This window comes from Castellaniella hirudinis (genome assembly GCF_042651965.1).
Lineage (GTDB): Bacteria > Pseudomonadota > Gammaproteobacteria > Burkholderiales > Burkholderiaceae_B > Castellaniella > Castellaniella hirudinis.
In genome coordinates, this window is the sequence record NZ_JBHSDY010000003.1 from 114,179 (window position 1) to 339,751 (window position 225,573).

Annotated in this window: 201 protein-coding genes, 2 tRNA genes and 5 pseudogenes (2 of these 208 only partly in view); 101 read left to right on the forward strand and 107 right to left on the reverse strand. The window is 66.9% G+C overall.

Annotated elements, in window-relative coordinates:
* The 4 genes from ACFO0J_RS05695 to ACFO0J_RS05710 all read right to left on the reverse strand — a co-directional run.
* Positions 1 to 171, reverse strand: partial view of a YcjF family protein gene (locus ACFO0J_RS05695; RefSeq protein ID WP_376812091.1) — the 5' end (the start) only. Its footprint begins 819 nt before the window's first position; 171 of the gene's 990 nt are visible here — the first part of the coding sequence; the start codon lies at positions 169 to 171; the stop codon falls past the left edge of the window.
* A gap of 104 nt (positions 172 to 275) precedes the next feature.
* Positions 276 to 683 carry a YgiW/YdeI family stress tolerance OB fold protein gene (locus ACFO0J_RS05700; RefSeq protein WP_376812092.1) on the reverse strand — a complete coding sequence of 136 codons (408 nt, stop codon included), beginning with the start codon at positions 681 to 683 and terminating at the stop codon, positions 276 to 278.
* 98 nt (positions 684 to 781) lie between these two features.
* The gene (locus ACFO0J_RS05705) at positions 782 to 2,173 is read right to left on the reverse strand and encodes an ATP-binding protein (RefSeq protein WP_376812093.1); all 1,392 of its coding nucleotides are present in this window, start codon (positions 2,171 to 2,173) and stop codon (positions 782 to 784) included.
* Positions 2,170 to 2,838, reverse strand: a complete 669-nt coding sequence (locus ACFO0J_RS05710) for a response regulator transcription factor (protein WP_376812094.1) — start codon at positions 2,836 to 2,838, stop codon at positions 2,170 to 2,172. The genes ACFO0J_RS05705 and ACFO0J_RS05710 overlap by 4 nt, the downstream gene beginning before the upstream one ends.
* A gap of 130 nt (positions 2,839 to 2,968) precedes the next feature.
* On the opposite strand from ACFO0J_RS05710, the gene queG reads away from it, so the two are divergent.
* On the forward strand, positions 2,969 to 4,051 hold the full coding sequence (gene queG / locus ACFO0J_RS05715) for a tRNA epoxyqueuosine(34) reductase QueG (protein ID WP_376812095.1): 1,083 nt from the start codon (positions 2,969 to 2,971) through the stop codon (positions 4,049 to 4,051).
* Here the strand turns inward: queG and arfB are convergent, their stop codons facing one another.
* From arfB to ACFO0J_RS05750, 7 genes are all read right to left on the reverse strand, one after another.
* Entirely contained in the window at positions 4,052 to 4,462 is a 411-nt protein-coding gene (gene arfB / locus ACFO0J_RS05720) for an alternative ribosome rescue aminoacyl-tRNA hydrolase ArfB (RefSeq protein ID WP_376812096.1), read from the reverse strand.
* On the reverse strand, positions 4,459 to 5,622 hold the full coding sequence (locus ACFO0J_RS05725) for a diguanylate cyclase domain-containing protein (protein WP_376812097.1): 1,164 nt from the start codon (positions 5,620 to 5,622) through the stop codon (positions 4,459 to 4,461). The genes arfB and ACFO0J_RS05725 overlap by 4 nt, the downstream gene beginning before the upstream one ends.
* Positions 5,622 to 6,512, reverse strand: a complete 891-nt coding sequence (locus ACFO0J_RS05730) for an amino acid ABC transporter substrate-binding protein (protein ID WP_376812098.1) — start codon at positions 6,510 to 6,512, stop codon at positions 5,622 to 5,624. Before ACFO0J_RS05730 ends, ACFO0J_RS05725 begins: the two co-directional genes overlap by 1 nt.
* 70 nt (positions 6,513 to 6,582) lie before the next feature.
* Positions 6,583 to 7,179 (reverse strand): pseudouridine synthase, encoded by a 597-nt coding sequence (locus ACFO0J_RS05735; protein ID WP_376812099.1) that lies wholly within the window; start codon positions 7,177 to 7,179, stop codon positions 6,583 to 6,585.
* A gap of 78 nt (positions 7,180 to 7,257) precedes the next feature.
* Complete coding sequence (locus ACFO0J_RS05740; protein WP_376812100.1) at positions 7,258 to 7,998, reverse strand: uracil-DNA glycosylase family protein; 741 nt, start codon at positions 7,996 to 7,998, stop codon at positions 7,258 to 7,260.
* Positions 7,999 to 8,036: 38 nt separating this feature from the next.
* Positions 8,037 to 8,903, reverse strand: a complete 867-nt coding sequence (locus tag ACFO0J_RS05745) for an MBL fold metallo-hydrolase (RefSeq protein WP_376812101.1) — start codon at positions 8,901 to 8,903, stop codon at positions 8,037 to 8,039.
* Positions 8,904 to 9,034: 131 nt separating this feature from the next.
* Positions 9,035 to 9,110 (reverse strand) — tRNA-Phe (locus ACFO0J_RS05750).
* Between the two features lie 133 nt (positions 9,111 to 9,243).
* Between ACFO0J_RS05750 and hemA the strand changes: the two genes are divergently transcribed.
* The 6 genes from hemA to ACFO0J_RS05780 all read left to right on the forward strand — a co-directional run bounded on the left by hemA (position 9,244) and on the right by ACFO0J_RS05780 (position 14,784).
* Positions 9,244 to 10,521, forward strand: a complete 1,278-nt coding sequence (hemA, locus tag ACFO0J_RS05755; RefSeq protein WP_376812102.1) for a glutamyl-tRNA reductase — start codon at positions 9,244 to 9,246, stop codon at positions 10,519 to 10,521.
* A gap of 82 nt (positions 10,522 to 10,603) precedes the next feature.
* Positions 10,604 to 11,683, forward strand: coding sequence for a peptide chain release factor 1 (gene prfA, locus ACFO0J_RS05760; protein WP_376812103.1), 1,080 nt, complete (start codon positions 10,604 to 10,606; stop codon positions 11,681 to 11,683).
* A 60-nt stretch (positions 11,684 to 11,743) separates the two neighbouring features.
* On the forward strand, positions 11,744 to 12,568 hold the full coding sequence (gene prmC / locus ACFO0J_RS05765; RefSeq protein ID WP_376812104.1) for a peptide chain release factor N(5)-glutamine methyltransferase: 825 nt from the start codon (positions 11,744 to 11,746) through the stop codon (positions 12,566 to 12,568).
* Positions 12,569 to 12,575: 7 nt separating this feature from the next.
* Positions 12,576 to 12,917 carry a Grx4 family monothiol glutaredoxin gene (grxD, locus tag ACFO0J_RS05770; protein ID WP_376812105.1) on the forward strand — a complete coding sequence of 114 codons (342 nt, stop codon included), beginning with the start codon at positions 12,576 to 12,578 and terminating at the stop codon, positions 12,915 to 12,917.
* The gene (locus tag ACFO0J_RS05775; RefSeq protein ID WP_376812106.1) at positions 12,914 to 13,546 is read left to right on the forward strand and encodes a UbiX family flavin prenyltransferase; all 633 of its coding nucleotides are present in this window, start codon (positions 12,914 to 12,916) and stop codon (positions 13,544 to 13,546) included. The genes grxD and ACFO0J_RS05775 overlap by 4 nt, the downstream gene beginning before the upstream one ends.
* Before the next feature lie 35 nt (positions 13,547 to 13,581).
* Complete coding sequence (locus tag ACFO0J_RS05780) at positions 13,582 to 14,784, forward strand: HD-GYP domain-containing protein (RefSeq protein WP_376812107.1); 1,203 nt, start codon at positions 13,582 to 13,584, stop codon at positions 14,782 to 14,784.
* Here the strand turns inward: ACFO0J_RS05780 and ACFO0J_RS05785 are convergent.
* Both ACFO0J_RS05785 and ACFO0J_RS05790 read right to left on the reverse strand, forming a co-directional pair.
* A complete protein-coding gene (locus ACFO0J_RS05785; RefSeq protein WP_376812108.1) occupies positions 14,781 to 16,031 on the reverse strand; it encodes an MFS transporter in 1,251 nt (416 codons plus the stop codon). The genes ACFO0J_RS05780 and ACFO0J_RS05785 overlap by 4 nt on opposite strands.
* Before the next feature lie 16 nt (positions 16,032 to 16,047).
* Positions 16,048 to 17,238 carry an MFS transporter gene (locus tag ACFO0J_RS05790; protein WP_376812109.1) on the reverse strand — a complete coding sequence of 397 codons (1,191 nt, stop codon included), beginning with the start codon at positions 17,236 to 17,238 and terminating at the stop codon, positions 16,048 to 16,050.
* A gap of 258 nt (positions 17,239 to 17,496) precedes the next feature.
* On the opposite strand from ACFO0J_RS05790, the gene ACFO0J_RS05795 reads away from it, so the two are divergent.
* The 3 genes from ACFO0J_RS05795 to ACFO0J_RS05805 all read left to right on the forward strand — a co-directional run bounded on the left by ACFO0J_RS05795 (position 17,497) and on the right by ACFO0J_RS05805 (position 21,007).
* A complete protein-coding gene (locus tag ACFO0J_RS05795; RefSeq protein WP_376812110.1) occupies positions 17,497 to 18,585 on the forward strand; it encodes a TRAP transporter substrate-binding protein in 1,089 nt (362 codons plus the stop codon).
* Positions 18,586 to 18,698: 113 nt separating this feature from the next.
* The gene (locus ACFO0J_RS05800; protein ID WP_376812111.1) at positions 18,699 to 19,310 is read left to right on the forward strand and encodes a TRAP transporter small permease subunit; all 612 of its coding nucleotides are present in this window, start codon (positions 18,699 to 18,701) and stop codon (positions 19,308 to 19,310) included.
* 2 nt (positions 19,311 to 19,312) lie between these two features.
* Positions 19,313 to 21,007 carry a TRAP transporter large permease gene (locus ACFO0J_RS05805; RefSeq protein ID WP_376812112.1) on the forward strand — a complete coding sequence of 565 codons (1,695 nt, stop codon included), beginning with the start codon at positions 19,313 to 19,315 and terminating at the stop codon, positions 21,005 to 21,007.
* Positions 21,008 to 21,032: 25 nt separating this feature from the next.
* Here the strand turns inward: ACFO0J_RS05805 and ACFO0J_RS05810 are convergent, their stop codons facing one another.
* Positions 21,033 to 23,621, reverse strand: a complete 2,589-nt coding sequence (locus tag ACFO0J_RS05810) for an EAL domain-containing protein (RefSeq protein WP_376812113.1) — start codon at positions 23,619 to 23,621, stop codon at positions 21,033 to 21,035.
* 276 nt (positions 23,622 to 23,897) lie between these two features.
* Between ACFO0J_RS05810 and ACFO0J_RS05815 the strand changes: the two genes are divergently transcribed.
* Together ACFO0J_RS05815 and tdh are read left to right on the forward strand one after the other, a co-directional pair.
* Entirely contained in the window at positions 23,898 to 25,157 is a 1,260-nt protein-coding gene (locus tag ACFO0J_RS05815; RefSeq protein WP_376812114.1) for a glycine C-acetyltransferase, read from the forward strand.
* A gap of 96 nt (positions 25,158 to 25,253) precedes the next feature.
* Positions 25,254 to 26,279, forward strand: a complete 1,026-nt coding sequence (gene tdh, locus ACFO0J_RS05820; protein WP_376812115.1) for an L-threonine 3-dehydrogenase — start codon at positions 25,254 to 25,256, stop codon at positions 26,277 to 26,279.
* A gap of 22 nt (positions 26,280 to 26,301) precedes the next feature.
* Here the strand turns inward: tdh and ACFO0J_RS05825 are convergent, their stop codons facing one another.
* Together ACFO0J_RS05825 and ACFO0J_RS05830 are read right to left on the reverse strand one after the other, a co-directional pair.
* A complete protein-coding gene (locus tag ACFO0J_RS05825) occupies positions 26,302 to 27,318 on the reverse strand; it encodes an asparaginase (protein ID WP_376812116.1) in 1,017 nt (338 codons plus the stop codon).
* Positions 27,318 to 28,607 (reverse strand): Glu/Leu/Phe/Val family dehydrogenase, encoded by a 1,290-nt coding sequence (locus ACFO0J_RS05830; protein WP_376812117.1) that lies wholly within the window; start codon positions 28,605 to 28,607, stop codon positions 27,318 to 27,320. Before ACFO0J_RS05830 ends, ACFO0J_RS05825 begins: the two co-directional genes overlap by 1 nt.
* 208 nt (positions 28,608 to 28,815) lie before the next feature.
* Between ACFO0J_RS05830 and ACFO0J_RS05835 the strand changes: the two genes are divergently transcribed.
* The 8 genes from ACFO0J_RS05835 to ACFO0J_RS05870 all read left to right on the forward strand — a co-directional run bounded on the left by ACFO0J_RS05835 (position 28,816) and on the right by ACFO0J_RS05870 (position 37,901).
* On the forward strand, positions 28,816 to 29,583 hold the full coding sequence (locus tag ACFO0J_RS05835; protein ID WP_376812118.1) for a phosphoadenylyl-sulfate reductase: 768 nt from the start codon (positions 28,816 to 28,818) through the stop codon (positions 29,581 to 29,583).
* Positions 29,580 to 30,491, forward strand: coding sequence for a sulfate adenylyltransferase subunit CysD (gene cysD / locus ACFO0J_RS05840; RefSeq protein WP_376812119.1), 912 nt, complete (start codon positions 29,580 to 29,582; stop codon positions 30,489 to 30,491). Before ACFO0J_RS05835 ends, cysD begins: the two co-directional genes overlap by 4 nt.
* A 35-nt stretch (positions 30,492 to 30,526) precedes the next feature.
* Positions 30,527 to 31,825, forward strand: a complete 1,299-nt coding sequence (locus ACFO0J_RS05845) for a sulfate adenylyltransferase subunit 1 (RefSeq protein WP_376812120.1) — start codon at positions 30,527 to 30,529, stop codon at positions 31,823 to 31,825.
* 168 nt (positions 31,826 to 31,993) lie between these two features.
* On the forward strand, positions 31,994 to 32,905 hold the full coding sequence (locus tag ACFO0J_RS05850; RefSeq protein ID WP_376812121.1) for a LysR substrate-binding domain-containing protein: 912 nt from the start codon (positions 31,994 to 31,996) through the stop codon (positions 32,903 to 32,905).
* Positions 32,906 to 33,047: 142 nt separating this feature from the next.
* The gene (locus ACFO0J_RS05855; RefSeq protein ID WP_376812122.1) at positions 33,048 to 34,262 is read left to right on the forward strand and encodes an ABC transporter substrate-binding protein; all 1,215 of its coding nucleotides are present in this window, start codon (positions 33,048 to 33,050) and stop codon (positions 34,260 to 34,262) included.
* Between the two features lie 105 nt (positions 34,263 to 34,367).
* Positions 34,368 to 35,243 (forward strand): branched-chain amino acid ABC transporter permease, encoded by an 876-nt coding sequence (locus ACFO0J_RS05860; RefSeq protein ID WP_376812123.1) that lies wholly within the window; start codon positions 34,368 to 34,370, stop codon positions 35,241 to 35,243.
* Between the two features lie 7 nt (positions 35,244 to 35,250).
* Entirely contained in the window at positions 35,251 to 37,188 is a 1,938-nt protein-coding gene (locus ACFO0J_RS05865) for an ABC transporter permease subunit (protein WP_376812124.1), read from the forward strand.
* Positions 37,182 to 37,901 (forward strand): ABC transporter ATP-binding protein, encoded by a 720-nt coding sequence (locus tag ACFO0J_RS05870; protein WP_376812125.1) that lies wholly within the window; start codon positions 37,182 to 37,184, stop codon positions 37,899 to 37,901. Before ACFO0J_RS05865 ends, ACFO0J_RS05870 begins: the two co-directional genes overlap by 7 nt.
* Before the next feature lie 16 nt (positions 37,902 to 37,917).
* Here ACFO0J_RS05870 and ACFO0J_RS05875 read toward each other — a convergent pair whose 3' ends face one another.
* A complete protein-coding gene (locus ACFO0J_RS05875; protein WP_376812126.1) occupies positions 37,918 to 38,592 on the reverse strand; it encodes a Crp/Fnr family transcriptional regulator in 675 nt (224 codons plus the stop codon).
* Between the two features lie 102 nt (positions 38,593 to 38,694).
* On the opposite strand from ACFO0J_RS05875, the gene ACFO0J_RS05880 reads away from it, so the two are divergent.
* The 8 genes from ACFO0J_RS05880 to ACFO0J_RS05915 all read left to right on the forward strand — a co-directional run bounded on the left by ACFO0J_RS05880 (position 38,695) and on the right by ACFO0J_RS05915 (position 48,003).
* On the forward strand, positions 38,695 to 39,483 hold the full coding sequence (locus ACFO0J_RS05880) for an ABC transporter ATP-binding protein (protein WP_376812127.1): 789 nt from the start codon (positions 38,695 to 38,697) through the stop codon (positions 39,481 to 39,483).
* Positions 39,480 to 41,444, forward strand: coding sequence for an AMP-dependent synthetase/ligase (locus ACFO0J_RS05885; RefSeq protein WP_376812128.1), 1,965 nt, complete (start codon positions 39,480 to 39,482; stop codon positions 41,442 to 41,444). Before ACFO0J_RS05880 ends, ACFO0J_RS05885 begins: the two co-directional genes overlap by 4 nt.
* Complete coding sequence (locus ACFO0J_RS05890; protein ID WP_376812129.1) at positions 41,441 to 42,325, forward strand: branched-chain amino acid ABC transporter permease; 885 nt, start codon at positions 41,441 to 41,443, stop codon at positions 42,323 to 42,325. Before ACFO0J_RS05885 ends, ACFO0J_RS05890 begins: the two co-directional genes overlap by 4 nt.
* Before the next feature lie 3 nt (positions 42,326 to 42,328).
* Positions 42,329 to 43,402, forward strand: a complete 1,074-nt coding sequence (locus ACFO0J_RS05895; protein WP_376812130.1) for a branched-chain amino acid ABC transporter permease — start codon at positions 42,329 to 42,331, stop codon at positions 43,400 to 43,402.
* A gap of 39 nt (positions 43,403 to 43,441) precedes the next feature.
* Positions 43,442 to 44,722: an ABC transporter substrate-binding protein gene (locus ACFO0J_RS05900; protein WP_376812131.1), complete on the forward strand. Its 1,281-nt coding sequence runs from the start codon at positions 43,442 to 43,444 to the stop codon at positions 44,720 to 44,722.
* Complete coding sequence (locus ACFO0J_RS05905) at positions 44,719 to 45,510, forward strand: ABC transporter ATP-binding protein (RefSeq protein WP_376812132.1); 792 nt, start codon at positions 44,719 to 44,721, stop codon at positions 45,508 to 45,510. Before ACFO0J_RS05900 ends, ACFO0J_RS05905 begins: the two co-directional genes overlap by 4 nt.
* A 106-nt stretch (positions 45,511 to 45,616) precedes the next feature.
* Positions 45,617 to 46,888: a phenylacetate--CoA ligase family protein gene (locus ACFO0J_RS05910; RefSeq protein ID WP_376812358.1), complete on the forward strand. Its 1,272-nt coding sequence runs from the start codon at positions 45,617 to 45,619 to the stop codon at positions 46,886 to 46,888.
* 95 nt (positions 46,889 to 46,983) lie between these two features.
* On the forward strand, positions 46,984 to 48,003 hold the full coding sequence (locus ACFO0J_RS05915; RefSeq protein WP_376812133.1) for an amino acid ABC transporter substrate-binding protein: 1,020 nt from the start codon (positions 46,984 to 46,986) through the stop codon (positions 48,001 to 48,003).
* A gap of 314 nt (positions 48,004 to 48,317) precedes the next feature.
* On the opposite strand, the pseudogene ACFO0J_RS05920 reads toward ACFO0J_RS05915, so the two are convergent.
* Positions 48,318 to 48,553 (reverse strand): annotated as a pseudogene (locus ACFO0J_RS05920) (DUF2274 domain-containing protein).
* 52 nt (positions 48,554 to 48,605) lie between these two features.
* On the opposite strand from ACFO0J_RS05920, the gene ACFO0J_RS05925 reads away from it, so the two are divergent.
* On the forward strand, positions 48,606 to 49,541 hold the full coding sequence (locus tag ACFO0J_RS05925) for a GlxA family transcriptional regulator (protein ID WP_376812134.1): 936 nt from the start codon (positions 48,606 to 48,608) through the stop codon (positions 49,539 to 49,541).
* Positions 49,542 to 49,680: 139 nt separating this feature from the next.
* On the opposite strand, the gene ACFO0J_RS05930 is transcribed toward ACFO0J_RS05925, so the two are convergent.
* Both ACFO0J_RS05930 and ACFO0J_RS05935 read right to left on the reverse strand, forming a co-directional pair.
* Complete coding sequence (locus ACFO0J_RS05930) at positions 49,681 to 50,541, reverse strand: isocitrate lyase/PEP mutase family protein (RefSeq protein WP_376812135.1); 861 nt, start codon at positions 50,539 to 50,541, stop codon at positions 49,681 to 49,683.
* 85 nt (positions 50,542 to 50,626) lie between these two features.
* Complete coding sequence (locus ACFO0J_RS05935; protein ID WP_376812136.1) at positions 50,627 to 51,769, reverse strand: cytochrome P450; 1,143 nt, start codon at positions 51,767 to 51,769, stop codon at positions 50,627 to 50,629.
* 52 nt (positions 51,770 to 51,821) lie between these two features.
* Here ACFO0J_RS05935 and ACFO0J_RS05940 point away from each other — a divergent pair, with 52 nt between their 5' ends.
* Positions 51,822 to 52,454 (forward strand): helix-turn-helix domain-containing protein, encoded by a 633-nt coding sequence (locus ACFO0J_RS05940; protein ID WP_376812137.1) that lies wholly within the window; start codon positions 51,822 to 51,824, stop codon positions 52,452 to 52,454.
* A 254-nt stretch (positions 52,455 to 52,708) separates the two neighbouring features.
* Here ACFO0J_RS05940 and ACFO0J_RS05945 read toward each other — a convergent pair whose 3' ends face one another.
* The 7 genes and pseudogenes from ACFO0J_RS05945 to dprA form a co-directional block, all read right to left on the reverse strand.
* A complete protein-coding gene (locus tag ACFO0J_RS05945; protein ID WP_376812369.1) occupies positions 52,709 to 52,867 on the reverse strand; it encodes a hypothetical protein in 159 nt (52 codons plus the stop codon).
* 43 nt (positions 52,868 to 52,910) lie between these two features.
* Positions 52,911 to 53,045: pseudogene (locus tag ACFO0J_RS05950) on the reverse strand (DNA repair protein RadC); the annotation flags it as partial.
* Positions 53,046 to 53,251: 206 nt separating this feature from the next.
* Positions 53,252 to 54,001: a PDDEXK nuclease domain-containing protein gene (locus tag ACFO0J_RS05955; RefSeq protein WP_376812138.1), complete on the reverse strand. Its 750-nt coding sequence runs from the start codon at positions 53,999 to 54,001 to the stop codon at positions 53,252 to 53,254.
* A pseudogene (locus tag ACFO0J_RS05960) lies at positions 53,956 to 54,875 on the reverse strand (tyrosine-type recombinase/integrase); the annotation flags it as partial. The gene ACFO0J_RS05955 and the pseudogene ACFO0J_RS05960, both read right to left, overlap by 46 nt.
* A 363-nt stretch (positions 54,876 to 55,238) precedes the next feature.
* Positions 55,239 to 55,727: a hypothetical protein gene (locus tag ACFO0J_RS05965; RefSeq protein WP_376812139.1), complete on the reverse strand. Its 489-nt coding sequence runs from the start codon at positions 55,725 to 55,727 to the stop codon at positions 55,239 to 55,241.
* Entirely contained in the window at positions 55,724 to 56,626 is a 903-nt protein-coding gene (locus ACFO0J_RS05970) for a hydroxymethylglutaryl-CoA lyase (RefSeq protein WP_376812140.1), read from the reverse strand. Before ACFO0J_RS05970 ends, ACFO0J_RS05965 begins: the two co-directional genes overlap by 4 nt.
* Positions 56,627 to 56,685: 59 nt before the next feature.
* Positions 56,686 to 57,894, reverse strand: coding sequence for a DNA-processing protein DprA (gene dprA, locus ACFO0J_RS05975; RefSeq protein ID WP_376812141.1), 1,209 nt, complete (start codon positions 57,892 to 57,894; stop codon positions 56,686 to 56,688).
* Between the two features lie 162 nt (positions 57,895 to 58,056).
* On the opposite strand from dprA, the gene def reads away from it, so the two are divergent.
* Positions 58,057 to 58,575, forward strand: coding sequence for a peptide deformylase (gene def / locus ACFO0J_RS05980; protein WP_376812142.1), 519 nt, complete (start codon positions 58,057 to 58,059; stop codon positions 58,573 to 58,575).
* Between the two features lies 1 nt (position 58,576).
* On the forward strand, positions 58,577 to 59,521 hold the full coding sequence (gene fmt / locus ACFO0J_RS05985; protein ID WP_376812143.1) for a methionyl-tRNA formyltransferase: 945 nt from the start codon (positions 58,577 to 58,579) through the stop codon (positions 59,519 to 59,521).
* Positions 59,522 to 59,525: 4 nt separating this feature from the next.
* Here fmt and ACFO0J_RS05990 read toward each other — a convergent pair whose 3' ends face one another.
* The 4 genes from ACFO0J_RS05990 to rsmB all read right to left on the reverse strand — a co-directional run bounded on the left by ACFO0J_RS05990 (position 59,526) and on the right by rsmB (position 64,634).
* Positions 59,526 to 60,242: a response regulator gene (locus ACFO0J_RS05990; RefSeq protein ID WP_376812144.1), complete on the reverse strand. Its 717-nt coding sequence runs from the start codon at positions 60,240 to 60,242 to the stop codon at positions 59,526 to 59,528.
* Between the two features lie 25 nt (positions 60,243 to 60,267).
* Positions 60,268 to 62,577 (reverse strand): sensor histidine kinase, encoded by a 2,310-nt coding sequence (locus tag ACFO0J_RS05995; protein ID WP_376812359.1) that lies wholly within the window; start codon positions 62,575 to 62,577, stop codon positions 60,268 to 60,270.
* The gene (locus tag ACFO0J_RS06000) at positions 62,577 to 63,146 is read right to left on the reverse strand and encodes a DUF4390 domain-containing protein (RefSeq protein ID WP_376812145.1); all 570 of its coding nucleotides are present in this window, start codon (positions 63,144 to 63,146) and stop codon (positions 62,577 to 62,579) included. The genes ACFO0J_RS05995 and ACFO0J_RS06000 overlap by 1 nt, the downstream gene beginning before the upstream one ends.
* 165 nt (positions 63,147 to 63,311) lie before the next feature.
* Positions 63,312 to 64,634 carry a 16S rRNA (cytosine(967)-C(5))-methyltransferase RsmB gene (gene rsmB, locus ACFO0J_RS06005; protein WP_376812146.1) on the reverse strand — a complete coding sequence of 441 codons (1,323 nt, stop codon included), beginning with the start codon at positions 64,632 to 64,634 and terminating at the stop codon, positions 63,312 to 63,314.
* Positions 64,635 to 64,750: 116 nt separating this feature from the next.
* On the opposite strand from rsmB, the gene rimO reads away from it, so the two are divergent.
* Positions 64,751 to 66,073: a 30S ribosomal protein S12 methylthiotransferase RimO gene (gene rimO / locus ACFO0J_RS06010; protein ID WP_376812147.1), complete on the forward strand. Its 1,323-nt coding sequence runs from the start codon at positions 64,751 to 64,753 to the stop codon at positions 66,071 to 66,073.
* Here the strand turns inward: rimO and ACFO0J_RS06015 are convergent.
* On the reverse strand, positions 66,070 to 67,026 hold the full coding sequence (locus ACFO0J_RS06015; RefSeq protein WP_376812148.1) for a methyltransferase domain-containing protein: 957 nt from the start codon (positions 67,024 to 67,026) through the stop codon (positions 66,070 to 66,072). The genes rimO and ACFO0J_RS06015 overlap by 4 nt on opposite strands.
* 72 nt (positions 67,027 to 67,098) lie before the next feature.
* Here ACFO0J_RS06015 and ACFO0J_RS06020 point away from each other — a divergent pair, with 72 nt between their 5' ends.
* Positions 67,099 to 67,845: a phosphoribosyltransferase family protein gene (locus ACFO0J_RS06020; RefSeq protein WP_376812149.1), complete on the forward strand. Its 747-nt coding sequence runs from the start codon at positions 67,099 to 67,101 to the stop codon at positions 67,843 to 67,845.
* A 32-nt stretch (positions 67,846 to 67,877) separates the two neighbouring features.
* Complete coding sequence (locus ACFO0J_RS06025; protein WP_376812150.1) at positions 67,878 to 68,348, forward strand: tRNA (cytidine(34)-2'-O)-methyltransferase; 471 nt, start codon at positions 67,878 to 67,880, stop codon at positions 68,346 to 68,348.
* Here ACFO0J_RS06025 and ACFO0J_RS06030 read toward each other — a convergent pair whose 3' ends face one another.
* Genes ACFO0J_RS06030 through ACFO0J_RS06045 form a run of 4 tightly spaced genes read right to left on the reverse strand, consistent with a single transcriptional unit; the run spans position 68,349 to position 70,642 of the window.
* Positions 68,349 to 69,389: an NAD(P)H-dependent glycerol-3-phosphate dehydrogenase gene (locus ACFO0J_RS06030; protein ID WP_376812151.1), complete on the reverse strand. Its 1,041-nt coding sequence runs from the start codon at positions 69,387 to 69,389 to the stop codon at positions 68,349 to 68,351.
* Positions 69,390 to 69,408: 19 nt separating this feature from the next.
* Positions 69,409 to 69,909, reverse strand: coding sequence for a protein-export chaperone SecB (gene secB, locus ACFO0J_RS06035; protein WP_376812152.1), 501 nt, complete (start codon positions 69,907 to 69,909; stop codon positions 69,409 to 69,411).
* Between the two features lie 48 nt (positions 69,910 to 69,957).
* Complete coding sequence (gene grxC / locus ACFO0J_RS06040) at positions 69,958 to 70,215, reverse strand: glutaredoxin 3 (protein ID WP_376812153.1); 258 nt, start codon at positions 70,213 to 70,215, stop codon at positions 69,958 to 69,960.
* A 16-nt stretch (positions 70,216 to 70,231) separates the two neighbouring features.
* Positions 70,232 to 70,642, reverse strand: a complete 411-nt coding sequence (locus ACFO0J_RS06045; protein ID WP_376812154.1) for a rhodanese-like domain-containing protein — start codon at positions 70,640 to 70,642, stop codon at positions 70,232 to 70,234.
* A 121-nt stretch (positions 70,643 to 70,763) separates the two neighbouring features.
* Here ACFO0J_RS06045 and gpmA point away from each other — a divergent pair, with 121 nt between their 5' ends.
* From gpmA to ACFO0J_RS06065, 4 genes are all read left to right on the forward strand, one after another.
* Positions 70,764 to 71,516, forward strand: a complete 753-nt coding sequence (gpmA, locus tag ACFO0J_RS06050) for a 2,3-diphosphoglycerate-dependent phosphoglycerate mutase (RefSeq protein WP_376812155.1) — start codon at positions 70,764 to 70,766, stop codon at positions 71,514 to 71,516.
* A 26-nt stretch (positions 71,517 to 71,542) separates the two neighbouring features.
* Positions 71,543 to 73,039: a murein hydrolase activator EnvC family protein gene (locus ACFO0J_RS06055; protein ID WP_376812156.1), complete on the forward strand. Its 1,497-nt coding sequence runs from the start codon at positions 71,543 to 71,545 to the stop codon at positions 73,037 to 73,039.
* Positions 73,040 to 73,175: 136 nt separating this feature from the next.
* Positions 73,176 to 74,693, forward strand: coding sequence for a S41 family peptidase (locus ACFO0J_RS06060; RefSeq protein ID WP_376812157.1), 1,518 nt, complete (start codon positions 73,176 to 73,178; stop codon positions 74,691 to 74,693).
* 17 nt (positions 74,694 to 74,710) lie between these two features.
* Complete coding sequence (locus ACFO0J_RS06065; RefSeq protein ID WP_376812360.1) at positions 74,711 to 75,490, forward strand: HesA/MoeB/ThiF family protein; 780 nt, start codon at positions 74,711 to 74,713, stop codon at positions 75,488 to 75,490.
* Here ACFO0J_RS06065 and ACFO0J_RS06070 read toward each other — a convergent pair.
* The 6 genes from ACFO0J_RS06070 to ACFO0J_RS06095 form a co-directional block, all read right to left on the reverse strand.
* Positions 75,420 to 76,160 carry a pyrimidine 5'-nucleotidase gene (locus ACFO0J_RS06070; protein WP_376812158.1) on the reverse strand — a complete coding sequence of 247 codons (741 nt, stop codon included), beginning with the start codon at positions 76,158 to 76,160 and terminating at the stop codon, positions 75,420 to 75,422. The two genes, ACFO0J_RS06065 and ACFO0J_RS06070, sit on opposite strands and share 71 nt — an antisense overlap.
* Before the next feature lie 17 nt (positions 76,161 to 76,177).
* On the reverse strand, positions 76,178 to 77,083 hold the full coding sequence (argB, locus tag ACFO0J_RS06075; RefSeq protein ID WP_376812159.1) for an acetylglutamate kinase: 906 nt from the start codon (positions 77,081 to 77,083) through the stop codon (positions 76,178 to 76,180).
* Position 77,084: 1 nt separating this feature from the next.
* The gene (locus ACFO0J_RS06080; protein ID WP_376812160.1) at positions 77,085 to 77,579 is read right to left on the reverse strand and encodes a peroxiredoxin family protein; all 495 of its coding nucleotides are present in this window, start codon (positions 77,577 to 77,579) and stop codon (positions 77,085 to 77,087) included.
* Positions 77,576 to 78,292, reverse strand: a complete 717-nt coding sequence (locus tag ACFO0J_RS06085; RefSeq protein WP_376812161.1) for a BON domain-containing protein — start codon at positions 78,290 to 78,292, stop codon at positions 77,576 to 77,578. The genes ACFO0J_RS06080 and ACFO0J_RS06085 overlap by 4 nt, the downstream gene beginning before the upstream one ends.
* The gene (locus tag ACFO0J_RS06090) at positions 78,292 to 78,885 is read right to left on the reverse strand and encodes a phosphoheptose isomerase (RefSeq protein ID WP_376812162.1); all 594 of its coding nucleotides are present in this window, start codon (positions 78,883 to 78,885) and stop codon (positions 78,292 to 78,294) included. Before ACFO0J_RS06090 ends, ACFO0J_RS06085 begins: the two co-directional genes overlap by 1 nt.
* A gap of 225 nt (positions 78,886 to 79,110) precedes the next feature.
* Complete coding sequence (locus tag ACFO0J_RS06095; RefSeq protein WP_376812163.1) at positions 79,111 to 79,632, reverse strand: YraN family protein; 522 nt, start codon at positions 79,630 to 79,632, stop codon at positions 79,111 to 79,113.
* Positions 79,633 to 79,675: 43 nt separating this feature from the next.
* Here ACFO0J_RS06095 and rsmI point away from each other — a divergent pair, with 43 nt between their 5' ends.
* Positions 79,676 to 80,611: a 16S rRNA (cytidine(1402)-2'-O)-methyltransferase gene (rsmI, locus tag ACFO0J_RS06100; RefSeq protein ID WP_376812164.1), complete on the forward strand. Its 936-nt coding sequence runs from the start codon at positions 79,676 to 79,678 to the stop codon at positions 80,609 to 80,611.
* Here the strand turns inward: rsmI and ACFO0J_RS06105 are convergent.
* From ACFO0J_RS06105 to ACFO0J_RS06160, 12 genes are all read right to left on the reverse strand, one after another.
* Positions 80,608 to 81,531 (reverse strand): septal ring lytic transglycosylase RlpA family protein, encoded by a 924-nt coding sequence (locus ACFO0J_RS06105; RefSeq protein WP_376812165.1) that lies wholly within the window; start codon positions 81,529 to 81,531, stop codon positions 80,608 to 80,610. The genes rsmI and ACFO0J_RS06105 overlap by 4 nt on opposite strands.
* A complete protein-coding gene (gene rapZ, locus ACFO0J_RS06110) occupies positions 81,528 to 82,403 on the reverse strand; it encodes an RNase adapter RapZ (protein ID WP_376812166.1) in 876 nt (291 codons plus the stop codon). Before rapZ ends, ACFO0J_RS06105 begins: the two co-directional genes overlap by 4 nt.
* Before the next feature lie 40 nt (positions 82,404 to 82,443).
* Positions 82,444 to 83,382 (reverse strand): HPr(Ser) kinase/phosphatase, encoded by a 939-nt coding sequence (gene hprK, locus ACFO0J_RS06115; protein ID WP_376812167.1) that lies wholly within the window; start codon positions 83,380 to 83,382, stop codon positions 82,444 to 82,446.
* A complete protein-coding gene (locus tag ACFO0J_RS06120; protein WP_376812168.1) occupies positions 83,354 to 83,851 on the reverse strand; it encodes a PTS sugar transporter subunit IIA in 498 nt (165 codons plus the stop codon). Before ACFO0J_RS06120 ends, hprK begins: the two co-directional genes overlap by 29 nt.
* Before the next feature lie 100 nt (positions 83,852 to 83,951).
* On the reverse strand, positions 83,952 to 84,275 hold the full coding sequence (hpf, locus tag ACFO0J_RS06125; protein ID WP_376812169.1) for a ribosome hibernation-promoting factor, HPF/YfiA family: 324 nt from the start codon (positions 84,273 to 84,275) through the stop codon (positions 83,952 to 83,954).
* A 276-nt stretch (positions 84,276 to 84,551) separates the two neighbouring features.
* A complete protein-coding gene (gene lptB, locus ACFO0J_RS06130; RefSeq protein WP_376812170.1) occupies positions 84,552 to 85,340 on the reverse strand; it encodes an LPS export ABC transporter ATP-binding protein in 789 nt (262 codons plus the stop codon).
* 5 nt (positions 85,341 to 85,345) lie between these two features.
* Positions 85,346 to 85,942 (reverse strand): lipopolysaccharide transport periplasmic protein LptA, encoded by a 597-nt coding sequence (gene lptA / locus ACFO0J_RS06135; protein ID WP_376812171.1) that lies wholly within the window; start codon positions 85,940 to 85,942, stop codon positions 85,346 to 85,348.
* Positions 85,939 to 86,556 (reverse strand): LPS export ABC transporter periplasmic protein LptC, encoded by a 618-nt coding sequence (gene lptC, locus ACFO0J_RS06140; protein ID WP_376812172.1) that lies wholly within the window; start codon positions 86,554 to 86,556, stop codon positions 85,939 to 85,941. Before lptC ends, lptA begins: the two co-directional genes overlap by 4 nt.
* The gene (locus ACFO0J_RS06145; protein ID WP_376812173.1) at positions 86,553 to 87,155 is read right to left on the reverse strand and encodes a KdsC family phosphatase; all 603 of its coding nucleotides are present in this window, start codon (positions 87,153 to 87,155) and stop codon (positions 86,553 to 86,555) included. The genes lptC and ACFO0J_RS06145 overlap by 4 nt, the downstream gene beginning before the upstream one ends.
* Complete coding sequence (locus ACFO0J_RS06150) at positions 87,155 to 88,141, reverse strand: KpsF/GutQ family sugar-phosphate isomerase (RefSeq protein ID WP_376812174.1); 987 nt, start codon at positions 88,139 to 88,141, stop codon at positions 87,155 to 87,157. Before ACFO0J_RS06150 ends, ACFO0J_RS06145 begins: the two co-directional genes overlap by 1 nt.
* Positions 88,142 to 88,159: 18 nt before the next feature.
* Positions 88,160 to 89,749 carry an HD domain-containing phosphohydrolase gene (locus ACFO0J_RS06155; RefSeq protein WP_376812175.1) on the reverse strand — a complete coding sequence of 530 codons (1,590 nt, stop codon included), beginning with the start codon at positions 89,747 to 89,749 and terminating at the stop codon, positions 88,160 to 88,162.
* Positions 89,750 to 89,771: 22 nt separating this feature from the next.
* Complete coding sequence (locus tag ACFO0J_RS06160) at positions 89,772 to 90,608, reverse strand: metallophosphoesterase (RefSeq protein ID WP_376812176.1); 837 nt, start codon at positions 90,606 to 90,608, stop codon at positions 89,772 to 89,774.
* 251 nt (positions 90,609 to 90,859) lie between these two features.
* Here ACFO0J_RS06160 and ACFO0J_RS06165 point away from each other — a divergent pair, with 251 nt between their 5' ends.
* From ACFO0J_RS06165 to ACFO0J_RS06180, 4 genes are all read left to right on the forward strand, one after another.
* Positions 90,860 to 92,200 (forward strand): surface lipoprotein assembly modifier, encoded by a 1,341-nt coding sequence (locus ACFO0J_RS06165; RefSeq protein WP_376812177.1) that lies wholly within the window; start codon positions 90,860 to 90,862, stop codon positions 92,198 to 92,200.
* Entirely contained in the window at positions 92,187 to 93,713 is a 1,527-nt protein-coding gene (locus ACFO0J_RS06170) for a FecR family protein (RefSeq protein WP_376812178.1), read from the forward strand. The genes ACFO0J_RS06165 and ACFO0J_RS06170 overlap by 14 nt, the downstream gene beginning before the upstream one ends.
* Positions 93,714 to 93,761: 48 nt before the next feature.
* Positions 93,762 to 95,999, forward strand: coding sequence for a CHASE2 domain-containing protein (locus ACFO0J_RS06175; RefSeq protein WP_376812179.1), 2,238 nt, complete (start codon positions 93,762 to 93,764; stop codon positions 95,997 to 95,999).
* 75 nt (positions 96,000 to 96,074) lie between these two features.
* Positions 96,075 to 96,629 (forward strand): adenine phosphoribosyltransferase, encoded by a 555-nt coding sequence (locus ACFO0J_RS06180; RefSeq protein ID WP_376812180.1) that lies wholly within the window; start codon positions 96,075 to 96,077, stop codon positions 96,627 to 96,629.
* Between the two features lie 20 nt (positions 96,630 to 96,649).
* On the opposite strand, the gene ACFO0J_RS06185 is transcribed toward ACFO0J_RS06180, so the two are convergent.
* Complete coding sequence (locus ACFO0J_RS06185; protein WP_376812181.1) at positions 96,650 to 100,582, reverse strand: DUF3683 domain-containing protein; 3,933 nt, start codon at positions 100,580 to 100,582, stop codon at positions 96,650 to 96,652.
* Between the two features lie 255 nt (positions 100,583 to 100,837).
* Here ACFO0J_RS06185 and ACFO0J_RS06190 point away from each other — a divergent pair, with 255 nt between their 5' ends.
* Complete coding sequence (locus ACFO0J_RS06190) at positions 100,838 to 101,143, forward strand: DUF4258 domain-containing protein (protein WP_376812182.1); 306 nt, start codon at positions 100,838 to 100,840, stop codon at positions 101,141 to 101,143.
* Positions 101,144 to 101,629: a helix-turn-helix domain-containing protein gene (locus ACFO0J_RS06195; protein ID WP_376812183.1), complete on the forward strand. Its 486-nt coding sequence runs from the start codon at positions 101,144 to 101,146 to the stop codon at positions 101,627 to 101,629. It begins immediately after the preceding gene.
* Positions 101,630 to 101,679: 50 nt separating this feature from the next.
* On the opposite strand, the gene ACFO0J_RS06200 is transcribed toward ACFO0J_RS06195, so the two are convergent.
* The 4 genes from ACFO0J_RS06200 to ACFO0J_RS06215 all read right to left on the reverse strand — a co-directional run bounded on the left by ACFO0J_RS06200 (position 101,680) and on the right by ACFO0J_RS06215 (position 104,264).
* Positions 101,680 to 102,336, reverse strand: a complete 657-nt coding sequence (locus ACFO0J_RS06200; protein WP_376812361.1) for a DUF799 domain-containing protein — start codon at positions 102,334 to 102,336, stop codon at positions 101,680 to 101,682.
* A complete protein-coding gene (locus tag ACFO0J_RS06205) occupies positions 102,336 to 102,830 on the reverse strand; it encodes a DUF4810 domain-containing protein (protein WP_376812184.1) in 495 nt (164 codons plus the stop codon). Before ACFO0J_RS06205 ends, ACFO0J_RS06200 begins: the two co-directional genes overlap by 1 nt.
* 8 nt (positions 102,831 to 102,838) lie before the next feature.
* Positions 102,839 to 103,516: a CsgG/HfaB family protein gene (locus ACFO0J_RS06210; RefSeq protein WP_376812185.1), complete on the reverse strand. Its 678-nt coding sequence runs from the start codon at positions 103,514 to 103,516 to the stop codon at positions 102,839 to 102,841.
* A 166-nt stretch (positions 103,517 to 103,682) separates the two neighbouring features.
* On the reverse strand, positions 103,683 to 104,264 hold the full coding sequence (locus tag ACFO0J_RS06215) for a YqaA family protein (RefSeq protein WP_376812362.1): 582 nt from the start codon (positions 104,262 to 104,264) through the stop codon (positions 103,683 to 103,685).
* A 51-nt stretch (positions 104,265 to 104,315) separates the two neighbouring features.
* Between ACFO0J_RS06215 and ACFO0J_RS06220 the strand changes: the two are divergent.
* Together ACFO0J_RS06220 and ACFO0J_RS06225 are read left to right on the forward strand one after the other, a co-directional pair.
* A pseudogene (locus ACFO0J_RS06220) lies at positions 104,316 to 104,402 on the forward strand (amino acid ABC transporter ATP-binding protein); the annotation flags it as partial.
* Between the two features lie 112 nt (positions 104,403 to 104,514).
* Entirely contained in the window at positions 104,515 to 105,381 is an 867-nt protein-coding gene (locus ACFO0J_RS06225) for a D-amino acid aminotransferase (RefSeq protein ID WP_376812186.1), read from the forward strand.
* Here the strand turns inward: ACFO0J_RS06225 and ACFO0J_RS06230 are convergent.
* Positions 105,354 to 107,309: a sensor domain-containing diguanylate cyclase gene (locus ACFO0J_RS06230; protein ID WP_376812187.1), complete on the reverse strand. Its 1,956-nt coding sequence runs from the start codon at positions 107,307 to 107,309 to the stop codon at positions 105,354 to 105,356. The genes ACFO0J_RS06225 and ACFO0J_RS06230 overlap by 28 nt on opposite strands.
* A 289-nt stretch (positions 107,310 to 107,598) precedes the next feature.
* On the opposite strand from ACFO0J_RS06230, the gene ilvA reads away from it, so the two are divergent.
* Positions 107,599 to 109,107 carry a threonine ammonia-lyase, biosynthetic gene (gene ilvA / locus ACFO0J_RS06235; protein WP_376812188.1) on the forward strand — a complete coding sequence of 503 codons (1,509 nt, stop codon included), beginning with the start codon at positions 107,599 to 107,601 and terminating at the stop codon, positions 109,105 to 109,107.
* Here ilvA and phoR read toward each other — a convergent pair.
* Both phoR and phoB read right to left on the reverse strand, forming a co-directional pair.
* Positions 109,089 to 110,396: a phosphate regulon sensor histidine kinase PhoR gene (phoR, locus tag ACFO0J_RS06240; protein ID WP_376812189.1), complete on the reverse strand. Its 1,308-nt coding sequence runs from the start codon at positions 110,394 to 110,396 to the stop codon at positions 109,089 to 109,091. The two genes, ilvA and phoR, sit on opposite strands and share 19 nt — an antisense overlap.
* Positions 110,393 to 111,088 carry a phosphate regulon transcriptional regulator PhoB gene (phoB, locus tag ACFO0J_RS06245; protein WP_376812190.1) on the reverse strand — a complete coding sequence of 232 codons (696 nt, stop codon included), beginning with the start codon at positions 111,086 to 111,088 and terminating at the stop codon, positions 110,393 to 110,395. Before phoB ends, phoR begins: the two co-directional genes overlap by 4 nt.
* A 341-nt stretch (positions 111,089 to 111,429) precedes the next feature.
* On the opposite strand from phoB, the gene ubiE reads away from it, so the two are divergent.
* The 5 genes from ubiE (at position 111,430) to rfaE2 (ending at position 116,213) form a co-directional block, all read left to right on the forward strand.
* A complete protein-coding gene (gene ubiE, locus ACFO0J_RS06250; RefSeq protein WP_376812191.1) occupies positions 111,430 to 112,203 on the forward strand; it encodes a bifunctional demethylmenaquinone methyltransferase/2-methoxy-6-polyprenyl-1,4-benzoquinol methylase UbiE in 774 nt (257 codons plus the stop codon).
* A gap of 202 nt (positions 112,204 to 112,405) precedes the next feature.
* Entirely contained in the window at positions 112,406 to 113,389 is a 984-nt protein-coding gene (locus tag ACFO0J_RS06255; protein ID WP_376812192.1) for a Tim44 domain-containing protein, read from the forward strand.
* A gap of 144 nt (positions 113,390 to 113,533) precedes the next feature.
* Complete coding sequence (locus ACFO0J_RS06260; protein ID WP_376812193.1) at positions 113,534 to 114,163, forward strand: ubiquinone biosynthesis accessory factor UbiJ; 630 nt, start codon at positions 113,534 to 113,536, stop codon at positions 114,161 to 114,163.
* The gene (gene ubiB, locus ACFO0J_RS06265) at positions 114,160 to 115,725 is read left to right on the forward strand and encodes a ubiquinone biosynthesis regulatory protein kinase UbiB (RefSeq protein WP_376812194.1); all 1,566 of its coding nucleotides are present in this window, start codon (positions 114,160 to 114,162) and stop codon (positions 115,723 to 115,725) included. Before ACFO0J_RS06260 ends, ubiB begins: the two co-directional genes overlap by 4 nt.
* Entirely contained in the window at positions 115,725 to 116,213 is a 489-nt protein-coding gene (gene rfaE2 / locus ACFO0J_RS06270; RefSeq protein ID WP_376812195.1) for a D-glycero-beta-D-manno-heptose 1-phosphate adenylyltransferase, read from the forward strand. Before ubiB ends, rfaE2 begins: the two co-directional genes overlap by 1 nt.
* Here the strand turns inward: rfaE2 and ACFO0J_RS06275 are convergent, their stop codons facing one another.
* Genes ACFO0J_RS06275 through ACFO0J_RS06290 form a run of 4 tightly spaced genes read right to left on the reverse strand, consistent with a single transcriptional unit; the run spans position 116,214 to position 119,837 of the window.
* Positions 116,214 to 117,350, reverse strand: a complete 1,137-nt coding sequence (locus tag ACFO0J_RS06275) for a high-affinity branched-chain amino acid ABC transporter substrate-binding protein (protein ID WP_376812196.1) — start codon at positions 117,348 to 117,350, stop codon at positions 116,214 to 116,216.
* A gap of 30 nt (positions 117,351 to 117,380) precedes the next feature.
* Complete coding sequence (locus tag ACFO0J_RS06280) at positions 117,381 to 118,151, reverse strand: enoyl-CoA hydratase/isomerase family protein (protein WP_376812197.1); 771 nt, start codon at positions 118,149 to 118,151, stop codon at positions 117,381 to 117,383.
* On the reverse strand, positions 118,148 to 119,464 hold the full coding sequence (locus ACFO0J_RS06285; RefSeq protein WP_376812198.1) for a phenylacetate--CoA ligase family protein: 1,317 nt from the start codon (positions 119,462 to 119,464) through the stop codon (positions 118,148 to 118,150). The genes ACFO0J_RS06280 and ACFO0J_RS06285 overlap by 4 nt, the downstream gene beginning before the upstream one ends.
* 22 nt (positions 119,465 to 119,486) lie before the next feature.
* Entirely contained in the window at positions 119,487 to 119,837 is a 351-nt protein-coding gene (locus tag ACFO0J_RS06290) for a thioesterase family protein (RefSeq protein WP_376812199.1), read from the reverse strand.
* A 386-nt stretch (positions 119,838 to 120,223) separates the two neighbouring features.
* On the opposite strand from ACFO0J_RS06290, the gene ACFO0J_RS06295 reads away from it, so the two are divergent.
* Both ACFO0J_RS06295 and ACFO0J_RS06300 read left to right on the forward strand, forming a co-directional pair.
* Positions 120,224 to 120,919 (forward strand): HAD family hydrolase, encoded by a 696-nt coding sequence (locus ACFO0J_RS06295; protein ID WP_376812200.1) that lies wholly within the window; start codon positions 120,224 to 120,226, stop codon positions 120,917 to 120,919.
* A complete protein-coding gene (locus tag ACFO0J_RS06300; protein WP_376812201.1) occupies positions 120,916 to 122,643 on the forward strand; it encodes a sigma-54 interaction domain-containing protein in 1,728 nt (575 codons plus the stop codon). The genes ACFO0J_RS06295 and ACFO0J_RS06300 overlap by 4 nt, the downstream gene beginning before the upstream one ends.
* A 34-nt stretch (positions 122,644 to 122,677) precedes the next feature.
* On the opposite strand, the gene ACFO0J_RS06305 is transcribed toward ACFO0J_RS06300, so the two are convergent.
* The 3 genes from ACFO0J_RS06305 to ACFO0J_RS06315 all read right to left on the reverse strand — a co-directional run bounded on the left by ACFO0J_RS06305 (position 122,678) and on the right by ACFO0J_RS06315 (position 125,201).
* A complete protein-coding gene (locus ACFO0J_RS06305) occupies positions 122,678 to 123,358 on the reverse strand; it encodes a protein-L-isoaspartate O-methyltransferase family protein (RefSeq protein WP_376812202.1) in 681 nt (226 codons plus the stop codon).
* 72 nt (positions 123,359 to 123,430) lie between these two features.
* Positions 123,431 to 124,255, reverse strand: a complete 825-nt coding sequence (gene thiD / locus ACFO0J_RS06310) for a bifunctional hydroxymethylpyrimidine kinase/phosphomethylpyrimidine kinase (RefSeq protein WP_376812203.1) — start codon at positions 124,253 to 124,255, stop codon at positions 123,431 to 123,433.
* Positions 124,256 to 124,397: 142 nt separating this feature from the next.
* Positions 124,398 to 125,201 (reverse strand): thiazole synthase, encoded by an 804-nt coding sequence (locus tag ACFO0J_RS06315; RefSeq protein WP_376812204.1) that lies wholly within the window; start codon positions 125,199 to 125,201, stop codon positions 124,398 to 124,400.
* Positions 125,202 to 125,391: 190 nt separating this feature from the next.
* Here ACFO0J_RS06315 and ACFO0J_RS06320 point away from each other — a divergent pair, with 190 nt between their 5' ends.
* From ACFO0J_RS06320 to ACFO0J_RS06330, 3 genes are read left to right on the forward strand one after another with little or no spacing between them, the layout of a single operon-like run.
* Positions 125,392 to 127,230 carry a CHASE2 domain-containing protein gene (locus tag ACFO0J_RS06320; protein ID WP_376812205.1) on the forward strand — a complete coding sequence of 613 codons (1,839 nt, stop codon included), beginning with the start codon at positions 125,392 to 125,394 and terminating at the stop codon, positions 127,228 to 127,230.
* 34 nt (positions 127,231 to 127,264) lie between these two features.
* Positions 127,265 to 127,786, forward strand: coding sequence for an SH3 domain-containing protein (locus ACFO0J_RS06325; RefSeq protein ID WP_376812206.1), 522 nt, complete (start codon positions 127,265 to 127,267; stop codon positions 127,784 to 127,786).
* The gene (locus ACFO0J_RS06330; RefSeq protein ID WP_376812207.1) at positions 127,783 to 128,694 is read left to right on the forward strand and encodes a M48 family metalloprotease; all 912 of its coding nucleotides are present in this window, start codon (positions 127,783 to 127,785) and stop codon (positions 128,692 to 128,694) included. The genes ACFO0J_RS06325 and ACFO0J_RS06330 overlap by 4 nt, the downstream gene beginning before the upstream one ends.
* 57 nt (positions 128,695 to 128,751) lie before the next feature.
* Here the strand turns inward: ACFO0J_RS06330 and ACFO0J_RS06335 are convergent, their stop codons facing one another.
* From ACFO0J_RS06335 to ACFO0J_RS06410, 16 genes are all read right to left on the reverse strand, one after another.
* A complete protein-coding gene (locus ACFO0J_RS06335; RefSeq protein WP_376812208.1) occupies positions 128,752 to 130,197 on the reverse strand; it encodes a VWA domain-containing protein in 1,446 nt (481 codons plus the stop codon).
* 32 nt (positions 130,198 to 130,229) lie between these two features.
* The gene (locus ACFO0J_RS06340; protein WP_376812209.1) at positions 130,230 to 130,736 is read right to left on the reverse strand and encodes a hypothetical protein; all 507 of its coding nucleotides are present in this window, start codon (positions 130,734 to 130,736) and stop codon (positions 130,230 to 130,232) included.
* A gap of 7 nt (positions 130,737 to 130,743) precedes the next feature.
* Positions 130,744 to 131,481 (reverse strand): hypothetical protein, encoded by a 738-nt coding sequence (locus tag ACFO0J_RS06345; protein WP_376812210.1) that lies wholly within the window; start codon positions 131,479 to 131,481, stop codon positions 130,744 to 130,746.
* Between the two features lie 50 nt (positions 131,482 to 131,531).
* The gene (locus ACFO0J_RS06350; RefSeq protein ID WP_376812211.1) at positions 131,532 to 133,118 is read right to left on the reverse strand and encodes a formylglycine-generating enzyme family protein; all 1,587 of its coding nucleotides are present in this window, start codon (positions 133,116 to 133,118) and stop codon (positions 131,532 to 131,534) included.
* Positions 133,108 to 134,319: an ABC transporter permease gene (locus ACFO0J_RS06355; RefSeq protein ID WP_376812212.1), complete on the reverse strand. Its 1,212-nt coding sequence runs from the start codon at positions 134,317 to 134,319 to the stop codon at positions 133,108 to 133,110. Before ACFO0J_RS06355 ends, ACFO0J_RS06350 begins: the two co-directional genes overlap by 11 nt.
* Positions 134,316 to 135,092, reverse strand: a complete 777-nt coding sequence (locus tag ACFO0J_RS06360; protein ID WP_376812213.1) for an ABC transporter ATP-binding protein — start codon at positions 135,090 to 135,092, stop codon at positions 134,316 to 134,318. Before ACFO0J_RS06360 ends, ACFO0J_RS06355 begins: the two co-directional genes overlap by 4 nt.
* Positions 135,092 to 137,059, reverse strand: coding sequence for a vWA domain-containing protein (locus tag ACFO0J_RS06365; RefSeq protein ID WP_376812214.1), 1,968 nt, complete (start codon positions 137,057 to 137,059; stop codon positions 135,092 to 135,094). The genes ACFO0J_RS06360 and ACFO0J_RS06365 overlap by 1 nt, the downstream gene beginning before the upstream one ends.
* On the reverse strand, positions 137,056 to 138,069 hold the full coding sequence (locus ACFO0J_RS06370) for a hypothetical protein (RefSeq protein ID WP_376812215.1): 1,014 nt from the start codon (positions 138,067 to 138,069) through the stop codon (positions 137,056 to 137,058). Before ACFO0J_RS06370 ends, ACFO0J_RS06365 begins: the two co-directional genes overlap by 4 nt.
* On the reverse strand, positions 138,059 to 140,851 hold the full coding sequence (locus ACFO0J_RS06375; protein WP_376812216.1) for a virulence factor SrfC family protein: 2,793 nt from the start codon (positions 140,849 to 140,851) through the stop codon (positions 138,059 to 138,061). Before ACFO0J_RS06375 ends, ACFO0J_RS06370 begins: the two co-directional genes overlap by 11 nt.
* Positions 140,848 to 143,883, reverse strand: a complete 3,036-nt coding sequence (locus ACFO0J_RS06380; RefSeq protein WP_376812217.1) for a virulence factor SrfB — start codon at positions 143,881 to 143,883, stop codon at positions 140,848 to 140,850. Before ACFO0J_RS06380 ends, ACFO0J_RS06375 begins: the two co-directional genes overlap by 4 nt.
* A 31-nt stretch (positions 143,884 to 143,914) precedes the next feature.
* Entirely contained in the window at positions 143,915 to 145,339 is a 1,425-nt protein-coding gene (locus tag ACFO0J_RS06385) for an SrfA family protein (RefSeq protein ID WP_376812218.1), read from the reverse strand.
* Positions 145,340 to 145,443: 104 nt separating this feature from the next.
* Positions 145,444 to 146,310, reverse strand: coding sequence for a cobalamin-binding protein (locus ACFO0J_RS06390; protein ID WP_376812219.1), 867 nt, complete (start codon positions 146,308 to 146,310; stop codon positions 145,444 to 145,446).
* 2 nt (positions 146,311 to 146,312) lie between these two features.
* Positions 146,313 to 148,262, reverse strand: a complete 1,950-nt coding sequence (locus ACFO0J_RS06395) for a TonB-dependent receptor domain-containing protein (protein ID WP_376812220.1) — start codon at positions 148,260 to 148,262, stop codon at positions 146,313 to 146,315.
* Positions 148,263 to 148,574: 312 nt separating this feature from the next.
* Positions 148,575 to 148,913 carry a type II toxin-antitoxin system PemK/MazF family toxin gene (locus tag ACFO0J_RS06400; RefSeq protein ID WP_376812221.1) on the reverse strand — a complete coding sequence of 113 codons (339 nt, stop codon included), beginning with the start codon at positions 148,911 to 148,913 and terminating at the stop codon, positions 148,575 to 148,577.
* Positions 148,913 to 149,119, reverse strand: coding sequence for an antitoxin MazE-like protein (locus tag ACFO0J_RS06405; protein WP_376812222.1), 207 nt, complete (start codon positions 149,117 to 149,119; stop codon positions 148,913 to 148,915). Before ACFO0J_RS06405 ends, ACFO0J_RS06400 begins: the two co-directional genes overlap by 1 nt.
* A gap of 113 nt (positions 149,120 to 149,232) precedes the next feature.
* Entirely contained in the window at positions 149,233 to 149,391 is a 159-nt protein-coding gene (locus tag ACFO0J_RS06410; RefSeq protein WP_376812223.1) for a hypothetical protein, read from the reverse strand.
* Positions 149,392 to 149,558: 167 nt separating this feature from the next.
* Between ACFO0J_RS06410 and ACFO0J_RS06415 the strand changes: the two genes are divergently transcribed.
* The 3 genes from ACFO0J_RS06415 (at position 149,559) to ACFO0J_RS06425 (ending at position 157,526) form a co-directional block, all read left to right on the forward strand.
* A complete protein-coding gene (locus ACFO0J_RS06415; protein WP_376812224.1) occupies positions 149,559 to 152,855 on the forward strand; it encodes an autotransporter outer membrane beta-barrel domain-containing protein in 3,297 nt (1,098 codons plus the stop codon).
* A 91-nt stretch (positions 152,856 to 152,946) separates the two neighbouring features.
* Complete coding sequence (metH, locus tag ACFO0J_RS06420; protein ID WP_376812225.1) at positions 152,947 to 156,720, forward strand: methionine synthase; 3,774 nt, start codon at positions 152,947 to 152,949, stop codon at positions 156,718 to 156,720.
* 14 nt (positions 156,721 to 156,734) lie between these two features.
* Complete coding sequence (locus ACFO0J_RS06425) at positions 156,735 to 157,526, forward strand: helix-turn-helix transcriptional regulator (RefSeq protein WP_376812226.1); 792 nt, start codon at positions 156,735 to 156,737, stop codon at positions 157,524 to 157,526.
* Positions 157,527 to 157,667: 141 nt separating this feature from the next.
* Here the strand turns inward: ACFO0J_RS06425 and ACFO0J_RS06430 are convergent, their stop codons facing one another.
* The gene (locus ACFO0J_RS06430) at positions 157,668 to 159,095 is read right to left on the reverse strand and encodes a DHA2 family efflux MFS transporter permease subunit (protein ID WP_376812227.1); all 1,428 of its coding nucleotides are present in this window, start codon (positions 159,093 to 159,095) and stop codon (positions 157,668 to 157,670) included.
* Between the two features lie 72 nt (positions 159,096 to 159,167).
* Between ACFO0J_RS06430 and ACFO0J_RS06435 the strand changes: the two genes are divergently transcribed.
* The 4 genes and pseudogenes from ACFO0J_RS06435 to ACFO0J_RS06450 form a co-directional block, all read left to right on the forward strand.
* Positions 159,168 to 159,359, forward strand: a complete 192-nt coding sequence (locus ACFO0J_RS06435) for a DUF3460 family protein (protein WP_376812228.1) — start codon at positions 159,168 to 159,170, stop codon at positions 159,357 to 159,359.
* 9 nt (positions 159,360 to 159,368) lie between these two features.
* Complete coding sequence (locus tag ACFO0J_RS06440; RefSeq protein WP_376812229.1) at positions 159,369 to 160,241, forward strand: segregation and condensation protein A; 873 nt, start codon at positions 159,369 to 159,371, stop codon at positions 160,239 to 160,241.
* Between the two features lie 24 nt (positions 160,242 to 160,265).
* On the forward strand, positions 160,266 to 161,108 hold the full coding sequence (panC, locus tag ACFO0J_RS06445; protein WP_376812230.1) for a pantoate--beta-alanine ligase: 843 nt from the start codon (positions 160,266 to 160,268) through the stop codon (positions 161,106 to 161,108).
* A 95-nt stretch (positions 161,109 to 161,203) separates the two neighbouring features.
* Positions 161,204 to 161,413, forward strand: a pseudogene (locus ACFO0J_RS06450) (LuxR C-terminal-related transcriptional regulator); the annotation flags it as partial.
* A 97-nt stretch (positions 161,414 to 161,510) separates the two neighbouring features.
* Here the strand turns inward: ACFO0J_RS06450 and ACFO0J_RS06455 are convergent.
* A complete protein-coding gene (locus ACFO0J_RS06455; protein ID WP_376812231.1) occupies positions 161,511 to 162,185 on the reverse strand; it encodes a hypothetical protein in 675 nt (224 codons plus the stop codon).
* Between the two features lie 130 nt (positions 162,186 to 162,315).
* Here ACFO0J_RS06455 and ACFO0J_RS06460 point away from each other — a divergent pair, with 130 nt between their 5' ends.
* From ACFO0J_RS06460 to ACFO0J_RS06490, 7 genes are read left to right on the forward strand one after another with little or no spacing between them, the layout of a single operon-like run.
* Positions 162,316 to 162,921: a prepilin peptidase gene (locus ACFO0J_RS06460; RefSeq protein WP_376812232.1), complete on the forward strand. Its 606-nt coding sequence runs from the start codon at positions 162,316 to 162,318 to the stop codon at positions 162,919 to 162,921.
* A gap of 26 nt (positions 162,922 to 162,947) precedes the next feature.
* The gene (coaE, locus tag ACFO0J_RS06465; RefSeq protein ID WP_376812363.1) at positions 162,948 to 163,580 is read left to right on the forward strand and encodes a dephospho-CoA kinase; all 633 of its coding nucleotides are present in this window, start codon (positions 162,948 to 162,950) and stop codon (positions 163,578 to 163,580) included.
* Positions 163,581 to 163,592: 12 nt separating this feature from the next.
* Positions 163,593 to 164,345 carry a cell division protein ZapD gene (gene zapD, locus ACFO0J_RS06470; protein WP_376812233.1) on the forward strand — a complete coding sequence of 251 codons (753 nt, stop codon included), beginning with the start codon at positions 163,593 to 163,595 and terminating at the stop codon, positions 164,343 to 164,345.
* Positions 164,346 to 164,354: 9 nt separating this feature from the next.
* Positions 164,355 to 165,632 (forward strand): efflux RND transporter periplasmic adaptor subunit, encoded by a 1,278-nt coding sequence (locus ACFO0J_RS06475; RefSeq protein ID WP_376812234.1) that lies wholly within the window; start codon positions 164,355 to 164,357, stop codon positions 165,630 to 165,632.
* On the forward strand, positions 165,629 to 168,706 hold the full coding sequence (locus ACFO0J_RS06480) for a multidrug efflux RND transporter permease subunit (RefSeq protein WP_376812235.1): 3,078 nt from the start codon (positions 165,629 to 165,631) through the stop codon (positions 168,704 to 168,706). The genes ACFO0J_RS06475 and ACFO0J_RS06480 overlap by 4 nt, the downstream gene beginning before the upstream one ends.
* A 1-nt stretch (position 168,707) precedes the next feature.
* Positions 168,708 to 171,818, forward strand: a complete 3,111-nt coding sequence (locus tag ACFO0J_RS06485; RefSeq protein ID WP_376812236.1) for an efflux RND transporter permease subunit — start codon at positions 168,708 to 168,710, stop codon at positions 171,816 to 171,818.
* Positions 171,811 to 173,292, forward strand: a complete 1,482-nt coding sequence (locus ACFO0J_RS06490; protein WP_376812237.1) for an efflux transporter outer membrane subunit — start codon at positions 171,811 to 171,813, stop codon at positions 173,290 to 173,292. The genes ACFO0J_RS06485 and ACFO0J_RS06490 overlap by 8 nt, the downstream gene beginning before the upstream one ends.
* Here the strand turns inward: ACFO0J_RS06490 and ACFO0J_RS06495 are convergent.
* Both ACFO0J_RS06495 and ACFO0J_RS06500 read right to left on the reverse strand, forming a co-directional pair.
* A complete protein-coding gene (locus tag ACFO0J_RS06495; protein ID WP_376812238.1) occupies positions 173,262 to 174,272 on the reverse strand; it encodes a Nudix family hydrolase in 1,011 nt (336 codons plus the stop codon). The genes ACFO0J_RS06490 and ACFO0J_RS06495 overlap by 31 nt on opposite strands.
* Positions 174,265 to 175,104 carry an ATP-binding protein gene (locus ACFO0J_RS06500; protein ID WP_376812364.1) on the reverse strand — a complete coding sequence of 280 codons (840 nt, stop codon included), beginning with the start codon at positions 175,102 to 175,104 and terminating at the stop codon, positions 174,265 to 174,267. The genes ACFO0J_RS06495 and ACFO0J_RS06500 overlap by 8 nt, the downstream gene beginning before the upstream one ends.
* Positions 175,105 to 175,217: 113 nt before the next feature.
* Between ACFO0J_RS06500 and ispB the strand changes: the two genes are divergently transcribed.
* Together ispB and ACFO0J_RS06510 are read left to right on the forward strand one after the other, a co-directional pair.
* Complete coding sequence (gene ispB / locus ACFO0J_RS06505) at positions 175,218 to 176,183, forward strand: octaprenyl diphosphate synthase (RefSeq protein WP_376812239.1); 966 nt, start codon at positions 175,218 to 175,220, stop codon at positions 176,181 to 176,183.
* Positions 176,184 to 176,266: 83 nt separating this feature from the next.
* Positions 176,267 to 176,343 (forward strand) — tRNA-Pro (locus ACFO0J_RS06510).
* A 172-nt stretch (positions 176,344 to 176,515) separates the two neighbouring features.
* Here ACFO0J_RS06510 and ACFO0J_RS06515 read toward each other — a convergent pair.
* Together ACFO0J_RS06515 and ACFO0J_RS06520 are read right to left on the reverse strand one after the other, a co-directional pair.
* Entirely contained in the window at positions 176,516 to 176,782 is a 267-nt protein-coding gene (locus tag ACFO0J_RS06515; RefSeq protein ID WP_376812240.1) for a hypothetical protein, read from the reverse strand.
* A 180-nt stretch (positions 176,783 to 176,962) separates the two neighbouring features.
* Entirely contained in the window at positions 176,963 to 177,166 is a 204-nt protein-coding gene (locus ACFO0J_RS06520; protein ID WP_376812241.1) for a hypothetical protein, read from the reverse strand.
* A gap of 149 nt (positions 177,167 to 177,315) precedes the next feature.
* Here ACFO0J_RS06520 and ACFO0J_RS06525 point away from each other — a divergent pair, with 149 nt between their 5' ends.
* Positions 177,316 to 177,606, forward strand: coding sequence for a hypothetical protein (locus tag ACFO0J_RS06525; RefSeq protein WP_376812242.1), 291 nt, complete (start codon positions 177,316 to 177,318; stop codon positions 177,604 to 177,606).
* Positions 177,607 to 177,643: 37 nt separating this feature from the next.
* Here the strand turns inward: ACFO0J_RS06525 and ACFO0J_RS06530 are convergent, their stop codons facing one another.
* Both ACFO0J_RS06530 and ACFO0J_RS06535 read right to left on the reverse strand, forming a co-directional pair.
* A complete protein-coding gene (locus ACFO0J_RS06530) occupies positions 177,644 to 178,804 on the reverse strand; it encodes a PQQ-dependent sugar dehydrogenase (protein ID WP_376812243.1) in 1,161 nt (386 codons plus the stop codon).
* Positions 178,805 to 178,863: 59 nt separating this feature from the next.
* A complete protein-coding gene (locus ACFO0J_RS06535) occupies positions 178,864 to 180,225 on the reverse strand; it encodes an aminotransferase-like domain-containing protein (RefSeq protein WP_376812244.1) in 1,362 nt (453 codons plus the stop codon).
* A 204-nt stretch (positions 180,226 to 180,429) separates the two neighbouring features.
* On the opposite strand from ACFO0J_RS06535, the gene dctP reads away from it, so the two are divergent.
* The 10 genes from dctP (at position 180,430) to phnX (ending at position 192,208) form a co-directional block, all read left to right on the forward strand.
* Positions 180,430 to 181,473: a TRAP transporter substrate-binding protein DctP gene (gene dctP, locus ACFO0J_RS06540; RefSeq protein WP_376812245.1), complete on the forward strand. Its 1,044-nt coding sequence runs from the start codon at positions 180,430 to 180,432 to the stop codon at positions 181,471 to 181,473.
* Between the two features lie 84 nt (positions 181,474 to 181,557).
* Positions 181,558 to 182,070, forward strand: a complete 513-nt coding sequence (locus ACFO0J_RS06545; protein ID WP_376812246.1) for a TRAP transporter small permease subunit — start codon at positions 181,558 to 181,560, stop codon at positions 182,068 to 182,070.
* The gene (locus ACFO0J_RS06550) at positions 182,067 to 183,374 is read left to right on the forward strand and encodes a TRAP transporter large permease (RefSeq protein ID WP_376812247.1); all 1,308 of its coding nucleotides are present in this window, start codon (positions 182,067 to 182,069) and stop codon (positions 183,372 to 183,374) included. The genes ACFO0J_RS06545 and ACFO0J_RS06550 overlap by 4 nt, the downstream gene beginning before the upstream one ends.
* A 24-nt stretch (positions 183,375 to 183,398) precedes the next feature.
* The gene (locus tag ACFO0J_RS06555; RefSeq protein ID WP_376812248.1) at positions 183,399 to 184,676 is read left to right on the forward strand and encodes a hydroxymethylglutaryl-CoA reductase, degradative; all 1,278 of its coding nucleotides are present in this window, start codon (positions 183,399 to 183,401) and stop codon (positions 184,674 to 184,676) included.
* A 124-nt stretch (positions 184,677 to 184,800) separates the two neighbouring features.
* A complete protein-coding gene (locus ACFO0J_RS06560; RefSeq protein ID WP_376812249.1) occupies positions 184,801 to 186,255 on the forward strand; it encodes an NAD-dependent succinate-semialdehyde dehydrogenase in 1,455 nt (484 codons plus the stop codon).
* A gap of 102 nt (positions 186,256 to 186,357) precedes the next feature.
* Positions 186,358 to 187,389 carry a putative 2-aminoethylphosphonate ABC transporter substrate-binding protein gene (locus ACFO0J_RS06565; RefSeq protein WP_376812250.1) on the forward strand — a complete coding sequence of 344 codons (1,032 nt, stop codon included), beginning with the start codon at positions 186,358 to 186,360 and terminating at the stop codon, positions 187,387 to 187,389.
* Between the two features lie 8 nt (positions 187,390 to 187,397).
* A complete protein-coding gene (locus tag ACFO0J_RS06570) occupies positions 187,398 to 188,492 on the forward strand; it encodes a putative 2-aminoethylphosphonate ABC transporter ATP-binding protein (RefSeq protein WP_376812251.1) in 1,095 nt (364 codons plus the stop codon).
* Positions 188,489 to 190,210, forward strand: a complete 1,722-nt coding sequence (locus tag ACFO0J_RS06575) for a putative 2-aminoethylphosphonate ABC transporter permease subunit (RefSeq protein ID WP_376812252.1) — start codon at positions 188,489 to 188,491, stop codon at positions 190,208 to 190,210. Before ACFO0J_RS06570 ends, ACFO0J_RS06575 begins: the two co-directional genes overlap by 4 nt.
* A gap of 28 nt (positions 190,211 to 190,238) precedes the next feature.
* Positions 190,239 to 191,354 (forward strand): 2-aminoethylphosphonate--pyruvate transaminase, encoded by a 1,116-nt coding sequence (locus tag ACFO0J_RS06580; protein WP_376812253.1) that lies wholly within the window; start codon positions 190,239 to 190,241, stop codon positions 191,352 to 191,354.
* A 17-nt stretch (positions 191,355 to 191,371) separates the two neighbouring features.
* Complete coding sequence (phnX, locus tag ACFO0J_RS06585) at positions 191,372 to 192,208, forward strand: phosphonoacetaldehyde hydrolase (protein ID WP_376812254.1); 837 nt, start codon at positions 191,372 to 191,374, stop codon at positions 192,206 to 192,208.
* Between the two features lie 75 nt (positions 192,209 to 192,283).
* Here phnX and ACFO0J_RS06590 read toward each other — a convergent pair whose 3' ends face one another.
* The 3 genes from ACFO0J_RS06590 to ACFO0J_RS06600 form a co-directional block, all read right to left on the reverse strand.
* On the reverse strand, positions 192,284 to 192,514 hold the full coding sequence (locus ACFO0J_RS06590) for a glutaredoxin family protein (RefSeq protein WP_376812255.1): 231 nt from the start codon (positions 192,512 to 192,514) through the stop codon (positions 192,284 to 192,286).
* Positions 192,515 to 192,569: 55 nt separating this feature from the next.
* The gene (locus ACFO0J_RS06595) at positions 192,570 to 193,685 is read right to left on the reverse strand and encodes a ribonucleotide-diphosphate reductase subunit beta (protein ID WP_376812256.1); all 1,116 of its coding nucleotides are present in this window, start codon (positions 193,683 to 193,685) and stop codon (positions 192,570 to 192,572) included.
* 141 nt (positions 193,686 to 193,826) lie between these two features.
* A complete protein-coding gene (locus ACFO0J_RS06600; RefSeq protein ID WP_376812257.1) occupies positions 193,827 to 196,292 on the reverse strand; it encodes a ribonucleoside-diphosphate reductase subunit alpha in 2,466 nt (821 codons plus the stop codon).
* Between the two features lie 257 nt (positions 196,293 to 196,549).
* Between ACFO0J_RS06600 and ACFO0J_RS06605 the strand changes: the two genes are divergently transcribed.
* Positions 196,550 to 197,674, forward strand: a complete 1,125-nt coding sequence (locus ACFO0J_RS06605; RefSeq protein WP_376812258.1) for a fimbria/pilus outer membrane usher protein — start codon at positions 196,550 to 196,552, stop codon at positions 197,672 to 197,674.
* 19 nt (positions 197,675 to 197,693) lie between these two features.
* Here the strand turns inward: ACFO0J_RS06605 and ACFO0J_RS06610 are convergent, their stop codons facing one another.
* Positions 197,694 to 198,602, reverse strand: a complete 909-nt coding sequence (locus tag ACFO0J_RS06610) for a LysR substrate-binding domain-containing protein (protein ID WP_376812259.1) — start codon at positions 198,600 to 198,602, stop codon at positions 197,694 to 197,696.
* Positions 198,603 to 198,745: 143 nt separating this feature from the next.
* Between ACFO0J_RS06610 and ACFO0J_RS06615 the strand changes: the two genes are divergently transcribed.
* The 7 genes from ACFO0J_RS06615 to ACFO0J_RS06645 all read left to right on the forward strand — a co-directional run bounded on the left by ACFO0J_RS06615 (position 198,746) and on the right by ACFO0J_RS06645 (position 206,043).
* Entirely contained in the window at positions 198,746 to 200,143 is a 1,398-nt protein-coding gene (locus tag ACFO0J_RS06615; protein ID WP_376812260.1) for an amidase, read from the forward strand.
* A gap of 50 nt (positions 200,144 to 200,193) precedes the next feature.
* A complete protein-coding gene (locus ACFO0J_RS06620) occupies positions 200,194 to 201,189 on the forward strand; it encodes a TRAP transporter substrate-binding protein (RefSeq protein WP_376812261.1) in 996 nt (331 codons plus the stop codon).
* Between the two features lie 39 nt (positions 201,190 to 201,228).
* Complete coding sequence (locus ACFO0J_RS06625; RefSeq protein ID WP_376812262.1) at positions 201,229 to 201,741, forward strand: TRAP transporter small permease; 513 nt, start codon at positions 201,229 to 201,231, stop codon at positions 201,739 to 201,741.
* A 45-nt stretch (positions 201,742 to 201,786) separates the two neighbouring features.
* Complete coding sequence (locus ACFO0J_RS06630; protein WP_376812263.1) at positions 201,787 to 203,061, forward strand: TRAP transporter large permease; 1,275 nt, start codon at positions 201,787 to 201,789, stop codon at positions 203,059 to 203,061.
* A gap of 82 nt (positions 203,062 to 203,143) precedes the next feature.
* Positions 203,144 to 203,914, forward strand: a complete 771-nt coding sequence (gene cnbZ / locus ACFO0J_RS06635) for a 2-amino-5-chloromuconate deaminase CnbZ (protein WP_376812264.1) — start codon at positions 203,144 to 203,146, stop codon at positions 203,912 to 203,914.
* Positions 203,911 to 204,915: an asparaginase gene (locus ACFO0J_RS06640; RefSeq protein ID WP_376812265.1), complete on the forward strand. Its 1,005-nt coding sequence runs from the start codon at positions 203,911 to 203,913 to the stop codon at positions 204,913 to 204,915. Before cnbZ ends, ACFO0J_RS06640 begins: the two co-directional genes overlap by 4 nt.
* Before the next feature lie 48 nt (positions 204,916 to 204,963).
* A complete protein-coding gene (locus ACFO0J_RS06645) occupies positions 204,964 to 206,043 on the forward strand; it encodes a tartrate dehydrogenase (RefSeq protein WP_376812266.1) in 1,080 nt (359 codons plus the stop codon).
* Here ACFO0J_RS06645 and ACFO0J_RS06650 read toward each other — a convergent pair.
* The gene (locus ACFO0J_RS06650) at positions 206,040 to 206,540 is read right to left on the reverse strand and encodes a GAF domain-containing protein (protein ID WP_376812267.1); all 501 of its coding nucleotides are present in this window, start codon (positions 206,538 to 206,540) and stop codon (positions 206,040 to 206,042) included. The genes ACFO0J_RS06645 and ACFO0J_RS06650 overlap by 4 nt on opposite strands.
* A 150-nt stretch (positions 206,541 to 206,690) precedes the next feature.
* Between ACFO0J_RS06650 and ACFO0J_RS06655 the strand changes: the two genes are divergently transcribed.
* The 5 genes from ACFO0J_RS06655 (at position 206,691) to ACFO0J_RS06675 (ending at position 213,480) form a co-directional block, all read left to right on the forward strand.
* A complete protein-coding gene (locus tag ACFO0J_RS06655) occupies positions 206,691 to 207,233 on the forward strand; it encodes a DUF2478 domain-containing protein (protein WP_376812268.1) in 543 nt (180 codons plus the stop codon).
* 102 nt (positions 207,234 to 207,335) lie between these two features.
* Positions 207,336 to 210,008 carry a bifunctional diguanylate cyclase/phosphodiesterase gene (locus tag ACFO0J_RS06660; protein WP_376812269.1) on the forward strand — a complete coding sequence of 891 codons (2,673 nt, stop codon included), beginning with the start codon at positions 207,336 to 207,338 and terminating at the stop codon, positions 210,006 to 210,008.
* Positions 210,009 to 210,110: 102 nt separating this feature from the next.
* Entirely contained in the window at positions 210,111 to 212,072 is a 1,962-nt protein-coding gene (locus ACFO0J_RS06665; RefSeq protein WP_376812270.1) for a DUF294 nucleotidyltransferase-like domain-containing protein, read from the forward strand.
* A gap of 52 nt (positions 212,073 to 212,124) precedes the next feature.
* The gene (locus ACFO0J_RS06670) at positions 212,125 to 212,778 is read left to right on the forward strand and encodes a 3'-5' exonuclease (protein WP_376812271.1); all 654 of its coding nucleotides are present in this window, start codon (positions 212,125 to 212,127) and stop codon (positions 212,776 to 212,778) included.
* 93 nt (positions 212,779 to 212,871) lie between these two features.
* Positions 212,872 to 213,480, forward strand: coding sequence for an NUDIX domain-containing protein (locus tag ACFO0J_RS06675; RefSeq protein WP_376812272.1), 609 nt, complete (start codon positions 212,872 to 212,874; stop codon positions 213,478 to 213,480).
* Here the strand turns inward: ACFO0J_RS06675 and ACFO0J_RS06680 are convergent.
* The 8 genes from ACFO0J_RS06680 to ACFO0J_RS06715 all read right to left on the reverse strand — a co-directional run bounded on the left by ACFO0J_RS06680 (position 213,465) and on the right by ACFO0J_RS06715 (position 221,835).
* Positions 213,465 to 214,103 carry a carbonic anhydrase gene (locus ACFO0J_RS06680; protein ID WP_376812273.1) on the reverse strand — a complete coding sequence of 213 codons (639 nt, stop codon included), beginning with the start codon at positions 214,101 to 214,103 and terminating at the stop codon, positions 213,465 to 213,467. The two genes, ACFO0J_RS06675 and ACFO0J_RS06680, sit on opposite strands and share 16 nt — an antisense overlap.
* On the reverse strand, positions 214,085 to 215,041 hold the full coding sequence (locus ACFO0J_RS06685) for a LysR family transcriptional regulator (protein ID WP_376812274.1): 957 nt from the start codon (positions 215,039 to 215,041) through the stop codon (positions 214,085 to 214,087). The genes ACFO0J_RS06680 and ACFO0J_RS06685 overlap by 19 nt, the downstream gene beginning before the upstream one ends.
* A 140-nt stretch (positions 215,042 to 215,181) precedes the next feature.
* Positions 215,182 to 216,750: an aldehyde dehydrogenase (NADP(+)) gene (locus ACFO0J_RS06690; protein WP_376812275.1), complete on the reverse strand. Its 1,569-nt coding sequence runs from the start codon at positions 216,748 to 216,750 to the stop codon at positions 215,182 to 215,184.
* Positions 216,751 to 216,766: 16 nt separating this feature from the next.
* A complete protein-coding gene (locus tag ACFO0J_RS06695; protein WP_376812276.1) occupies positions 216,767 to 217,741 on the reverse strand; it encodes an aldose epimerase family protein in 975 nt (324 codons plus the stop codon).
* Positions 217,738 to 218,526, reverse strand: a complete 789-nt coding sequence (locus ACFO0J_RS06700) for an ABC transporter permease (protein WP_376812365.1) — start codon at positions 218,524 to 218,526, stop codon at positions 217,738 to 217,740. Before ACFO0J_RS06700 ends, ACFO0J_RS06695 begins: the two co-directional genes overlap by 4 nt.
* A gap of 104 nt (positions 218,527 to 218,630) precedes the next feature.
* Entirely contained in the window at positions 218,631 to 219,494 is an 864-nt protein-coding gene (locus ACFO0J_RS06705) for an ABC transporter permease (protein ID WP_376812277.1), read from the reverse strand.
* On the reverse strand, positions 219,491 to 220,570 hold the full coding sequence (locus ACFO0J_RS06710; RefSeq protein WP_376812278.1) for an ABC transporter ATP-binding protein: 1,080 nt from the start codon (positions 220,568 to 220,570) through the stop codon (positions 219,491 to 219,493). Before ACFO0J_RS06710 ends, ACFO0J_RS06705 begins: the two co-directional genes overlap by 4 nt.
* Before the next feature lie 86 nt (positions 220,571 to 220,656).
* Positions 220,657 to 221,835, reverse strand: a complete 1,179-nt coding sequence (locus ACFO0J_RS06715) for an ABC transporter substrate-binding protein (protein ID WP_376812279.1) — start codon at positions 221,833 to 221,835, stop codon at positions 220,657 to 220,659.
* Positions 221,836 to 222,166: 331 nt separating this feature from the next.
* Here ACFO0J_RS06715 and ACFO0J_RS06720 point away from each other — a divergent pair, with 331 nt between their 5' ends.
* A complete protein-coding gene (locus tag ACFO0J_RS06720; RefSeq protein WP_376812280.1) occupies positions 222,167 to 223,441 on the forward strand; it encodes a glucarate dehydratase family protein in 1,275 nt (424 codons plus the stop codon).
* Here the strand turns inward: ACFO0J_RS06720 and garD are convergent.
* The gene (gene garD / locus ACFO0J_RS06725) at positions 223,438 to 224,958 is read right to left on the reverse strand and encodes a galactarate dehydratase (RefSeq protein ID WP_376812366.1); all 1,521 of its coding nucleotides are present in this window, start codon (positions 224,956 to 224,958) and stop codon (positions 223,438 to 223,440) included. The two genes, ACFO0J_RS06720 and garD, sit on opposite strands and share 4 nt — an antisense overlap.
* A 238-nt stretch (positions 224,959 to 225,196) precedes the next feature.
* Here garD and ACFO0J_RS06730 point away from each other — a divergent pair, with 238 nt between their 5' ends.
* Positions 225,197 to 225,573, forward strand: partial view of a FadR/GntR family transcriptional regulator gene (locus ACFO0J_RS06730; RefSeq protein ID WP_376812281.1) — the 5' portion only. It continues 358 nt past the right edge of the window; the window shows 377 of its 735 coding nt (coding positions 1-377); the start codon lies at positions 225,197 to 225,199; its stop codon lies off the right edge, out of view.

A 225,573-nucleotide genomic window follows, 5' to 3' on the forward strand; every position in this document is an offset into this window, starting at 1 on the left:
CCGGTGCATCAGCACCTCCTGGTACAGGCCAGGCAGGTTGATCTGCTGGTCTTCCGCCAGTCCTTGCGCGACCAGGCGGATCTGCTCGCGCTCGCGGTCGTGCTTGTCGTTGTCGGCATATGAGGCCAGCAGGCAGATGGTGAGGATGGCGCGGATTTCTTCAGTATTCATCGATTTCCTTATCGATCAGGCCGGTCCGCTTGCGCGGTTATCCGGGAGGAGGGGAGGAAGAGCGGTCTGCGTCCGCTTCCGGCGTACGGGTGTCCCCGTCGGGATCAGGGCAGCAGGATCACGCGGTCCACTTCGAATTCGTCCCGGGTCCGTCCCTTGTCGAACTCGCCGATCAGTTCCACGCGTTGTTCGGCGCTCACGGTCTGTCCGGCCGGAAAATCCTCGTCATCGATCTCCACGATCATGCGGCCCGTCGCGTCTTCGAAGGTGTAGCGCTCGTCGCCCTCGAACGAGACGATGCGGCCTTGCAGCCGGGCGGGCTGGTCGTCGCGGCCCGTGCTGAGCAGTTGCTTGACCGTCGTCAGTTGCGCAGTGCCGGGCCCCGAGTCGCTGCCCTGCACGGCCGCTTTGGGGGCGTTGCTGGGACCCGTGTAGCCGGATTGCTGGGCGATGGCCGTGGTGGCGCCCAGGGCCAGGGCGGCGGCGGTCAGGATGGATACGGTATGGCGCATGGTGCGATTCCTTTTTCAGTTAGAACATGAGAATCCGCGATTCGCGGGGTAGCACCATTGGACAGGGTGAACCTGAAGGCAATCTGATGCGCTTCACTTCAATCTGGAGGGAAATCCACGACTACGCCCAGCCCCTGTCCCTCCAGCCCGTCTTCAAAGCGCAGGGTGGCGCCGTGCAGCGCCGCGATGCGCGCCACGATGGACAGGCCCAGGCCATTGCCCGTCTGTTCGGTGCCCAGCACCCGGAAGAATCGCTCGCCCAGGCGCGCGCGCTGATCGGGCGGCACACCGGCGCCATCGTCGCGCACGGCCAGACGCGTGCCGCCTGACGGCAGCCGCGAGGACTCGATGCGGACGCGGCCGCCTTCGCGGCCATAGCGCACGGCGTTGTCGATCAGGTTGCGCAGCGCGCTGGCCAGCAGCGTGGGGGCCGCGTGCAGTTTCGGGACCGCCAGGGCACGCTCCATCCGGATGCCCGGGGCCGATGCTTCCATGTTCAGGTTGTCGAGCAGGGCATCCAGGACTACGTCCTCGCGCACCAGGGGTTCGGCCTGCGGTTCCAGCCGGGCCAGCGCCAGCAGGCTCTCCACCAATGCGGTGCAGCGGTCCAGATCGGCGCGCAACTGACGCAGGTGGGCGTTCGGCAGTTGCAGTTCGCGCTCGATGAGCTGCACGCGCATGCGCAGCGCGGCCAGCGGTGTGCGCAATTCGTGCGCCGCGTCGGACGTGAAGCGCCGTTCGCTGTCCAGCGCCGTAGACAGGCGCGCCAGCAGCGCGTTGAGCGCGTCCAGGATAGGCTGCAGTTCGCGTGGCGGGTTTGGCGTCTGCACGGGCGTCAGGTCATGCGGCGACTTGACGTCGATGAGCATGGCCGTGTCCTCCAGCGGCCGCAGCAGGCGCCGGATCAGGAACCAGCTCAGCAGACCAAGCATCGCCAGCAGCCCCAATGCGGGCCAGGCCAGGTTCTCGGCCAGTTCCTCCAGCAGGTCCAGGCGCTCCTCCATCGGTTGGGCCACCTGGACGGTGACGCCGCCCGGGCCGGGGCGCACGTGCACGCGCCAGAACGCGCCCTCGGCCCGGACCGTGGCCATCGTCTTGCGCCGAGCATCAGGCAGGAAGGCTGTTTTCGGCGTGTCCTCGCCCCGCAGGAGCACGCGGCCATCGGGCGCGACGAGCTGGTAGTACATGCGCAGCTTCAGCGTGTCGCTGCGCTGTGCGCGGGGATCCTGGATGCCGCCGGCGGCCTCTCCCGGCAGGCCGATTTGCAGGACCAGGCGCGAGCCTTCTTCCAGCGCGTCGTCGAAGACTTCGCTGGTGGCGAACCAGGCCACCCCGACTACGATGGCGAGGCTGGTCAGCCACAGGCCGACGCTGGTCCCCATCACGGCCAGCAGCAGGCGCTGCCGCAACGACCAGTCGCTATGCGCTGGCGTGGCGTCCGGAGGCCCATCGGGCCGGCGTCGGACCCAAGGCCATCGAAGAAAGTTCATCCGGGGCACAGTCCGTAACCCTGATTGCGCACCGTCACGATGAACCGGTTGCCCAGTTTTTTGCGCAGGTTGTAGATGTGGACCTCGATGGCGTTGCTCTCCACCTCCTCGCTCCAGCCGTACAGCGTTTCTTCCAGTTGGGCGCGGCTCAGGATGTGGGTGGGACGGCGCATCAAGGCGTGCAGGACGGCGAATTCGCGCGCAGTGAGCGTGACCGGCGCGCCGTCCAGCGTCACGCGCTTGGCGGCCGGGTCGAGGGCCACTGCGCCATGGCGCAGTTCGGGGGTGTCCTGCGCTGCGCTCCGGCGCAGAGCCGCACGCACGCGGGCTGACAGCTCTTCCAGGTCGAAGGGCTTGACCAGGTAGTCGTCCGCGCCCAGGTCCAGGCCCTGCACACGGTCGGCCAGTGTGTCGCGCGCGGTGATCACGATCACCGGCAGGCGGGCGCGGGGCGTCCCGGTTGCGCGCAGTGCCCGGAGGACGGCGTCGCCGTCGAGGCCGGGCAGGCCACGATCCAGCAGGATGCACTGGTATTCGTGCGTTGCCAGTGCGGCCGAGGCCTGGTCGCCGCGTTGCAGCCAGTCCACCGTGTAGCCGTCCATCCGCAGCCATGATTGCAGGGAATCACCCAGCGAGGGGTCGTCTTCGATTAGAAGGATGCGCATCCGGGCATCTTACGACGGAAAGATGAAGTGAAACTGATGCGCATGCGCGGCCTTTGATCCGTGGCATGGCCGATGTCTCCAGGGGGGGCGGGCCGTGGGACAGAGAGGGGGATTTCCCTATAATTTCCCGATGAACGGGAACAGTCATCCATGGTATCAACAGATCGGGGCCTGGGCGCGGGAACTGGGCTTCTCCGACATCGGCGTCTCGGGGGTGGACCTGTCCTCGGCCGAGCCGTATCTGTTGCAATGGCTTGCGCAGGGCTTTCACGGCGACCTGGACTACATGGAGCGGCACGGCCTCAAGCGCGCTCGGCCGGCTGAACTGGTGCCCGGCACGGTCAGCGTGATCACCGCGCGCATGCCGTATCTGCCGCGCCGGACTGCGCCTGGCTGGCAAGCCCGCGAACTTGCGCGGCTGGACGATCCCGCCGAAGGGGTGGTGTCGCTTTACGCCCGGGGGCGCGACTATCACAAGGTGGTGCGCGCGCGTCTGCAAAAACTATGCGACCGGATCGAGACGCTGGTCGGGCCGTTCGGCTACCGTGTTTTTTCCGATTCGGCGCCCGTGCTGGAAAAGGAACTGGCCAGCCGCAGCGGCCTGGGCTGGCGCGGCAAGCATTCCATGGTGCTCTCGCGCGATGCCGGGTCGATGTTCTTCCTGGGCGAGATTTTCGTGGACTTCGCGCTGGAGCCGACCGATCCGGTGAGTGCGCATTGCGGCACCTGTACCGCCTGCATCGACATCTGTCCCACGGGGGCCATTGTGGCGCCCGGCGTGGTGGACGCGCGCCGCTGCATTTCCTACCTCACCATCGAGTATCACGGCGCCATCCCCGAGGCGCTGCGTCCTCTGATGGGCAACCACATCTACGGCTGCGACGACTGCCAGACGATCTGCCCCTGGAACAAGTACGCGCAGACCTCGGAACTGCCTGATTTCGACGAGCGCGCGCCGCTGGTCGGCCGCCGGCTCGTCGAACTGTTCGCCTGGGATGAGGCGACGTTCCTGAAACTGACCGAGGGCGGACCGGTCCGGCGCATCAATCATGAGCGCTGGTTGCGCAACATCGCCGTGGCCTTGGGCAATGCGCTGCGCGACGCCGATGCGGAACAGGCCGGGGAATTGCGCGCCGCCCTGCTCAGCCGCGCCGACCACGAAAGCGCCCTGGTGCGCGAACACGTCGCCTGGGCGCTGGCGCAGCGTCCTTGATCACCCCTCCGACACCTTGGCGCGCAGTTGCTTGAGGGCGCTGCGTTCGGTCTTTGCCTGTTGACGTCGGCGCCTGGCCCCCTGCGTGGGCCGTGTGGGGCGCCGGATTTCGGGGACGTCGCCGGCCCGGTCAATCAGTTCCTGCAGGCGCGCCAGCGCTTCCAGCCGGTTCTGGGCCTGATTGCGGCTGGATTGCGCCTTGATCACGATGATGCCCGCCGCCGTGATGCGATGGTCGCGCAGGCCCAGCAACCGTTCGCGGACGGGTTCGGGCAGCGTGGAAGCATGGATGTCGAAGCGCAGGTGGACGGCGCTGGAAACCTTGTTGACGTTCTGGCCGCCCGCGCCTTGAGCGCGGATGGCGGTGAATTCGACGTCCTGCGCCTGGATGGGGTATCGGTGCCGTGTCATGAGCGGGACTCGCGTGTCCGCGGATCACTGGGCGCAGGGTCGTATCGCCGGCGGTGGCGCGTCAGCCCCTTGGCCCGATACATGTCGGCGTCGGCCTGCGCCAGCAGGGTGTTGCTGTCGCTGTCGTCCTGGCCGAACCGCGTCAGTCCGATGCTGGGGGTGATGTAGATCGGGGTGTCCCGCCAGAGGATGGGCTGCGTCAGGGCATGCGTGATGCGGGTGACCAGTGCGTCCGCGGCCGAGTCTTCGATGGTGTCGGGTGCGATGACGGCGAACTCGTCGCCGCCCAGGCGGACCACGGTATCGTGTTCGCGCACGCAGGCCAGCAGGCGTTGCGCGACCGTCCGCAGCACCTCGTCTCCGGCGGCATGGCCGAAGGTGTCATTGACGGGTTTGAATCGGTCCAGGTCGAGCAGCAGGATATGGCCTTGCGTACCGGCTTGTTTGACGCGGTCCAGGCGTTCTTCCAGCAGCAGGCGGTTGCCCAGGCCCGTCAGCGGGTCATGCCGGGCCTGGCGGCGCAGCTCTTGCAATTGGGTGTTGTAGGTCTGGGTGACTTCGGAAATCTCGTCGGCCCAGTCGGCGGGGATGGGGTCCAGCGCCTGATGGCGATGCATGGCCTGGCACAACTGCAGGAGGGGCTCTCCGATGGTGCGCCTGAAAGTCCACAGCGCGCAGGCCAGCACCACCGCCAGCATCGACAGAAAGACCGCCAGTTGCGGCACCAGGCTGCGGGAAACCGCAGTAAAGATCGACAGGGGCCGAAAGGCCACCTGCAGCTCTCCCAGCATGTGGACGGCGCCCGTTTCATCCACGTACTGAAGCGGCGTGCTCAAGGTGTCTTTGCTGTTTTTGTCGGGCAGTGTGCCGGCCTGGATCAGTTTCTGGGCGCATTGATCCATTGCGCTGACCCCTCGCACATTGGGCTGCAGCGTCATCGCCTGAATAATGCCTTCCGCCGTCAGGCTGTTGCAGTCCCACAGCGGCTTGATCAGCACGTGCGCGAAGGTGTCCAGGGTCTGGCTGCGCTGATTGCTGACCGTGAGGCGCTGGTTCTGGTAATACAGCCCGGTCGTGAGGGCGGCGGTCAGCACATAGGCCAGGGCCAACAGTGGTAATAGCTGGCGCAAGAACCGCGTGTAGAGTTTTTGGACGGGCATTACGACAGGTGCGGCTGCAGCAGCAGATGCCGGTAGCGCGGCGGCACGATATCCGGACTGTAAAAGGGATTTTCCAGACTGATGACGGTGCGTTTTTGCCAGGATTCTGCAGGCGGCAGTTGGCGCATCTGCGACCAGATGGACTCGAACTTGCCGTTCTCGGAGATGATGTCGAAACCCTTTTGCAGCGCCTGGTACAGCGCATCGGCGCTGGGATGCGGAGACACCCAGACAAAACGGTACCAGGGGTATTTCAGCAGCAGGAATTGATCCAGCGCGAGTTGCGGATAGCGCCGCCGGAAGTGCGGCAGGAAATAGCTCAGGGACTCTTCCATTCCCATGGGAAACAGGTCGATCACCCCGGTCCGCATCTGCTCGGCGAATTCGCCATTGCGCCAGCCCTGGACCTCGCGGGTGGTGATGCCGGCCTTGCGGTAGATTTCCACGTCCCACCAACTGGAGCCTTGCCCGATCGTCAGCGTGCGCAGGTCGTCCAGCGTGCGGACATGGCTCAGCCTTGCTGCGTGGCTTTCCAGCACGAAGGGCGTGCGCCAGCCCAGCAGGCCGCGCTCCAGCGGCACGGGGATCATGCGTAAACGGCCTTCCTGCACCCGTTTCAGGCGGGTGGGAGAGGCCGGCAGCAGATTGATGTGGATGCGACCGGCGGTGATCTCGTGCAGATTGCGTTCTTCGGTCGCATGGGGGGCGTTGACCAGATCCGCGGACAACCCGCTGGCCTGCAAGGCCGCGTACAGCAGGGCGGTGCAGTGCGCCAATGACGGCTCCGTCTGCACGGCGTACACGGGGCGGGTGGCTGCATACGACGGCAGGCAGGCGCCGGCCATCAGGCCCAGCAGGCTGCGGCGATAAGGTGAAAATGAAGTGTTCATAAGGCTGGTGGCCTGGATAAATTTGTTTCCAGACTTTGCATTCAGCATCATAGACGGGATAGTGTGAAGTCTAAAGTAAAGAATCCTTAATTTCGCGCCAGGCGCCGGGCGGCAGATCTTCCAGGCCCCAGGGGCCGATGCGGATCCGCACCAGGCGCAAGGTCGGCAGTCCCACGGCGGCCGTCATGCGCCGGACCTGGCGATTGCGGCCTTCCTGGATAGTGATTTCCAGCCAGGCGGTCGGGATGCTTTTGCGGAACCGCACCGGCGGATCGCGTGGCCAGAGCTGCGGTTCCGGCAGCAGGCGGGCCTGGGCAGGCAGGGTGGGGCCGTCCTTCAGCGCCACACCGGTCCGCAGGTGCTGCAGTTGGGCCTCGGTCGGTTCGCCTTCGACCTGCACCCAGTAGGTTTTCGCCATCTTGTGCCGGGGATCGGCTATGCGCGCCTGCAGGCGGCCGTCGTTGGTCAGCAGGAGCAGGCCTTCGCTGTCGCGGTCCAGCCGCCCGGCCGGGTAGACGCCGGGGACATCGACAAAGTCCTTGAGCGTAGCGCGGCCTTGATCGTCGCTGAACTGGGTCAGCACGTCAAAGGGTTTGTTGAGCACCAGCAGCCGTGATTGCGCGGGCGGTTTCCGGGGCGTCCGGCGCGCCCCGCCGGGTCTCGTCATTGATTGGCCCTCATTTTTCGGATCAACGGGATTGGGTGGCAATGGGCGTGAAAAGCAGGCGCTGCGAAACGTCGTACCTCACGCCCAGGGCGCCAGGGTCTTGTCTGCGATGTCGGCCCAGCCCTGGTTGGCCGTGGGGTTCGCCGGGCTGGGATGCAGCAGGTAGGCCGTGGGCACGCTGTCGCCCACGATGGCCTGCGCGCGGCCATGGGCGAACCGCCCGATCCCGACGACCACGCGGGGGCGGATTGCGTGAATGACGGCATTCAGTGCTGCGTCGCAGAGGCCGAACAAGGGCTCGCGTTCGGCCTTGTGCAATTGTTCGGGGACCAGGTTGCGGTTATTGCGCAGAAACAGCAAGGGACAGTAGTTCCAGACGAACATGTCCTGGAAGAACCGGGCCGGGTCGTTGAAGCGTCGCTGCGCCCAGTTCCAGAAGCGATCCCCGCTGCCTTCGCTGCGGCGGCAGGCAAAGCCCATGATCGGATATTTGTCATGTTGGTCCGGCAGCGGGCCGCCCAGCGGTTTTTCGATCTTCAGCCAATCGCGTGCCATGGAAACCTCGCCGAAGGGGACGCCGGTTTGCGCCATGCCCCAGGGGCCGGGGTTCATGCCGACCAGCAGGATCCGCCCCTGTCGGCTGCCGTACCGCTGCAGGTATTCGCGGTGCGCCGGCCACATATAGATCAGCGGGTTATAGACGTGGCTGGCGCTGGGGAAGGCCAGCACCTGCAGACTGCCCGCGAGCACGCGTGCGATGGCCGTGCTGGTGTTGTCCAGGTCGGGATCGAAGTCTGCAATCATGTGTTCTGCTGTCATGACGTCTGCTGCCATGTTACGCCGTGGCGCGTGCCCGCTTAAATCGCGTTCAGCGGTATCTTCAGGTAATGCACCCCGTTGCCTTCGGCAGGCGGGAACTGGCCGGCCCGCATGTTCACCTGCACTGAGGGCAGAATGAGTTTCGGCATCGGTAATGTGGCGTCGCGCCGGCTGCGCATGGCGACGAACTCGGCTTCGCCGATGCCGTCGTGGATATGAATATTGTCCCGCCGCTGCGCCGCGACGGTGGTTTCGCAGACGAATTCGTCACGCCCCGGGCTCTTGTAGTCGTGGCAGAGGAAAAGCCGCGTGTTCGGCGGGAGTGCGAAGATCTTCTGGATGGACCGATACAGCGTTGCCGCATCGCCGCCCGGGAAATCGCAGCGTGCAGTCCCGGAGTCGGGCATGAACAGGGTGTCGCCCACGAACGCGGCGTCACCGATCACGTGGGTCATGCATGCCGGGGTGTGGCCTGGCGTGTGGATGACCCTGGCCTCGATCGTGCCCAGTCTGTAGGTCTCTCCGTCCGTGAACAGGTGATCGAACTGGCTGCCGTCGCAGGCGAAGTGGTCATCGGTATTGAAGAGCCGGCCGAAGTGGCTCTGTACGGCACCGATGTGTTCGCTTGCACAGAGCTTGCCGCCTAGCTGGCGTTGAATCCGCTTCATGGCCGACAGATGATCCGCATGCACGTGCGTGTCGATGATGAACGACGTGCATAGACCGTGATCCTTGACGAAGGAAACGATCTCGTCGGATGAGTGGTGCGCGGTACGCCCCGATGCATCGTCGTAATCGAGCACGCTGTCGAAGATGGCCGCACTCAAGGTCGCCGGGTCCCAGACGACATAGCTGAACGTACCGGACGGTGCGTGAAGAAACGCCTTGACTTCAGGATGTTGCATGAGGCACTCCTTTGGTGTTCGCCATGAGGCCGGGCTCGGTCGTGCAGATGAATACGAAGCTTACCGCGTGATCCTGGGGCCAGACAGCAAAAAGCCCCCGAATCCATAGGAATCGAGGGCTGATGCAATTCTGGTGGCCCGGGGCGGAATCGAACCACCGACACAAGGATTTTCAATCCTCTGCTCTACCGACTGAGCTACCGGGCCAAGACGCAGAATCATACATGAAAATTTGATCCTGTGCAGGCAACGAGGCCTGAATACGACGGTCGGCGTTCCCTGAGCGCGCGTGGCGTCCTATAATACAGTCCATCTTCGTGTGCAACTTCTTCTTGCGGGCATGTCCGTCGACGTCCTGACCTTTGGCTTGAACCACGTTTCCGCGCCGGTTTCCGTGCGGGAACGCGTGTCGTTTCCGCTCGATCTGGTCCAGCCCGCGTTGGCGGCCCTGCGCTCGACCTTTGGCAGCGGCGTGCGCGAAGCCGCCATCCTGTCTACCTGTAATCGCACTGAAATCTACTGTGCGGCCGATCCCGGCGTCGCGCCGGAACTGCCCGCCTGGCTGGCGGAATTCAACCGCCTGGAAGCCGGCCTGCTGACGCCGCATCTGTATCAGTACCAGAAGAACGACGCCGTGCGCCATGCGTTCCGCGTGGCCAGCGGCCTGGATTCCATGGTGCTGGGCGAACCGCAGATCCTGGGCCAGATGAAGGACGCCGTGCGCACGGCCGAACAGGCCGGCACGCTGGGCACCCTGTTGCACCAGTTGTTCCAGCGTACCTTCTCCGTCGCCAAAGAGGTCCGCTCGCAGACGGCCATCGGCGCGCATTCGGTGTCCATGGCCGCCGCCGCCGTGCGCCTGACCGAACGTGTGCTGGGGGACCTGTCCTGTAGCAACATCCTGTTCATCGGCGCGGGCGAGATGATCGAGCTCTGCGCCACCCATTTCGCGGCGGTGCGTCCGCGCCAGATCGCGGTGGCCAACCGCACCCTGGAACGCGCCGAGACCCTGGCCGCCCAGTTCGACGCCCGTACGCTGAAACTGTCGGAGCTGCCGGATCACCTGGCTGAATACGACGTGGTCGTCTCCTGTACGGCCTCATCCTTGCCCATCCTCGGTCTGGGGATGGTCGAAAGGGCTGCGCGCACGCGGCGCCACCGTCCCATGGTGATGGTCGATCTGGCCGTGCCGCGCGACATCGAACCCGAGGTCGGCCGCCTGGCCGACGTCTATCTGTACACGGTCGATGATCTGGGCCGCATGGTGCAGTCCGGCACCGACGCGCGCCGCGCCGCCGTGGTCCAGGCCGAAGCCATCATCGAGGCCCGGGTGCGGCATTTCATGCACTGGCTCAGCAACCGCGAGATCGTGCCGGCGATCATTGACTACCAGCAAAGCGCCGATGCCCTGCGTCTGGCCGAACTGGATCGTGCCCGGCGGCTGCTGGCGCGGGGCGATGATCCCGAAGCCGTGCTCGAACTGCTGGCGCACAGCCTGACGCACAAATACATGCACGGCCCGTTGGCTGCGCTGAATCGCAGCGAAGGCGCCGAGCGCGACCAGATGTTGTCGCTGCTGCCCCGCCTGTTGCCCGAATCCGGCGCCCGTCGCCGGTAGCGGCGATCTCCCTTTCCTCGTGCCGATCCGGCCCCGCGCGGGCCGGGTTCCGGCTTTCTTGTGATTTCCCGGAACTTCCCCCATGAAAAGTTCGATGCGCAGCCGACTGGAACAGCTCGGCCACCGCCTGGCCGAGATCGACGCCTTGCTGGCCGAGCCGGACAGCGCCGACGACATGGACCGCTTTCGCAAATGGACGCGCGAGCGCGCCGAACTGGAGCCCGTGGTGCGGGTCTTCGAGTCCTGGCAGCGTGCGTGCGATGACCGGGATGCGGCGCGGGACATGTTGTCGGACCCCGACATGAAGGCGCTGGCCGAGGAGGAGCTGGCAGGCGCCGATGTGCGCATCGAGGCGCTGGAGGACGAACTGCAGATCCTGCTGCTGCCGAAGAATCCGGACGACGATCGCAGCGTCTTCCTGGAAATTCGCGCCGGCACGGGAGGCGATGAAAGCGCCCTGTTCGCGGGCGACTTGCTGCGCATGTACACCCGCTATGCGGAAGTCCGCGGCTGGCGGGTGGAACTGATGTCCGAGAGCGAGTCCGAACTGGGCGGCTACAAAGAAGTCATCGCCCATATCGAGGGCGACGGCGTCTACGGCCGGCTGAAGTTCGAGTCCGGCGCCCACCGCGTCCAGCGCGTGCCCGAGACCGAATCCCAGGGCCGGGTGCATACCTCGGCCTGCACGGTGGCGGTGATGCCCGAGGCCGACCCTCAGGCGGACATCCAGATCAATCCCAATGACCTGCGCATCGACACCTTCCGCGCCAGTGGGGCGGGGGGGCAGCACATCAACAAGACCGATTCGGCGGTGCGTATCACCCACCTGCCGACCGGCCTGGTGGTCGAATGCCAGGACGATCGTTCTCAGCACCGCAACAAGGACAAGGCCATGCAGGTGCTGGCCGCACGCCTGAAGGACCGTCAGCAGCAGGAAGTCCACGCCCGCGAGGCGGCCCAGCGCAAGAGCCTGGTGGGCTCCGGCGACCGGTCCGAGCGCATCCGCACCTACAACTTTCCGCAGGGGCGGGTCACCGATCACCGCATCAATCTGACGCTGTACAAGCTGGCGCAGACGATGGACGGTGACCTGGGCGAACTGACCGACGCTTTGCTGGCCGAGCACCAGGCCGAACAGCTCGCCGCGCTGGCGCTGGACTGAGGCCATGCATCCCCGTTCGAACCGCGGGCGCGGCGCGGCTGTGTACGGCGTCCGCCGGCCATGAGCGCGCCGACGACCCTGCGCGCCGCCCTGGCGGCCAGCCCGCTGCCGCGCCTGGAGGCGCATCTGCTGTGGCAGCGGGTGCTGGACGTGCCGCGCGCCTGGCTGATCGCGCATGACGCCGACCCGCTGGATCCGGCGCGCGTCGCCGCCTACCAGGCGCTGGAAGCGCGTCGATTGGCGGGTGAGCCGATCGCCTACATCCTGGGCGGCCGGGAGTTCTTCGGCCGTGATTTCCAGGTCTCTCCGGCGGTGTTGATCCCCCGGCCGGACACCGAGCTGCTGGTCGAATGCGGCCTGCGGGCGATCCAGGCCGTGCGCGCGCCCCGCGTGCTGGATCTGGGCACAGGCAGCGGCATCGTGGCGGTGACCTTGGCCCTGGAGCGGCCCGACGCGTGCGTGCGGGCGACCGACCTCAGCGCCGAGGCCCTGGACGTGGCGCGAAAGAACGCACGCGCCCTGGGGGCACAACTATGGTTTTCACACGGGAATTGGTACGATACAGAACTGGGTTCGGCGCGCTTCGATCTGATCGTCTCGAACCCTCCATACATCGATGCGCAGGACGCGCACCTGGGGCTGGGCGATCTGCGCTTCGAACCCCCGGGTGCCCTGACCGATGGGGCCGATGGCCTGCAGGCCTTGCGCGACATCGTGCAGGGCGCGCCGGATCATCTGTCCCCGGGCGGAGCCCTGTGTGTGGAACACGGTTGGGATCAGGCGGCGGCCGTCCGGTCCCTGTTTTTGAGCCGGGGATTTGCCGACGTCGCCAGCGAGCGGGACCTGTCCGGCATCGAACGCGTCACCCGGGGTGTTTTAAAGTGAGATCACCATGAGCGAAGAAGTCCAATCCGAAGTCCAGAATTTCATCCGTGAAACGGTCACCGGCCATCCGGTCGTCCTGTTCATGAAGGGCACGGCCCAGTTTCCGCAATGCGGCTTTTCCGGCCGTGCGATCCAGATCCTGAAGGAAACCGGCGTGACCAAGCTGGTCACCGTCAACGTGCTGGAAGACCCCGAGGTCCGTCAGGGCATCAAGGACTACGCCAACTGGCCGACGATTCCCCAGCTCTACGTCAAGGGCGAATTCGTCGGCGGCACCGACATCATGAACGAGATGCACCAGAACGGTGAACTGGCTCAACTGCTGAAGGACTCCGGGGCGATCGAGTGAGTTCCCCCACGGGGGCCTCCGATCCGGTCAAGCGGCTGGTCGTCGGCATCAGCGGTGCGACCGGCGTCCGGTACGCCACGCGTATCCTAGAACTTGCGCGCGCGCACGGCGGGGTGGAAACCCATCTCGTCATGTCGCCGTCCGGTGTGCTGAACGTCCGCCACGAATTGGGCCTGGGCCGTCAGGCCGTGCATGCCCTGGCCGATCACGTCCACAGCTTCCGCGACGTGGGTGCGGTGCTCGCCAGCGGCAGTTTCCGCACGGCCGGCATGGTGGTGGCGCCCTGTTCCATGCGGACGCTGGCGGCTGTGGCGCACGGCCTGTCGGACAATCTCATCACGCGGGCGGCGGACGTGACCCTCAAGGAACGCCGCCGGCTGGTGCTGATGGTGCGGGAAACCCCCTTCAACCTGGCGCATCTGCGTAATATGACGGCGGTGACCGAGATGGGCGGGGTGGTTTTCCCGCCCCTGCCGGCGTTCTACCTGCGCCCGGCCACGCTGGACGACCTGATCGACCACACCGTGTGCCGCGTCCTGGAGTTTTTTGATATTTTCGTGCCTGGACCGCGTTGGGAAGGTCTCGACGAGCCGGGCATCCATCACCCGCAGGGCGCCGGGGCCGCGTGATGCGCCGCTCCCGCCTGTTTCCCGGAACTTGAGGCATGATCAAAAAAGTCCCCGTGTCCCAATTGTGCGTCGGCATGTACGTGCATGACCTGGGCGGCTCTTTTCTGGAGCATTCCTTCTGGCGTTCGCGTTTTCTGATCCAGAACGAGCGCAAGCTGAAAAAGCTGCAGACGTCCAGGCTGGAATGGGTGCTGATCGACACCAGCCGGGGCATCGACCTGCCCGCCGGCGGCGCGGCTGCCGTTGCGCCTGCGCCGCACGCCGCCAAAACGCACGCCGCCGAGCCCGCGCCGCCCCCCGCCACGCCCGAACAGCAGGCCTTTGACGACGCCAAGGACATCATCGACGGCTCGCGGGAGCAGGTGAAGCAATTGTTCGCCGACGCGGAACTGGAGGGCAAGATCGACCTGCGCCAGATCGAGGGCCTGGTCCAGGACATGGCCGACTCCATCGAGGGTCATCCGGACGCCTTGACCAGCCTGGCCCGCATCAAGCGCGCCGACCAGTATCTCTACGCGCATTCCGTGGCCGTGTCGGCGCTGATGACCGCCCTGGCGCGGACCCTGGGGCTGTCCGACGAACAGGTGCGCCTGGCCGGCATGGCCGGCCTGCTGCACGACATCGGCAAGGTCCGCGATCCCGACGAGGCGCCCGGCAAGCTCGGTCGTCCGATCCAGCCGCCGCAGGAACTGCTGCGCCAGCACCCGGGCAACGGCGCCGAGGTGCTGCGCCGGGATCCGGGCGTGCCCCCCGAGATCATCGACGTCTGCCTGCATCACCACGAGCGTGTCGACGGCAAGGGCTTTCCCGACGGGCTGGTCGGTGAGAGCACCAGCCTGCTGGCCCGGATGGCGGCCATCTGCAATTATTATGACGAAGCCACCACGACGCGGCCTTTCAAGAAAGGTTGGGATCCGGCCTTTACGCTGTTCAAGATGCTGAAGTCCTCGGGCCAGTTCGACACGGACGTGCTGGGCGCTTTCGTGCGCACGGTGGGGCGCTATCCGCTGGGGTCCATCATCAGCCTGACGCAGAGTGAACTGGGGCTGGTGGTGGAGCAGAATCCGGACATGCCGGAGCTGCCCGTGGTCAAGATCTTCTATTCCATCCGCTGGAGTCACGCCATCCCGGAACGTCGGGTGAATCTGGCCGATCCCGACTGTCCCAGCCGCGTCCTGCCCGTGGTCGCGCCGGTGGACTGGGCCCAATCGGGCCTGCCCGTCCCGTCGATCCTCTAGGGGCGCTTTGCTCCGGCCCCGTTCGTCCGGGGCCGCGTGCGCAGGCCGATCAGCACCGCCAGGACGATGCCGGTGGCGGCGAAGGCGCCGGTGGCAGTCCAGGTCCATTGCCAGTCGCCCCCGGCCCGGTTGACCACCCAGGCCACCACCGGCGGCCCGACGAACTGTCCCAGTGACGAGCCTTGCTGCATCCAGCCGATGGTCGGGGCCGTCGTCTGCGGGCTGGGCGCCAGGGTCAGCCCCAGCACGAACAGCGTGGCCGGCACCAGGCCGCCCACCATGGAAAACATCAGCACGGCCACGAACTGGCCGGATGCCGGCAGACCGGCGCCAAACGCCGCCCAGGCGCACAGAATCATGGTCGCCAGCCCCGCCACCAGCAGTTGCCAGCCGGGCACCCCGCGATGCAGCAGGCGGCCGGCGGACAGGTTGCCGATCGCGTTGACGCCCGCGACGATGGCCGTCAGCAGCCCCGCCGTGGTGCCGCCGACGCCTTGGGCGGCGTAGATCGTCGGCAGGAAACCGATCACCGCGATCCACTGGCCCGCATACAGGCCGAAGATCAGGGCCACCAGCCAGACGTTCAGCGACCCCAGCGTCGTACGCACCAGTTGCATCGGGGAGTGCCGTGGCTGGTCGGGGTTGGCTGCGGGGTCCGGCGGCACGAGGCGCGCGGTGAGCAGCAGGCAGCACAGGGTCAGCGCCGCCAGCAGCGACCACAGCAACTGCCAGCTGCTCAGGCTCAGCACCCAGGACCCCGTCAACAGGATGACCACGGTGCCCAGCGGCATGTAGCTGCCCCAGAAGCCCATGATGCGGCTCAGCCGGTCCGGCGGCACGAGGCGGCGGATCAGCGAAGGGATCGGCATGGCCACCATCAGCACGCCCAGGCCCTCGGCGGCGCGGCACAGCAGCACCAGCAGGCTGGCGTCCAGCAGGGCGCCCAGCATCGAAGTGGCCGCCAGGATGGCCAGGCCGATCAGGACGCAGCGGCGCAGGCCGATCCGTTCGGCCACCAGGGCGATCGGCAGGCCCAGGATCAGTCCGCCAAGCTGCACGGCCGACAGCAGAAAGCCCGATTCCACCAGGCTGAGGTGGAATTCGGCCTGCAACTGCGGCAGGGCCGGGGGGACTTTCCAGATATGCAGCGCGGCGCACATGCCCACCAGCACCAGGAACAGGGCGGCGCGCACGGCGGCATGGGTCTCGACGGCGGTGCGGGATTCAGGGTCGGCGTGCGGCGGCATGGGCGGTCGGCAGAGGTCAGGGAGAGGCGGTTTTACGGGGCAGCCAGCGCCAGAACATCCAGGCGGCGACAAAGCCGATGGCGCCGATGGCGGTGATGCCGCTGGCGAGCGACAGGACGGCGGTGACGGCGGACATCAGCAAGGGGCCGCCGCCGCCGCCCAGGTCGGTGATCAGCCGCCAGATGCCCAGGAAGCGGGTGCGGTCGGCGGGGGGGGAGGCGTCGGCGCCGATGGTCATGACGATGCCCGAGCCGATGCCGTTGCCGACGCCCAGCACCATGCTGACCGCCAGCAGGCCGGCGAATCCCGCCGTCCAGGGGATGGCGATCAGGCTGGCGCCCATGATCAGCATGCAGGGCAGGGCGACCCAGTGGCGGCCGCGCAGGTCCATGATCCGGCCGGCGGGATAGAACAGCAGCATGTCCACGCCGCCCATGATGCCGTAGATCAGGGCGGTCTGCGTGGCGTCCAGGCCGATCTGGTCGGCCCAGAGCGGGATGACGATCTGGCGGCAGGCGCGGATCGCCGAGACCAGCGCCGTGGCGACCCCCAGTGTCAGGAAGACGCCCGCGTGCGCGCGGGCCAGGCCCGCCAGGGACAGGGGCGGGGCGTTGCGGTGTGCGGTGCGGTCGCGGGGTTCGAGATCCGGCACGCTGAAGGCCAGAATGCCGGCTCCCAGGAAAGCCAGGATGGCGGCCCAGTAGGCGCCCTGCAGCCCCATCCAGTGGATGAAGCCGGCGGCCATGAAGGGGCCTGCGAACAGGCCCACCCGCATGGTGCCGCCCAGCGTGGACATGGCGCGCGCGCGCATGTGGACCGGCACGGCTTCGATCAGGTAGGTCTGGCGCGCCAGCAGGAAGACGGAACTGGCCAGGCCGATCATCAGGACGCCCAGGCCGAGGACCCAGGGGGTGTGGGCGATCAGGCACAGCACCAGGGCGGCCAGGCTGAAGGCGGCGGCCCCGATCATGGCGCGGCGTTCGCCGTAGCGGTTGGCCAGCGCGGCGGCGGGCAGGTTGGCGAGCATCGAGCCGATGCCGATCAGGGCGACGATCAGGCCGGCTTGCGCGGAACTGGCGCCCAGTTCGCGGGCGCTGAGGGCGAGAATCGGGTAGATGGCGCCTTCGCCCAGACCAAAGAGCAGGGAAGGACCAAATGCCGGCAGGGCGATCCGCGCCAGGCTGAAGGAATCGGAGGAGGGAGGCACGCCGGGAGGGTCGTGATGACCAAATCGGCATTGTCGCACACGGAGGCGGGGCTGTACCTGAATGCGGCACGGAGGCGGCGCAGTGCTCGGGTTCCCCTATTCCCTTCCTGGAAATTGGCAGATTCAATCAAGGCGGACATTAGGCGTTATTACCGATTGCGGAAGGCTTCAAGTTTCATGCATTATTCACGCGCTCTCGAACCGTTTACAAAACGGCACATTTGACCGGTTTACCAACCAACTTAGGGGCTCTCTCTCATGCAACGTCGTTCCTTCCTCAAGAAGGCTGCCCTCGGTGCGGCCGCTGGTGGCGCCACCCTGGCCGCTCCCGTTTTCGCCCAGGAATCGCCCACCCTCACGTGGCGCCTGGCTTCCAGTTTCCCCCGCAGCGCCGACGCCATCTATTCCGGCGGCGAAAACGTCGCCAAGTTCATCTCCGAGGCGACCGACGGCAAGTTCCAGATCCGCGCCTTCCCCGGCGGCGAGATCCTGCCCGCCCTGGGCGTGCTCGACGGCGTGCAGAACGGCACGGTCGAATGCGGCCATACCGCGTCCTACTACTACTACGGCAAGGACCCGGCCCTGTGTTTCGACGGCGCCGTGCCCTTCGGCCTGAACACCCGCCAGTACAACGCCTGGGTGCGCCATGGCGGCGGCCTGGCCGTGCTGCGTGAATTGTTCGCCAAATTCAACATCGTGAACTTTCCCTGCGGCTATACCGGCACCCAGATGGGCGGCTGGTTCCGCAAGGAAATCAAGACGGTCGAAGACCTCAAGGGCCTGAAATTCCGCACGGCGGCCTTCGCCGGCGCAGTGCTGATGAAGCTGGGCGTGGTGCCGCAGCAGATCGCCGGCGGCGACATCTACCCGTCCCTGGAAAAGGGCACGATCGACGCGGCCGAATGGATCGGCCCCTACGATGACGAAAAGCTCGGCTTCCACCGCGTGGCGCCGTTCTATTATTTCCCCGGCTGGTGGGAAGGCACGCTGCAGGTGTCCCTGTACGTCAACAAGGACAAGTACGAAGCCCTGCCCAAGCACTATCAGGCCGTGCTGGACCAGGCCTCCGCCCTGGCGACCAACACCATGATCGCCACCTACGACGCGGAAAACCCCAACGCCCTCAAGCGCCTGATCGCCGAAGGCGCCAAGCTGCGCGCCTTCCCGAAGCCCGTCATGGACGCCTGCTACAAGGCCGCCCAGGAAACCTATGCGGAACTGTCCGCCAAGGATCCCGGCTTCAAGAAGATCCACGACGCCTACATGGGCTTCCGCGACCACGAAATCCCGTGGTTCCGCATTGCTGAAGGCAGCTTCGACCAATACATGGCCACGGCGGCCAAGTAATCGACGCCTCGTGCCGGCCTGTTTTTAAAGGCCGCTCATGACCGGATCGCGCCCAGCCCCCCCCGAGGGGGCTTGTGCGTGTCCGGACGCAACCCTTTTCATCGGCTCTCACCATGAATGCACTTCTCGCCCTGTCGCGAGCGATTGACGCCGTCAATCGCCGCGTGGGCCGGGCCGTGACCTGGCTGATCCTGCTTGCCGTGCTCGTCAGTTCCCTGAACGCGACGATCCGCAAGCTGTTCAACGTCAGTTCCAACGCCTGGCTCGAACTGCAGTGGTATCTGTTCGGCGCCATCTTCCTGCTGGCGGCGGGCTACACCCTGCTCAAGAACGAACACGTCCGCGTCGACGTCCTGGCCTCGCGCTTTTCCCGGCGCGCCCAGCTCTGGATCGAAATCATCGGCGTGCTGTTCTTCCTGCTGCCCGCCTGCGGGCTCATCATGTGGCTGTCCTGGCCGTTCTTCATGGACGCCTTCGTGAACCACGAGCAGTCCTCGAACGCGGGCGGCCTGATCCGCTGGCCGGCCAAGCTGCTGATTCCCATCGGCTTCGCCCTGCTGGTGGCCGCCGGCATCTCGCACCTGATCAAGAGCATCGGTTGCCTGCTCGGCCGCTGCCCCGATCCCCGCGAAGTCCACACGGGCAAGTCCGCCGAGGAACTGCTCGCCGAAGAAATCGCCCGCGAGGCGCAACAGCGCGAGGCCGCCTCGCATGAGGGGCACTGACCATGGAAGCATTGTTACTCGCTTATATGGCGCCGATCATGTTCGGCATGCTGGTGGTCCTGCTGCTGCTGGGCTTTCCCGTGGCCTTTTCCCTGGCGGCCAACGGCATCCTGTTCGGCCTGATCGGCATCGACCTGGGGCTGCTGTCCCCGGCGCTGTTCCAGGCGCTGCCGCAGCGCGTGTTCGGCGTGATGGGCAACGAGTCCCTGCTGGCGGTGCCGTTCTTCACCTTCATGGGACTGATCCTGGAACGCTCCGGCATGGCCGAGGATCTGCTGGAGACCGTCGGCCAGTTGTTCGGTCCGCTGCGCGGCGGCCTGGCGATCGCGGTCATCTTGGTGGGCGCGATGCTGGCGGCGACCACCGGCGTGGTGTCCGCCTCGGTGATCTCGATGGGCCTGATCTCGCTGCCCATCATGCTGCGCTACGGCTATGACCGCAAGCTGGCGGCCGGCGTGATCGCAGCATCCGGCACGTTGTCGCAGATCATCCCGCCCTCGCTGGTGCTGATCGTGCTGGCCGACCAGTTGGGCCGTTCCATCGGCGACATGTACAAGGGCGCTTTCCTGCCGGGCTTCGCCTTGACGGGTTTGTACGTGCTGTATGTCGTTGCGGTGGCCTTGTTCAGGCCGAAGTCGGCGCCGGCCATTCCGCCGGAGGCGCGTACCTTCGTCGAGCCCAGCGGCGGGCACGGCATCCCCTCGCTGCTGGCGCTGATGGCCTTGTCCGTCGGCGTGTCCGTCGTGGGCGTGGAACTGCTGCTGGACGATGGGGCGCACGTGGATGAACTGATCGTCACCAGCATCCTGCTCTGGGGCGTGGCCGCTTTCGTCATGGCCGGGATCAACAAGATCCTGCACCTGGGGCTGCTGTCGCAGATCGCCGAGCGCGTGACCTTCGTCATGATCCCGCCGCTGGCGCTGATCTTCCTGGTGCTGGGCACGATCTTCATCGGTGTGGCCACACCGACCGAAGGCGGCGCGATGGGCGCGGTCGGCGCGCTGGTGATGGCCCTGATCAAGCGGCGGCTGAATTTCACGCTGCTGCGCCAGGCCATGGACACCACCACGACGCTGACCTGCTTCGTGGTGTTCATCCTGATCGGCTCCTCGGTGTTCAGCCTGACCTTCCGCGGCGTGAACGGCGACCTGTGGGTCGAGCATCTGCTGACCGGCTTGCCGGGCGGCGAGATGGGCTTTCTGATCGTGGTCAGCCTGCTGACCTTCTTCCTGGCCTTCTTCCTGGACTTCTTTGAACTGGCCTTCATCATCGTGCCGCTGATCGGGCCGGTGGCCGACAAGATGGGCATCGACCTGATCTGGCTGGGCATTCTGCTGGCCGTGAACATGCAGACGTCCTTCATGCACCCGCCGTTCGGTTTTGCGCTGTTCTATCTGCGGTCGGTGGCGCCCAAGGAGGACTACCAGGATCGGGTCACCGGCAAGACCATCGCCAAGGTCACCACCGGCGAGATCTACTGGGGTTCGATCCCGTTCATCGCGATCCAGATCGTCATGGTGATCCTGGTGCTGCTGTATCCCGGCATGGTCACGCACTACAAGGCCGACCGGCCCCAGGTGAACATCGAGGACGTCAAGCTCGACATGGGCAACTTCGGTGGCTATGGCGCCGGCGCCGGTACCGACAGTCCGGCGGGTGAGCCCTCGGATCAGGACTACAACAATATGTTCAAGTAGGACCGGCGCCGCGGCCGGCCTCGCTTTAGCGGGGCCGCCGCGCGCGGATCATGTCCACCCATGCCTTCAGCGGCATGGGGCGGGCCAGCAGATAGCCTTGCTGGGCGTGGCAGTCGTGTTCGAACAGGAACCGGGATTGCGCCTCGGTCTCCACGCCTTCAGCGACCACGCGCAGATTGAGCTGGTCGGCCATGGCCAGGATCAACTGGACGATGGCCAGGCTGTCGCTGTCGCCCGGGATGTCCTGGACCAGGCTTTTGTCGATCTTCAATTCGTACAGCGGCAGGCGCTTCAGGTAGGCCAGGTTGGAATAACCCGTGCCGAAATCGTCGATGGAAAAACGGATGCCCAGCAGGGCCAGTGCCTGCATGCGCCGGGCGACGGCCTGCATATCCTGGATCAGCACGCCTTCGGTGACCTCGAAGATCAGCCGGTTGCCCGGGATGTTCTTGCTTGCCAGCGTGTCGCGTACTGTTTCGACGAACTGGGGTTCCATCAATTGCCGGGGGCTGACGTTCAGGGACAGGGGGTAGGTTTCGTCCTCTTCCCGCAGCGTCGCCAGGGCGTCGCAGGCGAATTGCAGGGACCAGCTGCCCAGCAGACTGATCAGGCCGGTTTCCTCTGCGACGGGGATGAACAGGGCGGGCGAGACCGGCCCTCGGGTGGGATGGGTCCATCGGGCCAGCAGTTCACCGCCGGTGACGCGCCCGTCGTGGCCGAACTGGGGCTGGATGTACAGGGTGAGATGAGGCGTGCCGATGGCCTGCAGCAGATCGTGTTCCAGCCAGAGCCGCTGCTCGACCTCGGATTGCAGGCCCTGCTCGTAGAACGTCACCTGGTTGCCGCCGTGCTGCTTGGCGCGGTGGGTGGCCATGTCGGCCTCGCGCATCACGGAATCGGTGGTCTGGCTGTCCGCCTGGATCAGGGTCAGGCCGATGCTGCCGGTGATGTAGGCGGGTTTGCCCTGGACGGAGAATGCGCTGTTGCAGATGGCGACCCGCAGTTTTTCGGCCACGTGCATGGCATTGCGGGCGGCGTCGTTGACGTTGCTGCCCAGATCGGCGAGCAGCACGATGAACTCGTCGGCGCTGACGCGCGACACCAGATCCCGCTCGCGCACGCTGGTCCGCAGGCGATCCGCGATGCCGCACAGCACCTGGTCGCCGGTGTCGTGTCCATGCATGTCGTTGATCCGCTTGAAGCCGTCCAGATCGAGCAGCAGCAGTGCGCCGATGCACTGGCCCTGGCTGGCTGAGTCGAGCATCTGGGTCAGGTGGGTCAGCGCCGTGCGGCGGTTGGGCAGGCCGGTCAGCGAGTCGTAGACGGCCAGGTGGTGGGCGGTCTCCTCGGCGCGCAGGCGTTCGGTGATGTCGGTGGCGACGGTGCAGATGGCTTCCAGGGAGCCGTCCGGGCCGCGCATGGGCGCCTTGATGGTCAGGAACGTGCGGGATTCACCCTCGCGCGGCTGCAGAGACATCTGCGACACGCTGCGTTCCTGGGAGTCGATCACGGCCTGGTCGCTGCGGCGGATGCTGGCCAAGGATTCAGCATCGTCCAGGACGTCTTCGTCCCGCAGGCCGACGAGCCGGCCTCCGCTCAGGCCCAGGAATGCTTCGTGCTTGTCGTTGGTAAAGGTATAGCGGAAGTTCAGGTCCTTGATGCCGACGGAGGCGTCGATGGCGTCCAGGATTGCGCCCAGGCGGCGTTCGCTGCGCCGCAGGCGCCGCCGTTGGCGCCGAAGCTGGATGCGCAGCGCCAGGGTGACGATCAGGGTCAGGACCAGCAGCCCGCTCAGGCCGCCGACGATCCAGCGGCCGTAAAGGCTCAGCAGGGATTGAGAACGCGGCAGCCGCCAACTGTCCAGGGTGCGGTAGTAGAACGAATCGGGCGTGGCCTGCCAGGCGCTGAGGTGTCGGTCGATGGCGGCCAGGACCGTGGGGAAGCGGCCTTTCGGGGCGGCGAAGTAGGCCTGGGTGGGTTGGAAGATGATGGGCGTGGCGACGAGCTTGTGTTCTTGCGCCAGCAGTTCTCCGGTATAGAAGTCGGCCACTACGGCGTCGTCTCGACCCGCCTGCACGTGTCGGAAGCCGGTCTCCAGATTCTGGACCGAATCGATCCGGGCGTTGATGCCCAGGCCGGGCAGGGCGGTCTGCAGATAGTCCTGCTGGGTCGAGCCCGCCAGGACTGCGATGGCGTGATGCTGAAGATCCTCGATCGAGCGCAGGGTGTGGTCCGGCCGGGCATAGACCTGGGACCAGCTATGCAGCGCCGGGACGTGGTGTAGGTTGAGTGTCTGGGACCGTTCCAGGGTGTAATAGACGTCGGGCAGCAGATCGATCTTGCCGTCCTTCAGCAACTGCATGCACTGCGCCCAGGCGCAGGCCTGGGTCCGGATCGTCCAGCCCTCCTGGCGGGCGATTTCGTTCAGCAGATCGCCCAGAATGCCCGCCGCGCGGCCGTCCCGGGCGATGTAGATGTCGGGCTTCTGCTCGTAGATGCCGACGTCCAGGGCCAGGGCGGCGCGTGCGTGCGGCGCGAACAGGCCCAGGCACAGAATCAAGGCTGGCAAAAGGATGCTGCAGTACACGCGGTGCAGGCGAACGCGAAAGTCCATAAGGGTTCGGTCCGGGGACCGGATGAGCGGCGCGCGGCCCCCCGCAGGCGGGTCGATGCCTATGGCGCGCTGATATGGAGCCGAAAGAAAACATCATAGTGCGGAGCGGGACGGGTCAAAGTGTTGCACAGTCATCAGGATTGTCATCAGTTGTCCGAATTGTGAACTAATGTCAAAAGCGTTTGATCGCTTCGCGCCCCTTGGCGCGTCCGGCGCCGGGTCGAGTGCGGGGCGTGCGTGCCCGGCGCGGCGTCGCCGGCGCGTGGGCGGCGTACAATGCCGGCACGCATTTCCATTCCGTTGCATTCCCCCAAAAGGTGGATCATGTCTCAGCGATTTCTTGCGGATGCGCGCGCCCGGATCGGGCAGTTGCGCGAAGAGGGTTTCTACAAGTCCGAGCGTGTCATCGCCGGCCAGCAGTCCGCGCACGTGCGCCTGGCTGACGGCGCCGGCGTGCTGAACTTCTGCGCCAACAACTACCTGGGACTGGCCAATGATCCACGCCTGATCCAGGCCGCCGCCGATGGGCTGGCGGCCGACGGTTTCGGACTGGCGTCGGTGCGTTTCATCTGCGGCACCCAGACAGGGCACAAGGCCCTGGAGGCCGAACTGGCCCGTTGGCTGGGGATGGGTGACGCGATTCTGTATTCCAGTTGCTTCGATGCCAACGGCGGCCTGTTCGAGGCCCTGCTGGACGAGCAGGACGCCATCGTCAGCGACGCGCTGAACCACGCCAGCATCATCGACGGCATCCGCCTGAGCAAGGCGCGCCGCTACCGCTACGCCAACAACGACATGGCCGACCTGCGCGCGCAGCTTCAGGCCGCCCGTGACGGCGGGGCGCGGCACGTCATGATCGCCACCGACGGCGTGTTCTCCATGGACGGCATCATCGCCGACCTGGCGTCGATCTGCGATCTGGCCGATGAATTCGACGCCCTGGTGATGGTGGACGATTCCCATGCCGTGGGCTTCATGGGCGCGGGCGGTCGCGGCACGCCGGAACACTGCGGCGTCGCGGACCGGGTCCACATCCTGACCGGGACGCTGGGCAAGGCGCTGGGCGGGGCTTCGGGCGGCTACGTCGCGGCGGATCCCGTGGTCGTCGACCTGCTGCGCCAGCGCTCGCGCCCCTATCTGTTTTCCAATACGCTCGCGCCGGCCATCGTGGCGGCGTCGCGGCGGGTGATCGGGCTGCTGCAGGACGCCGAAGGCGCCGATCTGCGCGCCCGCGTCCACCGCAACGGCGCGCATTTCCGCCGCGAGATGCAGGCGCTGGGCTTCGACCTGGTGCCCGGCGAACATCCGATCATCCCGGTGATGCTGGGTGATGCCGCGCTGGCCGGCCGCATGGCCGACGCCCTGCTGACGCAGGGCATTTACGTGATCGGCTTTTCCTATCCCGTGGTGCCCAAGGGGCGTGCCCGCATCCGCACTCAGATGAGCGCGGCCCACACGCCCGAGGACATCGACCGGGCGGTCCAGGCCTTCGCCCGCGTGGGCCGGGATCTGGGCGTGATTACAAGCGCAGCTTAGAGAAATCTTTTTGCCGCCGGGCCGCCCCAAGGCAAAAAGCGCCCCCTCGGGGGGCAGCAAGCCGAAGGCGCAGCGTGGGGGCCATACGGAGTATTCATGAGAGCCTTGGCCAAAATGCAGCCCGCCGTCGGGCTGGAAATGGTGGACGTCCCGAAGCCCGTCATCGGGCACAACGATCTGCTGATCCGCATCCGCAAGACCGCCATCTGCGGCACTGACATCCACATCTGGAAATGGGACGATTGGGCCGCGCGCACCATCCCCGTGCCCATGCACGTCGGCCATGAATACGTGGGCGAGGTCGTCGAGATCGGCCAGGAGGTCCAGGGCTTCCAGATCGGTGATCGCGTGTCCGGCGAGGGCCACATCACCTGCGGCCATTGCCGCAATTGCCGCGCCGGCCGCCGGCATCTGTGCCGCAACACGCAGGGTGTGGGCGTCAACCGCCCCGGCGCCTTTGCCGACTATCTGGTGATCCCGGCCTTCAACGCCTTCCGCATCCCGGATGACGTGTCCGATGATCTGGCCGCGATCTTCGATCCCTACGGCAACGCCACCCATACGGCGCTGGCCTTCGACCTGGTGGGCGAGGACGTGCTGATCACCGGCGCCGGCCCGATCGGCGCCATGGCGGCGGCGATCGCCCGCCACGTGGGCGCGCGCAACGTCGTCATCACCGACGTCAACGATTACCGCCTGGACCTGGCTGCCCGCATGGGCGCCAGCCGCACGGTGAACGTGGCCCGCGAGGACCTGCGCGACGTGATGCGCGAACTGGGCATGACCGAGGGCTTCGACGTGGGGCTGGAAATGTCCGGCGTCCCCAGCGCTTTTTCCTCGATGCTGGATCAGATGAACCACGGCGGCAAGATCGCCATGCTGGGCATTCTGCCCGACGGTGTGGGCATCGACTGGAGCCAGGTCATTTTCAAGGGCCTGGAGATCAAGGGCATCTACGGCCGCCAGATGTTCGAGACCTGGTACAAGATGGTCGCCATGCTGCAAAGCGGCCTGGACCTGTCCCCCATCCTGACCCACCGCTACCCGGTCGCCGACTTCCGTCAGGGCTTCGAAGCCATGCTGTCCGGCCAGAGCGGCAAAGTCATCCTGGACTGGAACTGAGATCTGAGATCAGTGCGGCGGTCTACAACCGCCGCAGCAACTCCGCGATCTCCGCCCGATCCATCCCTCGCGCCAGCGCCAGTCGCAGCGCGATGCGCGCCTGCAGGGGATTGAGCGCATGAGCGGCCAGCGGGCCGTTGGCATGTGCGGCATCGTCCGTGACCAGGCCGTCTGGCACCCGGCTGGCGCGGATGCACACCAGGCCGCGGCGGATCGCCTGGGCGCAGCCACGCACGGCGGCGGGACTCAGGCTGCCGTTGCCCATGGCGGCGACCACCAGGCCGCGTGATCCGGCCTGGAGGGCGGCGCTGTAGGGATGCAGGGGCGCGTCCTGGTAATCCAGGATGATGTCCACCGGGGGCAGCGCCCGTAGCCCGGACAGGTCGAAGGGGGCCGTTTCAGGCAGCTCGGGTCGGGCGGCATAGCGCACCCGGCCGTCGGTGACCGCGCCCAGCACGCCCGCGCCGTCCGCCCCGAAGGCGTCCACCCGCGTGGTGTGGCGCTTGGCGGCGTGCCGCGCGGCGATGATGCGGTCGTTCAGGACCACCAGCACGCCCCGGTCGCGGCTGGCCGGATGGGCCGCCGTCAGCAGGGCGTTGACCAGATTCAGCGGCCCGTCGGCGCTCAGGGCCGAAGCCGGGCGCATCGCGCCGATCAGCACGACGGGCTTGGGGCTGCGCACCGTCAGGTGCAGGAAGAAGGCGGTTTCCTCCAGGCTGTCGGTCCCGTGGGTGATGACGACCGCATCCACGTCAGGATCGCGCAGGTGACGCTCCGCCTGGCGCGCCAGACGCAGGACCTGGGCGGTGCTCAGGTCCCGGCTGTCCACGTTGAACGGCTGTTCGCAGCGGATGTCGGCCACGTCGGTCGCGCCGGGGATCGCCGCCAGCATGGCTTCGATCCCCTGGGTGACCTGGTAGCCGGTCAGCGTGCGGGCGTCGCCCGCCGTGGCGGCGATGGTGCCGCCCGTGCCGATCAGGACCAGCCGCGGCCGCGTCGGCGCCGACGGGGCCGTCCCGGGTGCGCGCGAGCGGGGCATCAGGGGTACAGGCCGCGTACCTGGCGGGCTTCGAGGATGCGGGTGCAAGCCACGATGAAGGATGCCGTGCGCAGCGATACGCCGTGCTGGCGGGCGACCCCCGACACGGCCGCGTAGGCGGCGCGCATCATGGCTTCCAGCCGGTGGTTGATTTCCTGTTCCGTCCAGAAGAAGCTGGAGAAGTCCTGCACCCACTCGAAGTAGCTGACCGTGACGCCGCCTGCGTTGGCGACCACGTCCGGCACGATGACCGTGCCTTTGGACGAGATGATGTCGTCGGCTTCGGGGGTGGTCGGGCCGTTGGCGCCTTCGACCAGGATGCGGGTGCGGATCAGGTCGGCGTTGTCGTGGGTGATCTGGCCTTCCAGGGCGGCCGGGATCAGGATTTCGGTTTCCAGCGACCAGAATTCCTGGGGCGTGAGCGTCTCGGAGTCGGGGGCGCCGGCCACGCCGCCGCTTTCGCGCACGTGGTCGAACAGGGCCAGGACGTTCAGGCCGCGGGCGTTATGGATGATGCCGGTGTGGTCGTACACCGCGATCACCTGGGCGCCGGCTTCGTGGAACAGGCGCGCAGCGGTGCCGCCCACGTTGCCGAAGCCCTGGATGGCGATACGCGCGCCCTTGATGTCGATGCCGGATTCGCGTGCGGCTTCGCAGGCCGCCACGTAGACGCCGCGGCCGGTGGCTTCGACGCGGCCCAGGCTGCCGCCCAGCGCGATCGGCTTGCCCGTCACCACGCCCGTGGTGGTGGAGCCGGCATTCATGGAATAGGTGTCCATCATCCAGGCCATGACCTGACCGTTGGTGTTCACGTCCGGCGCGGGGATGTCCTTGTTGGGACCGATGATGTCGTGGATTTCGCTGGTGTAGCGGCGCGTGATGCGTTCCAGTTCGCTCTGGGAATGCTTGCGCGGGTCAATGCGGATGCCGCCTTTGGCGCCGCCGAAGGGCAGGTTGACCGCGGCGGACTTGACCGACATCCAGGCCGACAGGGCCATGACTTCGGACAGGGTCACGTCCTGGTGGTAGCGCACACCGCCTTTGCCGGGCCCGCGCGAGGTGTTGTGCTGCACCCGGTAGCCTTCAAAGTGGGCGACGGAGCCGTCGTCCAGTTCCACCGGCACGTCCACGATCAGGATGCGCTTGGGGCGCTTCAGGGTTTCGACCCAGCGCGCCAGAGAGCCCAGGTAGGGCGTCACGCGGTCGACCTGCTCCAGGTAGATGCCCCAGGGGCCGGGATGGGCGGGGTCCAGGTAGGAGGGCAGGACTTGGGGGTGCGGTTCGGACATGATATGCGGCCTTTGGTGAGAGTGCAGAACAGTCAGGGACATGCGAGTGACCCCATTTTAGTGCCGCTGCGGCGTTCTGTGTCCGGGGCGGGGATTTTCCGGCGGTTATATCGAATCAACGTTTTTTTCGTTCCGCCCGGAACGGCGGGTGGGCACACTGGGTGCTTTCGGTCAAGCCGACTTCGTTTCCTGGAGATCCATTGTGTCGATGACACTGTCCCCGCCGCTGGCGGCGCGCTGGGAGGCCCTGCTGGCGGGTCTCGCGCGCATCGCAGACGTCCACCCGGATGCGCTGCTGGCCTCGTCCATGGGGGTCGAAGACACCTTGCTGATCCACGCCGTGGCGCAATTGCCCCGGCCGCTGGGCGTCTTCATGCTGGACACCGGCCGCCTGCATCCCGAGACCCTGGCCATGGTGGACGTCATCCGTGCGCGTTACGGCATCGAGACGCGCGTGGTGCATCCCGATCCGCAGGCCGTGCAGGACCACGTGGCCGCGCACGGCGAATTTGCATTCTATGAAAGCGTGGAACTGCGCAAAGCCTGCTGCGGCATCCGCAAGGTCGAGCCGCTGCGCCGCCTGCTGGCGGGCCATACGGCCTGGATCACCGGTCAGCGGCGCGAACAGTCCCTGACCCGGGTCGAACTGCCCGAAACGCAATGGGATGACACGTTCGGCCTGCAGAAATTCAATCCCCTGGCGTTCTGGACGACCGACGAAGTCTGGCGCGTGGCGCGTGCGCTGGACGTGCCCTACAACCCGCTGCACGACCGGGGCTATCCCTCCATCGGCTGCGAGCCCTGTACGCGCGCCGTGCGCCCCGGCGAGGATCCGCGCGCCGGACGCTGGTGGTGGGAACAGCGCGACAGCCGCGAATGCGGCCTGCACGCCGGCAATGTGCGCGCCACAGGAACACCCGGCGTGCGCCCGCGCGCACACCTTTCTACAGACATCACGGAAACATCGACATCATGAGCTCCGCCGTACTCACTCGCACGCACCTCGACTGGCTGGAATCCGAAGCCATTCACATCCTGCGCGAAGTCGCCGCCGAATGCGCGCGGCCCGTGCTGCTGTTCTCCGGCGGCAAGGATTCCTGCGTGCTGCTGCGCCTGGCGGAAAAAGCCTTCCGCCCGGGCCGCTTTCCCTTTCCCCTGATGCACATCGACACCGGCCACAACTTTCCCGAGGTCATCGCCTTCCGCGATCAACGGGCGGCGGAGCTGGGCGAGGAACTGATCGTGCGCAGCGTCGAAGATTCCATCGCGCGCGGCACGGTGGTGCTGCGCCACGCCAGCGATTCGCGCAATGCGGCCCAGGCCACGACCTTGCTGGAATCGATCGCGGAATTCGGCTTTGACGCCTGCATCGGCGGCGCCCGCCGGGACGAGGAAAAAGCCCGCGCCAAGGAACGCATCTGCTCGTTTCGCGACGAGTTCGGTCAGTGGGACCCCAAGGCCCAGCGGCCGGAACTCTGGAATCTGTACAACACCCGCGTGCATCCGGGCGAGAACATCCGCGTCTTCCCGATTTCGAACTGGACCGAACTGGACGTCTGGCAATACATCGAGCGCGAAGGCCTGGACCTGCCCTCCATCTACTACACGCACGAGCGCGAAGTCGTGCGCCGCAACGGCCTGCTGGTCCCCATCACGCCGCTGACCCCGCCGCGCGAGGGCGAGCACACCGAGCACCTGAGCGTGCGCTTCCGCACGGTGGGCGACGTGTCCTGCACCTGCCCGGTGGCGTCCACGGCGGCCACGCCGGCCGACATCATCGCCGAGACGGCCGTGACCACCATCACCGAGCGCGGCGCCACGCGCATGGACGACCAGACCTCCGAGGCGTCGATGGAACGGCGCAAGAAACAAGGCTATTTCTAAGAATCGGGCCGCCGCTTCTGGATCAAGGAATCACAATGAACGCAATCAATGAACAATGGCAGCTCGCGCCCGAAACCAGCGTGCTGCGCCTGATCACCGCCGGGTCCGTGGACGACGGCAAATCCACGCTGATCGGTCGCCTGCTGGTCGACAGCAAAGGCGTGTTCGCCGACCAGCTGCAGGCCATCGCGGGCTCGAAATACACCCGTGCGCCCAATAGCGAACTGGATCTGGCGCTGCTGACCGACGGCCTGGAGGCCGAGCGCGAGCAGGGTATCACCATCGACGTGGCCTACCGCTATTTCGCCACGCCGGCGCGCAAGTTCATCGTCGCCGACGCGCCCGGCCACGAACAGTACACGCGCAACATGGTCACGGGCGCCTCGACGGCCGATGCCGCCGTGATCCTGATCGACGCCAGCCGGGCGCGCGACGGCCGACTGTTGCCGCAGACCAAGCGCCACAGCACCCTGGCGCGCCTGCTGGGGCTGCGCCACATCGTGGTGGCGGTCAACAAGATGGACCTGGTCGACTGGGACCCCGCCGTGTTCGAGCGCATCCACGCGGCCTACCAGGACCTGGCGGATCGCCTGGGCATTGCGGCCTTTCACATCGTGCCGCTGTCGGCCCTGTCGGGCGACAATGTGGTGCGGCACAGTGAACGCACGCCCTGGTATCAGGGGCCGCCGCTGCTGACCCTGCTGGAGAACCTGTCGGTTGATCCCGTGCGTGGGGACGAGCAGGCGCGTTTCTTCGTCCAATGGGTGATCCGCCACAACGGCAGCGGCTCCGACGCGTTCCGGGGCTACGCCGGGCAGCTGCAGGGCGGCGCCTGGCGGGTCGGCGACGCCGTCCAGGTCCTGCCGAGCCGCGAGTCCGCCCGCATCACGAGCCTGCTGCGTGGCGCGCAGGCGGTCGATGAAGCGGCGCCGGGCGACAGCATCACAGTGGTGCTGGACCGCGACATCGACCTGTCCCGGGGGGACGTGCTGGTCGACGCCCAGGCGCAACCGGCGTTGGACAAGGACTTCGAGGCGGACCTGTGCTGGCTGGACCAGCAGGCGCTGAATCCGGCGCGGCTGTACTGGCTGAAGCAGGGCGCCCGCCTGACCCAGGTCCGCATCCAGGCCGTGCGCACCCGGCGCGACATCCACGAGCTGCGTTCGGTGGAGTGGAACGGCACCCTGGCCATGAACGACATCGGCCGCGTGCAGTTGCGCGCCCGCGATCCGCTGATCCTGGACGACTACGACACGCAGCGGGCCACGGGCGCTTTCATCCTGATCGACACCGCCACGAACCAGACGGCGGCGGCGGGGCTGATCCGGCGCTGATCGTGGGCCGCACCCAGCCGCGGCGCGGCTGGGTGCGGAGCGAGGATCCGACGAGGGTCTCGGGTGCCGCCGCCCCGGGGCTGGGGCCAATCCCGATGGGCGAGCCGGGTGCTTGATGCCAGAATGGCGCAGGTGGCCGGCGTCCGGCCCGTCATGTCGTCAAGCCGAATGATCCGATTTGCCCACCAGAATCTCCGCCTGCCTTCTCTGGCCACCATCCAGGCGTTCGAATCGGCTGCCCGGCTGGGCTCGTTCGGCCGCGCAGCCGAGGAACTGTGCATCACGGCCAGCGCCATCGGCAAGCGCATCGGCCAACTGGAAACTGCGCTTGGACAGCCCTTGTTCGATCGCGGCAGCCGGGGTGTCGCGCTGACGGCAGCGGGGCACGAATACCTGGACCAGATCGAAACCGCGCTGCATCTGCTGTCCGACATCTCGCTGCATCGGCGCTCCAGGCCCCGGGAACGCCTCCGGCTGGTCACGACCCCGACCTTCGGGCACTACATCCTGGGACCGAACTTGCACGAATTCACGTCGGCCCATCCCAACCTCGACATCAGCGTGGTGTTGTCGATCCCTTATCTGGACATCGGCCCCACCCAGGCGGACTTCTGGATACGCTTCGGCCTGGGCCGGTATCCGGGCTCGGTGTCGGAACGCCTGACGGACGACGCTGTTTTCCCGGCTTGCTCTCCCGGCTATCTGGCGCGCCACGGCGCCTTGCGCCGCCCTGCCGACCTGGCCGGCGCGAATCTGCTGCACTGTCCCCTGGACCCCTGGAGGCCCTGGTTTGACGCCGCCGGGCTGGATTGGCCGGAGCCCAAGAACGGCGTGAGCTTCTTCGACGTGGGGCTGGCGATGACCGCAGCGCGGGCCGGACAGGGCGTCATGATCGCGCGGCGCAGCCTGGCGGGCGACTGGCTGGACGATGGCAGTCTGGTCGCACCGTTCGGCCTCCAGGCGGCGCCTGACTCCCACTATTACCTGTGCCGCGAAGTCTCCATGCCGCTGACCGGCACGCACCTAGCATTTTCCCTATGGTTGAAGGCGCTCTGCGCCCGAAAATCCAAGTCTCCCTAGGCTATGCGGCGGGGTGCGGAATTTCCTTCCGCCCTGGCCCGATGCAATTTCCGACAGCGCTCCGGAGCGGTCGATAGACTTTCCGCCGTGCATGTGAAACAGGCCGACACACCTGCCGGCCGCATCGAGAACGGGAGACGACATGACATTTCACAAGACTTGCCTGGCCCTGGCCATCACCCTGTCGCTGGCGGCGAACGCCCAGGCGGCCGACCCCATCAAGGTCGGCGTATCCGGGCCCTTCACGGGAGGGTCCTCCTCCATGGGCGTGAGCATGCGTGACGGCGTGCGCCTGGCTGCCCAGGACATCAATGCCAAGGGCGGGGTGCTGGGACGCCAGATCGAGTTGGTCGAGCGTGATGACGAGGCCAAGAACGAGCGCGGCGTGCAGATCGCCCAGGAACTGATCAACCGCGAACATGTGGTCGCTACGGTGGGCTTCATCAACACCGGCGTGGCCCTGGCCTCGACCCGCTTCTATCAGAACGCCGCCATCCCGGCCATCGCCAACGTGGCGACGGGCTCGGTGGTCACCCAGCAGTTCCTGCCGCCGAAGCACGAGCACAACTACGTGTTCCGCATGTCGGCCGCCGACAATATCCAGGCCCCCATGATCGCCGCCGAGGCCGTCACCAAGCGCGGCTTCAAGAAGGTCGCCATCATGGCCGACTCCACCAACTACGGCCAGCTTGGTCGTGAGGACATGGAAAAGGCCCTGGACAAGCTGGGCGTCAAGCCGGTGGTGGTGGAAAAATTCAATATCGGCGACGTCGACATGACCGCGCAGTTGCTGCGCGCCAAGGAAGCCGGCGCCGAGGCCCTGCTGACCTACGGCATTGGCCCCGAACTGGCCCAACTGGCCAACGGCATGGCCAAGCTCGGCTGGAAGGTCCCCCTGATCGGCAGTTGGACACTGGCCATGGCGAACTTCATCGACACGGCGCGCGCCAACGGCGACGGCGTGCTGATGCCCCAGACCTTCATCCAGAGCCCCAACACGCCCAAGCGCAAGGCCTTCATCAACGCCTACGTCCAGAGTTTCAAGCCCAAGCACGACCGGATCGAATCGGCTGTATCCGCCGCCCAGGGCTATGACTCGGTGCTGCTGCTGGCGGCCGCCATCGAGCAGGCCGGCAACACCAAGGGCGCCGACATCCGCGCCGCGCTGGAAAGCCTGCAGAAGCCTGTCGAAGGCGTGATCATGACCTACAAGACGCCTTATTCGGTGACCGATCACGAGACCATCGACGGTCCCGATCTGGTCTATATGGGCGAGGTCTCCAAGGGGCGTGTGGTCTTCGCCCACCCGGAAGACGAACAGCGCAGCATCGCCAACGCCGGCCAGTCCGCCCAATAAGCCCGCCGCACCGGCGCATCCTGCCGCGCGGCAGGATGCGCGTTTCGAGGCGCCGTCCACGGCATCCCGAAGTTTCGCGGACGGCGCATTCCCGCTGGAAAGAACATGACGATTTTTCTGCAACTGGCCTATAGCGGCGTGGCCCTGGGCATGATCTACGCGGTCATCGCCTTCGGCTACCAACTGACCTACGCCACTTCCGAGACCCTGAACTTCGGTCAGGGCGACGCCTTGATGCTGGGCGGGCTGGTCGGCCTGACCCTGGTCGGGATGGGCGTGAGCTACTGGCTGATGATTCCCCTGGTCTGCATCTTCGGCATGGCGCAGGGGGCCGTGGTCGAGCGTGTCGCCGTGCGCCCTGCGATCCAGGCGCGCTCCGAGTTCGGCTGGATCATGGCGACCATCGCCCTGGGCATCATCTTCCGCAACACGGCCGAGAACATCTGGGGCCGCGATGCGCTGCATTTTCCTTCCCCCGTGCCGGAAACGCCCTTCAGCGTGCTGGGCGCCAACATCCTGCCGATGGAACTGCTGGTGGTCGCGGGTGCGCTGCTGATCATGGGGGCCATCGAACTCTTCAACCGCACGTCGATCTACGGCAAGGCCGTGGTGGCGACCTCCGGCGACCGCGACGCGGCCGGCCTGATGGGCATCAACACCAAGCTGGTCATCACGTTTTCCTATGCGTTGTCATCCCTGACGGCGGCCTTCGCGGGCGTGCTGGTCGCGCCGTTGACGCTCACCGGCGCTTCGATGGGCGCGGTGCTGGGCCTGAAGGCCTTTGCCGTGGCCATCGTGGGCGGCCTGAACAGCGGCCTGGGCGCCATCGTCGGCGGCCTGCTGCTGGGCGTCATCGAAACCACCACCGGCTTCTATCTTTCCACCGGCTACAAGGACGTCCCCGGCCTGATCCTGCTGCTGCTCGTCCTGACGGTACGGCCCGCCGGGCTGTTCGGCAAGACCGCCATCAAGAAGGTCTGATCCCACCATGAACAAGAAGCATCTGCTGTCTTTTGCCGCCCTGGCCGCCGTATTGGCGATGGTGCCGCTCGCGGTCGACAACCCCTATTACCTGCACCTGATCGAGACCATCCTGATCTACGCCGTCCTGCTGCTCGGGCTGGACATCGTCGTGGGCTACACCGGCCAGGTGTCCCTCGGCCATGCGGGGCTGTTCGGGATCGGCGCCTATGTCGTGGGGACGCTGGTCCTGCACCTGGACATGCCGTTCTGGATCACCCTGCCGGCCGCCGTCGTGGTGACGGCGGGGTTCGGCGCGATCCTGGCCTTGCCGGCATTGCGTGTGACCGGGCCCTATCTGGCGATGGTGACCCTGGCCTTCGGCACCATCATCCAGATCCTCATCAATGAGATGGACTTCCTTACGGCCGGGCCCATGGGCATCAGCCTGGACAAACCCGTCGTGGCCGGCCACATGCTGAGCGGCCCCGAGTTCTTCTGGCTGGTGCTGGCCCTGCTGGGGCTGGCGGTGCTGTTCACCGAGCGTGTGGCGCGCTCCCACTACGGGCGCGCCTTCGAGGCCTTGCGTGACAGTCCCATCGCCTGCGACTGCATGGGCGTGTCGGTGTACCGCTACAAAGTCGTGGCCTTCGTCATCAGCGCCGGCCTGGCCGGCCTGTCGGGCGCGCTGCATGCCTATTCGGAACAGTACATCTCGCCCAACACCTATACCTTCGAGTTGATGGTGCTGTTCCTGCTGGCCCTCATCATGGGCGGCCGAAAGACCCGTTCGGGTGCGCTGCTGGGGGCGGCCATCATCGTGCTGCTGCCCAAGATGCTCGATGACGTGTCCACCTTCCGGCCTTTGGCCGTGGGCCTGGCGGTGCTGGTCGCGGCAGGCGCCGTGATGGCGGTGCGGCGCGGCCGCGCCACCCCCGGCCGCATGGCGGCGCCGGTGATCGGCGCCCTGGTCCTGGCGGGCGGTTCGCTGGCGCTGGAGCAGATGACCGACTGGCGGCTGTCGATCTTCGGTCTGATGATTTTGTTCGTCGTCTATTACCTGCCGGACGGGATCGTCGGTTTCGTGGCGCATGCCCTGGGCCGTGCCCAGCCTGCCCCGGCGTTGACCGAACCCGTGCAAACCGCTCCGGCGGCCGAGGACGGCGGACTGCCGGATGCCTCGCACGGTGTGCTGCTCACCGTGGGCCAGGCCGTGATGCAGTTCGGCGGACTCAAGGCGCTCAACGGCGTCGATCTGGAGGTCCGGCGCGGTACGATCCATGGCCTGATCGGCCCCAACGGCTCGGGCAAGAGCACCATGATGAACGTGCTGACGGGCATCTACGCGCCCACCGCGGGCTCCGTGGTCTTTGCCGGCCGCGACCTGGCCGGCCTGACCTCCGCGCAGATCGCTGCGCGGGGTGTGGCGCGCACTTTCCAGAACGTGCAGCTTTTTGGCGAGATGAGCGCGCTGGAAAACGTGCTGGTCGGGCTGCACCATTCCTTCGGCAGCGGGCTGACGGGCATCGCCCTGCGCACCCCGGGCTGGCGGCGCGAGGAACAGCGCGCCCGCGCCCGGGCGCTCGGGCTGCTGGAGTTCGTCGGTCTGGCCTCGCTGGCCCATGAGGAGGCGCGCAATCTGCCCTACGGCAAGCAGCGCCTGCTGGAAATTGCCCGCGCCCTGGCGCTGGATCCCCAGTTGCTGCTGCTCGACGAGCCGGCGGCCGGCCTGACGGCGCCGGACATCGAGGAACTGCTGGCCATCATGCGCAAGCTGAAGGCCCGGGGCCTCACCGTCATCCTGATCGAGCACCACATGGACGTCGTGATGGGGGTGTGCGACGCGGTGTCGGTACTGGATTTCGGACAGAAGATCGCCGAGGGGCTGCCCGCCGACGTGCAGGCCGACCCCCGGGTCGTCGAAGCCTATCTGGGCGGTGAACAGGCGGGAGCGCAGGCATGCTGAAGATCGAGAACCTGGAAGCCGGCTACGGCAAGGTCAAGGTGCTGCACGGCATCAGCCTGGACGTGCCGGCCGGCAAGGTCGTGACCCTGATCGGTTCGAACGGGGCGGGCAAGACCACCACCATGCGGGCCGTGTCCGGCATGCTGCGGCCCTCGGCGGGGACGATCACCCTGGGTGACCGGCGGATCGAGGGGCTGGAGTCCCACCGGATCGCCCGTCTGGGCCTGGCGCATTCCCCGGAGGGGCGGCGTGTCTTCCCCACGCTGAGCGTCATCGATAATCTGCGGCTGGGCGCCTTCCCGCGCCTGACCGGCAGCCGGGCGCGCGGCGATGTGGCCCGCGATCTGGATCGCGCGCTGGACCTGTTTCCGCGCCTGCAGGAGCGGCGCGCGCAACTGGCGGGCACCCTGTCGGGCGGCGAGCAGCAGATGCTGGCCATGGCGCGCGCGGTCATGCTGAATCCCGAGGTCATCCTGCTGGACGAACCCTCCATGGGGCTGGCGCCGATCCTGGTCGACGAGGTCTTCCGCATCATCTCGCGCCTGAAGTCCGAAGGCGTGACCATGCTGCTGGTGGAACAGTTCGCCGCGGCGGCGCTAGCGGTTGCGGATTACGGCTACGTGCTGGAGAACGGCCGCATCGCCGTCGAAGGCCCTGCGCAGCAACTGCGCACCGATCCCGCCGTCGCGGCGGCCTACCTGGGCGGGCACTGACGCATCGCGTCCGCCCTCACACCCCGTAGTCCTTCAGCCCGTCCAGGTCCAGCACCTGGACGGCGCCGTATTCGATCTTCAGCAGTTGCGCGGCTTCCAGCGCGCGCAGGGCCTGGTTGGTGCGCTGGCGGGAAATGCGCGCCAGAAAGCCGATTTCTTCTTGCGTGATTTCCAGGCGCATCGAGTTGCCCGGGTACAGCAGCGGGTTGAACAGCTCCGCCAGGCAGCGCGCCACGCGCGCGTCGGGGGCCAGCAGGCGGTCGTATTCGGCCTTGCCGATGAACTGCGCCACGCGCTCGTTCAACTGGTGCAGCAGATAGCGGTTGAAGGGGATGCTGGCGTCCAGCAGCCAGTAGAACGTGTCGCCGCGCAGGTGGGCGATGGTGCTGCGGCGCAAGGCGATGATGTCGTATTTGCGGGCCTCGCGTTTCAGCAGCGAGCCTTCGCCGATCCAGCCGCCGGCCGGCACCCCGGTCAATGACGCCAGCTTGCCGTCGGCGTTGCCCACGGAGACCTTCACCAGGCCGTCCAGCACGCCGATCCAGGCTTCGGCCACGACGCCTTTGTGTTCGATGATCGTGCCCTCCGGTACCTCGGCCAGGACGGTGTCCCGGACGACGCGCGCTTGCTGGTCGGCATCCAGAAGATCGAACCATGCGGCGTGCGCCTGCAGCATTTGGGCGGTATTCATGGGTGATTACCCTAGAACGGAAGCGAATGTCATATGTGCGACAGTTGGGGGTGTGTCCAGGCAGTATCTTAGACGGAACGGATCATCTCTGAGGAGGCTTCGGTGCCGAATCATGCTGGGTCGAGCGAAGGCGTATTGTCTCTCAAGCAGGTCAGCCGCTGGTTTGGCGGCGTCCAGGCTTTGGCGGACGTGTCCATGGACATCGGTCAGGGCGAAATCTACGGCCTGATCGGTCCGAACGGCGCGGGCAAGACCACGCTCGTCAACGCGATCACCGGCTTCTATCCGCCGCAGCAGGGCACGATCCGTTTCGAGGGCAAGCCGCTGAACGGGATCCATCCCCACCGGGTCGCCCGCAACGGCATCGCGCGCACATTCCAGAACGTGGCGCTGTTCAAAGGCATGAGCGTGCTCGACAACATCCTGCTCGGGCGCCACGTGTTCATGCGGCCCAGCGCGATGGCCTCGCTGTTCTATTGGTGGTGGGCGCAAAAAGAAGAAATCGTCCATCGGCACAAGGTCGAGGAAATCATCGATCTGCTGCAGCTCGAAAGCGTGCGCGACGAGCCCGTCGAAGTCATCCCGCTGGGGATGCAGAAACGTGTCGAGCTGGCCCGTGCCTTGGCGGCGGAGCCCCGGCTGCTGGTCCTGGATGAACCCATGGCGGGCATGAACCAGGAAGAAAAGGAATACATCGTGCGCTTCATCCTGGATGCCCAGGAAGCGCTGGGCCTGACCATCCTGCTGATCGAGCACCACATGGACGTGGTCACCGCGATTTGCGATCGTGCGTTGGTACTGAACAATGGCCGCATGATTACAGAAGGCCCGGTGCACGAGGCCGTGAATCATCCGGCCGTCGTGTCCGCCTACATCGGGGAGGTCGCATGACGCCTGCACGTCCTGAGGCGCCCCGGCAGGATGCCGAAGTGCGCGCCGACGACCATCTGATCGCGGTGCTGGCGCACAATGCGCGCATGCATGGCGATGTCGTGGCGATGCGCGAGCGTGATCGCGGGATCTGGCAGGAATATCGCTGGCGCGATTATCTCGATCAGGTGCTGGGCGCCGCCGCCGGGCTCGAAGCGCTGGGCGTGGCGCCTGGGGATACGGTGCTGGTCATCGGCGACAACCGCCCGGCGATGTATTTCGGGATGCTGGCGGCGATCACGCTGCGCGCGGTGCCTTCGCCAGCCTATCCGGATACGACGCCCGACGAACTGTTCGGGCAGCTCGACCGCGAGGGCGTGCGCTACGCCATCGCCGAAGACCAGGAACAGGTCGACAAACTGCTCGGCCTGCGCGAACGGCATCCCGCGCTGCAATGGATCATTTATGACGACCCCCGGGGGCTGACGGGGCATGCGCCCGAAGGCGTAGTGGCCTTTGCTGAACTCGTGCGCCGGGGCCGCGAACGTCTGCGCGAGACGCCCGCGCTGCAGGACGATCTGCTGGGACGTCCCCGGGCGGATGACATCGCCGTGTTGCTGCATTCGTCGGGCACCACGGGCGCGCCCAAGGCGATTCCGCTCAAGCACCGGCATGTGCTGTTCGCAGTGCGCAGCGCGGCGGCGGCCGGTTATTTCCAGCCGGGCGAAACGCATATGGCCTACATGCCCATCGCCTGGGTAGGGGATTTCAGCTTTTCGATCGGCGCGGCCCTGGCGCTGCGGTTTACGGTCAACATTCCGGAAAGCCCGGAAACCGTCCAGCACGATCTGCGCGAGATCGCGCCCACCGTGTATTTCACCTCGCCCCGGGCGTGGTCGGCCATGCTGACGCGCGTCCAGGTCGGCATCCAGGAATCGAGTCCGCTCAAGCGTTGGCTGTATGAGCACTTCATGCCCTTTGCCATTGCGCTGGAGCGCGGGCGCCTGCAGGGGGCGCAACCCGGCCTGGCACAACGGCTGTGGCGCGGTCTGGGCGAGGTCCTGATTTACGGGCCGATCAAGGATCAGCTCGGGCTGTCGCGTGCGCTGCGCTCGTATACGGCCGGCGAGGCCATCGGCGAAGAAGTCTTCCTGTTCTTTCGTGCCCTGGGCCTGGATCTGCGCCAGTTCTACGGCCAGACGGAAAACAGCGCCCTGTGCGCGGCGCAGGCCCCGGGCACGGTCAAGCTGCATACCGTGGGCGTGCCGTTTCCGGGCACCGAGATGCGCGTCAGCGACACGGGCGAGATCCTGGTGCGCGGCGGCAATGTGTTCGACGGCTATTACCAGAACGACAAAGCCACGGCCGAGGCCTTGCAGGACGGCTGGCTGCATACCGGGGACGCCGGTCACATCGAAGACGACGGTCAACTGGTGGTCCTTGGGCGCGTTTCCGAAGTCGTCCATACGCGCGGCGGGCAGCGGTTCATCCCCACCTACATCGAAAACCGCCTGAAATTCAGCCAGTACGTCAAGGACGTGTGCGTGATCGGCGCCGGGCGCGATGCGCTGTCGGCCCTGGTCGCCATCGACTGGGACGCCGTGGGCCATTGGGCGCAAGAGCAGGGCGTGGCCTATACCTCGTTCGCGGACCTGTCCCAGAAACCGCAGGTCTACGACCTGATCGAGGGTGTGATCGCGCACGTCAACACGGTACTGCCCGCCGAGGTCCAGGTGCGCCGCTTCGTCAATCTGCACAAGGAATTCGATCCGGACGACGGCGAAGTCACCCGCACGCGCAAATTGCGCCGGGGCGTCATCGACGAACACTATTGCGACATCATTGATGCGATCTATGCGGGGCGGGACGCCGTGGATTCCGAAGCGCAGATCACCTACGAAACCGGCGCTTCGGGCGTGCTCAAGCGTCACCTCGCGATTCGCGACGTGTCCCGGCAGGCCGGCGCGGAGGCGGCGGCATGAATATCGAATTCTTTCTCGAACTCCTGGTCAACGGCGCCCTGACCGGCCTGATGTACGGCATGGTGGCCCTGGGCATCGTGCTGATCTACAAGTCCTCGGGGGTGCTCAACTTCTCGCAGGGCGCCCTGGTCATGACGGCGGGCTACGTGACGTGGCTGCTGACGTCCTTCGGCTTGCCGATCTACCTCGCCGCCGTGCTGGGCATGGCGGTGCTGTTCGGCTTCGGTCTGCTGATCGAGCGCCTGCTGCTGCGGACCCTGGTCGGCCAGCCGATCATCATGATCGTCATGCTGACGCTCGGGCTGGATATTTTCCTGCGCGGACTGATTCCCGGGGTGCTGGGCACGTCGCCCAAACACCTGGACATCGGCGTCGGCATGGCGCCGTTGATCCTGGGCGACGTCTTCATCAATCGGGTGTATCTGGTGGGCGGCATGGTGGCCCTGGTGCTGTTCGCCCTCGCCGCGCTGTTCTTCCGCACCCGGCTGGGCACGAAGCTGCGCGCGGTGTCCGACGACCACGTCTCCAGTTGGTCCGTGGGCATTTCGGTCGAGCACGCGGTGGCCGTGTCCTGGGGCCTGGCGGGCGTCTGCGCGGTCGGGGCCGGCACGATCTGGGGCACGGTGCAGGGCGTGGAATGGTCGCTGACCGCCTTGCTCTTTCCGGCGGTCGCCGTGGTCATCCTCGGCGGCATCGACAGCATTCCCGGGGCGCTGCTCGGGGGCCTCGTGGTGGGCGTGCTCGGCAGCGTCATCCCGGGTTACGTCGATCCGCTGGTCGGCGGCAGCACGCGCGACGTGGTGACCTCGGTCATCATTCTGCTGACCATCATGATCCGGCCCTACGGCATGTTCGGCCGCGAAGACATCGAAAGGATCTAGCCCATGTTCTATCGGCTCTCCGGTGTTCACCACACGCGCTACGCTTCGGCGCGGCAGCTCTGGCCGCTGCCGGCTGATCGCTGGCAGGTTGCCGTGGTCTTCGTGCTTGCGGCGGCGGCGCCGCTCTACATGTCCGATCTGTACCTGTCCAGCTACATGCTGCCCTGGCTGGTCTGGAGCGCAGCCACGCTGGCGCTGACGCTGCTGATGGGGGTCGCGGGGCAACTGCACTTCGGTTTCGGCGCGGTCATGGCGATCGGCGCCTACACCAGCATCCACCTGACCCAGGCCGGCGTGCCGTTCGAAATCGCCCTGCTGGCGGCCGGGCTGATCTCCGCGTTCATCGGCTGCCTGTTCGGCGCGGCGGCGCTGCGCGTCAAAGGTCTTTACCTGGTGATGGCGACCTTGGCGATGCAGTTCCTGGTGGACTGGGTCATCATCAACGTCAAGGCGATTTCGGGGGGCGCGGTGGCCACCTTGCAGACCCCCGCCGTCGAGTTCCTCTGGCTGCCGATCGACACGGTGGCGGCGCGCTATTACGTCGCCCTGCTGTGGGTGGTGATCGTGACGCTGTGGATGCTCAACATCAAGCGCACCAGCTTCGGCCGCGCGCTGGTGGCCGTGCGCGACAAGGATTTCGCCGCCGCCGTGATCGGCGTGAACATCTTCAAGTACAAGCTGCTGGCGTTCTTCACCAGTTCCTTCCTGGGCGGGGTCACGGGCGCGATTCTGGCGTTCTGCTTCTACCGGGCGGTCACGCCGCAGCAATTCAGCTTCGACATTTCCATCCAGTTGGTCGCCATGGTGCTGGTGGGAGGCCTGGGCAGCGTGATCGGGGCCTTTCTGGGCGCAGGTTTCGTGCTGCTGGCGCCGATCGTGCTGCTGAACATCGTGGCGCCGCTCGTTGAATCGGGCTGGCTGCCGGTGTCGTCTTCGCTGATGGCGCACATCCCCCTGATGATCTACGGCGCCATGATCATCGGATTCCTGCTATTCGAGCCCCTTGGCCTGGCCAAGATCTACGACAACGCCCGAAAATATTTTCTGGTCTGGCCATTCCGGCACACCCAGAGTTGATGCCGCATTTCGCGTCATTACGCACAGGAGGAGGTCAACATGAAACAGAGCATTCGATCACTGGTCGGCGGCGGTCTGGCCGGCGTTGCGATCCTGGCGGCCGGTCTGGCCGGCGGGGCCGCCCAGGCCCAGGACAAGGCGCCCATCAAGGCCGCCACGCTGCTGGACTTCACCCGCGTCTACACCTTCCTGACTGACGAGTACAGCCAGGGCCAGCAGGACTACATCAAGCTGCTGAACATGGAAGGCGGCATCGACGGCCATCCGGTCGAACTGATCGTGCGAGACCAGGGCAGCCAGCCGCAGCAGGGCATCGCGCTGTACAACCAGGCCCGCGACGAGGGCGCGATTTTCTTCGACTTCCTCAGCACCCCGGTCGCCAATGCCGTGATGCCTCGCGCCAATGAGGACCATCTGCCGATGATGACCTTCGCGCACGGCCGCGCCGACGCCATCGACGGCAAGCTGTTCCCCTTCGTGTTCCCCTCGGCGGCGATCTACCGCTCGCAGGCGGCCTTGCTGCTGAAGTACATGGATGAACACGTCGGCGGGCTGAAGGACAAGAAGATCGCCTTCGTCCACATCGATTCGCCCTTCGGGCGCGAACCGATCGCGCTGCTCGAAGCCATGGCCAAGACCAAGGGCTTCACGCTGAAGACCTTCCCCTACGCGGTGCCCGGCACCGAGCAGTCGGCCGCCTGGACCGACGTGCGCCGCTTCCGGCCCGATCAGGTCATCATCTGGGGCGCGGGTCCGGGGCAGGCGGTCTCGGTGCGCGGCGCGATTTCGAACGGCATCTCGCCCAAGAGCATCTATTCCGTGATCTGGCTGTCCGAGACCGACATGCGCTCCTTCCAGGGTGATGCCGTCGTCGGGGTGAAGCGGTTCACCGCCGTCAACACCGGCGCCGATTCGGCCATCCTCAAGCGCATCAGCGAAAAGGTCGTCGCCGCCGGCAAGGGCACGGGCGATGCCAAGGTCGTCGGTTCCACCTACTACAACATCGGGGTGGCCACCATGGCGATCATGGCGCAGGCCGCGAAGCAGGCGCTGGCCGACCAGGGCGAGCCGCTGACGGGCGACAAGCTCAAGGCCGGCTTCGAGAAGATCAAGGACTTCGACGCCGAAGGCCTGATGCCGGCGCTCACCATCACTGCGGATGACCACCAGGGCGGCGGCTGGGGCCGTGTGTCCGAGTGGGACGGCAGCAAGTGGGTGCCGCTGAACGACTGGGGCCATGCCTATCAGGACGTGATCTGGGGCCTCGTCCGTGAAGATGCAGCCAAGGCCGCCAAGGCGGCCCAGGAGACCAAGAAGTGAGCTTGCTCTCACTGAACAATGTCGAGGTCGCCTATGACAAGGTGTTCCTCGCCATCAAGGGCGTGTCGCTGGACGTCGAGGAGGGCGCGATGGTCGCCATCCTCGGCGCCAACGGCGCCGGCAAGTCGACCACGCTGAAGACCATCAGCGGCTTGCTGGCGCCGGAGCGCGGCGCGATCCGGCGTGGGCAGGTGACCTTCCGGGGCGAGGACATCGGCCCGCACAACCCGCCGCAGCGGGTCCGCATGGGCCTGGTCCACGTGCTGGAAGGGCGGCGTATTTTCGAGCACCTGACGCCGGACGACAATCTGCTCGCCGCCTATCCCGGCCGCCACGCCAAGAGCCGTTACGGCGACCTGCGGGATCAGGCCTATGCCTATTTCCCCCGGCTGGCCGAACGCTCGCGCACCAAGGCGGGCTATCTGTCGGGCGGCGAACAGCAGATGCTGGCGATCGCCCGCGCGTTGATGACCGAGCCGCGCCTGATCATGCTGGATGAGCCGTCGCTGGGACTGGCGCCGGTGCTGGTCAAAGAGATTTTTTCCATCATCCGGACGATCAACCAGACCCAGGGCACCAGCGTGCTGCTGGTCGAGCAGAACGCCCGGGCGGCCCTGGACATCGTCGATCACGCCTATCTGCTCGAGAACGGCCACGTGGTCATGAGCGGCAGCGCCGAAGCCCTGAAGCAGAACCCGGACGTCCAGGAGTTTTACCTCGGGGGCGGCGGCAAGGTCGACTATCACAACGTCAAACACTATCGCCGGCGCAAGCGCTGGCTGGCCTGACTGGCCTGGCTATTGGAGAGTGTGTATGGAGGGGGATTCTTTTGACGCTGGGCCGTCCCAAGGCAAAAGCGCCCCCTTGGGGGGCAGCAAGCCCGCAGGGCGCAGCGTGGGGGCCTTTTACGATACGCGTGAGACCTCTCCGGTTGACGAGCGCGAGCGTGACCTGTTCGCCCGCCTGCCCGGCTTCGTTCAGGCGGCGTGCGAGCGCGCGCCTGCCGTGGCGCGGCAATTGCAGGGTATCGATCCCGCCGGTCTGGCAGACCGGGCCGCCCTGGCCCGTGTGCCCGTGCTGCGCAAGAGCGAATTGCTGCAGATCCAGCATGCCACCCGCATTGCCCGCGAGGGCGCCACCCTGGATGCCGAGCGCCTGCGCGTGTTCGGCGGCTTTGCCACTGTCGGCTGGGGCGCGGCGCGGCGGGTGTATGCCTCGCCGGGGCCTATCTATGAGCCCGAAGGCACGCGCCCGGACTACTGGGGCTTTGCCCGCGCCCTGCATGCGGCGGGCGTGCGCCCCGGCATGCTGGTGCACAATTGTTTTTCCTATCATTTCACCCCGGCCGGCGGCATGATGGAATCCGCCGCCCATGCGCTGGGGTGCACGGTGTTTCCCGGCGGCGTCGGGCAGACTGAACAACAGGTTCGCGCCATGGCGGATCTGGCGCCGCACGCCTATACCGGCACGCCCAGTTTTCTGCGCATCATCCTGGAAAAGGCCGACGAGATGGGGGTGTCGCTGCCCTCGCTGCAACGGGCGCTGTTTTCCGGCGAGGCCTATCCGCCGTCCTTGCAGACCTGGTTCAAGGATCGTGGCATCCAGGGGTTTCAGGCTTATGGCAGCGCGGACCTGGGCATGGTGGCTTTTGAGACCTCCGCGCGCGAGGGCCTGGTCGCCAACGAGGACCTGATCCTGGAAATCGTCCGGCCCGGCACCGGCCGGCCCGTGCCCGAGGGCGAAATCGGCGAACTGGTGGTCACGACCCTGAATGCGGACTATCCGCTGCTGCGCTTTGGGACCGGCGACCTGTCGGCCCTGATGCCCGGGGCCTCGCCCTGCGGCCGGACCAATCTGCGTATCCGTGGCTGGCTGGGGCGGGCCGATCAGACGACCAAGGTGCGCGGCATGTTCGTCCATCCCGAGCAGATCGCCCATGTGCTGGAACGGCACGCGGAGATCGGGCGCGCCCGTCTGGTGGTGTCGGGGGAAACCGGCCATGACGTCATGACCCTGCAGGTCGAGGCCGATGCCGCGCTCGATACCGAAGCCGTGGCCGCCACCGTGCGCGAGCAGACCAAGCTGCGGGCCGTGATCGAGATCGTGGCCGCCGGCAGCCTGCCCAACGACGGCAAGGTGATCGAGGACGCGCGGCGCTACGATTGAATCCTATGACGCATATAGCTCCGGAGCATATTGCGTTGCAGGTTCCCTCAGTTACTATGTGCAAATCCGTGAAGCAGACTGAGGGAGATTCTTCCATGCGTGGATTCAAAACGATTGCCGGCCTGGCCGTCCTGCTGGGCGCCGGCGTGCCCCTGGCCCAGGCCGACACCCTGTCCGTGGTGAAGGAACGCGGCACTGTGCAGTGCGGCGTGACGACCGGCTTTGCCGGGTTTTCGGCCCCTGACACCCAGGGCGAATGGAAGGGCCTGGACGTGGACATGTGCCGCGCCGTCGCCGCCGCCGTGCTGGGCGACGCGGCCAAGGTCAAGATCGTGCCGTTGAACGCGCAGCAGCGCTTCACCGCCCTGCAGTCAGGTGAAATCGACTTGCTGGCGCGCAACACCACCGTGACGCAGTCGCGCGACACCGCGCTGGGCGCCATCCACGCCGCCATCAACTTCTACGACGGCCAGGGCTTCATGGTGTCCAAGTCCCTGGGCATCACCTCGGCCCGCGACCTGAACGGCGCCACGGTCTGCATGCAGACCGGCACGTCCAATGAACAGACCATGGCCGACTGGGCGCGCGCCCACAAGGTGCAGTACAAGCCCGTCGTGATCGAGCAGTTCAACGAGGTCGTCAATGCCTTCGCGGCCGGTCGTTGCGACGTGTTCACCACCGATGCCTCGGGCCTGGCCTCGATCCGTATCGCCAAGCTGACCAAGCCTGCCGATTACGTGATCCTGCCGGAAATCATCTCCAAGGAACCCCTCGGTCCCTTCGTGCGCCAGGGCGACGACGCCTGGCTGAACATCGTCAAATGGAGCTTCCACGCCATGGCCGGCGCCGAAGAACTGGGTGTGACCTCGGCCAACGTCGACACGCAACTGAAAAGCGCTGATCCCAACGTGCAGCGCCTGCTGGGCGTGACCGGCAGCGCCGGCAAGAACCTGGGCCTGGACGAAAAGTGGGCCTACAACATCGTCAAGCAGGTCGGCAACTACGGCGAATCGTTCGACCGCAACGTGGGCATGGGCAGCTCGCTGCAGATCCAGCGCGGCCTGAACGCCCTCTGGAAGGACGGCGGCCTGCTGTACCCGCTGCCGATCCGGTAAGCCGCGCGCCCGGCGGCAAAAAAGCTCCGGTGTCAAGTCCTCTGTGAAAATCACGCAGGGCTTGAAACCGCATATGGGACAGTAGGTTAGCTCTTTTTCCGGCCACTGTGGCGAGGTGTGGTCTGGTGGGCTAGGAGCCACATAGGAGCGTCGGGAGAGAAAGCCGCATCGCACTTTGTCGTGCTAGATTGCCGAGGAACGGCGGGCCTTGTAGCCCATCATAGCCCAAGCGGCTCATGGCGGCATCCAGAACGAAGAACGCGCAGCCTTGGGCTGCGCGTTCGATTGATGCCGCTGGACAGCGTTCGAGGCCATCATGTCGGCTTGGACGGCATGCTCCGCGTCGCGGTGCCCTTCCTGAATCCCCGATCCCTTGCCATGAAGGCTTCGAGCATGTGCGGGATCAACTTCTCAGCATCGACCGCCTCGCCGTAGGTCTGCGCATGCAGCGCGGCGTAGCGGTCTTCAGGCTGACCGGGCACGCAAAGGCCAGCTTGACGCTCTCGGTCTTGGGCAGCGGCCCGAGCCGCAGCTTCTTCGTCGTACTCATTGCGAGGCTCCCCGATTGAAGAACAGCGGCTGGTAACAAATGGATTGGGCCAATGCGCATCGCCGTCCTCGCCTATGACCAGATCAGCCCCTTCATGCTGTCCACGCCGCTGCTGGTGTTCGGCGAACCGGCGCTGGCCGGCGGGCATCGCATCGACGTGTGCGCCAGCCAGCGCCGGCTGTCCGCCATCGGCGGCCTGACCCTTCAGGCCCGCTATCCGCTGAAGACCGCGCGCGAGGCCGACGTGGTGATCCTGCCCGGCTGGCGCGATGCCGCCGAGCCGGTGCCGGCCGACATCGTGGCCGAGCTGAAGGCCGCCGGCGCGCGCGAAGCGATCGTCGTCGGCCTGTGCCTGGGCGCTTTCGGCCTGGCCAAGGCGGGTTTGCTCGACGGGCTGCGCGCGACGACGCATTGGGCGTTTGCCGATGCCTTCGCGGCACGTTATCCGAAGGTGGCGGTCGATCCGGGCGCGCTCTTCGTCGATGCGGGACAAGTGCTGACGTCGGCCGGCGTCGCCTCCGGGTTGGATTGCTGCCTGCACCTGCTCGCGCGGATCGCCGGCGTCGGCGAGGCCAACCGCATCGCTCGCCATCTCGTCGTTGCGCCGCTGCGCGGCGGCGGGCAGCCGCAGTTGCTTGAACGACCGGCCATCGGCTCGTCGGCGGATCGCCGGGTCTCGGAACTGCTGGCAGCGCTGCGCGCCAATCCGGCGTCGGCCCCTTCGCTGGATGAACTGGCCGAGCGCGCTGGCATGAGCCGCCGCACGCTCACGCGCCACATCCGTGCGCGCACGGGCGGCAGTCTGGGTGAGTGGCTGAAGCACGCCCGGCTGGCGCGGGCGCAGGAACTGCTGGCAGCCGGTGCACGCGGCCTGGAGGATGTCGCGCAGCGCTGTAGATTTCCCGATGCCCATGCCTTGCGGGCGGCGTTTCGCACGGAGTTGGGCGTGACGCCGACGCAGTGGCTGGCGCTGCAGAGATTGGATTGAGCGCCGACCGGCATCTTTTCTGCTTCTGTTCGCGCTTCGGACGTTGATACTGGATGCGACCGTTTGTTCTCGTCCGCCGTTTCCTTGGCTGCTGTGGAGTTGCGCCCTGCAGTTTGCAGGGTAAGCAAAAAGGCATGACTCAGTGGCCGAACAGGGCGTTCAGTTCGGCACCCGTGGCCGCGCCGGCAAAGCCGTCGAAGCGCCCGTGCTGCGCCAGGTCGCGCGCCGCGCGCATGAAGCCGCCCCAGGCCGCGCGTGCCAGGCCGCCACCCACGCTGATGCGTCGCACGCCCAGTGCCGCGATCTGCTGCACGTTCAGTTCGCTGGTGCCGCCTACCAGCAGGTTGACCGGTTTGGGCGCCACGGCCGCGACCACGGCGGCGATCTGCTCGCGCGTGTGGATGCCGGGGGCGTAGAGGCAGTCGGCGCCGGCCTGGGCATAGGCCTGGAGCCGGGCGATGGTGTCGGCCAAGTCGGGCCGGCCGACAAAGAAGTTCTCGGCCCGGCCGACCAGCAAGGTGTCGCCTCCGGCCGCGTTGATGGCCGCGCGTGCCGCCCGAAGGCGTGCCAATGCGACCTCAAGCGGGTACTGCGGGTTGGCCGCGTCGCCCGTGCCGTCCTCGATCGACAGGCCGGCCACGCCGGTGGCGACCGCCAGGCGAACGCTCTCGGCCACGTCCTCGGGCGTGTCGCCGTAGCCGTCCTCGAAATCGGCGTTGACGGGCAACTCGGTGGCCGCGACGATCTCGCGCAGGTGGGCCAGAACGGCATCGCGCGCCATGGCGCCATCGACTTGGGCGTTCGACCAGGCGTAGCCCGAACTCGTGCTTGCCAGGGCCTGGAAACCCAACGCTTCCAGGTAGCGCGCGCTGCCCGCGTCCCAGGGGTTGGGCAGCACGAAGCAGCCTTGCTGGTGGAGGGCGCGGAAGGCGGCGCGCTTCTGTGCGCAAGAACGAGCAACGCCGCCTGGCGCGTCCGAACGCGGTGCCGCTGGGTGCATGGTGTTCTCACCGGGAGGGTGAACGCGTTCGAAAGCACTGATGTCAGCAGGCATGCGGGTCTCCAAGTCAAAACAGGATATAGGTTCAATGAAAGACCGGTAGCCGGCCATTGGCCGAGGGCCGATAGGACCAACGCAGTGTGTCGGCGTCTGGCCGTGCCTGACCGTCATGCAGGGCACGCAGTGCCGCTGCCGCCACAAGGCAGGCCATCTCCTGCCCCGGGCAGGCGTGGGCACCCCGGCTGAAGCTGTAGAGCCGCGGCGCGGCGCGCTGCGGATCGAAGACATCCGGCTGCGGGTTCGTCTGCGGATCGCGATTGGCGGCGGCCAGCACCAGCAACACCGGCGCACCCGCCGGCAGGTCCACGCCGGCGATGACCGTAGGCTCGGCGGCGAAGCGGCGCGTGTTCTGCACTGGCGAGTCGAAGCGGGCCGTCTCGCGCACGATGCGCAACCAATCACCGGATGCCTGCGCCAGCGCATCGGGATGGCGCGACACCACCACCAGGCTATTGCCGATCAACCCGGCCGTTGCCTCGTAGGTTTGCGACAGCAGACCGACCAGGTTGGCAGTGATGGCCTGTGTGTCGTCCCAGTGTTCGGCCTGAGCGGCGACATGAAGTTGCGCAGCGATGCCCGTGCCGCCTTCTTCGGCCAGCCGTGCCACCCTCTCGCCCAGCGATTTCGCGGCCGTATGCGCATCGGCGAGCTGTTCGGGCGTGCTGAAATGCGAGAGGCAGGCCACGAACGCGCGCGTTGCCGCGGCGATGTCGCCCAGCACTTCGTCGCTGAATCCCAGCAGTGCCGCGACACTGCGCACCGGCACGTCGAACAGCCAGCGGTTGAGCGCTTCGGCGTCGCCCGCGCGCGGCAGCAGTCCGACCGCGATCCGCGTCGCGGCCCCTTCCACGTCCTGTGTGCCAGCACCGGCCAGCACCTGCTCGACCACGCGCTTGGCTGGTTGGTGGCCTGTGCCGTCGTTCATGCGCACCAGCCGCGCGAACACCTCACCCGCCGGCCGACTGGCAAGGGCGGCGGGCACCGGCTCGGCGACCGGCCGCACGCGCATGGTGGGATGCGTGAAAAGCTCGTCCAGCACTTGCGCGCGCGACGCGACCCACAGCCCGAGCGCGGCATCGTAGGCGAGCGGTGGGCCGGCACGCAGCCGGGCATAGAAGGGATAGGGGTCGCCGTGGGTAACGGCCTGCAGGGGATCGGTGGGTTCCATGCAGGGCATTATTATTGGTTGCAGAATTCCTCGCTTCGTTTAGCATCGAAGCATGGATTCCGAATTTGCCGATCACCTCGTTGCCCAGGTCGCCGCCGCCATCGCCGAAGTGGGCGCGTCCACGGCCTCGGCTCACCTGGCGAAGCTGAAGGAGCAAAACCTGGTCGAGGTGCTGGCGCAGGGCCGCCACCGCTACTACAGCATCGGCGACCCACGTGTGGCCGCGGCGCTGGAGGCCCTGATGGTGCTGGCCAGCAGCAGGCCTAGGCCGTTCGTGCCGACAACGCCGCAGCGCCTGCGTCTGGCGCGCACCTGCTACGACCACATGGCCGGCACGCTGGCCGTGGCCTTGCACGACAAATTGTTCGAGATGGGCTGGCTGCAACGGCGCCGCGGGGATGAGGGCGACTACGACCTGACGGCCGACGGCGAGCGCGGGTTCGCAGCGCTCGGCGTTGATGTGGACGGCATGCGCAAACGGCGCCGCCGCCTCGCCTGCGGCTGTCTCGACTGGAGCGAGCGCAGGCCGCACCTGGGCGGCGCGGCGGGCGCGGCGCTGCTGGAGGCGGTGCTGCGCCAGAGGTGGGCCAGCAAGGATTTGGACAGCCGAGGCCTGCGTTTCACGCCACGTGGGCGCGAGGCATTGGCACGGCACTTCGGTGTACCTGCCGATTTCGGAGTCTGAGAACGGTCAGTGCGGGGATCGCCGCAGGCCAGCCGGCGCGTGGTGCCGACAGGGCGTTCTGGCTGGCGTAGCGCCCGCTAGCGAGCATGACGAAGGCCGATAGGTGCCCGCCACGCGCCGCCAGCAGTCGAAACTTGGACGATTGCCAAGTCGGAAGAATGTCGATCGCCTCAAGGTGGGAAACGATCTGCGGTTCCATGCGAACTTGGCACCGTAGCTCGATGGCGTAAGCGGTGTCAGGGGATTCCTCCGATTCAGCGAGTAGCGATGGCGGTAGTTGGCGTGCCGTATTCCAGCATCGCCAATAGCAAGACGACTGCGGCTTGGCCCAGCAGAAAGGCCCAGCCCAGCGCGTTGGGCTGTACCAGACCCAAGGCGGGCAACGCAATACTGAACGGTTCGCCGGCCAGCACGTCGTGACCATCGTGTGCGGGAGCAACGTCGACCCCGACGCCTACCGCGCTGCATCTTGTGCTCGATGGCCTGGCGCGCGGCGTCCAGAATCTGCTCGGCAGTCGCCAGCAGGTAGCGGCCCTGCGTGTCACGCACTATCAGCGAGGAATCGAACGAGGAAAAGGACAGTTGCGACATGATCGTGCTCCGGTTGCTCGGGCGGAATTGCCCGGAACCGTCGCCAGCACGGCGCAGCGCAAGCAGTCAGGGGTCGCAGACGGCCGCCAGGACGCAAGCGCCATCGGCGCGCAGCCCTTGACGGCGAGACTCGCGCAGCGAGGCTCGATGCGCAGCACGACAGCGCGACGGCGGAACGCCGGGACGCCCGACTGTGGGGGACAGGGCTACTTGGTGTCGGTCTTGCGCTGCTCGATCTGCAACTGCGCCCGCTGTGTTGCCTGTTGCAGCCGTTCCACCAGCACGCCCCTCGGCGGCAAAGCGGTCAGATACTCGGCGACGTGGATGCCCGACTTGTCCAACTCCAGCAACTCGATCTGCTCGCGCTTCTTCCCAGTGCAAAGAATGATCCCCAGCGGCGAGGCTTCCTCCGGCTCCCGTTCGTGCTTGTCCAGCCAGCGAAGGTAAAGCTCCATCTGGCCCTTGTAGGCCGCCTTGAACTCGCCGACCTTCAACTCCACCGCCACCAGCCGCCGCAACTTGCGGTTGTAGAACAGCAGGTCGAGGTGGAAATCCTCGTCGTCAATCGGAATGCGCTTCTGCCGGGCCACGCAGCTGAAACCCGCGCCCAGTTCCAGCAAGAACGACTCCATTTCGCGAATGATCGCCGCCTCCAAGTCGCTTTCCTGCCAGGTGTCACGCAGCCCCAGGAAGTCGAGAATGTACGGGTCGCGCATGACCAGCGCGGGCGACATGCGCTGCGCATCCGGGTAGGCAGTGGCGAACTGCACCATGCGGCGCAGGTTCTTGACCGCGAAACTGCCGCCGTACTCCTTGACCAACTGCGCCGCCAGGGTCAACACCACTTCCTCGCCGTAGTCGGCTCGCCGGCCCTCCAAGACCTGCGTGTGGATGCGCTGGCCGATGCGCCAATGTGCCGGGCCGGGTCGTTGGGAGACGGCAGGACATACGGGCAACCCTCCCGGCGCGGGGCCGTCGAAAGCAGCCGATGGGCTTCCGCGCTCATGGGCTTGGAAAGGCCGCCGGTCTTGCTGTCGGGCCACACGACGCGGCGGTTTTCCAGGTCGATCCAGCTCCATTCGAGCGTGCAGATTTCAGAACGGTGGCCAGCGAACTCGAATTGCAGGCGGATCGCCAGCGGGATGACGTAGTTCTCCAGCCCTTCGGCCTCCAGCTTCTCCAGTTGGCGAAAGATCAGCGCCAGCTCGTCGTCAACGATGAGCCGGGTTTCCTCGCCGGGCGGGAACATCGGAACGTGGCGGCACGGGTTCGTGCCGTCCGGGCGGTAGCCCCACACTTCGGCCAGGTTGAACATCTTGCGCAGCACGCCAAAGGCGTTGTTCGCCTCGGCCGGCTTGTAGGCGAACTTTTCCATCAACGCGGCAATGTCGGGCCGCTTCACGTCCTGCACTTTCTTGCGCCCCAGCACCGGAACGATGCAGCGGTCGATGACGGCCTGGTAGCCGCGCTGCGTGGTGGGCTTGTTGCGCTTCTTGGAGTAGTCCTCCATGAACTTTTTGCACAGCGCCTCCATCGTGGGCGCCTTGCGCGCCTCGGCCTTGGCGCCGCCGGGGTCGCCACCCCGGCGAACCTCGGCCAGCCAGTCCTGCGCCATGACGCGCGCCTGCTCCACGGTCGTTCCCCGTACAGCCCCAGCGAGGGCTTGCGGGGCTGACCGGCGTTCGTGCGGTACTGGAGCATGAACACCTTGCGGCCCGCTGGGGTAATCTTGCACAGGAAGCCGGGCACTACGGTATCCCGCAGTTCGACGTCCTTGGCCTGGGGTTGCGCCGCCTCCCCGGCAGTCTTGGTGAGCTTGATCTTTGCCATGATGACTCCTTGGAACGACCCGGTTCCAAGAGCCACATAGGAGCGGCGCGAGGGGAAATCGGGTCAAGTTTCAGAAAGCACCGGCATATGATGGACGCGCCTAAGTTATTGATAAACCTGCTGTACCGAGCTTCGGCGTAGTCCAGCGAAGTACCGGGCTGGAGTCATCGTCAAACAAAAAAGACCCCCACGCTGCGCCTTCGGCTTGCATCCACCTCGCGGCCTGCATGCCGCTCGGATTCGCCAGGCGCAGGCCAGTCCGCAGGGACTGCCCCGCGTCCGGGCTCATCCCCCCAAGGGGGCGCTTTTGCCTTGGGGCGGCCCGGCGGCAAAAAAGCCTGCCTCCTTCGGGACGCAGGCTTTTTATATCGTCCTTTTTCTGTACACCAGGCTGATGCGCGCGAAGGCGGCCTGCAGTTCCGGCGTGCCGGCCTGGAAGGTGACGGGGCGGCCCTTTTGCACGAAGCACACCAGTTTCTTCGAGGCGAGCAGGGGGATGAATTTGGTGGACTGGATTTCGGTCCAGGGCACCTCGCGGCGCGTGATCCAGGACTGGCGGATGCCCCAGTCCGAGACTTCCGTGACCGAGGTCCACATGTGGACGCTCATCCAGAGCAGGGCGCCGAAACACACCACGAGGCTGGCGATGACCGGCATGGGCAGGGCCTGCTCCTGTTCGGACGAGAGCTGCAGCACGATGATCAGGCGCACGGCGATCACGGCCATGATGATCCAGGCGATGGCGGCGATCCAGCGCGGCCAGGCGCGGCCGCGCAAGGGCAGCGGCTCGATCTGGGCCATGAGGGCCTCGTGTTCCTCGGGAGAGGGGCGGCCGAAAGGGGACAGGTTCATGCTTTTTTCAGTGCCAGGGCCCGGCCGGCGCGGCTGGACGTGGGGCGGCCGATGCGTTCGGAAATCCATAGACCGATGTCCACGACGGCGTCCAGGTCCACTCCGGTGTGCAGCCCCTGGCCGTGCAGCAGGTAGAGCACGTCCTCGGTGGCGACGTTGCCGGTGGCGCCCTTGGCGTAGGGACAGCCGCCCAGCCCCGCGACCGAACTATGGAAGATGCGCACGCCGCAGTCCAGCGCCGACAGGATGTTGGCCAGGGCCTGGCCGTAGGTGTCATGGAAATGCCCCGAAACCCGGGTGCCCAGGTCGGCGACCTGGCCGACGGCGCGCAGCACGCGCCCGACCTGGGCGGCCGTGCCTACGCCGATGGTGTCGGCGACGTCGATCTCGTCGCAGCCCAGGCGCAGAAAGCGTTCGGCCACGTCGACCACGGCGGCCACCGGAGTCTCGCCCTGGTAAGGGCAGCCGAGCGCGCAACTGATGCTGCCGCGCAGGCGCAGCCCGGCGGCTTTGGCGGCGGCGGCCACCGGTTCGAAGCGGGCGATGGATTCGGCGATGGAACAGTTGATGTTGCGCTGGGAGAAGGCCTCGCTGGCGGCGCCGAAGATCACGACCTCGTCGGCGCGGGCGGCCAGGGCGCCCTCGAAGCCGCGCAGATTGGGCACCAGGGCGGAATAGAGGGTCCCGGGGCGGCGGGTGAGGCCGGCCATGACGTCTGCGCCATCGGCCATCTGCGGCACCCATTTCGGGGAGACGAAGGACGCGGATTCCACATTGGCGAAGCCGGCGGCCGCCAGGCGGTCGACGAGTTCGATCTTGACGGCGGTGTCGACGAACTGCTTTTCATTCTGCAGGCCGTCGCGCGGCCCGACTTCGACGATTTTGATGTGTTCGGTCATGGCTGTCGTCCGGTGGGAAGCCTCAATCGGGGGAAGGAATCATCATAGCGCAGCCGCACTCAGGCGCTGCGCCGGTAGCGGCCGTCGGCGCAGCGTTCGATCCGGCCGGCGATTTCCAGCAGGGTCAGCCGGCTCATCACGCGGTCGAGGGGCCAGCCCAGATCCGCCTGCAAGGTATCGAGGGCAATCGGGTCGAGGCCGAGCCGCCGCAGCAGGGCGGCATCGTCGGGGTCGGTCTCGGGATCGCCAGCGCCTGAAACGTCCGCGGCGGCCTCGCCGGGCGCTTCGAGGGGGGTGGCCGGGGCGTCCGGCGCACCAGCAGGCGCGGCGAAGGCGGCCGGCCCGGCCCCGGGCATCCCGGGCAGCGCGCCCTGCCGGAGTTCTTCGACGATATCCTGCCCGGACTCGACCAGCTTGGCGCCCTGGCGGATCAGGGCATGGCAGCCGCGCGACAGGGGGGAATGGATGGAGCCGGGGATGGCGAAGACCTCGCGCCCCAGTTCGCCCGCCAGCCGGGCGGTGATCAGCGAACCGCTGCGCGCGGCGGCCTCGACCACCAGCACGCCCCGGCTCAGGGCGGCGACGATGCGGTTGCGTTGCGGGAAATGGAACGGCAGCCCCGGCGTTCCCAGGGGGAATTCCGACAGCAGCAGACCGTGGGTGGCGATGCGGTGGGCCAGGGCGTGGTGGCTGGATGGATAGACCCGGTCGATGCCGGTGCCCAGGACGGCCAGGGTGCCGCCGCCCGCCTCGCCTGCATCCAGGGCGCCGGTGTGGGCCGCGCCGTCGATGCCGCTGGCCAGGCCGCTGACCACGCACCAGCCCTGCTGCGCCAGGTGGCGCGCGAAGGCGTGGGCGTTGCGTTCGCCGTCCGCCGTGGCGTGGCGCGCGCCGACGATGGCCAGCATGGGGCGGTCCAGGAGGTCCAGCCGGCCGTGGGCGTACAGGATCGGCGGCGGGTCGGTCAGCGCGTACAGCGCGCGCGGATACTGCGGATCGGCCAGGGTCAGCAGGTGATGGCCGTCGGCCCGCAGCCAGTCCAGCGCCTGATCGACGGCGGCCTGGATGTCCGGTTCGGGCGCCTGGCGCAGGCGCGCCGCCAGCGCCGGGTCCAGGTAGCGGGCCAGGTTGCCGGTGGTGGCTTCGACGATGTGCTGCGGCAGGCCGAAGACCGACAGCAGCAGGCGGATCCGGGCCGCGCCCAGCTCGGGTTCGAGGCTCAGGCGGATCCAGGCGCGCAGTTCGGTTTCAGAAGCGTTCAGGGGCATGGGGCCGGTGGATTCGGATCGGAGTCGGGGAATCGCGCCAGTGTGCCACGAATGCGGGCCGGATTCGCGGCGGACGGGACGTTCCTGTCACGTATCCCGCCCTATAGCGCAGGTACCTGATTTATGATGGAGCTTTGGCATCATCGTCACGGTTTTTCCATCATGGCCCTGCTTCCCATTCTCAAATACCCGGATCCCCGGCTGCACACGGTCGCCGCGCCGGTCCAGCAGGTGGACGACCGCATCCGCCAGTTGGTGCGCGACATGGCGGAAACCATGTACGCGGCGCCTGGCGTGGGCCTGGCTGCGACCCAGGTGGACGTTCACGAGCGCATCGTGGTCATCGACGTGTCAGAGGACGGCAATGACCTGCACGTGCTGATCAACCCCGAAATCACCTGGAAGAGCGAAGAACTCCAGGTCTACGAGGAAGGCTGCCTGTCGGTGCCCGGCGTCTACGACGAGGTCGAACGCTCCGCGCGCATCCACGTGCGCGCGCTGGACGAGCGCGGCGAGCCCTACGAATTCGACGCCGAAGGCCTGCTGGCCGTGTGCGTGCAGCACGAACTCGATCACTTGCTGGGCAAGGTCTTCGTCGAATACCTGTCCGTGCTCAAGCAGAACCGCATCTGCACGCGCCTGCGCAAGCAGCAGCGCGAGGCCCAGCGCGAATCCGCCTGACATGCGCATCGCCTTCGCAGGAACCCCGGAATTCGCCCGGCAGGCCCTGGACGCCCTGATCGCGGCCGGGCATCCCGTCGTCTGCGTGCTGACCCAGCCGGACCGCCCCTCGGGACGCGGCATGAAGCTCGCGCCCAGTCCGGTCAAACAGGCGGCCCTGGACGCCGATATCCCGGTGCTGCAACCGCGCAGCCTGCGGCTGGACGGCAAATATCCGGAAGACGCCCGGGCGGCCGAGGCCGCGCTGCGTGATCTGTCGCCGGAGGTCATGGTGGTGGCGGCCTATGGGCTGATCCTGCCGCAGTGGGTGCTGGATCTGCCGCGCCATGGCTGCCTGAACATCCACGCCAGCCTGCTGCCGCGCTGGCGCGGGGCGGCGCCGATCCAGCGCGCGATCGAAGCGGGCGACGCCGCCAGCGGCGTCACCATCATGCAGATGGACGCGGGCCTGGATACGGGTGACATGCTGCATCGGGTGGAACGCCCGCTGGCCGCGGACGAGACCGGCGCCAGCCTGCACGACGGGCTGGCGGTCGATGGCGCGCGCGCCATCGTGGACGTGCTGGCGCGGCTGCAGGCCGGGGATGCGCCGACACCGATCCCTCAGCCGGAGGCGGGCGTGTGCTATGCCGACAAGCTGCTGAAATCTGAATCGGCGCTGGATTTTTCCCGTCCGGCGGCAGAATTGGCGCGTCGGGTGCGGGCCTTCGATCCGTTTCCTGGTACCACGATGGCGTTGCCCGGCTTTGATCAGCCGGTGAAGGTCTGGGGGGCCCGGGCCCTGCCGCCCAGCGCCGCACCGTCGGCTCCCGGCGCCATCGTGGGCATGGGGACGGACGGCATCGATGTGGCGACGGCAGACGGCGTGCTGCGCGTGACGGCGCTGCAAAAGCCCGGCGGGCGGCGCCAGCCGGTGGCCGAATTCATGCGTTCGTATCGCGGCTAGTCGTTCAGCCGCCGGACGATTTCTTGCGCGACGTATCGATGCCGAGCTGCTTCAGCTTGCGGTACAGATGGGTGCGTTCCAGGCCGGTGCGTTCGGACACCCGCGTCATGCTGTGATTTTCGTGCAGCAGGTGGTATTCGAAGTAGATCCGCTCGAACTCGTCACGGGCTTCGCGCAGGGGCTGGTTCAGCGAGATCCGGCCCAGGTGTGAGTCGTCGTGGACGGGGGCGGCCACGGGCGCGACGCCTGCAGGCTGCACGGCGGCGGGACCGCCCGCCAGCGCAGGCGGCTGGGTAAAGACCGGGTCGGCAGGCGTTGCCGGGCGTTCGGTGCGGCTGCGCATCGAGGCCGGGATCACCGGGCGGGCCAAGCCTGCAGCGACGGTCTTCAGCAGCTTTTGCAGCGTGATGGGCTTTTCCAGGAAGTCGACGGCGCCGATGCGGGTGGCCTCGACGGCGGTGTCCACGGTGGCGTGGCCGCTCATCATGATGACGGGCATGTTCAGCAGCCCCTGGCTGGACCATTCCTTGAGCAGGCTGACGCCGTCGATGTCGGGCATCCAGATGTCCAGCAGCACCAGGTCGGGACGTTGGCGAAGACGGGATTCACGGGCCTGTGCCGCATTTTCCGCGAGCTCGACCGTGTGGCCTTCGTCGTAGAGAATTTCGGACAACAGCTCGCGAATGCCGATTTCGTCATCCACCACCAGAATTCTGGCCATATCACCTCACCTTGTGTTCTGCGTATTATCGTGTGCTTTGCCCGGGCGCGTCCAGCCGGGCCGGCGCTTCCGCCAGTCTGGAAAACAGGATGGAAATGCGCGCGCCGCCTTCGGTCCGGTTGGAAATGTCCACCTGGGCCGCGTGTTCCTCGACGATCTTCTTGACGATGGCCAGTCCCAGCCCGGTGCCGGTGGACTTGGTCGTCACGTAGGGCTCGAAGACGCGATGCAGGACCTCGGGCGCAAAGCCCGGGCCGTTGTCCGAGACAGTCAGGCGCACGCGGGCGTGCCCGGGGTCGTCCTCCGGACGGATCAGGCGGGTCTGCACGCGGATCTCGGCCGTGCCGGGCGCGGCGTGCTGGCAGGCGGCGTCGCGGGCATTGGCCAGCAGATTATGGATCACCTGGCGCAACTGGGCCGGGTCTCCCTGGATCAGCGGCAGGTCGGCTGCCAGTTGGGCGTCGAAGCGGGCTGCGCCCGCCGCGGCCGGCGCGGGTTCGGCGGGGTCCCAGCCATATAGGGTCAGGACCTCGGTCAGCAGCGCGTTCAGGTCGATGTCCTGCATTTGCGCCGGCGGCGTGCGGGCGTATTCGCGGAAATCGTCCACCATGCGCTTCAGGGACGCGACCTGGTTGACGATGGTCTGGGTGGACCGCTGCAGCATGGCGGCATCGTCCGGCGCCAGCCGGTCGGTCAGCTTCATGGCCAGCCGCTCGGCCGACAACTGGATGGGGGTGAGCGGATTCTTGATCTCGTGGGCGAGACGCCGGGCGACCTCGCCCCAGGCGACCGTGCGGTTGGCGGAGATCACTTCGCTGATGTCGTCGAACACCACCAGATAGCCGTCTTCGCGGCCGTCCATGAGCAGCCGGGTGCCCCGGGCCAGCAGGGTGATGACGTGCTTCTTGCGCTCGTTGTCCGGCGCGTTCTGCAGTTCGATTTCGAACTGCTGCTGCCAGTAGGGGCGAGTGGATTCGACCGCGTCATGGGCGGAGAAGGCCTGGCGGATCAGGTTGGCGAGCGGCAGGGCGCCATCCGCGGTTTCCAGCGGACGGCCCTGGACGGTGCGCAGATCGACGTGCAGGATGGTCTGGGCGCCCTGGTTGAACAGCGTCAGGCGGAAAGCGTGGTCGAACACCAGCACCCCCGAGGACAGGTTGCTGAGCACTGATTCCAGGTACAGATTGCTTTGCTCCAGTTGGCGACGGTGGCGGTCGACCATCTGCCGGGCTTCGTCCAACTGGCGCGTCATGGCGTTGAAGGACCGCGTCAACTGGCCGACCTCGTCGCGCGCCGGCGGTTCGGGCAGGGGCCGGTAGTCGCCGACCCCGACGGCCTGGGTGCCCGAGGCCAGGCTCAGCAAGGGCCGCACCAGGCGCCGCGAGACGGCCAGCGCCACGACGACGGCGGCGAAGACGGCCAGGATCAGGGCCAGGGTCAGGGTGATGCCGTAGAGCTTGCGCAGCCCCAGGCGCGACAGGGCCAGTTCCTGGTAGTCGCGGAACCCTTGCTGGACCTGGCTGGCGTTGTGGGCGATGCGCTCGGGCACGGCCTGGATCACCTGCAGCCAGCGCGAATCGCCGCCCAGGCTCATGGGGTTGCCCAGCCGGTCCGAGTTGGCCCCGCTCAGCGGGATGATGACGCGCAGGTGCAGGCCGTCGCTGGTCGGACCGTCGCCGGGCGCCGCGTCGGCCTCGGCTGCGGCGTAGCCCTGCGCAACCCGCAACTGGTTCATGACGCTGCTGGGCGGCAGGTCCGGCAGCAACTGGCCGAAGGCGGATGAGGAAAAAGCGACCAGGCGGCCGTTGCCGGTGAAAACCATGGCCTCGTCGATTTCGTTGGTGGTGCGCAGCGACGTGATCAGCAAGGCGGTTTCGGCGTCGCTGGCGGTGTTCAGCCGCAGGGCCATATTGCGCGCACGTCCGCTGAGTTCGGTGAGCTGGGCGTCCAGCGCGGCGCGCCCCAGGTTCAGGCCTGACTCCAGGGCGGTGTCCACGCGCACATTGAACCAGGATTCGATCGAGCGCGACATGAACTGCACCGACAGCACGTAGATCAGCACGCCGGGCAGGATGCCGATCAGGGTGAAATACAGCGTGAAGCGGGCGGTCATGCGGGCGCCGAACTGGCGCCGCCGGATCTGGCGCAGCAGCCGGACCGAGAGCATGGCCACCCAGGACATCAGGGCGATGGCCAGCACGCCGTTGAGCAGCAGCAGCATGTCGTACTGCTGCGCGTAGCGCGAGGCGTTGCCGGTGGACCAGACCAGCAGGCCCAGCAGCGCGAGCGCGCTGGCGGCCGCAACCCCCAGCGCGGAGCGCAGCGCCCAGCGGATCAGCCGCGGGGCGTGGCGGCGGAAATTGAAAAGGTGAATTCTTTCCATGGGGTCGTCAAAGTCCAGGCCGCGCTGTTGAGCGCATCCACCTGGAAGGGGCGGGCCAGGCGGGACGTATCCAGCCGCAGCCGCAGCCGTCCCTGGTACGTCAGGTCCGGCGTGAATTGGTCGGCGCTGCCCAGGGGCCAGTCGCGGATGTGTCGCACCAGATCCAGGGCCTCGTCCAGGGACGTGGCCGGCAGGGACAGGTCGCCGGTGCCGACCCGCCATTGGCGCGTCAGCGCGTTGTACTGGATGCGCCAGGTCTGGCTGGCCGACAGGACCGTCTCGTTGAACCACCACCAGCGCGGGTGCTCGATGTTCAGGTCAGCCGTGAAGTACAGCGGGACGCCCTTGCGGGCGGCGTCGTGCAGTTCTTCGCTGAGCGTGAAGTCGATGTCGGCGTCCAGCAGGAGCTGCCCCTGGCGCAGCGCCGGCTCGATGCGTACGACCTGGCCATCATCGGCCCAGGCGGCCGGGGACGCCAGGAACAGGAGACTGCAGACCAGGAGAATCAGGAAGCGTGGCATGCGCTGACGGCGGTGGAGCGGAAAGTCACGAACAGTCGCAGTATTGTTGAGCCTGCGCCAAAGTGCAAGCCGCGTCGCGGGTTTCAAGACGCCCCCTTGGCGCTGCGCGCCGTCCCCCAGGGGGGAATTCGCGCTTGGGGCGGCCCGGCGCGGCTCATGCGCGGTTCACATGGGTTTGCGCAGCAGCGCGTAGTAGAAACCGTCGCCGTCGTCGGGGCCGCCGGGCAGGATGTGGCCGGGGGCCGGCAGCCGGTGCGCCTCGGGGTGCCGATCCAGGAAGGCCTGGACCTGCGTTTCGCCTTCCTGGGGGAAAATCGAACAGGTGGCGTACAGCAGGTGGCCGCCGGGGGCCAGCAGCGGCCACAGGGCGTCGGCGATGCGCGCTTGCAGGGCCGCCGTGCGCGCCAGATCGTCTTCGCGGCGCAGCCAGCGGATGTCGGGATGGCGGCGCACCACGCCCGACGCGGTGCAGGGCACGTCGGCCAGGATGGCGTCGTAGGGCCGGCCGTCCCACCAGTCGGCGGCTTGGGCGGCGTCGGCGCAGCGCAGGGACACGTCGGCGGACTCCAGGCCCAGCCGCCGCAGATTGTCGCCTACGCGCTCCAGACGCCTGGCGTCGCTGTCCAGGGCCGTCAGGCGCAGCGTATGGCGCTCCAGCAGGTGGGCCGTCTTGCCGCCGGGCGCCGCGCAGGCATCCAGCACCCGCATGCCGTCTTGCAGCGGCAGCAGCCGCGCGGCCTGTTGGGCCGAGGGGTCTTGGACCGACCACCAGCCCTCGGCATAACCAGGGATGTCGCGCACCGGTCGCGGCGTGTCCAGGATCAGCCCGTCCTCGCCCACGGGGCGGGTGCCGAGCCCTGCCGCGTCCAGGCGCGCCTGCAGCGCGTCCCGGCCGAGGCGCCGGACATTGGCGCGCAGGACCATGGGCGGCGGCTGGTCGGCCGACGCCAGGATCGTCTGCCAGTCGTCCGGCCAGGCTTCGCGCACGGCGGCGATCCACCAGTCGGGATGGTTCCAGACGGCTTCGGGCCGGGCGGCCAGCGCGGTGCATAGCGCTGCGCGTTCGCGGCCGTAGCGGCGCAGCACCGCATTGATCAGGCTCTTGGCCGGCCGGGTGCGGCGGTCGGCGGCGGCCGCCTCGACCAGTTGATGGACCAGGGTGTGTTCGTGGTAGATCGGCGTACCGGGCGGCTGTTCTGCGCCTTCGGCCTGGCGCAAGCCGGCTTCCAGCAGGCTCAGGCCCAGCAGGATCAGGGCCTCGACCAGGCGTTCCGGCGGGCGGCGGGGCACCAGCCGTTCGCGCACGGCGCGGGCATGGCCCAGCCGGCGCATGGTGTGGAAGGACAAGGCCTGGGCGGCGGGGCGCAGCGCGGCGGGCGTCGCTTCCAGCGCTTCCGAGAGGGACTGGCCTCCCAGCACGGCCCGGATGGCGCGGGCGGCGGCCAGCAACTGGTCGGACAGGGCGGGGGAGTGTGGCGATTCCGGCACGAAAGGGATCCAGAATGGGGGATTGGAGGGCGGATTCCGGGGACTTTAGCACCGATTGGCTAAAATCAAGGGTTCCCTGTTCAAGGGTTCCCTGCCGCATTTCACCGAGTATCTCCATGAGCCAATCCCCCCGTGTCGGTTTCGTCAGTCTTGGCTGTCCCAAGGCCCTGGTTGATTCCGAGCGTATCCTGACCCAGCTGCGCACCGACGGCTACACCATCAGCCCCGACTACGACGGCGCAGACGTCGTCGTGGTGAATACCTGTGGTTTCATCGACAGCGCCAAGGCCGAGTCCCTGGACGCCATCGGCGAGGCCATCACGGAAAACGGCAAGGTCATCGTCACCGGCTGCCTGGGTGTGGAAGCCGACATGATCCGCGACGTGCACCCGGCGGTGCTGGCCGTCACCGGCCCGCAGCAGTACGAGCAGGTGGTGCGCGCCGTGCACGAGGCCGCGCCGCACGAGCGCTCGCACGATCCCTATGTGGATCTGGTGCCGCCGCAGGGCATCCGCCTGACGCCGCGCCACTATGCCTATCTGAAGATCTCCGAAGGCTGCAACCACAACTGCAGCTTCTGCATCATCCCGTCCATGCGCGGGCGGCTGGTCAGCCGTCCGATCGGCGACGTGCTGGGCGAGGCCCGCCGCCTGGTCGATGCCGGGGTGAAGGAACTGCTGGTGATTTCCCAGGACACCAGCGCCTACGGCGTGGACGTCAAATACCGCACCGGTTTCTGGGACGGCCGCCCGGTCAAGACGCAACTGACCGCGCTGGCGAATGCGCTGGGCGAGTTCGGCGTCTGGGTGCGCATGCACTACGTCTATCCCTATCCCCACGTGGACGAGCTGATCCCCCTGATGGCCGAAGGCCGCATCCTGCCGTATCTGGACATCCCCTTCCAGCACGCCAGCCCGCGCATCCTGAAAGCCATGAAGCGCCCCGCGTTCGAGGACCGCACCCTGGCCCGCATCCGCCAGTGGCGCGAGGCCTGTCCGGACCTGACGCTGCGTTCCACCTTCATCGTCGGCTTCCCCGGCGAGACGGAGGAAGACTTCCAGTACCTGCTGGACTGGATGACGGAAGCCCAGCTCGACCGCGTCGGCTGTTTCCAGTATTCCCCGGTCGAAGGCGCGCGCGCCAATGAACTGGCCGATCCCGTGCCCGACGAGGTCAAGGCCGAACGCTGGGAACGCTTCATGGCGCACCAGCAGGCGATTTCCACGCAGCGTCTGGCGTCCAAGGTCGGCCGCACCCTGACGGTGCTGGTGGACGAGGTCGACGCAGAAGGCGGCGCCACCGCGCGCTCCATGGCCGACGCCCCCGAAATCGACGGCAGCGTGCTGCTGCGAGACGCCGCCGGCCGCGCCCCGGGCGACCTGATCCAGGTGAGGATCGAGGACGCGGATGAATATGATCTGTACGGGGTGCCGGTTTAAGACGGGTCTTCCGGCTTGCGCGGCACCACGCGCGGGAGCGGCTTGCCGTCTTCCAGGGGCTGGGCGCGCTTGAATGTGGTCACGGGCAGGTCGCCGAATACGCCGCGCCGCGCGGGGACGCGCCAGGCGTGGCCGTAGGCGACTTCCAGGCTCAGGTGGATCGTGCCGTCGGCGTGGCGGCGGCGTTCCAGGGCGCGGACCAGGCGTTCGCGCCAGGCGCGGCCGGGCAGGCCCCGCCGGCGTTCGGGGTGGGGGTTGCCGCCCAGGGCCCGCACGTCTTCCAGCAGCTTGTCGGCGGTCTTGTAGGTCAGGGTGATGATTTCCTGATCCATGACGGGATCGGCGAAGCCGACCTGCAGCATCAGATCGCCGAAATCGTGCATGTCCACGAATTCCATGGGACGCGTGTCCGGGTCGGCCTCGGCCAGGGCTTCGCGCAGTTCGCGGAAGGTGCCGGGTCCCAGGCTGGAATACATCGCCAGCGCGTCGTTGCGCAGGATGCGGCGCCATTCCTGCAGCACCAGATGCGGTTCCGGGTGCCAGTGCAGGGCCAGGTTCGACCAGACCAGATCCAGGCTTTCGTCCGGCAGGCCGGTCTCGGCCAGGTCCGCTTGCAGGAAGTCGGCGGCCGGCGTGGGTTTGTTGCGCAGCCGGTGCCAGAAGCCGGGCTTGGCCGCGTAGCGTTCGCGTGCCGTGTCCAGCAGTGCGCCGCAGGCGTCCAGGCCGGTGTAATGCTGGTCGGGATAGCGGGCGCGCAGCGGGTCCAGGGCGTGCGCGGCGCCGCAGCCTGCGTCCAGGATGTCGCGCGGGGCGATGCGGATGTAGCTCAGGCGGCGCAGCATGCGCTGGGCGATTTCACCGTACAGGAATTGCGGGGCGTCCAGGGGCGCGCGCCGGGCGAACTGGCGCGCCACGGCCTGGGAGTCGATGGGCAGACGGGGAAGCTGTGGCATAAACGATCAAGGCCGGCTCCGGGACGGCCCGAAGTGTGCTGTGATGGAGGTTTCCGTGGGAGGCCCACCATTATGCTGCATCTGTCGACGGACCGCTGGCGAGCCTGGATTCCGTCCGATTGTCCGGGTTGCGGCCGGCGCGTGGGCGGCCAGGGGCTGTGTCCCGATTGTCTGGCGCGCCTGCGGCCGGATGCGACGCGGCCGCGCTGCCGCTGTTGCGCGCATCCGCTGGACGATGCGGGCCGGTGTCCGGACTGCGGTCCCGAGACGCCGGCCTATGACCGCGTGGTGGCGGCGTTCGACTATGCAGGATTGGGCCGCGATCTGGTCCGGGACTACAAGGTCCGCCGCCGTCTGTCCCTGGCGTGGCTGCTGGCGGACTTGCTGGCGCAGGCGGTGCGCGCCGCCGGATCGGCCCGGGGGCCGGACTGGGTCGTCCCGGTGCCGGCGCGGCGCGTGGCGCTGCATCAGCGCGGTTTCAGTTCGCCGGCCGAGGTGGCCCGCCTGCTGGCCCGATCGCTGGGGCTGCGCTATCGCCTGGACGGGGTGCGGCGGGTGCGTGACGGCGAGCGGCAGGTGGGACGGGACCGTGCGCTGCGTTTGCAGGCGCAGGCGGGGGCGTTTGCCTGCGGCGCCACGGGCAGTCTGGCCGGCCGGCGGATCGCGGTGGTGGATGATGTGCTGACCACGGGCGCCACGCTGCAGGCGGTGGCGCGGGTGTTGAAAGCCGCCGGCGCCGCGCAGGTCGAGGGCTGGGTGCTGGCCCGGGCCGTGGACCATCGCGTCCGCGAGTCACCTGGCGGCCGGGTCTTACAATAGGGGCCGCCGCGCAGCCTTCTCGATCCCGCTCCATGTTCCACATCGTCCTCGTCGAACCCGAAATTCCCCCCAACACCGGTAATGTGATCCGCCTGGCGGCCAATACCGGCGCTTTTTTGCATCTGGTGCGGCCGCTGGGCTTCACCCTGGATGACGCGCGCATGCGGCGGGCGGGGCTGGATTACCACGAGTGGGCGCGCATGCGGGTGCATGGCAGCCTGGACGAGGCTCTGGCGGCGATCGGCGGGGATCCGTCGCGGCGCTTTGCGCTGACCACGCGCGGCGCATCCTTGATCGGCGGCCATGCGTTCCAGCCGGGAGACGTGTTCGTGTTCGGCCGGGAAACCGCCGGCCTGTCGGCCGGGCAACTGGCTTTTTTTCCACCAGAGCAGCGGATCCGCCTGCCCATGCAGCCGGAACAGCGCAGCCTGAACCTGTCGAACGCCGTGGCGGTGACGGTCTTCGAGGCGTGGCGGCAGGCCGGCTACGCCGGCGGCGTTTAATTATTCGTCGCGCGGATCGCGCGCGAGCAGCGCCGCCACCGCCTGGGGCGGGGCCACGCCATCGAACAGCACGCCGCAGACGGCGTCGGTGATGGGCAGGTCCAGCCCGTGCCGCCGGCCCAAAGCCTGGGCGGCGCGCGCGCAGCGCACCCCTTCGGCGGTCATGCCGCCGGCCAGGATGTCGTCCAGCGTGCGGCCCTGGCCGATGGCGACGCCCACCTGGCGGTTGCGGGACAGTTCGCCGGTGGCCGTCAGCACCAGATCGCCCAGCCCGGTCAGGCCGATGAACGTATCCGCCTGTCCGCCCAGGGCGACGCCCAGGCGCTGGATTTCCGCCAGGCCGCGCGTGATCAGGGCGGCGCGGGCATTGGTGCCCAGCCGCAGGCCGTCGCTGATGCCGCAGGCAATGGCCATGACGTTTTTCAGGGCGCCGCCGACTTCCACGCCCATCACATCCCGGGTGCCGTAGATGCGCGCCCGGGTGCCGTGAAAGGCCGCCTGGGCGGCGCGGCCGGTGCCTGGGTCGCGGCCGGCAACCGTCAGGGCGACCGGCAGGCCCTGGGCCACTTCGCGGGCGAAGGAGGGGCCGGACAGCACGCCCGTGTGCAGCCCGGCGATGCCGGACAGCGCCTGGGCCACGATCTGGTGCGGCCATTCGTGGGTGTCGGGGCTGATGCCCTTGCAGGTCCACAGAAGGTGGACGGGCGGGGCGTCAGGGGTGCGGGCCGGCAGTGCGGCCGCGATGCGCCGGCAGACCTCGGCCAGGCCCGCCATGGGCACGCCCAGCACGATCAGCCGCTCGGCGGGATCGGAGCCGTCCAGCACGTGCGCCAGCGCGGCGTCGAAGTCGCCGGTCGCCCGCAGGGCGGACGGCAGGGCGATGTCGGGCAGGTGGCGCGGATTGAGGTGCTGCTGGCCGATGGCCCGCGCCTGTTCGGGATCGCGGGCCCAGATCAGGGCGTCGGACCGGGCGCTGGCCAGGGCCGCCAGGGCGGTGCCCCAACTGCCCGCTCCCAGGACGCTAAGCCGGACCGGCGCCATGGTGTGCGGACCCCGGCGATCAGTTGCGCGCGCCGGGGGGCAGGATCAGGCCGGAGTCTTCGCCTTGGGCCTGCTCGCCCGCCTGTTGCGCCAGGCGCTGTTCGTACAGGGCCTGGAAGTTCATTTCGCTGAGGTGCAGCGGCGGCATCGAGGTGCGGGTGATGGCGTCGGCGACGTTGGCGCGCAGATAGGGGTAGAGCATGGTCGGGCAGACGATGCCCAGCAGCGGATCGAGTTGTTCGGCCGGGATGTTGGCGGCTTCGAAGATGCCGGCCTGGCAGAGTTCGACCAGGTACAGGACCTTGTCGCCGATGCGGGTGGTCACTGTGGCGGTCACCGAGGATTCGAACACGGTTTCCGCCAGCCGCTGGCCGCCGACCTGGATGGAGACCTCGACGGTCGGGCCTTCCTGTTCGAGGAAGATTTCCGGGGCGTTGGGCATTTCCAGCGACAGGTCTTTGACGTAGGTGCGCTGCAGGCCGAAGCTGGGAGACTGGTCGTTTTGGTTTTCGTCGGACATGAGAGGTTCCGGTGAGTAGGGTGGGGAGACGGCCGGGGTCGGCCGGAATCAGGCTTGCAGCAGGGGCAGCAGGCCGGCAGCGCGGTCCAGCGCCGAAAGATCGTCGAAGCCGCCGATGTGGCGTTCGTCGATGTAGATCTGCGGCACGGTGCGCCGGCCGGTGCGTTCCATCATGAGCGCGCGCTGTGCGGGATCGCGGTCGATGAAGATCTTGTTGATCTCGGTCACGCCGCGCTGCTTGAGCAGCATTTCGGCGCGCACGCAATAGGGGCACACGGTGGTGCAGTACATGGTGATTTGAGCCACGGCGGATGGGTTCCGGTCAGGATTTTTTCAGGGGCAGGCCGCCTTCGGTCCAGGCATGCAGTCCGCCATCGAGGCAGGATACCCGATCGAAGCCCTGCTTGCGCAATTGGGCGACAGCCTTGGCGCCGTCGCGCCCGTGGGCGTCGACCAGCACGATGGGCTTGTCTTTGGGCAGGCTGTTGACGTGCGATTCCAGCGTATCCAGGGGGATGTTGCGGGCCTGGGGGATGGCGCCGGTCTTGAACTGGTCGGCGGGACGCACGTCCACGAACTGGCCGTGTTCCTGGTTGACCTGGCGGATGGCTTCGGCCAGGGCGACGCGCCCGGTCGCGCGGCCTTTGGACAGGCTGGGCCATAGCAGCAGGCCCCCGGAAGCCAGGGCGATGAGCAGAATCCAGAGGTTGTTCTGGCTGAGTAAGAAGTCCACGGCGGTTCCTGTAACGGTGTGACGGGTCGCATTTTTGCCCGGACTTGGCCCGTTGGCAAAAAATCAATGCTGGGGGATTATAAAATGGTCGGCAGTTTTGGACTTTTCAGGCTTGCGGATCATGCACAAACTGGTACTCATGCGCCATGGCGAAAGCCAATGGAACCTCGAAAATCGCTTCACGGGCTGGACCGACGTGGATCTCACCGACACCGGCCGCGAACAGGCGCGCATGGCGGGAGAACTCCTGCGCGAGCAGGGCTATGAGTTCGACCTGGCCTATGCCTCGGTCCTCAAGCGCGCGATCCGCACCTTGTGGATCGCGCTGGACGCCATGGATGCCATGCATACCCCGATCGGTCTGCACTGGCGGCTGAACGAGCGCCACTACGGGGCCTTGCAGGGCCTGAACAAGGCCGAAACCGCCGCCCGTTACGGCGAAGCCCAGGTGCTGCAATGGCGCCGCGCCTATGCGATCGCCCCCGATCCCCTGGCCGAGGACGATCCGCGCCACCCGCGCTTCGACCCCCGCTACAAGCGCGTGCCGGCCGCCGAGCTGCCGGCCACGGAATGCCTGCGCGACACGGTGGACCGCGTCGTGCCGTTCTGGAATGAATCCATTGCACCCGCCATCCGCTCCGGCCGGCGGGTGCTGGTCTCGGCCCACGGCAACAGCCTGCGCGCCTTGATCAAGCATCTGGACGGGATCTCGGAAGAGGACATCATCGCCCTGAACATCCCGACCGGCCAGCCGCTGGTCTATGAACTGGATGACGATCTGCGCCCCCTGCGCCACTACTACCTGGGTGACGAGGAGCAGATCCGCGCCGCCATGCAGGCGGTCGCCAACCAGGGCAAGGCGAAGGCGGTCTGACGATTCGACCGGTTCCAGACCTGATCATGGACTTCATCGGTGGGTCGCGCATGCGCCCGGGCATGCGCGCTCGGCGCGCGCCGCACGGTCGCGGGTGGCCGTGGCGGGCGTTGGGCCTGCTGGGCCTTGCCATGGCCCTGGCCTGCCAGACGGCCGGGGCGCAATCCAACCCGGAATCCCGCCAGGCGCGTGCGCGCGAAGACCAGACCGCCCTGCGCGAGCAGATCGACGCGCTGCAAAAGCGCATCGAGTCTTCGGAGTCCTCGCGCGAGGATGCCAGCCGCGCGTTGCAGGCCTCTGAACAGGCGATTTCCGACATCAGCCGCGAACTGGCCGAACTGGACCAGCGCCAGACCACGCTGCAGGACACCCTGCGCCGGTTGGATGCCACCAGCGGCCAGCAGTCCAAAGAACTGGAACGCCAGCAGCAGGCGCTGGCGGATCAGTTGCGCGCCCAGTACGCCAGCGGCCTGTCGCCGTGGACCGCGCTGCTCTCGGGCCGTGATCCCCAGGAAATCGGCCGTGAACTGGCGTGGCTGGCCTACGTCACCCGGTCCCGCACCCAGGCGCTCGATGACTTGCGCGAGACCTTGGATCGGCTGGCCGACCTGCGGCGGCAGACCGATGCGGGCCGCCGGGATCTTGAAACGGTGCGGGCCGACGTCCAAAAGCGCCGCCAGGACCTGCAGGCCCAGCAGACGCAGCGCCGCGAGGTGCTGGACAAGATCCGGACCCGGCTGGCCGCTGAACGCGGCCAGGAAAAACAGCTCCAGGCGCGTGATGCGCGCCTGGGCGCTCTGATCAAAGATCTGGATGTCGAGATTGCCCGGGCCGAGGCCCGGCGCCAGGCGGCCCTGAAGGCCGAGGCCGAGCGCCGTGCGCGTGAGCAGGCCGCCCGTGCCAAGGCTGAAAAGGCGCGTCAGGAGCAGGAGCGCGCGCGCGCCGCCGAACAGGCGCGCCAGGTGCGCGAGCAGGCCGAGCGCCACGTGCGCGAAGCCGAAGCGCCGCGGACCGAAGAGGCCGCGCCGGACCAGGCCCCGGACCAGGCGCCGCCTGCGGCCGGGACGGCCCGGGGAGACTCGGCCCGGAGCGAAGCCCCCAAGGACGAGACGGCCAAGACCGAGCCCGACGGCGGCTTCCCCGGCCTGAGCAAGGGCCTGCCGCGCCCCGTCCGGGGCGACGTTCAGGGCCGGTTCGGCGCGCAGCGGCCCGAGGGCGGGATCTGGCGCGGCATCGTGCTGCGGGCGGCGGCGGGCACGCCCGTGCACGCCGTGGCCCCGGGGCGCGTGGTGTTCGCCCATTGGCTGACCGGCTTTGGCAACCTGCTGATCATCGACCACGGCAAGCAGTATCTCAGCATCTACGCCTACAACCAGTCCTTGTTGCGCCGGGTCGGCGACGTGGTGGCGCGCGGCGACGAGATCGCCCGGGTCGGCGCCACGGGAGGGCAGGTCGAACCGGGTCTGTATTTCGAATTGCGGCACCAGGGGGCGCCGATCAACCCCGAACTCTGGTTGAAATAGCGCCGCCTGAGCCTCCGGGCTATTCCCAGGGCGATCCCCAGAGTATTCCCCGTTTAATTTTTGTACTATGTACCATCCGTCGTCCGCAGCGCCTTCCCGCGCCGCCCGGCGGTCCGATCATCGCTTAGGAACGTGCATGAGCACTCGAAACAATCGCTCGTTGAGCTGGATTCTGGCAGGCTTTCTGGGGGGGATCCTGGTCAGTCTGGGCATTTCGGCGGTTGCCCAGAAGGGCGAGCCCCTGCCGCTCAAGGCCTTGCAGCAGTTCGCCAATGTCTATGGCGCGATCAAATCCAGCTACGTCGAGCCGGTGCCCGACCAGACGCTGATCGATGACGCGATCAAAGGCCTGTTCGCCGACCTGGACCCGCACTCGGTGTACCTGGACGAAGAAGCCTACAAGCAGATGCAGGACATCACCCGGGGCGGCTTTGGCGGCCTGGGCATCGAGATCGGCACCCAGGACGGCATGCCCAAGGTCATTGCGCCGATCGAGGACACCCCGGCGGCGCGCGCCGGCATCCTGACGGGCGACCTGATCACCCATATCGACGGCGAGCCCACCAAGGGCCTCAACTTGAACGATGCCGTGAAGAAAATGCGCGGCGAACCCGGCACCCCGATCGAGCTGACGATTCATCGCGCCGGCAGTCCCAAGCCCCTGAAATTCCACATCGTGCGGGAAATGATCAAGACCCGCAGCGTGCGCGGCAAGATGCTCGACCACGACATCATGTATGTGCGCATCAGCCAGTTCCAGGACCGCACCACGTCCGACCTGGTGCGGATGCTGGCTTCCCTGTCGAAGAAGCAGGCCCCCAAGGGCCTGGTGCTGGATCTGCGTAACGATCCGGGCGGTCTGCTGGACGGCGCCATCGGCGTGACTTCCGCCTTTGTGGAGCCCGGCAAGCTGGTGGTGTCCACCAAGGGCCGCATTCCGTCCTCCAACGAGGAATTCTATGCCCGTCCCCTGAACGGCAGCCATGGCGTCGAGGACGGCGGGCAACTGCCGGCCTGGACGCACACGGTGCCCATGGTGGTGCTGGTCAACGTCGGCTCGGCCTCGGCCTCGGAAATCGTGGCGGGCGCCCTGCAGGATTACAAGCGCGCCCGCATCATCGGCAACCGCACCTTCGGCAAGGGCTCGGTGCAGTCCGTGCTGCAACTGGGCAAGGACACGGGCATCAAGCTCACCACGGCGCGCTACTACACGCCCAGCGGCCGTTCGATCCAGAACACCGGGGTGGCCCCCGACTACGTGGTGGACGACAGCGCCGCGGGCAACCTGTTCCGCATGCAGCGCGAGGTCGATCTGCAGCATCACCTGGAAAATCAGGCCGCTGCCCAGGGTTCGGATGACCCGGACGACGGCGATTTCGTTCAGGGCGAGATCAAGATGTTCGAGTTCGGCGGCGCCGACGACTGGCAGTTGCGACAGGCCATCAATGTCCTGCAGGGCCGTCCGGTCCAGAAGTCCGACCCCGCCCAGGTGGAGCAGGCGCGTGCCCAGGCCCGGGCCGAGGACGCGGCGGCCAAACCGGCGGACAATGCGGCCGGCAAGCCCGCCAGGACGGAAAAAAAAACCCTGAATAATGCCGGTGACGGGGTCGAACGCTATCGCGTCACCCCGGAAGGCCTGATCAAGGTGCAGTGATGGAGGACGCATCGGTCCTGGACGATGCGCGGCTGACGCGCTATGCCCGGCACATCCTGCTCGATGAGCTGGGCATCGAGGGCCAGGAACGTCTGCTGGCGGCGCGGGTGCTGATCGTCGGCGCCGGCGGCCTGGGGTCGCCGGCGGCCTTGTATCTGGCCGCTGCGGGTGCGGGTCACATCACGCTGGTGGACGACGACCGGGTCGAACTCAGCAATCTGCAGCGCCAGATCCTGCACGGCATGGCCGGCCTGGGGCGTCCCAAGGCCGAGTCGGGCCGGGACGCCTTGCAGGCCCTGAATCCCGACGTGCAGGTGCAGGCGCTGGTCGAGCGGCTGGACGAGTCCCGGTTGCGCGAACTGGCGCTGGCCGCCGATGTGGTCCTGGATTGCAGCGACAATTTTGCTACCCGGCATGCCATCAATCGCGCCTGTGTGGCGGCCCGCAAGCCTCTGGTATCAGGGGCGGCGATCAAGTTCTCGGGCCAGATCAGCGTCTACGATCTGCGTGACATGGATGCGCCCTGCTATCACTGCCTGTTTCCCGAGGCCGACGACGTCGAGGAATTGCGCTGCGCCACCACCGGGGTCCTGGGGCCGCTGGTGGGCATGGTGGGCAGCGTCCAGGCGGCCGAGGCGATCAAGGTGATCACCGGCATGGGCGAGCCCCTGGTCGGGCGCTTGCTGTCCGTGGACGCCCTGCGGATGCAGTGGCATACGATCCGCTTCAGGCGCGATCCCGACTGCCCGGTATGCGCCCGGCGCGGGCCTGCGTCAGCAGCGTCCCCAGGCGGTTGATCCGCGTATCCACGTACAGATCGCGGCCGTTGCGCCGGCGGGAAAACGGCGTGCCCGGGTGGTACAGCCACACGGTGCGCATGCCGACCTGGCGGGCGGATTTCAGGTTGCGTTCGGTGTCTTCGACCAGGATGATGCGGCGGGCGGGCACGCCCAGCCGGGCGACCACCATGCGCATCAGGCCCAGCGACGGCTTGGGCCGCGCCAGCCCCATGGGCATCATGTGATCGATGGCCCACAGGCCGTCGAATTCGTGCAGGATGCCCAGCGCGTCCAGCACGCGGCGGGCGTAATGGGCCGGGGCATTGGTCAGGATGATGCGCGTGCCCGGCAGGTCGCGCAGGCGGGCGGCCAGGCCGGTTTCCGAGTGCACCAGCGGGGCGACGTCGAAATCGTGGCAGGTCGCCAGGAACTGGTGCAGGTTCACCCCGTGGTGGCGCGCCAGGCCGATGGCAGTGGCGCCGTAGCGTTTCCAGTAGCGCAGCCGCAGGGCGTTGGCCTGCTCGGGGGGCAGGTCCAGGGCCTCGGCCACGGCGGCGCCCATGCGCCGGTCAATGGCGCCAAAGATGCCGCGCGAGGCATCGTGCAGGGTGTTGTCCAGGTCAAACAGCCAGATCGGATCGTCCGGCCGGACGGTCCGCCGGCGCCGCAGGGGGCTCGGCGCTCGCAATGGGCGAGGGAGGCTCGTCAATGCGAACTGATCATGGTGCCCACGCCGCGATCCGTCAGGATTTCAAGCAGCAGGCAGTGCGGCACGCGGCCGTCGATGATGTGCACCGAGTTCACGCCGAACCGGGCGGCGTCCAGCGCCGAGGAGATCTTCGGCAGCATGCCGCCCGACAGGGTGCCGTCCTGGAACAGCGCGTCGATGGTCTGGGCCGACAGGCTGCGCAGCAACTGGCCGTCCTTGTCCAGCACCCCGGGGGTGTTGGTCAGCATGACGAGTTTTTCCGCGCCCAGGACTTCGGCCATCTTGCCGGCGACGACGTCGGCGTTGATGTTGTAGGCCTGGCCGTCCTCGCCGTAGCCGATGGATGTGATGATGGGAATGAACTGATCGTCCTGCAGGGCCTTGACCACGGCCGGCTCGATGCGTTCGATGTCGCCCACGAAGCCGATGTCCAGGGCCTGGCCGGGATGGTCGGGGTCGGGCATGAGCTTTTTGCATGCCTGGATCAGGCAGCCGTCCTTGCCGGTCAGGCCCACGGCCTTGCCGCCGGCCTCGTTGACCATCATGACGATGTCTTGCTGGACCTGGCCGGCCAGCACCCATTCGACGACTTCCATGGTCTCGGCGTCGGTGACGCGCATGCCCTGGATGAAGTTGCCTTCTTTGCCGATGCGCTTGAGCGCGCTGTTGATCTGCGGGCCGCCGCCGTGCACCACCACCGGGTTCAGGCCGACGAGCTTCAGCAGCACCACGTCGTGGGCGAAGCTGCGTTGCAGGCTTTCGTCGGTCATGGCGTTGCCGCCGTACTTGATGACGACGGTCTTGCCGTGGAAGCGGCGGATGTAGGGCAGGGCCTCGGAGAGCACTTCGGCCTTGAGGGCCGCCGAGGTCTGGGAGGTGATGTCCTGGGTGGGATTCGTCATGTCAGGAAGCCAGTGCCTGTTCGACCGTGGCCATGAAGGCCTTTTCGTCGTAGTTGCCGAGATAGCGTTTGATGATGCGGCCTTGCTTGTCGATCAGGAAGGCCGTGGGGGTCAGGCGCACGTCGCCGAAGGCCTGGGCGATCTTGCCCTGGGCGTCGATGACCACCGGAAAGGGCAGTTGGCGCGTTTCGGTGAAGTTCTTGACGTAGTTGGGCGGGTCGTACTGCATGGCCACGCCGATGGTGTCGAAGCCCCGGGATTTCAGGTCCTGGTAGTGGCGGATGGTGTCGGGCATCTGCGCCACGCAGGTGGTGCAACTGGTGGCCCAGAACTTGACCAGCACGACCTTGCCGCGCAGATCCTGGGTGGTGACGGTGCGGCCGTTCAGGTCGGTGAAGGCGACCTCGGGCGCCGCCAGGGCGGAATCCATGGACTGCCAGGTGACGACGGCGCCGATCGCCACGACGGCGACCAGGGCAAGAAAGAACTTTTTCATTTGATCGGCATGGTCTGGGCGCCGCCGTCATCGCCCGCAGGCGACGGCGTGGAGGCGCCGGAGGAACTGGAATCATCGGTGACGGGCGCGGCAGTGCCTTGCTGGCCGGGTTCGACCAGCAGGGTCTCGCGCGCCACGATCGTGAACAATTTTACGACTTTATTGACGCCCGAGATGCCGGCGACGGTGGTCGCGGCGCGCTGGCCCTCGTCCGCCGTGACCTTGCCCATCAGATAGACGATGCCGCGCTCGGTCGTGACCTTGATGGTGCGGAAGGGCACGTTTTCGGTGGCGACCAGCTGGCTCTTGACCTTGGAGGTCAGCCAGGTGTCGTTGGTGCGCACGCTGAGCGGCGTGATGTCGCCGACCCGGATGTAGTTGTCCACCGAACGGACCTTGGTGATGCCCTTGGCGATGGTCTCGGCCTGCTGGCGGTCGGCGTCGGTGGGGACGTCGCCCACCAGCAACAACCGGCCCGCATAGGACGTGCCCAGGACGCGGGCCTTGTCGCCGAAGGCCTTGTTCATTTCGCTGGAGACGCGCAGTTCGATCGTCTGGTCGTCGACTTGTTCGCCGGCGGTGCGCCGGTCCGTGGCGACGGCGGCGGAGCCGGCGGCCGCGCCGCCCACGAGGAACAGGCCGCAGCCCGACAGCGAGGCCAGGCAGGTCAGGCCGATCAGGAGGCGGGCGAGAGGGCGTGCGAAAACGGGCATCAGAGGGGGTCTCCCAGAAGCAGGGCGTCAATACCATCGCACAGCGCATGCAGCAGCAGGATGTGGACTTCCTGGATGCGCATGGTGCGGTCGTGCGGGACGCAGAGGTGGATGTCGGTCTCGTAGAGCAGCGCGCTGATCTGGCCGCCGCCCTTGCCCGTCAGGGCGATGACTTGCATGTCGCGTTCGTGCGCGGCTTCGATGGCGCGGATGACGTTGGGCGAATTGCCGCTGGTGGTGATGGCCACCAGAATGTCGCCCGGCTGTCCCAGGGCGGTCACCTGGCGTTCGAACACGGCATTGAAGCCGTAGTCGTTGCCCACCGCCGTCATGATCGAGGTGTCGGTGTTCAGGGCGATGCCGGCCAGCGGCAGGCGGTCGCGTTCGAAACGGCCGACGAGTTCGGCGATGAAGTGCTGGGCATCGGCGGCCGAGCCGCCGTTGCCGCAGGCGAGGATGCGCGCGTTGTTGGTCAGCGCGCCAAAGAGCAGATCAACCCCGGCGGCGAGGGCGGGGGCCAGCTCGCGGGCGCTGGAGCGAAACGCGTCGACGGCGTCGTCGAAATGCGACGTCATGCGGGAGGTCATGTCCATGCGCCGATTATCGCATGAGCGCACGGCCGCTGTTACACATGAACGTAACAGTTTGCGGATGAGTCCGGACACCGGGCAGTCCCTGCGGACTGCCCGGTGCCTGACGAATCCGACCGGCCTGCAGGCCGGGAGGTGGGGAGATGTCGCAATTTGGAAATGACCCGAGCCTGACGAATCCGACCGGCCTGCAGGCCGGGAGGTGGAGGGGTGCGAAAATTTTAGAGTTCACACCTGAAAGGCGCCGCGGATCCAGCGGGGGCCGTCGGCCTCGAAGGCCACCACGTCGAAGCGGCAGGCCGGCGCGGCGCCGCCGAAATGCAGCCGGGCGAGCCGGGGCAGGAAATGGCGCGCGGCCCGGATCAGCCGGGTCTGCTTGGGGCGGTTTACACTGGCGGCGGCGCCGCCGAAGGCCGGATTGCGGCGCTCCCGCACCTCGATGAACAGCAGCAGGGCGCCTTCGCGGGCGACCAGGTCGATTTCCCCGGCGCGGCAGCGCAGATTGGCCGCCAGGATGCGCACGCCGTGCGCCTCCAGGTGGCGCGCCGCCCGCGCCTCGGCCGCGTGGCCCTGGCGCTGGGTCGGGGATCCGGCCGCCGGCGCATCGGGGACATCGGCCGCTTCGTGGGCGAAGTCGGCCGCCGGGTCGATCAGGCCGGATGTCGGTCGGGACCGGCGCAGGCGTCGGCGGCGGCGCGCCACGGCCCCGCGCTGGGCCTGCCGGGCGGCTTCGTAGGGATCGGCGGGCATGGCGGCACATTCAATCGAACGGGATACGGAACAGGATACGAGTATGACGGACAGCGCAGACTGGGAACAGACCGGACCGACGTGGAAACGTCACGCTGAACAGGTGGCGGGCCAATCCTGGCCGGCAGGCGCCTTGTATGTGGTCGCCACGCCGATCGGCAATCTGGGGGATCTGAGCCTGCGCGCCTGGGAGGCCCTGCGCCGCTGCGATGCGATCGCGGCCGAGGACACCCGCACCTCCCGCGCCTTGCTGGATGCCTGGGGCATCACCACGCCGCTGCTGGCCGCCCACCGCCATAACGAACGCGAGGCGGCCGAGGCCGTGATCCGGCGGCTGGCCCAGGGCGAGCGCATCGCGCTGGTGTCCGATGCCGGCGCGCCCGCCGTCAGCGACCCGGGCGCGCGCGTGGTGCGCGAGGTCCAGGCGGCCGGCTACCGGGTCGTGCCCTTGCCGGGCCCCAGCGCCGTCATCGCCGCCTTGATGGCCAGCGGCGCCACCCGCGACGAGAACCCCGGCTTTGCCTTCGCCGGATTCATGCCGTCCAAGGCCCAGGCGCGCCGCAAATGGCTGGATCAGTGGCTGGCCTGGCCGGTGCCGGTGGTGATGTTCGAGACGCCGCATCGGTTGCGGGCGGCGCTCCAGGATCTGTCGGCGGCGGCCGGGCCGGACCGGAAGGTGACCGTGGCGCGCGAACTGAGCAAGCGCTTCGAAGAGATCCATACCCTGCCGGCGGGGGATGCCCTGGTCTGGCTGGATGCGGACGCCCATCGGGAACAGGGCGAATTCGTGCTGGTGGTGCACGCCGACGAACGGGAGGCCGTGCCGGACGAGGACCTGTCGCCCGAGCAGCGCCGGATCATGGAGGCGCTGCTGGAAGACCTGTCGGTGCGCGACGCGGCGCGGATCGGCGCCCGGGCGACCGGGCTGGCGCGCGACCGGCTGTACGCCTGGGCGCTATCGCGGAGTCGCGAAGACTAAAGCCCCTGGTCCAGCGCAATGACCGGATTCAGGCCCGCGGATTCCGCCAGCCGCGCGGCGGTGTGGACGGCCTCGTCGCGCGACAGATAGGGACCCATGCGCACCTTGTAGAGCGGCGGCTGGTGCGCGACGGTGGCCTGGCCGGCCTGGCCGGCGGCCTCGATGTTGACGCGCTGGGCCAGCGCCTGGGCGTTCTGGGCCGAGGAAAAGGCGCCGAATTGCAGATAGATGCCGCCCGCCTGCGGCCCCTCGGAGACCGCAGGGACGGGGGCAGAGGGCGTGTCGGGCTCGGCGGGCAGGCTGACCGGCTGCGCCCGAGCCGTATCGGCGGGCGGCGGGGCCGAGGCCATGATCGGCGCTCCCGGGGCGCGTCCGGCGCGGATGTCGGCGTTGGTGATGGCTTGCACGATCACGCGCCCGCTGCCTGGGCCGATCAGGCCCAGCTTGGCGGCCGCCACGTAGGACAGGTCGATGATGCGCCCTGGGTGGAAGGGTCCCCGGTCGTTGACGCGCACGACCACCGAGCGGTTGGTGCCTACCCGGGTCACCCGCGCGTAGCTGGGGATCGGCAGGGTCGGATGCGCCGCCGTCATGGCGTACATATCGTAGGTTTCGCCGTTGGCGGTCTTTTCGCCGTGGAACTTGCGTCCGTACCATGAGGCCACGCCTTCCTGGCGGTAGGCCTGGTTTTCCCCGATGGGGAGGTAGCGCACGCCGAAGACTTCGTAGGGGCGGAAGTTGGCCGGGGCGTGCCGCTCGATGCGCGGCACGGCGTCGGGGATGGCGGCGATGTCGGCCGGAATGTTGCTGCCGGGGCCGTCGTCCTTGTAGTAGCCGCCCGAGCGCGAGGCGCAGCCCGCCAGCACGACCAGCGCGGCGCCCAGCAGGGCGAGGGCCAGGCGGCGAACTGTTCCGCTCACGGCCGGTGCTCCTGCAGCATGGGGTTGCGGTGGCGCACCAGCAGGGGGGAATGATCCGCGAAGCGCCGGGCGAGCTGTTCGGTGACGTAGACCGAGCGATGCTGGCCGCCGGTGCAGCCGATGGCCACCGTCAGGTAGTTGCGCGTGTCCTGCATGTACAGGGGCAGCCATTTGCGGATGAAGGCGGCAATGTCGTCGATCATGGTCTCGACGCTGCCGAACTGGGCCAGCCAGTCGGCGACCGGGGCGTCGCGGCCCGTCAGGGGGCGCAACTGCGCGTCGTAGTGGGGATTGGGCAGGCAGCGCACGTCGAACACCAGGTCGGCGTCGTGCGGCACCCCGCGCTTGTAGGCAAAGGACTCAAAGGTCAGGATCACCGAGGGGCGGTCCGTCTGGACCAGGTCGCGGACCCAGGCGCGCAGTTGTCCGGGCGCCAGGTCCGAGGTGTCGATGACATGTTCCTGGTCGCGCAAGGGCGCCAGCAGTTCCCGTTCACGGGTGATGCAGTCCTGCAGTGAGGCGTCCAGGCCCTCTTGCCGCAGGCGGTCGGTCAGGGGATGGCGGCGCCGCGATTCGGAATAGCGCTGCATCAGGGTGTGGTCGTCGGCATCCAGGAAGATCACGTGCAGCGCCGTGCCGATGGCGCGCAGGCTGGTCAGGATGCCGGGCAGGTCGTCCAGGTCGCCCGGGGTGCGCACGTCGATGGCGACCGCCACCCGTTCCAGGCCGCTGTCCCGGGTGCTGGCGATGAATTCGTGCAGGAAGCGCACCGGCAGATTGTCGATGCAGATGTAGCCGGTGTCTTCCAGCATGCGCAGGGCCACGGACTTGCCGGAACCGGAAATGCCGGTGATGAGGACGATGTTCAGCATGGTGTGTGCAGCAGGGGGGCTTGCGGTGTCGGGCAGGGTGTCACGATCGGGCCTCCCGGGAGTTTTCCATGATGGCCAGGGCCTGGCGCTCGATGAATTCGCTCATGGTGTCGATGCCGCGCAGGCTGAGGATGGTGTTGCGCACGGCGGCCTCGACCAGCACGGCCAGGTTGCGGCCGGCCGCAACCTGCAGCATCACCCGGCGGATCGGGATGCCCAGGATGTCCTGGTATTCGTCCTGGGTCGGCAGGCGTTCGAAATTTTCGGGGGTGAGGCGCACCAGGTGGACGATCAGCTTGATCTTCATCTTGCGCCGCACCGAGGTCTCGCCGAAGATCGTGCGGATGTCCAGCAGCCCCAGGCCGCGGACTTCCAGCAGGTTCTGCAGCAGGGGCGGGCACTGGCCTTCGATGAAATTCGGCGCGGTGCGCGACAGTTCGACGGCATCGTCGGCCACCAGCCCGTGGCCCCGGGAAATCAGTTCCAGCGCCAGTTCGCTTTTGCCCAGCCCGGATTCGCCGGTGATCAGGACCCCCAGACCCAGCACGTCCATAAAGACGCCGTGCACCGTGGTCTTGGGCGCCATGCGCTTGCCCAGGTAGATGCGCAGCAGGTCGATCAGCAGGGCGGCGTCGGTGGGCGTGGACAGCAGCGGGATGTCGTGTTCCAGGCAGTAGGCCAGCAGATCGTCGGGCGCCTGGGTGTTGTTCGCCAGGATGATGGCCGGTACGCCTCCGGTCACCAGGTCGTCCAGGTGGTGCTGGCGGCGGTGCGGTTCGAGCCGCAGGTAAAAGGCGATTTCCTCGGTGCCGAAAACCTGGATGCGTCCCGGGTGGATCAGGTTCAGGTGGCCGATCAGGTCGGCGGCGGCGCCGCTGGTGTCGGGAATCAGGTGCAGATCCGCGGCGTCCTTGCCGGCGATCCAGGAGAAGGGGATCTTCTCGGCGTTGTCACGAATCAGCTCTTGAATGGTCAGCATGTTCAGAGGTCGGGGCGCTCGCGCCGGTCAGGATGAGGTGATGGACTTCCTGGGGATCCGTGGAGTGCGTCAGGGCCTGGCGGATGCCGGCGTCGGACATCAGGCGGGCGATGCCGGCCAGCAGGTCCAGGTGGGTCTGGGTGGCGGTTTCCGGGATCAACAGAAAAAACAGCAGGCGGGCGGTGCGTCCGTCGTTGGTATCGAAACGGACGGGTTCGGCCAGCCGGATGAAGGCGGCGTGCGGTTCACGCAGGTCCTTGAGCCGCCCGTGGGGGATCGCGACCTCGTGGCCCAATGCGGTCGAGCCCAGCCGCTCTCGGGCCAGCAGGCTGTGGAAGACCGCCGTGCGCGCGACGCCCTGGTGGTTTTCGAACAGCAGTCCGGCGTGTTCGAAGGCGCGCTTCTTGCTGGTGGCGGCCAGATCCAGGACGATGTTGCCGGGCGGCAGGATGCGGGAAGTGAGATTCATGGCGACCATTATAGGTAAACAGACAACAATATGGCCCCGGACGAGTGTCTCGAGGCCATGTGTCGTTTCGAGCCGGAGGAGCCGGCCCGACGCTACGCGATCAGGCGGTCATTTCCTGGCGCTTGGGGGGTTCGTGAACGTGGTTCTGAGCCTTGGTCTTGTACTTGATGACCTGGCGGTCGGCTTTGTCGACCAGCAGATCGATAGCCGCATACAGGTTGTCATCCGAGGCTTCGCAGTGCAGGTCCTTGCCGCGCAGGCGCATGGTGATTTCAGCGATGTGCTTCTGGGGTTCGATCGACAGCATGACCTGAGTGTCGATGACCTGATCGAAGTGCCGCAGGACGCGCGCCGTCTTGGTGTGGACGTATTCGCGGATAGCCGGGGTGATTTCCAGATTGCGACCGGTGATTGTCAGGCTCATATGCAGACTCCTTGCGGAAAAACGGGGAGGGTTCCTGGAGGGAACCGGGTACGGACGGGCTTGGCCTCCTTTGCTGACAGTTTGATGACAAGTCCAGTGTACCCATTGCATCCGCCACATCAAGCGCCTGTTTTCGGTGTAGGATACTGAATCGGCCCTTGAAGGGATGAGTCTGGACACCGGGCAGTCCCTGCGGACTGCGCGGTGCCTGACGAATCGGAGCGGCTTGCAAGCCGCGAGGTGGGGGCTACAATTTGAAAAATACCCCCGCAGCACCTACATCCTGAAGTTCTTCCCCAGATAAACTTGGCGCACCGCCTCGTTGTCCACGATCTCATTCGGATGGCCGCTGGTCAGGACGCGGCCTTCGCTGATGATGTAGGCGCGGTCGCAGATCCCCAGGGTTTCGCGCACGTTGTGGTCGGTGATCAGCACGCCGATGTTGCGGCCCTTCAGGAACTGCACGATGCGCTGGATTTCGATCACGGCGATCGGGTCCACCCCGGCAAAGGGTTCGTCCAGCAGGATGAAGCGCGGGTGCGTGGCCAGGGCGCGGGCGATTTCCACCCGGCGGCGCTCGCCGCCCGACAATGAAATCGCCATGTTGCGGCGGATGTGCTCGATCTGCAGTTCGTCGATCAGCGATTCCAGGCGTTCTTCCAGGGCGGGGGCCGACAGGGGCCGGCCCTGCGGGTCGCGTTGCAGCTCCAGCACTGCGCGGATGTTCTGTTCCACTGTCAGGCGGCGAAAAACCGACGCGTCCTGCGGCAGGTAGGACAGGCCCAGCCGGGCGCGCTGGTGCATGGGGATGCCGGTGACCTCGTGGTGGTCGATCAGGATGCGGCCCGTGTCGGCCGGGATCAGCCCCACGATCATGTAGAAGCTGGTGGTCTTGCCGGCGCCATTGGGGCCGAGCAGGCCGACGACCTCGCCGCTGTCCACCGACAGGGAGACGTCCTGGACGACGGCGCGGCGGCCGAACGTTTTGCCCAGGCCCACGGCCTGCAGGCTGCCGGACGTGCGCGTGGCGCCGGCCGTGGTGGAATGGGATTCGTGTGCGGACATGGGAATTACGGCTGGCCCTTCTTGGCCTTGCACTGGGCGATGGCCTTGTCGATGCGGGACTGGGGCTGGGCCAGGGACCGGACGCGCCCGCCGGCGGCGGCCGAGTTCTGGCCGCCGAACGCCTCGTAGGTGCCGGTTTTTTCGTGGTAGATGATGCGCGCGCCGCGGACGTTGTCGAAGGTCTGGCCGCAGATCAGGCGGGTCACGGTGGCCTGGCCCGTCAGGGTGATGTCGCCCGAGGCGCCCGCGTAGTCGGCCTGCAGGCCGGTGGCGATGAGCGTCTCGAATTTTTCGGGGTTTTCCTGGCGGATGGTGACCACCTGGCCCTTGGCGGGCGTGGCGGTGCCGAACTGGTTGCCCTGGGCGTCTTCGTGCGTGACGAGTTTGTCGCCGCGCAGGGTCATCGCACCCCGGGTCAGGACCACGTTGCCGGTGAAGGTGCTGGTCTTGTTGACGTCGTCGTAGTGCAGGGTATCGGACAGGATCACCGTGTCGGGTTCGTCCTGGGGAGCCGGTTTGTTCTGGGCGGCGGCCGCCTGGGCGGCCAGAGCCAGGGCGCAGGCGCTGATCGATGCAATCAGGGCATGAGACGGAGTTTTCATGGTTGTGCGTTCTTCTTCGGTTCGGCGTTGCGGGCGGCCTGATCCTCGCCCGAGATCTTGACGTCGCTGGCCGCGTGGACGGTCAGTTGGCGGGTGCGGTTATCGTAGCGCATGCCCTTGCCCCGCAGGGTGGAATTCCCGTTGTGGACCAACGCGGGGCGGTCCGTGTGGACCAGGTCCAGGTCGGGCTCGATGATCAATTGGGTGCTGCGCACGTCCAGCAGCTTGTGTTCGGCGTCGGGCAGGCGCTTCAGGTGGGCATTGCCGTCCAGCACGATGCGGTCGCCGTGCTCGTCCAGCGTGCCGCGGTCGGCGGTGCCGACGGTGATGGGCGTGTCGGGCTGGTGGCCGACGGCGCGCGGCGCGGTGATTTCGTAGGTGAGCGTGTCCGGGAAATGTTCCATGGACTCGCCTTCCAGGCGGTTGATGGCGCGTCCGTCGGCGTCGGTGCGCACCATGGTGAACTGATCGGACCAGGAATCACGCTCGTGGGTCACGCGCCGGGGCGGGTCGATCTCGATCGAACGCAAGGCGTAGTCGGACGCCCACCAGGTGCCCAGCACCAGCAGGCCGAGCAGCAGCACGGCCACGAGACTGGGCAGGCGTTCTTTCACTGGATGGCCCCGCCCAGCGTGGACAGGGACGCCGTGAAACAGGCGCCCAGGCGGCCCTGGGCCGCCAGGATCAGGTCGCAGCATTCGCGCACGGCGCCCGAGCCGCCGGGCAGGGCGCTGATCCAGTGGGCGGCCTGGCCGATGTAGAAGGGCGCATTGGGCACGCTGGCGGCAAAGCCGACCCGCCGCAGCACGGGCAGATCGATGATGTCGTCGCCCATATAGCCCACGGCCTCGAGCGACAGGCCGGCCTCGCGGGCCAGGTCTTCGACCGTGGTGATCTTGTCGCGGACCCCCTGGAGCGCGGGCGAAATGCCCAGTTCCGCCGCCCGGCGGGCCGTGATGGCGCTTTTGCGGCCGCTGACCCAGGCGACGCGGATGCCTTGTTCGCGCAGCAGCCGCAAGCCGTGGCCGTCCAGCGCGTTGAAGGGTTTGATGGCCTCGCCGTGCTCGCCGTACCAGAGGCTGCCGTCGGTCAGGATGCCGTCGACGTCGAACACCATCATGCGTACGGCACGGGCTCGGTCGCGGACGGCTTCCGGGACGCGGGCCAGGATCTGGGCTTCGGCGGGGTGGGAGAAACCAGGCAGTTCGTTCATCAGATGACCTTTGCAGCAAGGAGGTCGTGCATGTGCAGAGCCCCCAATAATAGCCCGTCACTGTCCAGCACCAGCATCTGGTTGAGCTTGTGCGCGTCCATGGTCGAGGCGGCCTCGATGGCGGGCGCGTCGGCCGCGATCGAGCGCGGGTGGCGGCTCATGCCGGCCGAGACCGGCAGCGTGCGGATGTCACCGTGCTGGGCGATCATGCGGCGCAGGTCGCCGTCGGTGAACAGGCCCACGGGGCGTTTGTCCTCCAGGACGATGACCATGCCCATGCCCTTGGAGGACATTTCGGGCAGGGCGTCGGGGATCAGGGTGTCGGGTGCGACGCGCGGCAGGGCCGCGCCGCTGCGCATCACGTCGGCCACCGAGGTCAGCAGCCGCCGGCCCAGGGCGCCGCCCGGGTGCGAGCGGGCGAAATCCTCGCGGTTGAAGCCACGGGCCTCCAGGCAGGCGACGGCGATGGCGTCGCCCAGCACCAGAGCGGCCGTGGTGCTGGCGGTGGGCGCCAGGTTCAGGGGGCAGGCCTCCTGGTCCACGGCGGCGTCCAGCGCCAGGTCGGCGCTGCGGGCCAGTTCGGAATCGGCGTTGCCGGTCAGGGCGATGATGCGCGTGCCCATGCGCTTGGCCACGGAAATGATGGTGATCAGTTCCTGGGCCGAGCCGGAATAGGAGATCGCCAGCAGGATGTCCTGGCCGGTAAGCATGCCCAGGTCGCCGTGGATGGCCTCGGCGGCGTGCATGAAGAAGGCGGGCGTGCCGGTGGACGCCAGCGTGGCGGCGATCTTGCGGGCGACGTGGCCGGACTTGCCGATGCCGGTGACGACGACGCGGCCCGGGCAGTCCAGGATCAGGCCGACCGCCTGGGTGAAGTGTGCGTCAATGCGGCCTTGCAGGGCTTGCAGGGCCTGGATTTCGATGCCGAAGGTGCGGTCGGCGCTGGCGCGGATCGCCTCCGGGCTGGGCTGAGGATGGGCATGCATCCCGCGATTTTACTGGGATCAGTGATAGGCGGTTGGGTCCTGCACGTCGAGCTGGTCCGGCAGCAGGTGTTCGCGCGCATAAGTCTCCCAGACCCGGGCGTCGAGGAACAGCGCGTACAGGTCGGCGTCGATGTGGCGGCGGTCGCGCATGTCGCGCAGGATGGACAGGGCCTGCGAGAGCGGCATGGGCGGTTTGTAGGGCCGGTCGCGCGCCGTCAGGGCTTCGAAAATATCGGCGATCGCCATCATGCGGGCGGGCCATGACATCTGATCGCCGGTCAGGCCGCGCGGGAAACCGGTGCCGTCGATTTTCTCGTGGTGGCCGCCCGCGTATTCGGGCACGCGCGCCAGGGTCTTGGGAAACGGCATCACTTCCAGCATTTGCAGGGTGACGTCGATGTGCTGGTTGATGCGCAGCCGTTCCGCGTTGTTGAGCGTGCCGCGTGCAATGCACAGCATGTCGGCTTCTTCGGCGGTGAGCAGGGGCTGGACGGCGCCGGTGTGGTCCATCCAGGTCTGCAGCGCGATGTCGCGTACGCGCTGCTGGTCCTCGGGCCGCATGAATTCGCCGCCGATGTTGGCGCGCGCCAGAAAGTCGCAGTCCTCGCGCCATTGGCTGATCCGGGCCTGCAGCCCGGCGTCGGTCCGGTCGGCGGCCGCCAGGGTCTCCTGGGCGATCAGGGCGGCGTAGCGGGCCTGGATGGTCTCGATCCGGTCGCTCAGGGCATGCAGCTTGGTGGACTTGTCCAGCAGCGAGTCCGGGGTGGCGAGCTTGCCGCAGTCGTGCAGCCAGGCCGCCACGCGCAGTTCGTACCAGCCTTCGTCATCCAGGGTGAAGTCCTTGAGCGGGCCGTCTTGTGCGCGGCAGGCCGCCTGGGCGATCAGTTCGGTCAGCACGGGCACGCGCTGGCAGTGGGCCGAGGTGTGGGCCGATTTGGCGTCGATGGCCTGGGCGATGGTGCGGATGAAGGCGTCGAGCAGGTCCTTGTGGCCTTGCAGCAGTTGCTGCTTGTCCAGCGTGACGGCGGCCGACGAGGCCAGCGCCAGCGCCACCGGTTCGAGTGCGGGATTGAAGGCCTGCACCAGGCCGGTGCCGGGGTCGCGGGCGTTGACCAGTTGCAGGATGCCGATGATGTCGCCGGCGTGGTTCTGCAGCGGCAGCGTCAGCAGCGAGGCGGTCCGGTATTGCATGGCCCGGTCAAAGGCCCGGGTGCCGGAAAAGTCGAAATCCTCGACTTCGTAGGCATCGGGAATATTGACCGGCGTGCCCTGGTGCCAGACGTGGGCGCAGACGTTCTGGTGGTTGGCCTGGCCGTCTTCGAGCCACAAGGGGATGGGCCGCAGGCTGATGGCCTGCCCCGACGTGCCGCCGGAATGGATCCCCAGGCTGAGCGTGTGCATGACCTCGAAGCGCAGTTGCTGTCCTGCCCCCTGGCCTTCGAGGATGTACAGGGTGCCGCCGTCGGCGCGGGTGAAATCCTGGGCGGCGGTGATGATCTGCTCGTACAGGCGCGGCAGGTGGCGTTCGGCCGACAGCGACAGAGTGATGTCGAGCAGTTTCTGAAAGATCGTCGGGTCGACGGCGCCTGGACTGCTGGACGGAGACATGGCGGAGATCCTGTGAATGAAGTCAGTAGCCGGTGCTGTCGTGGCTGGGGTGGTCGGGGGCCGGGGCCAGCGCCGCCACGCGCACGACCCGGGTGTCGAGCCGGCCGTCCGGGTGCAGGGTGATCCAGCGATAGCCCGGGGCTACGGGGTCGATGCTGAAGCGTTCGCTGAGCGGTGTGAACTGAAAGCAGGTGGACGGCGTGGACAGCATGCGCAAGGGCGCGCGTCCGGGGGGATGATCGAATACGTGCAGGCTGTCGCCCGCCTGGTGGACGTGTCCCCACAACAGGGCGCGCACGCGCGGCAGGGCGTCCAGAACGGCAAAGAGGGCGTCGGCGTTGCCGATGCGCATGGGGTCGAGCCAGGCGCTGTGCATGGGCACGGGGTTGTGGTGCATGGCCACCAGGACGTGGCGCCCGTCCTCGACCTGGCCGGCGGTGCGCAGCAGGTCGAACTGGTCCGGGGCCAGCCGGCCGCCCTCGTCGTCGGGCAGTGTGGAGTCCAGCAGAATGATGCGCCAGGGGCCTTGGTCGATCACCGGGGCGGCGTGCGCGGCCAGCACGGCCTGAAACGGGGCGCGCACGTCGTGGTTGCCCGGCAGGACGTGCACGGGGGCGCCCAGGGGCGCCACCATGCCCAGGAAGCGGGTGTAGGACTCGGGGCGGCCATCCTGCGACAGATCGCCCGTGGCCAGGACCAGGTCGGGTGCGTCGCCGGAGTCGAGCAGGTGCTGCAGCACGCCCCGGAACGAGGCCTCGGTATCCACGCCCAGCAAGGTGCCGCCGCTGTCGGCGAACAGATGCATGTCCGTCAGGTGGGCCAGCACGATCGGCCGGGAATGTGGAGAGGATGAGGGCATGGTCGGCAGTCCGCTGGGAGTGCTGTCTGGAGTACACGGTATGCACACGACTTCCGTGTCAGCCGATGATCGATGCTATGATCGATTGAAAAATAACACATTATTACTACTCTAATCACATTTACACATTCCGGGGTGGCAGCGGAAGCGGGCCGGGTGTCTTCAGGGATGCCGCGCCGTCGCGTCGGGGAGTGAGACAAAGCATGCAATCACGTGTGGATGCACGGAGCTGGATCCGTGGGGTTCAAGCGGTGCTGACGCGTTCGGCATTGGCCTGTCTGTCACTTTTGGCGTCGGCCTCGATCAGCCAGGCATCCGGCGCGCCGGATGCCGCACGGATCATTGCCCAGGGGGCGGCACAAGTGCAGGCTGGCCAGGGCGTCCAGGCCTATCGTGCTTTGTCGCCGCACGTGTCCTGGCTGGCGGGCAACCCCGGGTTCGATCGGGTCTTTGGCCAGGCCGCCCTGGCGGCCGACCAGCCCTCGCAGGCTGCGTTTGCCTTCGAACGCTGCCTGGCCGTCAGCCCGCGCGACGGGCTGTGCCGTCTGGGGATGCTGCGCGCGCACGTGATGCTGACCGAGGTGCAGGCGGCGCGCAACGAGATCGAGATCATCTCGCACAGCGCGCCGCCGCCGGAAGTGCAGGCCATTCTTGACGAGTACATGCGTGTCCTGACCGGCAAGGAATCGGCCGGCCAGGATACGCGCCTGAATGCCTATATCCAGGCGGGCGTGGGCTACGACAGCAATCCCAATACCGCCATGTCGCAGGGCAGCCTGGCGCTGCCGGCCCTGGGCAACCTGGTGTTCCGGATGTCGCCGGACGGCCGGCCCCAGGAAACCGGCTTCAACCTGACGCAGTTCAACATCCGCTATTCCACGCCGCTCAATGCGCACTGGCGTCTGCTGGCCGAAGGCACCGCCACGGGCAATCAATACTGGTCGGCGCACAGCTACGACGCCGCCATCGTCGATGGGGCGCTGGGCCTGATGCGCACCGAGGGGTCGCACCGCCTGACCGTCAAGGCCCAGGGCCAGCATTACAACCTGGGCGGTCACGGCTATCGGGACATGGCCAGCCTGTTGGGGCAGTATGCGTATGCGGTGACGGATCGCGCCGAGGTCAATGGCTTTGCGCACGTGACCCAGATGCGCTATCCGAAGTACAGCCTGAACGACGCCACGCGCTATGCGGGCGGGGTGTCGTGGTCGCAGGCGCTGGGCAATGGGCGGGCGATCTACTACGCCAGCGCCTACGGCGGGCGCGAAGTCGGCGTGCACAGCAATGCTCCTGCCACCGTGGATTACGATTTCAGCGGCTTGCGGGGCGGCGGCATGATGCTGTTGTCGCCGCGCACCCAGGCCGAGGCAGGAGTGGGCGTGGAATGGCGCAACTACGGGGGCAAGGAAGTCCTGTTCGGCAAGGCGCGCCGCGACACCCAGTACGACGCCTATGTGAATCTGAGTCATGCCCTGAACCGCAAGCTCTCGATCCGCCCGGAATACCGCTACATCAACAGCCGATCGAACATCGAGCTGCGGGATTATCAGCGCCACATCTTTTCAGTGAGCCTGCGTTATGAACTGTTCTAAGAGTGTGTCGCATCAGCGCCTGCCGTCCGCCCGGCGGGTTCGGCAGGTCTCCGATCTTGCGTGGCGCGTCCTGGCCGCGTGGGTCGTGCTGATCGCGGGCGTCGGCATGGGCAGCGTGCGGGCCGAGGTCGCCGCCCGTGCGGATTTCGTCCATGGGCTGGTCACGGCCACCGAATCCGGCCAGGCCGGGCGCGCTCTGTCGAAGGGCGCAGAGGTTTTCGACCAGGACCGTATCGACACCGCGCAGGGCGCCCGCGCGCAACTGCGGTTCAGCGACGGCGGGCTGGTGTCGCTGCTGCCTGAAACCACGTTCTCGGTCGAGGAATACCGCCTGGGTGACGCGGGCGGCGAGGACGGTTCGCTGGTCTTCGGCCTGCTGCGCGGCGGCCTGCGTACGGTCACCGGGGCGATCGGCAAGAGCAAGCACGACAACTATCAGTTGAAGACCCCGGTCGGCACCCTGGGCATCCGGGGCACGGAGTTCATCGCGATCATCGACCCGCCCGGCACCCTGCGGGTGCACGTGGGGCGGGGCAAGGTGGTGCTGACGAACTCGCACGGCACCCTTGAAGTGCCCGAGGGCTACAACGCCATCATGACCGAGGACGAGGCCCCCCGGCTGACCGAGGAAGGCCCGGTGTTCATGGCGACCGGCCCGCAGGGGGACTTGAGGACGCCGGTGGGCATGGTGCGTTCCGATCCCTATAATCTGGATCTGCCTTTGATGGCGACCCCGAAGGGTTCGCCATTCCTGCAGTCAGGGCCAGGGTATTTCATGTTGGCGGCGGCGCTGGACTCTACGTATGACTGGATCCCCAATACGGCTGCGGGCGGACCGGGATATGCAACATTCGATACCGGCAACGGTGCACTGACGTCCTTTGATGTTCCGGGAGTGATCGAGTTAGGCATGGGGGATGCGACTGCGTTTAGTCGGACTGATGCCGGGCTGAACTGGGGGGTGCTGACCGATGGCAGCATCACTTTGCCCAGTGGTGTCCGGTCCTATGCGCAAGGCAACCCTAACCCGGTCGCGCGCTACCTGCCCTACATCATCGGCGAAGTGGCGACAACGGCGCCTTTAACCGGGACGCTGAGCTTCAGCCTGCCCGCTGGCGTCACGCCGGCCGCCTATGACAACGGGGGCCAGATCGGCGCGTTGAACCAGTTCGATCTGGGGATCGATGTCGGGACGAACCAATATACGCTGGACATGCTCCTGACCATGCCGAGTGCGGCCTTCAGCATCGCGGGCGGCACGGGGACGCTGACTGATCCGCTTCCGGTGTTCGGTTTCAGCAACACCAACATCAACGGGGGGGGCTGCACCCCCACCGGTTCTTGCTCACTGGGGGTGTCGGGCTTCCTGACGACCAGCGGCAGCGCTGGCATCGCCTATTCTTTGAACGATGGCAATACCTACACCATCACCGGCGTCGCGCCGCTGGAGCCGCCCAACTACACGCCGCCCGCCACCGGCGGCGGGGGCGGCGGTGCGAATCAGGGGATATAGGCCTCCGGGCGCCAGGACGGGCCGCGCGGGCCGTAGGGAATTGAAGGCATGATGGCGTGGCTTTTTCGCGGCAAACGAGGCTTGCGCGCGGCGGGGCTGCTGGTGCTCGTGCTGCTCATGCTATGGCAGGCGGATGCGTTCCGTCGGCCGGGCCTCGGCGGACCGCTGGATCGCCTGGACGCGGTGCTGTATGACTGGCGCTTCCAGATGCTGCCGCCGCAGCGTGCGGCGGATCTGCCCATCGTGATCGTCGACCTAGACGAAGCCACCCAGCAGCGCGAGGGCCGCTGGCCTTGGGATCGCGCCAAAGTGGCTGCGCTGATCCAGGCGCTGCGCGCCCAGGGCGCGGCCCTGATCGGCTTTGACGTGGTGTTCTCCGAGCCGGGGCCCAATCCGGTGCGCCAGTTGCTGCAGGCCGATGCCCTGCCGGTGGAACTGAGCGCCATGCTGGCCGGGCAGACCGAGGCCTTCGACGGCGACGCGATTCTGGCGCGGACCCTGGATCCCTATGTGCTGCTGGGTTTTTTCATGCATGCGGACGGCGGCGATGCGGGGCAGTTGCCCGCGCCCTTCATGGTGCTGCCGCCCGAGGCGGCGGCCGCGACCACGACCCGGGCGCTGCCCGATTACACGGCCAGCCTGCCGCAACTGACCGAGACGGGCGCAGGCGGCGGCTTTGTCGTGGCGGTGCCCGATCCGGACGGCATTGTGCGGCGCGTGCCCATGGTGTTGCGCCGTGGCGCGGACGTCTACCCGGCGCTGTCTCTGGAGATGGCGCGTCTGGCGTTGGGCGCGCCCTGGCTGCGCCTGGAGCAGGCTGACCGGGGCGATCAGCGGGTGCTCACGGGCGTGCGCATTGGCCGCGATGCGCGCGTGCCTTTGGACGAGCAGGGCAATCTGCTGGTGCCGTACCGGGGCCGCGCCGGCAGTTTTACGACGATTTCGGCCACGGGGGTGCTGCGAGGGGACGCGCCGGCCGAATCGCTGGCGGCCTTGCAGGACGCCTTCGTGCTGGTCGGCACCTCGGCGCTCGGCCTGGCCGATTTGCGCACGACACCCTTGCAGACCGGCTATCCCGGGGTGGAAACGCATGCCAATGTGCTGGACGCGGTACTGCAGGCCGCTCTGGGACGGGATGCTTTTTACGTGCAGCCCGACTGGACGCCCGGCGCGGTGCTGGCCCTGATGCTGGGCCTGGGCCTGTTGCTGGCCCTGGGCCTGCCCGGGCGCAGCCCGCGCCTGATGATGGGCTGCGCCGTCGCCGGCCTGCTGGCGCTGGTCGCCGCCAATGGCTGGGCCTGGGATCATCTGCACGTGGCCCTGCCGCTAGCCGCCCTGATGCTGCTGGTCGTGTCGCTGGCCGTACTGAACATCGTCGGCGGCTACGTGACGGCCAATCGGCAGCGGCACGCCATCCAGTCGCTGTTCGGTGAATACGTGCCCGCCGCCTATGTCGAGCGGATGGTGGCCAGCCCCGACAGCGTCCATCTGTCCGGCGAGCAGCGTCCGATGACGGTGCTGTTCGCCGACATCCGCAATTTCACGTCCCTATCGGAACACCTGTCGGCGGGTGAACTCAAAGACCTGCTCAGCCGCTATCTGTCTTCGGTCACCGAGGTGATCTTCCAGCACCAGGGCACGATCGACAAGTATGTGGGCGACATGGTCATGGCCTTCTGGAATGCGCCGCTGGACGATGAGCGCCATGCGGTGCATGCCGTGCGCGCGGCGCTGGACATGCAGGCATGCATGGCGCGTGTGCGGGCGGAATTCGAAGCGGCGGGGCTGCCGGTGTTCCGGATCGGGATCGGCCTGAACACCGGATCGATGAACGTGGGCGACATGGGTTCGCGCTACCGCCGCGCGTATACCGTGCTGGGCGATGCGGTGAATCTCGGTTCGCGCCTGGAAAGCCTGACCGCCTATTACGGGGTGCCGATCCTGGTCAGCGACGCCACGCGCGCGCAGGCGCCGGACTTTGTGTATCGCACGGTAGACCGCATCCGCGTCAAGGGAAGGCGCGACGTCGTCGAGGCCAGCGAGCCGGTGTGCGAGGCCGGCCGCGCCGGGCCGGAACTGCTGGATCGGCTGGCGCGCTTTGAACAGGCGATCGCGGATTACCGCGCGCGCCGCTGGCTGCAGGCGCGGGCGGCGCTGATCCGGCTGCGCGCCGAGGATCCGGATGGCGGGGCGCTGTATGCGGTCTATCTGGACCGCATGGCGGACGTCGATCCGGCCGGCCTGCCTGCGGACTGGGACGCGGTGCACGATCATCTCCAGAAATAAGCCCGTCCGGCGCGCCGCCGCATGGAGGGCTTGTTAAACTGTGCCCGCCTCCATGCCTCGCCACAGGACTTCGCCATGCAAACCGATCCGGCCCAGTACATCCGAGACACGATCCGTACCGTGCCCGATTGGCCGAAACCCGGTGTGCAGTTCCGGGACATCACCCCGGTGCTGCAGGATCCGCGTTCGTTCCGGGTGCTGATCGACCTGTTCGTCTACCGTTACATGCGTCAGCGCCTGGACCTGGTGGCGGGGATCGACGCGCGCGGTTTCATCGTCGGCTCGGTGCTGGCCTACGAACTGAATCTGGGCTTCGTGCCGGTGCGCAAACAGGGCAAGCTGCCGTATCGCACGGTGGCCGAGGAATATGCGCTGGAATACGGCAATGCGGCGGTGGAAATGCACATGGATTCGGTGCGCCCGGGCCAGCGCGTGCTGCTGATCGACGACCTGATCGCCACCGGCGGCACGATGCTGGCGGCGTCCCGTCTGCTGCAGCGCCTGGGCGCCAACGTGGCCGAGGCCGCCGCCATCATCGACCTGCCCGACCTGGGCGGCTCGAAGGCCGTCCGGGATTCGGGGCTGCCGGTGTATACGGTGTGCGAGTTCGAGTCCGGGCCGGAGGCCTGAGCCTCCGTCTCCGGCCCTCGTTACACCAACACCCGCTCGATGCCGCCCGCGTTGGCGGCCTTCACGTAATCCGGCATCCAGTCCGCGCCCAGCAGGTGCTTGGCCATTTCGACCACGATGTAGTCGGCCGACAGCCCCGTGTCCTGCTCGTAGCGCGCCAGGCCCTGCAGGCAGGACGGACAGGACGTGACCATCTTGACTTCGCCCTGAAAGCCGTCGGCGCGGATGGCGGCGGTGTTCTTCGCCAGTTCTTCCTGTTTGCGGAAACGGATCTGGGTGGACACGTCCGGCCGTGAGACCGCCAGCGTGCCGGATTCGCCGCAGCAGCGGTCGGTCTTGATCGCATTGTCCGCGCCCAGCAAGGATTTCACCGTCTTCATCGGGTCCTGCTGCTTCATGGGCGTGTGGCAGGGGTCGTGGTAGATGTAGCGCACGCCCTGCACGCCGGCGATGTCCACGCCCTTTTCCAGCAGGTATTCGTGGATGTCGATCAGCCGGCAGCCCGGGAAGATCTTGTCGAACTGGTAGCTTTCAAGCTGGTCGTAGCAGGTGCCGCAACTGACCACCACGGTCTTGATGTCCAGGTAGTTCAGCGTCGTGGCCATGCGGTGGAACAGCACGCGGTTGTCCGTGACCATCTGCTCGGCCTTGTCGGTCAGGCCGTTGCCGCGCTGCGGATAGCCGCAGCACAGGTAGCCGGGCGGCAGCACCGTCTGCACGCCCACGTGCCACAGCATCGCCTGCGTCGCCAGGCCCACCTGGGAAAACAGGCGTTCCGACCCGCAGCCCGGGAAATAGAACACAGCCTCGCTGTCGGGGGCGGTGGCCGCCGGGTTGCGGATGATCGGGATGATGTGCGGATCTTCGATGTCCAGCAGCTTGCGGGCGGTCTGCTTGGGCAGGCCGCCGGGCATCTTCTTGTTGATGAAGTGGATCACCTGTTCGCGCACCGGGGCCTTGCCCACGGTGGCCGGGGGGTGGGCCGCTTGCTTTTTCGCAGCGGGCGCCAGCAGGTCGTGGGCCAGGCGCTGGGCCTTGTAGCCCATGCCGATCATGGCGGCGCGGGTGGCCTTGATGACGCGCGGGTCCTTGGCGTTCAGGAAGAACATGGACGCAGCCGTGCCGGGATTGAAGGACTTTTTCCCCATGCGGCGCAGCAGCGAGCGCATTTCCATGGACACGTCGCCGAAGTCGATGTCCACCGGGCAGGGGTTGAAGCACTTGTGGCACAGCGTGCAGTGGTCGCCGACGTCCTCGAATTCTTCCCAGTGGCGGATGCTGACGCCGCGCCGGGTCTGTTCTTCGTACAGAAAGGCTTCGATCAGCAGCGAGGTCGCCAGGATCTTGTTGCGCGGCGAATAGAGCAGGTTGGCGCGCGGCACGTGGGTGGCGCAGACCGGTTTGCACTTGCCGCAGCGCAGGCAATCCTTGATGGCGTTGGAAATCGCGCCGATTTCGGTGCGCTGCATGATCAGCGATTCGTAGCCCAGCAGGTTGAAACTGGGCGTCCAGGCGCGGGACAGGTCGGCGCCGGGCATCAGCTTGCCGGCGTTGAAGCGGCCCTCCGGGTCGATGCGGCGCTTGTAGTCCTGGAAGGGCGCCAGTTCGGCTTCGCTGAGGAATTCGTATTTGGTCAGGCCGATGCCGTGCTCGCCCGAAATCACGCCGTCCAGGTCGCGGGCGATGCCCATGATGCGGGCCACCGCGTCGTTGGCCTCGCGCAGCATCTCGTAGTCGTCGGAGTTGACGGGGATGTTGGTGTGGACGTTGCCGTCGCCCGCGTGCATGTGCAGGGCGACGAAGACCCGGCTTTTGAGAATGCGGTCGTGGGTGGCCTGCAGGCCGGCCAGGACGGCGGCGCATTCGGCGCCCGCGAAGTGGCGTTCCATGGCGCCGCGGATGTCGGTCTTCCAGGAAATCCGCAGGGTGTGGTCCTGGACCAGGTCAATGATGCGCGCCTCGGGTTGTGCCGTCAGGCGCTGGTCCAGTTCGGCGCGGCGCGCGTCCAGGCCCAGGGAGGACAGGGTGTCCAGGCTGTCGGCCAGCGGCGCGTCCAGGTGATCCAGCAGCCAGGCCCAGCGGCGGCGCACGGCGGCCAGGGTGTCCAGGGCGTCGTGGCGGCGGCTGGACAGAATGGTGTCGCGCGTGTGTTCGGCGTCGTCGGGGTCCTCGGCCTTGCCGATCGGCAGGTCGCCGTCCAGATAGGTTTCCAGGGCGTCCACCAGGCGCAGCTTGTTGCGGGTGGACAGTTCGATATTGATGCGCTCGATGGCGTCGGTGTATTCGCCCATGCGCGGCAGCGGGATCACCACGTCTTCGTTGATCTTGAAGGCGTTGGTGTGGCGGGCGATGGCGGCGGTGCGGGCGCGGTCCAGCCAGAATTTCTTGCGCGCCTCGGGGCTGGCGGCGATGAAGCCTTCGCCGTGGCGTGAATTGGCGATGCGCACGACCTCGCTGGCGGCCAGGGCCACGGCGTGCTCGTCGTCGCCGACGATGTCGCCGATCAGGACCATCTTGGGCAGGACGCCGCGCTTGCTCTTGGTGGCGTAGCCGACGGCGCGCAGATAGCGTTCGTCCAGGTGCTCCAGGCCGGCCAGCAGCACGCCCTGGGTGCGGCCCTGGGTGTCCAGGTAGTGTTTGACCTCGACGATGGACGGCACGGCCAGCCTGGCCTGGCCGAAGAATTCCATACAGACGGTGCGCGTGTGCGCGGGCATGCGGTGCAGGATCCAGCGCGCGGCGGTGATCAGGCCGTCGCAGCCTTCTTTTTGCACGCCGGGCAGGCCGGCGAGGAACTTGTCGGTGACGTCCTTGCCCAGGCCTTCCTTGCGGAAGCGCCGGCCTTCGATGGTCAGGATCTCGGTCTTCAGCAGGGTCTGGCCGGGGCGCTTGGCGCCGTCGAACCATTTGAGCTCGAAGCGGGCTTCGTCCACTTCGTGGATCTTGCCCAGGTTGTGGTCCAGGCGGGTGACCTCCAGCCAGTGGCCCTGGGGGTCCACCATGCGCCACCAGGCCAGGTTGTCCAGCGCCGTGCCCCACAGCACGGCTTTTTTGCCGCCGGCGTTCATGGCCACGTTGCCGCCCACGCAGGACGCATCGGCCGAGGTCGGGTCCACGGCGAAGACGCGCCCGGCCGCTTCGGCGGCCTCGGCCACGCGGCGCGTCACCACGCCGGCGCCGGTCAGGACGGTGTGCACGGGGGTTTCGACCCCCGGCAGGGTGACGGCCTCGACCTGCCCGATGGCGTCGAGTTTTTCGGTGTTGATGACCACCGAGCGCCAGGACAGCGGGATGGCGCCGCCGGTGTAGCCGGTGCCGCCCCCGCGCGGGATGATGGTCAGACCCAGGCGGATACAGGCGCGTACCAGTGCGGCGATCTCGTCCTCGGTGTCGGGCATCAGCACGACGAAGGGGTATTCGACGCGCCAGTCGGTGGCGTCGGTGACGTGCGAGACGCGCGACAGGCCGTCAAAGCGGATGTTGTCGCGGCGCGTCAGGCGGGAGAGCTTCTTCAGGGCCGCCTGGCGCAGGTCGGCGGTTTCCACGAAACGGGCCTCGAATTCGGCGACGGCGGTCCGGGCGGCGGCCAGCAGCTTCTGGACCTGGGCATCGCGCGGGCCGTGATCGTCGTCGCGGCGATGGTCGATTTCCGACAGACGGTGGTTCAGGGCCTCGATCAGCAGATGGCGGCGCTTGGGGTCGTCCAGCAGGTCGTCCTGCAGATAGGGATTGCGCAGCACCACCCAGATGTCGCCCAGCACCTCGAACAGCATCCGCGCCGAGCGGCCGGTGCGCCGCTGCGTGCGCAGTTCGGACAGCACCCGCCAGGATTCCTCGCCCAGCAGCCGACAGACGATTTCGCGGTCGGACCAGGACGTGTAGTTGTAGGGGATTTCACGCAGGCGCGGCGCCTGGGGGGAGGCGAGCAATTCGCGGGCGACAGGGGCGTTCATGAGAATGGCGAGGGATCAGCAGCGCCCCTGGGACCGAGAGGGGCAATCATCTAGTTTAAGGGCAAAACGTCCCTGATTCGAGATGAGCTTATACCGGGAAGTCATGAGAGGCGGTTGCGACCAGTGGGATGAAAGTGTCCAGGGTGGCGTTGACGTGGGTGGAGGGGGGTTCCATGCTGGGTTTAAAGGCTGGGAAAGGCTTGGTTTTGATCTATTAAAACCAGTGTGAAACCTATAAAAATTAGGGTATTCTTCATGGTGTGGAATAAGCGCGATTGGGAAAAGAGAATCCGTGATCTGGCGCGAGATCCGTCCTGCATCGTCTGGACCAAGCATGCAGGACGGCAGATGCGCCAGCGGCATATCTCTCTGCCGACAGTTTTAGAAGTCTTGCGCCGAGGCACTCTTTGGCGAGAACCCGAGACAGATATCCGAACCGGACATGTGGTGTGTCGAATGGAATACTTTTGCGCGGGTATGGAGATCGGCGTGTGCGTCGCGCTGCAGTCTGCAGCAGCGCCGGGGATGGCTGTCGTGACGGTCATGGTGATTGGGAGATAAATGATGTATCACTACACAGACGGCGGTTTGCGGAACGTCTGGCTGGCCAATGGGTATGAGCATGTGCAGACTCCGTATGGGGATGGGGTCCGCATTCAGGATCTGTCAGGTCTGATCCGAGCCCTATGTCTGGCCCTGATCCGTCAACCCAAGCGGCTGACGGGGGTGGAGTTCCGCTATTTACGACAGGCCATGCTGATGTCTCAGGCCGTCCTGGGCAAGGCCCTGGGGCGCTCGGACCAATCAGTGGCCGGCTGGGAAAAGCGCGGCAAGGTGCCGAAATTCGCCGATCAACTGCTACGAGTGCTTTATGCCGCCCATGCGGACGGCAATGAAAAGGTCAAAAATATCATCCATGCGATGAACGACGTCGAACGAACCTTGCACTTCATCATGCGAGAGACGGAGGCAGGGTGGAAGGCTGAAGTGTCATCGCAAGCACTACCCTCGCCGTCAGAGAGCAGAGATCGGGCAGCAATGACATAAATAGGCCCTGTCTGGCCTCGGCGGTCAAGCGCGCAGAGGCCAGGGGTGACTCATTGCAGTTCGTATTTGGGCGAACGGGGGCCGTAGAGGATGCCGCCGGGCTGACCGGCAAACAGCAGGGACTGGCTGGCGGCACCTGCGACGACATAGCTGCGGTCCGATAGCGTATTGACGATCTGGCTGATCACGGCATTGACGAGCATGCCGATCAGCCCCCCGCCGCTCCCGCTGGTTTCGACAGCTTGTTTGTGGCCTTGCCAAAGCACTGCGCCGGAACGTAGGTCGATCAGCGATGCCTCGATTTCGACGGCGACCGAGCTGGACAAGACTGCGTAGGATGCGCCGTATTTCTTGATGCTCATGTAGAGTGCGGTATCGGCGCCGAAGATCTCGCGTAGTTTGGCCGCAGGCAGTTCATGGATCTCCGCCGGCGCGGTGAGCCCGTTTTGTCGGAACGTCTCTTCCATGACCGCGACCGGGATGACGTAGTATCCCGATTCGGCCAACGGGAAAGTCGCTTGCGCCAGGACACCCTGTGAGGCATCGACTTCGACGGTCTCGTTCAGGGGAGGCAGCACCAGAATCGAGGCCGGCCGGCTTGCGCGAAACGCGGCGTAGTCAAGTTGGGCTTGGGTAGCGGCGCAACCCGCCAGCGTGATAGCCAGCAGCATCCCGCCGATGCGTTTCAGCGTTCTGAGGGGAGTCATCACGATTCTCCTGTGCCTGAATTGCCGTGCTGCGCCGACGTGGTGGATGAAGCAGGCGTAGGTTCAGGTTGCGGACTGGGGGTGTTGCCGAGGGCCGGAGCCTGCGTCGTGTTGCGCAGCAGGAAATCCATGAAGGGTGCCGATTCGGGGAACGCGGCTTTTTCGCTCTGGATTTGTTCGAGCGCATGCGTGTCCTTGCCGATTTTCAGATACAGCAGCCCCAGGTGCGCATGGAATCCCGGCGGCAATGCCTGATTGGCTGCGCGCGCGGTTTCGATGTTGTGTTCCATGGCCAGAGCCTGGGCTTCCGCGTCGCCGCCTTCATCCTGGAAGTAGGCGCGGACCTGCGGTTGGTAGGATTCCCAGTTATAGAGCAGAGGTTGACGTGGGGCGCAGGCGCTCAGCAGCCCGATCAGGAGGCTTGCCCCGACAAGGCGGAGCGGCAGCGACCCATGGCCGGTCCGGCCCGGGGGTCTCTGGTTGAATGGGTGCATGAGGGGCCTCATTTAGTCTGAGGCTGCCAAGCGCCCGATTGGACTCCTTCGACCAGACGATCGACTGCCTCGCGGATGGCCAGGTCGAGCACCTTCCCATTCAACGTCGAGTCGTAGCCGGCCGTGCCCCCGAAGCCGACGATCTCCCGGTTGGACAGGCTGTATTCGCCCGCGCCTGAGGTGGAGTAGACGACTTCCGATGTGGTGGCATCGACGATGTTCAGATCGACCTTGGCATAGGCCACTTGCTCTTTGCCTCGCCCCAGTATTCCGAAGAGCTGCTTGTCCCCGGTGACCTTGCGGCCGAATGCCGTGACATCTCCCGTGACGACATAGCGGGCGCCCTTGATGGCAAGGGCCTTTTTGCTGAATTGGGCTTCTTGGGAGATTTCGCTCAGGTTTTCGCGGTCCATGACCTGGAATCTGCCGGTCCGCTGCAAGTGGCTGACCAGGATGGTTTTTGCCTGTCCGCCGAGGCGATCCACGCCGTCCGAGAAAACGCCTCTCAGGTAGCTGCTGCGATTGTCGAACTTGCCGACGGAGATGGGGCTGCGTTCTCCTTGGTATACGGTGCCGGCCGAGGCGACGGTCGGCACTTGCAGGGCTTGAGAGCGCTCGGTAGCGCAGCCTGCGAGGGTGGCGCTTAGGGCAGTAATACAGGCAAGAGTGGCCAGGGACCGTGACATGGTGCGACTTCCTTTCGAATATTTCGGGTGGGCGATGCCCCGCCTTGGAAGGACATCCCCGGAAATCGCGGATTATATACAAAAAGAAACAGTTGTAAATAAATAAGCAATCGACATCAAAGGTTATTGGTCCGGGCGGACCGCGCCGACACGGTGGTCCCGTGTGTCAAAGCCACCCGCTCACCCACGGCCAGGCATGCAGCAGGGCGGCCGTCATGAGGATGTAGCGTACGAACTTGCCCACGGCCATGTAAATGACGCAGGGCCAGAAGGGCAGGCGCAGCCAGCCGGCGACGGCGCACAGGGGGTCGCCGATGACGGGCAGCCAGGACAGCAGCAGCGTGGGCGGGCCGAAGCGCTGGAACCAGCGGGCGGTCAGGGCGTGCCAGCGACCGCCGGGCGAGGGCTTGTCCGCCGGGGGCGTCCCGGCCGGGGTGGCCGCGAGGGATGGCGCATCGTGCCCGGCTTCCGCCTGCCGTGCGCGCCAGCGGTGCCAGGCGGCTTCGGCGCCTGCGCCCATGGCGTAATTGATGGTGCCCCCGATCGTGTTGCCCAGGGTGGCGACCAGGACGGCGGGCCAGAACATGGGGGGCGCCATCTGCACGTAGGCGAAGACGGCGGGTTCCGATCCCATGGGCAGCAGGGTGGCCGACACCAGGCTGATGATGAAAATCGCGGGCAGGCCGACCTTGGGCAGTGCGAACAAGGCCAGCAAGAGATGGATTGAGGATTGCAGCCAGGCTTCCATGGTGGAGGGGAGTGTAGCCCGGCGCGGCGCCTGGCGGTCGTCCGCTGAGGCCTGGAGCCCTTTCAAAAAGGCGAGATCCTGGTCGATGGGGTGTCCGTGGGGGCGCCGGGCATTGATTTGCCCAGGCTTTGTTCGCAAGGTCGCAGGCCGCGTGGTGTTCATGGACCAGGGAGCTATCATGGATGATTGACCACTGATTCGATGCCGGCCGAAGGCGCGGCATGGTTTTTATTCGCATGGGAGTGCGGTGATGATTGCGGGTGTGGACAACGACAGCGTCGTGTATCTGAACGGCGAGTACCTGCGCCTGGGCGAGGCCAGGATTTCGGTACTGGACCGGGGTTTCATCTTCGGGGACGGCGTCTACGACGTCGTGCCGGCCTATGGCCGCAAGCCCTTCCGGATGGGAGAGCACCTGGCGCGCCTGCAGCGCAGCCTGAAGGCCATCCGCATCGAGACCGGCTGGTCGGCCGGCGATTGGGAAGACCTGGTGCAGGGTTTGCTGGCGCGTTCGGTCCTGCAGGATTGCACTGTCTATCTGCACGTGACCCGGGGCGCCGCCCCGCGCGAACACAGTTTTCCCACGCAGCCCGTCCAGCCGACCATCTTCGGCATGGTGTCGTCGCTGAGTCGGCCGGCCGCGGTCAATCGCGAGCGGGGTTTGACGGCAGTCAGCATGGATGACGAGCGCTGGCTGCATTGCGAGATCAAGTCGATTTCGCTGCTGGGCAATGTGCTGGCGAAGCAATACGCGACGGACGCGGGGGCGGACGAGGTCGTGCAGTTCCGCGACGGCCATCTGTCGGAAGGCTCGTCCTGCAACCTCTGGGTCGTGAAGTACGGCATCCTGCGGGCGCCGGTGCGCGACCGGATGATCCTGGAAGGTATCCGCTATGCCTACCTGATGGAATTGGCCGCGGCCGCGGGGATCCCTTTCGAGGCGCGCCCCATTTCACGGCTGGAAGTCGGGCAGGCCGACGAACTGCTGCTGACCTCGGCCACCAGGGAAATCCTGCCCATCATCCGGCTGGACGGCCGGCCGGTGGGCGCGGGGTCGCCCGGCCCGGTCTACGCGCGGCTCCGGGCGGACTACGACCGGGCCATCGCGGCGCTCTGAACCTCGGGCGCGTTGACCAGGGGTTCCCAGCGGAACCTGTTCTTGCCGGAATGCTTGGCGGCATACATGGCGGCGTCGGCGTGGGCGACCAGGGCGTCCGGGTCCTGGCCGTGCCGGGGGTGGACCGCCGCCCCGATGCTGGCTGAAATCCGCACCTGGATGCTCTCGGCCAGGTCGAAGGGCCGGGCGAGCGCGTCCAGGATCGTGCGTGCGACGCGCTCGCCGCCTTCGAGGCTGTCCAGGCCTGACAGGATGATGCCGAATTCGTCGCCGCCGAAGCGGGACACGGTGTCTTCGGACTGGGCGCGGACGCAATGTTCCAGGCGGCGGGCCACTTGCTGCAGCAGAATGTCGCCCATGGCGTGCCCATAGCTGTCGTTGACTTCCTTGAAGCCGTCCAGGTCCAGGTACAGCACGGTCACCAGGCCGTTGCGGCGGGCCGCGAACTCCAGCGCGCGGGCGCAGCGATCCTGGAACATGACGCGGTTAGGCAGGCCGGTCAGCGCGTCGTGCAACGCGTCGTGCGACAGGCGGTTTTCCAGGTCCTTGCGGGCCGTGATGTCCTGCACGACGGCTACCAGGAAGTCCGGCAGGCCGGCCGGATTGCGCACGACACTGAGGGCCTCGCAGACCCAGATGATGTGGCCGTCGTGGCGTCGGTAGGGCTTTTCGATCTCGGGCGGCGGGCCCAGATAATGCGCCGTCAGGCGGGCTTGCAGGAAGGCGCGGGCATCGCTCCGGTCGTCCGGAGCGGTCAGGTCGAACAAGGTCCGGGCCAGCAGTTCGGGCGCATCATAGCCCAGCATCCGGCAGTATTTGTCGTTGACTTCCAGGAAGCGGCCGTCGGGCGCGATGCGGGCAATGCCCATGGCGGCCTGGTGAAAGGTGGCGCGGAACAGGGCCTCGCTGGCCTCGAGGGCTTCGGTGGTTGCGCGCTGGCGCAGCGACAGATAGAGGAACAGGGCCGCGAGCCCGAGCAGGGCCGCGGTCGCGCCGGCCGCGATGAACAGGTAGAGCGTGCGGCGCCGCTGGACGGGGAGCAGGACGCTGGCATAGTCCGAGCCGACGGTGATCATCAGCGGGTAGCCGCTCATCGTGCGGTAGCTGATGATGCGGGTCACGCCGTCGATGGAGTCCCCGTCGTCGACGAACGAGCCCTCGGGCTGGGTGGCCTGGCGCAGATTCCAGGCATGCTTGCCCTGGTCCAGGCCGTAGGTGGGGCGGGTGCCGATCAGGCGGCTGCGCAAAATACCGTCCAGCCCGGTGATTTCCAGCATGTCGTCGGGGCCCAGATGGGCGCCGCCGGGCAGTGCGGCGAGATTGACGGGGTCCACCGACAGGACGACCACGCCGCCGAAGCCGCCGTCCGGCTTCTGGATGCGCAGAGACATGGGGATGCGCCATTGGGCCGAGATCCGGCCCAGCACGGGGCGGTCCAGGTAGAGCGTGTCTTCCCGGCTGTCACGCTGCCGCGTGAAAAAATCGCGATCGGCGTAGTTGACGCTGCTGGCGCCTTGCGTGGTGGTGACGATGGCGCCGGTCTCGTCGACGACGCTGAGGATGGTAAAGGCCTTGTCCCGGATGATCCGCTGCTCGACCCAGTGCCTCAGGTCCAGGCGGGCGCCGTCACGCAGGTATTCCTGTCGGGCAAAGGCCGCGATCTGTTCGGCTTCTTTCAGCGTGCGGGTGACCTGCTGTTCGAAGGCGATGGCCAGGTTGGCGTTGGAGCGCATGGCGGCGGTCACGGCCTGGGCGCGTTCGAAGGTGCTGCGCTGCAGTGTGGTGAGCCAGATCAGGACGATTGCGGCGGCGCCGGCCAGCAGGATCAGGACCTGCAGGGTGGACAGGCCTCGGCCTGGCGCGCGAAGTTCCGGCCTGCCCGGCTCCAGGGGCACGCGGGGGCTGCCCGGTTTGGCGGACAGTGTCATCGAAAGAATCTCCCGTCGGTGTCCGGCGCCAGGTGCGCCTGTAATCCGCCGTCTCTATCAGTGACAGAACTGTACGGCCCGCAGGCGCGTTTGTCGAGTGGACGGGCCCCCACGCGGCGCCCGACGTCCACCTCGCAGCTAGCACGCTGCTCGGATTCGCCTGGCATAGGACAGTCCGCAGTGGACTGTCCTATGTCCCGCCTCATCCCGGCGGCGAAAAGGGTCCTCCCGCTGCGCTGTGATATTCTTTTTGATTCGTTGTCTACCGCCATCCTCCGCCCTTTGCGCCATGTCCGTCGATTATCTGAAACGCATTCTGACGTCCAAAGTCTATGACGTCGCACACGAGACTTCTCTGGACCTGGCGCCCCGAATTTCCAAGCGGATCGGCAACACCGTGCTGCTCAAGCGCGAGGACACCCAGCCCGTGTTCAGCTTCAAGCTGCGCGGGGCCTACAACAAGATGGCGCACCTGAGCGAGGACGAACTGCGGCGCGGCGTCATCGCCGCGTCGGCCGGCAACCACGCCCAGGGGGTCGCGCTGTCGGCCAGCCGCCTGAAGTGCCGGGCGGTGATCGTCATGCCGGTGACCACGCCCCAGGTCAAGATCGACGCCGTGCGCGCGCTGGGCGGCGAGGTCGTGCTGTTTGGCGACAGCTTCACCGACGCCGCCGAGCACGCCGCCGAGCTGCAGGCGCGCGACGGCCTGACTTTTGTGCATCCCTTTGACGATCCCGACGTGATCGCGGGCCAGGGTACCGTGGGCATGGAAATCCTGCGCCAGCACGCCGGCCCCATTGACGCGGTCTTTGTCGCCATCGGCGGCGGCGGCCTGATTTCAGGGGTGGCGGTCTACATCAAGCAACTGCGCCCGGAGATCAAGATCATCGGCGTGCAGACCGAGGATTCCGACGCCATGCTGCGCAGCGTGCAGGCCGGGCGCCGCGTCCGGCTGGCCGACGTGGGGCTGTTTTCCGACGGCACGGCCGTCAAGCAGGTGGGGCAGGAAACCTTCCGCCTGGCGCGTGAATACGTCGATGACTACATTACGGTCGATACCGACGCCATCTGCGCCGGGATCAAGGACGTGTTCCAGGACACGCGCAGCGTGCTGGAACCCGCCGGCGCCTTGGCGCTGGCCGGGGCCAAGCGCTATGCCGCCCTGCATAAATGGAAGGGCAAGACGCTGGTGGCCATTACCTGCGGCGCCAACATGAATTTCGACCGCCTGCGCTTCGTGGCCGAACGCGCCGACGTCGGCGAGGCGCGCGAGGCCCTGTTCGCCATCACGCTGCCGGAAAAGCGCGGCAGCTTTCGGCGCCTGTGCGAGGCCGTGGGCCAGCGGGCCGTGACCGAATTCAACTACCGGATTTCCGATGCCGAGCAGGCGCACGTCTACGTCGGCGTGCAGATCCGCTCGGAATCCGAAATCGAAAAGCTGGCGGCGCACTTCCGCAAGCAGGACTTTCCCACGCTGGACCTGACCGGCAACGAAATGGCCAAGACCCACCTGCGCTACATGGTGGGCGGGCGTTCGGGCCTGGCCGAAAACGAAGTCCTGTACCGCTTCGAGTTTCCCGAGCGCCCCGGCGCCTTGGTGAAATTCCTGGGGGCCTTGAACCCGGACTGGAACATCAGCCTGTTCCATTACCGCAACCAGGGCGACGACTACGGCCGCATCCTGGTCGGCATCCAGGTTCCGCCCGCCGACAAGAAGGCCTTCAAGGAATTCCTGGCCTCGCTGGGCTATCCGTACTGGAACGAAACCGAGAACCCGGCCTACCGCTTGTTCTTGTAGCCCGGCGGGCAGACGCGCGCCGGCGGAAACAGGATGCTGAAGACGCTGCCCTGGCCCAGCGTGCTCTGGATGTCCAGCACGGCGTCGTGACGCAGGGCGACGTGCTTGGAGATGGCCAGGCCCAGGCCCGTGCCGCCGGTGGCGCGTGAACGGCTCCGGTCGATCCGGAAGAAGCGTTCCGTCAGGCGCGGGATGTCGGCCGGGCTGATCCCGATGCCGGTGTCCTTGACCCGGTAGGCGGCGCCGCCGTCCGGCGTCGATTCCCACACGACCGTGATGGAGCCGCCCGCGGGGGTGTAGCGTACCGCGTTGATCAGCAGATTGCCGACCGCAGAGGCCAGTTCGGTGTCCTGGCCGCGGATGCGCAGGGCCTCGTCCAGGCGTGCGTCGAAGGCGTGCTGGCCGTCCGACAGCGCCTGGGCCTGGGCCAGGGCGGTGCGCGCCAGGGCCGCGACGAGGACGGGGCCGCCTTCCTGGTTGGGAGTCGACTCCAGCGAGGACAGGGTCAGCAGATCGGACACCAGGGCCTGCATGTGGCGGGCCTGCTGCGCCATCAGGTCCAGGTAACGGTCGCGTTGTGTGTCGCTCAGGGCATCGCCCATGTCCTGCAGGGTTTCGACGAAGCCGGACAGCACGGTCAGCGGCGTACGCAGTTCGTGAGACACATTGGCGACGAAGTCCTTGCGGGTGTGTTCCAGCCGCTCGATCTGGGTGATGTCGCGCGTGACCATCAGGAACTGGCCGACGCCGTAGGGGGCCAGGTGCAGGGACAGGGTGCGATCCCGGCCGCCGTGCCCCAGGTGCAGGGTCAGGGGGCCGTCCCAGCGTTCCTGGTCGGCGTAACGGGCGAATTCCGGCGCGCGCACGATATTGAGGATGCTGTAGCCCCGGTCCCGCTCCAGGTCCAGCCCCAGGTGATCGGCTGCCATCTGGTTGCACCACTGCAGGGATTTGTCCGGTGTCAGCGTCAGGGCTCCGTCGGGCAGGGCCTCGGCGGCCAGCAGCGCCCGCTGGAAGCTGCGCGTGCGGTCCTGCAGGTCCAGGCGGTTCTGCTTCAGTTTGCGGTAGATGGGCGCCAGCACCTCGTCCCAGGGGCCGACCGAGGGCGGCGGCGGTTCGTCGATGGTGCGGACCCAGCGGGCGATGCGGGACAATTGCAGGCCGCTGACGAGGATCATCAGCAGCAGGCCCAGGGCGAAGACGGCCCAGCCGACGGCGGCGCCCAGCCAGGCGCCCAGCAGCCAGCCGCCCAGCGCCCAGAGCGCGATGGAAACGAGGGTTTTGCTCATTGCGGAGAGGTGATGCTGAAACGGTAGCCGGTGCCGCGCAAGGTCTGGATGACGCCTTCCAGGCCGGCCGGCGTCAGGGCCTTGCGCAGGCGGCGGATGTGGACGTCCACGGTGCGTTCTTCGACGAACACGTGGTCGCCCCAGACCTGATCCAGCAACTGGCTGCGGCTGTAGACGCGATCTGCGTGTGTCACGAGAAAGTGTAGCAGGCGGAATTCCGTCGGCCCCATGGGCAGCGGCTGGCCGTGGCCGGTCACGCGCCGGGTGTCCGGTTCCAGCCGCAACCCGCCGGCCTCGATCGGATCAGGCGTGAGCTGGGGCGCGCGGCGGCGCAGCAGGGACTTGATGCGCGCCAGCAGTTCGCGCGGGGAAAAGGGCTTGGTGATGTAGTCGTCGGCCCCGGCTTCCAGGCCGTCCACCTTGTCCTGTTCGGCACTGCGGGCGGTCAGCATGATCAGCGGGATGTCGCGGGTGCGGGCGTCGCCGCGCAGTTGCCGGGCCAGGCGGATGCCGGGTTGGTCGGGCAGCATCCAGTCCAGCAGGATCAGGTCGGGCAGCACCTGCTGTATCTGATCCAGGGCCTGGCGCGCATCCAGGGCGCTGCGCACGTCGTAGCCGGCGTGTTGCAGATTGATGGTCAGCAGTTCCTGGATGGCGGGTTCGTCTTCGATGAGCAGGATGGTGGCGGGCATGGCAAAAGTCTCGCAAGTCGGCGGGGCCCGATGCAGGCCGTGCCGGTCCGGATGCAGGGGTGCATTCCGGCACGCGGTCATCATACGGTCACATTATTTCATTCATGTGACGTTGTCATATTGGAGTCAGCAAGCAGGCGCGGTCCGCGCAGCGTGGGGGCTCTTTTTGCCGCCGGGCCGCCCCAAGGCAAAAAGCACCCCCTCGGGGGATGAGCCCGGACACGGGACAGTCCCAGTGGACTGTTCCGTGCCTGGCGAATCCAAGCGGCTTGCAAGCCGCGCGGTGGATGCAGGCGCAGCCTGCGCAGCGTGGGGGCTCTTTGCTGTACGATACGCGGATCATGAGTACAACTGCACGTACACCCGCACCAGACGGCCAGGGGCCGCAGACGCATTTCGGTTTCGAAACCGTCCAGGAAACGGACAAGGCCCGCCGCGTGGCCGAGGTCTTCCATTCGGTGGCCTCGCGCTACGACGTGATGAACGACCTGATGTCGGCCGGGCTGCATCGCATCTGGAAGGCCTTCACCATCGGCCGCGCCCAGGTGCGCCCGGGCATGCGGGTGCTGGACATCGCCGGGGGCACGGGCGATCTGGCGCGCGCCTTTGCCCGCCGGGCGGGTCCTACGGGCGAGGTCTGGCTGACCGACATCAATGATTCCATGCTGCGCGTGGGCCGCGACCGCCTGCTGGATCGCGGCGTGGTCGCGCCCGTGGCGGTCTGCGACGCCGAATGCCTGCCGTTTCCCGACCGGTATTTCGATCGGGTGTCGGTGGCGTTCGGCCTGCGCAACATGACGCACAAGGACCGCGCCCTGGCGGAAATGCGCCGCGTGCTGAAGCCGGGCGGCAAGTTGCTGGTGCTGGAGTTTTCCCGCGTGACGCCGGCGCTGGCGCCTGCGTATGACTGGTATTCCTTCAATATCCTGCCGAAAATGGGCCAACTGGTCGCGGGCGACGAGGCCAGCTACCGTTATCTGGCCGAATCCATCCGCATGCATCCGGATCAGGAGACCCTGGCCGGCATGATGCGCGGGATCGGCTTGGACCGGGTGCAGTATTTCAATCTGACGGCCGGCGTGGTCGCCCTGCACGAAGGGGTCCGGCTGGACTGAGCCGTGGCCGCCTGCAGGGTGGCGCAGGTCGTTGTGTCCGCAATACACACAGGCCGCCCTCGGGCGGCCTGTGTGGTTTCCGATGCGTCAAAAGAGCGTTTCCGCCCAGCGTGTCGATGGGTTCTATGGTAATTTACAGGTTCATTCAGCTTTCTGTCAGGTTACCGGAAGATGCGCCGGCCCTGACACTCCAGGAGACTCCATGAACCTTCGCCTACCTCGCTGGGCCGCCGCCTCGGTGCTGCTGATGGCGGCCTTGACCATGATGACCGTGACCCAGGAGGCGGAAGCCCGCCGCATGGGCGGCGGCATGAGCTTTGGCCGCCAATCCTCCAATGTCGTCAAACAGCGCCAGGCCGTGACGCCGCCGGCCGCCCAGACCACCCAGCGCGCGGCCGCGCCGGCTGCGGGCGCCGCTGCAGGCACGGCTGCCGCGGGCGCGGCCAAGTCGGGCATGTCCCGCTGGCTGGGCCCCATCGCCGGCATCGCCGCCGGCCTGGGCATTGCCGCCCTGCTGTCCAGCCTGGGGCTGTCCGGTGCGTTCCTGGAGTTCCTCTCCAGTGCGCTGCTGATCGGCCTGGTGATCTTTGCGGTCATGTTCCTGGTGCGCCGTCTGCGCGGGCCTCAGCGTCCGCTGGCCGGCGCCGCCGCAGGCGGGGCCGCGTCGGGCAACAGCTATCGCCAGTCGGCGCCGCAGGACGGGGGCTTCGATCTGTCCGGCAGCCGTCCGGCGCCTGCCCAGGCCCCGGCTGCGTCCGCCGCCCCGGTGATCGAGTCCGCGCCATCCGTCCAGGCCCAGGACCCGTCCTGGTTCATCCCGGAAGGCTTCGACGTGCCGGTTTTCCTGGATCAGGCCAAGCAGCAGTTCACCCGCGTGCAGTCCCTGTGGGACGCGGGCAACCGCGACAGCCTGCGCGAATTCCTGACCGACGATCTGCTGGCGGAAATCACCCCGCGCCTGCCCAGCCCCGAAGAAGGCAACTCCACCGACGTGGTGCTGCTGAACGCCGAACTGCTGGGGATCGAGACCGTGGCCGGCGGCCACCTGGCCAGCGTGCGCTATTCCGGCATGCTGCGTGAAGCGGCCGGGTCCGAAGCCTTCCACTTCGAAGAAGTCTGGAATCTGTACAAGGCCGACGGCGCCGGCTGGCTGCTGGCCGGCATTCAGCAGACCAACGCGCGCTGATCCTGCTTCCGGATCGGCCTGAGTGAGAAGGCTGCCCGTCCCGTGTGCTGGGACGGGCAGCCTTCTGCCTTTGCGGCGTACAAAACCGGTAAACTGAGGCCTGCTCCCGGCCCGGGTGTGTTCGGGCGTCCGGCCCCGTCGTCCATGATCATGCCTCTGCCTTTTCCCTTGCCCTTTCCTTCCCCCGTCGATGTCCTGCTCCGGGGGCTGAATGCGCTGTTGCGCCGCGAGTCCTGGGCGCGTGAACGGCTGGCGGCCCAGGCCGGCAAATCGCTGCGTCTGACGGCGGGCGAGCCCTGGACGCTGCAATGCACGATCACCTCCGACGGGACGCTGCAGGCCTGCGACCGCGTCGTGGTGCCCGATGTGGTCCTGTCCATCCCGCCGGAACGCCGCCGCGAGCTGCCCGGCGCCTGGCGCGACGAGGGTCTGGCGGGGGTCACGGGCCTGGCGCATATCCAGGGGGATGCCGGTCTGGCGCACCTGGTGTCCGACCTGGCGCGCGGCCTGCGCTGGGATGTCGAAGACGACTTGTCGCGCGTCGTGGGCGATGTGGCGGCCGTGCGCCTGACCCGGGGCGCGCGTGAACTGGCCGGCGGCCTGCGCCAGGCCGCATCGCGTGCGCAGGACAACCTGACTGAATATCTGGGCGAAGAATCCGGCCTGGGTGTCCGGGGGGCGGACTTCCAGGCCTGGGCTTCGGAGCGCCAGGCGTTTGACGCCCGGCTGGATCGCCTCGACGCCCGCCTGAGACGGCTGGAGGGCGGGGCATGATGACGTTCTTTCGCCTGGCCTACATCCTGTGGATCGGCCTGCGCTACCGGCTCGATGAACTGGTTCTGTCCGGCATCCAGCATTCCTGGGCGCATATCCTGCTGAAGATCGTCTGCCTGGGCCATCGGCCGCGCCGCCCGCGCGGCGAACGCCTGCGGCTGGCCCTGGAAACCCTGGGGCCGATCTACGTCAAGTTCGGCCAGGTGCTGTCCACGCGCCGTGACCTGGTGCCCCAGGACATCGCCGACGAACTCGCCCGGCTCCAGGATCGCGTGCCGCCGTTTCCGTCCGATCAGGCGGCCGACATCATCCGCGAATCCCTGGGCGACACGCCGCAGAATCTGTTCGCCCAGTTCGAGCGCGACCCTGTGGCCTCGGCGTCCATCGCCCAGGTGCATCTGGCCGTGCTGCACGATGGCCGGGAGGTCGCGGTCAAGGTCCTGCGCCCGGGGATGCGCGAGGCCATCGAACGGGATCTGACGCTGCTGCGCGCGATCGCCGGGCTGGTCGAGCGGCTGGCGCCCGACGGTCGGCGCCTGAAGCCGCGCGAGGTCGTGGCCGAATTCGACAAGTACCTGCACGACGAACTGGACCTGATCCGCGAGGCGGCGAATTGCAGCCAGTTGCGGCGCAATTTCGGCCCCGACACCGGCCGCGCCCATTTGTTGCGGGTGCCTGAAGTCGTCTGGGAATACTGCGCCAGTCAGGTCTTCACCATGGAACGCATGCGCGGCGTGCCGGTCAGCCAGGTCGATCGCCTGCGCGCGCTGGGCGTGGACATCCCGTTGCTGGCGCGTCAGGGGGTCGAGATCTTCTTCATGCAGGTGTTCACGGACGGCTTTTTCCATGCCGACATGCATCCGGGCAATATCTATGTGTCCGATGACCCCGACACCCTGGGGCGCTACATCGCCCTGGACTTCGGCATCGTCGGCTCGCTGTCTGAATTCGACAAGAACTATCTGGCGCAGAACTTCCTGGCCTTCTTCCGGCGCGACTACCGCCGGGTCGCCCAGTTGCACATCGAATCGGGCTGGGTGCCGCCCACCACCCGCGAAGAAGAACTCGAAGGCGCCGTGCGCGCCGTCTGCGAACCTTATTTCGACCGGCCGCTGGCGGAAATCTCGCTGGGGCAGGTGCTGCTGCGCCTGTTCCAGACCTCGCGGCGCTTCAACGTCGAAATCCAGCCCCAACTGGTGTTGTTGCAGAAGACCCTGCTGAACGTCGAGGGCATGGGGCGCGAGCTGGATCCGAACCTGGACCTGTGGCAGACCGCCAAGCCCTTCCTGGAAAAATGGATGCACCAGCGCGTCGGCCTGCGCGGCCTGCGCCAGCGTCTGGATCAGGAAGCCAGCCAGTGGGCGCAGATCCTGCCGCAGATTCCCCGCCTGGTCTACACCCGCCTGAACCACCCCGATCCGGGGCCGGCGATGCGGGCCGAACTCGAACGCCTGCGGCGCGCCCAGGATCGCTCCAATCACTTGCTGTCCGTGCTGTGCGGCATCCTGGCGGCCGGCCTGGCCGTCGCCCTGTGGGCGTTGACGCGCGGAGGCAGCCTCTGATGACCGCGCCTGCCCGCTTCGAATCCAAAATCCTCGACCGTGCGGCCTGTGAACAGGCCGTGCGTGACGGCCGTTTCCCGCGTCCGCTGATCTTCACCAACGGGGTGTTCGACATCCTGCATCGCGGACACGTCACCTATCTGGATCAGGCCGCCCAACTGGGGGCCTCGCTGATCGTGGGCGTGAACACGGACGATTCCGTGCGCCGCCTGGGCAAGGGCGACGACCGGCCCCTGAACGCCCAGGCCGACCGCGCCGCCTTGCTGGCCTCGCTGGCTTGTGTGGACGGGGTGGTGCTGTTCGCCGAGGACACGCCGCTGGAACTGATCCAGGCGCTGCGGCCCGACGTGATCGTCAAGGGCGGCGACTACGACATGGATGCGCTGCCCGAAACCGCCGTGGTGCAGGGCTGGGGCGGGCAGGCCGTGGCGATTCCCTTCGAGCACCAGCGCTCGACCACGGCGCTGCTGCGCAAGATCCGGGCCTGATCACTGCGCCAGGGTCTTCGAGCCGTCCTTGTGCCAGACGTAGACCGGAAACTCGAAGTTCTTCAGGTCGCCCTGGCGGTCCCAGGCGATGGGCCCGATCACCGAATCGACGGTATGGCTTCTCAGCCAGGCGGCGACGTTCGCCGGGTCGGTGGATTTCGTGTCGGTCATGGCTGCGGCCAGGGCCTGGACGGCTGCGTACGAGGTCAGCGTCATCGCGCCGGTGGGGTCGCGTTTCTGGTCCGCGAACGCCTGGACGACCGCCTTGTTCTTCGGGTCGGCCGCGAAATCGGGCGGCAGGGTGACGAGCATGCCCTCCACCGCATCGCCGGCGATGGCGTTGATCTCGCCGTTGCCCACCCCTTCGGAACCCATGAACCGGGCCTTCAGGCCGATCTCGGCGGCTTGCCTGATCAGCAGGCCCATTTCCGGGTGGTTGCCGCCGAAATACACGAAGTCGATGCCTTCGCTCTTGAGGTGGGTCAGCACCGCCGAATAGTCGATTTCACCCAGGTTGATGCTTTGGTAGACCTGGATCTTCATCCCGGCCTTGGTCAGGCTGTCGTGCATGGCCGAGGCGATGCCGTAGCCGTAGGTCTGCTTGTCGTGCAGGATGGCGATCTTCTTGGGTTTCAGTTTTTCCACGATGTATTTCGTGGCGATGGGGGCCTGCTGGTCAGTCCGGCCGATCGTGCGGAAGACGTAGTGATAGCCCTTGCCTTCCGTGACTTCGGGCGCCGTCGAGCCGCCCGTGATCATCAGCACGCCGCTTTCCTCGTAGATGGGGGACGCCGCCACGCTGGTGCCCGAGCATACGTGCCCGATGACGAACTGGATCTTGTCGTTCAGGACCCGGTTGGCGGCGGCGGGCGCCTGCTTGGGCTCGCAGGCGTCGTCGATGTAGACGAGCTTGATTTTGCGGCCCAGCACGCCGCCCTGGTCGTTGATTGCCTTGGCGGCGACTTCGATGCCGTCCTTCACCTGGTCGCCGAATTGCGCCACGGGGCCGGTGATCGGGCCGACGACCGCGATGTTCAGGTCCTTGGCCTGGGCGGATGCCGTGAAAGCGGTCAACGCGGCCAGGCATGAGGCTGCGAGGGCGGTGTGGACGCGGGATTGAATCAGGTTTTTTTTCATGGTTGTCTCCTTGGGTGGATGCGGCGGTGCTCAGGCGCGCGGTTTTTTCGTGTCGAGAAACTTCTGGACTCGCGCATCCGCCTCCGGGTTGGCGAATGCTTCGAGGGTGATGCGTTCTTCGATGTCCAGGGCCCGCCACAACTCCGACCCCAGGTCCTGATGCAGGGTCCGCTTGAGCCTCGAAATCGAGAATGCCGACTTGCGGCAGATCGCCGCCGCCAGGCCGCGCGCCGTGTCCAGCAGATCCGGACCGGCCACGACGCGGTTCAGAAGCCCCATCCGGTGCAGCGCGTCGGCGGTCTGCCGCTCGCCCAGCATCAGGAGTTCCATGGCCCGCAGATGGCCGATGGCCCGGGGCAGCAGGTGCGTGACGCCGCCGGTCACGAAGTGGCCCCACTCCGTCTCCGGGAAGAAAGCAACGAGGTCGTCGGCCGCGACCACCAGGTCGCAGTTGAGCATCCATTCGAATCCGCCGCCCACCGCGTAGCCCTGGACTGCGCCGACGACGGGCTTGTCGGAGCGCATGATCCGGTGTGTGATCTCCTGGATGGCGTGGATGTGCCGCTGGATGGTGTCGGCGTTCTGGCTCTGGATGTCGAATTCCTTCAGGTCATCACCCGAACAGAACGCCCTGCCGTTGCCCCGGAAGATGATCGCCCGGGTCTGCGGATCCGCGTTGGCCGTTGCGAAAGCCCGGTCGAGGTCCGCGAGCAGGGCGCCGTTGATGGCGTTCAGCCGGTCGGGCCGGTTCAGGACGACATGGCCGATTTCCCCCTCGGCTTCGTAGAAAGCGGTGGTCATTTGTGGCTCCTTTCGATGAGCGCCGTCTTGCCGTCCGTGCGCGGCAGGCTGTCCGGCGGTACCAGCGTGACGGCGGCGGTGGCGCCCGTGTTCTTGCGGATCGCCTCGTTCAGTTCGGCCTGCGCTGCCGCGTAGGCGTGGGCCTCCAGGCCATGGGCGGCTTCCGCCGTGACGGTGATCCGGTCCCAGGGGCCGTTGCCCGCCAGCACGATCCGGAACTGGCCCGTGGACAGGTGCCGCTTGCCGAGAATCGCCTGCTGGACGGAGGAGGGGAAAATATTGATGCCCCGTACGTTGAACATGTCGTCGGTGCGTCCCGTCACCCTGAAACGCCAGCTGGCGCGGCCGCACCCGCATGGACCGGTGCCGGTGACGGTGATCACGTCACGGGTCCTGAATCGAACCAGCGGCTGGCATTCCTTGGCCAGATGGGTACACACCAGCTCGCCGGTCGTGCCTTCGGCGATGGGCTGCGCCGTTCCATCCTGGTCGATGATTTCGACGAACAGTGCGTCCGCGCCATGGAAGTGCAGGTCGGTGCCGTGCTCGCACTGGCTGGCGAAGTTGCTCAGGACTTCGGACATCCCGTAGTTGGCGTTGCGCACGCCGTATCCCCAGGTTTCTTCCATCGGGCGGCGGAACTCGGGGTTGTCCAGGCCGGCCTCGCCGCCGAACAGGCCCAGCCTCAGGCCCAGGCTGCGCGGGTCTACGCCGTCCTCGCGGAGGATTTTTTCCAGCAGCGCGGGGTAGGACGGCGTGCAGGAAATGGCTGTGATGGACAGGCTGCGGATGGTGTCCAGCAGCAGCCGGGTATTGCCCACGCCAAAGGGCACGACGGCGGCGCCTGCGGCTTCCAGCGTCATGTGGTCGGTGACGCCGCCGGTCCATTGGCAGTAGTTCAGGCAGTGGACGACGCGGTCCGTGGGCCGGAGCCCGGCCGCGTATTGGGCGCGGCCGCCGACCAGGGCGATCAGTTCCGCATCCCGCCGGCTGTTGGCCAGTTGCAGCGGCTTGCCGGTGGTGCCGGACGTGCGGTGGATGCGGACCACCCGTTCCTGCGAACTGGCCAGGTAGTCGCCAAAGGGGTAGTTCGCCTCCTGGCTGTGCCGCAGTTCTTCCTTGCCTGTGAAGGGCAGGTCGGACAAGGTGTCCAGTCCGATGGAGCGGTCCGCCAGCGGTCCGAATTTCTGGCGGTAGAACACCGAGTTCAGCCGGACGTAGTCCCACTGCGTCCGCCAACGTTCCCACTGGAGCGCGTCGATGGCGGTGGCGGACAGGGTTTCGAATTCAGGATGCAGCATGGACGCCGCCATGTTCGTTCTCCGGTATGGGTGTTTACGGGGCACGGCGCGCGGCCGCTTTTGTTTCGATGTCGGCCAGCGGGACGATGGCCCGGCTGTGCCGTCCCTTGGCCACGAGGCCGCCGGAGTCGCTGGCCGTGACGTCGAACCAGAACAGCTTGTCCTCGCGCCCGCTGTAGCGCGCCTGGCAGTTCAGGGTGTCTCCCACGGAGGTCGGCGCCAGGTGGCGGATCTGGACGTCCACGCCGACAGAGGCTTCTCCCGGTGCGAGATCGTCCTGGAGCAGGGCTGCGGCCGTCCTTTCCAGTTCTGCGACCAGGAAGGGCGTGCCCAGGACCGAGGGGTAGTGTTCTCCCGCCACGTCCGAAACGGAGCGGGCCGTCATGTGTGTTTCGACGCGAACCTGGCGCGTGTGACGGGCTTCGGGTTGCAAGTGCATGTGGTGCCTTTTTCAGTGTGCTGTCCTGCAATGCACGTAGCAAATGCCGTGCCAACAGCGCCGATAGCGTGCCGGCAGGGCGCAGCCCAGAGGGGTTTCCTGGGTCTGGACGCACGTTGCACATCAGGCGTCACCCGGGCAGTGTTCATTTAATTGACGTCAAAAATCTTTACATGTAAGATTTTTGAACGGATCGAAAGACGTGTCCGGGCGGCTGTGCGCAGCGCTGCCCGCCAGAGGGCGGGCGCCTCGGGTCGTGGCATGGATCTTGCTTTGTCTTGATGATGAACCCCCGTGATGAGGGGCCTCACAGGCGCAAAGGAGACTGCGGAATGGATACATCACAGTACAAGGCCATCACGTTCGATTTTTGGGGCACGCTGGTGGATGTCGAGACCAGCGGCGTAGCCGCCATGGAAGCCGTCGCGGCCCGGCTGGGCGCCGATCCGTCGCGCGCGGCGGCCTACTACCAGCAGTGGGACGAGGCGACTGTCCGGGGCTATCGCTCGGACCGCTGGAGGCCGTACGTGGAATGGGCTGCTTTTGGTCTGCGGCAGGTTTTTGCGGCGCAGGCGCCCGCAGGGGATTGGCCGTCGCTGGCGGAAACCTTTGTGGCCGACATGACACGGCACGCGCAACCGCATCCCGAGGCGCCGGATGTCATCCGCTTCCTGGGTGAGCGCTATCGCCTGATGCCGATCACCAATATGGACCGGCGGTTTTTCGACGCCAATCCCTTCCGGTCCCTGTTTGCGCTGACGCTGACTGCAGAGGATGTCCGGGCGTTCAAGCCCTCGGCCCTCATTTTCAAGGCCGCCATCGAGCGGCTGGCCCTGGAGCCGGGCGAGATCCTGCACGTGTCCCTGGCCCAGTTCGCCGATCTGGAAGGCGCCATGCCGATGGGCATGGACGTGGCCTGGATCAATCGCGGGGGCGAACCGCTGGGTCGGTTCACGCCCGCCCCGAAGTTTGAATTTTCCGATCTGTCGCCGCTCGTCGGCCTGCTGCCGGGATCGGCGACCGGATGAGCGCCGATCCGGTCCGGGATGCGTGGGTCGAGGTATTGGGCCGGGTGCGCGATGCGCTGGCTGCCCTCGGTCCGTTCGCCAGGATCGGTGTCGCGCTTCTGGGATCGGACGCGGTCGTACGCGCTGCTGCGGGCGATGCGCTGCTGCCCGATCGCCTGGTCCTTGAGGGGTGTGCAGCAGACCTGGGCGCAGGGCGGGTGGCGGCCGGGTCCGAGGCCGGCGCCTGCGCCCTGGTGGCGATGCCGGCCGGAGACGGTCCGGCCGTCTTCTGCCTGGGTCTTGATCCCGCGCCGGAGGCGCCGGAACTGATCCGCTTCGCCCGGCTCGGCGCTGCGCTGTGCGGGCAGTGGGCCGCACTGGCATTGAAGTCACGGGCATTCGAAAAGATGGTGTCGGAACAGGCCGCCATCATCAACCATATTTCCGACGGCCTGATCGTCATCGACGACGTGGGCACCCTGCGTTTCATGAATGCCCCGGCGGCCCGGATTCTGGGCGTCGATGCGGGTTCGAGCATCGGCAAGCCGTTCAGCGAGGTGATCGACTTCGATCCGCACATCACCGCCATCCTGGAGACGGGCACGGGCTATGTCGACCGGGAACTGCGGATTCAGTCCTCCAAGGTGAATGCCCACCTGGTCGATACCGCGGTGCCGGTCTTCGATGAGCACGGCAAGATCGTGTCGATCGTCAATACTTTCCATGAGATGTCGCGCGCCCGGAATCTGTCCATCCGGATTGCCGGGGACTTCGCCCGCTACCGTTTCGCGGATATCGTCGGCCGCTCCCCGGCCATGGAGACGACCCTGGCCACGGCGCGGCGGGTCGCGGCTTCCGAATCGAGCGTGCTGTTGTATGGTGAAAGCGGGACCGGCAAGGAGGTGTTCGCCCAGGCCATCCACAACGGCAGCCGTCGCAGCAGAGGACCCTTTGTCGCAGTGAATTGCGCCGCGCTGCCTCGCGACTTGATCGAGAGCGAGCTGTTCGGCTACATGCCGGGCAGCTTCACCGGCGCGCACAAGGCGGGGCGGCCGGGCCGCTTCGAGCTGGCGACCGGAGGCACGATCTTCCTGGATGAAATTTCGGAGATTCCGCTGGATGTCCAGGTCAAGCTGCTGCGGGTTCTGCAAGAGCGGCAGGTGACCCGGATCGGCGCGGATGCGAGCGCCGACATCGACGTGCGCATCATTGCCGCGTCCAACCGGAATTTGCTGGATCTCGTGGAGGACCGGCGCTTTCGCGAGGACCTGTACTACCGGCTCAACGTCCTGCGCCTTGATTTGCCGCCGCTGCGCCAGCGCCTGGAGGACATCGCGCTGCTGGCCGAGGGCATGGTGTCCCGGCTGTGCCGGCAGTGGAACCGGCCCGGCGTGACGCTGGCTTCGCACGCCATGGCGCAACTGCGGTCGTACCACTGGCCCGGCAACGTCAGGCAACTGCAGAACCTGATCGAGCGCGGCATCAGCCTGATCGAAGCCGACGTGATCGAGGCGTTTCCGGACGATTGGTTCGACGGCTCTGCGCCGGTCGCTGATACCGCACCGGAGGCGGGTCCGTCCATGAGCCTTGAGGCGGTCGAGCGCATGGCCATCGGCAGGGCCGTCGGACACTGTGATTTCAACGTTTCGCAGGCCGCGAAAGTGCTGGGCATCTCCCGGCCGACCCTGTACAAGAAGATGAAGCAATACGGCCTGCTCCCGGCGGACCGGGGCAGGCCGTATTGAGCGCGGCGCCGACGGGGTCGGCGCGGCGGAATGCTTAGAACTTGAAGCGCGAGCGCGCCGTGCCGCGCAGGGGCTTCACGTAGGTGTCGAACAGGTACGCGGTGTCGAAGTTCGCGGCGCTGGTGCGCGTGATGCGGCACACCGTCATGATCGGGCTGTGGCCGACGATGGCCACTAGGCGGCCGCCCACGGCCAACTGGTATTTCAGCGCGTCGGGCACCGAGGGCACGGAGCCGGTGATCAGGATGGCGTCGAATTCGGCCGTGCCCCAACCCGCATGCGCGTCGCCCGTTTCCAGGGTCACGTTGGCGATCTGGTTGCGCGCGAGATTGGCCTGGGCGAAGGCCGACAGGCGGCTTTCGAGTTCGATGCTGGTGACCTGCTGGCACAGCCGCGACAGCAAAGCGGCCTGGTAGCCCGAGCCGGTGCCGATTTCCAGCACGCAGTCCGTGGGCTGGAGCAGCAGTTCTTCGGCCAGCTTGGCCTCGACCTTGGGGGACAGCATGGTCTCGCGGGTGTCGACGCCGTCGATCACCAGCGGCAGTTCCGTGTCCGCGAAGGCCAGGGCGCGCACCTGCGGCGGGACGAAGCGTTCTCGGGGGATGTCGAAGACGGCCTGCAGCACCCGTTCATCCTGGACGTTCCAGGGGCGGATCTGCTGTTCGACCATGTTGAAGCGGGCACGATCGGCGTCGGCGATGTCGTTGACGTTCATGTCGCGTGGGATACCTGAGTTGATTCGAGTCCGATTATAGGCCAGCGGTCCGTCCGGCGCGTTTGCGCGGGATCAGGATTGCGCGGCCGGCCACAGGGCGTGGAAATGGTGCACCGGCCCGTGGCCCGAGCCGACCTGGAGCTGACCGGAGGCGGCGATGGCGCGTTCCAGCCAGGCCTTGGCGTGGCGGGCGGCCTCGGGCACGTCCTGGGTGCGCGGCAGCAGGGCGGCCATCGCCGCCGACAGCGTGCAGCCGGTGCCGTGCGTGTTGGGCGTGGCGATGCGCCGGCCGGGCAGCTCGATCAGCCGGTCGCCGTCGTGCAGCAAGTCGATGGTGTCGTCGCCGGGCAGGTGGCCGCCCTTCAGGAAGACCCAGCGCTCGCCGTCATCGGCCAGCAGCCGGCGCAGGCGCTCGGCCACGCGGCGCATGTCCTTCAGGTTGTCGACCGGGCTCTGGCCCAGCAGCACGCCGGCCTCCGGCAGGTTGGGGGTGATGACGGTGGACAGCGGGATCAGGCCCTCGCGCAGGGCTTCGACCGCCTGGCGTTCCAGCAGGTGGTCGCCGCTCTTGGCCACCATCACGGGGTCCAGCACCAGGTGCGCCGGCTTCCAGTGCGCCAGCCGGTCCGCCACGATGCGGGTCACGCCGGCCTGGCCCAGCATGCCGATCTTCACGGCGTCCACGCGCACGTCGGCAAACAGCGTGTCGATCTGGGCGGCGACGAATTCCGGCGGCACCGGGGCAATGCCGGTGACGGCCTGCGTATTCTGCGCGGTCAGCGCGGCGATCACGGCCATGCCGTAGGCGCCCAGCGCGCTCATGGTCTTGACGTCGGCCAGGATGCCGGCCCCGCCCGAGGGGTCCACGCCGGCAATCGACAGAGTATTGGGGATCATCGCAGGCTCCGTGCGGATAAGAAAGGCCCCCACGCTGCGCCTTCGGCTTGCTGCCCCCATCCAATGGGGGCGGGCCTTGGGACGGCCCGGCGGTAAAAAAACGCCGGAGCGGCGCGCCCCGGCGAGCGGGAGAGCGGAGGGGTCAGGCCGCTCGGGTCGAGGGCAGCAGGCCTTCGGTCGGCGAGCTGGGATCGGCGTCGTAGTATTTGCGCTTGATGCGGCCGGCCAGGTAGGCCTCGCGCCCGGCTTCCACGCCCAGGCGCATGGCGCGCGCCATCCGGATCGGGTCGCGCGCGCCGGCGATGGCGGTGTTCATCAGGATCGCGTCGCAGCCCAGTTCCATGGCGATGGCGGCATCCGAGGCCGTGCCCACGCCGGCGTCCACCAGGACGGGGACGCGGGACTGGTCGATGATCAGGCGCAGGTTCCAGGGGTTGACGATGCCCATGCCCGAGCCGATCAGCGAGGCCAGCGGCATCACCGCCGACACGCCGATGTCTTCCAGCATGCGGCACTGGATCGGATCGTCGCTGCAATACACCATGACCTGGAAGCCGTCGTCCACCAGCGTGCGCGCGGCGGCCAGGGTTTCCGGCATGTTGGGGAACAGATTGCCGGCGTCGCCCAGGACTTCGAGTTTGACCAGATTGTGGCCGTCCAGCAGCTCGCGCGCCAGCCGCAGCGTCCGCACGGCATCGTCGGCGGTGTAGCAGCCGGCCGTGTTGGGCAGGATGGTGTAGCGGTCCGGCGACAGGAAATCCAGCAGATTGGGTTCCCCCGGATTCTGGCCGATGTTGGTGCGGCGGATGGCGACGGTGACGATTTCCGTGCCGCTGGCCTCGATGGCCTCGCGGGTCTGGTCGAAATCGCGGTATTTGCCGGTGCCGACCAGCAGGCGGGACTGGAAGACGCGGTCGGCGATGGTGAGGGTGTCTGGGGCGGTCATGGTGGCGTGGGCGAACGAAGATGCGAAACGGCCGCCGGGGACGGCAGCCTCCTGCAAGGATAATCCATTTGCGGACCTGCGTTTTGTAAAACCCGTCATGGCGGAAAACATTGTAAAAAAATATGCCCCTATCGTATAAACTGAGTCAAACGTAAGAAAACATATCTTATGGAGAGAGGCAGCCTGAATCATGTGGCGCCGGAAAACACTTTTTTCGGGGCTGGCCGTGGTGTTGCTGGCGCTGACCTTCCTGTTGCTCGCCCAGTGGCGCGCCCTGGATCCTCTGGATCGCCAGTTGGGGGACGCCCTGCTGCGCTGGGATGCCCGGCATCGACTGCCTCCCGATGACATCGTGCTGATCGACATCGACCAGGGTTCGCTGAACGACGACCGGATGCTGGCATTGGCCGGCGCCTGGGCCTGGCCGAGGGCCGTCCATGCCGAATTGATCACCGCGCTGGCCCGCAGGGGCCCTCGGGCGATCGTGGTGGATCTGATCCTGTCGCCGCCTGACCGCCTCGAACCGTACAACGACGAGGCGCTGGCGCAGGCCATGGATTTCGAGCGGGCATTCGTGCCCATGATCCTGATGCCCGACGCCGGCCAGCCGCCTCCTCTGGCGCTGGCGCCGCCCATCATGGGCATCCGCCGCATGGCGCAGGCCGACCCCGACGCCCGCTATGGCATCGATGCGCCCACGGCGCTGCCGCCGGAGCGGTGGCGCACCGGGTACATCAATTTCGTCGCGGACACGGATGGCATCGGCCGACGGATCGAGCTTGGGCGGGAGGTCCGGGGTTGGTGGATTCCGCATATGGTGGGCCGGGTCGCCGAGGCCCTGCAACTGCCGCAGCCCCGGACATCGGCCTTCCGCTTGCATTGGTACGGCCGCGATTTCCAGCGGATCCCGTACGCCCAGGTCTACCTGGCCAGCCAGACCGAGGGCGCATCCCTGCCTTTCGATCCGGAAGGCAAGATCATCGTCATCGGCGCGACGGCCAGCGGCCTGCTGGATTTCCTGGCCACGCCTCAGGGCGCCACGACGCCGGGGCCGTATGTGCTGCAGACCGGGCTGGCCAATCTGCAGGACCGCAGCTGGCTGCGCGATGCGCCGGGGTGGATCAGTCCCTGGCTGGCGGCCGGGCTGATCGTCGGCTGTGCGTTCCTGTTCTGGCGGCGGGTTTCGCCGGTGTGGATCGTGACGGGCTTTCTGGGCGTGGCGCTGCTCTTGCTGGCCGTGGCGGCCGGCGCCCTGCGCACCAACTGGTACTGGATGCCGCTTTCCGTGCTGGCCATGACGGCGCTGGCCTTGCTGGCGTTCGGGCTGCTGTCGGCGCGTCTCGAACTGGCCCATCGGCATCGCGTGCAGGCGATGTTCGCGCGCTTTGTCGATGCCCGTGTCGTCGATCACCTGGTGGCCTCGCATCAGGGGGTGGCCGCCAGCGACACCGTCGAACGAGAGGTGACCGTCCTGTTTTCCGATATCCGGGGATTCACGCACTTGTCCGAATACCGGGCGCCGGAAGACGTCGTGGCCTTGCTGAACCGGTACTTCGAGACCCAGGTGGGGGCGATTTTCCGGCATCAGGGCACGCTGGATAAATTCATGGGCGACGGCATCATGGCGTTCTGGGGGGCTCCGATCCCCCAGGCGAATCATGCCGGGCTGGCGGTCGCCGCCGCCCTGGACATGCTCCAGGCGCTGCGGGGCTTTGTCGCGCAGTTGAAGGGCGAGGGGGTGGAGATTGCGCTCGAGATCGGCATCGGCATCCATACGGGGCCTGCCGTCGTCGGGTTTCTGGGGATGCGGCAGCGGCTCGATTACACGGCCATCGGGGATACCGTCAATCTGGCTAGCCGGATCGAAGGGACCACTAAAGGGGTTGCCCGCATCCTGGTCTCGGAGGCGACCCGCCGGCAGTGCGCGGCGGATTTCGAGTTCACCGATCATGGCTGCTTCAAGATCAGGGGCAGAGAGCAGGAAGTGCATTTGTTCGAGCCGGTCCCCCGGACCGGTTCCGAGGGTTGATGGACCTTTTCAAGGAGTCCTCATGTTTGGATGGATGACGAGACGCATGCAGGGCGTGCACCGCGCGGTCCTGGCCGGCCTGCTGCTGGGTTTCACGGCCGTCGCCCAGGCGGCCACGCATACCGTGGCGGTCGAGACCGATTTGCGGGCGGCGCCCGCCCTGAACGCCAAGACGCTTCAGCACCTGCAAAAAGGCGCGCTGCTGGATGCCGTGGAACAGCAAGGCGGCTGGCTGAAGGCGCAGGCCGGCGACCAGACCGGCTGGGTGCGGCTGGCGCATCTGCGGACGGTCGATCAAGGCAAGCAGGGCGCCGGCAAATCGGGCGGCGGACTGGGATTTCTAGGCGCCCTGTTCACGGCCGCCAGCAACAGCCCGACGGCCACGACCGGCACCCGTGGCCTGAGCGAAGAAGAACTGGCCCAGGCGCAGCCGGCGCCCGCAGAAGTGCAAGGGCTGGATCGCTATGCGGTGACGTCGGCGCAGGCACGGTCCTTTGCGCAGCAAGGCCATCTCCAGGCGCGTGACTTCGACTACACCAGCGGGGCAAAACCATGATCTGTGTCTTTCGAAAATCGGTGTTTGCGGCGTTGTGCGCCGTGATGCTCGTGTCGGGCTGCAAGACGCTCGAAGGCGGCGGGTTCAACCAGTTGCTGAGCACGGCGGCGGGCTCCGCCGGCGCCGGCGCCGGCGTCACCGCAGGGATGCAGAGCGCCGTGGCCGGTGCGACCGATCTGTTCCGGGAATACACACCGGAAGAACAGCAGCGGCTGGGCGCCGATTTCGCCTCTGTGCTGTTGGGCGCCCGGCCGCTGGTGCGCAACCCCGCCGCCCAGCGCTACGTCAATCAGGTGGGCGTCTGGGTCGTGCAGCAGACCGCCCAGCCGACCGATGGCCGGGGGCGGCCCATGATCAAGACGTGGCGCTTCGGCATCATCGATAGCGAGGCGGTGAACGCCTATGCGACGCCGGGCGGCTATGTGTTCATTACCAAGGGCCTGTTCAAGAAGCTCGGGTCCGAGGCCGAGCTGGCGGGTGTGCTCAGCCACGAGATCGCCCACGTGACCCAGGGCCATTATCTGGCGGCGATCAAGGCGGGCGGGTTTTCCAAGATCATGGCCGGCGCCGTGCAGGCCGGGACCGGCGACAAACGCCTGGACGAGGCGGCCGCCAATCTGGTGCGCAATCTCTATGCCAAGGGGCTGGACAAATCCGATGAGTACGAGGCGGATCGTCTGGGGATGCTCTATGCGGCGCGTGCCGGCTACGAGCCCACGGGCCTGATGAGCGTGTTGCATCTGTATGCGGCGCATACCCGGGGCGATGACGGTTTCCAGTTGCTGTTCGCAACCCACCCCGACCCGAAGGACCGGATCGCCAGGCTGGAGCCGCTGCTGGTGACGTTCGCCGCCGCGTCGGACGCCACGAACGTGCAACGCTTCAAGGCGATCCAGGCGCGGCTGTAGCGGGATTCCAACCGGCGCATCCGGCGGGCCGGCCAGGGATGACCCGGCCGGCCCGTTTCATTTGCAGGTCACGCCTTCCGAGACTTCCCACACGGACTGCTTGAGGGCTTCGGCGATGCGGGCCGTGTTCTGGCTGCTGTAGACCCGGCCGCCCGTCGATTTGGCGATGCAGTCGGACAGCCCGCGTCCCGAGATATCGACGACATTGAATTTCAGCCTGGGCTTGGCCTTGGCAATGCGCGCGGCGGAGGCGCATTGGTTGCCGCCGCAGCCGTCTTCCCCGTCCAGGAAGACCACGATGATGGCGTCCCGGTTTTTGCCGTCGACCATGGCGGCGGCGGCCTCGATGCTCTTGGCCAGCGGGGTGCCGCCTTCGCTTTTCAGCCCCTGGATGAGATTGATGAGCTTGGCGTGTTGCGAGCCCGGAAAGGGACCGTGACGGGGGGTGGCCGGGCAACTGTTGAAGGTCACCAGGCTGATGCTCTGGCTCTTGGGCAGTTGCTGGACGAGATTGATCAGGGATTGCTTGGCGATGGCCTCGCGGGAGGGGGCCCTGAGCATGTTCAGGATACGCGCCTTCTCCTGCGCCGACAGCCGGCTTCGCTGAGCGTCGGTCAGGCCGAAGACCCAGTCCTCGTCTTCCGGCTTGGTGGTGATGTTCAGGTTCATGGAGTCGGACGTGTCGAACACGACGACCAGCTCGGGAGGCAGCTGATCCGCCGGCCGCGGCGTGCAGACCAGCCCGGCCGGCGCCGGCCGGGCCGGTTTCGGGGGCGCCGGTTTGGGAGCGGGCGGGGGCGGCGGTTCGGGCGCGACCGGTTGAGGGGCGACGGGTTCAGGCGCCACCGGCTCGGGGGCGACCGGCGCGACGGGTTCGGGGGCCGGAGGGACGACCGGTTCGGGCGGGGGCGGTGCGACGGGGGCGGCTGCCGGCGGATCGAGCGGCTCGGCGACCGGGAGTGTGCGGTGCGTCCACCACCACCAGGCGGCCAGCAGGAGCGCCAGCAAGGCCAGCAGCGCCAGCAGCCAGGGCCACCAGCGCCGGGCGGGCGGACCGGCCAGTGCCGCGGCGGCGGCCGGGGCGGCCGGCGGGACGACGAGGGGCGGCAGCCCGGACAATCCGGCATGCCAGTGGGTGATCAGCGGCGTGCCGTTGAGCGAGTACAGGTGGCGGGTGTCCGGCGTGCGGGGCAGATTTTCCAGCAGGCCCGCTTCGTCCGTCCGGCCTTGCTGACGCGCAGTGTCGCCCAGTGTGTGCAGGTCTCTCAGCGTGCCCTGGTATTTCTCCAGCAAGGCGGCTTGCGACTTTTCGTCCAGACTGCTGTAAGGCTGCGGCTGTCCTTCCAGGGGGGTCCACCATTCGCGCAGGCCGTCCGCGCCTGCGCGGGGCAGGGCGAACAGCCGGCTTTCATGGGGGGGCAGCAGCCGGTGCAGGAGATCGATGGCCGGCTGGTGTTCGGCAATCGGCAGGTCGGGGGTCGTGTCACGGCTCACGCGTTGCATGCAAGGCTCCGCTACGGGTTACGGGCGACGGGCTACTGGTAACCCAGGCTTTTCTGCAGGGTGGCGACTTTCTGCTGCAGGGCCGCGAGCTCTTTCTGTTTGGCGGCGACGGCGGCTGCATTGCCGCCGTTGGTGCCGGACTGCTGGGATTGCTTCAGCGCCTGCTGCAGATCCTTGAGTTCGTTTTGCACCCGGGCGTCATCGGCATGCCTGGCCTGCAGTTGCTTGAGCAGGCGCCCCATGGAGGCATTCAGCGCCGCCTGTTTCTTTTTCTGCTCGGACAGTTTCTGCTGGCTGGCGGCTTGGCGCTGGGCGATGTCCTCGTAGACCTGGCGGAACATCTGGTTTTCTTCCTGGGCCGAGACCAGCGCCTGTTCCTTCTGGTCGATGCCGGCGCGGTAGGCCCCCGACGTATCGCAACTGAGCTTCGTTAGGAATCCCGCGTCGCGGTTCGTCGGGTCGCATTCGCCGGGCGTCGTGGCGCAGCCGGCCAGGCCGGCCGCCAGCGCCAGGATCATCAGGGATCGTTGGACGGTCATGACGTGATTACCCCAAGGTGATGGCGCTGCGCTGCGTGTAGAGATCGTCCACCTCGGTTTCCAGCAAGGCGACCCGTTTCTTCATTTTCGCGATTTCGCTGTCAACGCCCTTGACCTGCTTGGCGTTGCCGCTGGCTTTTTCGGCCTGAGCCACTTCTTCGTATTGCGCGACCTTGTTTTTCATATTGTCGACGTCCTTGCTCATCACTTCGATGTTCTTGTCGATCTGCGCCAGGTCCTGCCTGGCTTTTTCCTGATCCAGTTGCTGGGCCTTCATGTCCTTCTGGATCTTGGACAAGGTGGTTTTGTTTTCGGTGATGACCTGCATGGCGGTATCGGTGCGCGCGATGACTTTCTGGGTGTCGGCCTGGACGTCGCTGGTCATGACGTCCAGGCGTTCGCCCGTGTTGGCGTACTGGCTGCGGCGCTGGTCCAGGTAATAGTTGGCGCCCATGGCGACGCCGCATGCGGCGATCCCGGCGACGATCGCGCAGGTGGCTTTATTGTTGGAATTCGAGATCATGCAGGCCAGTACGCCGACCGTTGCAGCGGCGGCGCACGCCTGGAAGCCGGACTTGCTGAAGAATTGCGCATCGTCGCCCGTCGTCAGGCGCGGGTCGGCCGCAGGGCCCTTGCTCAGCAGCGAGCTGCCGGTGCTGGCGCAGCCGCTCAGGACGAGCATCGTCGCGATCAGGAGGCCCGAGAGCCAGCGATTGAAGTATGCGGTGGACGAACAGGTGTTCATGGTGTTTCCCCTCAATGAAATGATGAATGTGCTGCTGGCCGTGTATGGGCTCAGGAGCCGGGCTGGATCGACTTGCAGTCCGCAAACCAGCGGTCGTTGTCGCGTTTTTCTGTTTTCAAATAGCTTTGCGCGTGCTTCCAGTACGCGCGCAGATACGGCACCAGGCCCTGGACGCGCGGGTCTTCCTGGAGCATCTGTTCCTGCACGGGCACCTGTTTTTCGACTTGCTGCAGGCTATAGATCCGGCGCGCGCTCGCCATGGTGCTGGCGTAGTAGTTCCCCAGCTTCTGCAAACGCCCCTGCTGATCGTCCAGTTGCGTCTTGCGGGCCTGACAGACTTTGGCGTTGTCGTCGTCTGCGGCGTCTTGCGCGCAGTTGATCTCGTAGTTCTTCTGCAGCAGATCCACGAACAGGCCGTCGTCCTTGAGCTTGGTGCACAGAAAGGCCCCCAGGCTCAGATTCGACCGGATCGCTTCGTCCCGCGCGTTCTCGTTTTCCTGGTTGCTGGCGCGCAACTGCTGTTCCAGCGTCTGCAGTTTCTGCTTCAGGGCCTTGTCTTCGACGGTCTGGGTCAAGGCGGTCAGGTTCTTGACGGCATCGGGTTTGCCGGCATCCTTGCCGCCCTGGTCCGTTCCCAGAGCTTTCCAGCTTTTGTCGATGGCGGCGATCCGCTCGCGGGACGTCAGGGCCGGCGCCACCATGACCAGGCGCATGCCGATGGCCTTGTCGTGATATTCGCCCCGACCGTCCTTGCCGTAATAGGGGTGTTCCGCGCGGGCGGCGGTGCGGAAGTCTTTCCGGGCCGTCAGGTAGCTGTCGCCTCGGACGATGAACCCGCCCGCCTGGCCGTGCAGGCGATTGAGCTTGTTGAGCTGGAAGGGCTCGAACATCATTTCCGCCGCATTGCCCAGCATGTCATGCAGGCCGAGCGGGTTGGGCTTGCGCAGGCCGACAGGCTGCATCTTGCCGTTGGCCGATTTGTTGTCGTTGTACCATTCGTAGGCGTGCAAATCGTCCTTTTCCATCGGGTACAGGGTTTGCCGGAATTCGGCCGGCGTGACCTTCTGGCCGCCCCGCGCGGCGAATTCCCATTCGATTTCCGTGGGCAGTCGTACGAAACCCGGCGCGCCGTCTTCGTGCGGGATGTTTTTCAAGGCATGTTCTTGCAGCCACAGGTTGTAGCGGTTGCTGAGCGCGACCGCCTGGAACCAGCCGATGTCGGACTGCGCGGTGCGCAGTTCTTTGGCGGGCTTGGGGCAGCCCTTGTCCTGCGTCAGGGCCTGATATTGGAGCTGGGTGAGCTCGTATTTGGCCATCAGGTAGTAGCGCTGCCTGGCCGATTTGCCCGCCTCGGTGAAACTGCCGGCGATGAAGGCCGGACGGGACTGTTCGAGGTAGCCCCATTCCTCGTTTTCCTGGCCCACCTCGATCGGATAGTCTTTCAGCGGGTCGGCGAACGGGACGGTGATCTTGCGAAAGACCATGGACCCCTCGCACGGCATGGGCAGGATGACGTCGTCGGCCAGCGGCTTCGGGTTGTACTCCCGTTCGGGCCAGGGTTCCGCCTGGCCGGCGGCGCATAGCAAGGACAGCAGGGGCAGCAGCAATCCTGCCGCCAGGCTTGATTTAGAGTTCACGCAGGCTCTCCGCAGGTTGGACACGCAGGGCGCGGAGCGCGCCGAGCAGCGAGGCGGCCAGGGCGACCAGCCAGGTCAGGCCCAGCCCGGTCAGGATGTGTGTCGGGGTGATCCGGCAGGCAAAACCGTCCGTGGCCTGGGACTGGCCCAGCAGGGCATCGAAGGCCAGGCTGCCCAGGGCGTAGACGATCAGGCCGCACAGGAAAGCCAGCGTGGTCAGGCTCCAGGCTTGGGTCAGGACGAATCCGGCGATGGCGCGTTTCTGGAAGCCCAGCAGGCGCAGCACGGCCAGGTCTTTGCGTTTGCGATCGATGTTGGCGATGAAGGCGCCCGTCAGCGACGCCAGGCAGCCGGCCACGGCCGTCAGGGCGATCACGCTGAAGATGAGACTGAGGACCTGATTGATGGCCTTGATGTTGTTGATTTCGTGCAGCCGGCTGGTGGTTTCGATCCGCTGGGCGTTCAGCCAGGCCTCCAGCGGGGCGACGCTGTCCATGTCCCGGGCATAGAGGCGGGCCCGGGCGAATCCGATTTCCTGGGCGGGGCCGGGCTCGCCGGCATGCATGCCCAGCAAGGGTTCCTGATAGCCATCGAAGAAACGCTCCAGCGCGATCTGCAGCGGCATGGACACCAGCATCAGGGGCCGTCGGCTGAAGGCGGGGTCCAGGATGGCGGCGACGCGGACGCGCATGCCGCCCTGTTCGCGCGTGTCCTGACGCTTGCGCTGGACACGCAGTTGCAGCGTGTCCCCGGGGCGGGCCTGCAATTGGGCGGCCAGCTTGTCGCTCAGGACGATCTCGTCGTCGGCGGGGCCCGGGGCCGCATGCGGCAGCAGCGGGTCGCCGGCCGCCGTGGGCAGGATTTCGACGTCCGCCGCAAAATGGCTGCGGTCCTTGATGAGGTCGGCCACGGCGCTCAGGGAGCGCGTCTGTCCCACGGTGAAGCCGACGTCGGGGCGCTGCGCGACCGAGGCCAGCCAGCCGGGCGACAGATTGCCATTGCCCAGCATGCGGATTTCGAGATTGACCGGGTCGCGCAGCAAGGCGGCCTGCATCTGGCTGACCACCCCGTGCTTGAGTCCGAACAGCAGCAGCAGCGGAGCGATGACCGCGACCAGGGAGGCGATCAGATACAGGGAGAGTTTGTGGTCGTGGCGCAGGTCATGCCAGGCCAGACCCGTGACGAGCCGGCATCGGTTCATGGCTGTACGGATTCCAGTGCGGATGCCTGTCCGGCTGCCCGGAGGGTTTCCGGGGTGGTGTCGTGGGCGGCTTCCATGAACCGGGTCGCGGCCTGTGGCGTTTCCCCCGGCCGGGCCTGCAGCCGCCGCAGTCCGAACCGGTCCACGAGCTGCCAGTCATGGGACACGATCAGCGCGGCGATCTTCAGGCCACGGACGAGTTCCAGCATCAACTGGAACAGATCCCGGGCGCGGCCCGGGTCCAGGGCGGCCGTCGGTTCGTCGGCCAGGAGCAGGCTGGGGCCATGGGCAATCGCGCGCACAAAGGCCGCGCGCTGTCTTTCACCGATCGACAGGGCCTGCGGCTTGGCATCCAGCCGGTCCGACAGGCCCAGGGTCTCGATCGCCTGCAGTTCCTGCGGGCTGGGGTTCGGCTGGCCCGTCAGCCGTCGCGGCAGGGCGATGTTGTCCCTGACCGACAGATAAGGCAGCAGGCCGCCGCTCTGCAGCACGAAGCCCAGGTGGCGGGCGCGGATCGCCGCCAGCCGGTGTTCGTCGCGCTGCGCCAGCAGGGGCTGGATCGGACCGGCCGCACCCAACTGGTAGCGCTGGAGTTGCGTCGGGGCCAGCAGCAGGCCGATGCTTTCGAGCAGCGTGCTTTTGCCGCAGCCGCTCTCGCCGGTGATGGCGACGGCCTCTCCGGCTTCCAGGCTGAGGCGGGGCAGTTCGACCCGATAGGCGCCGGCGCCCTCGCCGCGCTGGACGTGCAAGCCCTCGATCTCCAGCAGAGGCATCAGGGCATGGCCTCCAGCGGGACGGGATAGACGTAGTCCCGCGCATCACTGCCTTCGGCCAGGGACACCCAACGGTCCACGTCCTCGTTGTAGCGCCGGTACAGCCGCAGTTTGGCGTCCAGCGTGCGGATGAATTTTTCCTGGGTCAGGGCGTCCCAGTTCTTCCAGGTGTCTTCGTCCAGGTTCAGCACGTCGCTGCGATAGGGCAGGCCTTCCAGGTATTCGTCCATGATGCCCAGGCCCTGCAGCGTGGTGCTGGTGTCCTGCTTGAGCTGGTTGGGGTCGGCCCCCATCGTGGCCGCCACCGAGCGCAGACGGGCGAACATGTCGGCGGGCGAGATCAGCCCCTCGTTGGCGGCTTGCAGGACCTGCCGCAGCACGTCACTGAGATCGCTCAGTTGCGCCTTGGTCAGCAGGATGCGCACGTCGGTCGTGGCGATGTCCTGCTTGATCAGGTCGCGGTCCGCGATCCAGGCCCGGAAGACGGGCGGCGCAGCCGCACCGGTCTTGGAACCCAGGTAGGCCAGGCGCATGGCATGCCCGATCAGGGCGCTGTCCTGCAGCATGGGGTCCTGGGGCTCGGCGGACTTGTCATCCTGGGCGTTGGAGGCGCTGCCGATGGCGTCTTCGCCGCTGTAGGCCGCCTTGACCTGGGCCGTGATGGCGGCGGCCAGGGCATCGACCTTGGCGCCGAATTCATTCACGTCGCCGGCGTTGACCGGGTAGTACAGCGTGGTGTTGGTGCCGGCGTAGGTCGACAGGTCGCGGTACTGGGCTTCGGCGCGGGCGTGGTCCTTTTTCCCGGCGTCGGATTTCAGGTGCAAGGTGTAGATGGCCACGCCCGGACGGGTGGCTTCGAGCCGCACCTGGCCGGCATCCAGTCCGGTGGACGAGAGGGCGTTGCCGCCCTCGATGGCGCTGGCGTCGGTGATCAGCACGATGTAGCGCGCCCCGAAATTGTGCCAATCGATGCTGTCGATGGCCTGCATGACACCGGCGTAGGCGTCTTCGGCATAGAGCTTGCTGGACACCGACGCCTGTTTCAGGTTGGCGACCTTGGCCAGGAAGTCCTGGCTGTCCTTGACGGTATTGGGGTCGGCGTACATCTGCGTGACGTATTGCAGGCCCGGTACGGCTTTGACGCTGGAGCGGAAGGCGACCAGGCCGAACTTGACTTGCTGGCCCAGTTGTTCGGCTTCGATCGTTTGATAGACCTTGCGCACGGCTTCCCGAGTGCGCTCGATGTAGGGGTCCATCGAAATGGTCGAGTCGATCACGAAGACGACGGCGGCCGAGAATTCCTTCATGCGGCGGGCCGTATCCGCCGGGTCGGCCTGCGCCGGCGTCGCGGCCGGCGGAGTCGCACTGACCGAGGCGACGTTCAGCAAACGCATGCGGAAACCTTCTTCCGTCATGAATTCGTCGCTGTCCAGGATGGGCAGCAGATAGAACTGTTTTTGCAGATCGATAAAGGTCTCGGGTTCCTGCGCCAGGACCTTGTCCGTGGACTGCTGGTTCTTGAGCTTGCTGCGCAAGGGGGCGACCTCGACCACCGGGTCAGGCGCGTCCAGCACGTGTTCCAGCGTGTCCCGGTCCTTGAAGAACAGCAGGCGGTCGCGATTGGCGGGGTTGGTGAAGGCCAGGGTCAACTGCATTTTCCAGTCGACCGTGCAGTCCGCTTTCACCCAGCCCGCGGTCTTGCCGAAGGTGTCCGGCCCGACCCGCAGCCAGTCTTGCTGCTGCGCCTGCTGTCGTTCATAGACGTAGAACCGGCTGAAGGCCGGCTGGGCCGCGCCCTGGGCCGTGCCGGGCGCCTGGACGAGCTGGCAGCCCGGCGTGGTCAGCACGCGTTGATAGAGGGATTTCTTGCCCTCTTGCAACAAGGGCTTGTCGGCGGCCTGGGCCAGGCCGCAGCAGAGCCCCAGGGCCAGCATCAGCCCGGCGCGGGCCGTCCATGCGCGTTTCATTTCGGCAACTCCTGCAGGCGCTCCTTGGCCAGTGCGTTATCTGGGTCCTTGTCCAGCACCGCCTCGTACCAGTAGACGGCGATGGCGGGGTCGGCTTCCTTGAAGCAGGCATTGGCCTGGTGGAATTTCGGATCGTATTCGCGGGCGTAAGCCAGGGCGATGCGGCTGTCGCCGGCCTGGCCGCGATTGGCATACAGGCGTTGGGCCACGCCGCAATAGCCGGCCGCCTTGGCTTGCGCAATGGTTTCCAGCAAGGCGTCGGTGCCGGTGTTCGAGGTGGCGCAGGCCTTGACAAAAGCCAGCTCGTTTTGCGCCTGGAAGCCGGTCAGATCGCAGGGGGCGGCCGGCGCTGCGGCCGCCGGGCCGGCGGCCGGTTCCGCCGCGGGCTCCGCCGCCGGTTCCGTGACCGGAGCCGGATCGGCCGGCGCCGGGCTGCGCTGGGACCACCACCAGTACGCGCCTGCGGCAATCAGGGCCAGCAGGATGAGCAGCACGATCAGGATCAGCGGGCTGCGCGGCTTGGCGGGCGGTGTGACGGGGGTCTCCGGGATGGGCACGGGTTCCGGAGCGGGTTCCGGTTCCGGCGCAGGCGGCGGCTCGGGGGCGACGGGCGCCGGCGGCGCCTGCAGACGGCCGAAGGCATAGGGGGACACGGTTTCGCCGCTGGCCGACGAGCCCAGCAGCGTGCGGGCGCAGCGCAGGACGGAGGCTTCTTTGTGGCCGTCGGCGTCCTGCATCTGGATCATGAAGGTGGCATTGTTGACGGCCAGCAAGGGATCCACGACCTGGGGACCCACGGCGACGGACTGTTGGTCCCCGTGCGTCTCCAGTCGGTCGATGATGAACCCGTAGGGCGGCGAGTTCCAGGAGCCGTCGGCCTGCAGGTAATACTGATCCTGGTTGCGCTGGATGGTGAGCTGCAGGTTCGTGTCCGCGCCGCCCCATTTGCGGATGCTGAGCAGGGCTTCTCCCGGCAGGTTGCGTTCGGTCGGGTCCAGGTTAAGCAGCATGCGAGACTCCTGCGGCGGGGAAGGTGCCGATGACCTGGATCAGGGCGGTGTTTTGCACCACGCTGATCTCGCTGCCGGCGCTGTGCCCCGCGTTTTCGATGATGGCGGCATACAGTGCGGACAACCAGCGCTGCGCGAAGGCGAGCGCCTGGTCCAGTGCCTGCGGCGGCAGGCTGGGCAAGTGTCCGGACGGGATTTCGGGGACGGGGGTGAAGGCTTTTTGGCCTTGCGCCCACAGGTTTTCCGGCTGGCGGTCTTCCGGCAGGCTGGCGCTGCCCAGGTCGGCCAGGAAGTCGCCCAGCAGCAGGCTGGCGGCCAGGGCGCGGCGGGCCGCCAGTTGATCGCGTCGCGTGCCGCTTTGGGCGCGTTGCAGAAAGACGGTTTTCAGCGTGTCTTCCAGGTGCAGGCGGCTGGCTGCGGTGATGATCTCGTCGACCAGATCGTCGACCAGAGTCTTGGGCAAGCCCAGCAGATGCAGTTGGACGCTGCGTTGCGGGAATTGGCGCAGATGGCTGATCCAGGACTTGAAGACCAGGCGCGCGTATTGGTGATCCAGGCTTTGGCGTTCCACCGCTTGGGCGGGCGCTGCCGTCGCGGACGCGGCGAAGGGCGAGGCCAGCCCTGCCGGTTTGGCTGCAAACGGCGAAGACAGCCCGGCCGCCGGGGCGGCAAACGGGCTGCTCAGGCCCGGGCTGCCGCCGGCGGGCTGCCCAGCTGCGGCGCTTGAAGTGTCGGCGCCGTCTTCCTGCTCGGACGCGGTGTCGTCCTCCGTGGCGCCGTTCAGATAGATTTCGCGCAGGGCTTGCTGGTCGGGCTGCAGGGCATGCAGAAGCTCGGACAGGACCGGAGTCTTCGGTGCGAGCTCGGTCACCAGGGCTTCCGCCTTCAGGCGTTTCTGGTCGCCGGCGCCGGCGCCGCCCTGGTGCAGCCAGGAGCCCAGCTTTTTGGTGACCAGTTCATCCAGCACGCTGTGCAGTTGTTCTTCGAGCCGTTCCAGCTTGAAATCCAGCGGCGCGATTTTTTCCAGGTGATCGCCCAGGCGGCTCAGGCCGCCGTCGTTCAGGGCCATCAAGGCGTTCCAGGTGTCGACGGGCGCACCGATGTGGCGCTGGATGGCGGCATTGTCCCGGTAGGCGGCCGCCGCGGTGTCCAGGCGGTCTTCGAACCCGGTCCGGATGCCGGTTTCGCGGTGGTTCGCGTCTTCTTCCAGGAAGGACGCTTCCATGCCCGGTTTGCGCAGCAGGAAGGTATTGTTGAACGGCGTGTCCGGCGTCCACTGATGCAGCCAGTCGAACTGCTTGAAGCGCTCGGTCATGCACATCTGGATCAGGCCGCTCCAGCTTTCGGGCAGCGCATTGGCGGGCAGCTTGACCACGTCTTCCAGGCGGCGGTCCATCATCGTGATCGCCCACATCAGGCCGGGTACGCGCCGGCTGCGCTCTGCGGCATCCAGGCCCTGCGTTTTTTCGATCCAGCGCGTCAGCACCGGGCCGACGTCGTTGACGTCGCTTTGCTTGATGCCGCTGGTGCACAGGACCAGACCGTTCATTTCCTGGTCGTCGGTATAGCGTTCGAACAGGTAGGAGACTTTGCTGCGCAGGATCAACTGGGAAATCGGATTGCTGCCGTCCTGGCCGGCCGCGGCCATGTCCGTGATCTTCAGCCGGCCGCGATAGCCCGGGAAGTCCAGCAGATCGACGGCCTGGGCGGCTGCCCGGGCCGGGGCCTGGATCAGCGGAAAGGTCAGTTCGGCGGTCAGGGCGGTCAATTGGGCCGTCGAGATCGAGACGGGGTTGCCCAGCGTGGCCTCGCCGGAGGCCGACAGCGCCACAGGGCGGACCTGCATGGGGGTGTCGCGCGCGGTCCCCAGGCGTTCCAGGGTGTCGACGTTCATGATGCTGCCGTCCTGGCGATACCCGCCCTGTCCGTCCGGCTGGACCAGCGCCGACAGCGGTGCGTAGGCGCGTTCGGCATGGCCCAGCGCATTCAGGGCCTGGGCCAGGGCCCGGTACGCCTGGGTCAGCGCATCCTGTTCCCCCCAGAGGATGGAAAACAGGGCGGCGCGCTCGTCGCTGTTCAGGACGGGGGCCAGGCGCATGACTTGAGGCCAGTAACTGGTCTCCAGCGCAGCCACCTGATTACGGTAGTTGTTGCGGACGTAGTCGTAGAGTTCGACGACGTTGTCGGCGTCCACGCCATTGCTGGAGGCGGGCGCCTGGGCGTCCCTGCCTTCGAAGCGGGCCAGCAGGGTACGGATCCGGTCTTCGTCGAGGCGGTAGTCGACCCGGGTCTGGTCGAAATCGTTGAAATAGGTGTTGGTGAACAGCTTCGCCAGCTCGATTTCACGGAACAGTTGCAGCTCGATCGGGAAGTCGGCCGGACCCGCCTGGGCGGTCGGGCTGAAGCGCGTCACCAGGCCGGTGGCTTCCTTGCCGCCGCCGGGCGGGTTGACGTGGGCGATGAAGTCGATTTCCTGCCCGCCGTAGTTGGTGATCAACTGGCCGTCGACGCCGGCCGCCAGGGCCGAGATCAGATAGGACTTGCCGGCCTGCGACAGGCCGAAGAAACCCACGGTCATGGGGCGGGTGGCCACGCGCTGCAGGGTGCGTGCCTGGTTGCGTGCCTGGCGCAGGCGCAGGTTCAGGCTGTCGGCCTCGCTGTCCAGGCGCGGGGTGCTCTTGCTGCGGGTGTTCGCGATCCAGCCCAGCGCCTGGCCGGCGCCTTCGTAGACGGCCGTCCATTGATCACGAATCTGGTGTTGTCGGTCTGTCACTTGTTTCATGTCCGTTTGACGCTCCCGCTATCCAGCCAATACTTGCTGTCGCCCAGTCCGGCGCCCAGCATGGTGTTCAATTCCAGCGTGATGAGCCGCTTCATGTCCTCGCCGTCCTGGGAGGTGGCGCTGGCGATCTCCAGGCGATCGCTGATCAGCCCGGCGGCCGCCTGTTTTTTCGCCTGCGGCCTGGCCTTGAGCGTCACGCGCAGCACCAGAGATTGGTGCGAATCGGCGTACGCCTTGCGGCCCCTGTCCGTGTATTGCAGGTTGTAGAGCGGCGCGGCAGCCCAGCGCTGCAGCGCCAGTTGACGGAACCCCAGGCGGATGTCGCCGCGCATTTCGATGGCGGGGCCGCTCTCGGAGTCTTCCGGCAACTGGATGCAGTTGCTCTCGGCGTCCACCGGAATGTCGGTGTAGGCCAGGTCGGCATCCTTGATGATGTTGTTGCTGTCGATGATGCCCAGATGCCGCAGGGTCGAGTAGGGCCGCAGCTCGGCCGTCTGAAAATAGAAGTTCGGCAGGCGCGAGTTTTCGCACAGCCAGCACAGCATGGCCCCCACGGATGCGGTGGCCTTCGGGTCCTGGATCCGGCCATTGACGTGGAACGGGAACCAGCTGCCGCTGCGATAGTGGCGCATCGGCAGAATGCGGCTGGGGGGCAGCGGCAGCAGTTTGCGCACGAACAGCGGAACACCCGGCAGGTTCGAGGGGCGGCCCGTCAGCAGCAGGATGTCGCAGCGGTAGGCATGCACCACCTCGCACAGGGCCGTCAGGGTCTTGCACAGGTTGAAGGTCTCGCTGAAGAAGGCCGCATGCACCGCGCCGAGGTCCATGGACAGCGGGACCTCGTTCAGTTCGAAGGCCCCTGCGCGGCCGCAGGCCCGCGAGACTTCGGTGTTGACGAAATCCCGCACGGACGTGCTGATGGCCTGGTCGCCGAGCCATTCCCGATAGCTCAGTGTCTGGGCCGGGGGCGGCATTTCAGGGTCGTAGTGCTCGTAGTCTTTCAGCAGGCGCAGGGCCAGGGGCGTGAAGACTTGCAGGTTCAACTGCTGCCGCAGCACACCGTCCTGCACGCTGATGCTGTCGCTGCCGCAGAGCTTGGAAAGCAGCGGTTCCGGTTCTGCGATGCCGGCCTGGCGCAGCGCCTGTTCCAGGTTGGGCAGGATGAACATCTGGATGGCATCCAGCAGGATGTCGTCGCCGGCGACCTTGAACCCATCCCGGAAACGCTGTTCGGGGACGATGAAGACGTTGCTGCCGGATCCTTGGCCGCCGTTCAGGCTGTAGTCGGTGATGACGAGGTCGGTCGTGCCGCCGCCGATGTCGATGGTGCCGATCGTGATACGGTCGCGCCGGGGTTTGTCGGCCTGCGCCAGGTCGGCGAAGAATTCTTCGGGGTGGCCGGCGTAGTTTTCGCAGATCTCGGTATACAGATAGACCAGTTGCCCGCAGGACGCCTCATCCCATTTGATGACGATGTCCGGGACTTTGATGTCGTCCTCGGTCTGGGTGTCTTCGGGCGCCTGTTCGCCGTCGATCCAGCCCAGCGAGGCCCAGACCAGATTGCGGGCCTGTTCGACGCGGTTCTGGAACAGGCTGCGTTCCGCTTGCGGCATGCCCGGCGGAACGGTGAGGATGATCTTGCGCAGGTTGCGCGGGGTGCGGGCGTGCCCCTGGCGCGACCGTTGTCCCGGGCTGTTGATCTGCGACAGCGCCTGGGTCAGGACCTCGGCCAGCATGAAGGTCATGAGCGAGCTGCGCGAGTATTTCGGCGAGAACACCGGCATGCGCTCGTCTTCATCCAGGGTATAGAGGGCGTCTCCCAGGTCGTTGATCAGGGTCGAGAACGGGGCGGCCGTGGCCAGCGGTTCGTTTTCCGAAGCGACATAGGCGGTGTTGAAGCGCCAGCCGTGGTCATAGGCCTTTTCGTCCCATAGATAGCGTTTCGGGCTGGACAGTCCGGTGGACCCTTCGGTGCCCAGGCGTCGGGCCGCCAATCGGGCGGCCTCGCCGCCCACGCGTGCAATGGTGGGCCATTGGAAGGCGTCATGCCGGCCGCTTTTGACGGACAGGTGATCCTTGCCGAACGAGGCCTGGGCGAATTCCACGCAGCTTTGGAAGGCCTCGCTGTAGACCTGATCGGCGCTGCCCAGGTCACGCAGTTGCAGCACGTAATTCTGTTTCAGGCCGGAACCGGATTGGGCGTGATCCTCGATCAGGATGCCGCAGGTGCGGGAATTGCCCACGTCCAGGATCAGGTCCACGGGGATGGGTTTGCTGCCGTAGCTGCCCTTCTTGTCCACGACCTTGATGTCGGGAATGGCAACCTTGGGTTCGACTTCGCTTTCACGGGACACCGCCGTGCAGCTCATCAAGCTGAGGAAATTCAGATAGTGGGCCAGATGCCGGAGCGCCTTGAGGTCGGCCTCGATCTCGTCCATCGGCTTGCGGCCGATGCGTTCACGGTAGGTTTCCTGCAGCCATTCCGAGACCCAGTCCTGGGACAGGAACCAACTGATCTCCTGGCAGGTGAAGGCGATGCGGAACAGCGAGCCGGAACGCAGGTCTTCTTCGTTGGGCGCCAGATAGGCTGCGCCTTTGGCGGCCGGCATCAGCCGTGTGTCGAAGGCCAGCGTCAGGCGGTGCGTGTTGCCCAGAATGTCGGGTTCGGCCAGCGTCACCAGACGGGCGCGCGCCCAGTTGCAAGGGCCTTCCTCGAAACGGGCCGGATGCGTGAAGCGAAAGAACGGCAGCGGCAGCCAGAGGCCTTCGAGCAGCGCCAGGCTGCTTTTCATCGAGGTGTCCAGATCGTCCAGCGGCTTGGCTCGCTGGACCTCGCCGGGGACGGGCTCGTAGAAGTGGTAGTCCCGGTCCTCATTATGAAAGAGCCGGGTCAGCGTCTTGTCGGACAGGCGGGCAAACTGCCCGGAGGGTTCCTTGCGGATATCCAGGAGCAGGGCGAAATCCATGAATTGCAGGCCGGTATCGGCCACCAGGCTGATTTCGTTTTCGTAGCGCGGAATCTCGGGATACATGTCGAACCTACTGTGAGTGGGGGCGGGGGCCTCAGCCGCCCGCCTGGCGCATGCTCAGCGGGAAGCGCATGTCGCGGTAGTGACCGGCGCAATTCGCCGAGGTCGTTGCGCCAGGTTTGCACTGGATCTGGGGTAATTCGTACTGGCCGCCGTCCGAACACTGCGCCTGGCCGTTCGGGGTGATTTGCAGCGCCCCCCCTTCCATGGCGGCGGACACCGGCCCCTGGCAGGTGGCGTTGCCGCGCGTGACCGTGACCTGGCCTTTGCCGTCCTTGAATTGATATTCCAGCCGCAGCGGCTTGCCGGTTTGCGCGTCCTGGATGCCGGCGCCTGCGCGCCATTGGCCATTCAGAAAGTCAGCGGGCCCGTTGGCCAGGTTCGGCGGCAGGTTCAGGGCGCCGGGCTGATCCGGAGCGGGCGGGGGCACGTCGGGGTCGAGCTGGGGCGGGGTGGAGGAGGCCGCGTCGGCGTCCTGGGACGGCGCGTCTGCCGGATCTGCCTCGGGAGGAGGGATGGGGACCGGCGGCTCGGAGTCCGGCAGCGCGGGGGCCGAGTCTGCGTCTGCCGAGCCTGCGTCCGGCAGGACGGGCGCGGTGTCCGGTTCCGTGACCGGCACGGCGGGCGCGGCCGCATCTACGGAGGGAACGAGGACGGTGCCGTCCGCGACATTCAGGCCCGTGCCCGGTGCGGGCGCCGTGCCGGAGAGGGCCGGCCCCGTGCCCTGGGGCGGCGCTACATCCACTGCAGGGACCTGCGGGGTGCGCAGGTCGGGCGTCGAGGCCGTGAACGGTAGCCAGGCTGGCAGTCCGGGGGACGAGCAGCCGCGCAGCCCGAACAGCAGCAGGAGCAGCAAGGGAAGCAACAGCAGCAGCCACCACCAGCGTTTCCACCACGGCAGTGTGGCGGCGGCGACTGTCGGCGCGATTGTCGGAGCCGGGAGGGGACTGGCAGGGATGGGGGCCGGCGGCGGCGAGTAGAGGCAGAGCAGCGGATTGCGCATGCGGTCCGCGCCGGCGTGATCAAAGCCCCAGAACGTGACGACGGGCGTCCCATCGACCAAGTAAACGTATGATTCGTCCGGGAAATGAGGCACCCGGCCGAGCAGCTTGGCGAACAGCGCCGTGTCGCTGTTCGGCGTATCGGCGTGCGCATTCAGCAGCCGGGTGCTGAGGGCTTGCAGCCCGGCTTTCCAGGTCTCCATCTGGGCGCGTGCCGGAATGCGTTCGTCTTCTGTGGAGGAGGACCAGGGGATGACGGGCCCCGATTTGGGCGCATACCAATCGATGCTGTCGCCCGCCTGATTGATCTGCGGGATGGCGAGATGTCCGACCAGTTCCGGCCCCTGGCGGCGGACGGCTTCGCGCAGTTGCTGAGCCATACGATGCACGGCCGTGCCGGCTTCGCCGAGAGCGTCGTAGTCTTCGATTTTGCCGCTACGAAGGAGTGCTCCCCGCATGTAGGCCCCTGTGATGTAAGTATTATTGACAGATCAGAAAATGGCCTAATGCTAACATTTTGAAGAGGATGAATCAGTCGGGAAAAACACCCCTTTATCCAGCCTCAAGGCCGGGCGCGGCTGTCGCGCAAGTCCGCGCAGATCGTCTCGGCCGCATCGACCAGGCGCGGGCCCGGGCGGTGCAACTGGTCGGCGTCGATCGCGTAGATGCGGTCTGCGTGGGCGGCCGCCAGGCCGTGTTGCGCCCACCACGCCTGTCGGGCGGCCAGAGTGTCGCGGCCGTAGGGCGACAGGATCAGCACGTGGGGGTTCAGGTGCAGCACCGACTCCACACTGACCTGCGGCGCGGGGATCGCGCTGTCGGCATAGGGATTGATGCCGCCGCAGCGTGCCAGCAGATCGTTGGTCAGGGGATCCCGGCCCAGCGTGTACAGCGGATCCGCGCTGATTTCGATGAAGACGGTTTGTGGCGGGGGCGGCGCCGGTCGCAGGGCGCGGATGCGGCGCTCCAGGTCGCGCGCCGTGTCTTCGGCGGCGCGCTGCGTGCCCAGGCGTGCGCCCAGGTCGCGAATCAGGTCGGGGATGTCGTCCAGTGATTTCGGGTCGGTATAGATCAGGGGCACGCCCAGCGGGGCCAGGCGTTGCGCCAGAGATCGTGTGCCGTCGGACGGCTGCCATCCGATCACCAGGGTCGGGCGCAGGGTCAGGATGAGTTCTTCGCTGAACTGGATGCCGTCGCCGACGCGCGGGATGTCGCGCGCTTCGGGCGGATAGTCGCTGCGCAGGATCGTGCCGACGATGTCGGCGCCGGCCCCGGCGGCGTAAACCAGTTCGGTGGCGTTGGGCGCCAGGGTGATGACGCGGGGCGGGGACGCCCAGGCGGCCCCCGCCAGACACAGGCAGACAGCGGCGGCCAGACGCGGCAGGCGTCGCCGCCATGCGCCCAAGCCGACCGCCGTCCGCTGCTGCATGTTTACATCCGCCAGGAGAGGTTCACGAACACATTGGAACCCGGCGTGTTGTAGCCGTCCACCAGCACGTAGTCCTTGTTCAGGATGTTGTTCCAGCGCACCTGTACGCCCAGGGACTTGTTGAAGTCATAGGCGGCGGTCAGGTTGACCAGGGAGAAGCCGCCAAGGCGGTTGGTGTTGGCGGCGTCTTCGTAGCGATTTCCCGTGTACTGGTATTCCGCGCCCAGTTTGAGCGCCTGGATGCGGTGTTCGACACCCAGGTGGAAGACTTGGCGGGCGCGGCGGGGCAGGGTGGAGCCTTCTGCTGGGGTAAATCCCTTGGCCTGTTGAGGGTCGTCGTTGCGCGGGTCCAGGAAATCTGCACTCGCACGCAATGTCGTATTTTCGATCTTATGCTCGGCTGTCAGGGTGATCCCGCGGATGGTCGCTGCATTCAGATTGCGCATCGTGTCTTCGGTAAAGAAGGGGATGGGTTCCGTGGAATCATAGATGATCAGGTTCTTGATCTTGTTTTGATAGATCGTGGCCCGCAAGAGCGTGTCAGCCGTTTGGTATTGGACATGCGCTTCGACGTTCTTGGATTTTTCCGGCTTCAGGTTCGGATTGCCCGAATAGGAACCGGTGGGAAAGCCGCCCCATGTGTACAGTTCGAAGGGCCAGTACAGATCGTTGAAGGTCGGGGCATGAAAGCCCGTGTTGCCTGCGATCCCGATCTGCCAGGTATCGGTCAGGTCAAAATCCAGACCCAGACTGCCAGTCGTCTGATTGCCGTAGCCCGAAATATTGTCGTTGCGTACGCTGGCCTGGGTGTGCAGGCGGTCGATGCGGCCTTTGTAGATCAGGGCTGCGGCATTGGTATTGCGCGCCTCCTGGTCATATCGGGTCGTCGAGCTCTGGACGCGTTCTTCCTGGCGCTCCAACAGAACCGAAATTCTGTGATCGGCGTGTGGCTTGAAGGTGTTGATCCAGCTGTAGTGGCGCTTGAGCGAACTGAACACGCTGGAGGAGTCGCTGCGATTGTCGTTGCTGTCCTTGGTAAAACCAAAGCGCAGGTCGCTTTCCCACCAGTCGGTGATGCGATCGGTGCTGCTCAGGCCGTAGGCCTGTTGCCGGGAGATCGCATAGGTATTCGGATAGGGTACGAACTGGTTGTCATAGTCGCCATCCATATATCCGTTATAGGCGGTCAGGCCGATGCGGTGGCCTTCAGCCCAGCGATAGCCGAGTGTGCCGGAAACGGCATGACTGCGATAGCCGTCCTTGTCCGGGTAATAGCCCGCGATGGGGCTGTTGTTGGCTTTGCGCCGACGCAGGGCATCAAACCCTTTGCTGGTCGCCGCGCTTGTCGAAAAGCTGTAATCCCAGCCATCGCTGGCACCGGACAGGCCCAGGCTGGACTTGGCTGTTTCATAGGTGCCGTAGCCGACGTTGGCCCAGGCCGACAGGGGACGATCCTGTTCGCCTTTTTTCGTGATGATATTGACCACGCCGCCGATGGCGTCCGAACCATACAGGCTGCTGGCCGCGCCGCGCAGGATCTCGACGCGTTCGACCATGGCGGGGTCGATGGCGGGAAATTGTGCGCCTCCGTCGGTGGATCCATTGATCCGCATGCCGTCGATCAATACCAGCGTGTGGGCGGAATTCGTGCCGCGGGTGAACAGGCTGGTCACAGTCTGCGGCCCGCCGTTGGTCGCAAATTGCACTCCCGGCGCCCGCCCGATGATCTCAGCCATGCTGTCGCCGCGCGCTTCGGACAGTTGCTTCGGCCCGATGACGGTGACGTCGCCGATGGCGTCGGCCAAGGGTTCGGCACTGCGGCTGGGGGTGACGACGATGTCCTTCAGCACCGGGACGGCGGCGGCGCCGGAGGCGGAGGTTTGGGCCGTGACGGCCAGGGGGAACAGACAACAGGCGGCCGCAAGGCTGCGCCGGGAGAACGGGATCGACATGATAGGCCCTGTATGGCGTGCGTCCCCGCACGCCGGTATGGAAAAACGCCCGAGGGCCGTGATCCGCCGGTGAGTATGGGGATGAGGACGGCCGCGTCGGGCGGGTCAGGTGTCGAAGCAGGCCAGTATCGGGCTGGCGGGCACCGGCCTGGAGGCCGTGCGCGCGCACCGTTGCGGGGGCAGCACATCCGGGTTCAGCAGCGGGCGATAAGCCCTGGCGAACCCTTTGTTTCCTGTTTGAATGCCTCGCGCCGGGTCGGCGGGAGGCATACCTGTTTCGCGGCGCATTTTATCATGGCCGCCTTGCGGTGATTAATGCAGATGGCGGATCAGGGCAATGCCAGTGACGGTCAGCAGGGCGCGTTCGACGGCCTTGATCGTGGGGGTGTCTAGTTGCTCGAAAACTGAGCCAACCCGCATTTTGGGCAGGGTGGAGATTTTGTCCACCATGATCTGAGACTGGGTGAGCAGTCTATTCGTGTCGTTGGGTTCGACCGTGATTCTGAAGTCGGCCTGACGGATCTTGCTGGTGATGGGGCAGACGATGATGCTGTCGAGTTCAGCCAGCAGGTCGGATTGAATGACCAGAGCAGGTCGGGGTTTGCCATAGGCGCCGGGCAAAGAAACCGCGACAAGGCTGCCGCGCCGCATCAGCGCCAGCCTTTGATATCGTGCGCTGCTGCTTCGGTCCAGGCCAGAACGTCTTGCTCTGCAGGGTCATTCTGAAGTGCGCTGCATTGCGCCTTGAGCCGTTGAACATCGTCTGCGTTGCGGCGATCAGATGCCTGCCGACGCTGCGCATCGTTGGACGCTGGAGATGCGGGCTGCCGTGTCGAATGAGAACGTACGTGTGCCATGGGGCCCCCGCTGTGTGGATCATGGTGAACAGGCTACCCCGTGCCCACACAGGCAGCAAGTGCTGCGTAGCCTTTTGATCCTGCCCGCTCTTCACGGCCAGGCCGCGAGTCCCTCAGGCCGTCTGCAGCGGAGCCGAACGGACGCCGCTCAGGGCATTCAGAATGCGCCGCAGCAGGCTGACGCGCGGCTGGGCGGCGCGGGCGGCACGTTCTTCGGCCATCAGGCGCTCGAAGGCTTCGTTGACGGGGTAGTTCGAAAAAGGTGCCAGCATCGTGCTCTCCTGACTGCGATCCATCGCATGAATTAGTTAAAACCCTTATAGGGTAAACCCTAGTATAGCGGAAATTGCAGGCTTCATGCCAGTTCTTCACCTCAATCCGCCCCTTTCTGGTTTATAACGGCACGTTACAGATTAATAACCTTGTATCGAGTGCGGCCATGAAATGGCGGACCTGCCTGTTTTCCCTGATGCTGGCCAGCATGTCTTGCGCCCAGGCATACGAAACTCATCTGATCTACGACTCGGCAGGCCGGCCGATGTTCGAACTGCGGTATTTCTATCCAGGCGATGGGGTTTTTTTTCCAGGCTCTGGGGGGAAGGTTTCAACGTGGTCCTGGCAGCCGCACCTGATCGAGCAGGTCAACCAGGGCGTGCGCTATTGGGCCAGCCTGATCCAGCCTCAGGGCGGGCTGGGACCGGCCATCGTCAATATCGGCACCGATGATGAAGAGGGCAATGCGTTTGGTGCGTCGCCTTCCGGTGATGCCGGCCAAGGGAAATCCTGGCTGCAGATGCAGCTTCAGGGCCTGCCGCTCAGCGCGGATGAGCGCGCAGAAGATGTTCATGCGTTCTACGGCCTGGGGCCTTCCGATTTTCCCGCCGTCACGCACTTCAGCCAGATTCCCCTGACGGGCAAGGACGACATCGTCTCGACGGCGATCCACGAACTGGGTCATGGCATGGGCATCACCAGTTCGATCCGGGATGCGGCGGGGGCCTTCACTCCGGTCTTCGGGTCCACGTTGAACGGGTGGGCATCCCTGATGGTGGATGATCATGGCAATCCGGCGCGCGCCGGGCAGGTGGTCTGGTGCCAGGGCTGCAGTAATACGCCTGCTGCGGACGTGTTCGACGTCCGGCAGAATCAAGCCCGGCTGGTCGGCACCCATATCAACGAGGTATTGGCAGGCGGGCTGCCCGGCATCCCGCTCAACATGCTGAAGCCCAGCGGCGGGGTGGACACCGACTATATGAGCCACATCGAGCTGAAAAACAGCATGATGAGCCACCAGATGTACCGCAATTACACCGGTTTCATGGAAGCGGAGCTGGCGGTGTTGCAGGACCTGGGCTATACGATCGACCGGCACAATTTCTTCGGGCGCTCGATCTATGGCAGCGGCCTGGATGTCGTCAACACGCAGGGGTATTTTGCCCGCAATGCCCAGGGTACGGCCTATGTGCCGGGTCAGTACAACACAGCCTTGCTGGGCCTGGGGCTGCATGTCTACGGCAGCCATAACCGCGTCCGTCAGGCCGCCGACCTGCTGACGGCGGGCGAGGGCGGCGCCGGCATCCGGGTGGACGGCGAAGGCAATGCGCTGACGATCGATCCCGGCGTGCGGGTGTATGCCGACGGCGATACCGGGCAGGGCGTGATGTTCGCCTACGGCCGCAATCACACCCTGGTGCAGCGCGGCGACGTCCAGGCGCTGGGCGAGCGCGGGGTGGGCCTGCGGTTCGATTTTGGCAATAATGCGCTGACCGATGGCGTCGAGGCGCGCGGCTCCTATATTTATTCCGTCAACGGCGTCCCGCAGGCTCTGTTGCCCGAACTGGATGGGGCGCTGGTCAGCCAGGCCGACATCAGCGGCCGGGTGGCGGGGCGCGAAGCCGCCATCTACATGTCCGCCAATGCCTATGTGGCACGCCTGAACTTGATGCAAGGCGCGAGCATCGAAGGCAACATCGTGTCGCTCTACGACCAGAAGGACGAGCATGGCGATCAGCGCCTGACGACCGTGTCCTTTGGCCAGCGCGCCGATGCGGCGGGCCGGGCCACGGGGCAGGCGGATGCGGGTTTCCGTTTTGCCTATGCGGGCAATATTCTGGGCAGGACGAATCTGACGCTGTCGTTCGATGGCGGTGACACCCGTCTGAACGGCCGCAACGAGGTGGTCGGCGTGGTGATCCAGCCGGGCGCCCGACTGGGCGGCAATGCCACCTATGAAATGACCGGGGGCAGCGCCTTTACCAATCATGGGACGCTGGCGCCGGGCAACTCGATCGGCCGCATCGAGGTGATCGGCAATTATGCGCAGACGGCCAGCGGGACTTTGCAGGCCGAATTCGACGCTTCGGGCGCTTCGGACATTCTGGCGATCACCGGGGATGCGAGCTTGGCGGGGACGCTGGATCTGGTGCCTGTCGCCGACTGGTATGCCAACGGCTGGTCCTTCAGCCTCCCCAGTCCGGTGCAGGCCGCTGGAGCCGTGACCGGAGACTTCGCGGCGGTGACCTCCTCACCGATTTCGCCCACACTGCGCTTTCAGGCGGCTGCCTTGGGGGGCGGCGGCCCCTATGGCCTGAGCATGGTGCGCCCAGCCGATGCCTATAGCCGCTATGGCGCGGGCGCCAACGACCTGCGCGTGGGGCAGGCCCTGACGCAATTGGCCTCCTTTGGAGCCCCGGCAGTGCAACCGCTGTTCCGCAGCCTGGATTTTTCCGCCCCGGACGGGCACGAGGTCACGCAGGCCTTGGCCCAGCTCTCGCCTGCGGCGTATAGCGCGGGGCTGGCGGCGTCGCTGCGGCGCGACCGGGCGGCGGTGGATGCGGCCCTGCGCAGCCTGGCGCCGGACACGCCGGCGCGCGGGTCCGACTGGGTAGGCTATGCGACTTTGTTCGGCGGCGCGGGCCGGCAGGACACGCGCGGCACCCAGGTGGGCGGCCATGAAACCTTGTATGGGGTGGTGGCGGGCAGCAGTCGGCGGCTGGATGCGGCTCCCGATGTGACGGTGGGCTTCAGCCTGGACATGTCCGAGCAGACCGTCAGCCTGCGGGAACCCTGGCACGGCCAGGCCAAGGCCACGGCCGTGGGCCTGGGCGCGCAATGGCGCTACCGGCCCGATGCGGGGCAGGGCTGGGTCGCCCAGGGCGGGGCGCGCCTGGGCGTGGAGCGCGGCTCCATGAATCGCCAGGTGGTGTTCGCGGATTATGTCGCCCGCCACAAGGCGCACTGGACCGGTTACGGTCTGTCCGCCCAGCTCGAGGGCGGCTATCAGTTCGCCCTGACGGAGTCGCTGTCGGTCGGCCCCTTCGTGGCGCTGGATTATGAGCGGCTGATGCGCCCCGGGGTCGAAGAATCCGGTTCGCAAGCCTCGCGGCTGGATCTGGACCGCCAGCAGGCGGATGCCCTGCGTTCGCGCCTGGGCGTCAGCGCCCGCACGGCCTGGGCGCTGGACAACGGTCAAGCCATGCAGGCTCGCCTGCGGCTGAGCTGGGACCGGGAATGGCTGGATCGGGAGGTCAGCCAGACGGCGCGCTTTGATGCGCAGCCGGACGTGTCGCTGCGCAGCGTCAACACCTGGCTGCCGCGCGACACGCTGGGGCTGCGCGCCGGCCTGGACTGGCAGCGCAGCGAACGGGTCACGCTGGGGCTGGAACTGGGCGGCCAGGCGGGCGGCGGCTATCGGGCCGTCGACGGGCAGCTCAAGCTGCGCTGGGCGTTCCAGTAACCGATTCAGGGTGCGCCGCCGCGCCTGCAGGGCGTATCGGTGTACCCCGGCGATACAATGAAAGTTTGTCTCTTTCCGCCCGGATCGCCCCGTGACCTATCCTGCCCTGCCTTATCCCATCGAATCCTATACCCGGGGCGCCGAGTTCGTGCGCCTGCTGGGCAAGCGTATCGTGGTGCTGGACGGGGCCATGGGCACCATGATCCAGCGCTACAAGCTGACCGAGGCCGATTTCCGGGGGGATCGCTTTGCCGACCATGGCCGCGACCTGAAGGGCGACAACGAATTGCTGTCGCTGGTGCGGCCCGACATCATCCGCGAAATCCACCAGGGCTACCTGGAGGCCGGCGCCGACGTGGTCGAAACCAATACCTTCGGCGCCACGCGGGTGGCCCAGGGCGACTACGGCCTGCCGGAACTCGCGTATGAACTGAACGTGGCCTCGGCGCGTCTGGCGCGCGAAGCCTGTGACGCCGTGGCGACGCCCGACCATCCGCGCTTCGTGGCCGGGGCCGTCGGGCCGCAGCCCAAGACGGCATCCCTGTCGCCGGACGTGAACGATCCGGGCGCGCGCAACGTCACCTTCGAAGAATTGCGCGTGGCCTATACGGAACAGGTCAACGGCCTGATCGACGGCGGCGCGGATCTGCTGCTGATCGAGACCATTTTCGACACGCTGAACGCCAAGGCGGCCATCTTCGCCATCGAAACCATTTTCGAGGAACGCGGCATCCGCCTGCCGGTGATGGTCTCCGGCACGGTGACCGACGCGTCCGGGCGCATTCTGTCGGGCCAGACGGTCGAGGCCTTCTGGAATTCCGTGCGCCACGCGCGCCCCGTCACCATCGGCCTGAATTGCGCCCTGGGCGCGGCGCTGATGCGCCCCTATGTGGCGGAACTGTCCAAGATCTGCGACACCTACGTCTGCGTCTACCCCAACGCCGGCCTGCCCAATCCGATGGCCGAGACCGGCTTTGACGAGACGCCCGAGGACACCTCCAACCTGCTGGAAGAATTCGCCCAGGCCGGGCTGGTGAACGTGGTGGGCGGCTGTTGCGGCACCACGCCGGATCACATCCGCGAGATCGCCCGCAAGGTGCGTGACCTGCCTGTGCGCCAGGTGCCGGTCATCCCGGTCAGGACGCGCCTGTCGGGCCTGGAGCCGCTGAACTTCGATCGCGAGACGCTGTTCATCAACGTGGGCGAACGCACCAACGTCACCGGCAGCAAGATGTTCCTGCGCCTGATCCGCGAGGAAAAATTCGACGAGGCCCTGACCGTGGCCCGCCAGCAGGTGGAAAACGGCGCCCAGATCATCGACGTGAACATGGACGAGGGCATGCTCGATGCCTTGGCGCTCATGCCGCGATTCCTGAATCTGCTGGCGTCCGAGCCCGACATTTCCCGCGTGCCGGTGATGATCGACAGCTCGAAATGGCCGGTGATCGAGGCCGGCCTGCGCTGCGTGCAGGGCAAGTGCATCGTCAATTCGATCTCCATGAAGGAAGGCGAAGCGCCCTTCATCGAGCAGGCGAAATTGTGCCGCAAGTACGGGGCCGCCGTGGTGGTCATGGCCTTCGATACGGACGGCCAGGCCGACAACTTGCAGCGGCGCATCGACATCTGCTCGCGGGCCTACGACATCCTGGTCAATCAGGTGGGATTCCCGCCCGAAGACATCATTTTCGACCCCAATGTCTTCGCCATTGCCACGGGCCTGGAAGAACACAACCGCTACGGCCTGGATTTCATCGAAGGCGTGGGCTGGATCACGGACAATCTGCCGCATGCCCGCACCTCCGGCGGCATCTCGAACGTCAGCTTCTCGTTCCGGGGGAACGAGGCCATGCGCGAGGCCATCCACGCCGTCGTGCTGTATTACGCCACCCAGCGCGGGCTGACCATGGGCATCGTCAACGCGGGCCAGTTGGGCGTCTATTCCGAACTCGATCCCAAGGTGCGGGACCTGATCGAGGATGTCGTGTTCAACCGCGAGGAACCGCTGGGCAGGACCGATCCGGCCGACGAGCGCACCTCCACCGAGCGCCTGGTCGAGCTGGCGGATACGCTGCGCGGCGCAGGCAAGAAAAAAGAAGAAGACCTGGCTTGGCGCCAGGGCACGGTGCGCGAGCGCCTGACCCATTCCCTGGTGCATGGCATCACCACCTTCATCGTCGAGGACACGGAAGAAGTCCGGGTGGAAATCGCCGCGGCCGGCGGACGCACCATCGAGGTCATCGAAGGGCCGCTGATGGACGGCATGAACGTCGTGGGCGACCTGTTCGGCGCGGGCAAGATGTTCCTGCCGCAGGTGGTCAAGTCCGCGCGCGTGATGAAGCAGGCCGTGGCGCATCTGCTGCCCTTCATCGAAGAAGAAAAGCGCCTGCTGGAAGAGGCCGGCGGCGACGTGCGCTCCAAGGGCAAGATGGTCATCGCCACGGTCAAGGGCGACGTGCACGACATCGGCAAGAACATCGTCACCGTCGTCCTGCAATGCAATAACTTCGAGGTCGTCAACATGGGGGTCATGGTGCCGTGCGCCAAGATCCTGGACATGGCCAAGGAAGTCGGCGCGGACATGGTGGGCCTGTCGGGCCTGATCACGCCCAGCCTGGAAGAAATGGCCTACGTGGCCTCGGAAATGCAGCGCGATCCGTATTTCCGCGAACGGAATGTGCCGTTGCTGGTGGGCGGCGCCACCACCAGCAAGGTGCACACGGCCGTGAAGATCGCGCCCAACTACGAAGGTCCGGTGATCTACGTGCCCGACGCCAGCCGCTCGGTGGGCGTGGCCACCAACCTGATGTCCGATCAGGTCGAGACCTACCTGAAGGACGTCGCCGACGAGTACGAACTGGTGCGCCATCGTCATGCCAACCGCCAGGCTACGCCGATGCTGTCCATCGAGCAGGCGCGGGCGGCCAAGCCGAAAATCGACTGGGCCAGCTACACGCCGCCCCGGCCCAAATTCATCGGCCGGCGCACCTTCAAGCATTACGACCTGCACGAGATCCTGAAATACCTGGATTGGACGCCGTTCTTCCAGTCCTGGGGCCTGATGGCGCAGTTCCCGGCCATCCTGACCGACAAGGTCGTGGGCGAAGAGGCCACCAAGCTCTACGCCGAAGGCCAGGCCATGATGAAGCGCATCGTCGAAGGCCGCTGGCTGACGGCCAACGGCATCGTCGCCTTCTACCCGGCCAACAGCATCAACGACGACGACATCGAGATCTACCGCGACGAGACCCGCAGCGAGGTCCTGCTGACCTGGCGCGGCGTGCGCCAGCAGACGGCCAAGCGCGACGGGGTGGACAACAAGTGCCTGGCCGACTTCATCGCGCCCAAGGACTCGGGCGTGACCGACTACATCGGCATGTTCGCGGTCACGGGCGGCATCGGCATCGAAAAGTACGAAAAGCAGTTCCAGGATGCCGGGGACGACTATTCCGTGATCATGTTGAAGGCCCTGGCCGACCGTCTGGCCGAGGGCTTCGCCGAGACCCTGCACGCCCGGGTGCGCCGCGATCTGTGGGGCTACGTGCCTGAAGAATCCCTGTCCAACGAGGCCATCATCGACGAGCAATACCAGGGCATCCGCCCTGCGCCCGGTTATCCGGCCTGCCCGGAACACATCGTCAAGCGGAACATGTTCGATCTGCTGGATTGCGACGAGATCGGCATGCAACTGACCGAAGGCTTCGCCATGATGCCGGCCTCCAGCGTCAGCGGCTTTTATTTCAGCCATCCGCAGGCCCAGTATTTCAACATCGGCAACATCGGTGCCGACCAGGTGGACGATTACGTCCGCCGCACGGGCCGCGACGAGGAAGACGTGCGCCGCAGCCTGGCCAGCCTGTTGCGCTGAGATGAGAGGCGATCATGCCGCGCGATGACGCGGCGCGGCGACGCGAACTGGGCGCCTTTTTGCGCAGCGCCCGGGCGCGCGTCGCGCCGGCCGACCACGGCCTGCCGCCCGGCGTGCGGCGCCGTACGCCGGGCCTGCGGCGCGAGGAAATCGCCCAGTTGTGCGGCATCAGCACCACCTGGTACACCTGGATCGAACAGGGGCGCGAGGTGTCCGTGTCCGTGGACGTCTGGAGCCGCCTGGCCGAGGCCCTGCGGCTGGCGCGCGCCGAGCGGCACTATCTGTTCAGCCTGGCCGAATGCGCCGACCCCGAAGCCGGCCGCCTGGACGGGATCGCCTTGCCCGACGGGCTGCAGGACTGCGTCGACAGCATCCGCTGCCCGGCCTACGTGATGGACCAGTCCTGGAACGTGCTGGCCTGCAACACCGCCCTGCTGCGGGTGTTCGACGGCTGGCCCGCGCGCGGCCAGCCCAATCTGCTGCGCTACATCTTCCTGGATCCGGCCGCGCGCACGCTGGTGGTGGATTGGGAAGAACGCGCCAGCCGGGTGGTGGCAGAATTCCGCGCCGACGTGGCGGCGCTGGCGGGCGAGCCGGGCATCGGGGCGCTGGTGGCCGAATTGCAGGCCGGCAGCGCCTTGTTCGCCCGGGCCTGGACGCGGCAGATCGTGGTGGACCGGGAAGGCGGCCTGCGTGAATTCCAGCATCCGGCGGACGGGCGGCTGCGTTTCCGGCAGTTCACCTTTCGCCTGGCGATCCGGCCGGACTGCAAGCTGGTGATGCTGCTCGACGATGAGCGGCCCTGAGCCACTCACCGCTTGCAAGCGGTTCGGGTTGGATCGGCACGGGATACTCTCAAGCCGTGGCAGCTCTCCACCTCGTCGCCTGCAGGCGACTCGGATGAGTCCGGCACGGGGCAGTCCGCAGGGACTGCCCCGTGTCCGATCTCATCCCCGCGCCCGCAACTGGCTGCCCGCGCGCGCCGGCAGGCGCCGGAAGGACAGGGCCGAGGCCGCCACGATCAGGGCGATGACCGCAAAGCCCCACATCACGTCGATGCGGTCGGCCTCGACGCCGCCGCGCAGCGTCATGCTGAGATTCAGCGTCATGGCCGCGCAGGCCACCCCCAGGCTGATGCCCAGTTGCTGGGCCGTGGCGGCGAAGCTGCTGGCGCGGCTCATCTGGGCGGAATCCAGGTCGGCGTAGGTCAGGGCGTTGACGGCGGTGAACTGCAGCGAACGGAAGAAGCCCCCGGTCAGCAGGACCGCGATCATGGCCCAGACCGGCGTGTCGGCCTGGAACAGGGCGCAGGCCGCGATGAAAGCCGCCGCGATCAGGGCGTTGGCGATCAGCACCCGGCGAAAGCCGAAGCGGCGCACGATGGGCGTGGCCACCAGTTTCATCAGCATCGCGCCGGCGGCCGAGGTAAAGGTGATCATCCCGGCCGAGAACGCCGACAGGCCGAAGCCCACCTGCAGCAGGATGGCGAGCAGAAAAGGCGAGGCGCCGATGGAAAAACGGCACAGATTGCCGCCCAGCACCGAGACGGCGAAGGTCTGGGTGCGCAGCAGGCTCAGATCGATGATGGGATAGGTGGCGTGGCGGGCATGGCGGATGTACAGCACGCCGCAGCCCAGGCCCAGGGCCAGCAGTCCCAGGGTCGGGCCGATCCCCTGGTCGCCATGGCCGGCGGCTTCCAGGCCGGTCATCAGGGCCGCCATGGCGCCGCCGCTGAGCAGAAAGCCCATGGTGTCCAGCCGGGGCTTGCCGTCGGGCACGTCGCGGGCGATCCAGCGCCGCACCATATAGATGCCCAGGGCGCCGACGGGGATATTGATCAGGAAGATCCAGTGCCAGGACGCGTAGGTGACCAGGAAGCCGCCGACCGGCGGGCCGATGACCGGTCCCAGCAGGGCGGGGATGGTCAGAAAGGCCATGGCCTTGAGCAGTTCGGTCTTGGGGATGCGGCGCAGCAGGATGATGCGCCCGACCGGCACCATCATGGCGCCGGCGGCGCCCTGGGCGACCCGGGCGGCCACCAGTTGGGAGAGGGTGCTGCTGACCGCGCAGGCGACCGAACTGAGGGTGAACAGCGCAATGGCGGTCAGGAACACGGCGCGTGCGCCGAAGCGGTCCGCCGCCCAGCCGCTGATGGGCACGAATACGGCCGTCGCCAGCAGGTAGGACGTGATCGTGACGTTCATGCGCACCACGGTGGTGCCGAAATCCAGCGCCATGGTGGGCAGGGCGGTCGCCACGACGGTGGAATCCAGCATCTGCATGAACAGCGCGCAACCCACGATGAAGGGGATCATCCGGATTTCTCGGGGCGTGGCGGCGGGCGATGCGGGGGCGCGGGGCGGGGATTCGGACATGGTCGGACTGGATCGGGCCGAGTGCAGTAAACTTGGGGCCCATCGGTCATAGAGATCGGCTGCGACACTATTATGGCAAACAACTTCACCTCTGAACTGACCCAGTTCCTGAACCAGTACAAATCGGATCACCCCGGCACCGACGAACGCCAGTTCGCCGGCCGTGCGCGTCTCTGGGACAAGGACCTGGACCCGGAGCAGCAGGAAGGTTTCCGTGCGGCCCGCGTGGCCCAGGATCCCTACGTCTACTACCAGAAGGCCTGACCGGGCCTCATGCCGCCCCGGCCGCCCGATCCCGGGCTGGACGCCCTGATGGCGCCTGCCGAGGACAGCACCCCCGACGTGATCGATCACGTCGCTTTGGCGCGCCTGTACGGCGAGCCGCTGTTTGCCATCCCCCAGGATCTCTACATCCCGCCTGACGCGCTCGAGGTCTTTCTGGAAGCCTTCGAGGGGCCGCTGGATCTGCTGCTCTACCTGATCCGCAAACAGAACTTCAACGTGCTCGACATCCCCATGGCCGAGGTCACCGCCCAGTACCTGGCCTATGTCGAGCAGGTGCGGCAATCGAACCTGGAGCTGGCGGGCGAATACCTGCTGATGGCGGCGCTGCTGATCGAGATCAAGTCGCGCATGCTGCTGCCGGTGCGCCAGTCCGACAACGGCGAAGAAGCCGAGGACCCGCGCGCCGAACTGGTGCGCCGCCTGCTGGAATACGAACGCATGAAACTGGCCGCCCGGCGGCTGGACGACATGCCGCGCGCGGGGCGCGACTTTCTGGTGGCCCACGCCACCGCCGACTTCGAGGTCGCGCGGCTGCTGCCCGAAGTGTCGGCGGACGATCTGCGCGAGGCCTGGTCGGCGATCCTGCACCGGGCGCGCCTGAACGCCAGCCATCGCATCACCCGCGAACAGTTGTCCGTGCGCGACCACATGAGCCACATCCTGCGCCGCCTGTCGGACGTGCGCTTCATGGAGTTCACCGAACTGTTCCTGGAGCGCGTCCGCATGGGCGAGCCGGCTGCCGTGATCGTGGTGCATTTTCTGGCGCTGCTGGAACTGGCCCGCGAATCCCTGCTGGAAATCACTCAGGCGGCGCCTTATGCGCCGCTGTACGTCAGACTGTCCTATACGCGCTCGGCCTGAGCCTGCGCGCCGGAGAATCCCCCCGTGAAAGTCGTCCATTCCATCGAGGCATTGCGCGATCAGTTGCGCGGCCAACTGCGCGTGGCCTTCGTGCCCACCATGGGCAATCTGCATGCCGCGCACCTGTCGCTGATGCGCCTGGCGCGCCAGCACGGCGATCCGGTGGTCGCCAGCATCTTCGTCAACCGGCTGCAGTTCGGCCCGAACGAGGACTTCGACCGTTATCCCCGCACCCTGGCCGAGGACATTGCCAAGCTCGAAGCCGAACGCGATGTCTACGTGCTGTTCGCGCCTGATGAGCGCGAGTTGTACCCCGAACCGCAGAATTTCCGCATCCAGCCTGCCGACGCCCTGGGCAAGATCCTGGAAGGCGAGTTCCGGCCCGACTTTTTCATGGGTGTCAGCACGGTCGTGCTGAAACTGTTTTCCTGTGTCCAGCCGCGTGTGGCCGTATTCGGTAAAAAGGACTATCAGCAACTGATGGTGGTGCGCGCCATGTGCCGCCAGTTCCAGTTGCCCGTCGAGATCATCGCCCACGAGACCGTGCGCGACCCCGACGGGCTGGCGATGTCCTCGCGCAATCGCTATCTGAGCGCGCAGGAACGGGCCGAGGCCCCCAACCTGTATGGCTTGCTGCAGCGGGTGCGCGATCAGATCCGGGCCGAGGGCGTGGATGCCGCCGCGGCGGAAGGCCAGGCCATGCAGACCCTGCGCGTGCGCGGCTGGGACCCCGATTACGTGGCTGTGCGCCGCCAGCGCGATCTGCTGCCCCCCACCGTCCAGGAAATCCACGACGGCGAGCCCCTGGTCGTGCTGGCGGCCGCCCGCCTGGGCGTGACGCGGCTGATCGACAACCTGGAGTTCTAGGGCTCCACGGGGGCGCAGTCCTCTGTCAGAGATGACAGATGCGTCCCCCGCAGGGGTCATGCAGAATCCCCCTTAAATCACAAGGGGGAGCCACCATGCAGGACAGCGATTCGATCCGAGAATACCCGGGCGTTGATGACACGTCGCTGGGCAGCCTGACAGTCCGTGAACTGGAGGTGACGGACTACCTCACACGAGGGCGGTCCAATAAATACATTGCCGTCGAACTCGGGGTCACGGAGCGCACGGTCGAAGCCCATCGGGCACGGATCTTCCAGAAACTGCGCGTGCGCAATGCGGTCGAACTGACCCGGTACTGCCTGTCCGGGCGCCCGCAAAAACCGGGCGCCGGCGTGGGTGCTCTCGGCGCGTCTGCCGCCGGGGCCGCCCTGGCGCCCGGGTTTATCGCGCGTCGCAGGCTTGGGCCGGCTTCGCGGCCAGCTCCTGGATGGGGTCGATGTCCGCCTGACGGGTCAGCCGGGATTCCAGCAAGGGGGCCTGGCCGTCCAGCCGTGTCAGGCGCAAGACGTTCGGCTGGATGAATTCCAGCGTGGCGCGGGCCTGATCGCCGGTTTGCAGCACGATGCCGGTTGGCGCGGTCGAAACCAGATTCCAGCAACCCATCGCCGTCGTGGCAGCCGTGCCGTCCAGCGGCGTGCTGCGCGAGCGCCATTGGCCGTCCGGCGCCAGGGTCAGGGTCATGCGGCGCGGCGGGCAGGCCTGCTGTCCGGCGGGACAGGCAATGGTGCCCAGATAGGTGCGGGTGTCAGTCAGTTCCTGGGGCAGGTTGCCCGATCCGGCCGGGCGGGCGGATGGTGCGGCGGCGTCCGATGCGCCGGCCGCCGCGTTGTTTTCCTGGGCCTGTTTTTTCTGCGGGTCGTTGCCAAATCCGAATTGCAGCTGCGAGGGGGCGACCGTGCCGGCATCGCCCTGGGCGCGGTGCCGGGCGTCGGACGTCGTGTCGCCGCGCGACACGTCATAGTAGCCGGGTTCGCGCTGCTGGGCGCAGGCGGCCAGCAGGGCCAGCAACCCCAGGCTGAGCAGGCGGGGAATCGTGTGGGAAAGGGCGCGCGGCATGGTCAGGACGGACAGGATCGTGAATCCGCCATTCTACGCATTTGCGGGGGGCTTGGCGATGGGATGCGGGATGATGGCCGGGTGGGGGGCGGTCGGGCCGGCCGTGGCGGCGGGCGCGTGCACAGGCCTTGTGCTGAACCGCTGGGCCCGGGACTATGCGGATCGTCTGGACGCGGGTGCGCCGGCCACGGCGCGCACGCTGTGGGCCTCGTTGGCTGCCGCCCCGTTCAGGCCCTGGCGTCCGGTCCGGGATGGGGCGACGGCGGCGCTGCTGGGGCTGGCGGCGGGGGTGCCGGCAGCGGGCGGCTGCGCCGGGTTCGTGCCGCTGATGCTCGCCCTGGCCGCACTGGCCTGGATCGATGCGCGCAGCGGCTTGCTGCCGGATGCGCTGACTTTGCCGCTGATGGGCGGCGGCTGGCTGCTGGGCGTCCAGGGGCCTGTGGCGGCCGTCGGCGCGTCCGCCCTGGTCTGGGCGGGCCTGGCCAGTCTGGCGTGGCTGTACCGCCGCGTGCGCGGCCGGGACGGTTTTGGCGGCGGTGACGTGAAGTGCCTGGCTGCGCTGGCGGGCTGGCTGGGGTTGCAGGCCGCCCTTGGCATTCTGTGGCTGGCCTGCGTGCTGGGGCTGGCAGGCGCGTTCGCCCGGCGCGGCGGCTGGCGCCGGCCCTATCCCTTCGGCCCCTGCATCGCACTGGCCGCCGGCGCATGGCTGCTCACGACAGGTGCGGTACAGTCTTGAATTCCACATTCATCGCGGGGAATGCCATGTTTTCCATCGGCCTGACCGGGGGCATTGGCTCGGGCAAGTCCCAGGTGGCCGACTGGCTGGCCGCCTGGGGCGCGGCGGTCATCGACACCGACCGGATCGCGCATGCGCTCACCGTGCCGGGCGGCGCTGCGATCGAGCCGCTGCGGGCGGCCTTCGGCGCCGAAGCGATCGGGCCGGACGGCGCCCTGGATCGGGCCTGGATGCGCACGCGCGCCTTTGGTGATCCGGCCGCGCGGCGGCAGCTGGAATCCGTGCTCCACCCTTTGATCGACCGGGCGGTGCGCGATCAGGCCGAACGGGCCGAGGGGCCGTATGGGGTGTACGTCGTACCCTTGCTGGTCGAGTCCGGCCGTTGGCGCGAACGGGTGGACCGTATTTGCGTGGTCGACTGCGATCCCGAGACCCAGGTGCGCCGGGTTCAGGCGCGCAGCGGGCTGACGCGCGACACCATTGAGCGTATTATGTCCGCTCAAGCGTCCAGGGCGGATCGCTTGGCGGCAGCCGACGACATCATCGTCAATGATGACTCGACTGATCTGGACACGCTGCGCCGCCGCGTGTTCCAGCTTCACCAGGCCTGGTGCGACCGCGCTTCCCGTCCGGCGGATGGGCGCACTACTCATGGATAGGGCCTTTCGCGCGTGACTTTGTACGAGTATCCCTGCAACGAACGTGTCCGCACCCTGCTGAGGGTCGAATACCTGTTCGACCGCCTGTTTTTCTTCGCGCGGGGCGAGGACGCACATTGCCACCAGATCGCCATGACCACGCTGTTCGATCTGCTGGACATCTGCGAACGCGCCGATGTCCGCACGGCGGTGCTTCAGGACATGGACCGCCATCGCTCGGCCTTGTCGGCCTTGCGCGAACATCCTGGCGTCGACGGCGTGACGCTGGACAAGCTGCTGACGGAAATCCAGGCGGTGTCCGCAGCGCTTGCCGGCCAGGGTCGCATCGGCCAGTGCCTGCGCGAGAACGAATGGCTTGCCAGCCTGCGTGGCCGGATCACGGTGCCGGGCGGATCCTCCCCCGTGGACATGCCTTCTTACTATTCCTGGCAATTGAAACCGGCTGACACGCGGGCGGCCGACCTGCGCGGCTGGATCGAGCCGCTGATGCCGCTGCATCGGGCCATGGCCTTGATCCTGCATCTGCTGCGCGATGCCGGTGACGCCCGCGACCAGTTGGCCAGCCAGGGCGCTTACCAGGAAATGCTGGGCGGCAAGTCCTTCCAGCTGCTGCGCGTCTGGGTCGATCCGTCCCTGGGCGTCTTCCCGGAAGTCAGCGCCAACAAATACGTCATCTGGGTGCGGTTCTCCGCCCAGGACAATGAACTCAAGCCCCAGCCGGTCGGCCGCGACGTGGCGTTCCGCCTGGCCCGCTGCAACCTGTAGGACCCCATCATGACCAACGCAACGACGCGACCCCGGGGGACGCGCCGCAGGATTCTGGTGTGGGCGGTGGCCTGCGGGCTGATGGCATTCGCCCTGTGGTATTTCTGGCCGGGGGCCGCCGTCGGCCCAGGCGGTCCCGGCGGGCGCGGTTTCCGGATGAGCGGGCAGGCGACGCCGGTCTCCGTCGCCCAGGCTGCGGCGGGCAGGATCGACCGCACCCTGCGGGCGCTGGGCACCGTGACGCCGCTGGCGACGGTCACCATCCGCGCGCGCGTGGACGGTCCGTTGCAATCGGTGAACTTTGCCGACGGTCAGGCCGTGCAGGCCGATGAGGTGCTGGCGGTGATCGATCCCCAGCCTTTCCGCGTCCAGCTGGAACAGGCCCTGGGCCAGCAGATGCAGCACGCGGCTCAACTGGACCAGGCGCGTCGCGACCTGGCCCGGTACGAGCAGTTGTTCAAGCAGGATTCGGTGGCGCGCCAGCAACTGGATGCCGCCCGCGCCCAGGTGCGCGAGCTTCAGGGGCAGGCGAAATCGGATCAGGCGGCGGTCGATAATGCCCGCCTGCAACTCGGCTACACCGAGATTCGCGCGCCTGTCGACGGCCGTCTGGGCTTGCGCAAGGTCGATGCGGGCAACATGATCCGGGCGTCGGACACCGACGGCCTGGTGGTGCTGACGCAGAGCCGGCCGATGGATGTGGTCTTCTCCATTCCCCAGACGCGGCTGCAGGCCCTGCTCGAGGCGCGCCGCGCCACGCCGGACCTGCAGACGCGCCTGTTCAGCGACGCCGCCGGGACGGCGCTGGCGACCGGGGTCCTGGTGGCGGTGGACAATCAGATCGACGTGGCGACAGGCACCGTTCAGCTCAAGGCCCGCTTCGACAATGCCGACGAATCCCTGTTTCCCAACCAGTTCGTCCAGGTCCGCCTGCGCCTGGGCGCGCAGGACGGGGTGACGCTGCCTTTGCGGGCGGTGCAGCGCGGCTCGCAGGGCGAATACGTCTATCGGGTGGATGCCGGAAACAAGGCCCATGTCGTGCCGGTCGTGACCGGTGTGGACGACGGCGAACGGGTGGTGATCGAATCCGGTGTGCAGGCGGGCGACACGGTGGTGGTCGAAGGCACGGACCGCTTGCGCGACGGCAGCGACGTGGAAATTGTCTCGCCTGACGCCGAGGGCGATGCGGCCGCTGACCCGGCCAAGCCCGTTGCCCGGGCCGGCGCGGCAAGCGCTGCCAAGGCGCCGTCCGGGTCGGCGAGGCCGCGCCGGGGCCCGGCTTCGTGAACCTGTCGCGCCTGTTCATCCTGCGGCCGGTCGCCACGACCCTGGCGATGATCGCGCTGGCGCTGGCGGGCCTGCTGGCCTACCGCGAGCTGCCGGTGTCGGCGCTGCCCCAGGTGGATTTCCCCACCATCCAGGTCACCACCCTGTATCCGGGCGCCGGGCCGGGCGTCATGGCCGCGCTGGTGACTTCGCCGCTGGAACGCCAGTTCGGCCAGATGCCGGGCTTGTCGCAGATGCTGTCCACCAGCTCGGGGGGCTCGTCGCGCATCACGCTGCGCTTCGACCTGGGCCTGCCGCTGGACGTGGCCGAACAGGAAGTGCAGGCGGCCATCAATGCGGCCTCGAACCTGCTGCCTTCGGACATGCCCTCGCCGCCGGTGTACAGCAAGATCAATCCGGCCGACGCGCCGGTGATGACGCTGGCGGTCACGTCGCCCACGCTGCCGCTGCCCCAGGTGCGCGACCTGATCGAGGTGCGCGTGGCGCAGAAGCTGTCCCAGATCAGCGGCGTCGGGCTGGTCAGCGTGGCGGGGGGGCAGCGGCCGGCCGTGCGCATCCAGGTCGATCCCCAGGCCCTGGCCGCGCACAAGCTGACGCTGGCCGATGTGCGCAAGGTCGTGACCCAATCCAACGTCAACCAGCCCAAGGGCAATCTGGACGGGCCGCAGCGTTCGATCACCATCAGCGTCAATGACCAGCTCAAGGACCCGGCCGAATACGAGCGCCTGATCCTGGCCTACGAGAACGGCGCGCCGCTGCGCCTGGGCGACGTGGCGCAGGTGCGCCGCGGGGCCGAAAACCGCGACCAGGCCGCCTGGTTCGGCCGGACGCCGGCCATTCTGCTGAACATCCAGCGCCAGCCGGGCGCCAACGTGATCGAGGTGGTGGACCGCGTCCAGGCCCTGCTGCCCGGCCTGCGGGCCACGCTGCCCACCGGTGTGGACCTGCAGGTGGCGTCGGACCGCACGCAGACGATCCGCGATTCGGTGGCCCACGTGCAGATCGAAATGCTGCTGGCCATCGCCCTGGTGGTGGCGGTGACCTTCGTGTTTCTGCGCACCTGGCGGGCCACTCTGATCCCCGGCGTGGTCGTGCCGCTGTCCCTGGTCGGCACCTTCGCCCTGATGGCGCTGCTGGGTTTCAGCATCAACAATCTGACCCTGATGGCCCTGACCATCGCCACCGGCTTCGTGGTGGACGACGCCATCGTCATGATCGAGAACATCGCCCGCCACATCGAGGAAGGCGAGACCGCGATGGCGGCGGCGCTGCGCGGGGCCAAGCAGATCGGCTTCACGCTGGTGTCGCTGACCCTGTCGCTGATCGCGGTGCTGATCCCGCTGCTGTTCATGGGCGACGTGGTCGGGCGGCTGTTCCGCGAGTTCGCCGTCACCCTGGCCGTGGCGATCCTGCTGTCGCTGCTGATCTCGCTGACGCTCACGCCCATGATGTGCGCGCGCATGCTGCGGCCGGAATCCGAAGAAAAACACGGCCGTTTCCTGCAGGCCGCCGAAGCCGGGATGGACAGACTGGTCGCCGCCTACGACCGGGGCTTGCAATGGGTGCTGGCGCACCAGCGCGCGACCCTGTGGGCGGTCGTGGCGACGCTGCTCGTCACGGCGGGCCTGTATGCCGCCATCCCCAAGGGCTTCTTTCCGCAGCAGGACACGGGCATGGTGCAGGCCATCACCCAAGGGCCGCAGTCGGCCTCGTTCCAGGTCATGAACCGCCTGCAGCAGCAGGCCGTCGAGCGGGTGCTGGCCGATCCGGCGGTGGCGTCGGTGTCGTCCTTCATCGGCATCGACGGCGACAATGCCACGCTGAACACCGGGCGCCTGCAGATTACGCTCAAGCCGCAGGCCGGGGGCCGCGAGCGGTCGGGCGTCGTGATCGAGCGCCTGCAGGCGGCCCTGCGGCCGGTCGTGGGCCTGGAAGCCTGGCTGCAGCCGGTGCAGGAACTGTCCGTCGAGGACCAGGTCAGCCGCGCCCAGTTCCAGATGACGCTGTCCAGCCCGGACGAGGCCGTGCTGGGACAGTGGACGCCCCGGCTGGTGGATGCGCTGCGCGAATTGCCGGAACTGCGCGACGTGGCCGGGGACTTGCAGGATCGGGGGCTGGCCCTGGCCGTGGCGGTGGACCGCGATGCGGCCGCGCGGCTGGGCGTCACTCAGGCGTCGATCGACGACGCGCTGTACGACGCGTTCGGCCAGCGGCTGATTTCCACGATCTACACCCAGTCGGCCCAATACCGGGTGGTGCTGGAGGCCGGCGCGGACCTGCTCGACGGCGGCCCCGCGGCGCTGGAGCACCTGCACGTGCCGACGGCTTCGGGCGGGGTCACGCCCTTGTCCAGCGTGGCGCGCTTCGAGCCGGGGCTGACGCCCCTGGCGGTGCAGCGCCTGGACCAGTTCCCGGCCGCCACCCTCTCATTCAGCCTGGCGCCGGGCGTCGCGCTGTCCGACGCTGTGCAGGCCATCGAAGCCACCCGCGCGGCGCTGGGCGTGCCGGCCTCGGTCGAGGCCCGCTTCCAGGGCGCGGCCCAGGCCTTCCAGGCCTCGCTGTCCAGCACGCTGTGGCTGCTGCTGGCGGCCGTGGTGACCATGTACATCGTGCTGGGCGTGCTGTACGAAAGCCTGATCCATCCGGTCACCATCCTGTCCACGCTGCCCTCGGCGGCCATCGGTGCGCTGCTGGCGCTGTGGCTGGGCGGGGCGGAGCTGGACATGATCGGCGTGATCGGCATCATTCTGCTGATCGGCATCGTCAAGAAAAACGCCATCCTGATGATCGATTTTGCGCTGGACGCCCAGCGCGAGCGCGGCCTGGGGCCCCAGGCCGCGATCCACGAAGCCGCCCTGCTGCGCTTCCGGCCCATCCTGATGACGACCCTGGCGGCCTTCTTCAGCGCCATCCCGCTGATGCTGGCGTCCGGCTCGGGCGCCGAACTGCGCCAGCCGCTGGGCCTGGCCATGGTCGGGGGGCTGTTGTGCAGCCAGGTGCTGACGCTGTTCACCACGCCGGTGATCTATCTGCTGTTTGAACGCCTGGGGCATCGCCGGGCGGCGGGCGGCTGATATGCGCTTCTTTGCCTTGTTCCTGCGCCGGCCGGTGGGCACGTCCCTGCTGTGCCTGGCGCTGGTCCTGGCCGGGGCGCTGGCGCTGCGTTTCCTGCCGGTGGCGCCGCTGCCGCAGGTGGATTTTCCGATGATCTCGGTCTCGGCCTCGCTGCCGGGGGCCAGCCCCGAGACCATGGCCTCCAGCGTGGCCATGCCGCTGGAGCAGTCGCTGGGCGCGATCGCCGGGCTGGACAGCATGAGTTCGCGCAGCAGCGAGGGCCAGACCGACATTTCGCTGATGTTCGAGCTGGACCGCGACATCAACAGCGCCGCGCGCGACGTCCAGGCGGCCATCAATGCCGCGCGGCCCCTGCTGCCCTCGGGCATGCGCAACAATCCGACCTACCGCAAGGTGAACTCCTCGTCTTCGCCCATCATGACGCTGGCGCTGACCTCGGACACCGCCACGCGCGGCGTGCTCTACGATCTGGCGTCCACCGTGCTGTCGCAAAAGCTGTCGCAAGTGGCCGGGGTGGGGCAGGTGACGGTGGGGGGCAGTTCGCTGCCGGCCGTGCGCGTGCTGGTGGATCCGCGGGCGTTGGAGTCCATGGGGATCCCCCTGGATCGTGTGCGCCAGGTATTGCAGGACGTGAATACGCTGCGTCCCGGCGGCCTGGTGCGGCAGAGCGAAACCCAGTGGCAGATCCATTCCGACTGGCAATTGCGCAAGGCCGTCGACTACGCCCCTCTGATCGTGGAATGGCGCGACGGCCGTCCCGTGCGGCTGAGCGATGTGGCGCGGATCGAGGATTCGGTCGAGGACACCAACCAGGTCGGCTATTTCAACGACCGTTCCGCCGTGCTGCTGATCATCCGCCGCCAGGCCGACGCCAACATCATCGAGACCGTCGATGCCATCCGCACGCTGCTGCCGGATTTCCAGGCGCTGCTGCCGGAACAGGTGCGCCTGACCGTGGCCCAGGACCGCACGCCCAGCATCCGGGCCTCGTTGTTCGAGGCCGAACTGACCCTGGTGCTGTCGGTCGTGCTGGTGGTGGCCGTGGTGCTGGCCTTTCTGGGCAACTGGCGCGCCGCCCTGATCCCGGCCGTCGCCGTGCCGGCCTCGCTGATCAGTGCGTTCAGCCTGATGTGGTGGTTCGGTTTCACCTTGAACACGATTTCCCTGATGGCCCTGATCGTGGCCACCGGCTTCGTCGTGGACGACGCCATCGTGGTGCTGGAAAACATCATGCGCCACGTGGAGCGCGGCATGCGCCCGGCGCGCGCCGCCTTGCGCGGCGTGACCGAGGTCGGCTTCACCGTGCTGGCCATGAGCCTGTCGCTGATCGCCGTCTTCATCCCCTTGTGGCTGGTGGGCGGTCTGGTGGGGCGCTTGTTCAAGGAATTCGCCGTCACCCTGTCGGTGACCATCGCCGTGTCGCTGCTGGTGTCGGTGACGCTGACCCCGGTCATGGCGGCGCGCCTGCTGCGCGCCCCGGCCGTGTACGAGCCGCCGTCCCAGGGGCTGCTGCGGCGCTGGCTGCGGCGCTGCGGCCAGGCGGGAGAAGCCGCCTACCGGCGCTCGCTGCGCTGGTCGCTGGATCACGGGCGCTTCGTCCTGTTGCTGCTGCTGGCCACGGTGGGCCTGAACGTGTACCTGTACGCCAGCATCCCCAAGGGCTTCTTCCCGCAGCAGGATACGGGCCAGTTGATGGGGTTCTTCCGCGTCGATACCGGGACGTCTTTCGGCGAGACCCAGACCCGGCTGGATGCGTTTCGCCGCGTGCTGCTGGCCGATCCGGCGGTGGACACCGTCACCGCGTATGCCGGCGGGCGGGGCGGCAGCAATTCCAGTTTCATCCAGGTGCAGCTCAAGCCCCTGGGCGAGCGCGACGTCAGCGCCGACGACGTGGTCAACCGTTTGCGGCCCCGCTTCGAGCATACGCCCGGGGCGCGCATGTTCCTGGTGCCGCAGCAGGACATCTTCGTCGGCCGCTCCTCGCGGGCGGGCTCCTATTCCTACACGCTGATGGGCAGCGACCTGGCGTTGTTGAGCCAGTGGCTGCCGCGAGTGCGCAACGTCCTGGCCGCGCTGCCCGAACTGGTGGACGTGGACGACGACGTCGAAGACAAGGGACGGCGGGTGGAACTGGTCGTGGACCGGGACGCCGCCCGACGCCTGGGGGTGCAGATGGCCGATCTGGCGGGGGTGCTGAACAATGCCTTCAGCCAGCGGCAGGCGGCCGTGCTGTATGGCAATCTGAACCAGTACCACGTCGTCATGGCGGTGCAGCCGCAGTACGCCCAGGACCTGCATTCCCTGCAGGCCCTGCAGGTGCTCAACACCGCCGGCCAGCGCGTCCCTTTGACGGCCTTCACCCGGATCACCGAGGGCACCGCGCCGCGCTCGGTCAATCACGAAGGCCTGTTGGCGGCCGATTCGGTGTCCTTTGGCCTGGCGCCCGGCGTGTCCCTGGACCAGGGGCTGGCGGCCATCGACCAGGCCGTGGCGCGCATCGGCCTGCCGACGCAGGAACTGCAGGCGGGGCTGGACCAGAGCGCCGGCATGATGCGCGACGCGGTGGCGCAGCAGCCCTGGATGCTGGTGGCGGCGCTGGTGGCCATGTATCTGGTGCTGGGCATGCTGTATGAAAGCACCATCCATCCGATCACCATTCTGTCCACGCTGCCTTCGGCCGGGGTCGGCGCGCTGCTGGCCCTGCGGCTGGTGGGCATGGAATTCACCCTGATCGCGCTGATCGGCGTGTTCCTGCTGATCGGCATCGTCAAAAAGAACGCCATCATGATGGTGGACTTCGCCCTGCAGGCGCAGCGCCGCGAGGGCCTGGACCCGCGCGAGGCCATTTATCGCGCTTGCCTGGCGCGCCTGCGGCCGATCCTGATGACGACCCTGTCCGCCATGCTGGGCGCCTTGCCGCTGCTGCTGGCGACGGGGGCCGGGGTGGAGATGCGCCAGCCCCTGGGACTGACGATCTTCGGCGGGTTGTTGGTCAGTCAGGTGCTCACGCTCTACACTACGCCCGTCGTTTATCTGAGCCTGGATCGCCTGCGTGGATCCCGTCGTCGTGCCTCCACTCCGCCGCAACAGGAACCTGCACCCCATGCCTGACCGAGTGATTCCACGACCCGATGCAGATTTCGCCCTCACGCATCCGGGCGCTCGTCTTGCATGCCGCGCCACACGGGCGGTGCTGGCCATCGCTGCGGCCCTGGCCCTGTCGGCCTGCGCCGTCGGCCCCGATTACCAGCGCCCGGTCCAGGACGTCGGGGCGGCCTATGCCCATGCGCCCGAAGGCCGTTGGATCCCCGCGGACACCCCGCCGCGCGCATTGCCCGCCGATTGGTGGACCCTGTTTGACGATGGCGTCCTGGACGATCTGATGGACCGCATGCCGAAGGGGAACCTGGATCTGGCCCAGGCCGAGGCCCAGTTCCGGCAAGCCCATGCCGCGCTGGATTCGGCGCGCGCCGGCCTGTTCCCGACGCTGGGCGCGTCGACCTCCCTGACCCGGGCAGGGCAGGGCGTGTCCCAGGCGGGCAATCCCGCCACCACCTACGGCCTGTCGGCCACGGCCAGTTGGGAAGTCGATTTGTGGGGCCGCGTGCGGCGTGACGTGGAAGCGGCCCGGGCCGGCGAACAGGCCGGCGCCGCCGACCTGGACGCTATGCGCCTGAGCCTGCGGTCCACTCTGGCGCAAGCCTATTTCGGTGTGCGGTCCAGCCAGTTGCAGGACGCGCTGCTGGCCCGCACGCTGGACGAATACGCGCGCGCGCTGGAGATGACGCGCAACCGCCTGGCGGCGGGCGTGGCGTCGCCGGCCGACGTGGCGGCGGCCTCCATGCAGCTGGACCAGGCCCGCGCCCAGCGCATCCGCCTGGGCTGGCAGCGGGAACAGCAGGCCCACGCCATCGCCGTGCTGCTGGGGCAGACGCCGGCAAGCTTTCTGCTGTCCGGCAGCGCCGGCCTGCCGGCCGTGCCCGATGTGCCGGTGGGCGTGCCCTCGGCCCTGCTGCTGCGCCGCCCCGACGTGGCGGGCGCCGAGCGGCGGGCGGCGCAGGCCAATGCGCGCATCGGCGTGGCGCAGGCCGCCTGGTTTCCCGACCTGACGCTCAGCGCCCAGGGCGGCTATCGGGCGGCGGAGTTCGCCTCGTGGATCATGACGCCCGCCCGCTTCTGGACCCTGGGGCCGACCCTGGCGCTGAGCCTGTTCGACGGCGGGGCGCGCGCGGCTGCCGTGGCCTCCGCCCGCGCGGCGTACGATGCGCAGGCGGCCGCCTACCGCAAGACCGTGCTGGATGCGCTGCGCGAGGTCGAGGACGCCCTGGTCCAGTCGCAGGCCTTGGTCGAGGAACAGGCCGCCCGGGATCGGGCCCTGGCGGCGGCCCGCGAGACCCTGCGCCAGATCACCAACCAGTATCGGGCCGGCCTGGTGGACTACCTGAGCGTGGTCCAGGCGCAGACCAGCGCCCTGAGCGCCGAACAGACTGCGCTGGACGTGCGCGCCCAGCGCCTGACGGCGACGACGCAACTGATCGCCGCTTTGGGCGGAGCCTATTCCGCCGGGGACGTTTCCACCAACTGACCCCGGATCGCCGCGATCCCGTGCGCGCCGTGCCGGCGCGCGGCATCCAGCGTGTCCAGCGACTGGCCGCCGATGGCGAAGACCGGCCGGCCGGCGGCGTTCGCCAGGGCGCGGAACCGGTCCCAGCCCAGGGCCGGAAGGCCGGGGTGGCTGTCCGTGTCCAGCGCGTGTCCCAGCACCACGAAATCCGCCTGAAGCTGGCGCGCGCATTCGATGTCCTCCGCCGTGTGGGCGGAGACCCCCAGCCAGCCCGGCGGGCGCGTGTCGTTCTGCAGGATGCGCGCCGCGTCGGCCGCCCGCAGTTGCACGCCGTCCGCCTCGGACCACCAGGAGGGCGGATGGGCGCTGTTGACCAGGCAGCGCGCGCCCTGCTGGCGGCACAGGGCCAGCACCGCCAGGAAGGCCTCGCGCAGCGAAGCCGGGTCGCCTTGCCAGTCCGGTTCGCGGAACTGCACCAGTTGCAGTCCGCGCAGCAGTTCATGGCGCAGATCCGCCAGCCAGTCGGCCAGCCGGTCGGGATGGCCGATCCGGCTGAGGCGGTAGCGCGTGGGCAGGCGCAGCCAGCGCAGCGGCGGGGCGGCGGCCGGCAGCAGCGAACCGCCGCCCGGGCCGATGGGGTGTTCGGATTCGTCCAGGCGGATTTCCCAGGGATCCACCCAGTCCAGCGCCTGGTTTTCGCGGCCGTGGGGGTTGCCTTCCCAGGCGGTCACCTGGCAAAACGCCAATTCGACGATGGTCTTGGGGTATTCGTGCACGTGCACGACCCAGGGATAGACGCACGTGGCGTGGATGCCCAGCTCTTCGTCCAGTTCGCGCACCAGGGCCTGTTCGACGGTTTCACCGGCCTCGATCTTGCCGCCGGGGAATTCCCACCAGCCGGGCCAGGCCTTGCCTTCGGGGCGCTGGCCCAGCAGCAGCCGGCCTCGGGGGTCAATGATCAGGCCGGCGGCCACGCGGATGTAGGGTTTGGATTCAGACATGGCGGGCCGCCCAGTCGCGTGCGAATTGTCGGGCCACCCGGCCGGAGCGGGAGCCGCGTTCCAGTGTCCATTGCAGGGCTTCGGTGCGGGCGTCCTTGATCTGGGCCGCGTCGCAGCCGTGGGCCTGCAGCCAGTGGCCGACGATGTCCAGGTAGTCGTCCTGGGCGAAGGGATAGAACGACAGCCACAGGCCGAAGCGTTCCGACAAGGAAATCTTTTCCTCGACCGTTTCCCCCGGGTGGATCTCGCCGTCGGGCTGGTGCTGGGCCTCCAGGTTCTCGTGCATGTATTCCGGCATCAGGTGGCGCCGGTTCGAGGTCGCGTAGATCAGCAGATTGTCGCCCGGCGCGGCCACCGAGCCGTCCAGCGCGGATTTCAGCGCCTTGTAGCCGGCTTCGCCTTCCTCGAAGGACAGGTCGTCGCAGAAGACAATGTAGCGTTCCGGGCGGCCGTGGATCAGTTCAATGATCTGGCCCAGGTCGCCCAGGTCGGACTTGTCGATTTCGATCAGGCGCAGGCCCCGGCCCGCGTGCGCGTCGAGCAGCGCGCGCACCAGTGAACTTTTGCCCGTGCCGCGTGCGCCGGTCATCAGGACGTTGTTGGCCGGCTTGCCGTTCAGGAAGGCCAGCGTGTTGCGCTCCAGGACGGCCTTTTGCCGGTCCACGTGCTGCAAGTCGTCCAGATGGATGGGGGCGATGCGGCGCACGGCTTCGAGCCAGCCGCGCTGGCCCCGGCGCTGCCAGCGGTAGGCATGGGCCGTCCAGTCGATGGCGGGCGGGGCGGGCGGCAACCAAGCTTCGAGCTGGGCCAGCACGCCCATCGCCCGGCTCATCAACGCCTGCAATTGATCGTCTGCCACGTAATTCTCCTGAATGTGATGCGGAAAGTATAATCTGGCTCTTTGCGGCCGCATCCGGCGGGCGCCCATCCGTATTCGGGTCCGTCTTGAATTTCTCAGAACTGTTCGCTCCCATCGTGTCCGATATGCAGTCGGTCGACGCCGTCATCCGCGCCCGCCTGGATTCCGAAGTCGTCCTGATCCGCACCATCGGTGATTACATCGTCGGCGCCGGTGGCAAGCGCATGCGCCCGGCCATGGTGCTGCTGGTGGCGGGGGCGCTGGGGTACCGGGGCGACAACCATCACCGTCTCGCGGCCGTGGTGGAATTCATTCACACCGCCACCCTGCTGCACGACGACGTGGTGGACGAGTCCGACATGCGCCGCGGCCGCGAGACGGCCAACGCCGTGTTCGGCAACGCCGCCAGCGTGCTGGTGGGCGACTACCTGTACTCGCGCTCGTTCGAGATGATGGTCGAATCCGACTCCATGGCCGCCATGGCGGTGCTGTCGGCAGCCACCACCATCATCGCCGAGGGCGAGGTGCTGCAACTGTTGAACGTGCACGATCCGGACGTGTCGCTGGACCGCTACCTGCAGGTCGTGCGCTACAAGACCGCCAAGCTGTTCGAGGCCGCCGCCCAGGTGGGAGCCATCATTTCCGGCGCCTCGCCGGAACAAGAGTCCGCCGCCGCCGCCTACGGCCGCCACATCGGCACGGCCTTCCAGTTGATCGACGACGTGCTGGACTACAGCGGCGACGTCCAGGCCCTGGGCAAGAACGTGGGCGACGACCTGCGCGAAGGCAAACCCACCCTGCCGCTGATCCGGGTCCTGGAAACCGGCACGCCCGAACAGCGCGCCCTGATCCGGGGCGCCATCGAAACCGGCGACGCCGATTTCGAGGCCGTGGCGCGCGCCATCCACGCGACCGACGCGCTGGATTACACCCGCCAGGCGGCCCGGGCCGAGGCCGATCGGGCCCGCGAAGCCCTGTCAGCCTTCCCGAATTCCGTTTATCGCGAAACTCTGCTAAAATTCTGTGCTTTCGCGGTCGAGCGTGATCGTTGAAAATTTCCCGTTGACGGGAAGGGCGCTGATAAAACCAGCGGCCGGCCACAACACTGTTGTGGTTCTCGTCATAGCAGCACCGTCGGGGTGTAGCTCAGCCTGGTAGAGTACTACGTTCGGGACGTAGGAGTCGCATGTTCGAATCATGTCACCCCGACCACTTGACCTCTTGATTTTAAAGAGTTTTGACTAAGCCCCTGCACATGGGGCTTTTTCATTTTTTGCGCCCCGCAGAGTCTTCGGATTCGCGGGGCGCGGTGTTTTGGATGCCTGCGGCATAAAAGCGAATCCCCGCTCGATGGCGGGGATTCTTCTGTGGAGAACCGCAGTCGCTATTGCACGATCGGTTTGTGAGAATCCGATTTTTCAGCGATTACAGCCTGCCGCGCATCCTCGTGCATGTCATGCAGCGCAAGATACCTTTCCTGCGAACCGTCGGTGCGGTCGGTATCTCCCCTGAATGACGCTTCAAGGTAGCGCTGGTACCAAACCGACTCTTTGAGCGTCATGCCTACAAACACGTCATTGCCGTCCTCGTCTGTAGACAGGGCATGAATATCCAAAAGATACGCCCGTGCTCCGGGCTGAAATTCCAACATAACACTCCTTATATGAGCCCCCATTGTAGTCACCGGCTTTGAGGCGGGGTGCGCCGCCGGCTTGATCGCCACATCGACCGGTCGTACTTGTTCTTGTTGGCGTTGACCTTCAAATGCGTGCTGTCGGTGTACAGCATCAACTGACCTCTGAACGCACAGCCCCGGCTGTGCGTTTTTGTTTTAAATCTCGCGCCGCAGCAGGTCGCAGAAATACTCGGCGGCCAGTGTCAGTGGCAGTTCGCTGCGACGGATGAATGAGATGTCGGGCGCGACCAGTGTTTCTTCCAGCGTGATTTGTTCCAGGCAACCCTGCAGGGGAGAAAACGCCGTCCATTGCACGGGCAGCAGCGCCAGCAGATCGGTGTTGGCCAGGGCCACCATCATGGATAAGGCCGTGCAGGCCTGCAGGGCGACGCGCGGTTCGGGCAGGTTGCGTTCCAGAAAAATCTGGGTCAGATCTTGCTCGTTATTGAAGTCGGCGGCGGGCGACGCCCAGCCTGCGCGCGGCGGCCCGCAGCCAGCATGCGGGTCTGGTGGCGGCCGTTTTGATCGGACTTGGACTGGGTGCCGAGATCGATCTGATTGCTTTCATGCAGTCGCGCTACTTTGGTCACAAGGCGTTCGGCGAGATCTACGGCTACTTCTTTGCGATCTTCATGTTTGCCTCGGGTTTCGGTCCGTTCCTGATGGGACAGACCTTCCGTATCTCCGGCAGCTACGAGCCTTTCCTGCTGGTCTCGATGGTCGGGCTCGGGATCGCCTGCCTGTTGATGGTGGCGCTCAGGAGGACGCCTGAACGGGTGGTGCCGGCGCATGTGACCTGAATCTGTCCGTGATGCCGAGTCTTGGGATTGCTGCGATTCACTTCGCCGTGAGCCGCAGCAATCCCGCGTCTGCGCCATCCTCGATTACCCAGACCGCGCCGTCGGGGGCCACCGCCACGTCGCGGATGCGTCGGCCCAGGGACCAGCGGTCTGCCTGATGGGCGGTGCCGTCCGCATTGAAGACCACGCGCACCAGGCCCTCGGCGCGCAGGCCGCCGATCAGGGCGGAGCCGCGCCATGCAGGGAAGACGTCGCCCTGGTAGAACGCCAGTCCCGCGGGGGCGATGACCGGGGTCCAGTACAGGCTGGGCGCGTCGAAATCCGGGCGGGTGGCATGTCGGGGGATGGGTCGGCCGCTGTATTGGTCCCCGTTCGAGACGGTCGGCCAGCCGTAGTTGCCGCCGCGCCGGATCCGGTTCAGCTCGTCGCCGCCGCGCGGTCCCATCTCGTGCTCCCATAGCGTGCCGTCGGGGGCGAAGGCCAGGCCGTAGGGGTTGCGGTGGCCGGTGCTCCAGGTCAGGGCGCGGATGCCGGGCTGTCCGGCCATGGGATTGTCCGGGGGGGCCGAGCCGTCCGGGTCCAGGCGCAGGATCTTGCCCCGGGCCGCGTCGGGGTCCTGGGCCGTGTCGGGTTCCATGCGGTCGCCGACCGTTAGAAACAGATGCCGCCCGTCGGGTGAAAAAGCCACGATGCCGCCGGGTTGTCCGCCTGGGCCGGCGGGTTGCTGGCGCCACAGGGTCTCCAGGTCCCGCAGACGCGCGCGGCCGCCGGATTCGTCCAGCCGGGCGCGGGCCAGGACCAGCGCGCCGCCGCCGTCCTCGGGCGCCACGCGGGTGAAATACAGCAGGCGGTCCCGGGCGAAGTCCGGTGAGGGCGCCACGTCCAGCAGGCCGTTCTGTCCCCGGTCGTAGACCGCCGGCACGCCGTCGATGGGCGTTCGGGCGCCGGCCTGGGTCAGCAGGAACATGCGGCCGGCCTTTTCGGTGAGCAGCAGGCGGCCGTCGGGCAGGAAGGCGATCGCCCAGGGGCGGTCGAAGGCGGCGATTCTCTGGATGGCGAACGGCGCATCGTCGCGTGCGGGGCTCGTGCCGGCATTTTCCGGGGCGGTGTGCGCCAGGGAGGCGCAGCGGGCGTCCGCCGGGGCCAGGGCCAGCAGCGCGACCAGCGCGCATGCGGCGGAGAGGGTGGAACGGTTCATGGCGCGCGTGCCTTTCATGGGACACATGGGGCCACTATACCCACTGGCGTGGATGGTCGTCAGCGCTGCCGCATGAACTCGATGAATTTAGGATGGGCGGCATAGGCGATGTTCAGGCGCATGGCGGGACGTGAGCTGTGCCGATCGGGGGTGAACAGCCGGCCGGGGGCAATGAAGATATTGTGTTCCGAGGCTTCCTGAACCAGCCGTTCTTCGTGGTCGCCCGGCCGCAGGTAGGCCCAGAGATAAAAGCATCCCGAGGGTTCGCAGAAGACTTCCAGGTCGAGCATGTGCAAGGTCTCGAGCGCTTGATCCGTCGCCTGGGCGATGCGCTGGCGCAATTTCCGGAGATGTTTCAGATACTGGCCCGAGGCGATGAATTCATAGAGCATCCGTTCTGCGATGTCGCCGGAACTGGCGATGGTGAGCATTTTCAAATCGCACAAGGCGCGTGCCAGCCGGGTGTTGCAGGCCAGGTAGCCGACCCGCAGTCCGGCTGACAGGGTCTTGGAGAAGGTGCCGACGTAAATGACCCGTTCCAGTTGATCCAGGCTGGCCAGGCGGGGGGCGTCGGCCGGCAGGACATCGGCGAAAGGATCGTCCTCCACGACCAGGAATTCATGCTGGGCGGCCGCCAGCAGGATGCGATGGCCCGTCGGCAGGGTCAGCGCGCTGCCGGTGGGATTGTGCGCCTGGGATTGGGTGAAGAAGATTTTCGGGCGATATCTGGCGGCCTTCGCATTCAGGTCCTCGATGTCGGGGCCGTTGATCAGGCGCCGCACACCGACGATCTGTACCCCGCTCAGGTGCAGTTTGGCAAACAGGGGGTAGTAGCCCGGGCTGTCGACCAGCACGGTATCGCCCGGCTCGAGTAACTGGCGTGCGATCAGGTCGAGCGCATGGTTCGCCCCCATCGTCGTCAGGATATGGTCAGGGTCGGCGTGGATCTGGCGGTCGTTCAGGTTCCGTGACAAGTACTCCCTGAGCCGGATGAACCCCCAGGGATTGCCGTAATTGTGCATTTCATGGTCATCGGAGCGGGAGCGTGCGGCGCCGAGCGGCAAATGGAAATCCACCTTGCCCGCCCAGTCGTGTGGCGGACGGCCTTCGCCGATGCGGACCTCATATTGCCGGATCAGTTGTTCTCGCAGCAGGGAGGCGGCGTCGACTGCCTGGGCGACGGACAAGGCTTTGGGCAGCCGGTCGCGTCGGGTGGTGCGAGGCACGTAGTAGCCGGAGCCGACGCGTGCCTCGAGCTGCCCGAGCGCCACCATGCGGTCGTAGGCTTCGACCACCGTATTTTTCGAGACCTGTAATTCGGCAGCGGCGGTGCGGATCGGCCAGACGCGCGCGCCCGGCGGCCAGGTGCCGGCGGCAATGCCTTGAAGGATCTGCTGAATGACAGCGTCGATGCGGGTCATGAGGCGGTCCTGGATTGTATTGGGTCAGAATCTGGTACGGTTTAAATAAATAGGAATAACTGTACCTTTTATTGTACCTATCGCTTCCCTATCATGTACGCACCTGCCGGCTGGATGCGGCAGCACGATAACGATCAACGAAGCGGGTCGATGCCCGCTCTCCGCTCCCCGGGCATCGGGGCGGCGGCTTTCATGGAGATGACAATGGCGACATTCACTCGGCGTTCTGTACTCAAGACCTTGGGCGCAGGTTCCCTGGCGGGCGCCGGCCTCGGGGTCGGGACCTCGGCCCGTGCGCAGAGCAAGGTGAAATGGCGGATGCAAGCCTTGTGGGATGGCGGCACCACGCCGCAGAAATTTGAAGAATTCTTCGTCAAGCGCGTCGCGGAGCTGAGCGGGGGGCAGTTCGAGATCGAACTGTTCTCGGCCGGCCAACTGGTGCCCGCCAACCAGGCATTTGATGCGGTGCGGGGCGGCGCCTTCCAGATGATGAAGACCTTCGACGGCTATGAGGCCGGCAAGATCCCCAGCTTCGCTTTCACCAGCACCATCCCGTTCGGCTTCACGGAATCCGACCAGTACGAAGCCTGGTTCTATGAACTGGGCGGCCTGGATCTGGCCCGCAAGGCCTATGCGCCGGCCGGCCTGTTCTATATCGCGCCGACTGTCTACGGTCCCGAGCCTATCCACTCGAAGGTGCCGATCAAGACCGTGGCGGATTTCAACGGCAAGAAAGGGCGGTTCGTGGGACTGGCTTCGGCCGTCATGGGCGCCCTGGGCGTGGCCGTGACGCCGCTGGCGACTGCGGATGTGTATTCGGCCCTGGACAAGGGCGTGATCGACATCGCGGACCGGGGCGATCTGACGGCCAATCAGGAAGCGGGTCTGGGTGAAGTGGCCAAATACATCATCCAGCCGGGGCCGCACCAGCCGACCACCGCGACCAGCTACGTCGCCAATCAGGCGGCCTACCAGGCTTTGCCCGAGATGCACAAGGCCGCCCTGGCTGCGGCAGCCCGCGAGGTGTCCAGCGCCTTGCGCCAGCACATTCTGGTGGCGGACGGCAAGGCGATCGACGCGTTCAAGGCGCAAGGGGTCGAAGTCAGTGCGCTGGATCCCGCGGATGTCGGCCAGGCCCGCAAGAAGGTGGTCGAGGTCTGGCACAAGGCCACCAAGGGTGACGCCCTGGCCACGCAGATTCTGGACAGCCAGATCGCGTTCATGGAAAAGCTGGGCCTGATCGCCTGATTCCTGCCTTTGCGTCGCCGGCCTGACTGTCATGGCCCTTGCCGGGCCATGACAGCCTGATTTTTCCTCATCCGGATTCCCACCATGCCCAGTGTCATCCGACTTTATGTTCGTGCCGTCACCGGCCTGAACAAGGTGCTGTTCATGCTGGCGGCCGCGCTGATGATCGTCATCGTGCCCGCCATGATGGCGGAAGTCATCAGCCGCTATGTCTTTCACTCGCCCACCGTCTGGGGGATGGAACTGGCCGTGCTGCTGTTCGGCCCCTATTTCCTGCTGGGCGGCCCCTATCTGCTGCATCTGGGGGGGCACGTCAACATGGACCTGTTCCGCAATCGCATGTCGCGGCGCGGCGGTCTCGCGGTCGACATCGCCAATCAGTTGATCATTCTCTTTTTCTGCGCGGTGATGCTGTATTACGCCACGCCGCTGGTGTTGCAGTCCATCGAATACCGGGAAACCACGTTCTCCGCCTGGAACCCTCCGCTCTGGCCCTACAAGATCGCCGTGCCGGCGGCCGTGCTGCTGCTGGGCCTGCAAAGCCTGGCGGAACTCGCACGCTTGTGCTTTGGCGACAAAAAGGATGATGCCGCATGAGCCCGAACCTGATTCTCGTCCTGATGTTCGGCGGCCTGACCTTGCTGATGGTCACCGGTCTGCCGATCGCCTTTGTGCTGGGCGGCTTGTCCCTGCTGCTGACGATCACGCTCTGGAACCCGGACTCCGTCATCATCCTGGTGCTGCAGGTGTTCGACACCATGCGCTCGGAGCCTTTGCTGGCGGTGCCCTTGTACATCCTGATGGCCGGCATTCTGCAGCGCTCCGGGGTCATCGAAGACCTGTACCGGGTCATGGGGCTCTGGTTCGGCCGCCTGCGCGGCGGGCTGGCCATCGGCACCGTCATCATCTGTGTCGTCATGGCGGCCATGACCGGCGTGGTGGGGGCGGCGGTGACGTCCATGGGCGTGCTGGCCATGCCCGAGATGCTGCGGCGCAAGTACGACCCTTCGCTGGTGGCGGGCACCATCTGCGCGGCCGGGACGCTGGGTGTGCTGATCCCGCCGTCCGTGCTGACGATCGTGTATGCCGTGACGGCCCAGGTCTCGATCGGCAAGATGCTGATTGCCGGCATCGTGCCGGGCCTGCTGCTGGCGCTGGCCTACATTCTGTACATCCTGTACGTGGCCTACTTCAAGCCCGGCAAGGTGCCGGTCGAATCGGTCAAGCCCGTGCCCATGCGGCTGAAGCTGCTCAGCCTGCAGGCCGTGGTCATTCCAGCGCTGCTCATCGTGATGGTGCTCGGGTCGATCTTCCTGGGGATCGCGACGCCGACCGAAGCCGCTGCCGTCGGGGTCGTCGGCGCCATTCTGGCCAGCTTCGCACGTCGCCGGTTCACGTTCCAGGGGCTGGCCGACGCCGGCATCCAGACGCTCAAGGTGACCTCGATGATCCTGTGGATCACGATCGGCGCCAAGGCCTACGTGGCGATCTTCACGGGGCTGGGCGGGGCGGACACGCTGATCGGCGCCATTCGCGACCTGGACGTGAGCCCGTATGTCGTGCTGGCCATCATGATGCTGATCCTGATTTTCCTGGGCACCTGCCTGGACGAGATCGGCATCATTTTGCTGACCGTGCCCGTTTTCCTGCCGATTGTGAAGGCGTTCGGTTTCGACGAAATCTGGTTCGGCGTCCTGTATGCCATCTCGATCCAGGTGGGCTACATCAGTCCGCCGTTCGGGTATTCGCTGTTCTATCTGAAGGCCACCCTGCCCAAAGGCATGGGCATGGCGGAAGTCTATCGCGGGGTCGTGCCCTTCATGGGGCTGCAGATACTCGTCCTGCTGATCTGCGCGGCCGTGCCGGGGATGGTGACCTGGCTGCCCCGGTTCGTCGGTTGATCTTTTTTCTTTGAGGTGATTGTCGTGACGCACAAAACTTCCCGCATTTCGGGTTTTCACAAGCTGGGTGTCCCCGAGCGTATCGACCAGACGCTGGCGTTTGCCGGACTGGAGGGCGGGGATCTGAAATCGCTGTTCCTGGATACCGGCAATCTGCCGGCGGACCTGGTCGATCAACTGATCGAGAATGCGGTCGGCACCATGAACATCCCGGTGGGTGTGGCCACCAATCTGCTGATCGACGGCAAGGACTATCTCGTGCCCATGGCGACCGAGGAGTCTTCCGTGGTGGCCGCCGTCTGCAACGCGGCGCGCCAGTGCTACGACGCGGGCGGCTTCATCACGTCGATGTCGGGAACGCGCATGATTGCGCAGGTCCAGTTGGTCGGAATCCCTGATCCGGGCAACGCCCGCCTGACCATCCTGGAGCACACCGAGGAGATCCGCGCCATTTGTGATGACTGCGACCCCGTGCTGGTGCGCCTGGGCGGCGGATTCCGCGATCTCGAGGTGCGTATCATCGATGCGCCGAGCGGCCCCATGGTGGTCACCCACCTGATCGTGGACACGCGCGATGCCATGGGCGCCAATGCCGTCAACACCATGGCCGAGAAACTGGCGCCGCATATCGAGACCTGGACCGGCGGGCGCGTCTATCTGCGGATCCTGTCCAATCTGGCGGACCATCGCCTGGCGAGGGCCCGCTGTGTCTGGAAACTGGACGCCATCGGCGGCGCGGCCGTGCGTGACGGCATGATCAAGGCCTATGAGTTCGCGCTGATGGATCCTTATCGCGCCGCCACCCACAACAAGGGCATCATGAACGGCGTGACGGCCGTCGTCATGGCGACCGGCAACGATACCCGCGCCATCGAGGCCGGGGCGCATGCCTATGCGGCGCGCAAGGGTTGGTACAGCAGCCTGACGCAATGGGAGGTCACCCGTGAAGGCGACCTGGCCGGCTCCCTGGAGATGCCCATGGCAGTCGGGCTCATCGGCGGGGCGACCAAGCTGCATCCCATGGCCCGGGCCTGCCTCCAGATCATGGATGTCCAGAACGCGGCACAGCTCTCGCGGGTCATCGCGGCGGTGGGGCTGGCGCAGAATTTCTCGGCGCTCAAGGCGCTGGCCACGGACGGCATCCAGAAAGGCCACATGTCGCTGCATTCCCAGAACATCGCCTTGATGGCGGGCGCGGAAGGCGAGGAAATTGCCAGAGTCGCCCAGCGCCTGGTCGAACTCGGCGTGGTGCGCATCGACGTGGCGGAAGCCGAGCTGCAGAAGCTGCGGGCAGGCCACTAAGGGGGCTCAGGCGAGCCGGGCCGGGGGAAGCGGGAGCCTTCCCCGACGGGCTCTATACTGGTGGAAGCCTTGCCGGAGCCCATGCGCCGGCGTTCCGACTCATCGTCCAGGAGCTTGATTCATCATGACCGCGACTTCCACCGTTTCCTACCCCGACACCCGGCTCTTGATCGACAACCAATGGGTCGATGCGGCCGATGGCCGGACACTGGACGTGCTCAACCCGGCGACCGGCCAGGTGATCGGCCGGGTGGCCCATGCCGGCATCCCCGATCTGGACCGCGCGCTGGCCGCCGCCCAGCGGGGCTTCGAAACCTGGCGCAACACCACGGCGTATGACCGCGCGGCCCTCATGCGCCGTGCGGCGGGCCTGCTGCGCGAACGCGCAGAGGACATCGCCCGCCTGATGACCCGGGAACAGGGCAAGCCGCTGGCCGAAGCGCGGATCGAGACCCTGGCGGGCGCCACGATCATCGAATGGTTCGCCGACGAGGGGCTGCGCGTCTACGGCCGCGTCGTCCCGCCGCGCAATCCCGCCGCGCTGCAACTGGCCCTCAAGGAACCTGTGGGGCCGGTGGCGGCCTTCACGCCCTGGAACTTCCCCATCAATCAGGTGGTGCGCAAGCTGGCCGCCGCGCTGGCGACCGGCTGCTCCTTCCTGTGCAAGGCGCCGGAAGAAACCCCGGCCTCGCCGGCTGCGCTGCTGCAGGTCTTTGTGGATGCCGGCCTGCCGCCGGGCGTGGTAGGCCTGGTGTACGGCAATCCGGCGGAAATCTCCGGCTACCTGATTCCGCATCCCGTCATCCGCAAAGTCACGTTCACCGGTTCCACGCCGGTCGGCAAGCAACTGGCCGCGCTGGCGGGCGCCCACATGAAGCGGGTGTCCATGGAACTGGGCGGCCATGCGCCGGTGATCGTGGCCGAGGACGCCGACGTCGAGCTGGCGATCAAGGTCTCTGCCTCCAGCAAGTTCCGCAATGCCGGGCAGGTCTGCATCTCGCCCACGCGCTTTCTGGTGCACAGCAGCCTGGTCAATGAATTCACCCGCGCGTTCGTGCGCCACGCCGAATCCCTGAAACTGGGCGACGGACTGGCCGAGGGCACCACCCTGGGGCCGCTGGCCAATGCGCGCCGCATCACCGCCATGACCAAAGTGGTCGAGGACGCCCGCCAGCGTGGCGCCGAGATCCTGACGGGCGGCGCCCGCGTCGGCGATGCGGGCAATTTCTTCGCGCCGACCATCATCGCCGGGCTCTCCACCGAGGCCGATCTGTTCAACAACGAACCCTTCGGTCCGGTGGCGGGCATCCGCGCCTTTGACCACCTGGACGAGGCCATCGCCGAGGCCAATCGCCTGCCCTACGGCCTGTCCGCCTACGCCTTCACCCGCTCGCTGCGCAATGTGCAGCAACTGATGGGCCGGGTCGAGGCCGGCATGTTGTGGGTCAACCAGCCGGCCACGCCTTCGGCCGAGCTGCCGTTCGGCGGGGTCAAGGATTCCGGCTACGGTTCCGAAGGCGGCCCCGAGGCGCTGGAAGCCTATCTGAACACCAAGACGGTGTCGGCTGTGGGGATCTGACGCACCGGGGGCAGGCGGCCCCGGACCTTCATACGCCGGTCACATTCGGTCCCTAGAATCCTTCTCGCTCGCTAATGAGCCTGACGAGAGAGAAGGATTTTCATGCAGACACAGACCCTGTCCCGCCTTTTCGCCGGCGCCGCCGTCCTGTGCGCCGCGCAGGCCTGGGCCGCCGACACCACGCTCACCGTCTACACGGCGCTGGAAGCCGATCAGTTGAAGGCCTACCAGCGGCAGTTCGAGGCGGATGTGCCCGGCATCCAGATCAAGTGGGTACGGGACTCCACCGGCATCATCACGGCCAAGCTGCTGGCGGAAAAGGCCGCGCCCCAGGCCGACGTGGTGCTGGGCGTGGCCGCTTCGTCCCTGCTGGCGCTGGACAAGGAAGGCATGCTCCAGCCCTATGCGCCGCAAGGCGTGGACAAGCTGGACAAGGCTTACGTCGATGACGCGAATCCGCCCGCCTGGGTGGGCATGGACGTGTGGGGCGCGACGGTCTGCTTCAACACGGTCGAGGCGGAAAAGCTGGGGCTGAAGAAGCCCGCGACCTGGCAGGACCTGACGCGGCCCGAATACCAGGGTCGGATCGTCATGCCCAACCCCGCCTCCAGCGGCACGGGCTACTTTGACGTCACGGCCTGGCTGACGCTGTTCGGCGAGCAGGGCGGCTGGGACTACATGGATGCCTTGCATCGCAACATCGCCCAGTACACGCATTCCGGCTCCAAGCCCTGCAAGCAAGCGGCCACCGGCGAATTCCCCATCGGCATTTCCTTTGAGTACCGCGCCGCCAAGAGCAAGGCGGAAGGCGCGCCGATCGACCTGGTGTTCCCCGGCGAAGGCCTGGGCTGGGACGTGGAGGCCACAGCCATCATGAAGGGCACGAAGCACCTGGATGCGGCGCGCAAGCTGGCCGACTGGGCGGCTTCGCGCGGCGCGAACGAGCTGTACGCGAAGAACTTCGCGGTCGTCGCCTATCCGGGCGTGGCCAAGCCCGATCCGCACATCCCGGCGGATTACGAGTCGCGGCTGGTCAAGCAGGATCTGCGCTGGTCGGCGGCCAACCGCGAGACCATCCTGGCCGAGTGGACGAAGCGCTACGACGGCAAGTCCGAACCGAAGCCCAAGCAGTGAGCGAGGCCATGGGAGCCCTGTGTGCCGACGCATCCCGGGAGCCGGCCCTGGCCGTGGTCGGTCTGCACAAGCGCTATGGCGAGTTCACGGCCTTGTCGGCGGTGGACCTGACGGTGGCGCCGGGCGAGTTCGTCTGCCTGCTGGGGCCTTCGGGGTGCGGCAAGACGACCTTGCTGCGCCTGATCGCGGGACTCGAGGCGGTCAGCGGCGGGCGCATCCTGATGCGCGGGCGCGACGTGACGCGGCTGCCGCCCATGCGGCGCGACTACGGCATCGTGTTCCAGAGCTACGCGCTGTTTCCCAATCTGTCCGTGGCCGAGAACATCGCCTATGGATTGAGCGGCCGGCGCGAGCATCGGGCGCGGCGGGTCGCGGAGCTGCTGGCGCTGGTCGGCCTGGACGGGGCCGAGCGCAAATTCCCGGCCCAGTTGTCCGGCGGCCAGCAGCAGCGCGTGGCCTTGGCCCGCGCCCTGGCGACCAATCCGGGCCTGCTGCTGCTCGACGAGCCGCTGTCGGCCCTGGACGCCCGGGTGCGCGAGCACCTGCGCCGCGAGATCAAGGATCTGCAGGCGCGTCTGGGGGTGACGACGGTCATGGTGACCCATGACCAGGAAGAGGCGCTTGCCATGGCGGACCGGGTGGTGGTGATGAGCCGGGGCCGGGTCGAGCAGATCGGCACGCCCGGCGAGATCTACGGCCAGCCTCGTACCGCCTTTGTCGCGGACTTCATCGGCCGGGCCAACTGGTTCGAGGCGACGGTGCGCCGCCACGGCGAGATCGCGGTGGATCGCGTCACGCTGTCCGTGGCGCAGGCGCTGCCCGAGCCGGGCAGCACGGGGCGGGTGTTTCTGCGGCCCGAGGACGTGCGCCTGCATCCGGTCTGGCTCGGCGGGCCCAACACCGCCCTGGCCCGGCCGGGCAAGATCGAGCACCTGGGCGGATTCTGCCGCGTCAGCCTGACGGTGCCGTTGTGGGGCGACCTGCCGCTGCTGGCCGATGTCTCCCAGGATGAGCTGGCGCGGCTGCGGCTCGTGCCGGGTCAACTCGTGCCCGTGACCCTGCCGGCGGACCGGCTGCGCATGTTTGCGGCGGAGGCGGCGTGAACGGCGTACGGGCCTTGCGCTGGGTCACGGGCGGCGGGCGCAGCGCCGGCGCGTCCGCCGCCTTGCCGCAGGACGCCGCGCAGCGCCTGGCGGGGGGATTGGCCTGGGGCGTCGTCGCGCTGCTGCTGGTGTTCCTGGGACTGCCCCTGGCGGCCATCCTGGGCCAGGCGCTGGCCGGTCCCGATGGGGGCTATGCCGGCCTGGCGCATTTCACTGCGATCACCTCGGCGCCCGGTTTCCTGACCCTGGTGGGCAATAGCGTTGCGGCCGCGGCGGCGACGACGGCCATCACCGTCCCGCTTGCCTTCGGCTTCGCCGCATCGCTGACCCGCACCCGGATGCCCGGCAAGCCGCTGTTCCGGCTCCTGGCGTTGATCCCCCTGCTGGCGCCCTCCCTGCTGCCGGGGATTTCGCTGGTGTATCTGTTCGGCAACCAGGGTGTGCTCAAGGGCTGGTTCCCGGGGGGCGGCATCTATGGTCTGCCCGGCATTGTCATGGGCGAGGTGTTCTACACCTTTCCGCATGCGCTGATGATTCTGCTCACCGCCCTGTCTCTGGCCGATGGGCGCCTCTACGAAGCCGCCGACGCCCTGGGCGCGGGGCCGCTGCGGCGCTGGTTCACGGTGACCCTGCCTTCGGTGCGCCATGGCCTGGTGTCCTCAGCCCTGGTCGTGTTCACGCTGACGATCACCGATTTCGGGGTGCCCAAGGTGATCGGCGGCCAGTATGCCGTGCTGGCGGTGGAGGCCTACAAGCAGGTGGTGGGCCAGCAGAATTTCGCCCGGGGTGCGGTGATCGGCCTGCTTCTGCTGCTGCCGGCCGTGTTCAGCTTCGCCGTCGATCACCGCTTGCAGCGGCGGCAGCAGGCGTTGCTGACGGCCCGGGCTCGCCCGCTGCAGCCTTCGGGGTCGCGCTGGGCCGGCGGCGCCGGCCTGCTGTGCTGCTCGCTGGTCGGGGCCGGCCTGGTGCTGATCCTGGGCATGGCGGTGGCCGCCGCCTTCATCCGGCTGTGGCCCTATCGGCTGGATCCGACGTTCGCCCATTTCAATTTCGACGACATGGACGGCGGCGGCTGGCTGGCCTGGTGGAACAGCCTGCGGCTGGCCGTGCTGACCATGACGGCGGGGACGGTGCTGGTGTTTCTGGGCGCGTGGCTGCAGGAAAAACTGGCTGGGGCCGGGGCGGTGCGGACATTGATCCGGCTGCTGGCCATGCTGCCCATGGCGGTGCCCGGGCTGGTGCTGGGCCTGGGCTACGTGTTCTTTTTCAACGGCAACCGCTGGCTGCCGCTGTACGGCACGATGGTCCTGCTGGCGTTGTGCACGGTCGTGCATTACTACACCACGGCGCACCTGACCGCGACCACGGCGCTGCGGCAGATGGATCGGGAGTTCGAGGCCGTGGCCGCGTCGTTGAAAGTGCCGTTCTGGACCACGCTGCGGCGCGTCACCGTACCCGTATGCCTGCCGGCGATCCTGGAGATCGCCCGCTTCCTGTTCGTGTCCGCCATGACCACCGTGTCCGCCGTGATCTTTCTCTATACCCCGGACACGGTCCTGGCCTCGGTGGCCGTGCTCAACATGGACGATGCCGGCGACACGGCGGCGGCCGCCGCGATGGCGACGCTGATCGTGGCGACCTCGGCGTTCGTCTGCCTGCTGTTCGCCCTGCTGTCGCGCTGGCTGGCGCATCGCACCCAGCGCTGGCGGCACGCCTGACCCTATCTTCTGACGGAGCATTCCTTTCATGAGAGAACCTATTCTGCTGACCCCCGGCCCGCTGACCACCAGCCTGGCCACCAAGACCGCCATGCTGAACGACTGGGGATCCTGGGACGGCGCCTTCAACGCCCTGACCGCCCGGGTCTGCCTGCAGTTGCTGCGGATCGCCGGCGCCGAGGACAGCCACGTCTGCGTGCCCCTGCAGGGCTCGGGCACGTTCGCGGTCGAGGCGGCGGTGGGCTCCCTGGTGCCGCGCGGCGGCAAGCTGCTGGTGCTGGTCAACGGCGCCTACGGCAAGCGCATGGCGCGGATCGCGGGCGCCATCGGCCGCCGCGTGGCCGTGCTGGAGACCCCCGACGGCGTCGCACCCGATCCCGCCGCTGTCGAATCCCTGCTGCGCGCCGATCCCGGCATCACTCATGTCGGCGTGATCCAGTGCGAAACCAGCACCGGCATCCTCAATCCGGTGGCCGAAATCGCCGCAGTCACGGCCCGCGCCGGCCGGCGCCTGATCGTGGATGCGATGAGCGCCTTCGGCGCCTTGCCGCTGGATGCGGGCGCGGCGCCCTATGACGCGCTGATCGCCTCCAGCAACAAATGCCTGGAAGGCGTACCCGGCATGGGCTTCGTCATCGTCCGGGCCGAGGCCCTGGAAGAGGCCGAGGGCAATTGCCACTCCCTGGCGCTGGACCTGCTCGACCAGTACCGGTACCTGCGGGCGACCGGCCAATGGCGCTTTACGCCGCCGACCCATGTGGTCGCCGCCTTCGGCGCTGCGCTGGAGCAATATTTCGCCGAGGGCGGCCAGCCCGCCCGGCTGGCCCGTTACGAGGCCAACTGCCGCCTGCTGTGCGAAGGGCTGGAGGGCCTGGGACTGCGCCGTTTTTTGCCGGCTGAACGCCAGGCGCCCATCATCGTGACCTGGCATGCGCCCGAGCATCCGGACTATGATTTTCATCGGTTCTATGACGCCGTGCGATCCCGGGGCTTTATCCTGTACCCGGGCAAGCTGACCCAGGTGGAGACGTTCCGGGTCGGCTGCATCGGCGCGATCGATCAGGCCGAAATCGGGCAGGCGGTCGATGCCGTCCGGGCCGCGCTGGACGAACTGGTCTGGCTGGAAGAACCTGTCTATCAATGATGACCGCGAGACTTGCCATGAATGATTCTGCTTCGACCCGCCGGCCCGGCGGCGCCCTCGATACCGTGATTTTCGACTGGGCCGGCACCATCGTCGATTTCGGCTCCTTCGCCCCGACCCAGGTCCTGGTCGACGCCTTCGCCGAGGCGGGCGTGGCGATCACCCTGGACGAGGCGCGCGGCCCCATGGGGCTGGCCAAATGGGATCACATCCAGGCCCTGGGCCGGGTGCCGGCGGTCGCCGCGCGCTGGCGCGAGCGCCATGGGCGCGACATGAGCCGCGAGGACGTGGACGCGGTGTACCAGACTTTCATGCCGCTGCAGGTGGCGCGCGTCGGCCGCTATTCGGCCCTGATCCCGGGGGCGATGCAGGCCGTGGCAACCTTGCGCAGACGCGGCATCCGCATCGGCTCGTGCTCCGGCTATCCGCGTGTGGTGATGGATGCGCTGGTGCCGATGGCCGCGCAGGCCGGCTATGCGCCGGATTGCGTGATCGCCTCGGACGACCTGAAGGCCGGCGGCCGGCCCGGTCCCTGGATGGCCTTGGCCAATATGCTCGAACTGGGCAGCCGCGACGTGGCCGCCTGCGTCAAGGTGGACGACACGGTGCCGGGCATCGCCGAGGGCCTGGCCGCCGGCATGTGGACGGTGGGCCTGTCGGCCTCCGGCAACGAGGTCGGCCTGAGCTGGGAGGAATGGTCCGCGCTGACGCCGGACGAGCGGGACGCCTGCTGCCGCCCGGCCGAGGAAAAATTGCGCGAGGCCGGCGCGCATGAGGTGATCCGCACCGTGGCCGACCTGCCGGCCGCGCTTGAGCGCATCGAAGTGCGGCGAGGCTGCGGCGAACGGCCTTGAACCGGGCTGGGGGCGCGGAAACGAAAACCCCGTCCGGCGGGACGGGGCTTCATGGGGCGGGACGCCGTCAAGGCCTCAGGCGTAAGACACCAGCCCCTTGATCTTTTCCTGGTCATAGCCCGACCAGGTTTCGCGGTCGGTCTCGACCACGGGCGCGCTGCGGTGGCCCAGGCCGATCAGGCGTTCGAGCTGGTCCTGGCTTTGGGTCAGATCCACGGTCTGGTATTCGATCCCCAGGATGTCCATGTCGCGCTTGGTGAGGTCGCATTGCGGGCAGTTGGGCTTCGAATAGACGGTGATGGACATATCAGATCCTTTTTGTTGATTGGGGTTCGATCGGGGGCTGGCGGAGGGCGTGGATTCAGAAATCCACGTCGAACACTTCGTTTTCGTCGTCGCGCTTCATCACGCCGACCTTGTACTGGGCCGTGTCTTCTTCCTGGTTGGAGGCCTGGACCTTGCTCATGTTCAGCCAGCTTTCCATGTATTTCAGGGGATTCTCGGTGATGATCGGGAAGTTGACGTCGTCCTGGACGCTGAAGAACCGGGCCACGTCGGTGGCGCTGTAATGGACCCAGTCCTTCATCATCTGGCAGGTCACGCCGGTCAGCTCGCGGCCTTCGGAGAAGGCGTAGTCGGTCCATTCGACCTCGCTGGCGGTGACTTCATTCAGGATTTCGGTGATCTTGCCGCGGCATTGTTCAAAGGCGGTACGGCCGCGCTCGGTCTTGAACATCGCGCGCAGGACTTCCTTGCCGTACTGGACGTGGACTTCGAATTCGTCCTGGGCGATCTTCTGGACCGCCTTGCCGATGGGCTGGAACAGGCCCGTGCCGTCGCAGATGCCGAAGGTCACGGCGAACGAGGCCAGGAACTGGATGCGTTCCATGCACAGGAGCGCGACGATGAACAGGTAGATGGCGTTGTAGGTTTCCTGGTCGTTCTCGCGCTGGCCGCGGGCGTAGTCATAGCTGACTTCGAAAGCCTGGTTGAAGACTGCGCTGACCACGTGCAGGCGGCTCATGGCCTCCTTGACCGACAGGATCTCGTTGAGGATGTCGTCCGGGTTGTCGAAGCTGTTGCGGACGATTTCGGAATAGGTGGCGGCGTGGACGATCTCGTTCTTGGTGATTTCCACCCAGCCGGACCAGGCTTCGCTGCTGGTGCAGACCGGGGCCAGCACGGCGGCGATGGAGCGCGAGGCGACGCTGTCGGCCTCCCATTGCCAGGCCAGGGTCTTGACCATCATGTCGTAGGTGTGACGGTCGCAGGTCTTGAACTGCACATTGCAGGTCGAATAGTCGAACTCGTTCTCGTCCCAGTCCTGGTTCTTCAGCGTCTTGTAGAGCTTCCAGATTTCGGGATAGAACTTGTTGATCGTGTCGAACAGGCCCAGGTCCTGGCCCAGGATGATTTCCGGGAAGGTGTAGTCGGACTTTTCGGTGTTGAAGATCTTGGTGGGCAGGGCTTGAGTCATTTTCGGTTCGTGCCGTAGGCGGTCGAAGACCCCGGAACGGGGTCCGGGGCCGGGAGATGCGTGTCGATAGGGCGGCCAGCACGCCCGGATGGGCGGGCTTGAGGCCGGCTTGAAGCGGGCCCCCGGAGGGGCCTTGTCACCTTACATCGTGCAGCTTTCGCAGACGACCTTGTCCTCGATGTGGTCATGGATGCTGCCGGCGTTGTCCAGCGTCTTGTCCGATGCCACGTTCGAGTTGTAGTAGTAGCGGGTCTTCATGCCGTACTTCACCATGGCGAAGTAGTGGGTCAGCAGTTCCCGGCTGGAGACCTTGTCGTCGTCCTTGATGCGGCGCCACAGGTCGGCCGAGATCCCCTGGTCGGTGAACTTCTGGAACACCGCGTAGGCCTTGATCATGTCGACTTCGGAAATGTCCCAGGCCGACTGGTAGAAGTAGGCCGGATTGTCGCTGTCGGGCGCGGCCCAGCGGATCGTGACCGAGCCGTCGGTCTTGTTCAGCGTGATGTCGCGCACGGGGTAGAGCGAATTGGGCTTGCCCAGCGCCTTGGAGGACGATTCGCCCGGCATGTACGCCACCAGGCAGGAATGGCCGATCCCGCCGTTCTGCATGATCTCGGTGCGCAGGGCTTCCCAGTCGTAGCAGTTCTGGAAGTCGCCCAGTTCGTCGACGTTGCGGTTGTAGGTGTCGATCGGCAGCCAGCCGTCAGGCCAGCGGGTCTTGTGCATCCAGGGCGCGACGCCGCGTTCCTTGCTGATGCGCAGCGAGGCCCGGATGGCGTGGTACATGTGGCGCTCGGCGATGCGGTGCAGTTCTTCGCGGCCCTCGGCGGTGTCGTAGCGCAGGCCTTTGCGCGCCATGTGGGTGGCCACGCCCATCAGGCCCACGCCGGCGTTCATGCGCGCCTTGGCGGTCACGGCCACGTGGGGCAGCACGTAGTGCGAGTTGAGGATGCAGTAATCGATCATCTTCAACGTCAGGTACATCGCCTCCTGGTAGGTCTCGTCATCGGCCTCGCCGATGGCGTCATAGGCGATGGCCCCCAGAGAGCACAGGGCGATTTCGGGTTCTTCGTGAACCTCGACCACGCGGGCGACCCGGCCGCCCTTGCCCGGCTCGTCGGACAGGATGTCGTCGCCCGCCTTCAGTTCGCCGGCGAAGATGACGCGCGGCAAGGTGGAGTCGGCGACCGCGACGGTCAGCGCGGCGTTGAAATTGAAGGTCTGCGTCGCGCCGTCGGCCAGTTCGACCGTGATCAGGCCCACTTCCTGGTTGGAATACAGATCCTGCATGTCCTGATAGGGACGGTTGGGCTCGCTGATTTCCAGGCACAGATTGCTGGAGTGGATGGGTTCCTTGAAGGGCGTGTGGCGGTTCATCTCGTCGATGTTGGCCAGGTAGGCCACCCCGGTTTCCAGCGCCTCGTTCAGCGAGGTCAGGATCAGGTCGCGCGGCTTGAAGGTTTCTTTCTTGAAGGACGGATCGCGTTCCAGGCGCTCGTATTCGCGCTTGAAGGCGGCCGAGTCGGGGCCGAAGAACAGCCGGGTCAGCTCGGGGGCGGTGCGCACGTTGAACGAGAAGGCTTCCTCGTTGCGGGCGGCCTTTTCGGCGAACAGCTTGTTGGTGACCAGCGCGTAGTGCAGGTCGCGGTTCTTGCGGTCTTCGGTGCTGCGCGGGTTGCGCAGGTAGGCGATGACCTCGGCTTCGGGGTCGAAGCCGGAATAGTAGGTGGTGCAGGCGCCGCCGCGTCCGGCCTGCATATTGGCGTGGACGGCTTTGCCCAGGGAGGCCAGGTAGGGCAGCTTGCCCTGGTGCTGGATCAGGCCGCCGCGCACCGGATCTCCTTTGCTGCGGGTGATCAGGTGGCTGCCGATGCCGGCCGAAGCGGCCGTCATGCGGTAGGCGATGTGGTCGCCGATGGCCAGGGACGCTTCGTTGTCATCCACCACGTACAGGCAGCACGAGGCGAAGCCGCGCAGCTTGGTGCCCAGGTTCACGTAGTTGGGCGTGGGCGCCGAGATCCGCTTGGCGGAGAATTCGGTGTAGAAGCGGCGCACCAGGTCGATCCGGCGCTCGGCAGGTTCGTTTTCCGACAGGGCCATGGCCATGCGCATGTAGACGAACTGCTGGGTTTCGTATTCCTGGCGGGTGACGCGGTTCTGCAGGCTGTACTTTTTGCGGATGTAGTGCAGCGAGAAGTGCGGCGTGTCGTAGTCCTGCTCGTGGTTGATGAAGGACTCGATCTGCTCGTATTCGGCGTCGGAGTAGTGCATGCGCACCATCACCCCGTCGGCGATCATGTGCTCGTGCAACGCCTTGACGGTCGGGATGCCGGCGCCGTGGATGATCTTGTGCAGATGGGACGCGTACAGCCGGCCGGCCATCAGGTAGTAGGACCAGGTGTCCTTGTCCAGGCAGTTCTGGATCAGTTTTTCCTGCAGATCGGCGGTCGAAACCGTCTCGGGCATGGTGCTGACGGCCTGCAGGACGATGCTGCTCCAGTCGACCTTCTGGCCCAGATTGGCGGCGGCCCAGCGTCCCCAGCCGTTGAGCTTGCTGGGGATATAGGGTTCGATGCGTCCGTCGCGCTTGACGATGTTCTTGATCACAGCGGGCTGTCCTTGGGGAGTGGCTTTGTTTTCTACATGTAGTGCAGCTTCAAATCATAAACACAATATATGGTGTGATCAAGCGCGGTTTCAAATTTCCTCACTGTAACGTTTTGAGGGTTTCAGAGGCCCCCGCGACGTGATACCCTGGACCGCTTTAGAGGCGTTGCGGCGTGTTTTCCGCGCCGCGCAATCCCTGGATCTCACCGCCTGGGCCCGTCCCGTACGGCTCGCCCGGGCACCCCGTGCGTCATCCCATGAATCGAATCGTCCGGTTGCTGGCTGCGTCGGCCTTGCTGGGCGCCGCCGGTCCCGTACCGGCCCAGGCCTGGCAGCCGGCCGATCCGGCGCTCATCGATCTGGCCCCCCAACGCTACGCCGTCCCTGACGTGCCCCGCGACATCGCGTCCGACGTGCCGCCGGACGCGGGCGTCGGCGCATCTGATCCGGACCCGTCCCCGGGCATGCGCTACGACCTGCTGCTCCTCGACGGCTCCGCCATGGTGGGCTACGGATACCGGCCGGACGGGACCCGCTTGCGCTGGTTCGGCGGACCGGCCGATGCGGTAGCCGGGCCGGGCGGTCTCGGCCCCCTGGCCTCCGGCGGCCTGGATACCTGGTCCCTGGGGGCGCACAACTGGCGTTACCGCAGTTCCGCCGGATATCGCGTGACGCTGGGCAATACGGGGTCGGGCGCACCGGACTGGGGACGGTCCGTGCGTCTGGCAGGGGTGGGCGTGTCCCGGTCCGTGCCCTCCGGGCGTCTGCAGGCTGGTTCCTGGGACTATGCCGTGGCGGCCGGCGCCCTGGACGGCACGGCCGGCCGCGCCGCCGCGGCGGGTGATCTGGCCTATGGCCCGATGGGGGTCGATGCCGCCACGCGCTATGCGCTGGATCGCGACCTGACCCTGGGGTCGCGGCTGCAAAGCGCACAGGATATGACGGCGCTGGGCCTGGGCGGCGAATACGCCATGGGCGGGGCGGGCGCCTGGCAGTTCGGGGCCTCCCGGTCACGTCAGGCGCTGGCCGAGGGCTGGCGCCGCCATCTGGGTTATACCCTGGGCCTGGTGCCGGGCCTGGATCTGTCCTGGGTGAACGCGCGCCAGGGGCCGGGCTACGCCGATCTGGCCACGTACGGTGGCGACGCCGGCTGCGACTGCGTCAGCAACCAATGGCAGATCGATTGGGCGGCAGGCCGCTGGGGTTCGATCAGCGGCTCGTTCGAGCGGCGGGTGGACGCCGGAGGCGGGCTGGACGAACGGGTCGGCCTGACCCACGGTTTCCGTTACGGCCCCTATCTGCGGGTGCGCCTGGAGACGAACCGCAACCTGAGCTCCGGGGACTATGGCCTGGGGGCGCGCTTTTCCTTGCCGCTGGATTAGCCGCACGGGGGCGCCGGCCTCAGGGCTCCGCCCTGCGGGGCGAAAAATACGCCTGCAGGTGTTCGATACAGGCTTTGACCTTGGCGGAGTTATCCAGCCGCTGCGGGTAGACCGCCCAGATGCCGGCGTTCTGCCGATAGCTCGGCAGGATGTGGACAAGCGCGCCCGTCTCCAGATGCTTGCGGGCATCCCAGAGCGAACGCAGGACGATGCCGTGGCCCGCCAGCGCCCAAGCCAGGGCGATCTCTCCATGATTGGTGATCAGGGAGCCGCTGACCTTGACGTTGGTGATGACGTCCTTGCGCGACAGCGCCCAGAGGCCCACCGGGTGGTCGCGTTCACGCACGATCAGGCAATTGTGGCGCGTGATATCCAGCAGTTTCCGGGGCCGGCCGTGCCGTTCCAGGTAGGACGGCGCGGCACACAGAATGCGATGGTTGTGCGCCAGAGGGCGGGCGATGTAGTTCGGATCAATCATGTCCCCGATGCGGATGTCCAGGTCGTACTGCTCCTTGGCCATGTCGACCAACTGGTCGAGGATGTCGAGCTTGACTTGGATGGCAGGGTGGCGCAGGGAAAAATCGGCCAGGGCGGGAGCCACGACCTGGCGGCCGAAACCCATGCTGGTCGAGACTCGCAGCACGCCTCGGGGTTCGCTCTTGAACTGGGCGATCCGGTCGTGCAGTTGTTCCACGTCTTCCAGGATCCGCAAGGCCATGGCATGGGCCTGTTCGCCCTGTTCGGTGAGCGCCACCTGGCGGGTGGTGCGGTGGAACAGCAAGGTGTCCAGCTCGGATTCCAGCAGCTTGATGTGCTTCGTGATGTAGGCGGGGGAACTGCCCAGCATCCGCGCCGCCTGGGAAAAATTCTGCGATCGGGCGGCTTCACAGAACACCCGCAGCGCGTCGATGGTCAGGTTTTCTTTCATGGTACATAAAAACTGTTTTAACGAAATGGGAATTGTAGGACGGAAATCTTCTTTATATATTCCCTGGGAAATCAGAAATGAAAAAGCCGCGGCTGATGGCCTCAGGGTCCGGATCGCGGCGTGCAATGGGCAGGGGGGTATCCATGGATTTGACGCGTCTTTCTCTCGAGCAACTGAGCGGCGGCCTGCGCCGGGGGGAATGGTCTGCCGCCGACCTGGCGCGGTGCTGTGCGGACAACCATCAACGGCATGAACCGGTTCTGCAGGCTTACAAGACCTGGAACGGCGAGGGCGCTGCCGTCACGGCGGGCCTGGCGGATCAGTTGCTGGCGCGCGGTGTCGATCTGGGGCCGCTCATGGGCTTGCCGGTGTCGGTCAAGGACTTGTATGCCGTGCGCGGCCTGCCCACCTTTGCCGGTTCGGTCGAGGCGCTGGGGGCGGCCTGGGAACAGCCTGGTCCGCTGATGGCCGGGCTGGAGCGCCAATTGGTGCCGGTCATGGGCAAGACCCATACCGTGGAGTTCGCGTTCGGCGGCATCGGCGTGAATGCCCATTGGGGTACGCCGCGCAATCCCTGGAAGGTCGCGGAGCATCGCATTCCCGGGGGCTCCAGTTCGGGAGCGGGCGTCTCGCTGGCGCAGGGTTCCGCCGTGCTGGCCCTGGGTACGGATACAGCAGGTTCCGTGCGGATTCCCGCCTCGGTGACTGGCCAGGCCGGTTTGAAGCTGACGCATGGCCGCTGGCCGCAGGAAGGCATCGTGCCCCTGTCCCCCAGCCTGGATACGCCGGGCATTCTGGCGCGTTCGGTGGAGGACCTGGTGTTCGGCTTCCGCGCCATCGAACAGGGCTTGGGCCGTGCGCCGGCGCCGATCATCGCGCCGGAGGCGCTGTCCGGCCTGCGCCTGGGCCGGGTGGATGCGTTCTTCCTGGACGGGGCCGATCCCGCCGTGGTGGCGGTCTACGACCGGGCCATGACGCAACTGGCGGCCCTGGGCGCGTCCGTGCGCGGTGCTGAATTGCCTGGCTGCAACGACGCTTACGATATCTTCCGTCAGGGCGGGCTGGCGGCCCCCGAGTTCTGCGCCTTTCTGAAGGCCGAGCTGCCCGGTCGGATGGATCGCCTGGATCCGGTGGTGCGCTTGCGCGTCGAAGGCGCCGCGTCCTTGTCTTCAGTCGATTATCTGCTGCGGGTGCGTGCCCTGCGCGAGGCCGCGCAACGGGCGCTGCCCGTGTTCCGCACGGCGGACGTGCTGGTGACGCCGACCGTGGCCGTCACGCCGCCGCGCCTGGACGCGCTTCAAGACCCCGAGGCCTACCGCCACGCCAATATGCTCGTGCTGCGCAACACCAGCATTGCCAATCTGCTGGGCCTGTGTGCCGTGACGTTGCCGATCGGGCTGGATGCCCAGGGCCTGCCGGTGGGGCTGCAGTTGATGGCTGCGCCGTGGGCCGAAGAGCGCCTGTTGGCGGCCGCCCTGTTGATCGAGTCCCATTTGGGCAAGCCCGCCGATGTGCTGGGCGCCCCCGATTTTCTGCAGTGAGCTGTTCCTTCTGTGCATTACCCCCCCATCGAATCCATAAGGAGTGAGACATGACCCGTTTCCCTATCGCCAAGCTGTCCCTGGCCATTGCCGGCGCCCTGATCAGCGCTTCGCCGGTTCTGGCAGCGGATTACACCTTTACCTTCGCTCACGTGCTGACCGAGCAGACGCCCAATGCGCGCGCTGCGGTCAAGTTCAAGGAGGAAGTCGAGAAGAACTCCAACGGCCGCATTGAAATCAATGTCCGGCCCGCCGCGCAGTTGGGCGGTGACGTGGAAATCATCGAGCAGACCCAGATGGGCCTGGTGCACATCGCGATTCCGCCGACCGGCAACCTGGCCAACTTCGAGCCCAAGATGTATCTGTACGACCTGCCCTACCTGATCCAGGGCGAGCAGTCGATGAAGCAGTTGCTGGACGGCGAAGTGGGCCGTGAACTGCTGGACACGCTGGAGAAGAGCGGTCTGCATGGCGTGAACTACTGGGGCGCCGGCTTTCGCAACATCACCAACAACATCCGCCCGATCAACGAGCCCGCGGACCTGAAGAACATCAAGATGCGCACCCTGCAGGCGCCGGCCATCCTGGCGACCTACCGGGCCTGGGGCGCCAACCCTACGGCCATGGCGTACACCGAGGTCTATAACGGCCTGCAGCAGGGCGTGGTCGAGGGCCAGGAAAATCCGCTGGCCAACATCGATTCGATGAAATTCTACGAGGTGCAGAAATACATGACCCTGACCAGTCATGTGTATCACAACTACGCCGCCGTGATGAACAAGGGCGCCTGGGAATCCCTGCCGGCGGATCTGCAGAAGGTCATGGCCGACGCCTTCGACGTTGCGCGGGATTACGGCCGTGAGCTGACCCGGGAAGACGAGGGCAAGATCCTGGAGAAAATCAAGGGCCAGATCCAGATCGTCGAGCTGACGGACGAGGGGCGCCAGAAGTTCATCGAAAGCTCCAAGCCGATCTACAAGCAGTTTGAAGCCAACATCACGCCGGAATTGCTGCAGCGCGCGATCAAGGCCGCCGCAGTGAACTGAGCCGATCTGAACTGACCCGATCCTTTTCAGGAGACGCCCATGCTTGCAGGAATCAATCGGTGCCTCGACCGCATCGAGTCGTTTGCCATGATCGCGCTGATGCTGGTGGCCACGTGCGTGGCCATCCTCCAGGTCATCGCCCGCTACGTGTTCAACAACTCGCTGTACTGGTCCGAGGAGACCGTGCTGTACGCGCTCATCATGATGAGCTTCCTGACCTGCAGCATGGGCGTGCGCTACGCGGCCCACATCTGCGTCGAGGTGCTGCCCCTGCTGGTGGGCCCCCGGCTGGCCCGGGGGCTGCTGTATCTGGCCAACATCCTGGGCCTGATGTTCGCCGGGGTGCTGCTCTATTACGGCGGGCGCCTGGCCATCAACACGCTGAACATGAACCAGTTGTCTCCGGCCATGCGCGTTCCGGTCGGCTATATCTACATGGTCATTCCGATCTCGGGCACCTGCATGGGACTGAGATACCTGTGGATCCTGTGGTGCATGATCACGGGCAAGGAATACAAGCCTCTGAGCCTGGGCATGAGCTCGGCGGGCTGAGCCCGGCCGATCCTGGACCTTCGTATAAACGGATAGAGAGATCCCATGATTGCCGCTCTGGTTCCCATTTTCTTCGTCTTGCTGCTGTTCGGCCTGCCGATCTTCGCCTCTCTGGCGCTGGCCGTGGCGCTGGCGCTCAAGAGCTTCGGCACGATCGACCCGCTGGTCGTGCCCATGCGTATGTTCTCGGGGATGAACAACTTTTCCCTGATGTCCATCCCCTTCTTCATCCTGGCCGCCGAACTGATGCGCATCGGCGGCCTGTCGGACCGGCTCATCGGCCTGGCCCGCGCCCTGATCGGCTGGCTGCCGGGCGGGATGGCCGCCGCCACGGTGCTGGCCTGCCTGTTCTTCGGCTCGATCTCGGGGTCCAGCCCCGCGACCGTGATCGCCATCGGCAGCATCATGTATCCGGCGCTGGTGGCGGCCGGCTACAACAAATTCTTCGCCATCGGCCTGATCACCACGGCCGGCACGCTGGGCCCGATCGTACCGCCCAGCATCGCCCTGATCATCTATGGCTCGGTCACCGGATCCTCGGTGGGCAAGCTGTTCGCCGCAGGCGTGCTGCCGGCCATTCTGATTGCGACCCTGCTGATCGTGTACTGCTGCTGGTATGCGACGCTGCGCCGCTATCCGCGCGAGCCCTTTCCCAGCCTGAAGCAGATCGGCGAAGCCGTCAGCCGGTCGCTATGGGGGCTGGGCCTGCCCGTGCTGCTGCTGGGCGGTATCTATTCCGGGCTGTTCACGCCGACGGAATCCGCAGCAGCGGCCTGCCTGTACGGCTGGTTCGTGGGGGCCGTGATCTATCGCACGATCTCGCTGTCGGCCACGCTGACGATTCTGAAGAACTCCGGTGTGCTGTCGGGCACCCTGCTGCTGATCACGGCGGGCGCCTCGGCGTTTTCCTGGATCCTGGCGAGCACCGGAGCACCCACCAAGCTCGCCGCCGAGGTCCTGTCCGGGACGACTTCGCCGATCATCATCCTGATGCTGTTCAATCTGATCATGCTGGTGGCGGGCATGTTCCTGGACAGCGCCTCGGCCATCATCGTGCTGGCGCCCCTGATGCAGCCCATTGCCGCCCAGGTCGGCGTGGACCCCATCCACTTCGGCATCATCACGCTGGTGAATCTGTCGGTCGGCATGTTGACGCCGCCCGTCGGGCTGAACCTGTTCGTGGCCATGTCGATTTCAGGGATGACGCTGTTCCAGGTGTTCCGGGCGGCGCTGCCGACCATCGTCCTGATGGTGGTCGCGTTGATCATCATCACCTACGTACCCTGGTTCAGCCTGGCCTTGCCCAAGCTGATGTATTGAGCGCTCTGATGGGCGCAGTCCGCGGGCCTTCCAGTGGTCGAGGGTCCGCCGTAGCATGAATGTCCCGACAGGAGGATTCACGATGGAACAACAGGCTGAAATCTTTGCCGCAGGCAATTACCGCTACGTACCCAGCGGCGTCATGCAGTATTCGGGCGGCGCCGCCGCGATGCCCGGCTATGCGATCCGGCGTGTGGTGTTTTCCCGCCCCGTGCCGCTGACCGAAGGCTTCGAGCGCATCGCGCAATGCCTGCAGGCCGAAGGCCGCCCCTTGACTGCGCTGTGCGGCTGCGAGCTGCGCTCGCCGGGGCAGTTCTCCGAGGAAGGCTTCGTGCGCTTCAATACCGAGTACGTCGGGACGTTGCAGGCCTGGGGCATTGCCAGTGATACGGTCAATCCTGTGCCGCGCAGCAATGTCTGCCCGCAGGTGGACCCGCCGGCCGTGCCGTCCTTTTACGCCTTCAGCTACACCGTGCCCAGCGACGTCGACGAGCGCAGCTTCGTCGTCGCCGGCAGCAGCGAGGTGCCCGAAGGGCATGCCAACTACAAGGACCACCTGATCGCCTATCAGGACATCTCGCCCGCAGGCATGCGCGAAAAAGCTCGTTGGGTGCTCGGTGAAATGGAACGGCGCATGCGGGTGCTGGGGTATGCCTGGGACGACTGCACCAGTTCGCAACTCTACCTCGTGCACGATCCGCATCCGTTCCTGGAGGACGAGTTCGCGCGCCGGGGCGCGATGCGTCTGGGTCTGACATGGCACTTCGTCCGCCCGCCGGTGGTGGACATGGAATTCGAAATGGACTGCCGCCGCGTCCTGCTGGAACGCGTCCTGCCGGTCGAAGCCGTATGAGGCGCGTCGTTGTCCTGACCACCGGCGGGACCATTGCCAGCCGGCCGGGCCCCGAAGGCCGCAACGTCGCGGGTGCGCTGCCGGGGGCGGAGTTGCTGCGCCCGGTGCCCGGGATCGAGGACCTCCAGGTCGAGGCGCATTCCTTGTTCCAGAAGGCCAGCAACGCCGTATCGCCGGAAGATCTTCAGGTGCTGCGCGCCGAGTGCCAGCGGCTGATCGCCGCGGGCGGGGTCGACGGCATCGTCGTCACCCACGGCACCGATACGCTGGAAGATACGGCTTACTTTCTGGAATGCGGCGTGCAGACGCGCGATGTCGTCCTCGTCGTGACGGGCTCGCAGCGCGTGCCGCATGCGCCGGGCACCGACGCCTATACGAACTTGCGGGATGCCATCCGGACCGCCGCCTCGCCCCAGTGCCGGGGGCTGGGCGTGCTGGTGGTGTTCAACGAGACCGTCCACTCGGCTGCGTTCGTGCGCAAGGCCAGCAGTTTTCAGCTCAATGGCTTCGAATCCCCCGGACTGGGCTGCCTGGGCTTTGTCGATGGCCAGGACGTGCATCTCTATCAGCAGCCCCGGCGTCAGCCTTTGCTGCAGGCTTCATTCGGCGCCTTGCCTCAGGTCGAGATCGCAGCCGCCAGTCTGGGGGCCAGCCCCCTTGCGCTGCGCGCCCTGATCGATGCGGGTGTGCCGGGGATCGTGCTGGAAGGCACGGGACGCGGCCAGGTGCCGCCCTCCTGGGTGCCCGAAGTCGAGCGGGCCACCCGTGCGGGTATCGCGGTGCTGGTGTGCAGCGCCACGCTGCATGGGGCGGTCCTGCCTTGCTACGAATATCCGGGTTCGCTGCATAGTGTGCAGGAGGCGGGCGCCCTGGGTGTCAGCGGCCTGTCCGCGCGCAAGGCGCGCATGCGGCTGATGCTGGCGCTGGCCTGCCTGGGCGGCCGGGCCGACCGCGACGCCCTCCGGCCGCTGTTTGGATGGGGCGCCGACCGCGACGCTTGAACCGGGCGCCTCCCCCGCTTTTTGATCACTATTGACGTACACGACATCATGCACACATTCAATATCGCCGTGATTCCCGGGGACGGGATCGGCAAGGAAGTCATGCCCGAGGCGCTGCGCGCGCTGGACGCCCTGCAGCGCCGGCACGGCCTGGACCTGCGGTTCGAGCCTCTGGATTGGGCCAGCGCCGACTATTGGCAGCAGCATGGCGACATGCTGCCCGCCGACTGGTTCGAGCGCCTGCAGGGGTTCGACGCGATCCTGTTCGGGGCGGTGGGTTGGCCCGACGTGATCCCCGATCATGTGTCTCTGTGGGGCTCGCTGCTGAAATTCCGCCGCGAGTTCGACCAGTACATCAATCTGCGGCCCGTGCGGCAGATGCCCGGCGTGCCGGCGCCCCTGGCGGGCCGCAAGCCGGGCGAGATCGATTTCCTGGTAGTGCGCGAGAACACCGAGGGTGAATACACCAACCTGGGCGGCCGGATGTACGCGGGCACCGAACGCGAGATCGTGATCCAGGAGTCGGTCTTTTCCCGCCATGGGATCGACCGCGTGCTGAGGTACGCTTTTGAACTGGCACGGCGGCGCCCCCGGCGCGCGCTGACCTCGGCCACGAAGTCCAACGGCGTGGCGATCAGCATGCCGTATTGGGACGAACGGCTGCAGGCGATGGCAGAACATTATCCGGACGTGGCCTGGGACAAGCACCACATCGACATTCTGTGCGCGCGTTTCGTGCTGCAGCCGCAGCGTTTCGACGTGGTGGTGGCCTCGAACCTGTTCGGCGACATCCTGTCCGACCTGGGGCCGGCCTGCACCGGCACGATCGGCATCGCCCCGTCCGCCAACCTCAATCCCGAGCGCCGCTTCCCCTCGCTGTTCGAGCCGGTGCATGGCTCGGCGCCCGATATCTACGGGCAGAACATCGCCAATCCGGTGGGTATGATCTGGTCGGCCCAGATGATGCTGGAATTCCTGGGCGAGCGGGATGCCGCCTGCCAGGCCGCCGCGGGCGAGCTGATGACGGCCATCGAGCAGGTGCTGGAACACGGTCCGCACACCCGCGATCTGGGCGGTTCGGCGAACACGACCGAGATGGGTCGCGCGATTGCGGAGCGTCTGGGTTAGCGCGAGGCGGCTCCGATCTCATCCATGAAGACCCGGCACAGGGCTTCCATGCCGCGCTGGTCGTCTTCGTCGAAGCGGCCCGTGACGGGGCTGTCGACGTCCCAGACGCCCAGCAGCGAGCCGTCCGCGCGCACCAGCGGCACGACGATCTCCGATTGCGAGGCCGAGTCGCAGGGGATGTGTCCCGCGAAGGCGTTGACGTCGCGCACGACCTGGGTCCGGCGGGTCTGGGCGGCGGTGCCGCAGACGCCGGAACCGATGGCGATGCGGATGCAGGCGGGTTTGCCCTGGAAGGGGCCGACCACCAGTTCCGTGCCGTCGTACAAGTAGAAGCCCGCCCAGTTCAGTTGCGGCAGGCTGTCGAACACCAGCGCGCTGAAATTGGCTGCGTTGGCGATCAGGTCGGGTTCCCCCGAAATCAGGCCGTGCGCCTGGGCGGCCAGGTCGGCGTAGTGTTCCGCTTTGCTGGCGTAGGTCTGGGGGGCGAAATGGAACATCTGGATTCCGGGAGCATGAAGAGAGAAAACCCTATTGTAGGGCGGCTGTCCGTCGGCCTGGGGATCACGTGATGATCGCTATCACTGTCACTATATAGCGCATCGGGGCCCGCCTGGCTTATCCTGTCTCTGACGTCAGGAGAACCGCCCATGGATACCGCCGAACTGCCGATCGCCGCCCTTGTGCATGAGCACGGGGATGGGGCCGATGCCTTGATGCGAGCCTTCGTCGAGCGTCAGTCGCATGCGGGGCTGGATGTGCGCGGCCTCGTGACGGAGCCGGGCGCCGTCGGCGCGCCCCGGTCCCGGCGCGGCTTGCGGGACGTCCGGACCGGCGAGATATTCCATATTTTTCAGGATCTGGGCGCGGGCTCGCAGGCGTGCTGCCTGGATGTGTTCCGGCTGGCGGCTGCCAGCGCCGCGCTGCGTCCGGCCGGGGACGGCCGCCCGGACCTCGTGGTGGTCAGCCGGTATGGCCGCCAGGAGGCGGGCGGCGGCGGTTTCGCCGCGGAATTCCTGGCCCTGATGGCGGAAGGCGTCCCGGTGCTGACCATCGTCGCCGGCGAATTCCTGGAGGACTGGCGGCGCTTTACCGGCGGCCTGGGCGTCGAACTGCCCGTGGATGCCGATCGGCTGCACGCGTGGGGCGCCCGGGTGTGTCGAGCGGGCGTGATCGTCGGCGTGGCTGGCTAAGTCGGTCTGTCCTCGGCGGATTGATTCCCGCCGGTTCCGTGTATATTTTCCCTTGACGGCACATTTCCTGGCGCCGGACATGACACGCAAGGGAGGCGCGGTTTGTCCGATTCTCGCGGCACGGGTCTTCGCGCCAGATTGCTCGACAGCCTTCGGGCCCGCCTGTTCCTGGCGGTCCTGGCGGCCATCGTGCCAATCCTTGGCGGCCTGGGCTACTACGTCTGGTATCAGTATCAAAGCCTGGCGAGCGAAAACGAGCGCGAGGCCGAAACTCTGGTCAGCATGACGGCGGCCTACGACCGGGCGCTGATCAACGATGCCAGCGACGTGCTCCACACCCTGGCGAACTCTCCCATCCTGCGCCAGGAGCGCTGGGGCGAATGCCGCGGATACCTGGCGTTCCTGCTGGGGCGCTTGCCGCGCTACCTGAACCTGGGCGTGACCGACGCCCGCGGCTATCAGGTCTGCTCGGGCCTGCCCGACCCGGACCCCAACGGCGCCTATCTTGGCGATCGGACCTATTTCCGCAAGGCCATCGAGCAGGCCGAGGTCACGCTGAGCGGCTTCATCATCGGGCGGATGTCCAATCTGCCCACGATCGTGCTGGCGACGCGCGTGCCGGGGGATTCGGGGGTCAATAGCGGCGTGGTCTTCGGAGGCATGAACCTGGGCTATTTGCGGGCCAGTGCGGCCATGCCCAATTTGCTGCCCGGCGGGCGCCTGTGGATTCTGGACCGCGAGGGGCACGTGCTGCAGAGCGTGCCGGATGATGCCAATCACTTGGGCGAACGGCTGGATCCGCATCCCGTCGAGTCGGCCGATCTGGTGCGCGACTCGTATCAGGACGCGGACGGCCGCCGCTGGACCGTGTTGTCCATGACGGCCGGCCCCCGGGACGATCCGCACGGGTTGTCGGTGCGCTACGAAGTGCTGGACTCGACGCTCTACGCCGAGGCGCGCCGCGCGCTGTGGATCGGGGTGTTCTTCATCGCGCTGCTGCTGTGCGTGGCGGTGCTGGCGGCCTGGAACCTGATGCAGTGGGCGACCGTGCAGGATCTGACCGAGCGCGAGATGCTGAGCCGTGGTTTGCGGGAACGCGAGCGTCTGATCAGCCAGTTGATGGACGTCACGGCGGAAGCCATCTACGGGCTGGATGCGACGGGTTGCTGCATCTTTGCCAACCAGGCTTGTGCGCATCTGCTGGGCTACGACCATCCCGACCAGTTGGTGGGACAGCACTTCCACAAGCTGATTCACTACCAGCACGAGGACGGCCGCCCCTATCCCATCGAAGAATGCCGCATGCATCTGGCGCTTGAGCAGGGGCAGGGGATACACGTGGACGACGAGGTCCTGTGGCGCCGCGACGGCACCTGTTTTCCGGCCGAATACTGGTCCTATCCGATCTGGCAGGACGGTCGGCTGGAGTTCTGCCTGGTGACCTTCCTGGACATCAGCGAGCGCCGGGCGCAGCAGCGGGCGCTGGCCTACCAGGCCGCGCACGACCCCCTGACCGGACTGTTGAACCGGGGCGAGATCCTGCGGCGCCTGCAGGCGCGCGTGGAACAGGACCCCGAGACGCCCTGGACGCTGGTCATGTCCAATCTGGATGGCTTCAAGGAGGTCAACGTGGCGCTGGGGCACGAAGCGGGCGACCGTTTGCTCCAGGCGGTCGCGCAGCGGCTCGATGGACTGCTGGACGCGTCGTGCGCGCTGGCCCGGTTGGGCAGCGACGAATTCGCCTTCTTGCTGGACACGGGGAACGAGGATCAGGCCCGGGCGAAAGTGCTCGTCCTGCTGTCGGTGCTGCGCGAACCGTTTGCGTTGAACGAACTGCAGATCCGCATCAGTTGCAGCTTCGGCCTGGCCCTTCATCCCGGACACGCCCGCGACCCCGATGAACTGGTCCGCTGTGCCGACACGGCCATGCGCCGCGCCAAGCGCGACGGCCTGGGGATCGCCGTGTTCAACCCTCAGGACAGCGTCAGCGTCCAGGACCACCTGCTGCTGCGGGGCGAACTGCGTGCGGCGCTGGCGCAGGGCCAGTTCCTGCTGCATCTGCAGCCCAAGATTTTCCTGAACGGCGGCGAGCAGACCCGGGGCGCGCCGATGGGCTTCGAGGCGCTGGTCCGCTGGCAGCATCCCGAACAGGGCCTGATTCCGCCGGGCCGCTTCATCCCGGTGATCGAGGTCAGCGACCTGATCCATCCCTTTACGCTTTGGGTCGTCGATCAGGCCGTGGCCTGTTGCGCCCGGCTGCAGGCCATCCATCCCGGTGTCGGCATGGCGGTGAACGTCTCCGCCCGGAATCTGCTGGACGGGGCGTTCCCCCGACAGGTCCTGGATGCGCTGCGGCGCCATGGGCTGGATCCCGCGCTGCTGGAGCTCGAAGTCACGGAAAGCGCCATCATGGCTGATCCCGCCCGGGCGCTGGACAGCCTGCATGCTTTGCATGCCCTGGGGGTGCGGCTGTCGATCGACGATTTCGGCACCGGCTATTCCTCGTTCGCCTATCTGCACCGGCTGCCCGTCGACGCGCTGAAGATCGACCAGTCCTTCGTGGCCGGCATGGCCGCCGACGCCGACATGCGCGCCATCGTGCGCTCCATCATCGAGATGAGCCACACCCTCGGCCTGACGGTGATCGCCGAGGGCATCGAGACGCGGGAAACGCTGGACCTGCTGTGGGGCATGGGCTGCGACGTCGGCCAGGGTTATTTCATCGGGCGCCCCGCGGCCGAGTCCAGCGCCGTGGCCTGGCTGCGCGATCGCTGACCGCTACGGGCCGTATCTGGCGTTTCATTGACGCGGGTCGACTGGCACGGTCGGGAAACGTGCTATCAATCGTGTCTTCGTGATGGTCTCGGGAACGTTGCCATGTCAGACAGATCGGATGCGGCGGCCCGGGAGGCCGTGAACCAGAATGCGCAGGGCTTGATGCGCTTCCTGCGGGAATATCCGCCTTTCGACCAGATGGAGCCGGCGCACGTGGGCTGGCTGATCGAGCGGCTGCGGCTGCGGTTTTACGAGGCGGGCCAGGAGATCGCCGCCCCCGGCGACGGACCTGCCGAGGCGTGGTATCTGATCCGCCAGGGCGAGGTCGCGGGGCGCCGTCCCGAGGCGGGCGCCGACGCCGGCACGGCGCCGACGCCGCCTGCGGGCGCTGCGTCGGCCGAGGGTTTCGTCCTGGGACCGGCCGACGCTTTCCCGGTGGCCGCCTTGCTGGCGCACCGGCCCACCCGCACGCGCTATCGCGCCGTGCAGGATACATTCTGCCTGCAGATGGATCGGTCGGATTTCGTCACGCTGCTGGAACGGTCCGAACCGTTTCGCGCCTTTGCGCTGCGCGGGGCGGGCAGCCTGCTGGAGCGGCTGCACCAGCGCACGCGCCAGGAAGCCGCAGCCGTTCAGGTGGACGGCTATGTTTTCGATCAGACGCTGGCGGCGATCATGGCGCGCGACCCGGTGGCCTGCCTGCCGGATCTGCCCTTGTCCCAGGCCGTGCGGCGGATGCACGAGCGCCGGGTGGGCAGCATCGTCATCACGGATGGGAATCGCCGTCCCGTGGGGGTCTTCACCCTGCGCGACCTGCGTCGTGAAGTGGCGGACGCGGTGGGCAGGCTGGACGCGCCGATCGGGACGTTCATGACGCGCGAGCCGGTGTGCCTGCCGCCCGAGGCCGCCGCCTTCGAGGCGATTCTGCTGATGGCGCATCGCCGCATCGGACATTTGTGCATCGTCAAGGACGGCGTCCTGACGGGCGTGGTGTCCGAACGCGATTTGTTCGCCTTGCAGCGGATCGGCGTCGTGCATCTGGCGCGGGCCATGCGCCAGGCCGAAGACGTCGAGACGCTGGCCGTGCTGCGTGCGGACCTGGCCCGGACGGTTTCGGGCATGCTGGCGCACGGCGTCGACGCCTTGCAGGCGCTGCGCCTGATCGCCCAGATGAACGACCACGCCACGCATCGCGTGATCGAACTGGCCTTGCGGGACGTCGGCGATCCCGGCGTGCCGTTCGCCTGGCTGGCGTTTGGCAGCGAGGGCCGGCGTGAACAGACACTGCTGACGGACCAGGACAACGGGATGTTGTTCCAGGCCGCGACCGACGCCGAGGCGCGCGTGCTGCGCGAGGTCCTGCGCCCGCTGGCCGAGGCGGTCAACCAGGGGCTGGACCGCTGCGGCCTGCCGTTGTGCCGGGGCAATGTCATGGCCCGCAATCCGGCCCTGCGGCTCTCGGCGCTGGAATGGGAGCGCTGGTTCGCCGAGATCATCCGGCGGCCCACGCCGGAAAACCTGCTGCAGGCGGTCATCTGTTTCGATCTGCGGCTGCTGTGGGGCGAGGACAATGGCTTCGAGGCGCTGAGCCGGTCCCTGCTGGACCGGGTGGCGGATTCCCCCCAGTTCCTGCGGATGCTGGCCGAGACGGCCCTGCGCAACCAGCCGCCGTCCGGCGGCCTGTTCGAGATCGCGGGCGGCGCCTGGAAGGTCGGATCTTCGGGCTTCGACCTGAAGACACAGGCGCTGACGCTCTTCGTGGACGCCGCCCGGGTCTTCGCCCTGGCCGGCGGCATTGCCGAGACCTCGACAGAGGGCCGCTTGCGGGCGCTGGCCGAGCGCGGCGTGCTGAGTGCGCGCGACGTCGGCACCTACGTCGAATCCTATCGCTATCTGCAGTCGTTGCGCCTGCGGCAGCATCAGGCGCAGTTCCATGCGGGCGCGCCCGCGTCCAACCACATCCAGCCGGGATCGCTCAATGCCCTGGACCGGCGCATCCTGCGCGAGGCCCTGCGCCAGGCCGCCGACCTGCAGAAGCTGCTGCGCTACAGCTATCGCCTATGAAACACGCTGTGCTGCAAGCCGCCGGGCCGTGCTTGGGCGGTCGGTCATGTGGATGAGAAAACGCGAGGTCTGGCGGGATCGGGCGTTCCGCGACCATCCGGCCGTGGTCTTTGACCTGGAGGCCAGTGGCCTGGACCCGCGGCGGGACCGCATTCTGTCGATCGGCGCGGTCCGTATCGAAGGCCTGGCGATCCCCCTGGGTCGCCAGTACGACCGGACCCTGCGCGCGCCCGGCCCGCTGGGCCTGGTCAGCCGCTTGTTTCACGGCCTGACGCGGGCCGACCTGGAGCGTGGCGCGCCGCCGCCGGACGCTTTGGCGGGGCTGCTGGATTTTGCAGGCGATGCGGTGTGGCTGGCGTTTCATGCCGGTTTCGACTGCGCGCTGCTGAGCCGAGCGCTGAAGGCGCACCTGGGACGGCGTTGGGATCTTGAGGTGCTGGACTTGGCGGTGCTGGCGCCGATGCTGTTCCCGGACCAGGCTGCGCGGCTGGGTCCGCACGCGGGCCTGGATGCGTGGGGTGCGGTCTTCGGGCTGGTGGCCGAGGCTCGCCATACGGCGGTCTCTGATGCCCTGCTGACGGCGGAACTCGTCCTCGTCGTCCTGAGCCGGGCGCAAGGCCGGGGCCTGCGCACCTGGGGCGAGCTGGCGGCGGCAGCGCGCGCCTGGCGGGCTGGCCGGATGGGCACGGGCGGTCCGGTTTTCTGATCCGGTGCGTCGCGCCGTATGATGAGGGCCGTGCGGCTCCGTGCTTGTCGGGGCCGCCTTCCGCTTCCTTCGCTTCTGATCCCCAAGCCCGCCATGACCGACATTCCCGAACCTTCCGACGCGCACCTGATCGAGACCCTGCTGCAGAGCGAGACCTTGTGCGAGGGCGGCTTTCTGAAGGCGCGCCGCGATACGGTGCGCATGCCCGACGGCGGCGTTTCGACGCGTGAATACATCGTGCATCCGGGCGCGGTGGTGGTGATTCCCCTGCTGGACGATCATCACGTGCTGGTCGAGCGCCAGTTCCGCTATCCCGTGGGCCGCGTCATGACGGAGTTCCCGGCCGGCAAGCTGGAGCCGGGCGAAGATCCCTGGCGCTGCGCCCGGCGCGAGCTGCGCGAGGAAACGGGCTGCACGGCGGCGGAATGGGCCCGCGCCGGGGGCATGCACCTGGCCATCGCCTATTCCACCGAGATCATCCACGTGTTCTTCGCCCGGGGCCTGAGCGCTGGCGAACGGCACCTGGACGCGGACGAATTCCTGGACGTCCGCACCCTGTCCGACGATGAGGTGTTCGAGGCCTGCCGCGAGGGCGCGCTCACCGATGCCAAGACCCAGACCTGCCTGCTGTGGCTGCAGAACGTGCGCAGCGGGCGCTGGACGCTGGATTGGCAGGCCAATCCCGATCAGGAGTCCGTGTAGGGCTCGAAACGGCCGGTGGCGGGATTGCGCACGAACAACACGCCCGTGGCGACGCCGAAATACGCGCCGTGGATGGCGAGCGTGCCGGCCTGGACGCGCTCGCGCACGGCGGGGAAGGTCATCAGGTTGCGCATGCTGTATTCCACCACGCCCCATTCCATCCGGCGGATCCAGTCGGCGTAGTCGTCCGTGCGCGGGCCGACCGCGTCGGCCACGGGCTTGATCTGGGACATCCACTTGCCGATGAAGTCGCGCTTGGACAGGGGGGCGGCCTGGTTGGCGTAGGCCGCCACGCCGCCGCAACTGGCGTGGCCCATGATGACGATGTGGCCGACTTCCAGGGCATTGACGCCGAACTCGACGCAGGCGCTGGTGCCGTGGAAGGCGGTTTCCGGGTCCTCGTCGCAGGGCGGGACGATGCCGGCGATATTGCGCACCACGAACATTTCGCCCGGGCCCGCATCGAAGATGGTCTCGGGCGCCACGCGCGAATCCCCGCAACTGATCAGCATGATGTCCGGATGCTGGCCGTGTTCGGCCAGGTCGAGGTAGCGCGCGCGCTCGGTGGCGAGCCGGCCGTGCAGGAAAGAGCGGTAGCCGTCGGTCAGTCGTTGAGGGAACACGATGAGGTCCTTGTGGGTTGAATGGGGTTGGGTGCGTCGGTGAAGATGCCGCCGGCCGTCTCGCGCGACAGCAGCTGGTTGAGCGGGCCCGCCAGGTGGCCGTGCCGGACCGTGATGGCGTAGAAATGTTCGGTCAGTTGAGAGGACTCGCCGACGTGCACCAGCTCGCCCGAGTGCAGCTCGTCCTGCACGACCACTTCCGGCAGCACCGTGATCCAGCCGCTGTCACGCGCGATCAGCCGCAGCATCGTCATGTCGTCGATTTCGGCGCGCAGCCGGGGCCGTACCCCGGCCGAAAAACACAATGCGTCGAATTGCAGACGCACACCGTGGCGGGCGCTGGGCATGGCCATTTCGATCGCGTCCAGGTCTTCGGGGACACGCAAGGTGGCGCCCGACCAGCGGTCGGCCCGGCCAACCAGCGAGATGTCCTGGCTGCCCAGGAACCGCGAGGACATCGGGCGGGCAGGATCAGAGGGCACGGGCTGGTTGGCGAGCACCACGTCCAACTGGTGGCGCAGCAGACGTTCCACCAGGGTCGGCAGCAGGCCGGATTCCACGGACAGTACGACCCTGGGGTCGTGCAGCAAGGGACGCAGCCAGTTGACCTGGAAGTTGCGCGACATGGTCGAGACGCTGCCCACCCGAATGGGCGCCGTGTCTTCGTCGCGGCCTTCGAGCCATCCGAGCATCTGTTCGCCCAGCCCGAACATGCTGTCGGCGTAGGCGAAGACCTGCTGGCCCGTCGCGGTGAGCGCCAGTTGGCGGCCCTGGCGGTCGAACAGCGGCGTGCCCAGGCGGGTTTCCAGCTGTCGGATCTGGGTGGAGAGGGCGGACTGAGAGGTCTGGAGCTGTTCGGCCGCGTGCGTGAGCGAGCCCTGCTGGGCCACGCGCCAGAAGTAGAACAGGTGCTTGAAGTTGAGTTGATTGATGTTCATCGTTCTGTTTTATAGAACAGTGAGAAATTATATATCCAGATTAAAGAACATATAAAGCAGAAAAAACACGCCCTCCGTGTTCGGGAGGGCGTGTCGGGGCCTGGGCGTGTGTGCCGGCGCTGGGGCCGGCGGCGCGCGGCTTACCGCTCGGTACGGGGAATCCCCCAGGGATTGCCCGCCCGCAGCGCGGGGGGCAGCAGGCCGTCGGCGATGTCCTGGTAGCACACGGGGCGCAGGAAGCGTGTGATCGCCAGCGTGCCCACCGAGGTCGTGCGCGGATCGGAGGTGGCGGGGAACGGCCCGCCGTGGACCATGGCGTCGCACACTTCGACGCCGGTCGGAAAGCCGTTGGCCAGGATGCGGCCGGCCTTCAGTTCCAGGACCGGCAGCAGTGCGGCCGCCAGGGCGTCGTCGGCGCCGGCCTGCAGGTGCAGGGTGGCCGTCAACTGGCCTTCCAGCGCCTGGGCGACGGCCGCGAATTCACCGGTCGAGGCGCAGCGCACGATCAGGGCGCTGGCGCCAAAGACCTCGGCGCCCAGCCCGGCCGGGTCCGCCAGGAAGGCCTGGGCCGTGGCCGTCGCCAGGCCGGCCTGGCAGGGTGCGGGACCGTCGCCCGCCGCGCCGCGCGCCAGGGGCTCGACGCCTGCGTGGCTGTGCAGGCGTTCGACGCCTTCCCGGTAGGACCGGGCAATGCCCGTGGTCAGCATGGTGGCGGCCGGTGCGGCGTTCACGCCTTCCGCGGCCTGGCGCACGAAGCGGTCCAGGTCCGGGCCGTCCAGGCCGACGATCAGGCCGGGGTTGGTGCAGAGCTGGCCCGCGCTGCCGGTCAGCGAGGCGACGAAGCCTTTGGCGATGTCCTCGGCGCGCGCGGCCAGGGCGCCGGGCAGCAGGAATACCGGATTGGTGCTGCTCATTTCGGCGTAGACCGGAATGGGGATGGGGCGCGCGGCGGCGGCGCGCATCAGCGCCAGGCCGCCCTGGCGGGAACCCGTGAAGCCGACGGCCTGGATGACGGGGTGACCGACCAGCGCCAGGCTCAGGTCATTGCCCGGACCGGCCAGCAGGGAGAACACGCCTTCATGCAGGCCGCATTGCTGGATCGCCCGGCGGATGGCGCGGCCCACCAGTTCCGAGGTGCCGGGGTGCGCGGGATGCGCTTTGACGATGACCGGCGCGCCGGCCGCCAGGGCCGAGGCCGTGTCGCCGCCCGCCACCGAGAAGGCCAGGGGGAAATTGCTGGCGCCGAAGACCGCCACCGGCCCCACGGGGATGTGGCGCAGGCGGATGTCGGCGCGCGGCAGCGGCGCGCGCTCGGGCAAGGCATGGTCGATGCGGGCGCCGACCCAGTCGCCGTCGCGCACCACGCGCGCGAACAGGCGCAACTGGTTCACGGTGCGTCCGCGTTCGCCTTCCAGGCGCGGCCGGGGCAGGCCGGTCTCGCGCATGGCGCGTTCGATCAGCACGTCGCCCAGGTCCAGGATGGATTGGGCAATGGCTTCCAGAAACGCGGCGCGCGCTTCCAGGCCGGTTTCGCGGTAGGCCGCGAAGGCGGCTTCGGCCAGCCGCGCCGCCTGGTCCACCTGGGCGGCGTCCGCGCCGCGCCAGGCGGGCGCCAGCGCTTCGCCGGTGGCGGGGTCGCAGGCGTGGAATTCGGCGCCGGTGCCGGGGATGTCCTGGCTGCCGATCAATTGGGTGCCGGTGAGTTGCATGCTGGGGTCCTTGGTATCAGAAGTCGGTCGGGGCCGCGCCGCCAGGGCGGCGGGCCGGGGTCGGGCGGACATCGAGCCGCAGGCCGATGTCCAGGGATTCGTCGGGCGCCAGGATGCGCAAGCCGGTGCCGGCTTGTCCGGACGCGTTCAGGTTGACGGCGTCGCAGACGTGGGTGGCCGGTTCGACGCACAGGTAGCGTCCGGCATTGGCGTGCAGCACCAGGTGTTCCAGCGGACCTTCGGCGTGCAGGGTCAGGCCTGGGCCGTGCGCCCAGTCGACCTGGGCATGGCCGTCCCAGCCGCCCAGGAAGGCGGTCCAGGTTTGCGTGCCGCGTTGCCAGTCCGCGCGCCGGTTGGGCCGGGGAAAGCGCGCCAGTTCTTCTTCGTGGGTCCACTCGGTCACGGCGCCCAGCCGGGTGCCGGTCGCCGTGAAGTAGGGATGCAATCCCAGGCCGGCAGGCATGGGGCTGTCCGACACGTTGCGCAGCGACAGGCGTACGCGCAGGCCCGCGGATTCCAGCCGGATGGCCTGGTGCAGCCGCCAGGCCCAGGGCCAGCCGCCGACGCCGGCGGGATGGTCCAGCAGCAGTTGGACGAAATCGACGCCGCTGTCCAGGACTGTCCAGGGCATGGCCTGGGCCTGGCCGTGCAGGGCATGCGGATGGCCGGGCAGGACTTCCAGCGCCAGGGTGTCGGCGCCCCAGTGCAGGCGGGCGTCGCGTACCCGGTTGGAAAATGGCGCCAGGGGGAAGATGCCGCCCTTGGGCCAGGCCCCGGCAGGCCAGCCATCGATGTCGACAGGGGCCAGCCAGTCGCGCGGTCCTGCAGGCAGGTCCGTGGTCCAGCGCAGGATGCGCCCGCCGGCCGCCGGAGCGACCACGGCCCGATGAGGGCCGTGGCGCAGGACCCGGTGGGTCGGTTCCGTCGCGTCCATCCAGGCGGCGTACAGAGACGGTCCGCCTGGAGGCGTGTGCATGCGGTCTGCGCTCATGCTTCGCGCGGTGCTTCCTTGACGCGGCTGACCAGTTGCGTCGGGCTGACGAAGCGCAGGGCGATCAGGACCCACAGCAGGGTGATGGCCATATAGATCATCGCCATGGCGTCGATCGCCTGCGGCGCCCGCACGCCGGTGGAGAACACCGCGTAGTACAGCGCCACCACCAGGGTCTGGGAATCCGGTCCCGCCGTGAAGAAGGTCAGTTCGAACATGCCGATGGTGCGCACCAGCACCAGCAGGCCCGCTGCCAGCATGCCCGGCACCAGCAGGGGCAGCAGCACGTGACGGAAATACTGGAAGGTGTTGGCGCCGAAGATGCGCGCGGCGGATTCCAGGCCCGGGTCGATCTGCTCGATGAAGGGGGTCATCACCAGGATCACGAAGGGCAGGGCAGGCACCAGATTGGACAGGATGACGCCCGTCAGCGTACCGCCGACGCCGATCTGGTACATCGCCGTGGCCATGGGGATGCCGTAGGTGACCGGCGGAACCATCATGGGCAGCAGGATCAGCAGCATGGCCAGACGCTTGCCCCGGAACTGGGCGCGCGCCAGGGCGTAGGCGGCGGGCACGCCCAGCAGGATCGAGAGGAAGACCGTGGCGGCGACGACTTCCAGTGTGACCACCAGGACGTGCGACAACTGGAAGTCGTCCCAGGCGCGGCCGTACCAGCTCAAGGTGAAGCCTTCGGGCAGCGGTGTGCCGAACCAGCGGGTCGCCACCGAATTGACCACCACGGTGGCGATCATGAAGATGACGTTGAGCAGGAAAAAGCCCATGACGGTCCAGATCGTGGCGCGCCACAACCAGCCCCAGCGCCGCGAGGGCGAGGCGGCAGGCAGACCAGCCTGGGAAGTCGGGAGAGTGTGTGCGTTCATGATCGTCAACCCTTGCCGCTGGTGGCCGGCCCGCTGTAGAAGGCGCGCCGGAAGGCGAAGATCGCGCAGACGATGAGCAACTGCACGAACCCCATGACGATGGCGATGGCCGAGGCCATGCCGTAGTCGTATTGTTCGAAGGCCGCTTCATAGGCGGCGATGGAGATCACCCGCGTCGGACCCGCCGGGGCGCCCAGCAGGATGGCCGAGGGGAACACGGCGAAAGCCTGGACGAAGGACAGCGCGGCGGCCATCGACAGCCCCGGCACCAGCAGCGGCAGATAGATCAGCCGGAACTGGTTCCAGGGGCCGGCGCCCAGCGTCCCCGCCGCCCGCGCCAGCGTCGGGTCGATGCCCGAGATGTAGGACAGGGTCAGCAGGAAGGCGAAGGGAAAGCCGGAGATCACCAGGGAAATCAGCACGCCCCAGAAGTTGTGGGTCAGGCGGACTTCGTCCATGTACAGGTGCAGGCCCTGCAGGAATTGCGGGAACCAGCCCGCCGGGCCGTAGAAGGTCAGCATGCCTTCGGCCACCAGCACGGTGCCCAGGGTGATCGGGATCACCAGCAGCGTCGTGACGATGCGCTGCGCGCGGCTGTTGCGGCGCAGGGCGAAGGCGACCGGCACGGACAGGCCGATGTTGATCAGGGTGGCGGGCACGGCCAGCTTCAGCGTCACCCAGAGCGTGCCCCATTGGGACTGCGTGGTGAAGAAATGCGTGTAGTTGGCCCAGAGTCCGCCGCCTTCCAGGGGCTGTGTCGAGATGAACACGCCGTAGGCGAAGGGGTAGACGAACAGGGCCAGCAGCACCAGGACGGCGGGCGCGACCAGCCAGCCGCGCCGGTCTCCGGTCGGCGCAACGGCATTCATGCTGCCTCCGCGTAAGCCAGGACCCGGTCGGCCGGGATGCGCAGCCGGATGCGGTCGCCCGGGGCGAAGGCGCCCGGCAGGCGGACGTACAGATCGCCCAGGTCGGTGGCGACCAGCAGCAGGGAATCGCGCCCGCCGAATTCCAGGGTCTTGACCGTGGCGTTGATGTTGTTGGCCTGGCCGTCGTCGGCGATCTCGAAATCGTCGGGCCGCATGGCGATGGCGACTTCCTGGCGGCCGCTCAGGTCGCCGATGGCCGTGCCGTTCAGTTGGACTTGATTGCGTTCGATGAGCAGACCGTCGCCGGCCTGGCGCACGAGGCGGCAGTCGAGCACGTTGCGATAGCCCATGAAGCGCGCCACGTGCAGGTTGTTCGGTCGGCCGTAGACTTCGCGCGGCGCGCCGATCTGCTGCACCGCGCCGGTGCGCATGACCACGATCCGGTCGGCCATCGACAGGGCTTCGTCCTGGTCGTGGGTGACGTAAATGGTGGCGCGTTCCAGTTGGCGGTGGATGCGGCGGATCTCCGCGCGCATCTCGATGCGCAGCTTGGCGTCCAGGTTCGACAGCGGTTCGTCCATCAGGATCACGGGCGGCTCGATGACGATGGCCCGGGCGATGGCGACGCGCTGTTGCTGGCCGCCGGACAATTGGCCCGGCAGCTTGTGCTCGTGGCCTTCCAGCTGGACCAGGGCCAGGGCCGACTGCACGCGGCGGGCGATCTCGTCCTTGCGCACGCCGCGCATCCGCAGGCCGAAGCCCACGTTGTCGCGCACCGACATGTGGGGAAACAGCGCGTAGTTCTGGAACACCATGCCGAAGCCGCGCCGTTCGGGGGGCAGCACGTCGATGCGGGTGTCATCCAGCCAGATGCTGCCCTCGGTGAGCGAGGTCAGGCCCGCCAGGCAGTTCAGGGCGGTCGATTTGCCGCAGCCCGACGGCCCCAGCAGGGCGATGAACTCCCCGCGCTGGATGTCGAGGCTGAGGCCGCTCAGGGCGGCGACGGCCGAACCGGAAACCGTATCGAATTTCCGGCCCACGGCGTCCAGGCGCAGCTGTTGAAAAGAATGATTCATGATCCTAGATCCAGGGAGGGCGGGCCGCCCGCGTGCCCAGGGCAGGCAGGCGGCCGTACACGGGAAAGCGACTGCTGATGACTACATTACTTCTTCAGGGCGCCGACTTCGGTGTCCCACTTGCGGAAGGCTTCGACCATGGCCTTGGCATCCAGCGGTACGGCGTTGGGGCGGCGGGCGATCAGCTCGTCGTATTCCGGGCGGCCGAACTTCTTGATGATTTCCTGGCTTTCGGCCGGCGCGGCGGACAGGGGCACGTCGCGGATGGCCGGGCCGGGGTAGAAGTAGCCGGAGTCATAGGTCATGGCCTGCTGCTTGGGTTCGAGCATGAACTTCAGCAGCGCGAACAGGACCTTCTGCTTTTCGGCCGAGACGCCCTTGGGGATCACCATGTAGTGCGCGTCGTTGACCCAGGTGAAGTTGTCGAAGGCCTGGATCTTGAAGTCGGCGGGCACCACGCCCAGCGCGCGCGGGTTGATGTCCCAGCCGGTGACGGTCACCGTCATGTCGCGGCTGCCTTCGCCCAGTTCCTTCATCACGGCCGAGGTGCCGCCCGGGTAGTAGGGCACGCAGTCGTTCAGTTCCTTCAGGAACTGCCAGGTCTTGTCCCAGCCGTTGATCGGATCATAGGGATCCTTGTCGCCCAGCAGGTAGGGCAGGCCCATCAGGAAGGTGCGGCCCGGGCCCGAGTTCGCCGGACGGGCGTAGATCAGCTTGTTGGGATTGGCCTTGCACCAGGCCAGCAGTTCGGCCGGGGTCTTGGGCGGGTTCTGGACCTTGGCCGGGTTGTATTCCAGCAGCGGGCCGGCCGGCATGAAGGTGACTTCCAGGCCATAGCCCTGGGCCAGCTCCTGCATGCGGGCGGGACCGCGCGCATACTGGGTCAGGATGTCCTTGAATTCGGCCTGGTGGTCGGGCAGCAGCTTCAGCCAGAGGTCTTGCTCGATGCCGGCGGCCAGGGCGTCGGTGCCGGTCAGGACCAGATCGATGTCCGAACGGCCGGCATTCTGCATGGCCTTGATCTTGCCGGGCAGTTGCGGCGAGGGGGCGTTGGTGAAGGTGATGTTCGAGACCAGTTCGGGATGCTGGTCGCGGAAGGCTTCCAGGGCCTTTTGCGTCAGGGCCAGGTTGCCGGCCACGTCGACGACGTTCAGCGTGACGGGGGCGGCATGGGCCGGGAGGGCGGCGCCGGCCAGAGCCAGGGCCAGAGCGCCTGCCAGCGCGTGGAATCGTCCCTGCCGAGGGGACTGCTTGGTGCCTTTCATGAGTTGTCTCCTAGGGTGTACGCCTGTACGTGTAAGAGGCCGGCGGACGGAATATCCGGCTCAGCCACGACCCGGGTGATCAGGCCGTTCTTCTCGTAAGTCATCATATAAGTCGATGGGCTTTCAGGACAACATTTTTTTGCATTGGCCCGGCATGGAAAGGTCCTTTGATAAAATATAAAAAAGATTTAATTATTTGATTTATATGGATAAAAATAGAGATTGGCATTGCGTATCGGTATATTCCCTAGTAGTCCTGGATTTCCGGGTGAATCTACAGTTTGCATGTCATATGACAACATAATTTCTTTTCGTCCAAGCAAGGCTCTCCATGAAACTGAAGACAGTCAAGATCACGCCCATCGCATTCAAGGATCCCCCGCTGCTGAACGCCGCGGGCATTCACGAGCCCTATGCGCTGCGCACCATCATCGAGCTGGAAAGCGACACCGGCCAGATCGGTCTGGGCGAAACCTACGGCGATGCGCCCATCCTCGAGCTGCTGCGGGCCCTGCAGCCCAGCCTGATCGGCCTGGATCCCTTTGACTTGAACGGCCTGCGCCGGCGCGTTCAGGATGTCGTGGCCCGGACCCAGGTCAGCGCCAACACGGCCTACAAGCTTGCGCCCGGCACCGATCCGGCCAAGAACGTCCAGAAGCTGTATTCGGCGCTGGAAGTCGCCCTGATGGACATGCAGGCCCGCCATCTGGGCGCGCCGCTGGTCGACCTGCTGGGCGGCCGCGCGCGCGACGCGGTGCCCTTCAGCGCCTATCTGTTCTTCAAGTATGCCCGCCACGTCGATCCGGTCTATCCGGATGACGCCTGGGGCGAGACCCTGACGCCCGCGCAACTGGTGGCTCAGGCCGAGACCATGATCGGCCAGTACGGTTTCCAGAGCATCAAGCTCAAGGGCGGGGTGCTGGAGCCCGGACAGGAAGTGGAATGCGTCCGGGCGCTGGCGGCGCGTTTCCCGGGCATGCCGCTGCGCATCGACCCCAACGGCAACTGGTCGCTGGAGACGGCGATCGAGATGGGCAAGCGCCTGGACGGCCTGCTGGAATACTACGAGGACCCGTGCCCGACGCTGGCCGACATGGCTGCGCTGCACCAGGCGACCGGCCTGCCGCTGGCCACGAACATGGTGGTCACGGACATGGCCCAGTTCCGCGATAATGTCTCCGCCAACGGCTGCCAGATCATTCTGTCGGACCACCATTACTGGGGCGGGCTGCGGGACACGCAGTTGCTGGCGCGCATGTGCGAGGTCTTCGGCATGGGCTTGTCCATGCATTCCAATTCGCACCTGGGCATCAGCTTGATCGCGATGGCGCACGTGGCGGCCAGCGTGCCGACCCTCAGCTACGCCTGCGACACGCACTATCCCTGGCTGGATCCCGACGAGGAAGTCATCGTCGGCGGGCACCTGAAATTCCACGACGGCGCCATCGTGCTGGGCGACGCCCCGGGGCTGGGCCTGGAAATCGACCAGGACGCCCTGGCGCGGCTGCACGAGCAGTATCTGGCCTGCGGCATCCGCTCCCGGGATGATGCCGCGCAGATGCGCAAGTATCAGCCGGATTGGAGCGGCAAGGCGCCCAGGTTTTAAGTGACCGGACCCGGGTTGAACAGCACCAGGTCATTCACGATGCCCCAGTGCTCGGCCCAGGTCTTGCGGCCGCTGGCCACGGCCAGGATCTGTTCGAACAGCTCCTGGCCCAGGTCCTCGATGCTGGCCTCGCCGGTGGCGATCCGGCCGGCGTCGACGTCCATCAGGTCGTGCCAGCGGCGCGCCAGGTCCGAGCGCGTGGCGACCTTGATCACCGGCACTTCGGCCAGGCCGTAGGGCGTGCCCCGGCCGGTGGTGAAGATGTGGACGTTCATGCCGGCCGCCAGTTGCAGGGTGCCGCAGACGAAATCGCCGGCCGGGGTGGCGGCGTACAGCAGGCCCTTGCCTTGGGCGCGCTCGCCCGGGGGGACGACGCCGCGGATGGGCGTGCTGCCGGACTTGACGATGGATCCCATGGCCTTTTCGACGATGTTCGACAGGCCGCCGCGCTTGTTGCCCGGCGTGGTGTTGGCGCTGCGGTCCGCCTGGCCGCGCGCGAGATAATCGTCGTACCAGGCCATTTCGCGGATCAGGTCTTGCGCGACTTCGGGCGTGGCGGCGCGTGCCGTCAACTGGTCGATGCCGTCGCGGACCTCGGTGACTTCGGAGAACATGATGGTGGCGCCTGCGCGCACCAGCAGGTCGGCGGCGTGGCCGACCGCCGGGTTCGCGGTGGCGCCGGAAAAGGCGTCGCTGCCGCCGCACTGCACGCCCACCACCAGATCAGACGCGGGGCAGGTTTCCCGGCGGCGCTGGTTCAGGCGTTCCAGATGGGTTTCGGCCATCGCCAGGATGTCGTCGATCATGCTGCCGAAGCCCACGTGCCGCTCGTCCTGCAGGCGCACCAGATCCGGGTGCGTCTCGCCGCGGTCCTTGAAGCGATCCGGCATCAGGCGCTCGGGTTGCAGTTTTTCGCAGCCCAGGCTGACGAGCATGGCCTCGCCGCCGAAGTTCGGATTCTGCGCGATGTGGCGCAGCGTCTTCACCGGGATCGAGGCGCCGGGGGCGTCGATGGCCACGCCGCAGCCGTAGCCGTGGTGCAGCGCCACCACGCCGTCCACGTTCGGATAGCGGGGCAGCAGTTCGCGGCGGATCCGGTCCAGGGCGATGTCCGCCACCCCGGCCACGCATTGCACGGTCATGGCGATGGCCAGGATGTTGCGGGTGCCCACGGAGCCGTCGGCGTTGCGGTAGCCCTCGAACGTATAGCCCGTCAGGGGCTCCAGGGCTGGGGCAGGGGCGGTGCAGATGGGCAGATCGTCCAGGGACGGCGCCGGCGGCATGCGCATCACGGCTTCGTAGACCCAGCTGCCGGCGGGCAGCGGCTTGGTCGCATGGCCGATGACGACGCCGTAGCGCACGACGGCGCCGCCTTCGGGGATGTCGCACAGGGCGACTTTATGGCCCTGAGGGATGGTGTCGAGCAGGGTCGGGCCGTCGGCGATGCGGGCGCCCGCGGGCAGCCCCCGGTCGTTGGCGATGATGGCCACGTTGTCGCCTGCGCGCATGCGGATCATGCGAGGGACCTGGACAGTCGGTTTGGGGGAATGCACGGGATGTCTCCTTGTCGTTATCTCATCATACAACTTGGGATTTATACTGACAATCCTGTTTTGATGGATGCACGAAACCCTTTATCCATGTGTGCTGATCTCCTGTCGGCTCTCGTTTGAGGGATCAATAATATGTCGTCGTATAAGTTATCTCTTGGAGAATGCAGTATCATGGATCGTCCGAATTTTCCAGGCTCCGCTCATGGCCTCCGTCCCCGCCCGTCGTTCGCGTAACCTCACCCAGAATGTCGTGGCGGCCCTGTCCGAACGCATCCGTCATGGCGAATTTCACGTCGGCGAGAAATTGCCGACGGAATCGGCGCTGATGGAGTCCTTCGGGGTCAGCCGGACCGTCATCCGCGAGGCGATTTCGCGTTTGCAGGCGGCGGGCCTGGTCGAAACCCGGCACGGCATCGGGACCTTTCTGCTCGAACCCCGCAACGAGCAGCAACTGCGCATCCGCACGGAAAACATCCTGACCATGCTCGACGTCCTGGCGATCCTGGAATTGCGGATCAGCCTGGAAACCGAGGCGGCGGGGCTGGCCGCGCTGCGGCGCACCGACGCCCAGGTCCAGCA

Bases quoted from the DNA above. Each gene is read 5' to 3' on its own strand.
- ACFO0J_RS06580 (WP_376812253.1), top strand. From the start codon at position 190,239: ATGAGAGAACCTATTCTGCTGACCCCCGGCCCGCTGACCACCAGCCTG.
- ACFO0J_RS06345 (WP_376812210.1), bottom strand. From the start codon at position 131,481: ATGAACACCTGTTCGTCCACCGCATACTTCAATCGCTGGCTCTCGGGC.
- ACFO0J_RS05825 (WP_376812116.1), bottom strand. From the start codon at position 27,318: ATGCCCCGCTCGCGCGCACCCGGGACGGCCCCGTCGGCGCCGACGCGG.
- ACFO0J_RS06615 (WP_376812260.1), top strand. From the start codon at position 198,746: ATGGATTTGACGCGTCTTTCTCTCGAGCAACTGAGCGGCGGCCTGCGC.
- rfaE2 (WP_376812195.1), top strand. From the start codon at position 115,725: ATGACCGCGCCTGCCCGCTTCGAATCCAAAATCCTCGACCGTGCGGCC.
- ACFO0J_RS05875 (WP_376812126.1), bottom strand. From the start codon at position 38,592: ATGAATACCGCCCAAATGCTGCAGGCGCACGCCGCATGGTTCGATCTT.
- ACFO0J_RS06285 (WP_376812198.1), bottom strand. From the start codon at position 119,464: ATGGCGGCGTCCATGCTGCATCCTGAATTCGAAACCCTGTCCGCCACC.
- ACFO0J_RS05850 (WP_376812121.1), top strand. From the start codon at position 31,994: ATGATCCGATTTGCCCACCAGAATCTCCGCCTGCCTTCTCTGGCCACC.
- ACFO0J_RS06325 (WP_376812206.1), top strand. From the start codon at position 127,265: ATGACGAGACGCATGCAGGGCGTGCACCGCGCGGTCCTGGCCGGCCTG.
- ACFO0J_RS06605 (WP_376812258.1), top strand. From the start codon at position 196,550: ATGAATCGAATCGTCCGGTTGCTGGCTGCGTCGGCCTTGCTGGGCGCC.
- ACFO0J_RS05735 (WP_376812099.1), bottom strand. From the start codon at position 7,179: ATGACGAGACCCGGCGGGGCGCGCCGGACGCCCCGGAAACCGCCCGCG.
- ACFO0J_RS05890 (WP_376812129.1), top strand. From the start codon at position 41,441: ATGAATATCGAATTCTTTCTCGAACTCCTGGTCAACGGCGCCCTGACC.
- ACFO0J_RS06185 (WP_376812181.1), bottom strand. From the start codon at position 100,582: ATGAACGCCCCTGTCGCCCGCGAATTGCTCGCCTCCCCCCAGGCGCCG.
- ACFO0J_RS06000 (WP_376812145.1), bottom strand. From the start codon at position 63,146: ATGCCACGCTTCCTGATTCTCCTGGTCTGCAGTCTCCTGTTCCTGGCG.
- ACFO0J_RS05885 (WP_376812128.1), top strand. From the start codon at position 39,480: ATGACGCCTGCACGTCCTGAGGCGCCCCGGCAGGATGCCGAAGTGCGC.
- ACFO0J_RS06380 (WP_376812217.1), bottom strand. From the start codon at position 143,883: ATGTATCCCGAGATTCCGCGCTACGAAAACGAAATCAGCCTGGTGGCC.
- hemA (WP_376812102.1), top strand. From the start codon at position 9,244: ATGTCCGTCGACGTCCTGACCTTTGGCTTGAACCACGTTTCCGCGCCG.
- ACFO0J_RS05925 (WP_376812134.1), top strand. From the start codon at position 48,606: ATGCGCATCGCCGTCCTCGCCTATGACCAGATCAGCCCCTTCATGCTG.
- cysD (WP_376812119.1), top strand. From the start codon at position 29,580: ATGAGCTCCGCCGTACTCACTCGCACGCACCTCGACTGGCTGGAATCC.
- ACFO0J_RS06670 (WP_376812271.1), top strand. From the start codon at position 212,125: ATGAGAAAACGCGAGGTCTGGCGGGATCGGGCGTTCCGCGACCATCCG.
- ACFO0J_RS06300 (WP_376812201.1), top strand. From the start codon at position 120,916: ATGAGCGCCGATCCGGTCCGGGATGCGTGGGTCGAGGTATTGGGCCGG.
- ACFO0J_RS06630 (WP_376812263.1), top strand. From the start codon at position 201,787: ATGATTGCCGCTCTGGTTCCCATTTTCTTCGTCTTGCTGCTGTTCGGC.
- ACFO0J_RS06355 (WP_376812212.1), bottom strand. From the start codon at position 134,319: ATGAACCGATGCCGGCTCGTCACGGGTCTGGCCTGGCATGACCTGCGC.
- thiD (WP_376812203.1), bottom strand. From the start codon at position 124,255: ATGATCCCCAATACTCTGTCGATTGCCGGCGTGGACCCCTCGGGCGGG.
- ACFO0J_RS06410 (WP_376812223.1), bottom strand. From the start codon at position 149,391: ATGCTGGCACCTTTTTCGAACTACCCCGTCAACGAAGCCTTCGAGCGC.
- ACFO0J_RS06430 (WP_376812227.1), bottom strand. From the start codon at position 159,095: ATGTCCGAATCCCCGCCCCGCGCCCCCGCATCGCCCGCCGCCACGCCC.
- ACFO0J_RS06565 (WP_376812250.1), top strand. From the start codon at position 186,358: ATGCAGACACAGACCCTGTCCCGCCTTTTCGCCGGCGCCGCCGTCCTG.
- ACFO0J_RS05810 (WP_376812113.1), bottom strand. From the start codon at position 23,621: ATGGACTTTCGCGTTCGCCTGCACCGCGTGTACTGCAGCATCCTTTTG.
- ACFO0J_RS06620 (WP_376812261.1), top strand. From the start codon at position 200,194: ATGACCCGTTTCCCTATCGCCAAGCTGTCCCTGGCCATTGCCGGCGCC.
- coaE (WP_376812363.1), top strand. From the start codon at position 162,948: ATGTTTTCCATCGGCCTGACCGGGGGCATTGGCTCGGGCAAGTCCCAG.
- lptA (WP_376812171.1), bottom strand. From the start codon at position 85,942: ATGAAAACTCCGTCTCATGCCCTGATTGCATCGATCAGCGCCTGCGCC.
- lptB (WP_376812170.1), bottom strand. From the start codon at position 85,340: ATGTCCGCACACGAATCCCATTCCACCACGGCCGGCGCCACGCGCACG.
- ACFO0J_RS06370 (WP_376812215.1), bottom strand. From the start codon at position 138,069: ATGCTGCTTAACCTGGACCCGACCGAACGCAACCTGCCGGGAGAAGCC.
- ACFO0J_RS05930 (WP_376812135.1), bottom strand. From the start codon at position 50,541: ATGCACCCAGCGGCACCGCGTTCGGACGCGCCAGGCGGCGTTGCTCGT.
- ACFO0J_RS06030 (WP_376812151.1), bottom strand. From the start codon at position 69,389: ATGGCGCCGGTCCGGCTTAGCGTCCTGGGAGCGGGCAGTTGGGGCACC.
- ACFO0J_RS05745 (WP_376812101.1), bottom strand. From the start codon at position 8,903: ATGCAACATCCTGAAGTCAAGGCGTTTCTTCACGCACCGTCCGGTACG.
- ACFO0J_RS06405 (WP_376812222.1), bottom strand. From the start codon at position 149,119: ATGGCACACGTACGTTCTCATTCGACACGGCAGCCCGCATCTCCAGCG.
- dprA (WP_376812141.1), bottom strand. From the start codon at position 57,894: ATGCCCCTGAACGCTTCTGAAACCGAACTGCGCGCCTGGATCCGCCTG.
- ACFO0J_RS06610 (WP_376812259.1), bottom strand. From the start codon at position 198,602: ATGAAAGAAAACCTGACCATCGACGCGCTGCGGGTGTTCTGTGAAGCC.
- ACFO0J_RS06230 (WP_376812187.1), bottom strand. From the start codon at position 107,309: ATGACACTGTCCGCCAAACCGGGCAGCCCCCGCGTGCCCCTGGAGCCG.
- ACFO0J_RS06155 (WP_376812175.1), bottom strand. From the start codon at position 89,749: ATGTCTCCGTCCAGCAGTCCAGGCGCCGTCGACCCGACGATCTTTCAG.
- ACFO0J_RS06535 (WP_376812244.1), bottom strand. From the start codon at position 180,225: ATGACCCGCATCGACGCTGTCATTCAGCAGATCCTTCAAGGCATTGCC.
- ACFO0J_RS05870 (WP_376812125.1), top strand. From the start codon at position 37,182: ATGCTGAAGATCGAGAACCTGGAAGCCGGCTACGGCAAGGTCAAGGTG.
- ilvA (WP_376812188.1), top strand. From the start codon at position 107,599: ATGTCCGTCGATTATCTGAAACGCATTCTGACGTCCAAAGTCTATGAC.
- ACFO0J_RS06120 (WP_376812168.1), bottom strand. From the start codon at position 83,851: ATGAATCTCACTTCCCGCATCCTGCCGCCCGGCAACATCGTCCTGGAT.
- ACFO0J_RS06055 (WP_376812156.1), top strand. From the start codon at position 71,543: ATGGACTTCATCGGTGGGTCGCGCATGCGCCCGGGCATGCGCGCTCGG.
- secB (WP_376812152.1), bottom strand. From the start codon at position 69,909: ATGTCCGACGAAAACCAAAACGACCAGTCTCCCAGCTTCGGCCTGCAG.
- ACFO0J_RS05855 (WP_376812122.1), top strand. From the start codon at position 33,048: ATGACATTTCACAAGACTTGCCTGGCCCTGGCCATCACCCTGTCGCTG.
- ACFO0J_RS06645 (WP_376812266.1), top strand. From the start codon at position 204,964: ATGCACACATTCAATATCGCCGTGATTCCCGGGGACGGGATCGGCAAG.
- gpmA (WP_376812155.1), top strand. From the start codon at position 70,764: ATGCACAAACTGGTACTCATGCGCCATGGCGAAAGCCAATGGAACCTC.
- ACFO0J_RS06210 (WP_376812185.1), bottom strand. From the start codon at position 103,516: ATGTCACGGTCCCTGGCCACTCTTGCCTGTATTACTGCCCTAAGCGCC.
- ACFO0J_RS05700 (WP_376812092.1), bottom strand. From the start codon at position 683: ATGCGCCATACCGTATCCATCCTGACCGCCGCCGCCCTGGCCCTGGGC.
- ACFO0J_RS06225 (WP_376812186.1), top strand. From the start codon at position 104,515: ATGATTGCGGGTGTGGACAACGACAGCGTCGTGTATCTGAACGGCGAG.
- ACFO0J_RS05730 (WP_376812098.1), bottom strand. From the start codon at position 6,512: ATGAACACTTCATTTTCACCTTATCGCCGCAGCCTGCTGGGCCTGATG.
- rsmI (WP_376812164.1), top strand. From the start codon at position 79,676: ATGACGGACAGCGCAGACTGGGAACAGACCGGACCGACGTGGAAACGT.
- ACFO0J_RS05965 (WP_376812139.1), bottom strand. From the start codon at position 55,727: ATGAACCTGTCCCCTTTCGGCCGCCCCTCTCCCGAGGAACACGAGGCC.
- ACFO0J_RS06170 (WP_376812178.1), top strand. From the start codon at position 92,187: ATGAACTGTTCTAAGAGTGTGTCGCATCAGCGCCTGCCGTCCGCCCGG.
- ACFO0J_RS06415 (WP_376812224.1), top strand. From the start codon at position 149,559: ATGAAATGGCGGACCTGCCTGTTTTCCCTGATGCTGGCCAGCATGTCT.
- ACFO0J_RS05990 (WP_376812144.1), bottom strand. From the start codon at position 60,242: ATGGCCAGAATTCTGGTGGTGGATGACGAAATCGGCATTCGCGAGCTG.
- ACFO0J_RS06020 (WP_376812149.1), top strand. From the start codon at position 67,099: ATGCTGCATCTGTCGACGGACCGCTGGCGAGCCTGGATTCCGTCCGAT.
- ACFO0J_RS06195 (WP_376812183.1), top strand. From the start codon at position 101,144: ATGATGTATCACTACACAGACGGCGGTTTGCGGAACGTCTGGCTGGCC.
- phoR (WP_376812189.1), bottom strand. From the start codon at position 110,396: ATGAGCAAAACCCTCGTTTCCATCGCGCTCTGGGCGCTGGGCGGCTGG.
- ACFO0J_RS06425 (WP_376812226.1), top strand. From the start codon at position 156,735: ATGCCGCGCGATGACGCGGCGCGGCGACGCGAACTGGGCGCCTTTTTG.
- ACFO0J_RS05725 (WP_376812097.1), bottom strand. From the start codon at position 5,622: ATGCCCGTCCAAAAACTCTACACGCGGTTCTTGCGCCAGCTATTACCA.
- ACFO0J_RS05935 (WP_376812136.1), bottom strand. From the start codon at position 51,769: ATGGAACCCACCGATCCCCTGCAGGCCGTTACCCACGGCGACCCCTAT.
- ACFO0J_RS06720 (WP_376812280.1), top strand. From the start codon at position 222,167: ATGAAACTGAAGACAGTCAAGATCACGCCCATCGCATTCAAGGATCCC.
- ACFO0J_RS06295 (WP_376812200.1), top strand. From the start codon at position 120,224: ATGGATACATCACAGTACAAGGCCATCACGTTCGATTTTTGGGGCACG.
- ACFO0J_RS06145 (WP_376812173.1), bottom strand. From the start codon at position 87,155: ATGAACGAACTGCCTGGTTTCTCCCACCCCGCCGAAGCCCAGATCCTG.
- hprK (WP_376812167.1), bottom strand. From the start codon at position 83,382: ATGCTGACCATTCAAGAGCTGATTCGTGACAACGCCGAGAAGATCCCC.
- ACFO0J_RS06320 (WP_376812205.1), top strand. From the start codon at position 125,392: ATGTGGCGCCGGAAAACACTTTTTTCGGGGCTGGCCGTGGTGTTGCTG.
- ACFO0J_RS06260 (WP_376812193.1), top strand. From the start codon at position 113,534: ATGATCATGCCTCTGCCTTTTCCCTTGCCCTTTCCTTCCCCCGTCGAT.
- ACFO0J_RS06400 (WP_376812221.1), bottom strand. From the start codon at position 148,913: ATGCGGCGCGGCAGCCTTGTCGCGGTTTCTTTGCCCGGCGCCTATGGC.
- ACFO0J_RS05970 (WP_376812140.1), bottom strand. From the start codon at position 56,626: ATGACCGAACACATCAAAATCGTCGAAGTCGGGCCGCGCGACGGCCTG.
- ACFO0J_RS06215 (WP_376812362.1), bottom strand. From the start codon at position 104,264: ATGGAAGCCTGGCTGCAATCCTCAATCCATCTCTTGCTGGCCTTGTTC.
- ACFO0J_RS06500 (WP_376812364.1), bottom strand. From the start codon at position 175,104: ATGAGCCGGGCGATGGGCGTGCTGGCCCAGCTCGAAGCTTGGTTGCCG.
- ACFO0J_RS06175 (WP_376812179.1), top strand. From the start codon at position 93,762: ATGATGGCGTGGCTTTTTCGCGGCAAACGAGGCTTGCGCGCGGCGGGG.
- ACFO0J_RS05800 (WP_376812111.1), top strand. From the start codon at position 18,699: ATGAATGCACTTCTCGCCCTGTCGCGAGCGATTGACGCCGTCAATCGC.
- ACFO0J_RS06200 (WP_376812361.1), bottom strand. From the start codon at position 102,336: ATGACTCCCCTCAGAACGCTGAAACGCATCGGCGGGATGCTGCTGGCT.
- ACFO0J_RS06520 (WP_376812241.1), bottom strand. From the start codon at position 177,166: ATGATGGTGGCCCTGGCCAACACCGATCTGCTGGCGCTGCTGCCCGTG.
- ACFO0J_RS05830 (WP_376812117.1), bottom strand. From the start codon at position 28,607: ATGTCCGAACCGCACCCCCAAGTCCTGCCCTCCTACCTGGACCCCGCC.
- ACFO0J_RS06690 (WP_376812275.1), bottom strand. From the start codon at position 216,750: ATGCAACTCACCGGCACCCAATTGATCGGCAGCCAGGACATCCCCGGC.
- ACFO0J_RS06275 (WP_376812196.1), bottom strand. From the start codon at position 117,350: ATGAAAAAAAACCTGATTCAATCCCGCGTCCACACCGCCCTCGCAGCC.
- ACFO0J_RS06315 (WP_376812204.1), bottom strand. From the start codon at position 125,201: ATGACCGCCCCAGACACCCTCACCATCGCCGACCGCGTCTTCCAGTCC.
- argB (WP_376812159.1), bottom strand. From the start codon at position 77,083: ATGACGAATCCCACCCAGGACATCACCTCCCAGACCTCGGCGGCCCTC.
- ACFO0J_RS06190 (WP_376812182.1), top strand. From the start codon at position 100,838: ATGGTGTGGAATAAGCGCGATTGGGAAAAGAGAATCCGTGATCTGGCG.
- ACFO0J_RS06255 (WP_376812192.1), top strand. From the start codon at position 112,406: ATGAACCTTCGCCTACCTCGCTGGGCCGCCGCCTCGGTGCTGCTGATG.
- ACFO0J_RS06280 (WP_376812197.1), bottom strand. From the start codon at position 118,151: ATGACCACCGCTTTCTACGAAGCCGAGGGGGAAATCGGCCATGTCGTC.
- ACFO0J_RS05865 (WP_376812124.1), top strand. From the start codon at position 35,251: ATGAACAAGAAGCATCTGCTGTCTTTTGCCGCCCTGGCCGCCGTATTG.
- ACFO0J_RS05705 (WP_376812093.1), bottom strand. From the start codon at position 2,173: ATGAACTTTCTTCGATGGCCTTGGGTCCGACGCCGGCCCGATGGGCCT.
- ACFO0J_RS05845 (WP_376812120.1), top strand. From the start codon at position 30,527: ATGAACGCAATCAATGAACAATGGCAGCTCGCGCCCGAAACCAGCGTG.
- ACFO0J_RS06490 (WP_376812237.1), top strand. From the start codon at position 171,811: ATGCCTGACCGAGTGATTCCACGACCCGATGCAGATTTCGCCCTCACG.
- ACFO0J_RS06090 (WP_376812162.1), bottom strand. From the start codon at position 78,885: ATGGACATGACCTCCCGCATGACGTCGCATTTCGACGACGCCGTCGAC.
- ACFO0J_RS05860 (WP_376812123.1), top strand. From the start codon at position 34,368: ATGACGATTTTTCTGCAACTGGCCTATAGCGGCGTGGCCCTGGGCATG.
- ACFO0J_RS06530 (WP_376812243.1), bottom strand. From the start codon at position 178,804: ATGAACCGTTCCACCCTCTCCGCCGCATGCGCGCTGGTCGCGCTGCTG.
- ACFO0J_RS05805 (WP_376812112.1), top strand. From the start codon at position 19,313: ATGGAAGCATTGTTACTCGCTTATATGGCGCCGATCATGTTCGGCATG.
- ACFO0J_RS06700 (WP_376812365.1), bottom strand. From the start codon at position 218,526: ATGGGCTTTTTCCTGCTCAACGTCATCTTCATGATCGCCACCGTGGTG.
- ACFO0J_RS06440 (WP_376812229.1), top strand. From the start codon at position 159,369: ATGCCGCCCCGGCCGCCCGATCCCGGGCTGGACGCCCTGATGGCGCCT.
- ACFO0J_RS06160 (WP_376812176.1), bottom strand. From the start codon at position 90,608: ATGCCCTCATCCTCTCCACATTCCCGGCCGATCGTGCTGGCCCACCTG.
- cnbZ (WP_376812264.1), top strand. From the start codon at position 203,144: ATGGAACAACAGGCTGAAATCTTTGCCGCAGGCAATTACCGCTACGTA.
- ACFO0J_RS05815 (WP_376812114.1), top strand. From the start codon at position 23,898: ATGCCGGCACGCATTTCCATTCCGTTGCATTCCCCCAAAAGGTGGATC.
- ACFO0J_RS06625 (WP_376812262.1), top strand. From the start codon at position 201,229: ATGCTTGCAGGAATCAATCGGTGCCTCGACCGCATCGAGTCGTTTGCC.
- ACFO0J_RS06675 (WP_376812272.1), top strand. From the start codon at position 212,872: ATGACCGACATTCCCGAACCTTCCGACGCGCACCTGATCGAGACCCTG.
- ACFO0J_RS06705 (WP_376812277.1), bottom strand. From the start codon at position 219,494: ATGAATGCCGTTGCGCCGACCGGAGACCGGCGCGGCTGGCTGGTCGCG.
- ACFO0J_RS06150 (WP_376812174.1), bottom strand. From the start codon at position 88,141: ATGCATGCCCATCCTCAGCCCAGCCCGGAGGCGATCCGCGCCAGCGCC.
- ACFO0J_RS05785 (WP_376812108.1), bottom strand. From the start codon at position 16,031: ATGCCGCCGCACGCCGACCCTGAATCCCGCACCGCCGTCGAGACCCAT.
- ACFO0J_RS05780 (WP_376812107.1), top strand. From the start codon at position 13,582: ATGATCAAAAAAGTCCCCGTGTCCCAATTGTGCGTCGGCATGTACGTG.
- hpf (WP_376812169.1), bottom strand. From the start codon at position 84,275: ATGAGCCTGACAATCACCGGTCGCAATCTGGAAATCACCCCGGCTATC.
- prmC (WP_376812104.1), top strand. From the start codon at position 11,744: ATGAGCGCGCCGACGACCCTGCGCGCCGCCCTGGCGGCCAGCCCGCTG.
- ACFO0J_RS05915 (WP_376812133.1), top strand. From the start codon at position 46,984: ATGCGTGGATTCAAAACGATTGCCGGCCTGGCCGTCCTGCTGGGCGCC.
- ACFO0J_RS05895 (WP_376812130.1), top strand. From the start codon at position 42,329: ATGTTCTATCGGCTCTCCGGTGTTCACCACACGCGCTACGCTTCGGCG.
- ACFO0J_RS06080 (WP_376812160.1), bottom strand. From the start codon at position 77,579: ATGAAAAAGTTCTTTCTTGCCCTGGTCGCCGTCGTGGCGATCGGCGCC.
- ACFO0J_RS06205 (WP_376812184.1), bottom strand. From the start codon at position 102,830: ATGCACCCATTCAACCAGAGACCCCCGGGCCGGACCGGCCATGGGTCG.
- ubiB (WP_376812194.1), top strand. From the start codon at position 114,160: ATGATGACGTTCTTTCGCCTGGCCTACATCCTGTGGATCGGCCTGCGC.
- ACFO0J_RS06650 (WP_376812267.1), bottom strand. From the start codon at position 206,540: ATGTTCCATTTCGCCCCCCAGACCTACGCCAGCAAAGCGGAACACTAC.
- dctP (WP_376812245.1), top strand. From the start codon at position 180,430: ATGGCGACATTCACTCGGCGTTCTGTACTCAAGACCTTGGGCGCAGGT.
- garD (WP_376812366.1), bottom strand. From the start codon at position 224,958: ATGATCCGCATGCGCGCAGGCGACAACGTGGCCATCATCGCCAACGAC.
- ACFO0J_RS06485 (WP_376812236.1), top strand. From the start codon at position 168,708: ATGCGCTTCTTTGCCTTGTTCCTGCGCCGGCCGGTGGGCACGTCCCTG.
- ACFO0J_RS05900 (WP_376812131.1), top strand. From the start codon at position 43,442: ATGAAACAGAGCATTCGATCACTGGTCGGCGGCGGTCTGGCCGGCGTT.
- ACFO0J_RS06550 (WP_376812247.1), top strand. From the start codon at position 182,067: ATGAGCCCGAACCTGATTCTCGTCCTGATGTTCGGCGGCCTGACCTTG.
- ACFO0J_RS06595 (WP_376812256.1), bottom strand. From the start codon at position 193,685: ATGACTCAAGCCCTGCCCACCAAGATCTTCAACACCGAAAAGTCCGAC.
- ACFO0J_RS06655 (WP_376812268.1), top strand. From the start codon at position 206,691: ATGGATACCGCCGAACTGCCGATCGCCGCCCTTGTGCATGAGCACGGG.
- ACFO0J_RS05835 (WP_376812118.1), top strand. From the start codon at position 28,816: ATGACACTGTCCCCGCCGCTGGCGGCGCGCTGGGAGGCCCTGCTGGCG.
- ACFO0J_RS06545 (WP_376812246.1), top strand. From the start codon at position 181,558: ATGCCCAGTGTCATCCGACTTTATGTTCGTGCCGTCACCGGCCTGAAC.
- def (WP_376812142.1), top strand. From the start codon at position 58,057: ATGGCCCTGCTTCCCATTCTCAAATACCCGGATCCCCGGCTGCACACG.
- ACFO0J_RS06330 (WP_376812207.1), top strand. From the start codon at position 127,783: ATGATCTGTGTCTTTCGAAAATCGGTGTTTGCGGCGTTGTGCGCCGTG.
- rimO (WP_376812147.1), top strand. From the start codon at position 64,751: ATGAGCCAATCCCCCCGTGTCGGTTTCGTCAGTCTTGGCTGTCCCAAG.
- ACFO0J_RS06590 (WP_376812255.1), bottom strand. From the start codon at position 192,514: ATGTCCATCACCGTCTATTCGAAGCCCAACTGCCCGCAATGCGACCTC.
- grxD (WP_376812105.1), top strand. From the start codon at position 12,576: ATGAGCGAAGAAGTCCAATCCGAAGTCCAGAATTTCATCCGTGAAACG.
- ACFO0J_RS06560 (WP_376812249.1), top strand. From the start codon at position 184,801: ATGACCGCGACTTCCACCGTTTCCTACCCCGACACCCGGCTCTTGATC.
- ACFO0J_RS06095 (WP_376812163.1), bottom strand. From the start codon at position 79,632: ATGCCCGCCGATCCCTACGAAGCCGCCCGGCAGGCCCAGCGCGGGGCC.
- ACFO0J_RS06365 (WP_376812214.1), bottom strand. From the start codon at position 137,059: ATGAAACGCGCATGGACGGCCCGCGCCGGGCTGATGCTGGCCCTGGGG.
- ACFO0J_RS06495 (WP_376812238.1), bottom strand. From the start codon at position 174,272: ATGTCTGAATCCAAACCCTACATCCGCGTGGCCGCCGGCCTGATCATT.
- ACFO0J_RS06685 (WP_376812274.1), bottom strand. From the start codon at position 215,041: ATGAACATCAATCAACTCAACTTCAAGCACCTGTTCTACTTCTGGCGC.
- queG (WP_376812095.1), top strand. From the start codon at position 2,969: ATGAACGGGAACAGTCATCCATGGTATCAACAGATCGGGGCCTGGGCG.
- ACFO0J_RS06710 (WP_376812278.1), bottom strand. From the start codon at position 220,570: ATGAATCATTCTTTTCAACAGCTGCGCCTGGACGCCGTGGGCCGGAAA.
- ACFO0J_RS06475 (WP_376812234.1), top strand. From the start codon at position 164,355: ATGACCAACGCAACGACGCGACCCCGGGGGACGCGCCGCAGGATTCTG.
- ACFO0J_RS06695 (WP_376812276.1), bottom strand. From the start codon at position 217,741: ATGAGCGCAGACCGCATGCACACGCCTCCAGGCGGACCGTCTCTGTAC.
- ACFO0J_RS06360 (WP_376812213.1), bottom strand. From the start codon at position 135,092: ATGCCTCTGCTGGAGATCGAGGGCTTGCACGTCCAGCGCGGCGAGGGC.
- ACFO0J_RS06665 (WP_376812270.1), top strand. From the start codon at position 210,111: ATGTCAGACAGATCGGATGCGGCGGCCCGGGAGGCCGTGAACCAGAAT.
- rapZ (WP_376812166.1), bottom strand. From the start codon at position 82,403: ATGCTGAACATCGTCCTCATCACCGGCATTTCCGGTTCCGGCAAGTCC.
- ACFO0J_RS06015 (WP_376812148.1), bottom strand. From the start codon at position 67,026: ATGCCACAGCTTCCCCGTCTGCCCATCGACTCCCAGGCCGTGGCGCGC.
- ACFO0J_RS06290 (WP_376812199.1), bottom strand. From the start codon at position 119,837: ATGACGGCCCGCTCCGTTTCGGACGTGGCGGGAGAACACTACCCCTCG.
- tdh (WP_376812115.1), top strand. From the start codon at position 25,254: ATGAGAGCCTTGGCCAAAATGCAGCCCGCCGTCGGGCTGGAAATGGTG.
- ACFO0J_RS06335 (WP_376812208.1), bottom strand. From the start codon at position 130,197: ATGCAACGCGTGAGCCGTGACACGACCCCCGACCTGCCGATTGCCGAA.
- ACFO0J_RS06455 (WP_376812231.1), bottom strand. From the start codon at position 162,185: ATGCCGCGCGCCCTTTCCCACACGATTCCCCGCCTGCTCAGCCTGGGG.
- ACFO0J_RS06025 (WP_376812150.1), top strand. From the start codon at position 67,878: ATGTTCCACATCGTCCTCGTCGAACCCGAAATTCCCCCCAACACCGGT.
- phoB (WP_376812190.1), bottom strand. From the start codon at position 111,088: ATGCCCGCCACCATCCTGCTCATCGAAGACGAACCCGCCATCCAGGAA.
- ACFO0J_RS06515 (WP_376812240.1), bottom strand. From the start codon at position 176,782: ATGTTGGAATTTCAGCCCGGAGCACGGGCGTATCTTTTGGATATTCAT.
- fmt (WP_376812143.1), top strand. From the start codon at position 58,577: ATGCGCATCGCCTTCGCAGGAACCCCGGAATTCGCCCGGCAGGCCCTG.
- ACFO0J_RS06385 (WP_376812218.1), bottom strand. From the start codon at position 145,339: ATGCGGGGAGCACTCCTTCGTAGCGGCAAAATCGAAGACTACGACGCT.
- ACFO0J_RS05940 (WP_376812137.1), top strand. From the start codon at position 51,822: ATGGATTCCGAATTTGCCGATCACCTCGTTGCCCAGGTCGCCGCCGCC.
- ACFO0J_RS06375 (WP_376812216.1), bottom strand. From the start codon at position 140,851: ATGAAACAAGTGACAGACCGACAACACCAGATTCGTGATCAATGGACG.
- ACFO0J_RS06085 (WP_376812161.1), bottom strand. From the start codon at position 78,292: ATGCCCGTTTTCGCACGCCCTCTCGCCCGCCTCCTGATCGGCCTGACC.
- phnX (WP_376812254.1), top strand. From the start codon at position 191,372: ATGAATGATTCTGCTTCGACCCGCCGGCCCGGCGGCGCCCTCGATACC.
- ACFO0J_RS06340 (WP_376812209.1), bottom strand. From the start codon at position 130,736: ATGACCGTCCAACGATCCCTGATGATCCTGGCGCTGGCGGCCGGCCTG.
- ACFO0J_RS06435 (WP_376812228.1), top strand. From the start codon at position 159,168: ATGGCAAACAACTTCACCTCTGAACTGACCCAGTTCCTGAACCAGTAC.
- ACFO0J_RS06395 (WP_376812220.1), bottom strand. From the start codon at position 148,262: ATGTCGATCCCGTTCTCCCGGCGCAGCCTTGCGGCCGCCTGTTGTCTG.
- ACFO0J_RS06640 (WP_376812265.1), top strand. From the start codon at position 203,911: ATGAGGCGCGTCGTTGTCCTGACCACCGGCGGGACCATTGCCAGCCGG.
- prfA (WP_376812103.1), top strand. From the start codon at position 10,604: ATGAAAAGTTCGATGCGCAGCCGACTGGAACAGCTCGGCCACCGCCTG.
- ACFO0J_RS06715 (WP_376812279.1), bottom strand. From the start codon at position 221,835: ATGAAAGGCACCAAGCAGTCCCCTCGGCAGGGACGATTCCACGCGCTG.
- ACFO0J_RS06180 (WP_376812180.1), top strand. From the start codon at position 96,075: ATGCAAACCGATCCGGCCCAGTACATCCGAGACACGATCCGTACCGTG.
- ACFO0J_RS06060 (WP_376812157.1), top strand. From the start codon at position 73,176: ATGAGCACTCGAAACAATCGCTCGTTGAGCTGGATTCTGGCAGGCTTT.
- ubiE (WP_376812191.1), top strand. From the start codon at position 111,430: ATGAGTACAACTGCACGTACACCCGCACCAGACGGCCAGGGGCCGCAG.
- ACFO0J_RS06570 (WP_376812251.1), top strand. From the start codon at position 187,398: ATGGGAGCCCTGTGTGCCGACGCATCCCGGGAGCCGGCCCTGGCCGTG.
- ACFO0J_RS06390 (WP_376812219.1), bottom strand. From the start codon at position 146,310: ATGCAGCAGCGGACGGCGGTCGGCTTGGGCGCATGGCGGCGACGCCTG.
- ACFO0J_RS05740 (WP_376812100.1), bottom strand. From the start codon at position 7,998: ATGACAGCAGAACACATGATTGCAGACTTCGATCCCGACCTGGACAAC.
- ACFO0J_RS05795 (WP_376812110.1), top strand. From the start codon at position 17,497: ATGCAACGTCGTTCCTTCCTCAAGAAGGCTGCCCTCGGTGCGGCCGCT.
- ACFO0J_RS05710 (WP_376812094.1), bottom strand. From the start codon at position 2,838: ATGCGCATCCTTCTAATCGAAGACGACCCCTCGCTGGGTGATTCCCTG.
- arfB (WP_376812096.1), bottom strand. From the start codon at position 4,462: ATGACACGGCACCGATACCCCATCCAGGCGCAGGACGTCGAATTCACC.
- ACFO0J_RS06305 (WP_376812202.1), bottom strand. From the start codon at position 123,358: ATGAACGTCAACGACATCGCCGACGCCGATCGTGCCCGCTTCAACATG.